Below are 226,238 nucleotides of genomic sequence, written 5' to 3'. Positions count from 1 at the left end.
ACGTCCGCTGGACGCATTCCGTCCGGGTGAAGCGTCGCCACTGCCCCACCGAGGCGTCGTCGGCCAGAGGGTCCTCGGCACCGCGGACGGCCAGGACCGGGCAGGGGACGCGCGCCGGTGGGGCGGACGGCGTGAAACCGGCGAGCAGGACCAGGTCCTGCTGTACCGTCTCGGCGACCACCTCGCGCCACTCCGGCGCGGTGGCGGCCCACTGTCCGGGGTCGACGGCGGCGAGGTACGCCGCGGCGGCCTCGGGCGAGTCCGTCGCCCCGGGCGGTACGCGCAGCAGGTCGGGGGCCGACGCCCCGGCGACCACCAGCGCGTCCACCTCGACGCCGCTCCCGGCGAGCGCGAGCGCCGTCGCGTAGGCGACGTAGGCACCGTAACTGTGCCCGAACAGTACTACCGGCCGTGTGCCGGCCAGGGCGGCGATCTGCTCGGTGCACGACGCGACGACCGCGTCGAAGGAGTCGGGGGGCTTCCCGGCGTCGCGACCGGTGCGGCCGGGGTAGCGCACCACGGTGCACCTCGCTCCGAACGCGCCACCCAGCGCCCGGAACTCACCGCCGAAGGACCCCGCCCCCGGGAAGATCACCATGGAGCGCTCGTCACCCGTCATCTCGCCTGCCTCCGTTCGTGTGGGTACGGCAGATGCCGCGCTTCAGTTCCGCACGCTTTCACGGCTGTCCTCGTGCACCGTCCGGCGGCGCAGGAGCGTGACCGCCAGGGCGAGCGCCCCGAACAGCGCCCAGCACAGCCACATGGACGGGCCCGCCAGCACGGTGACTCCCACCACCGTCACCGCGCACAGGAGAGTGACGGCCCGGGCCGGCCCGCCCGTCGCGAGCCTGGCGAAGGCCGCCGCCCCCACTCCGTACAGGACGAAGTACACGCCTCCGGAGAACGTGAAGAGGCGCTCCAGCGGGACGACTTCGCTCGCGCTCATGACCGTGATCAGCGTGAGCAGTACCCCGACGCTCACCACGGCGGTGAGCGGGTTGCCGTCCCGCTCGCGGACGCGCGCCAGCCTGACCGGGAGGTAGCCGCTGCGCGCCATGCCGAACACCAGCCGGGACAGCGCCAGCACCGAGGCGAAGACGTTGGCCGTGATGGCGGCGGTCACCAGGACCAGCGTGACCGGACGTCCCAGGTCGCCGAGGGACCGCTCCGCGAGCAGCAGCAGCGGTGCCGACCGCAGTCCGTCCTCGTGCGGATCGACCGTGGCGAACAGGCTGAGGAGCAGCAGTCCGTACAGGGCGACGACGATGAGGTACGAGGCCGCGAAGATGCGCGGGATGGCGTCCGGGCGCTTGTGTTCCTCGAAGGTGAAGGCCACCGTCTCCCATCCGGTGAAGGCGACGAACACCGCGGTGAGCACCGTGCCGAAGGAGCCCGAGGCGGGCAGGTCGGTGCTCGGCGCTCGCACCCCGTGGGAGCCGAGCCCGACCAGGGCGATGCACACCACCATCGCGAAGAGGGCCAGTACCAGGGCGACCTGGAGTCTGCCGGACACGGTGGTGCCGGCGCACGCGACGGCGGTGGCGCCGCAGAGCGCCAGGACCGGGAACAGCCAGGTGAGGGCGGACACGCCGGTGAACTCGGCGAGGTAGCGTCCGCCGGTCAGCGCGGTCGCGGGGATGCCGGCGACCAGGGCGAGCGTCGCGGCCGTTCCCGCGGTCCGCGCCAGGGAGGGGTTGAACGCCACCTCGGCGTAGTGCGCCACGCCTGACGCGGACGGGTGGCGCCGTCCGAGCCAGGCGTAGCAGTACAGCAGGGGGATGACCGCGAGCGCCGCCACGGCCCAGGGCATCCACGCGGAGCGGGACAGCGTGTGGTAGCTGGTGCCAGGGAGGATCATCATGCCGCTGCCGAGGATCGTCGACAGCGCCAGGAAGGTTCCCACGGCGCCGCCCAGCGACTTCTGGAGCCCGCTCACGTCACCTCCGTACGCACCTGGTGCAGGGCCGCGTCGACACACTGTTCGAGAAGTCCGGCCAGCGGAGCGTCGATGGTGTGGCCTCCGTCCGCGACCGTCACGTGGAACTCTCCGTGGACCCGCTCGTGCCACGTGACGCAGTGGCGCGGCGGGATGAACGTGTCGCCCCGCGTCGAGAGCACGTGCAGGGTGTCCAGTGCTGGGGCCGTGGTGTGGATCCACTCGGCGAGGCCGTCGGCCACCGAGGCGTCCTCGCGCAGCCCGTCGGCGATCTCCGCGAGCATGTCCTCGTCGTCGAGGAGGTCCTGCGGAAACCCGTCGTGGGCGAGGATCTCCGCGATCTGGGCGTCGGTCAGGCGGGTCATGGTGGGGATGCGGCCTTCGTGGTCCGGGCACGGCGTGTTGATGAGCAGCAGGCCGGCCGGCCGGCCGGTCCGGGCGGCGAGTCCGTCGTGCAGGCGCAGCGCGGACAGTCCCCCCATGCAGTGCCCGACCAGCAGGGCTCGTGCGGCGTCCGCGGCGTCGAGGGCCTCCCGCAGTTGCGTGCCGCAGTCCTCCTGCCATGCGCCGGACTCGACAGCCCGGGAATCCGGCGGGTTCGGCAGGGAGAGGAAGCCCATGCCGCGCCGGGCGGCGAGCTTCTCCAGTTGTTCGGTGGTGGTGCCGCCTGCACCCGCCGCGGGGAACGCGACGAGCAGGCAGCTCTGCTCGGATGCGGTCATGCGCCGGCGTCCTTCGCGTCGACCACCTCGACCTTGAGTTCGGTCAGCCCCAGCATGAAGTTGGAACGCAGCCGCTGCGGTTCTTCGAGGACGACGAACGCCTTGTCCCAGGCGGCGAGTTCCTCCACGAAGGTCTGGATCTCCAAGGTGGCCACCGGAGCGCCGATGCACCGGTGGACGCCCGCGCCGAAGGCGATCTGCTTGTTGTCCGGCCGGTCCATCATGAACGTGTCGGGTCGGTCGAACACGGCCGGGTCGCGGTTGGCGGCCATGTTCCACAGGGTGACGAAGCTGCCCTCCGGTATCACGTGGTCCCCGACGGGAAAGTCCTCGACGGTCAGCCGCTGCACGTAGCTGTTGGTCGAGGTCCAGCGCAGGAATTCCTGGGTGGCGACGTCGACGGGCACGTCGCCCGCGACGACCTTGAGCCACTGGGCCCGTTCACGGTGGATGGTGTCGACGGTGAGACTGGCCGTGTGCGGGGTGGTCTCGTTGCCGCCGACGGCGACGTTCAGACCGTTGAGCAGGGCCACGTCGCGGGGCATGTCGCCGGAGGCGACGAGCTGCGCGAGGAATCCGATCATGTCGTCGGCGGAACCGGACTCGATGCGCCGGCCGATGAGGTCGTCGATGAAGTCGAGAACCTCCATCTGCGCGTCGACGAGGGAGTCCAGGGGCGAGCCGCCCGTGTAGGACTCGTCGCGGTAGCCGATCATCGTGCGGGTGGCGTCCAGCAGGGCCTGGGCGTCCCCGGGAGCGATCCCGAAAAGGACCTCCAGCACCCCCTTGGGCAGTTCGGGCGCCACGACCTTGTCGAACTCGACGCGGTCGCCCACCGACAGTTCCCCGAGCGCCGTACGGATGTTGCGGCGCACCGTCCGGCCGACCTTTTCGAGCATGTCCCGGCTGAATCCGCTGCGTTTGATCGGCCGCCGGATGGCGGTGTGCTCGGGCTGGTCGGCGACGATGAGCATGCGGCCGGAGGCCGAGTCCTTCTCGGGGCGGTACGAGCCGTCGATCATCGTCCCGTAGGCGGAGCTGAGCCGACGGTGGTCGACGTAGGCCGTGTACACGTCGGCGTAGCGGGTCAGGGCGTAGAACTCGTATCCGTCGGGGCGCCGGTGGACCGACACCGGATGGTTCTCCCTCAGGTCGGCGAGGTACGACCAGGGGTCGTCGACCGCGAAGAACTCCGCCGAGTACAGCGGGCTGTCCTCAACCACCAACATGGAGTGCTCCCGTCAGTTCGGCGATGCGGTTGGGGGTGCGGCCCTCGAAGAAGACGTGCCCGGGCACCTTGACGCCGGTCTGCTCCTTGAGGAGGGCACGGCACCGCAGGACGGCCAGCGAGTCGACGCCCGCTTCGAAGATGTCCTCGTCCTCCGGAAGGTCGCGATGGAGGACCTTGCGCAGGCACTCCACGATCATGGCTGGTGAGATCTGTGTCATCGCTTGCCTACCCTTTCCATGTAGAAGTCGTCCATGAGTGAGGGAACGTCGGTCTTCCCGCCGGCCTTCGTCGGGAACGCGTCGACGAGGTGGAGCCGTATCGCGTCGGAGAACGACCGGACGACGGGTTCGAGCTGTGCGCGGACGGTGTCCTCGGCCGGGTGGTCCCCGCCGAGGCGGACGAAGGCGACCGTGCCCCGGTCGTCCTGGGCGACCAGGCAGTCGAGGACACCGGGGACACGTCCTGCCTCGTGCTCCAGGGCCCCGGCGTCCACACGGGTGCCGTTGACCTTGATCTGGTTGTCGAGCCGTCCGGCGAACTCCAGGTTGCGTGCGTCGTCCTCACGCACCAGGTCACCGGTCCGGTAGGTGGCGCTTCCCTCGTGCACCGGGAACGGCTCTGTGAGCCGGCCGCAGTCCAGGTATCCGGCGCAGACCAGTGGCCCGGAGACCACGAGGTGGCTCAGGCCCGGGCGGGAGCTGTCCGTCGGCAGCAGGCTCTGGCGGCAGCCGTCCAGCGGGGCGCCGATGGGGATGGTCTCGGCCGTGAACCCCTCCGGCAGGTCGTACCGGTGGGTGGCGAAGGTCGCCTCGGTGGGACCGTAGAGGTTCACGAAGCGGTTCGTCAGTCCGGCCGCGCGGGCCTGCCGGTAGGTGGCCGCGCGGAACTGCTCGCCACCGCTGAAGACCCAGGGGATGCCGGCGAGGCATTCGGGCATGGCACCGACCACCGTGGTGACGACGGCGGCCGGCAGCAGCACCCGGTCGATGCCGTAACGCTCGGCGAGTTCCGGCCAGGCGAACACGTCTTCGTTGACATGCGGCAGGCGGACGACGCGGCCGCCGGCCGCCACTGCCTTCCAGGTGTCGAACCACCAGCCGTCGAAGGCGGGCGCGGCGAAACCGCCGGCGGTCGGTGTCCCACGTGTGGGCACGTCCAGTCCGCGGCAGGCGAACAGCGCCAGCAGGTTGCCCCGGGTCACCGCGACGGCCTTGCGCCGGCCGGTGCTGCCGGAGGTGAAGTTGACCGCCACGACATCGGAGGGAATGCGGTCGGCGGGCAGCCGTTCGCCGGACCGCTCGACCTCCTCGACGGCGTCGGCACCGTCTCCCGCGCCCACCCGGACGAACAGGGTGAGGTCCGGGCGGACCCGGTCGAGCACGTCGGCGCCGAGACTGCCGTCGTCGCTCACGGCCAGGCCGCCCGCCTGCCACACGCCCAACTGGCCGGCGAAGAAGCCGAGCCGGGAGTCCGAACGCAGGCAGACCACGCGCGCACCCTCGTACCGGGCGACGGCCTGCCGGACCGCCCCGGCGAGCTCTCCGACCCGGTCCCGGCCGTACTCGACTTCCTGCTCCACCCAGACCGTCTCCGCGGAGCGCCAGCGGTGCGGGCTGATCACGTCGCTCCATGCATCCGTCACAGCTTCAGTCCCAACTCGTCGATCACGGCGCTGATACTGATCAGACTCAGACGTACGTCCCATTTGTCGGGCGTGGGATCGGCCACCAGCCGGTCGAACGCATCCGGCGCGAAGATCCCGCTGGCCGCGACGAGGTCACGCCAGCGTGCCGTCTGCCGTTCGTCGGCGATCGCGTCCAGTCCGTAGGCCGTGAATCCCTGTTTGGCGCGGGTCAGCACCCGCTCGGGTACTACGCCGGCATACGCCGTCTTCAGACACGCCTTGCCCTCGAAGTCGGCCACCTTGCGGTCGTCCCCGGTGCGCAGCGCCAGTTCCACCACGCCGTTGCCGAGGAAGGGGTAACGGCCCTCGATGGAGTTCGCCATCAGCATCAGGTCTCCGTGGTCGCCCAGAAGATGCCCGCCGAGCTGTACGTACACGTCGGCGATGGAACGCAGTTGCATCGGAGTGAGCGCGGCGGCCTCCTGGTCGGTGTAGGGGATCAGCCGTTCCCGCCAGAACTCCCGTCCCGTCAGGGCCTCTTCGGTCTGCGGGGTGTAGCACTGCCGGCGCCGGCGGGCGAGGCGGTCCCAGTCGACCTCCCAGCCGAAGTCCGCGCGGCCCCAGGCGCGGGCGTTCTCCTCGCGCCCCTGGGGCGTGCGGCGTCGCGCGGCGTCGAAGACGTAGGAGTCGTAGCCGAAGAACAGTTCGTCGGCGCCCTCGCCGGAGACGACTCCCTTGATCCCGGCCTGGCGTACCTCGTCGGACAGCATGCGCGCCGCCACGTTGTACGTCTCGCGCTGCGGGTAGCAGCAGTGGCGCACCATGTCCTCGAACCCGGCGGCCACGTCCGCGGGGCCGCAGTGGATCTGCCGGTGTTCGCTGCCCACCGTCTCCGACACCTCACGCTGGAAGCGCCCCTCGTCGAGGGCGGCGTCCTCGAAGAGCACGGAGAACGTCTTCGGCGGTTTCTCGAGGAGGCGGGTCGCCTCCAGTACCAGGGTGGAGGAGTCGAAACCGCCGCTGAGATAGGCGCCGATCTCGACGTCCGCGTGCAGCCGGTCGCCGACCGCGCCGCCGAGCGTGTCGCGGATCTCCTCGTCGGTCGCGGGTGCCGCGGCGGTGTCGAACTCGCCGTAGCGCCAGTAGCGCGTGGTACGGGGTTCACCGTCGCCGAACGTGACCACGCAGCCGGCGGGGACGGCGTGGACGTCGCGCACCAGTGTCTTGGGGGCGACGATGTTCCCGAGCGAGAGGTACTGGTCGACGGCGGTGACGTCCAGCCACCACGTCCCGGGCACCGAGGTCACCAGTGGCTTGAGTTCGGAGGCGAAGTGCACGTGGGTGCCGGCCACCGTGTAGAAGAGGGGGCAGATTCCGAACCGGTCGCGGCCCAGGTGCAGCCGCTCGCGGTCCCTGTCGTAGATCGCCGTGGCGAACTGGCCGTCGATGAGGCTCAGTCCTTCGGTCCCGTACCGTGCGAACAGTTCCGGCACGACGGCCACGTCCACCCGGTTGGCGGACCGGACGCCCAGACGTCGGTTCAGTTCGGGCGCGTTGTAGATCTCGCCGTTGGTCACGGCCGCGTAGCGGCCGGTGGCGTCCTCGGCGGGCTGCCATCCGTCACGCAGCGCGGTCATGCCGAGGCGTCCGAGCTTCATGGACAGCGTGGGTGTGCTCAGCGAGTAGCTCTCGTCCGGCCCGCGATGGGTGAGCCGGGCGTGCATGGTGGCGGAGACGGCCCTGTCCAGGGTGCCGTCCGGCGCGAAGGTCCCGCACAGGCCGCACATCGCGCTACACGCCCCGTTCCTGGAGTTGTTCCGCGAGCACCCGCAGGTTCTCCGCCCGCAGCACGTCACGGACACCGGCGTCCACCCAGCCCAGTCCGCGCATCTTGTTGACGAGGACCACGGCGGAGGCGGAGTCGCCGCCGACGTCGAAGAAGTTGTCGTCCAGCTCCACGTCCTGCACTCCGGTGAGGCTGCGCACGAGATGCAGGACCCGCAGCTCGGGCTCGCCGTGCAGGATCGCCCGCAGGGCTGTGTCGCGCCGGCCGGCCCGCAGCGCATCGCGGTCGATCTTGCCGTTCGGGGTGTGCGGGAACGTCGCGACGCGGTCGAGCACCGAGGGGACCTTGTACGGGTCGAGGGTGCTCTCCAGCTGCCCCCGCAGGGTTCGCGGGTCGCCGTCGCCGCGGTAGTAGCAGACGAGCACGTCGGGGTCGCTGCCCTCGGCGCCGTCGTGGGACTCGGCGACGACCACGGCGTCCAGGACGCCGTCCAGTCGGCAGACCGCGTTCTCGATCTCGCCCGGGTCCAGGCGGTAGCCGCGGACCTTGACCTGCCGGTCCACCCGCTCCACGAAGTACAGCGCGCCGTCGCGCTCCTCGACGATGTCGCCGGTGGCGTAGACGCCCTCGGAACCGGGCTCACGAAACGGTGCCAGGCCGTCCTCGGTCAGATAGCCGAGCGCCACGCTCGCTCCGGTGACGACGAGTTCACCGCGGTCGCCGGCCGTGTCGCCGTCCACAGGCCGCAGGTGGCAGGCGCAGTCGCCGACCACCGAGCCGAGCGGCACCGCGTGCCGGCGACTCTCCGGGGCGAGCGGTTCGGTCAGCAGGTTGCACACGGTGGTCTCGGTGAGGCCGTACGCGTTGTGGAACGCGGTCACCGTGGCCCAGGTGCGGATCACCGAAGGCCGGCAGGGGCCACCGCCGTTGATCACGTGCCGAAGCCGCATGCCGGGGGTCGGTTCGGTGACCGTCAGCGCGTACGGCGTCGTCTTGAGGTGGGTGATGCCGAACTGTTCCAGGGTCTCGGCCAGGACGGAGCCGGGTGTCAGCCGGGACTCGTCGAGCACGACGAGGCAGGCGCCCGCGGACAGCGTCCACAGGATCTCGGTGAGGCATCCGTCGAAGGTGAGGCGGGCGAACTGCAGGGTGCGCGAGCCGGGACCGACCTCCAGCCGCTCGACGTGGTCGCGGATCACCGGTGCGAGGGGTTCGGCTCCCACGAGCACGCACTTGGGTTCGCCGGTGGAGCCCGAGGTGTGGATGGCGTAGCCGGCGTCGGTCCCGGTCGGCAGCGGTCCGCCCACCGGGCGCCCGTCAGGGGCCGTCCGGCCCGCCGGCAGCCAGGCCGCGGGCACCTCGCCGAGCACGACGTGCCCGTCGGGCGATGTCGCGTCGGCCATGGTCCGCAGCCCCAGCAGCCGCACCTTTGCGGCGTTGGAGGCCGCGCTGTCCCGGTCGTCGACGACGACGAACGGGCGCCGTGCCTTGAGCGTGCCGACGATGGCGACCACGGCGCCGATGTCCCGGTGGCTTCGGATGCCGACGAACTCACCGGGCTCGGTGCGCGCGGCCACCCGGCGCGCGAAGTCGTCGGTCAACTGCCCGAACTCGCGGTAGCTGAAGGTACGTTCCGCATTGCGGACGGCTGGGCCGTCCGGGAACTCCTGTATCGCGTGGTCGATCTCGTCGACGACTGTCATGTGACGGGTGTGCACCTCGCCCTCCTCTGTCGTGTGGCGTGCCGATGGCGTGCTGGAGACGGACGGGGTCCGTCACCGCACCGGGTGGGTGAGGGTGCCGACACCCTCGACGACCGACCGGACCGTGTCTCCGGGGCTGATCACGGTGGCCCCGGGTGTGCCGGTGCACAGGACCGTGCCGGGTGCGAGCGTGCGGCCGGCGGTGAAGTACTCGACGAGATACCCGAGGTCGTACTTCATGGAGGTCGGGGTGGCCGACGCGACCGTCTCGTCGTTCAGGACCGTGGAGATCCGCACGGCGTCGAGGCCGTCGGGGAACTCGTCCATGGTCACCAGCACGGGCCCGACGCTGCAGAACGTGTCGAATCCCTTGGCCCACGGGATGTACCGCGGGTTCTCGCGGATGGCGTCCTCGGCCGTCATGTCCAGGACGCAGGTGACCCCGGCGATCACCGACCGCCACCGGTCGCGTGCCACGTTCTTGCAGGCGGTGCCGACGATCAGTCCGAGCTCCGCCTCCGCGGTTACCCGCTTGGACTGGACCGGCAGCTCGATGTGCTCCGCGTTGCCGATGAGACATCCGCCGGGACGCAGGTAGGAGCCGGGGCCCGAGGCGGGTTGCTGGGTCTCCAGGTCCTCACTGTGGCGCTGGTAGTTGAGGCCCGCGCCCCAGATGTCCGCGTCGCGGTCGGCCACCGTGGCGGCCAGCTCCGTGTTCAGCGCGACCGGCGCGATGTCGTCCCCGTGGCGGTCGAGGGCTCCGGCGAGGGCCTCCAGTTCCCGCTCGCCGACCAGGTCGGCGATCCGGGTGACCCCGGCGTACCCCGGCAGTCCGCTCAGGGGCAGCCATCTGCCGTCGTGACCGATGACGATCTCACTGCTGTCGCTGTCGGTGGACGTCCTGGCCAGTTTCACTGCTTCTCCTCTGTCGCGATCGGTCGGCCGGCGCGGGTCGTGCGGGTGAGGCCGGGGCGCGGACCACGGCGCCCCGGCCTGTGACGGGGCCCGCTGTCTACGCGGCGCAGCCGCAGCGCGCGGCGGCGCTCCGGAAGTCCTTCTGGCGGGGGCTGTGGTCGGCGATCTCCACCGCGGTCTCCATGAGGCGCGCGGGATCCGCGCGGAACTCGGCGGCCAGGTCCTCCACCAGCGGGAAGAAGCCCGAGTGGATGCCGATGACGGCGCCGAGCACCTGCATGGTGCGGTCCTCCCGGACCGCTTCCATGTTGACGTGGGCGTACTCGGCGATCCTGGCGAGCTCCTGGTAGTTGAAGAGGTCGCCGCGGGTCAGCTTGAGGATGCCGGCGACGGCCTCGATGGAGGCGTTGCCGGAGCCGCGCCCGATGCCGTTGAGCGTGGCGTCCACGATGGTGGCGCCGGCGTCGTACGCGGTGACGCTGTTGAAGTTCGCGAGGCCGAGGTTGTCGTGGCCGTGGAAGCCGACGACGTCGAAGTGCTCTCGGACCGCGCTCACGTACTCGCGGACGGTGCCGGGGAGCATCGCGCCGTAGGAGTCCACGACGTAGACCCCCTCCAGGGCCTCCGGCACACCGGCCAGGCTGTCCAGGAGCTGACCCACGGGGGTCGCACTGGACTTCATCAGGTTGAGGTAGACCTCTTCGCACACCTCGGTTGCCTGGCGCAGGTAGTCGAGGTGCTCGGGGACCCGGTCGGGTTCCATCCCGACCCGCAGGAACGTCATGCCCTTGTTGGCCAGTGTCTCGACGGTCTCCAGCCGGGTGAACTCCGGCTGGGCGAACATGCCCCACGGCTTGGCCGAGAGGGTGGCGCCGGCCAACTCGCCCCAGCGCCGGTGGTCTATGTTGCAGGCCCTGATCCCCGTCTTCTCCGCCTCCAGCCCGAGACCGTGGCCGACCTCGACCTTGGTGACCGGGGTGTCGTTGAGGCGCGTGAGTAAGTTGGTCACGAACGTCTCGTCGAGCTGGAAGTCGACGGCGTACATGCCGTCGCGCAACGTGCAGTCGAGCAGATCGACCTTCGCGGTTTCCATGAGCTGGCTGCCCGGTTGGGACATGCTGCCACTCCTCACTGAGATCCGTATGGGTGCCCGAGATGTGCTTCTGTCGTGCGGGACATGAATGCTGCGCGCAAAAGGAATGCAGAGCGCCGGTACCACTGGAATATGCAGGGAATTCATCCGGAGTTTTCCGGGACGAGTACGAGGGGCGTCAGCCCGATATGCGAGGCGGACGAGAACTCACTGCTTCGGCGGTGGCCCGGGGGGCGCTCCGAGAAGGCGCAGGAGTATCCTCGCACAATCCGTCTTCCGACGGTGCGTATCTATTATGCTAGGGAATTCCTCACTCCATGGCAAGCAATTTCTGGGATTTCTGTGGCCAATCCCTCGCCGCTTTCCCCCGATGTAAACATTCAATTTCCCTCGGGATGCGGCAGGCCGGCCAGGGCGGCACGGGTCAGTCCCGCGAGTCGCTGCAGACCGTCACCGAGCCAGATCGAATGATGATCTCCGGGGATCGTGTGCTCCGTCAGGTCGGGCACCAGTCGGGCCCACCGTCCGTCCTGAGGGGGTGAGTGCGAAGCCAGCAGATGCCAGGCCGGACCGTGGTAGCGCCCGGGTGCCCGGTACGCGTGGACCGCCTGCACGTGCGCGCGGAACACGTTGTAGCGCTCGCTCAGCAGGTCCGCTTCGAGTTCGGGCGGCAGGGCCCGTGACTGTTCGACCTGCCGGAAGACGGCGTCGGCGTCTCCCGCGAACTCCGCGGTCAGCGCGTCGAGTTCGGTTCCGCAGTCCACGCCGAGCGACGCGGTGACGTCGTGCAGAAAGCGCCGGACGGTCTCCCTCTCGGGCGGCACGGGCGACGGGAACGGCGGGCTCGTGTCGACGAGGACCACCTGGCCCACCTCGGCGCCGGCCTCCGCGAGCCGCCGTGCCATGTCGAACACGATGAGCCCGCCCAGTGACCAGCCCAGCAGGTGCACCATGCCGTCCGGGACGAACTCCCGCAGGGCGGCGGTGTACCGCGCGGACAGTTCGGGAACGGAGGGCACGGGTTCCTGGTCCCCTTCGAAACCGGGCGCCTCGATCCCGTACACGGGCTGGTCGGCGCCGAGCAACTGGGCCAGGGGGAGGTAGGAGTACGCCGAGCCGGAGCTGGCGTGCACGCAGAACAGCGGTGTCGCGGTGCCCTCGGGGCTCAGCGGGACGATCCGGTCCACGTCCGGGCGGGGCGGGGAAGGCCTGGTCATGAGCGCACCTCTTCGGTCCTCTCGTCCACGAGCGCGGCGACCGCCCGCACGGTGACATTGCCGTACATCGCCCGCACGCTGAGCTTGACGCCGAACCTCTTGTTGATGCGGCTGACCGCACGCATGGCCTGCAGGGAGTTGCCGCCGGCTGCGAAGAAGCTGTCCTCGGGCCCCAGTTCCGGCGTCGCCAGCACCTCGCAGAAGATGCCGGTCACGGTCTCCTCGGTCGGCGTACGAGGCTCCGCGCGGTCGGCGTCGCCGGCACCGCCGGCCGCTACCAGCTCGATCACGGCCTCGCGGTCCACCTCCCAGTCGTCGCGCAGCGGCAGGGCGGGCAGCACCACCCAGTGCGTCGGGATCAGCGCGTCGGGCACCAGGCCCACCAGGTGGGCCCGGAGTTCGGGCGGAGCCGGTGCGCGGTCGCCGACCGGGCGGACGCAGGCGGTCACCCGGGAGGCCCCGTCCTCGTCCGTGTCCTCCAGGACCACGGCCGCGGCGATGCCGGGGTGGCTGCTCAGGAGCGTCTCGATGCGGGCGGGTGACGTCGGCACACCCCGGCACTCGATGCGCGCGTCCGCGGCACCGAGCAGTTCCAGACGCAGATCGTGGCTCCAGCGGGCGGTCTCGTCGCTGAGGAAGGCGGTGCGGTCCGGGTGGAACGGGTCCGGCACGAAGCGGTTCGCGGCGGCCTCCGGCTGGTTGAGGTAGCCGTCGGCCAGGCTGCCCGCCACACCACCGACGAGGAGACGGCCGGTCACACCACGCGGTACCAGGTTCAGTGCGTCGTCGACGATGTACAGCGACCGGTTGACATGCGGCTCGGTGCCTCCCTGCGCGGAACCGGCGCAGGCCGCGGGGGCGCCGGGCGGTCCCCACAGCGTGCCGAACCGCCGCCCCTCCCCCGCCCACTCCCCGGCGGCCCGTCCCGACGGTTCACGGTCAGCGCCACGGATGTGCCGCAGGCCGGGAAGTGCGGCGGGGTCGAGCAGGGCACGCAGCGCCGGCGGCAGCTGCGCGTGGGTGACACGGCGCTCCTTCAGCAGGGCGGCCACGCGTTCGGCGTCCGCGCCCTCCTCCGGCGTCGCCGCCACGATCGTCGCGCCGCACGTCAGGGCGGCCCACACGTCGCCCCGCAGGTTGCCCGAGGACACCGGCAGGACGAACAGCCGGTCGTCTTGCGCGAGTTCGAGTGCACGGCGATGTCCCTCGCCGGTGAACGACAGCGTGCGGTGTGAGAGGACCACGCCGCGGATCTCCCCCGCCGCGTCAGGGACGTACACGACGCAGGCGGGCGCACCCGGATCCAGGCCCGGGTCCTTCTCGTGGGCCGGCGGGGGTGCGGCCGAGAGCTGCGGGGCGTCCTCGGTGTCGAGCGCCACCACGGCCCACCCGGACGGTCCGGGGAGCCGGTCCCGCGCATCGGCGTCGGTGACGACGACGGCCGCGGCGGTGTCAGCGGCGACGAACGCCAGCTGCCCGGCGGCCTCCTCGACGCCGAGGTGGGTCGCAACCCCGCCCGCCCGCCACACGCCCAGGGCGGCGACGCAGGCGTCGGCCCACCGGTCGCTGACCACGACGGCGACGGCACCCGGTAGGAGGCCCGCGGTCCGCAGCCGTGCGGCGAGGGCATCGGCCCGCCGGTCGAGGTCCGCGTATGTCAGCTCCTGCGTGCCGCTGACGACCGCGGTGGCGGTGGGCCGCAGCCTCGCTACACGCGAGACCGCCAGGGGCACGGGCTCACCGTCCCACTCGGCCTCGGGCCCGCGGCCCGCGGCGAGCAGCAGGTGGCTCTCGTCCTCGTCGACCAGCGCGATGCGCGACACCGGTTGGTTCGGGTCGGCCGCGGCGGCGCGCAGCACCGTCTCCAGATGGGCCAGGAGCGCTTCGATGCGCCAGGGGTCGAACAGGTCGGTGGAGTACTCCACGGAAGCGCGCAGTGTCGTGCCGTCGTCGACGAGGGTGATCGCGACGTCGAAGCGGGCGCCCTCGGCGGCCTGCGGTATCAGTTCTGCCGACACCCCCTGCAGGGAGAGGTTCTCGCCGGAGGTGGCGCCGCCGAGCATCTGCAGGCTGACCTGGAACAGCGGGTTGCGGCCCGGCTCGCGGATCGGACGTACGGCGTCGACGACCTGGTTGAACGGCGCCTCCTGGTGCTCGTACAGCTCCAGGGTGCCGTCGGCCACCCGGTCGACGAGTTCGCTGAAGCCCGGATCGTCCGAGAGGTCGCAGCGCAGCACCGCCATGTTGACGAACATGCCGACGACCGTTTCCAGTTCCGGCTCCGGCCGGCCCAGCATCGGGACGCCGATCGGGATGTCGTTCTGGCCCGTGTAGCGGCTGAGCACCACGTTCAGGGCCGCGGCCAGCACCATGAACGGGGAGGCGCCGTGGTCGTTGCCGAGCCGCACGACGAGGTCACGGACGTCCTGGGGCAGATCCCTGTTCAGGGTCTCCCCGTGGTGGCCGCCGCCGACCGGTCGGGGCCGGTCCGCGGGCAGGTCGAGCACGGGGACCCGGTCCAGTTTCGCGCGCCAGAAGTCGAGATCCTCCTCCAGCACGGCACCGTGCAGACGCTCGCGCTGCGCGACGGCGAAGTCGGTGTAGTCGAGGCCGGTCTCCTCGAAGACGGGTGACATCCCGCTGCACAGGCTGCGGTAGGCGGTGGATATCTCCGCGTTGATCAGTCCGGTCGACCAGCCGTCGGTGACGATGTGATGGAAGCCCTGGAAGAGGACGTGCTCCTGCGGTCCCAGGCGGACGAGGGAGAAGCGGTGCAGCGGGCCGGTGCCCAGGTCGTAGGGCTCGGTGCGCAGGGCGTCGGTCTCGGCGCGCAGCCGCACCTCCCGTTCGCCCTCGGGAAGTTCGGACAGGTCGGTCACGGGCATTGGCGCGAACGCGTGCGGCGCCACCAGTTGGTGGAGGGTGTCGTCCACGCGGTGGACGGTGGTGCGCAGGGCCTCGTGGCGGGCCACGACCAGGTCGAGGGACTGCTCGAGGACGTCGATGCGCAGGGGGCCGGTCAGCCGCCACACCATGAGGATGTTGTAGACCGTGTCTCCGGAGGCCAACTCGTCCAGGAAGTACAGCTGTTCCTGGGCGAACGAGACCGGGTGGGCCGACGGGGAGCCTCCGTCGGCGACCGCCGGCCCCCGCCGTTCACTGGGGTGCATGTCAGGTCCTCTCCGGTGTGATCGGCGACTTCAAAGCGGACAAGGGAACTCCTTCGAGGCGCGGAGGGGCGGTCCTTCCGGACGGCGCGGGGAAACGGGGTCGGAGTCCGGGCGCGGGCGGCGGACGCCGGTGCGGACGTCACCCGGCCGTGTCGGCCGTCTCCGCCCGTGGTTCGGGCATGGAGCGCACACGAACGACTGGGGACAGGGCGAGCGGGACCACCATCGCGGCCGAGCAGAGCACCAGGACGACGAGGCCCGTCCGCAGGCCCAGGGCTCCGCCGAGCAGCCCTCCGCAGAGCCCGCCGAGCGCTCCGCCGCCGAACAGCAGCGTGCGGAAGGCGGCGTTCATGCGGCCCATCAGTGACTGAGGGGTCAGGGTCTGGCGCAGCGAGAGCTGTACGACGTTGGACAGTCCGCTGCCGAAGTAGCTGATCAGCAGGGACAGGATGAACGTGACGATCATCAGAGGTCTGGGGCCGCCCGCGACGATCAGCAGGAGGGGGCCGACGTAGATGCCGGTGAGGGCGAGTCCGTAGACCGCGCCGGTGGGGAAGCGGCGGATGATCGCTGCCGAGGACAGGGCCCCCAGCAGCGCGCCGACGGACGACACCGAGTAGATGAGGCCGACGAGTTGAGGACTCAGTCCCTTCTCCCGCACTCCGTAGAGCAGGAAGAGCGTGGAGACGCTGGTCAGGGAGAAGTTGGTGAGCGGGGCGAGCGCGGCCAGGGGGCGCAGGAGGTGGTGGCCGAAGACCCAGCTCACACCCTCCTTGAGTTCCCGTCCCAGGTGCCGTTCGGTCGTCGGGGGCGCAGGGGCGGGTTCCTTGGTGCGGATCATCAGAAGGCTGATCAGCGAGGCGAAATAGGAGAAGGCGTCCAGGACCAGTGCCGTGGGGGGCCCGAGCCAGCCGACGAGGACACCGGCCACGCCCGGACCTGCCACGTCGGAGGTCGACTGGGTGACACTCAGTTTCTGGTTCGCCTCCACGTACAGTCGCCGGTCCTTGACGAGAGCGGGGACGTAGGACATCCAGCTCACGTCGAACAGCACGGAGCAGACACCCACCAGGCACGCGATGACCAGCAGCGCCTCGATGGACAACAGGTGCAGGGCCGACAGCAGCGGAACCAGCGCGATGAGCACCATCCTGACCGCGTTCGCCGCCAGCATCAGTGGCCGGCGCCGGCTGCGGTCCACCCAGACTCCGAAGACCAGCGACAGGAAGAGGTAGGGGGACAGTTGCAGGAAGCTCAGGAGCCCCATCTGCTGCGGTGTGGCGTCGTACACCAGTACCGCGGTCAACGGCAGCGCCAGATTGGTGACCTGTGACCCGAACAGGGAGAGCGCCTCGCCCGACCAGAACGTGAGGAAGTCGCGGCTGTGCCACAGGTTTCCCGGAGCGGAGGGCGGCGGCTCATGAAGAAGAGGCTGCTTCGTTTCTTCGGTCACCGGCAGCTATTCCCGTCCTGGTGAACCCTGGTAATGGCCGCGCCTGCATAACTCGTGCACGCCGGCGGCTCGCACATCGGATCGGGCACGACGGTCGCCCATCGGTCATCCCCCATTTCCACAATTAATACGTCGCGAGCTTCGCGGCGCACATCTGGAACCTATTAACCGGAACCTGTTGCCGGAACCTATTAAGACGAGCAAGGTGTTCAGCCGTACGGGTTCCCAACCGCCCACACCGCACACCGCTGCATTCCTTGTTGGCCGAAATACCGTGCCCACGCCCGTCCGAAACGGGGACCACGCGGATCGCCCCGTGCGTCCGCGTGACCGGCGGAGTAAGGCACATGGTGCAGATCAGGAGCGCTTTGTTTCCGCCGACGGCCAGAAACGATCATTATTTAAGATCTTGAAAAGACCGTGCGGTATCAGCCGTGCCCTGCGCATCCAGTGCCGTCCCGTTCCACCGTCGCCCCCTGAGCCCCGACAACGCCGGCCGCGTCAGCCGCGCCGGGCTGGCGTCCTCGCCACTCCCCCGCCATGGGCGCACGTGTTCCCGGCCGGCGACACCTGCGAGCACCCGGAGGAACCACACACCGGCCAACGAGACCGAGTTCTCGGAGCCGCCGAGGACAGCCAGGCGTGCGCAGCGGCACTCGACTGGTTCACCGACGCGCTTCCCGGCGAGCCGGTCGTGCTGCGTACCCGGACCGCCAACGACCGCTCTACGCGCCTCGCGGCGAAGCTGGGGTTCAGGGAGGTGGAGCGGTTCCGAGGAGTACGGCGCCGAGCAGTGGCTCGGCGTGTGGTCCTCGGCCACGCCGTTGGGTTGAGTCCGGGACGGTTCCTTCCGCACTCGGAGACCGGGGACCGCCGCGGGACCGCCGTCAGAGAGTGAGGAGTCGGACCAGCAGCACCGCCGGCGTGCCCGCGGTGAGCAGCGATCCCACGGCCGTGAACACCCGGTCGACGGTCGGTGCGTCCCAGCCCTGGATGGCACACCGGCAGGGGATCCTGCGGGTCGTAGCGAACCGTGACACACGCCCCACAGGGAAATGCCGCGTGACGGAACCGCGGCCGAGCCTCGACGCGTACTCCCACGCGCGTCCGTCCCGGGCCGTCCAGGCGGCGACCGGATGGTGGTAGGTGGCGCCCTCGTGGTCCCGCCCGACGTCGTGGCGGACGATCCGGCCCTCAGCCGTGACACCGCCGCGACGCAGCGCAGCGGCACGGCGGCGTCCGTATGCGCCGAAGCCGAGGAAGACCACGCCGATCGTCAGCGGGATGAGTACGAAGAGCCATACGCGCTGCATATGTGGTGCGGCGCGTGCGCGGGGGCACCGGTTGCGGTCGGGAGGACCGTGTTCGCCACCCCGCCCTCACCGGCGCCGCTTCTCTGCACGGGCCTACGGCGTCGGCGTCCGCGCGACGGCCCCGCGATCAGGCCGGAGCTCCGGCGGGGGCCCGGGCGGCCTCCAGCACCTGGGGCAGCGGCAGCTCCAGGGCCGCGGCGAGTTCCGCGAGCTCCTCCTCCGTCGGCTGGATGGGCCCGGCTGTGCCGTCTTCGGCCAGGACCTTGATCCGCGGCGTGCGGATGCCGGTCCGCTCCGCGAGGGCCTGAGCCGTGAGGCGGCGGCGCCGCATGGTCTGCTGCAACAACTGCGCGAGATGAACCATTCAGGGCTCGTGCCCAGCCCGCGCGCTTTCATGCGGCCGCGTTTCGGCTTCGTACACAGGCACACCCGTTCGTAGTGGTTCCGCGGTGCCCCACCATGTGCGGCGGGCCACCGCGGAGCACGTGGGCCGTGCGGGCAACGCTGTCGCAGGGTCCTCGGGCCGCGGAGGGGCGGGCCCCGCGGTTCGGCGCGGGCGGGGCGCCGCAGCAGCAGCCAGGCCCCGGACCTTCCTTCCGCCGCAGTACAGACCACCCTCTAGTCTGTGATCATGGGCGTTCCGGGTACGCGCACCACCGGCCCGGAACGCGGGCACTGGACGGATGCGGAGTCTCGATGAACTTCTGGTCGATCTATCAGCACGGATTCGCGCGGATCGCCGCGTGCACCGGCCATGCCGCCATCGCCGACCCGCCTGCCAACGCGGAGGCCGTGTTGCGGCAGGGGCGCCGGTGTGCGGAGGAGGGAGTCGCCGTCGCGGTCTTCCCGGAACTCTGCCTGTCCGGCTATTCGATCGAGGACCTCCTGCTGCAGGACACGGTCCTGGATGAGGTCGAGCAGGCACTCCGGACCCTGGTGGCCGGTACCGCGGACCTCATGACGGTGCTCGTCGTCGGCGCCCCGCTCCGGCACCGCCATCGTGTCTACAACTGCGCGGTGGTCGTGCACCGCGGCCGCATCCTCGGCATCGCACCCAAGTCCTACGTGCCGAACTACCGCGAGTTCTACGAGCGGCGGCAGATCGCCGCGGGGGACGACGAGCGCGGCGGCACGATCCGGATCGGCGGCGCGGCCGTGCCGTTCGGCGTCGACCTGCTCTTCGCGGCGCAGGATGTGCCCGGGCTGGTGCTGCACGCGGAGATCTGCGAGGACATGTGGGTGCCGGTGCCGCCGAGCGCCGAGGCCGCCCTGGCCGGTGCGACCGTCCTGGCCAACCTCTCCGGCAGCCCGATCACGGTCGGCCGGGCCGAGGACCGGAAGTTGCTGTGCCGCTCCGCTTCCTCGCGCTGTCTCGCCGCCTACGTCTACGCGGCGGCAGGACTCGGTGAGTCCACGACCGACCTGTCGTGGGACGGCCAGACCATGATCTACGAGAACGGCGTCCTGCTGGCGGAGACCGAACGTTTCCCGCAGGACGACCGGTACGCCGTGGCCGACGTGGACCTCGACCTGCTGCGGCAGGAGCGTCAGCGGATGGGCACCTTCGACGACAACCGCCGTGCCCACTCCGCGCGTACCGAGAGCTTCCGGCAGGTGGAGTTCCGGCTCGACCCGCCCACGGCGGACCTCGGCCTCAAGCGCCGGGTCGAGCGGTTCCCCTTCGTGCCGGCCGACGCGGACCGTCTCGCCCAGGACTGCTACGAGGCGTACAACATCCAGGTGGCCGGCCTCCAGCAGCGGCTGGCGTCGATCGGCGGTCCCAAGGTCGTGATCGGCGTGTCCGGCGGCCTGGACTCCACGCACGCGCTGATCGTCGCCGCCCGGGCGATGGACCGCGCCGGCCGCCCGCGCAGCGACATCCTCGGCTTCACGCTGCCCGGCTTCGCGACCGGCGACCACACCAAGGACAACGCGCACAAGCTGATGCGCTCGCTCGGCATCACCGCGGCCGAACTCGACATCACTCCGACCGCACGCCTCATGCTCAAGGAACTCGGGCACCCGTTCTCGTCCGGCGAGCCGGTGTACGACATCACCTTCGAGAACGTGCAGGCCGGGCTGCGCACCGACTACCTGTTCCGGCTGGCCAACCAGCGCGGGGGCATCGTGCTCGGCACCGGTGACCTGTCCGAGCTGGCCCTCGGCTGGTGCACGTACGGCGTCGGCGACCAGATGAGCCACTACAACGTCAACTCCGGCGTACCGAAGACGTTCATCCAGCACCTGATCCGCTGGGTCATCGGCAGTGAGCAGTTCGACGAGGAGACCGCGAAGACCCTGGCGGCGATCCTCGACACGGAGATCAGTCCGGAGCTCGTGCCAGGCGAGGAACTCCAGTCCACGGAGTCCAAGATCGGACCGTACGCGCTGCACGACTTCACTCTCTTCCACGTGCTGAGGTACGGGTTCCGGCCGTCGAAGATCGCCTTCCTCGCCTGGCACGCCTGGCACGACAAGGAGGCGGGTGCCTGGCCGCCCCACTTCCCCCTGCCGAAGCGGGGCGAGTACGACCTGCCGGAGATCTGGCGCTGGCTGGAGGTGTTCTGCCGCCGCTTCTTCGGGTTCGCGCAGTTCAAGCGGTCGGCCATGCCGAACGGGCCGAAGGTGTCGGCCGGCGGTTCCCTCTCCCCGCGAGGCGACTGGCGCGCCCCGTCCGACAGCACGGCTGACGCGTGGCTGCGGGACCTCGCGCGCTGGAACATCACCGGCGAGGAAGAGTGACACCTCCGACCGACCGGGCGGACACTCCCGGGAGTTGCCCCACTCCGGTCGGTCCCGGATCGGGTGACCTCGGCAACGACAAGGCATGATCAGCCGCCTCGCGCGCGACACCTGCGACTGGTTTCAGCCACTCAGAAGCCTCGACGTACGCCCCAATGGACTGGATCACCACAGATTGATGCATATTTCAAATATGCAAATGCGCCGCCGGTGCGACCCCGACAGAAACGACGCAACCCCCGGCCTCTTTGCGCAGACTTGAACAAAGTTGCGCCCCTCCTAGCCAGCCGCAATGGACCTACTCGTGGTTCGGACTCCTCCAGCCCCACCATGAGAACCCTCAGGCACCGCGCGCACCGATCCGCAGAACTCACATCGCAGGCCACACGGCGCCTGGACAAAGAACACGCCTGACCAGGAAACCGACAGCGTGCTACCCCACAAGAGCAAGCCACACATGATGACCTGGCCACGGTCGCGAACTGCCTCAACTTCAGCGGACCGCCCTCCGTAGCTCTGGAGGGACAACGCAGACCGCCAACAAGCCCTAAGATCACGCCGATCTCACAGCGCTCAAACAAACAGAGGTGAACATGAACGGGGCAGCGATGCGTCGGTACGGTGCAGCAGCGCTCGCATTAGCGAGCTGTCTGGGCGTGGCAGGTTGCGACTCCGACAAACCCGGAACAAAGGACACACCGGCTCAGCAGGTACTCAACCAAGCGGCCTTGGAGAAGGCCGTACTTCCCGGCGGCATGAGAATCGGCAGTGGTACCCACGGACTGGGCAACGGAACCGTGCACGTTGTCGCCCCCGACGCCACCAGCCCGACCGCATGCGTGCCCGTGCTCGCCGCTGCCGACGGGGCAAGCAGGTACCAGCCCGCAGCCAGCGTGACGCGGATGATGGACACCGGGAAGGACGCACTCACGGTCAACCTGGCAACCTACTCAGCCAAGGACGCCCAGCACGCCATGCTCGACCTGAAGGACGCGCTGCACTCCTGCCGCCAGTTCTCCGGCGCCGGCGCCTCCCACATCACGTGGACCCAGGTCCACACGGCACGTCAATGGGGCGAAGGGGAACAGGAACTCGCCTTCACAAGCCAGGTCCACATAGGCGCAACGAAAAGCACCCCCAACATCCCCAGCGAAGTCCACGTCATCCGTGTCGGATCGACCCTCGCCACCTTCACCGCACAAAACCTCGCGGGCACCAGCGCCATACCCACCGTCTCCCACACTCTGGTCCATCGCCAAATCACGGCCCTCACTACGCCGCACGACGACTGATCCCTCACCGGGGCCGCACGGCTCCTGTGCAAGCACGCGCAAGGCCCGCACACCGCCGAACGCGCTGTCATCCATCTGTCCGCCCTGCCCGACCGGGTGCAGCGTGTCGCCGTCGCCCTCAACATGGACGTCGAAACTGGGCTGACCTGCGGATCACTTACTCACGCCGCCCTGACCATGCAATGCGTGACCGGCATCGGCTGGACCTTCAGCCCACCCGCAGACCCGGACATACGCGCCATGGTCATCGTCGAGCTGTACCGGCACCACGTCAACGGCGAGCTCGTGTGGAAACTCCGCGCCATCGGCCAGGGCTGGGCAGACGGACTCGACGGACTCGCCCGAGCCCACGGCGTGAACGTCAATAGCGGCTCTGACGTGCGGCGCACCGCGTTTCTCAGCGGTTTCTCCGGTTCGATGCGATGCGGTACAGGCGCTCACCGCAAGATCTGAGCGGTCCACGCCGAGGAGAGCCAGCTGGGGAATTCCTGCAGCAGCCGGTCGTAGAGGAGATCGTCGCGTACGGTGCGCGGGTCACGGTCGGCGTGGAAGAAGCCTGCGTGGTCGGCGATGCGATGTCGAGGTACGGCCAGGTCGTCGAGACGACGGAGAAAGGCGAACTCGTTGTCGTCGGGGCCGCCGAACCCGATGAACTGCCAGAACAGCGGCAGCCGCGCAGCTTTGCACAGGTAGCGTTCGGCGGCGGACTTGCTGGTGGGCCCGCCGTCGGTCTGGAAGATCACCAGGGCTGCGGCGTCGCTTGCGGAAGCCAGGTAGTGGTCGATGACCTCGTCCGGGCCTGGGCCTGCACCTTGGACAGGCTGATCGCCGCTGCCTCATTCTTCGCCGTGCTCATGATCCCCGCTCCTGCCTCAGGTGCCGTCCCCAGGGGGAGCCGTTGAGCCGTATCCAGCCGTTGCAGCAAAACGATCCGCGTTCGCTTGGCCCCTACCGTCTCGTGGGACGCCTGAGATCGGGCGGCATGGGCACCGTGTTCGCCGGTCTCAGCCGTGCGGGAGAGCGGATGGCCGTTAAGGTCGTGCATCTTGCGCAGGCCTCCGACGAGGAGTTCCGGGCCCGCTTCAGGCGAGAGGTCATGCTCTCGCAACGCGTCACGGGCCCTTGCCTGGTCCCGGTCCATGACCAGACACCGAGGCAGCTGCTCCGTCGCTGGCTACCCGCTTCGTCCCCGGCCGTACTCTCGAGGAGCAGGTGCAGGCCGAACCCGGCGTCGGCGAACACATGCCCGGTGATAGCTGGTCGCTCCCGCGACCCGCGTTCACGTGGTGCAGTCGATGCCCTCCGCCGGCTTCGGCGAGTGACAGGACTGTGACTAGGCAGGACCCCAGGACGGGTCCGGGCTGTAGTTGAGGCCGTTGCAGTTCCAGCAGTCCCAGCCGCACACGAACAAGAAGTACACCGATGCTCCCGCCACGGTCCGCGTCCCGCTCACCACCATGCACTCAGCGAGCCACCCGGTGCGGACGTCACCAGGGCCAGGAGGTCGTCCGGGATCCCGGCGCGGTCGGGGTCGGCGGACATCACCCGGGCCGCGACCGCATCCGGTGGATTGCTGCCGAACGGGAGGCGTCCGGTGGCGGCGTAGGCGATCAGAGCCGCCCAGGCGAAGACGTCCCCGGCCGGTCCCGCGACGCCGGTGCGGTAGCCCTCGGTGCTGATCCACCCCGCGGTGCCGGTCATCACGCCGGTCCGAGTGACCGACGTGCCGTCCAGGGCGTGGGCGATACCGAAGTCCAGCACCCGGGGCCCGTCGAGAGCCAAAATGACGTTCCCCGGCTCGGTGAGCACGTCGCCGCGCACGGACCGCTGTCCGGGGCCGTTGGCCAGCCAGGGAACGTCCGCACCGCAGTCGGCGGCCAGCAGCGGCACCAGACGGGGTCCCGTGACCCGCCGGGACAGCTCGACCTCCCGCTTGAACCGGGCCCGAAACTACCCGTCGCCGGCCTGCACCGGGTGGACGACCTTGACCGCCACCCCCCGCCCGTTGGCATCCAGAGCGGCGTGGACCGTTCCCATACCGCCCGAACCCAGTCGGCCCATGACCCGGTACGGGCCGATCCTGCCAGGATCACCAGGCCGCGATGCATGAACACGCGCAGACAACAACGCCCCCCACAGGCAAGAACACCCCAGCCGCCTCAGCCGGATCCGCAACTCTCTCAGACAAGACACGCGGAGGATGCGGAGCGCCGATTCCGATGACGAGGTGGCCGTGAGTTCTTTGACGAATCCGCGCGGCGATCTCCCGTGCGAGCCGGTCTGTTTGCGGCGAGAAGGGGTGCCCCTCGATCGTTTGCTAATTCATGAAGCACATCGCTGCTCGAAGCGCAGGCGGTCAGACTTTCTATGTCGACGGACGGCGATCGGCCGCGGATGCCCGTGCCGGCCGGTCGGTGGAGGATGCGACAGGTCCCGGGCGCGCATAACCCGATATCGTCCGCGCGTCCCACGTACCGTCAAGCCACCCGCCGATTTTCGCCGTCGCCCCCGCAGGCACGACGTCCGTGCCACCGGGCCGGAGTCGGCCTTCCTCGATGTCACCGTCGGAACAGGAGCACGTCCATGCGTCTCTACGCCCAGACCCCAGCGCGCCGGGGTCGTCAGCTGATGGCGGATCTGATCGCTCTGCTCCTGATCGCGATCACGGTGAAGTTCGCCCTGGTCGTCCGTGACGCGATCCTGACGCTGGCCGAGCCCGGGCGGAAGGCCGAGAGCGCGGGCGACAGTCTTGCCTCCGGTCTCGACGACGCCGGCGATGCGGCCTCGAAGGTCCCGTTCGTCGGTGACTCGTTGAAGAAGCCGCTCAAGTCCGCGGCCGAGGCCGGCACGAGTCTCTCCGATGCGGGACAGTCGTTGCAGGACACCGTGGGCCATGTCGCCACGCTCACGACGATCGCCCTGATCGTTCTCCCGACCGCCGTGATCCTGGTGTTGTGGCTCGTTCCACGGCTGCGGTGGATCCGGCGTAGCGCCACCACTCGTCGCCTTCTCGATGCCCCCGGTGGCGCCGACCTCCTCGCGCTGCGTGCGCTTACCGGGCCGCAGCGGCCGCTGGCCGCGCTTCCCACGCCGCCGGATGGCCTGGCCGACGCCTGGCGTCGCGGGGACCCAGACGTCATTGCCGACCTGTCGACGCTGACGCTCCGACGCGCGGGGCTTCGGCCCTGACCGGGGGGTGCCCCCTGGTCCTTGCCGGCCTGGTCGCCGTGGTGCTGTTCGTGCTGCAACCTCGGCTTCACGAACTTGCAGGTCCTAGCCCCGTGGACCGGGGTAAGCCCGGTTCCAAGATGCATGTCCTGTCCGACGCGAACGGACTGCCCCTACGCGTCGGAGTCTCCGCCGCCAACACCCACGACAGCAAGGCCCTGAAGCCGATGCTGTCCCGTTTCCACATGGGACACGAATCCCACGCGACCGATTCCAAGCCTCAACGCCTTCATGCGGACAAGGCGTACGACGTGCCTCACCTGCGGCGATGGCCATGGGGCAAGCGCATCGGCGTCCGCATCGCCCGCAAGAACGAGTCCATTGAGCGACTCGGCCGCCGAAGGTGGGTCATCGAACGCACCATGTCCTGGCTGACCGGCTACCGCCGACTCAACCACCGCTACGAGCGGAAACCAGGCAACTACCTGGCCTTTCTCGGACTGGCCGCAGCCCTCTGCTGCTACAAACGGCTCCGGAAACTGACCATGTAGGACGCGGTCCTAATCCGAACCTGCGCTTCCCCACCTGACCCCGGCCTCTTGGACCTGACGGTGGCCGCAAGGCCGGCATGCCTCGACGGTTGCGCCCCGGTCCTGGTTGAGGTCCGCCTCAGCAGCGATAGACGGGCTCGGGGTCGTGCTCCCTGCTGTCGTGCCCATGCCTCATGCTGTTCCATGCGTTGATGAACCGAGGGAGACGACATGACCGAGGAAGAACTGATCGCGGCAGTCAGGAATCAGACACCCGCCGACAATTTGGCACCGGTCGCTACCGGCACCGTGATCTCCGCCGTCGAGGCGGAGGTCGGTCACCCGATGCCCCGTTTCCTCCGCAGGCTCTATGCCGAAGTCTCCAACGGCGGCTTCGGTATCGACGGCTGGGAGTGCGCCTCATTGAGCCCGCTTCCTGGCCACCACTTCTGCGACGGCGAGGACATCCTCGAGCTTCACCGCGGTTTCACCACTCCCACCCAAGACCTGGGTGATGAGACCGTCCCGCCAGGCATCGTTCCGATCATGGACCGCGGCTGCACGATGTGGACCCTTGTCGACTTCCGCACGACCGACGGCCGCATCTGGGTATGGGATGGGAACGAGTGCTGCCGCAAGCTCTGTCCCACCACCATCACCTCCGTGCGGGAGTATTTCGCCGAGGGCATCGCGGGTCGACTGGACGGCCCCAGCCCGCTGCACAGCCAGTTGATAAGGGAGTCCTGCGAGCACTGAGGATCGAGCGGCTGGTGTCTCGAACTCCGAGCGGAAGCGTCACCCCTGCTGGCGCAGGGCCTCCAGCGCCTGCTGCCGGGTGGCCGGTCGGCACCGGCCGCTCTTGGCCGCTGCCCAGCGCACTTGGCGGTGCCTTTCAGTGCCTGCGACGGTGGGGGGCGACCTCGTGTGTGGTCAGCGCAGTTCGACGGAGTAGGCACTTCCGCTGAACTCCCAGCCGTCGGTGCCGGCGCCGATGTCGGCGACGATGATCTCGTCGACGAAGAGGTCTTCGAGGTCGTCGTCGCGCAGGTCGCCGGCCATCCACAGGGCTTCGATGTCGCTCCAGTCGCCGCGGCTGACGTCGATGCGCAGGGGGCGGCGCGGCGGTTGCCGCGTTCGCGTTCGTCGTTGCCGGTCTTCACTCGGCCGCTGATCATCTCGTACTGGCCGTTATTGACGGTGTCGGTGAGGGGTTCGGCGGGGACGAAGGCGACGTTCTCGTAGGCGGTGTGGATGAGGTCGCGGTAGCTGCGCCGGACGTTGTACTCGGGGTCCGACAACCACTTGCGGAGGCAATCGCCGAGACCACGCGGCGTACAGGACACGGCCGTTGCGGACGAGCGCGGTGTGCCGGGCCGCCCCGAGGCCGATCAGACTGCCACCCACCTGCGGCTCGTCTGCGACCAGGACCAGGCGCCCCGGATGCAGGCCACCGGTTGCGTCGTCCAGCCCTGCCACGCCGAAGCAGTGCGCCGCACTCGCCGACGGTGCCTCCGCTCCGGCCGGGCGCAAGGCGTACCGCGCGTATGCCAACCGGATCGCTGCAGTGTCAACGGCTCCCTAATGATCTGCGGCGGACAAGGCTCCTTCCCGATGACGGCCGACTGCCGTCACTGCAGTGTTTCTCCCGGTGCTCGTTCTGCGGATTCGGCGAGCTGGGCGGCCAGATTCTTGAGCGCTTCTCGTAGTTCGTCGGGATGGTGGATGGTGAAGGGCCATTCCAGGGAGGCGAGCAGGTGGGCCATGCCCTCCAGCCGTTCTGCCCGTGCGTGCATGAGGACGCCGGTGGGCTGGGCGGTAAGGGTCACCGCTGAGCGGGGCAGTCGGCGGGCGATCTCATCGAGGGGGCCATGGATCGTCACCTCGACCTGCCAGCGGTAGGGCCCCTGGGCGAGGGTCGAGGTGAGGTGGGCGACGGGGTCGAAGCCGGCGGGTGCGGTGAAGCTGTGGGCTCGGGGGGTGACGGAGGCGATGCGGTCGATGCGGAAGGTCCGCAGGCTGTCGCGGAGGTGGTCGTGGCCGACGACGTACCAGCGGCCGGTGTGGAAGACCACGCCGTAGGGGTCGATGTCGCGGTCGGTGTGTTCCTGGCGCCAGGACTGGTGGTGGATGCCGATGGTCGTGCGGGCGCGGGAGGCGTTGGCCAGTGCCAGCAGGACGCCGGTTCCGGGTGCCTGACCGATCACGGCGTTGGCGGTGAACGACAGGGTCTCCCGCATGGCGGCGAGCGGTTCGCGCAGGGCGTGCGGGAGCACCCGTTCGATCTTGGCCATGGCACCGGCACTGGCTGGTGCGGCGGTGCCCATGCCCAGACGTTCTGCGGCGAGCAGGCCAAGGACGACGGCTAGGGCCTCGTCGTTGGTGAGGACCAGGGGTGGCATGCGGTAGCCGCGGGCCAGTCGGTAGCCGCCGTAGCGGCCGCGTTCGGCCTCCACGGGGATGCCCAGTTCCCGCAGCTGGGCGGTGTACCGGCGCACCGTGCGCACGTCGGTGTCCAACCGGTCGGCCAGCTCCGTCCCGGTGAGCCGGGCGTGTGACTGGAGGAGTTCCAGCAGGGTCAACACGCGGGTTAGGGGATGCGACATGGATCACTCGGCATTTCAGGGCGGATTCTGTCCTGTATTGACTTTACGCTCCCCGCAGCACCTCACTTCAGGGAGACCACATGGCCACCTTCGTACTCGTTCCCGGCGCCTGGCTCGGGTCATGGGCCTGGGAAGACACCGCCCGAGCTTTGCAGGAGCGCGGCCACACGGCGCTGCGACTGCCGACTCAAGGGCAACGGCGTTCACCAAGCCATGCTCGGCATCGCCCGACTCCACAACCTGGCCCTCACTGGATAACTCATGCCCCCATACGGGACAACCTCTAGACCCCGGCTCGCGACCAGATGACGAACCGGCGATGGACAGTCGACTTCGACGCCCCGAAGCACGGTGGCAAACCCCATGCCCAGGACAACTGTCAACTGACCATGTAGGACACGGTCTTACCCGTACCGTCACTGCCGTCGGTTTACAGGCGTTTCTGCACTCAACAGGTGGCGAGGCTGACCACGCCGGTGTCCAGGCCGTAGCAGGCACCGCGCAGCAGTAGGCCGACGGCGGCCCGCTGTCGCAGACGGGCTTCACCGAGAGAACGTCACTGCCCCTCACGTCGTCAGAGATGAAATCTAACGATTCCTCCGACTCATGACTATGACTGTGATGACACCGAGAATTCCCCCGACAATCAAGGCTGCAATAAGTGACGTACCCATTATATCTCCTCGAATCCCCTTCAGTGATCCCAACTAGGCATCTGCTGATTCTAATTTTTCGAAGCGAAATAAACTGCACTCGCCGTTACAGGAGCCATATTCCCTTGCGTTGGACGCTTTTACTGAGGGAGCCAACTGCCGTGCCTGCGAGGTCTCGCTGAGCCTCTCTGATCCCGGGGTTACCAATGCCGCCGCGAGAAGGGGGACTGGCAAGCGTAGACGCATGGTCGGCCAGCTCAGCAACTGCATGAAATCCGAAGTTTTCGGCTGACACATTCCGTTCCCCTCCCTTCTCGCGGCTGCAACTTAATTTTTTCACCCTGCGTGATGTTCCGTTACGACTGTTGCCTAGCTAGGAGGTGAACTCTTCCCAGGTGTAATCGACGGCCCCTGTTGCGAGTCCGCCGTAGCCACCTATGGCTGCACCGGCCAAGCATCCGCCTCCAGCTCCTACGGGCCCTGCTACAAGACCTGTTACAGCGCCTGTCACACAACCACCCACCGCACCTGCCAGAGCAGCGCCGGCTGACTTCAAAGAGAAGCCTTTCAAGCTCCACAACCCCGAAGGGTCGATGCGGTTGACGGGGTCGCCCTCGGCGTAGAGGTAGGGGTTCTGTTCCTGGCCGGAGGGGTCGGGCTGGGTGAAGCGGCCGATGTTGGCGTCGTAGTAGCGGGCGCCGTAGTGGTACAGGCCGGTGGGGTCCTGGTAGCCGCCGGCGAAGCGGTAGGGCTGGGCGACCGGTTCGGTGGACTGGGCCAGGATGCGTACGCCGCGGGGGCTGTAGGCGTACGAGTCGACCTTGTTGCCGTCCTCGTCCGCCAGGGCGACCACACTGCCGATGGCGTCGGTGAGGTAGTAGTACGCCTTGCCCCCGGTCGTCATGGTGTTCAAGGTGCCCCCGGGTTCCCGGTTGAATCCCATGTCCACACTCGCGGTGGTCTTGGCGGACAGGCCGAGCGGGCCGTTGTGGAAGGTGGTGTCGCCGAGTTTGATCCGCTCGCTCTGGTCGGTGGAGCCGTACTGGCCTGCGTACGTCTTGGCGTTGACGGTGACCGACGACATCTGCGAGTGGTCCGACCAGGTTTCGCCGGTACGGATGTAGTCGTCGGTGGAGGCTGCGGCGGTCTCGTTGCCGATCTTGTCGTAGGACCAGGTGCCTGTTGTGCTGGACTTGTTCGTCAGCTGCTGGGCGTCGTTGTAGGTGTAGGTGGTGCCGCGCGGGCAGCCGGGGTCCGCGCCCTGGGAGGTGAGGTTGCCCGCGAGGTCGTAGCAGTACTGCCAGGAGTCGGCGATCGCGCCCGCCTTTTCCTCCTTGGCGTAGGAGAAGCGGCCCGCCCCGTCGTAGCTGTAGGTCCGCTTCAGGCCGGAGACGCCGTCGGTGCTGGTGCGGATCTTGCTGCCGTCCGTCGTGCCGCCGGTGCCGTACCCGTAGGTGTAGGAGAGGTTGACCAGGGTCCCTTGGGGCGAGGTGGTCTTGATGGCCTCGGGGCGGTTGGACTTGTCGACGGTGACCGTCTGTACGGTGCCGCCGGGATAGGCGGTGGTGGTGCGGACGTTGTTGTTGTTGTACTTGTACGTCGTCACGCGGCCTTGGGGGTCCTTCAGCTCCTTGAGCTTGTTGACCTCGTTCCAGGTGTAGTCGACCTTGCCGGCCGGGTCCTGGTAGTAGTCGACGTTGCCAGCCGCGGTGTACGCCAGCAGGGTCTGCGAGCCGTCCTGGAGCGTTCGGACCGTCTCCCGCTGGAGTGGGTCGAACTGGTATTTCACCGTGCCGGTGCCGTCGGTGCGCTGGGTGAGGTTGCCGTCGCCGTCGTACCAGTACTCGACCCTGGCCTTGTTGGTGGTGTCGACGACCTTGATGCGGTCGCGGTTGTCGTAGGTGTAGGTGACCGTGACACCGCGGGCGTCGGTGACCGTCTTGGTGCGGCCCAGCGCGTCATAGGTGTAGGTGGTCTTGGCCAGCGGTGCGGGTGGGGTGACGGTGTCCAGGTTGCCCTTGGCGTCGTAGTGGAAGTCGGTCACCACCGTCTTCGACGACGTCATCTTCGTCTTCTCGGTGCAGCGCTGGCCTTCGAATCCGCCGCACGTCGGGGTGGTGGGGTTGTAGGTGTAGGAGACGTTGCCGCCGCCCGTGCCGGTCTGTGCGACCGACATGGTGTTGCCGGCCGCATCGTAGGTGAAGTCGGTCTTCTCTCCGTCGGGGTTGGTGGAGTCGGAGGGCACGTCGCCGGCGCCGGCGATGGTCTGCCAGTGGTTGACCGTCTTGCCGCCCGTCGGCAGGGTGACGGTCTCCAGGTTGTTGCGCGTGTTGAAGCCGTAGTCGGTGGCGTTGCCCGGGGTGGTGCCCGAGCCCATCGCGTCGGTGGCGGTGTCGATGTTGTGGTTCGCGTCGAACTTCGTGGACCGCTTGTGGCCCAGGGCGTCCGTCACCTCGGTGACCTGGCCGTCGCTGTCGTGCTGGTACTTCGTCGCGTGGGACTCGGGGTCGGTGGCGGTGGTCGTACCGGAACCCGTCGCAGCGTCGCTGGTGTACGCGTACGTCCACGTCGGGCCGGTCTGCCCCGAACCATTGAACACGGTCGCACGCAGCATGGAGGTGACGCGGTTGGCATCGTCGTAGGTGAAGACCGTCACCCGCCCTTCAGCGGTGGTGATCTTGTCGATGCGGCCCCAGTCGTCGTAGCCGAAGACGACGGTCTTGCCGTCAGTGTCCGTGGTGATCGTCAGGTTTCCGGTGTCGTCCACGCCGTAGGCCGCGGTGCGGCCGGTGTTGTCCTGGGCCTGCCACAAGTTGGGGTCGACCTGGGTCAGGTCGATCCAGCGGCCCGAGCGGGTCTCGGTGAGTTTGAATCCGCCGCCGGTGTGCTGGGCGACGGTGATCGAGCCCTTGTTGCGGTCGGTCACCTTCGTCAGGGTCCCACCCGCGTTGTAGGTGTCCTTGGAGTGGGACTTCCAGTCGTTCAGGGTGTACGTGCCGTCGCTGTTCTTCTTCAGCTCCTGCGAGTACCCCTTCGGGGTGGCGAACGTGCCGTCGGTGTTCTTCTTGAACCGGACGGCCGCACCGCTGGAGTCGTAGAGGACGGCTTCGGTGCCCGAGATCGACAGGTAGCGCTCGTACTGCTGCCACCACCGCTGGGACACCTTGCCGTGCGGCGCGTCCAGCGAGTTGTAGGTCCGCGCCAGCATCAGTTTCTGCCCGACGCCGGCGATGTCGAAGTCGGCCGCGGTGAGCATCAGGTTGCCGGTCGAGTAGTCGATCCGCGCGGTCAGCGCGTCCGTGATCGCGAAGTCGGTGATGCGGTGCCAGGGCACGTTGCCCTGGCCCTCCGGCACGAGGTTCAGGACGCCGGCATCCTGCGCCGCGGAACGGGAGGACTTCCCCGCCGGCGCGGCGGGCGCCGCGGCACGCTCCTTCTGCGCCTTGCGCCAGGCCGCCAGCTCCCTGGACGGCTTGCGCTCCGGGCGGGTGGCCACCGGCTCGGTCGAGCCGACCTTCACCTTCGGCATGCTGAAACGCGGAGCATCCTTGCCCCAGGCCGACACCGGCTTGGCGTCGTCCGCAACCGCGGCAGCGGCCGGGAGCATCGACAGCGCGAGCGCGCCGGACACCACAACCGCCGCAGCGGACAGACGAGTCGTTCGTTTGCGGGCACGCCGAACGGGCGCGCCGAAGGCACGTAAGTGCACGACTTCCCCCCACAGGAAGATGAGTCCCGGCAACCCCGATAGTCACCAGGAACACACAACCTGTCACAGGAACCGTATGAAGGTTCGAGCCGTACCCGTAATTTTCTGACCCATGCACCCCGGAATCAGCCCCGCCGGTTTCCTGGGGCAACCTCAGCAAAAGCCGCAAATTCACACGGCAAGGCATTCACGCTGACTGGTGTAGACCTTGCGGCCATTCTCTGAAGCGTCCGAAACCTGCCGTACTTCCCGGTCGGACCTTCTGCTTCCGCCTTCATACGCGAACTCGGCCTTCGAGGCGTTCTATCCGCGACGGCGAGGCCCGGATGAGGGTGGTGACGGCCTGGTCAGTCGACCCCGAATACCTCGCCGCGCCGTCGGGTGTTGCTGGAGATCGGCCACGTGGCAGAGCAACGCTGCAGCAGCAGGAGAGCTACCAAGCTCTTGACCGGCCAGAAGTGCGCCATGGACGGCACCTACGCCTGCCAACAGGCGGTTTGTCCAGCCTCACTTTCGTATCGTCGTGCTCGCGCTCGTCGGCGGATCTGTCTCGAAGAGTGGCCCGACCGGGTGGAAGAGCTCGAGCGGCAGTTCGCGACCGCTCAGTCCGGGGTGCTGCGGCGTTCGTCGTCCTGAGCCGTGGCGTAGTCGTGCCCGTCTGGATGGCGGGCGAGGCGGGCCATGACCCACGCGGTCTTCGCGTCCATCCCCTTGCCGAAGTCGGCGGCCAGGCGCCGCGCCTGCCACGTCGTGCGCGGGGCGAGCACCCACCGTACGAGCAGGAAGCGGACTCTTCCGGTGCCGGCCGTCGTTCGGCCTGCCCCGTCGGGGGCGTCAGCAGAGATGAAATCGGGGGGTCGGGGTCGGTCACGATCGCGAGCCTGGCGACGGCCACATCACCACGACGGACATCGGACCGGAGATCACCGAAACGGGCGACCTCGGAGCCCGATGGTTGACGCCCGCTGGACGTAGCGCAGGAATTGAAGGCCGGGCAAGGAGCGAACTTCGTGGATCGCGCCCCGCTCGGGCACGGGTGCGCCGTACGGCCGCTTCTACGGATGGCGACCGGGTGACGCCGGGTCAGGCACGGGAGGGGATCTGAGGATGGTCAGTGCCCGTACGTATCCGCTGTGGCGGGATCTTGCGATGGGCGGCTTTGCCGAGGGTCAGGACCTCGGGGGAAAGCGGGAGGGGAAGAGCGTGGAAGCAGCGACGGCCCGGTCCGACCGGGATGAGGTGTTCGGGTCCGGCCACAAGCTGTCCGACTGGCTGGACGAGCACCCGATCAAGTAGCGGACGCTCTGAAGATCTTGGCCCGGAGCTGATCGTAGGGTCGGTCCCATGATCGACACAGATCATGGACCGGAAGCCACGCCGCTGCGTATCGACATCGAGTCGGCGTTCGCGCAGCTGCGGGATCTCGCGGCCGCGACCGGATCGGCCACACGAACCGGATGGTGGGCTACTCCTACGGGTACGTCGGCGCCCCCTCACCAGCACCGCCGGGTCCGGGCACTGGCCACCCTCGCCGCCGGCCCGCACACCCCACCTACGGCCGTCGCGGACGTCCTGAACAGGCTGCACCCCGCCGAACTGGCCTGGATCGCCGAGAAGGCCGGCGGCAGCGACTGGTTCCTGGCCGCAGCGGCCGCCGTCCCCATACCCGAAGAGGAGGACGACGGTGCGGTGCGCCTGCTGGACGACGAACTCAGCAAACACCCCGACCTCGGCAGCCGTCCTGCAGTCCTGGCTCGACTCCCCCGCCACCGGTGAGATCCTCGCCCGCTCTGAGGTCTACCGCGCCGTCGTGACGTCCCGCTTGCGACCCTGGAGCACCTGCGCCAGGTCCCCGCAGACGCGGTCCTCTCCGCCACGCACCCGAGATCACGAAGTCACGGCTCTCAACCTGAGTGCTTTCGATCCATGGACCATGGTGAGCTGCGTTGTCGTGTCTCCATCCCAGAGTGCCCGCCCCTCTCGGTAGGGCCTGGTGTCGGCGTGGGGTGAGTACTTCTGACCGTGGCCAAGCCTCCAGAGTGGAGCGCCGCTGTCACGGATTCTTGTGGCGAGAGCTGGTGGGCTGTCGGGGCACCCGAACTGGCGCATCTCCGTGGGAGCGGTTCAATACCTGCGCGTGAACCCTCCTGGCCGCTTCGGACAACAGGGGGTGGAATGCACGCCACTCCTATTGCACGAAGAAGCGAGGGCCTCGTGGGGGATCCACCCACCGACGACGCGCTGGTCATCCAGGAGTCCCTGGATCGGCCGGAGATATTCGCCAGGCTTTACGACAGACACGCCGCCGAGATCCACCGGTATGTGATGCGCCGGCTGGGCGACACTCACGCCGACGACATCACGGCGCAGACCTTCCTCATCGCCTTTCGCAACCGCGCCCGCTACGACGTCGCGCGCGCCAGTGCCCGGCCGTGGCTCTACGGCATCGCCGGCAACCTCATCGGCAGCCACCGCCGCTCCGAAGTGCGGGCGCTTCGGGCGCTGGCCCGTACCGGTGTCGACCCGGTGGCCGAGTCCTGGTCGGAACGGGCCGACGAGCGGGTGACGGCCGAGGCCTCGCAGCAGGCGCTGGCCGGGGCGATCGCGGCCTTGCCCGGGAAGGACCGGCATGTGCTGCTGCTGGTGGCCTGGGCGGATTTCACTTACCAGGAGTGTGCCGACGCCCTCGGGGTGCCGGTCGGCACGGTCCGCTCCCGGCTGAGCCGGGCGCGGCGCAAGATGCGTACGGCGCTCGGCGCCGACCCCACGCTCGTAAGCGACCACAACGGGGCGGTAACCCATGGATGACATGACCAAGATGCACGAGCTGCGCGCCGATGCGCCGACGCCGGACCGGGTGCGGCTGGTTCCCGGCCGCCAGAAGCTGCTGGGAGCAGCGCAGCAGGGCTCTGCCCGCAGGATGCGGCTGGACTGGCGCGTGACGGCTGCGGGGGTCGCCGCGACGGTGATCACCATCGCGGTGCTGGTGACCATGCTCGTCGGTGGCGATGGACCCGAGCGCGGCGTGCAGCCTGCCAGCCCCGACCTGACGTCCGCGACGGCACTCCTGGAGCAGGCGGCGGAAGTGGTGTCGCAGCAGCCTGATCTGCATCCGCGCGACGGTCAGTGGGTCTACCTGAAGACCGCGCAGTGCCAATACGGAGCGTCGGACGCGGCGCCCGATGCCAAGCCCGAGGTGAGCGAGGAGTGGGTCCAGTACGACAGCCCCGTGAGGGAGGACGATAAGGACGGCGACAACGAGCCCTCGCAGCGGCGGCTGTATCGCCTGCTCGCCTCGCTGCCGGACGACCCCGCCGAGATCCGGAAGCAGGCGGTGGACATGTTCCCCATGGGCAAGGACACCGGCTTGACGGGAGAGCAGCTCGAGACCTTCGCGCTCCTGGCAACCCTCGACGAGGCCTATCCCGTGCCTCCGCAGGGGATGGCCAAGCTGTACCGGGCCCTGGCCGCGGACCCCGGGATCGAGGTGGTCCCGCACCTGGTGAAGGATCCCATGGGGCATGACGCCATCGCCATATACCCGGACCTGGGCAGCAAGGCCGTTCAGCGCCGGCAGTACCTCCTCGACCCCAACACCTTCCAGTACCAGGGAAACCAGTCGGTCGTGGTGCGCAACTACAAGGAGAAGTATGAGGGCGGCTCGTCGGCTGGGCCTTCGCGCAAGAAGGGCGAGGTCACATTCTGCGAGATGAAGATGACCCAGTCCCTCGTCGACCGGGACGGCGAGAAGCCCTAATCCTTGATGTGCTGGTTGACCAGGTGCCAGGAGGTGCCGGTGAAGGGCCGGCGGCCCATGACCATCTCGTAGGCTCTCGTCTCCGTCGACGCGGGCCAGGTGGTGCTGCGCTCCAGGCGTGGCACCGAAAGGGAACCGTTGTTTCCGGAGGTCGTGGCCGGAGCCGCGCAACTGCCGGACGCGACTGCGCTGGACGGCGTTAGGTGACCTGCACGGGTGTCTCAGACCCAGGGTGCCCCAGGCGGCGCACCTGCCGTAGACGAGACGCGTTCGCCGCCGATGGGTTGGGGAGCCGAAGAAGGAAATAGGGTCGCGCGGCCGTCTGCGCGGCACAGATAACCTGCGCCAATGAACGCGGGTTGAGCGGGCCGCCGACGTGATTGTCGGCTCAGCGGTGGGTGACGCCCCTCCGCCAGCTCGGGGCGCCGGACCTGGTCGACATTACCGAAAGCGTTGGCCAGAGCAGGCCGTTGAAGCAGTACACGTTGCTACTGGCGCGGCAGCGCGGCCGGGGCCGGGAGTGGTGCAGTCAGGTGGGCGGCGGCTGCGTCTTGCCCTGGCCGCGCGGGATTCCGAGGGCGAGAGGAAGGTCTCGCGCGAGATCCTCGACCAGGGCCGCGGGATGCAGTTCGGTGCGGCTGCCGCACAGGAGGTCTTGGAGCGCGCGGACCTGCGGCGGGGGCCGACGCAGGTGACCGACCAGATGCGTCCGCACCGGCGCGGAGTGCCCGCCGACATCGTGACAGGCTGCGCGCACTGCGGCAGCTGGGGCATCACCACCCGCCTGTGCAACGCTTGCTCAGGCTGGCACTACGGCGCGCACGCGACGATCTTCCCGTACATGCGAAGACGAGCCTGTGCCGGGGCTGTCTGGCGTTCGTGCGGAACGAGCGTCAGCCGTCCTGCCCCCCCTCTCAGCACCGCACCGAGGCAAGGGCACTGCTGGAACAGTTCGCTGTCTACCTTCCCGCCACAGCCGGCGGGCAGCCGAAGCACGCCCACTCCATCCAGCTGCTGCACCGCCTCCTGGCCTACACCAGCGTGGAGGAGCCTGTCTCCGAGCGAGACGTGCGCGCGCGGTGCTGGAGCCAAGCGTCTCTCTGCACCGGGTCGTGTTCTTCCTACATGCGTGCGGACTGCTCACACCCGACCACGACCGCAGGACGGCCACCAGCTCCTCACTGGCCCGCCTGGACACCGCCCGCAGCAACGCCTGGCATCGCCAGGCCATGGAAGCCAAGCTCCGACAGCTCCCCGACGCCATGGCCGACCAGATGCGGACCTGGGTCTGTCCGTCGCGGAGTGGGCCGCCGCCCCCACCCGCCCGCCGACTACACACGCATCCGCCCGTGGCCGGACGATGGAGGCACCCGGTCCGGCTGCCGCGGGTACGCACCGACCTGGCACCAGCGGACGTCCCGCTGTTCGGCGAGCGGGCGTAGGTGTCACGGTGGCTGCATGTGGCGGGCCAACCTGCGGCCCCAGGTCTGGCTCGGCGCTTCAATGCAACGGTAGGTCAGCAGGCACAGGGGCAGCAGCACGGTGAAGAACGCCACTTCGAGCGCAGGACTGTCCTGCCGCCGTCGGCCGATCGTGCTGTCGATCACCGCTAGCAGCACGGGATGCACAAGATAGACGGAATAGCTGATCATTCCCAATCCGGTCAGGACCCGAGGTATGCGTCGGCGACGTGACGCCAACCCGGCGCCGAACGTGAGCACAGCCAGCAGGAACGCGACGATCCAGCCGCGCCGTGTGAAGTGGCCACCGTCGCCGTACCGGTACGCACTCCCCACGGCACAGGCGACCACCAGGACGGCAGTGCCAGCGGCTAAGCGCCAGGTGGTCTCACCGTTCTCGGCACGGTAGACGGCGGTGCCGAGGAACATCACGGCGAGGATCACCAGGCCCTCCCACACCGAAACCGTGCCGTTGAACGTGATCAGGACGAGCGCCAGCACCCCGCCCAACACACCCCCGAACACCCGGAACACGGGTGACCTGGCGCTTGCACAGCAGATGGCGATCACCATGGCGATCGAGGCACACGCGATCAGTGAGCCGGTGCCGACCAAGCTGGACAGGGCAGAGGCTGGCAGCACTACCCCTGCCATCACGCTTACAGCGGCAAGCACGGCCAAGATGACCGCGACCGCCGCAGACTGCCGGTGAAGGCGCACCGTGAAAGAAGCGACGACCAGCAGGTAGAAGGACATCTCGTAGGAGAGCGTCCACAGGATGAGCAGGAGATTGGGTGTTCCCAGTAACTCCTGGAGCATCGTGGCGTGGGCGACAGCCACAGTGACAACGCTCTGCTGACCGAAGTCACGCATGTCCGCAATGCCCGAGAGGTTGGCGGCCAGGAACACAGTGACGACAGCTGCCCACAGCGGGTACACCCGGAAGATCCGTCCGATCCAGAACGTCCGGACGCAGCCCCGGCGTTCCAGCGACGCGGGGATGATGTAGCCGCTCACCAGGAAGAACACCATGATGCCGTAGCGGCTGGTGTTGAACTGCGGCATCAACTCCCGCCGGAAGTCCGCCATGAACGTGTACGACGAGTGGTCGAACACTACGACGAGCGCGGCGATGCCGCGCAAGGCGTCCAGCCAGCCCAACCGCGACGAACCGGCCATCGTGAGGGCCGTCAGTAATCGCGATTTGAGTGAGAGTGAAGGTGTCGGTGAAGCAGGGAGGATGGGTGGGGATTGCATGCGCAGACAGACTCCTCTTTGGTGAGATCTTGGTTGGGCCGGTCGTGGAGCGGGTGTCGACGTGGTCCGCATCGGGTGGGGGAGATCGCTAAGCCTTCGATCCTGCTGGCGCGCTTGGCCGCCCTGCTGGCCGCCGACGACCAGCAGGGTTTCCCGCAGAGCGGTCCCCCGCGCCGCTCGCATCAACGAGTCCAGCGGCTATGGCGTTGTTCGGCAGTACCGTTCTGGGGGCCGAACAATGACGGGGCGCGCGTGCCGTTCGGGTGTCATAGAGGTGCATGGGTTGGCTGCCCGCTCTGATGAAGGGGCAGCTGGAGGGGTGAGGGTGTGACGGGTCGTCGTGAGGTGCCGGTGGATCCGGCGGCGGGTCCGGTGCAGCGGTTTGCGTTCGAGTTACGCAAGCTGCGGGCGGAGGCTGACGGGATCACTTACCGGGCTCTGGCCCAGCGGGCGGGCTACTCGGTGACCACGTTGTCGCAGGCGGCGGCGGGCGAGCAGTTGCCGACGCTGTCGGTGGCCCTGGCCTATGCGGGGGCGTGCGGTGGGGACCTGGCGGAATGGGAGGCCCGGTGGGAGGAAGCGGTGGAGGAGTCCGCCGGTGACGGCTCTCAGGACGGCGACGGATCACTCGCGCCGTACCGGGGCCTGGCACGGTTCGAGACCGGGGACAGCGCCTTGTTCTTCGGCCGGGAACAACTCACCGCCGACTTGGTCGACCTGCTGCGCCGTCGCCGGTTCGCGGCGGTCTTCGGCCCCTCCGGCAGCGGCAAGTCCTCCCTGCTGCGGGCCGGCCTGATACCCGTCCTCCGGCAGGTTCAGGAGCCGAACCTGCGTCCGGCCGCGATCCGGATCCTCACTCCGGGCGAACGTCCCGCCCGAACCCATGCGCCCCTCCTCACACCCGCAGTTCCCGGCGACGGAAGCGCAGGGGCGGACACGGTCGTGATCGTCGACCAGTTCGAGGAGGTCTTCACCCTCTGTCACGATGCCGCCGAACGCGCCCGTTTCATCGATCTGCTGCTGGCCTCCCAAAGGCCCGGGAGCGGCCTGCGGGTGCTGTTGGCGGTGCGCGGCGACTTCTACGGCCGCTGCGCCGAGCACCGCGACCTGGCCGACGCACTGCGCGATGCCAACCTCCTGGCCGGTGCGATGAGCCCTGCGGAACTGCGTGACGCCGTCGTCAAGCCGGCCACGGACGCCGGACTGATCGTGGAACGTGCCCTCACCGCCCGGCTGGTCAAGGAGGTCACCGACGCGCCGGGCGGGTTGCCGCTGCTGTCCCACGCGTTACTGGAGACCTGGCGCCGCCGCCGCGGCAAGACACTGACCCTGGCGGGGTACGAGGCGGCCGGATGCCTGGACGGCGCTATAGCCAGGACCGCCGAGAAGGTCTACGGCCGGTTCACCGAAGGCCAGGCCGGTGCCGCCCGCCGGGTGTTGCTGCGGCTGGTCGCCCCCGGTGACGGCACCCCCGACACCCGCCGTCCCGTCGAGCGCGCGGAACTGCCCGGCACCGGCCGGGATGACACCGCTCATGTGGTGGAGGCACTCGCCGGGGCGCGGCTGCTCACCCTGGACGGCGACACGGTCGAGATGGCCCATGAGGCTCTGATCACGGCCTGGCCGCGGCTGCGCGGGTGGATCGAGGAAGACCGCGAACGCCTGCGTGTGCACCGGAACCTGACCGAAGCGGCCCACGCCTGGCAGGAACTGGGCCGCGAAAAGGGCGCTTTATGCCGGGGAAGCCGGCTCGCCGCCGCCCAGGAACACTTCGGCATCGCACCGCGCGAAGACCTGAACGACCTGGAGCACGCCTTCCTAGACGCCAGCCGCGACCACGAGCACAAGGGCCGCCGCCGCTACCGGCTGGTGCTCACCGCGGTCACCGCCGCCCTGTGTCTCGCCCTCGTCGCCGCCGGCCTCGCCGTGGGACAGTGGCGGAGCGCGGTCACCGCCCAGCACCTTGCCCAGTCCCGGCAACTGGCCGCCCAGTCCAGTGCACTGCTGGCCTCCGAACCCGACCTCGCCTCACTGCTCGCTGTCCACGCCTACCGAACCAGCCCGACCCGCGAGGCCACCGCCGCCCTGTATGCCGCCGCGGCGCTGCCGCTGCGCAAGCGCCTGACCAGCGGCACCGAACCCGTGGTTTCCATCGCCCTCAGTGGGGATGGACACACCGTCGCCGCTAACAGCCGAGACGGCAAGGTGCGGATCTGGAGTCTGCCCGGAGGCCAGCTCCGACACACGTTCGCCGGCTACGACAGCGGCGAAATCACCGCGTTCAGCCTCGACGGACGCACCCTCGCTGTCGCTACCGCCCATGGCGCCGACGGGATGATAGGGCTACTGGATCCCGTCGCCGGCAGGAAACTCAGAACCATCACCGTCCCCGACGGTTCGGTACGCGCAATGGCCTTCAGCCCTGACGGCCGTACCGTCGCCGCCGCCTCCCCGGCGGCTGTGCGGGTGTGGGACGTGGCCACCGGCCTCCTGCGGCACAGTTTCACCAGCGACCCGCGGGCGGTGGCCTTCGGCCCGGATGGACATACCGTCACCGCGGTAGTCCGCAGCGGACTGGTGCGGGTGTGGGACGTGGCCACCGGCCGCCCCCGGACCGCCCACGACAGCCGAATTAAGGGCGGTGCGGTGGCTTTCAGCCCTGACGGCCGGACATACGCGGTTGTCCGCACCGACGGTCTGGTGCAACTGCGAGAGGTGGCCACCGGCATCGTCGGGCGCACCATCAGCGACAGTCCCATCGGAGTGAACGAGGTGGCTTTCGCCCCGGACGGGCGGACCCTAGCCATCCCGGGCCGGGGGGACACGGTGCGACTGTGGGACACCACCTCCGGCACAGCGCAGGCCACCGTGACCGCCGGTCACCACGTACGGGGAGCCATGAAAGTAGCCCTCAGCACAGACGGCCGCACCCTGGTGACCAGCAGCAACCTCGATCCCACCGTCCGCGTCCACCGCCTGCCAGCCGACTACCCGCAGACCACTCTCCCAGGCCCTGACAGCACATACGCCGCCGACATGGCGTTCAGCCCGGACGGACGCACAGTGGCCACGGTCCGCCAAGGTCCACCCGGCCGTGGATCAATACAGCTTTGGGACGTCAAGACCGGCGATCGCAAAGCCACCCTGGCGCTCGGCCCCGACCAGGCACACCGGGAAAAGCAGCCGCCCGTCACGGTTTCCCGCCTCGCGGCCGTGGGATTCAGCCCGACCGGGCGCGCCCTGGCTGCCAGGGCCACCAAGAACAGGGTGCTCGAGGCCCGGGACGTTGCCACAGGCCGTCTACTCAAAACCCTTACTCTGAGCGTCATCGACACGGCGGTCTTCAGCCCTGACGGGACACGGCTCGCCATCGTCGGCGAGAAGGGAACGGTGCGAATCTGGCACCTTTCAACCGGCGCATTACACACCGCCCACACCAGCCCCGGCGAGTCCGTCAGGGCGGTGGCGTTCACCCCGGACAGCCGCACACTCGCCGTCGTGGACATCGAGGACGGCAGCGACCAGGTCACGCTGCTGGACACCGCAACCGGCCGCACACAACGCACCATCAAACCGAGCACCCCAAGCCCACTGTCTCTCGCGTTCAGCCCGGACGGGCACACCCTGGCCACCGCAAGCAGGAGCGGAGTCGTGAACACGTGGGACAGGCGCACCGGTCAGCTCCAAGACAGCTTCAGCGTCAGCGGTGAGGTGGCGTCACTGGGGTTCAGCTCCGATGGACGCACCCTGGCCGCAAGCACCGTAAGAGGAGTCCAGCTGTGGGACCTCGCCACCAGCCAGACCAGAATCACCCTGCCGACCCGCTCCCTCGCAGCAGTGGCGTTCAGTCCGGACGGACAAACCCTGGCCGTCGGCGCGGGCAGCTCCGTCGGGCTATGGAAAGTCGACCTGCCCGACCCGGCCCACGCGATCCGCAACATCTGCCAGGCCATGGACACCACCCTCACGCCTCTGGAACAGTCCCGCTACCTGCACGAACAGTCCGCTGAAACCGGCTGCCAGCCGGCCGCGCGATAGGACCTCACTGCGCGGCGGGCAATGAGCCGACTTCAGGCAGGGCCGGAACGGTGCGGTGCGGTGCGGTGCGGTGGTAGCAGGTAGATGCCCCCGCTCCGGGTGCCACGTCGGCGCGCCGTCCGCAGGGCAGATCATCGCGCGCCCTCACCGCCCCGCTAGCGAGAGGCTGGCGGGGACGGGAGGAGATGCACTTCGGGCTGGAGAGGACGTCTCAGTTGGGGTGGCACGAGGCAGACTCCCGCGCCCGCGTGGCCAGCACGGTGACGACGGCGGAGGACGCGGTCCTCAACTGATCCGCCGTGCCACCGACCGCAGCCTTCACATACTTCACCATCTCGATGGCCCTCGCCCTCATTGGAATCCTGGACGCGGCCCATTGCCCCGTCCGCGAACTCGCCGCTCAACCCAGGCCAATGGCAACATCAACGCACGGGTTCGCCTCGGCTACCGTGAGTCGGGCGAGTCCTGGGCGGACCTGCTGCGCGACTGCGCCCGCCGAGGACCCGGTGCTGGCGGTCGGCGACGGGGCTCTCGACTTCTGGAAGGCCCTGGCCGAGGTCTTCCCCGCCGGCTCGGCATCAGAGATGCTGGGTTCACAAGATCGCCAACGTGCTGAACGCTCTGCCGAAGTCGGCCCAGCCCGGCGCCCGCAAGGCACATCAGGACATCTACAACGCCGAGGACCGCGACCTCGCGGCCAGGGCGATCACGACGTTCACCCAGGAGCGCACTCGGCACGGGCCCTCTCAACGTTGCCGCGGTCTCGCCCGCGGGCTGATCCCTGTCGCCTGGGACGGCGCACGCTTGCTGCTGCGGCGCGTCTCAGTTCCTGATGAGAGGCTCGTAGGGGTGGCCCTCAAGCGTGAAAATGAGGACGAAGTTCACCCCCATCCGAACAGCTACCTCCCGTAAGCGAGCCAAGACGTCTGCCCTGGCCGGCAGGTCGAGGCCCAGGGCTGCCGCGGCACGGTCTCTCCGGGCCACGAGATCCGGCATGTCCTTCAGGTACTCGGCCGCGAGCTCGTGACTCTCCTCGTCCGTGAACGCCTGGCAGTCGCGCCACCAAGGGGTGACCAGCAGCAGCCGCAGGAGCTCGGGCAGGCCGATCGCAACCAGAGCCGCACGTCCTTCGGAGTCGGCATAAAGGACGGGACGTTCCTCGCCACCTTCACCGCAGAAGAAGTACGTCCCCCCGGCACCGTCGCCGGCGAAGCCTTCGAGCACGGCCCCCGAGGCGAGGTGGACTTCTTCGACATGGTCGCCTCGGTCCAGGTCGAAGTCACCCGGCCAAACGAGAAAACGGGCAGCTTCGTCCTGTTCGCGGACTGCAGCGATCAACGACTCCGTGGGCCGCACCTTACGGCTCACTGGGTTGGCAAGAATCTCTGCCCGTGCCTTCACGTCCAGAAGATCATGAACAGTACGCTGATGGCGAACAGGATGGGACCCGACGCCATCAGAGCAATCCCACAAATCTTGTAGAAGGTTGGGCCAACAACGTCTGCATCGTGGGCTCCAAGGCTGCCCAAGCGCTGTGCGCGCAGCTCCGACCGACGGGCGAGCTGAGCGTCGACAGCGCCGCTGAGGTTGAACGTCCAGCGCACGCCCTGGGCGGTCGCTACCGTGCCGACTGCGGCTAGAAAGAGGAGTCCCCATATCGAGGGGGACGAGCTGGAGCCGGACGTGGCGGCGATCATGAGCATGTCGCGATGATGACAGAGGTTTCAGCTGCCAGTACAGACCAGGCAATCACTGACCGCCGGATCGCGAGTCCTCCCGCTGCCTGGATAGCGGACGTTGTGGCCCTGCCGGATGCCCGCCGCGTCGATCTTGAGTCGTTAGCTGCCGTAACCCGTCATGTGCTACTCACCGCCGTGACAGCCGTTGGAGGATCCGGTCGGTGACGTGGATGCTGGCGACCCCGCACTTCAGACAGTCCGCTGTGAGGCTTTGAGCACTGTGGTGCTTATCAGGAGGACGGGGATGAGGTCCGGGTGACCACGCAGGGAGCCTCTCATTCTCGATGGCCTGTCGCGGCAGTGACAGCCCGAAGTACTGACCTGCAACCTTCAGCACTCGGCGCTTCGCTTCAACAGGCGACAGTTCCTCGTCCTCGCCAAGCAGATCGTCGATGGAGTTTTCCAACGCAACGACACCGGCCGCTTCCAGCGCCGGGCGCAGGAGGTCCGGTCGGGCTCCGACAGTGTTGTAACCGAAGCCCAATTAGAAGTGCAGTTGCAACTCACCGTCGGCCAGGACCAGCGTCGCAAGCCTGCTGTCGCCCATCCCTACAGCAGACCGCAAACCACCAGCCCCGTCACCGCCCAAGGCGCGATCCGAACGGACCACGACTCAAGTGGCGACGGGGAAACCCAAAACCGGCTGACTAGTGCCGCATCAACCAACGTTCGCCCTGGGGTGATGTGCCGCCCGGTTGCTGCGCCGGGTGGCCCTGGTTGGCCAGAATGATCACGTGGCTGAACGGGTGCAGGTCCGGGAGATCGACGACGACGAGGGCAGACGGCTGCTGCGGATCATCCGCAGGGGCACCGGATCGGTGGTGACCTGGCAGCGGGCCCAGATGGTGCTGCTGTCCGCCCAGGGAATGCCCGTGGCGAAGATCGCCGAGGTGACGTTCACCAGCGACGACCGGGTCCGCGATGTGATCCACAACTTCAACGCCGACGGCTTCGACTCGCTCTACCCGAAGTACTCCGGCGGCCGGCCGAGAACCTTCACTCTCCCCGAACGCCGGGAGATCAAGAAGATCGCCAAGTCGAAGCCGGCCGAGCACGGCCTGCCGTTCTCGACCTGGAGCCTGGCCAAACTGGCCGACTTCCTGGTCGCCGAGGGGGTGGTCGACGACATCAGCCACGAGGGCCTGCGCATCCTGCTCCGCGAGGAAGGCGTCTCTTTTCAACGCGTGAAGACCTGGAAGGCCTCCCGCGACCCCGACTACGCGGCCAAGAAGGCCCGGGTCGAGCACCTCTACGCCATCGCCGACGGCGAGGTCGTACCCGAGGACGGCGAACCCGAAGTCGTCTTCTGCATGGACGAGTTCGGCCCGCTCAACCTCCAGCCCCTCCCCGGCCGGCAATGGGCCGAACGCGGCGGCAGACACAAGGACCCTGACCGCGAGCCCAGACCCCGGCGGCGGGCCACCTACACCCGCCCACACGGGGTCCGACACCTGTTCGCCGCCTACGACCTGGGCAAGGACCAGCTCTACGGACACATCAAGAAGACCAAGAACCGCTCGAAGTTACTGGAGTTCTGCCGCTACCTGCGCTCACTGCACCCGCTCGAGAAGCGCATCGCGATCATCTGCGACAACTACTCCCCGCACCTGACGACGAAGCGGTGCCAGCGGGTCGGGACGTGGGCGGCGACCAACAACGTGGAGATCGCCTACACCCCGACCAACAGCTCCTGGCTCAACCGCATCGAGGCCCAGTTCACCGCCCTGCGCTACTTCACCCTCGACGGCACCGACCATGCCAGCCACAAAGAGCAGGGCAGCATGATCCGCCGCTACATCATCTGGCGGAACAAGCACGCCACCGACGAACGCCTCCGCAAGGTCGTGAACAGGGCCAACGTTGCTTGATGCGGCACTAGTTGCGGACGTGAGGGCTTGCCAGCGCAGCTCCGAAGTATCCCTTGGGTTGGTAACAGTGATTCCCGCACTCGCGCCGCGCAGGTCGACCGAACCGCTCAGAACGGGGCCGGAGGCCGAGCCGCGGGCGGTCCACACGCAGCCGTCGTCGTTCTCCGTGGGTACGCCAACGACCGTCTCGGCCTTGCCGTCCTTGTTGAGGTCGGCAAGGTGGACGGTTGCGCCGAACTGGTCACCGACTTCCGCTGTGCCGGGCACATCGGCCGTGCTCTGGGTGTATCCGACTGCGCCGGAAGTGCTCAGAACGGAAGCAGATCCACGTAGCAAAACAAACGTGCCTGCCATCGTGAGCTCGCCGACAGCCTCACTGGGAGAACCGACGAGGACGTCCGCGTATCCGTCGGCATCGATGTCGCCGATACTGAACGACTGTCCGAACTGGTCACCGTCCTCCGCGGTTCCGCGGTTCCCGGGACGCCCGCCGTGTCTTGGTGGAGGCGTTGTTGACCAGGATGTTCAGCCCCGGGGCGCCGTCGTTCCCGGCGTCGGTGCCGGTGGCCGCGGTGAAGTACCCCGTCTTGGTGGAGACGTTCAGCAACGGGTGGGCGGCCAGGGCCGGGGCCAGGAGGGTCTGCGCCTGGCCCGTGGCGCAGTTGGAAACGGTGTCGACCCACCGCGCCCCGGAGGCGGCCCCACGGACGGCCGCCTCCGGGATCGCCCGGCACCGGTAGGTGCCCAGAGCGAGTTGTGCCGTCACAGCAGGCTCCCCACCGTCGCGGCCTGCCCGGCAATGAGCTCCTGGGCCAGCCCGGCGACGTCCTCCAGCGCGAGGCGAACCGTTTCCGCGAGCGCGGCCAGGTCCACGGTACGGCCGTCGACAAGCGGGCGCAGCACCGCCTCCGCCGCAGGCGCGAACTCGAACGTGCTCCGGGCGGCGGACAACGTGACCGCGTCCTCGCCGACCTCCAGCACCGCGCGGGCGGTCGTCAGCTACACCCGCAGACCGCCGTCGACCGGGATGCCGTCGATGTACGGCAGGCTCGGCACCATCCGGCCGACGGCCTGGCCGTCCATCGCGGCCCGGTAGCGGGCGAACAGTGTCGGGTCGTCCAGCAGTTCCGCGCGCCGCTTGCGCATCCCGTCCACAGCGTCGGCCTGGACGTCCGGCGCGGCGAGCCGCCGGTTCGGGGTTTGTCACGAGGGGCTGGGACGTTGTCGGTGGCGGCCGGTACCTTGCGATCATGGGTGTCTATCTGGTGAGTGTCGCCGCGCAGGACTGGTCTCGGCCGGGGGAGGACGGGTACGGGGACGTCGCCGCCGCGTTGGACGCCGAGCTGGAGCGGCGCGGGCTGCCCCCTTGCGAGCTGCGGCAGGCCGCACGGGAGGCGCCGGGCTGGTTCGAGGAGAAGGTCAGCCCGTCCATGGACGGCTTCGTGGCGCTGTGCAGGACGCTGCTGACCGACGCGGAGCTGTCGGCCCTCCTCGACTGGAGCGTGCTGGTGCCGTTCGCGCTGGAGGAGGAGATCGTGCTCCCCGTCGGCACCGCGTACTCCGGCGAGGAGACAGCGGTCGCCGGAGCGCCGCGGGTGCTCGCCCTGGCCGAGCGGCTGGCCGGCGCCGTCGGACTGCCCGTGGACGCCATACCGGCGGGCGAGAACCTCGCACTGACCCTGTGGTTCCTGGAGGGCGGGGCGGAGCGGACCGCCCGGGTGCGACCTGGACCGTGGGCCGAGGACCGGGACGCGGCCTTCTACGTGGCGCTCTACCTGCGCGCCGCGCAGTACTCCCTGCGGTACGGCTGCCCGATGACCTACTCCTGAGCCACGGCGGCGGCTGACCCGCCGCAGAGGCCGTATACGGATCCGGGTCCGGGCCGGGGCCGTGTCCCGCCGCGCGCCCGAGTCCGTGTCCTACCGGAACACCCCGCAATGCACGCGACTACGAACGGCTGCCCCAGCACTCCGAAGCCCACCTGAACTGGGCACTCATCACCATGATGACCCGACGCCTGACCCGCAAAAGCCCCCGCGCCGACAACTGGACCAAGAAGCAGCGGCCCGTCGGCTGACCATGGGTGACACGCTGCGAAAATCACTTGAAGTGCCTACTTAAAGTGCGGACATGCCAATTTCGCTGCACCTACAAGAGATCACCCCTGACAACTTCGAGGCCGCGATCAACCTGAGGGTCCGCCCCGACCAGGAACACCTGGTGGCACCCGTGGTGAAGTCGCTCGCCGAGGCATACGTCCACCCCGGCATCGCCTGGCCCCGACTCATCTGCGAGGACGACGAGATCGTCGGGTTCCTCAGGGCCTTCTTCCACATCGACTGGACCGGCAAAGGCACCGACTTTCGCTCCGGACTCTGGCGTCTCAACATCGCAGATGGAAAGCAGGGCCGGGGCTACGGACGCTTCGCAGTGGAGTCCGTAGCCGCTGAGATCCGGCACCGAGGTGGCACCCGCCTGACTACCACCTGGCATCCCGGACCGGATGGCCCCACAGGCTTCTACTTGGCGCTCGGCTTCCGACCAACTGGAGAGATCAGCGGAGACCAAACCATGGGCATGCTGGAACTGGACTGAGCCCGGGTTCTTGCCACACCGGCACCGGCCACACGACGACGTCCCGGTCTATCCGGAACTCAACCGGCGACACCCGCCAACAGCTTGGTTCAAAAAACACCTACCGAAAGAGCGTTTTGTCCCGACAGGACTGTTTGATGTTGATTTGCGGGTCGATCGGGCATGGGGCGGAGAAGAACAGTGTCGCCATCGCCTCCAACGAGTCGTTCGGCGGCTGGACCAAGATGTTCACCAACCCTCGCCTCTGCGCGGCCATCGTCGACCGCCTCACCTTCAACGGCACCATCATCGAAACCGGAACCGACTCCTACCGCCTCGCCAGCACACGAGCCCGCGCCGAACGCGCAGAAGCGGGCTGATCAACCGCTTCAACGTCTGGCCGGGCACCGTCGGGGGCTGGCCAGGCCGATGTCATCGAGATGCGCGGCATCGACGAGTACATGCGCGGCTCCGGCCGGGTGTTGCGCGCGGGCCACCGGAAAATCTGGGGCCCCGGGCGGCACCTGGCCGGCGACAACACCTTCACGTACTTCCTCGACCCGCACGGCAACACCGTCGAGTACACCACCGAGCTGGAGTGTTTGGACGAGGACACCTGGCGCCCGCACGTCTACGACTTCTCCCGGCCCGAGGTCACCGAACAGTGGGGCACCGCCAACCCCATGAACGAACTGATCGCCAAGGAGTCCTTCAACGACCCCGACCGCGGCGTGTTCGTCGCCCCGCCGGTCTGACCCGCACCCGACCCCGGGGACGCGACAGGGAGTTCACGCCCGGACAGCCGCCGTCGCGTCCCCTCCACCCAGGACCGCGGGTGCGACCCCACGCGCCCCGACCGCCTTCAGGAGCCCCGCCATGCGCTTCGCCGCCTACGAACACCGCCACCGCGAGCGGGTGGCCGTCGTGGAGGACGACGGCACGCTCTATCCGCTGCCGGGCGTCACCTCGCTGTCCGCGCTGATCACGGAGACCGCCGGCCTGCCCGGACTGCTCTCCGCCGGCCGTGAGGCTCTCGACGTCCCGCCCGGCCCGCACGTCTCCCAGGTACGGCTGCTGGCTCCGCTGCGGCCCGCGTCGGTACGGGACTTCGTCACCTTCGAGGAGCACGTCGAAGGGGTACGCCGCTCCGTCGACGGAGCCGCGGGCGTCCCCGAGCAGTGGTACGCGGCACCGACGTTCTACTTCGGCAACCCGCACGCCGTCCACGGTCCGCACGACGAGGTCCCGATGCCGCCCGGCTCGTCCGTCCTGGACCTCGAGCTGGAGGTGGGCGCGGTGATCGGCCGGGAGGGCCGCGACCTGAGCCCCGAGCGGGCCCGCGACCACATCGTCGGCTACACCGTGTTCAACGACTGGTCCGCGCGCGACCTGCAGTCGGCGGAGATGAAGGTGGGGCTCGGCCCGTGCAAGGGGAAGGACACCGCCACCACGCTCGGTCCGTACCTGGTCACCGCCGACGAACTGGAACCGTACCGGGACGCCGACGGCTTCCTGCGCCTGGCACTGACCGCCGAGGTCAACGGCGAGGTCGTGGGCGAGGACCTGCTCTCCAACATGAGCTGGACCTTCGAGGAGATGACCGCGTACGCCTCCCGCGGCACCCGGGTGATGCCGGGTGACGTCCTCGGGTCGGGCACCTGCGGCAACGGCGGATGCCTCGCCGAGCTGTGGGGGCGGCTCGGCGAGCGGGAACCGCCACCGCTGAAGCCCGGCGACACCGTGACCCTCACCGTCGAGGGCATCGGCACGCTCACCAGCACCGTGGTGCCCGGCCCGGCGCCGGTGCCCCTGCCGACGGGCCGGCGCCGCTCACGGGAGCGGCCGTGAACGACCCGTACCGCAAGAGGCTTCTGGGCAAGGTCGTCGTGGTGACGGGGGCCGCCCGCGGGCAGGGAGCCGCCGAGGCGGCGGCCCTCACCCGCGAGGGAGCCCGCGTCATCGCCACCGACGTCGACGAGGCTCCGGGATGCCGTCGGCTGGACGTCAGCCGCGAGGCGCAATGGGCCGAGCTGGCAGCCGAGTTGCGGGACGCCTACGGGCAGGTGCACGGCCTGGTGAACAACGCGGGCATCACCTGGCGGGCCCGTCTCGGTGACGTCCGCGCCGAGGACTTCGAGCGGGTCCACTCCGTCAACGTCACCGGTCCGCTGCTCGGCATCCAGCAGCTGAGCCCGCTGATGCCGCCCGGCTCCTCGATCGTCAACGTCGGCTCCTCCGCCGCGCTCACCGCCCACTACCCGGTCGCGTACACCGCGAGCAAGTGGGGGCTGCGGGGCCTGTCGAAGACCGCCGCGCTGGAACTCGGACCGCGCGGGATCCGGGTCAACACCGTCCACCCCGGCTACATCGAGACCGCGATGACCGCCTCCGCCGCCCCCGGGTTCCGCGAGGCGAACCTCCGCGAGACGCCGCTCGGTCGCACCGGCACCGTGGACGAGGTCGCCCCGCTCGTGGTCTTCCTGCTGTCGGACGAGTCGTCGTTCATCACCGGCGCCGAGATCCCCGTGGACGGCGGCCTGACCGCGCACGGCGGCGTCAAGTCCCTCTCCGACGCCCTCCCCGGCCCCCAGAACGGCCGATGAAGCGGCTCACCGGCACCGAGTTCGCCGCCGGCGGCAGCCGCTCCGGCGCCACCAACGAAAGGAACGTCCGCACGTGAACAAGGTCCGCGGCAGCGCCTGCGAGGCGATCGCCGACATACCCGACGGCGCGTCGCTCGCCGTCGGCGGTTTCGGCCTGTCCGGCGTGCCGGCCGTCCTCATCGAAGCGCTGTACGCACAGGGCGCGACCGCGCTCGAGGTCGTGTCCAACAACTGTGGCGTGGACGGCCGCGGTCTCGGAGTCCTGCTCACCGCCGGCCGCATCGCCCGCGTCACCGGCTCCCACGTGGGGGAGAGCAAGGAGTTCGCCCGCCAGTACCTCAGCGGCGAGCTGGAGGTGGAGCTGACTCCGCAGGGCACGCTCGCCGAACGGCTGCGTGCGGGCGGCGCGGGCATCCCCGCCTTCTACACTCCGGCGGGCGTGGGGACCCAGGTCGCCGGGGGCGGGCTGCCCTGGCGGTACGCGGACGACGGGACGGTGGCCGTCGCCTCCCCGCCCGGGGAGACCCGGGAGTTCGGGGGACTCGCGTACGTCCTGGAGCACGGCATCACCACCGACTTCGCCCTCGTACGGGCCTGGCGGGGCGACCGGCACGGCAACCTCTGCTTCCGCCGCGCCGCCGCCAACTTCAATCCCCTCGCGGCCATGGCCGGTCGGATCACCGTCGCCGAGGTCGAGGAACTCGTCGAACCGGGCGTGCTCGCTCCCGACGAGGTCCACCTGCCCGGCATCTACGTACAGCGCGTCGTCGCGCTCAGCGCCGAAGAGGCCGCCGACAATCCCATCGAGAAGAGGACGGTCAGCAACTGATGGCCTGGACCCGCGACCAGATGGCCGCCCGTGCCGCCGCCGAACTCCGCGACGGCTCCTACGTCAATCTCGGCATCGGCCTGCCCACTCTCATCCCCGGTCACGTCCCGCCGGACGTCCACGTCGTCCTGCACTCCGAGAACGGCATCCTGGGCACCGGCCCCTACCCGCGCGAGCACGAGGTCGACGCCGACCTGATCAACGCGGGCAAGGAGACGGTGACCGTCCTGCCGGGCGCCTCCTTCTTCGACTCGGCGCTGTCCTTCGGCATGATCCGCGGCGGCCACATCGACACCGCCGTCCTCGGCGCCATGCAGGTCTCCGCCCGCGGGGACCTCGCCAACTGGATGATCATCGGCAAGATGGTCAAGGGCATGGGCGGCGCCATGGACCTGGTCCACGGGGCCCGCCGCGTCATCGTCCTGATGGAGCACACCGCCAAGGACGGCAGCCCCAAGATCCTCACCGAGTGCACGCTGCCCCTCACCGGCGAGCGGTGCGTCCACCGCGTCATCACCGACCTGGCCGTCCTGGACGTCACCGAGGGCGGGCTCGCCCTCGTCGAGACCGCGCCCGGCGTCACCGTCGACGACGTCACAGCCCGTACGAGCGCTCCCCTGCGCCTGGACAGCTTCACGGCCGGCTGCTGAAGGACTACGGGGTGCGTCCCGGGCCCCTCCTGGGGCGGGTTGCGGTCCGCACAGCGCTGCGGGCCCGCTCCCGTCGCGTTGCTACTGAGGCGGGTTGCCGTGCTTGCGGGCCGGCATCTCGGCCTGTTTGCTGCGCAGCATCGCGAGGGAGCGGATCAGCACCTCCCGCGTCCCGGCCGGGTCGATCACGTCGTCGACCAGCCCCCGCTCCGCGGCGTGGTAGGGGTGCATCAGCTCCGCGCGGTACTCCTTGACCAGCCGCGCCCGGGTCGCTCCGGGATCGTCGGCGGCGGCGATCTCCCGGCGGAAGATGACGTTCGCCGCCCCCTCCGCGCCCATCACCGCGATCTCGTTGCCCGGCCACGCGAACGTCAGGTCCGCACCGATGGACTGGGAGTCCATCACGATGTAGGCACCCCCGTACGCCTTGCGCACCACCACCGAGATCCGCGGCACCGTCGCCGTGCAGTACGCGTACAGCAGCTTCGCCCCGCGCCGGATGATCCCCCCGTGCTCCTGGTCCACTCCGGGCAGGAAACCCGGCACGTCCAGCAGCGTCACCAGCGGGATGTTGAACGAGTCGCACATCTGCACGAACCGCGCCGCCTTCTCCGAGGCCGCACTGTCCAGGACCCCCGCCAGCGCCAGCGGCTGATTGGCGACGATCCCCACCACCTGCCCGTCCAGCCGGGCCAGCGCACAGATGACGTTGCGCGCGAAGCGCTCGTGGACCTGCAACATCTCCCCGTCGTCGACGAGTTCCTCGATGACCCGTGCCATGTCATAGGGCCGGCTGCCGTCCTGCGGCACCAGCTCGCGCAGCACCGGGGCCCGCCGGCCCGCCGGGTCCCCGTACGCCGCCCCGGGCGCGAAGCCCCGGTTGTTGTCCGGCAGCAAGGAGAGCAGGTAGCGCACCTCCGCCAGGCACGTGGCCTCGTCGTCGTAGGCGAAATGGCACACCCCTGACGTCTCGGCGTGCACATCCGCGCCGCCCAGACCGTTCTGTGTGATCTCCTCGCCGGTCACCGCCCTGACCACGTCGGGGCCGGTGATGAACATCTGCGACGTCTCCCGCACCATGAACACGAAATCCGTCAGCGCGGGGCTGTAGGCGGCTCCTCCCGCACACGGGCCCAGCATCACCGAGATCTGCGGGATCACCCCCGACGCCTGGGCGTTGCGCCGGAAGATCCCGCCGTACCCCGCGAGCGCGGAGACGCCCTCCTGGATCCGGGCCCCCGCACCGTCGTTCAACGACACCAGGGGCGCCCCCGCGGCCAGCGCCATGTCCATGATCTTGTGGATCTTCGCGGCATGCGTCTCCCCCAGCGCGCCGCCGAAGATCCGGAAGTCATGGGCGTACACGAAGACCGTGCGCCCTTCCACCGTCCCCCAGCCCGTCACCACACCATCCGTATGCGGCCGCTTGTTCTCCAGGCCGAATCCGGTGGCCCGGTGCCGCCGCAGGAGTCCGACCTCCTCGAACGACCCCGGGTCCAGCAGGAGGTCCAGCCGCTCCCGGACGGTCAGCTTTCCCTTAGCCCGCTGCGCGGCCGAGGACGCCTCCCCAGGACCGGCCGCCGCCCGTCCTCGCAGCGCCCGCAACTCCTCCAGGGCTCCCGCGCCGTCCTTCATCCTGCCGGCGCTCCCCACGCCGGTGCCGGAACCGTCCACCGGATCCGCCCCCGCACTGTCCCTCACCACGGTCACGATGCTCTTCCCTCCTTCAGACATCGGGCACCCGTCAGCGGCCCGGCATCAGCTCACGAGGTGGATCCCCGGCGACTACTGCCAGCAGTGCGGAGACCGGAAGACGCTCCGTCCACCCGCCGGCCGCCAGTCCGCGACGCGCGGCTGCCGCACGAGGTCGTCCTGCGCGCCCCGGCCGGCCAGCAGCGCGCCCAGGACCAGGGCCACCGCGGCCAGCTCCTCCTCACCCGCCGCTCCGCGTACCACTCGCAGGACAGGTCCGACAGCGTCCGCGTCACTCACCGAGCCCTCCTCACGTCACCCCACGCCACGACATGAGGTCACCCTTCGGTACACCCCTCAAAGAGCGCTCACGTCCCGCTCGAGGATGCGTCGACGACGTCGGCCGGGCCTCGCCCGCGGGCGCACGGTCACAGGCAGGCGAGCAGGCTGTCGAGCGGGGCGGGTACGCGGCCGGGGTCGAGGGCCTCGACGAGGACACGGCCGTAATGGATCTTGCGGCCCTTCTTCGTGCCGAGGAAGCGCCGCAACTGCTGTTGCGCGGTGCGGCCCTGCTGTGCGGGCTGACGCAGGAAGGTCTGCAAAGCGCGCTGGTCGCCCTCTTCGCGGACGAGTTCCGTCACCCGTTCCGGCCCCAGCGCGCGGATGAGTTCGTCTTCCAGGTCGGCCGCGCAGACGAAGAACCGCTGTCCGGCCGCACCGGCCCCGTCCAGGGCGCGGGCGTAGTAGCTACGCTCCCGCTCGTCGCACAGTCCCGTGAGGCGGAGGCCAAGGCCCGTGGGCCCGAGGAGGCGGGCGAAGCGCCCTACGCTCATCGCCCCGCCCATCGACAGGACACAGACTCCTTCGGCCGCCAGGTCCCGGTGTCGGCTCGCGGCCAGCGCGTCGACCGCCGCGACGTCGCTCGGCCCTTCGAGCAGGACGGCCGCCCGGACGGGCAGCCGCGCGGCCAGCGCGCGTGCGGGGTCGCCGACGCCACCGGCCGCCCACGCGGCGACCGCTTCCCGGAACGACCCCATGTCAGCCATGAGGGGAGTCTCCGCCTTTTCGCGCGACCGGGGTAAGGATTTTCCGCTCACGCGACGCGTCGCCCCTCCGCGGAACGGCCGCGGACTCGCCGCGGTGCTCCTCTACTGGGGCTTGCGAAGATGTCTCAGGACGACGAACTGCTACAGGACGACGAGCTGCTGCCGCACGACGACGAGCTGCCGCCACAGGATGACGAACTGCTGCCGCACGACGACGAACTGCTGCCGCACGAGGCCGAGTTGTTGCCGCAGGACGACGAGCCGCTCCCGCAGGAGGAGCCGGCCCCCGAGCCGTCGTACGCGGTGCCCATGACGTACCAGGACGAGGACGAGTCGCCCGCGGAACCGCCACCCGTCCCGCCGGCCCTGCTGGACCACCCGGTCTGAGAACCGCGGGCGGCCGTCCGCCTCCGGGGGCATCCGCGTGCGCAGAGTGACCAGCCCCAACACGGCCACACCCACCAGGACAAGCACCATCAGCATGTTCTCCCCCGAACGCCAGGCATTGGTAGCGGCTGCTCCCAGCATGCCCCGGGCCGTGGCTGCGCCAAGCCTTCCTTGAGCAAGCCCAGAGGTTGGCGGCGGCAGGCGGGCCCGTGACGCGTCGGCGCGGCTCGCAGGCCAGGCGTGGCCGCTCCCCCGACACGTGGCGCAGCGCGCGGGGCGCCGGACGGGGCTACTGGAGGACGAACCGGCTCCCGGCGCGGAGCCTGTCGACGAGTTCGGCGGGGGCCTTTTGGGGTGAACCCGCGTCGTACGGCGGCTGAGGGTCGTATTCGGTCCCCAGCTGGACCATCCGGGCCTGTTCGTCCCCAGCGACCCTGCCGACGAGGGTGAGGCCCATGTCGATCCCGGCGGAGACTCCCGCCGCGGTGATGAACTTCCCGTCGGTGACGACGCGTTCGCCGGTCGGCACGACCCCGAACGCGGCGAGGCCGTCGAGCGCCAGCCAGTGCGAGGTGGCACGGCGGCCCATGAGGAGCCCGGCCGCCGCGAGCAGCAGCGAACCCGTGCACACCGAGGTCGTCCACGTGCTGCTCGCGTCGGCGGTGCGCAGCCAGTCGAGCAGCACCTCGTTCTCCATCTGGGCCGACTGCCCCGGGCCACCGGGCACCACGACGATGTCGGGGGCCGGTACGTCCTGGAGTGCTTCCGCCGCGACGAGTGCGAGGTCGCCTCGGTCGCCCAGCACCGGGCCCGGATGCTGGGCGACGAACACTGTCTCGGCGCCGGGAATGCGGCAGAGCATCTCGTACGGACCAACCGCGTCCAGTGCGGTGAAGCGTTCGAAGAGGACAATAGCGATCTGCACGGTCTCCCTTTCATGGGGCGGGTTCGGGTGGTCGGCGCGGGTGAGGGCGCAGCGGTCAGCGACGACGGTCTCCGGTCGGGTCGGGGCCCACGCGAGTGGATCCGCCCAGGTGACGGACAGTGTCACCGTCCGGCGCGACGGTCACGATCCCGGCCGGGCCCGCGCCGACGCTGCCGCCGGAGCTACTTCAGGGCCCCCGGCGTCCTGGGTTCCATCCTTCGCGGCGGACGCGGAGTCCGCAATGACGAATACCCCGCTCTTCCTGCCCTCGGAGCGGCCGGGCGACCGGGCACGCACATCCGCAGGAAGGAGGCGGCCGTCCGCCGCCCGCGCACCTGCGTCACCTGAACTCGCCAGTCCGACGTGCAGAGCACCGCGAGCCGACGGAGGGTGAACCCATGGAGATCATCGCGGTCCAGGAACCCGACACCCAGCTCCCCGCCGACGCGCGGCCGGGCGACGCCCTCCCGCCGGCCCCCACCATCCACGCCGCGCCCGCCGACCCCCCGGGTTCAGGACAACCGGGCACGACGACGTTCTGCGGCACGCCCACGTCCGCCATGAAGCGGCTCGCCTACCAGCCCGTCGGCCCGGACAGCTGGTGCCCACCGGACCAGCACGAGTCCATGTGCACCGACTGCGACTCCGTCGTCCACGCGGCCTGACCGTTCCCGGGGCCGCTTTTCGGAAGCGGTACGCGAATGACTGATTGAGGTCGGCCGTCAGGGAAACCGTGTCCGCGTGATGTGAGCGCACTGTCAACGGATCGGAGACCAGGCGATGGCCACCACGACAGACCCCGGCCGAGCGGTTTCGACGGCGTCGAACAGTCTGCGGCTGCCCGGAGTCGTCCTGGGAGTAGGGCTCGGCGGCTTCGCCGACGGCATTCTGCTGCACCAGCTCCTGCGGTGGCACCACATGCTCACCAGCACCGACACCGACCGTGTCGGGGTGAGGTACTACGACCCGAACACGGTGTCCGGGCTCGAGATGAACACGGTGTGGGACGGCGTCTTCCACACCGTCTGCTGGGTCGCGGTCATCGCCGGTCTCGGACTCCTCTACGCCCGGGTCACGCACCACCGCCGAGCGGTCTGGGCCTCGCGGGTGCTGTGGGGGTGGATCCTGGCCGGGTGGGGGCTGTTCAACCTGGTGGAGGGCCTCCTGGACCATCAGATCCTGGGAATCCACCATGTGCACGGCGGCCCGCACCAGGCGTGGTGGGACGCGGGATTCCTCGTCCTGGGTGTGCTGCTGGTCAGCGGGGGCTTCCTGCTCCAGCGCGGCGGGAGGCCCGTCGGGCCGGGGGCTCCCCGCGGCGGCGGGCAGGCCGCGGGGAGCGCCTGATGGGCGGCATGCAGCACACTCACCACGACAGCGCCGCGCAGAGCCTGCCGGGGGCGGTACTGAGCGGGCTGGTCCTGCTCGCCGCGGCAATGGGCTACCTGCTCGCGGCGCGCCGGGCCCGTCACCGCAATCCCACCCTCGGCTGGAGTCCATGGCGGTCCGTGTCGTTCCTCGCCGGGCTGGCCCTGTTCGGCGCGGCGCTGCTGCCGCCCCTGGGGACGTCGGCGCACACCGACTTCCGCGGGCACATGGCCCAGCACATGCTCATCGGCATGTACGCGCCGTTGGCTCTCGTGCTGGCCGCGCCCGTCACGCTTCTGCTCCGTACCGTCGCTCCCGCCCGTGCCCGCAGGGTGACCGCGGTGCTGCACAGCCCCCCTGCCCGGCTGCTGACACACCCCGTGGTGGCGCTGGCGCTGAGTACGGGCACGCTCGGAGCGCTGTACTTCACCCCGCTGTACAACGCGGCCATGGGTCGGCCCGGGGGGCACTGGCTGATGCTCGCGCACTTCCTCGCGTCGGGGTGTCTGTTCGCCCACGTCATCGCCGGCCCCGATCCCGCGCCGCGCCGGCCCGGTGTGCCGGCGCGGCTGGTGTACCTGGGTGCGGCGGTCGCCGCGCACGCCCTGATCGCGCAGGCGATGTACGGAGGCTTTTTTGTCGACATCCACGCCCCCGTCGCCCAGGTGCAGCAGGGCGCGGAGCTGATGTACTACGGCGGGGACATCGCCGAACTCCTGCTGGCCGCCGCGTTGGTGTCGACCTGGCGGCCCGAGCGGCGCACCGGGGCGGCGCGGGGCCGGGCGCGGTGGGCGGGCCACGCCCGCCCCACAGGCGCCGGGGGCTGACCGGCCACGGACCGGTCAGGCCGGCGCTCACCGGTCCTGCTTCCACCCGGCTGCCCGCGCCGTCCTGGCCGCAGTCATGACGTCGTTCCGGCTACCGGCCGCGCACGACGCAGTCCTCGGGCTGCGGCTTGCCGGCCGGCCATGCCAGCCCGACGAATTCCAGCGTGCCCCGTCCCGCTCTCGCGCCGGGTTTCAGCTCGACGACGGCGAGTGGTTTGTCGTACGGGTTTCCTGCCTTGGTCAGGCAGATCCGGCCGCTGGTGCCCACCACCTTGTTCCGCGACTGCATGGTGGCCCAGCGGTTCCCCACCTGCTCGGGTGAGGGCGCCTCCTGGCCGGTGGGCTTGGCGCCACGGATCGCCGCGACGGCGGTCCGTACCCCGTCGTGGACCATCATGGTGCGGGAGTCGTCCAGGACCACCGGGCCCATGCCCCGGCCCGCCGCTTCCAGGGCCGCGATGGTCTCCTTGAGCTCGTTCAGTTCGGCCAGCGGATCGCGCAGCCAGCCGGGGGCCTTCGCCTCGGCCGGCGTCTTCCCGGTTCGCCGGTGTTCGCGGGCCTGCCAGCGGCGTACCTCGATGCGCCAGGAGGCGGGGTGGGCGGGAGCGGCATACTGCACGGTCAGCCGGGAGTCGCCGGAGCTGTCGCGGAGTCCGGCCCAGTCCCGAGCGGTCATCCGGTTGTTCAGCGAGGCCGCGTCCGTACCGGACACCACGGTGAACCTGCGCTCCGGACATGCCTCCTTGGCGAGCTGTCTGAGGAACAGGCGCAGATGGGTGGAGCGGCCCGCGAAGTAGATCGTGTCCGCGCCGGAGTTGCAGATCGTGTTGACCGTGGGCCTGAACTGGTTGTCGACGTCGCCGGGGTCCGCGACCCCGGCGGAGGTGAAGGTCATGTCGTCCGGACCGGGCGGTCCTTCTTCCGGCAACTGCTGGAAGGCGTGGGCAAGCGACCGGACGTAGGGGTCGCGCCGGGTGTCGCGGACCAGTACGGTCTGCCGGTCCTTCCGGCGACCGTTGAAGTCGGCCAGCGCCCGGGCCTGCTCCTCGTTGGTGGGGATGATCCGGGCCAGCCCCCTGAACTCGTAGGTGCCGTCCCTGCTCTCCGCGTTGGCGATGGTTCCCGCCGACGCCCGCGCGACCAGCACCGGTACGTGCTGTGCGGTGAGCCTGCGCACCGCTTCGCGGGTGGTGTCCAGGGAGAGGTTGAAGCCGGTCACCGCGCGCAGTCTGTCCGGCCCGGTACGGGACATGCGCACGAGGTCCGGCACCACCTCGTCCTGCCGGGCGTAGTCCGTACCGGGGTTGGCGAGCACCAGCCTGAGCCCCGGCTTCCCCGGCTCCCGGTTGGCGCGGTACTGCGCCAGGAAAGCGCCCTGCAGTTCGCTGCGCAGCTGCTGCTTCTCGGCCTTCGAGTCCGGTTGCAGCGGGAGCATCATGGCCACGGTGACGTGCGGTTGCTTGTCGATGCGGCGATTCTCCTCGGCGATCCGGTCCGCGACAGGGGCGATCTCGGGCACCCCGAAGTCATAGCCGGACCCGTTGACGCCGATGCACTCGCCACCGGACTTGATGACACCGTCGGCGCATGTGCGAGCCCCCTGGCTGAGCTCCTTGCAGAGGGTGTACGTGCCGAAGGCGAGGAGGACCGCCAGGGTGCACGCGATGATCTTCCGCAGCAGTGTGGCCCACAGGGTCTCGTACAGCCGGTCGGCGACGGCCTGGAACATCCGCTCAGCCCCCTTCTCCTATGTCAGCGGTGCAGGAACACGACTGCAGCGGCTGCCGGTTGCGGGCCCGGCGCCCCCACTGCCCGGCCCGGTCGGTGAGCACGGGCGCGGCCCCCGCGTACTCCCGGGACAGCTCGTGCAGCAGCTGCACCATCCGTTCGGCCGCGACGGTGTCCGGCGGCCGGGTGCGCTCCTCGCAGAGCCACACCGCGTGCAGCAGCTCGTCGAGCTGGCGCTCCAGCTTGCCGCCTTCGACCCGGGCCACCGTCATCCGGGCGTGCCGCTCGTCGTGGCCTCCCGGAGAGGGTGCCTGGGCCAGCGCGAGCAGCTGGTCGCACCACTCCTCGGCGCCGACACCGCTCGCGGGGAATGCCGCGGCGAGGTGGTGCACGGCACGGTCGGGGCCGTTGGCGACCAGGTCGTGGTTGAGGCCGTGTGCCGTGGTGGTACCGAAGGCACGGTCGGGGGACTCGGCTCTGCTGCGGTAATGGGCGTGCAGCAGGCCGTGATTGTGACGCCATTCGGCGCCCTCCTGCGGTGGTCCGTGCAGTCTGCTCATCAGCAACTGCCGCAGGCCGAAGTCGCCGATGAAGTGCCGCTCGCAGGCCGGCCATCCGCTCTCCAGCAGATGGCGCTGCACGTCGTCGGCGGTGAGCCCGTTGGCCATCCGTTCGAGCCGCGGATCGCGCAGCAGGGCACGAGCGCAGTCGCCGGTGTGCGCGACCGACAGCTGAGTGAGCAGATCGAGCCAGTGAGCGGTGTGTTCGAGGGGCAGCAGTTCGGGCAACTGCCGCAGCACCAGTTCCATCAGCAACACCTCCCTGACGGCGCGGGGTTCCCCGTCGAGGACAGCGGGATGGTCCAGCAGCTCCCGGTCGTTGTCCAGCTCGGGCAGCTCCCCGGCCGCCTCGACCAGCCGCTGCACCATCCGGGGGCGACGCCCGGAAAGCCGCTGCACCGCGCTCTGCGCCCTTCGCAGCCTGGCCGCCTGCGGTGCTCCGCCAGTGTGCCGCTGCAACTGCTGATGGATGTGTTCGGTGGTGAGCAGCGGCATCCGCAGCAGAAGCACACCCTGCCCCAGGCGGCCGCGTGCGGGCCGCCGCTGCCAGTCGGGCAGCCCCTCCTGGTCCGGCCGGTACGCGGCAAGTTCCTCGGTGTGCGGTTCGTCGGCCAGGAACAGCGGCTCCGCCATCCGTTCGCTCGCGATGAGCACCGTGCGCTCCCGATGTCCATCGGCCCGGTCGCCCAGTGTTGCCGCCAGCAGAGCGCGGCCCACCGGCCAGTTGGCGTGCTGCAGCAGCACCGCGGGACGGCCGACCCGGGTGAGCGCGGCGCCCGGGCCGCGGTAGGCGGCATCCAGGTCCTCGCGCAGAGCACGAAAGAGGAACCTCTCGGCGAACTGTCGGTCCCCCGCGCCCTGCTGGACGTCGTGGGCGAGCATCCGCAGGCCGGTGGCGGCGCCGCCCGCGGCACCGGGGTACTCGCCGTAGGTGGCGTGCACCGGCTCGGCGCCGCTGCGCGCCAGTTTCTCCATGAACTCCGTCAGCGCGGCCCCCACCAGCGGTGCCGCCGCCGGGGCGACCACCCCGGCCAGCTGGTTGAGGTAGCCGCTCACCAGGTTGCGGGTGAACCGGCCGAGCCCGCTGCTCGGCTGCAACAGCACCCGGTAGCGCTCCAGTTCCTGCTCCAGCTCGCGCCGCCGCAGCCGTGCTCCCGCCGCCACCGCGGCCAGACCCGCGAAGAACCGCGGTGTGGGCAGAGCCCCGCCCGGCCCCTCCCACTCACCCATCCGCAGGGCGAGGTCGTACATCGCTTCCGTCGCCGCCGAGCGGCAGGAGGGGCGCCGCTCGGCGTCCTCCGCGTACCGGACGTCCGCACAGTCCACATACGCCACCGGCAGCTTCCGTCCGAACTCGTCCCGCAGCAGCTCGAGCAGCCGTTGCTTGCCCATGCCCGGCCCACCCGTGAGCAGCACGACGGGCAGGTCCGGCCCGTACAGAAGCCTCTCGCCGCGGCCCCGGGCACTGCGGCCCAGCAGCCTGGGGAAGAACTCTTTGTCCTCAAGGAGTCCCTCGAAACCCAGTCCTGCGGCCATCCGGCTTCCCCCGTCGCCGTACGTGTCCGCCGATCGGCGGGTGTCGATGTCGCACGGAGCGTAGTGGAGCACCTGTTCTCAAGGCAGCAACTTGTCGACAGACAGCGCCGGTTGGCACATGCCGACTGGGTATGACCACCCCTTGTGGCACGCGGCCCGAAAGCGGCTCGAAGGCGGCCCGAACGAATGATGACACCGCGTGTTATCCCCCGGCCGGTTGAACGTCTTCCTGCGCACGGAGCCGGTGGTCCGCCACTCCGCCTGATCCGTCCGCCACCCTTGACACGCGTGGCGTCCCCTGGCTTCATGACGGACAGGGTGGGAGCGCTCCCATGCCTGTTGACGTACCAACACATCCGTAGGGCCCAGCACAGGCCGACGTGGCCGTCTTCAGCGCCCAGCGCGACGGCACGGCCCGAGAAGATCGAACACGGCACGGCACGACTCCGATCCTCCCCGCACACCCGTACGGAAAGGACGAACCGTTGCGTCCGCACCCGCCCCTGGTCCCCCGCCCGCACCCCCTTCGCCACCGTGGACAGGCCGATCCGCCTCCGCCCACCGCCTCCCGCCCGATCCCGCGCCGACGCCGCCGGGCAGCTCCCGCCGCCGCGCTCGCCGCGGCGCTGACCGCCGGCCTGCTGCTGCCCCTCGCCGCGGCCTCCCCGTCGGCCGCCGCACCCGCCTTCAACTACGGCGAGGCCCTGCAGAAGTCCCTGCTCTTCTACGAGGCCCAGCAGTCCGGAAAGCTGCCGTCCACCAACCGCGTCGACTGGCGCGGAGACTCGGCGTCGAACGACGGCAAGGACGTCGGCCTCGACCTCAGCGGCGGCTGGTACGACGCCGGCGACCACGTCAAGTTCGGCCTGCCGATGGCGTATTCGGCAACCGTCCTGGCCTGGGGCCGCACTGGAGGAGCGGGCCGCCTACACCTCCGCCGGGCAGTGGACGCACCTGAAGAACAACCTGAAGTTCGTCGACGACTACTTCGTCAAGGCACATCCGTCCGCCAACGTCCTGTACGGGCAGGTCGGCAACGGCGCCAAGGACCACGCCTGGTGGGGCCCGGCCGAGGTCATGCCCATGGAGCGGCCCGCCTACAAGATCGACGCCTCCTGCCCCGGGTCCGACCTCGCCGGACAGACCGCCGCGGCCCTCGCGGCCTCCTCCATGGTGTTCGCCGACAGCGACGCCGCCTACGCCGACAAGCTGCTCACGCACGCCAGACAGCTGTACGGCTTCGCCGACACCTATCGGGGCAAGTACAGCGACTGCATCACCGACGCCCAGAGCTACTACAACTCCTGGAGCGGCTACAACGACGAGCTGGTCTGGGGCGCGATCTGGCTGTACAAGGCAACCGGTGACCCGGCCTACCTGACCAAGGCGGAAAGCTACTACGACAAGCTGTCCACCGAGCCGCAGACCTCCACCCGCTCCTACCGCTGGACGCTGTCCTGGGACGACTCCTCCTACGGCGCGTATGTCCTGCTGGCCCAGCTGACCGGCAAACAGCGGTATCTCGACGACGCCAACCGCTGGCTCGACTGGTGGACGGTCGGCGTGAACGGGAACCGCGTGCGCTACTCCCCCGGCGGCCAGGCAGTCCTCGACAGCTGGGGTTCTCTGCGCTACAGCGCCAACACGGCGTTCGCGGCGCTCATCCACTCGGACCGGCTCACCGGCGACCCCGACCGCAAGGCCCGCTACCACGACTTCGCGGTCCGGCAGATCAACTACGCGCTCGGCGACAACCCGCGCAAGTCGAGCTACGTCGTCGGGTTCGGCACCAATTCGCCGACCAAACCCCATCACCGCACCGCGCACGGCTCGTGGACCGACCAGATCACCAGTCCGGCCGACAGCCGTCACACCCTCTACGGAGCCCTTGTCGGCGGCCCCGGCGCACCGGACGACGCCTACGCGGACGACCGGCAGAACTATGTGAACAACGAGGTCGCCACCGACTACAACGCGGCCTTCAGCGGAGCGCTGGCGCGTCTGTACGCCGAGTACGGCGGCGCGCCCCTGGCGGACTTCCCCAAGCCCGAGCAGCCCGACGGGCCCGGAATGTCGGTGCAGGCCTCGGTGAACGCCTCCGGAGCCACCTTCACCGAGATCAAGGCCTACCTCGTGAACAAGTCCGCCTGGCCGGCGCGTGCCCTGACCAACAGCTCGCTGCGCTACTACTTCACGCTCGAACCGGGGGTGCGCCCGGACCAGATCAGCCTCACCACGAACTACAACCAGTGCGGCAAGGTGTCCGGGCCGACCCGGTACGAGGGTGACGTGTACTACGTCGGCGTGGACTGCTCCAACGCCGTGATCGCGCCCGCCGGCCAGTCCGCGTACCGCAGGGAGGTGCAGTTCAGGATCAGCTCGTCGGGCGCTTGGGACCCGGCCGACGACTGGTCCTACAGTGGCATCGCGACCACTCCGGGCAGCACCCCGGTGAACGCCCCGCACCTCGTTCTGCTGGAGGGGGCGGAGCGACAGTGGGGCACTCCGCCGGACGGCAGCACCCCCGGGCCCGGTCCGACACCCACTCCCACTCCAACACCCACGCCGACACCGGGTCCCGTCGGCTCCTGCGCCGTGACCTACACGGTCGCCTCCTCCTGGAGCGGCGGATTCACCGCTGAGGTGCAGGTCAAGAACACCGGGACGACTGCCCTGGACGGATGGCGGCTCGGCTTCTCGTTCCGCGGTGGCGAGAAAGTGGCCAACGCCTGGAACGCGACGGTGACCCAGTCCGGAGAGGCCGTCACTGCAGTCAACGCGGGCCACAACGGAACCGTTCCCGCGGGCGGTACGGCCGGCTTCGGCTTCCAGTCGAGCGGCACGGCGGCGGGAACCCCCTCGGCGTTCACACTCAACGGCCGCCCCTGCACCTGAGCGAGGGGCGAAGCCCAGTCGGCTGCCACCCGCCACCACGCCACGTCCAGGCCCACACGAACCTGACCGAGCCCTACCAAGCCCCGTACGGCGTTCCGCGCGGCCGACACCAGCCGCGCCCGACGGGCACGGAAGCCCGGTGTCGCCACCGCCCCCGGTGACACCGGGCTCTTCGCCGCGGCCCTCCCCCGGCTCCCCAGCGCTTGCGCGGCATGCCTTGGGAGCGCTCCCAAGGCAGAACTTACCGTTCGTGCAACCGACTTGACCTGCCGCTTCGAAATTCCTTCGACGGTTCGCTGCGCGTTCCCTTGTCAGGGACATGTGAGCCTCTTAAAGTCCTCGTCCGAACCACAAGTGGGAGCGCTCCCACCACGGGGGGTGTCGGGAGCGCTCCCGCCGGTTCGTCCCCCCTCAGTCTCACGAGAGGCCCCCGCATGCGATCGTCACCGCATCACCTCCGCGCCCTGCGCGGCCTGTTGGGAACGCTCCTCACGGCTCTCACCGTCGTCGCCGCGCTGGTCACCACGACGGCGCCGGCACAGGCCGACACCACGATCTGCGAACCGTTCGGATCGACCACGGTCCAGGGACGCTACGTCGTCCAGAACAACCGCTGGGGCACCAGCGAAACGCAGTGCGTCGGCGTCTCGGACACGGGCTTCAGGGTCACCCAGGCCGACGGGGCCGTGCCGACCAACGGCGCCCCCAAGTCGTACCCGTCGATCTTCAACGGCTGCCACTACACCAACTGTTCGCCGGGTACCAACCTCCCCGCGCAGCTCAGCACCATCTCCAGCGCCCCCACCAGCATCTCGTACGGCTATGTCAGCAACGCGGTCTACGACGCCGCGTACGACATCTGGCTCGACCCGACGCCGCGCAAGGACGGTGTGAACCGGACCGAGATCATGGTCTGGTTCAACAAGGTGGGTTCGATCCAGCCCGTCGGTTCCCAGGTCGGCACGGCCACCGTGGGCGGGCGCAGCTGGCAGGTGTGGTCGGGCAACAACGGCGGCAACGACGTGTTGTCCTTCGTCGCCCCGTCCGCGATCACGAGCTGGAACTTCGACGTCATGGACTTCGTCCGGCAGGCCGTGGCGCGCGGACTGGCGCAGAACAACTGGTATCTGACGAGCATTCAGGCCGGTTTCGAGCCCTGGCAGAACGGCGCCGGGCTGTCGGTGAACTCCTTCTCGTCGGCCGTCAACACCGGTGGCACCGACCCGGGCGGCCCCGGGGACCCCGGCGGTCCGGTCGCGTGCAAGGTGTCGTACGGCACGAACGTCTGGCAGGGCGGCTTCACCACCAACGTCACGGTGAGCAACACCGGTTCGACAGCCGTCGACAACTGGAAGCTCGCTTTCACCCTGCCCTCCGGTCAGCGGATCACCAACGCCTGGAACGCGTCGATCACCCCGTCCTCGGGGGCGGTCACGGCGAGCGGACTGTCCCAGAACGCACGGATCGCGGCGGGCGGCAGTCAGTCGTTCGGTTTCCAGGGGACCTACAGCGGCACCTTCGCCAAGCCGGCCGCATTCAGCCTGAACGGCACCGCCTGCACCCTCGCATGACCCGGCCGGCGGGCCTGTGAGCCCGCCGTGTCCCACCTGCTCCGGGGCTCGCTCTTCTTCCCTGCGCCGACAGGGCGGGCCCCGGAACTCCCCCAGTGCCGCCGTCCCGGAAAGGCCTGTCCGCATGAACCGCTCGCCGTCCCCCCGCCGCCCGGCCCTGGTGGCCGCGCTGTGTGCCGTGGCGCTGTCCCTGACCGGGCTGACCGCAGCCGCCCCGCCTTCCGGAGCCTCCGCCGCCGCTCTGCCCTACCAGAACCCCTCTCTTCCGGTGTCGGACCGCGTCGCCGATCTGCTGTCCCGGATGACGCTCGACGACAAGATCGGCCAGATGACGCAGATCGAGAAGGACGCACTGGTCCCGTCCTCCGACCTGGCCACCCATCGCATCGGGTCGGTGCTCTCCGGAGGCGACTCCACCGTCAGTCCCAACAACGCCCAGACCTGGGCCGACACCTATGACTCCCTGCAGCGCACCGCGCTGGGGACTCCGCTGGGCATCCCGATGATCTACGGCATCGACGCCGTGCACGGGCACAACGCGGTGCGCGGCGCCACGATCTTCCCGCACAACATCGGCCTCGGCGCCACCCGCGACCCAGCCCTCGTCCAGCGCGTCGGCCGCACGGTGGCCGAGGAGATGGCGGGCACCGGCATCGACTGGGACTTCGCCCCCTGCCTGTGCGTGGCCCGCAACGACCGATGGGGCCGCACCTATGAGTCCTTCGGCGAGAAGCCCGAACTGCCCACGTCCATGGCGACGTTCGTCACCGGCCTGCAGGGCGAGAGCCTGGGCGCGGGCCCGGCCTCGGTCCTCGCCACCGCCAAGCACTACCTGGGCGACGGCGGCACCGCCGGCGGCGTCGACCAGGGCGACACCCAGGTGTCCGAGGCCGAGCTGCGCGCCGTCCACCTGCCGCCGTTCAAGGAGGCGGTGCGCCGGGGTGTCGGCTCGGTGATGCTCTCCTACAGCAGCTGGAACGGCGTGAGATCGCACGCCAACAAGTACCTGGTCACCGACGTGCTCAAGGGCGAACTCGGCTTCGAAGGCTTCGTCGTCTCCGACTGGGCCGCGGTCGATCAGCTCGACGGGCAGACTGGCTTCACCGGCGCCGAGATCACCACGGCCGTCAACGCGGGCGTCGACATGGTGATGGTCCCGCACGACTACAAGAAGTTCCTGAGCCTGCTGCGCGGAGAGGTGAGCGCGGGCCGGATCTCCCAGGCACGCATCGACGACGCCAACCGCCGCGTCCTCACCAAAAAGTTCCAACTGGGTCTGTTCGAGAGCCCGTTGACCGACCGCTCGTACACCTCCGGGGTCGGCTCCGCCGAGCACCGCGCCCTGGCCCGGCAGGCCGTACGTGCCTCGCAGGTGCTGCTGAAGAACAGTGGCGGCATCCTGCCGCTGGCGAAGAACGCCAAGCTGTTCGTGGCCGGCAAGTCCGCCGACGACATCGGCAACCAGACCGGGGGCTGGACGGTGGGCTGGCAGGGGCGCAGCGGCGCCGTCACACCCGGCACCACGATCCTGCAGGGCATCCGGTCGACCGCCACCGACCCGTCCCGGGTCGCCTACGACCGCTACGGCAACGGGATCGACGGCAGTTACTCGGCCGCCGTGGCCGTCGTCGGCGAGAGCCCGTACGCCGAGGGGCGGGGCGATCGCCCGGGCGGCATGGGGCTGGACCAGGAGGACCTGCAGACCCTCGCCAGGCTGAAGGCGAGCGGTGTGCCCGTCGTCGTGGTCCTGGTCTCCGGGCGCCCGCTCGACATCGCCGCCCAACTGCCCGACTGGAAGGCGTTGCTGGCCGGCTGGCTGCCGGGCACCGAGGGCAACGGCGTCTCGGACGTGCTGTTCGGAGACTACGCCCCGACCGGCAAGCTGCCGGTGACGTGGATGAACGGCGTCTCCCAGCAGCCCATCAACGACGGCGACGGCAAGACGCCGCTCTTCCCGTACGGCTACGGCCTGTCCTACGACACGACACCGGCCCCGGAGCCGACCCCGACGCCGACCCCCACCCCCACGCCGACCCCGACGCCCAAGGCGTGCAGCGCCCAGTTCCGGGTGGCCTCCTCCTGGGCGGGCGGCTACCAGGCGGAGATCACCGTCAAGAACACCGGGGCCGGGCCCCTGACCGGCTGGTTGGTCGAGTGGGACCTGGGCGGGTCGACCGTCACCAACATCTGGAACGGCTCGCTGAGCGTGGCGCAGGGGCGGGCCAGCGTCCGCAATGTCACGCACAACGGCGCGCCGGCACCGGGCGCGACCACGTCGTTCGGCTTCACCGCGAACGGCACCGCGGGCGCGCCGGCTCCGCAGTGCGCCGCCTCCTGACCAGCCGTCGGCTGCTCCCAGCTCCGGCTCAATGTGGTCCCGCTGAGCACCCCGGTCGCGGGCGCCGACGCCTACCTGGAGTCGGTTTCGGCGGTGGCTCCCTGGCGGCCGGCAAGGACACCGGGGACAGCCAAATCCGGATGAAACAAGTCCGACTGGTCCGTGTTCAACGAGGTCGGCGACTTCAGCCGTACCGCCGGCACGTCCACCGCCGACGCCTCGACGGTCCCCGCCACCTCGGCACCGCACTGGCTGGCCTGCACACACCGCCCGCGTAGACCGTTGACCATTCCCTGGAGCCCCCTCACCTGTCCGGCCGACTCCCCGGGCGGGCGAGGGTCTGACGGACTCCCGAACGGGAGCGCTCCCATAGGTTGTTTCCGCATCGCACGAGGAGGAACACACGTGAAACGCTTCCTGGCCTTACTGGCCACCTGCGCCACGGCCGTCGGTCTCACCGCACTGACCGGGCCCCCGGCGGCGGCCGCCACGGGGTGCAAGGTCGACTACACGATCACCAGTCAATGGCAGGGCGGCTTCCAGGCCGGAGTGAAGGTCACGAACCTGGGCGCCCCTGTCACCGGATGGACGCTGAAGTGGACCATGCCGGACGCGGGACAGAAGGTCGTCCAGGGCTGGAACGCCACCTGGTCGCAGTCCGGCTCCACCGTCACCGCCGCCAGTGTCGACTGGAACCGCACCCTGGGCACCGGCGCGGCGACCGACCTGGGCTTCACCGGCTCCTTCACGGGCGCCAACCCCAAGCCCTCGGCGTTCACCCTCAACGGCGTGGCCTGTACGGGCTCCGCCGGCGACGAAGACCCTCCGCCGCCCACCCCGGGCACCGGCGGCACTCCCGTCGACGTCAACGGACAGCTGCACGTCTGCGGCGTGAACCTGTGCAACCAGTACAACCGTCCCATACAGCTGCGGGGCATGAGCACGCACGGCATCCAGTGGTTCAGCAAGTGCTACAACAACGCGTCCCTCGACGCCCTGGCGAAGGACTGGAAGTCCGACCTGCTGCGCATCGCCATGTACGTGCAGGAGAACGGCTACGAGACCGACCCGGCGGGCTTCACCAGCCGCGTGAACAGCCTCGTCGACATGGCCGAGGCCCGCGGCATGTACGCGTTGATCGACTTCCACACCCTGACGCCCGGCGACCCGAACTACAACCTCGACCGCGCCAAGACGTTCTTCGCGTCCGTCGCCGCCCGCAACGCCGGCAAGAAGAACGTGATCTACGAGATCGCCAACGAGCCCAACGGGGTCAGCTGGGCGGCCGTCAAGAACTACGCCGAGCAGGTCATCCCGGTGATCCGGGCCGCCGACCCGGACGCCGTCATCATCGTCGGCACCCGCGGCTGGTCCTCGCTCGGCGTCTCGGACGGCTCCAACGAGACCGAGGTCGTCAACAGCCCCGTCAACGCCACCAACATCATGTACGCGTTCCACTTCTACGCCGCGAGCCACAAGGACAACTACCGGGCCGCAGTGAGTCGGGCGGCCGCCAGACTGCCGCTTTTCGTCACCGAGTTCGGCACGGTCAGCGCCACCGGCGGCGGAGCGATGGACCGGGCGAGCACCATGGCCTGGCTGGACCTGCTCGATCAGCTGAAGATCAGCTACGCGAACTGGACCTACTCGGACGCCTCCGAAAGCAGTGCGGCGTTCAAGTCCGGCACCTGCAACGGCAGTGACTACAGCAGCAGCGGCGTACTGACCGAATCCGGAACACTGCTCAAGAACCGCGTCAGCACCCCCGACAACTTCCCCACCAACTGACCGCCGACGGGGCTCCGGCCGGACCGGAGCCCCGTCCCGACCGGTTGGGAGCACTCCCAAGTCACCCGCTCATTGGAACCGCACGCCGGCCACCGGAGGCACTGCCGACTTCGGCCTGCAGGGGACCTGGCGGTCATCCGATCCCGCGCCGAGCGACTTCACCCTCAATGGCGTGCCCTGCGGCGGTGACGGCACATCGCCCCCGCCGCCCACGACCCCGCCGCCCACGAATCCGCCACCGACGCCCCCGGGCGCCCGGCGCGGACTGCGGCAGCGCAGTGATCCGCTCGGACTTCGAGGACCAGACCGGACCCGCTCCGTCCGGCGCCCGGCGGTTCACCGCACCCGACTGCCAGGGCAGCGGCACGGCCGCCGTGGACAGGGCGGTCGCGCACAGCGGCAGCAGATCGCTGCGCGTCGAGGGCCGGGCCGGCTACTGCAACCACGCCTTCGTCGCCGCCACCGGGGACCTGTCCTCGGTCGGTCCGGTGATGTACGTACGCATGTGGGTGAGGCATACCACGGTGCTCCCCTCCGCCCACGTCACCTTCGTCTCGCTGCCCGACACCTCCCGGGGTGGGCGGAGCCTGCGCGTCGGGGGCCAGAACGGCGCCCTGCAGTGGAAGCGGGAGAGCGACGACGCCACGCTGCCCGCGCAGAGCCCGGCCGGTGTGGCGCTGAGCAGGCCACTGCCCACAGGTAGCTGGCAGTGCCTGCGTTCCGCGATCGACACAGCCGTTCCCGGTCTCGACACCTGGCGGGCGACGAGCGGATTCCGGGACTGCACGCCGACGGTGCCCCCACGCAGGACATCGATCAGCAGTGGCTGGCCCGCACCACGCCACCCCGGCCCAACGGCCTGCGTCTGGGCTGGGAAAGCTACGGGACGGGCGACGACACCCTGTGGTTCGACGATGTGGCCGTGGGCTCCGCCCCCGTCGGCTGCTGACGGCCAGTGAGCCCGGCGGCCGTGCGAGGTCCCGGCCGCCCCGGTGCCTGTTCCGGAACCGGCCATGACGACAAGCCCCCGTGCCCTGCGCGCTCCTGCCACGCCGGTCGTCCCGGCCCCTCCCCCACCGGCACGCCGGTCCCCGGTCCGGGTGGCACGCGGAGTTACGGTCAGCGGCATGGACAGTGATCGCCGTGGCCGGGTCCCGTGTCTGCTCGCCGGAGCGGTGTTCGCCGTGTGCATGGCCGGGACCACGCTGCCGACTCCTCTCTACGGCCTCTACCAGGAGAAGTTCGGATTCTCCGAGTTGACGGTCACCGTCGTGTACGCCGTGTACGCGTTCGGAGTCATCGCCGTGCTGCTGCTGGCGGGCAACGCCTCGGACGCCGTCGGCAGACGTCCCGTTCTGCTGGTGGGACTGGGGTTCGCCGCGGCGAGCGCCACCTGCTTCCTGTGCGCCACCGGTCTGGGCTGGCTGTACGCGGGCCGGCTCCTTTCGGGACTGTCCGCCGGTCTGTTCACCGGGGCGGCCACGGCGTACGTCATGGACCTGGCACCGCCGGGCGCAGCCTCTCGTGCCACGTTCGTGGCCACGGCCGCCAACATGGGCGGGCTCGGCTGCGGCCCGCTGCTCGCGGGAGTGCTAGCGCAGTATGCCGACCGGCCGTTGTACCTCCCGTTCACCGTCCACCTCGCGCTGGTGGCCTGCTCGGCGGCCGTTCTGCTGTGGCTGCCGGAGACCGTGCGCGAGCGGCGACCGCTGAGTACCGTTCGGCCGCAGCGCCCCAGCCTGCCCGGCCAGGTCCGTCCGGTGTTCGGGCCGGCGGCGATCGCCTCGTTCGTCGGATTCGCCCTGTTCGGCGTGTTCACGTCGGTCAGCCCGTCGTTTCTCGCCCAGTCCCTGGACGTACGCAACCACGCCGTGAGCGGGCTGGTCGTCGCGCTGGCCTTCTTCGCCTCGACCGGCGGGCAGCTGGCCGTCGGCCGGGTCGGGGTGAGGCGGTCACTGCCGCTCGGCTGCGCTGGTCTCCTCACCGGGCTGGCGCTGCTCGCGGGTGCGCTGCGGTGGGAGTCGCTGCCGCTGGTGGTGCTGAGCGCGATCGTCGGCGGGGCCGGGCAGGGCCTGGCCTTTCGCGGAGCGTTGTCCGCGGTGGCCGGGGCGTCTCCCGCCGGTCAACGTGCCGCCGTCATCTCGACGTTGTTCGTCGTGGCCTACGCGGGCATCTCGGTGCCGGTCATCGGCGTGGGGCTGCTGGCGGGTCCGATCGGTCTGGAAGGCGCGGGGCTGGTGTTCATCGCGTGCATGGCCGTCCTGGTGACCATCGCCGGCGTGTACTTGCTCCGGCGGCCGGTGCCGGCGAAGGCGTAGCACGAGCGGCTTTCCGGCCAAGGCTTTCGCACCGGCCGCGGGACTCCGGCGACGTCGAGAATCCCGGGAACGGGGACCGGCCCGGTGCATGTACCGTCGCCTGTCGTGGAGTTCATACGCTGGAGCACCGACCGCTTGCGGCCGGGACGGGACGGGAGGCAGCCTTCCAGGGCACAAGTGGCGGCTCTCAGGGGGCTGTCGGACCTGATCGCGGCGGACGAGTACGAAGAGGCCGAGGCCGGGGCAGCAGCTCTGGCCGCCCGTCCCCACGGCGCCCGGGACCGGAACTCCGTGGCGGTACTGCTGGCCAGGACCTCCGCCGTAACAGCCGCCGTGCTGCACGGCCGCAGGGATGGCCTTCTGCCTGAACTGGATGCTCTGATCACGGAGTTGCGCCGGACGAGCGGCGCCGACCGGACGGTGCTGCTGGTGCGCCGGATCAACCGCGCGGTCATCCTCAACGGGCAGGAGCGGTTTCCGGAGGCAGAGGCCGAGGCGTCGGACATCCTGCGCGAGGTGACCCGTCTGACGCATCTCAACGATGTGTGGAACATCGAGTTGACGGCGCTGGCGTGCCTCGCGGAAGCCCTGTGCGGGCAGGACCGTTCCGGGGAGGCGGAGGCCGTCGCGCGCGGGAATCCGGCCAGAGCCGAGGGCAACAGGGCGGCTTCCCTGCGCTGCCTGCTGATCCAGAGCCTCAACGGTCAGGGGCGGTACGAGGAGGCACTGGCCGAGTCCCGTCGGCCGACGCCGCCGGCGTCCCGCGCCGGGGCCGGACAGCTGGGACTGGTCACCGCCCAGGCGCTCCGCGGCCTGGGCCGCCGCGACGAGGCGGACACCACGGCTCGCCGGGCACTGGCCGACTGCGAGCGGTCCCTGCACCCGGCACACCCTCGGAACGCGCGAATCCGCACGCTCCTCACCGACATCGCCGCCGCGGATCCCCCCACGGGGGACTCCTGACGCCCGCTGCCCCCGCCTCCGTCTCGCGCCGGCGTGAGATGCGCACGACGAGATACGCCCTGACACGCGAGGCGCGGGCCGCGGACACTGTGTCCGCGGCCCGCGCATGGAACGGCCCGCGCCCCGCGCCGGAACCACGGGCCCGGATACGACTCAGCCGGCCTCGCCCGTGATGGCGACGCCGGCTGGGACGGGGTACGTCAGGCGTGTCGGTGGGAACGCCGGTTGCCCGTGATGAGGCGGTACAGCACGAGCAGGATGAGGGAGCCGACGATCGCCGCCACCCAGGTCGACAGCTCGAAGAAGCCGTCCACCGAGTCGACGTCGAAGAGGACCTTCCCCAGCCAGCCTCCCAGCAGGGCACCCGCGATACCGATCAGCATGGTGACGATGATTCCGCCCGGGTCCTTGCCGGGCAGCAACAGCTTGGCGATGGCACCGGCCAGCAGGCCGATCAGAATCCAGGCGATGATGCCCACGACTCCTCCTCAGACAATCGGAAGTGCGTTCCTTCTCCGAATGCACCCATAAGGCAAAGATAAACATCCCGTAAGCCGAGGACTGCCCTGCGGCCCCACCGTGCCGCAGACCGGGGCACAGGCCCGGCGAAGGCCGGACTCCCGGGGCGGGCCCCGTGGGTTCGAGGTCGCTTCGGCCGGGGACGGCGGATGGCACGCAGGGAGAAACCCTGCGGGCGTCGCACGCCCGCTCGTGCGGGATCTGGGCGTGCTGGAGAGGAAGCGTGTCACGAAAGCGTCCCGGTGTGTACGCCCGGGCCAGTACGCGTACATACTCCCGTCGGCAGACGCCCCGCCCCTCCCCCGCCGGGCACGGTGTCCAGGTGAAACCAAACCGCCCCGCACGCCGGACCTTCCTCGTCGTCCACGTAGCCGCCTCCGCGAGCTGGCTCGGGCTGTCGCTCGGACTGCTGGCCCTCGGGATCACCGCGACCACCACCCCGGACGCGGCTTCCGTGGCGGCCTCCGCCCGGTCCATGAAGCTGTTCGCCGACTGGCTCCTACTCCCCGTCGCGCTTCTCACGCTGGTCAGCGGCCTGCTGTTGTCCCTGAGCACTCATTGGGGTCTGGCAAGGTACCGGTGGGTCCACACGAAGTTCTGGCTGACTCTGGCGACGACCACGGCCACGGTCTTCGCGTTGCGCCCCGGGGTGAACGCGGCCGTCGCCGCACTCTCCGAAGGCGGCCCGCTGCCCGACGCCGGCGACCTCCTGTTCGGCCCGATCGTCTCTTTGTCCACGTACGTCTTCATGACCGTGATCTCGGTCCTCAAGCCCTGGGGACTGACCCGGCGCGGCCGGAGACTGCGCGGGACCGCTCGCGGCACCACCGGCGCCGACCGCGCCCGCCGGACGGTTTGAGGCCCGCTGTCGCGGCTCCACGGTCAAGGGCGGGCCGAGCGTGTCACCGCCCCGCAGGAGACAGCGGATGCCCTCCACCTACGTGTCCGGGCCCTTGAAGTCGGCGCCCACGGGTATGTGACTGTCGTGCCTAGAGCACCTCAGTGACGAAACAGCACAGATTGACAGGGCGTGTTACCCATGGTCATCCCGCTTATGAAGCAGGCGTCGGATGAGCCAGGGCCGAACTCGGACGTGACACTGGACTGGGAGATTTCCTGGGACGGTGGCGCGATGACAAGTGCGCACGCGCGACACGCGGCCAGCGCATTCCTCGAGCGGTCCCGGCAGTCCGGCCGGATCTCACCCACCCCACGCGACACCCAGAACGTGCAGCTCGTGGTCAGCGAGCTGGTCACCAACGTGTTGCGCCACACTGCCGGCGGCGGCAGTCTGCACATCGGCCTCGCGCCGGAGGGCGACAGCGCCCGGATCAGTGTCCGCGACACCTCCACCCGGTCTCCCCAGGTGCTGGAGCGGGATCCTGGACGCCTCGGCGGACACGGCCTGGAGATCGTCGAGGCGGTCAGCCGCAGCCTGACCGTGGAGACCCGCCCGGACGGCACGGGCAAGGTGATCATCGTCGAGTTGCCGCTCGCCCGTCCGGAGCCCGCCAACTGGTCCTCCAAGCAGACGCGGGTCACCGGCGCGGGGCGGCAACAGCCGGCGCGCTCCTCCCAGGAGTCCGACCCCGTTCAAGTGGACTTCTCAACTCCGGCAACCGATTCCCACCGATGGGGACACCGCCGGTAACGCAGGCAACTCGTCAGCGAGGTGCGGTCATGGCTCACACAGTCAGTCCTGAACGCCGGCCCTGCGCCGTTTCGGTGCTCGGCGGGCCGACCAGCGTCATCGACATGGGCGGCCTCCGTCTGGTGTGTGATCCCACCTTCGACGAAGCGGGCGATCACGGCTACCTGACGAAAACCGCCGGGCCCGCGGCCACCGAGGACGACCTCGGGGACGTCGACGCCGTCCTCGTCAGCCATGACCTGCATCCCGACAACCTGGACGACCGCGGGCGGGCGTTCGCTCTGCGTTCTCCGCTCGTGCTCACCGGTCCCGCATCCGCCGACCGTCTGGGCTCACCCGCCCGGGGGCTGGCGACCTGGGAACCTGCCCGTCTCCCCCGCCCCGACGGCGGAACGCTCGAAGTATGCGCTGTTCCCGCCCAGCACGGGCCGGACGACGGGGAGCGCGACCAGGACGGGCACGTGAACTGCGAGGTGACCGGGTTCGTGCTGCGCGGGGAGGGCCTGCCGACCCTTTACGTCAGCGGTGACAACGCCTCCGTCGGCATCGTCGCCAAGATCGCTCGCCGCATGGCGCCGGTCGATGTCGCGATCGTGTTCATGGGCGCGGCACGTGTACCCGGCAAGATGCGCGGACGCCCGCTGACCCTGTCCGCGGAGCGGGCGAGCGCCGCGGTGTCCGTACTCGGCGCACCCGTCGTGATCCCCGCTCACTGCGACAGCTGGGCGCACTTCAGCGAAGAGCGCGCCGACATCGAGCGCGCGTTCGACGACGCGGGCCTTGCAGGGTGCCTGCGGACTGCCCGGAACGGCACGTGGATCGACCTGCCTTTCTGACGCGTCCCGGCGGCGACCGCATCGCTGGTGTCACCCGCTGAAGAAGTGACCGACAGCAGTCAGCCTCCTGTCACCGGTCACGCTGGTGAGGGTGAGCAGGAACATCTTTCTCAAGGGTCATGGAAGTCGATCGGCTACCCACCCCTCTCACCGCACCGTCACCCCCTTGACGGGTGACGCGTCACAATGCGACTCTGACTCCCACAGAGCCACCTGGCTCTGCCCGCCACCGATTGAGCGGAGGGTGACCGTGGAAAGTCAGGGCACCATGGACGGCGCCGCGGCCGCGCGACACGCACGGTTCGGCAAGCTGCCCGAGCGCATCCGATACGAGGACATCATCGAGGAGCGGGCAGCAACGCCCGGCGACACTGCGCGGAACGCCTACAACCCCGAGGGATCCTGGACGTCCTTCTCCTGCCTGGCCGCCGACCTGGGCCTGTGAGGCGGGCGCCCGCGAAGACCGAAGGGCGCGGCACCCGTACGCCGCGCCGTCACCGGACGCACGCGCGGAACCGGGCGCACGGGCCGACCCACCGGATCGTTCGAGCACGCCTTGGCGGGCGCACCAGTCACCTGTCAAGATAGTGATGTGAACCCAGACCACGTCTTCGTGTGCGGAAACCCGGCTCTCGACTTCGCCGCGACCGTCCGGGCGCGACGTTCGACGCGTTTCGAGATGTTCGCGACGCCGGACCGGCTGGACGCCTGGTACATGGAGTCAGGAATCGTGGACGCGGTCTCCCCCAGCCAGGAGAGCGACGTCGACCAGGCGACGGCCGTACGAGAAGCCGTGTACCAGCTGGTCACGGCTCGCCGGCTCGGCGAGGAGTACGCCAAGGGCGCACTGGCCGTCGTGAACAGCGCGGCCCGCAGGCCTCCGGCGGTGCCCCAGCTGACCCCCTCTGGACGCTGGACCGCTGCGACATCCGAAGAAGCGCTGTCGGCGGTGGCGCGCCTCGCCATCGAGCTTCTGAACGGGCCGGACGTCCCGCTGCTCAAGGAGTGCGGCAACCCCGAGTGCACCCGCGTCTACATCGACCGCTCGCGGGGCATGCGGCGGCAGTGGTGCGGCATGGAGTCCTGCGGCAACAAGCTCAAGGCCGCCGCGTACCGCGCTCGCAGGAAGACCCCGGACTCCGCAGCGGCCCGCTGACCCCGTCGGCGCAGCTTTCGGCCCGGGAGGAGCCCTGGCGCTCCCTCTGAGCCGACGGGATCAGCCCAGGCGCGAGACCTGGTAGTGGGCGACGCGCCAGCCTTCGTCCGTGCGCTTCAGCAGCAGGCTCAGGCTGACGTTGATCGTGGGCCGGTCGGTGAACGAGAAGTCCACACCGAGATACCCGAGGACGAGATCGTCGCCGAGATGTCTGGTTTCGAGAATCCGGTAGTCAGCGGTGAGCCCCAACGGCTGGGAGTCGTAGTAGTCCGCGATCGCCTCGCGACCCACGCCGTAGGGGTGCAGCCCCTGGAAGATGGCGTCCTCGGTGAACAGGGACGCGACCCGTCGCGGCTCGTGCCCGTCCACGGCAGCCTTCCACCGGTCGGCGACACCTCGCAGAATCGCTTCCGTCTCCGTCGTGCTGTGCATCAGGTTCTCCCGCCCATTGGAACCGCCGGCTTCCGAACCGGCCGACCCAACCAGCATGCCATTTGGTAAGCGACTGGTCTACTATTTGCAGGCAGAAGTCTGGATGAGTGCGTGGCGGCGGCGAGGTGCCCGCAGCCGTGAGGGAGGCCGACCGCAGGTCACGGTCGGACAGCTCCCGTCCAGTCCGCCGGAGGAACCGCGGGCCTGTCAGCCGACGAGGGCGACCGGGGCGTCCCAGGCGTCACGGTCCACGGTGATCGTGTGACCGCCGCGGGTCTCCTTGCTGTTCACCATGTACTGGTGGCCGCGGCTGTGGCCTGTGAACAGCTTCGGGTCCCAGGGCCAGTCCGTCGTGGTGGTGTTCTTCTTGTCCCACAACGCGTACCAGAGGTTGCCCGGCAGGTCCGTCCTGTCGGAGGCCGTGGCGATGGCCTTGGCGCTGGAACTGCTGAAGCCGTAGTACCCGGCGCGGTAGGTCTTGGCGCGCAGGGTCTTGGTGAAGGAGCGCACGTACGTCAACACGGCGTCGTTGCACGCCTTGTCGGTGATGTCGTAGGGCTCCATGTCGAGGTAGACGGCGCTGCCGGCCTTCATTCCGAGCGCCGATGCCTTGGCAACCGCGTCGTTGGCGTTGCTCACGCCCAGGGAAGCCGCCGTGGAGGCGGTGAGTTTCTCCGGGTTGTTGCCCGTCTGGCACGGAGGCTGGGCGCCGACGTAGAGCGGGATGAGCTTGTAACCGAGGGAGTTGACCGACTTCACCCAGGACGCGGTGAGGTTCGGCTGAGCGCACCCGCGGTTCTTGCCACCGATGTAGACGGCGGCGGCACCGTAGAAGCCCGTGTTCCACGCCTTCATCGCCGCGAGAGAAGGCGCCGTGCAGGCGTCGAACGCCCGGCCCGTATACGTCTTCTGCGCCGGCCAGGTGGTGGTTGCCATGGAGGTCTGCGCCGCGATTCCGGCACCGGCGGCGACGACCACGCCCGTTACTGACCACGCCAGATAGCGGCCTCTCCTGGACAACCGGTGACTGGACATCCCCACCCCTTTTGATCGCGGCCGACGGAGCGCCACTGGTGCGCCCTCGGGCCCGGCGCGCGTGCGGAGTTCATCGTGGTGATGACTGCAGTGCCAGGCGGCGCCCGCACCGGCGCGGTATGACTCCGACGTTCGGAGCGCTCCGTAGCCTACCCAAGATCAGTGGGCAGGTTGGCAACATGGCATGTTCATCAGTGCTGAGACTCGGGCACCTTGGTCCGCAGCTTCCGGTCGTTCTGCCCCGGCCGTCGAGTGATCCGACGCGGGCCTGCGACATCCCGGATCGCATCGTCGACGAGGGCGTGGCCGCCTCCGGTCACCGACAGACGCTGGTGGAACTGCCGGCCCCGCGGACTCCCCAGTCGGTTCTGGCGGCGCTCGCGCACTCCAGAAAATCGCGAACTGACGCGGGCCGAGCCGGCCGGCCTCGCGACCGGAGCGGGCCGTCCCTACGGCGGGACCGCGCGCCGGCGAGCGGTTGGTAACCGGGGGCCCGACCCGGCGGCTCAGGAACGGCCGCGGCCAGGTGTCAGGGCTGTCCCCCGGGCAACACCGCGTGTTTGTCGCGAGTTCCGCCGAGTCGGGGACGGGCAAGAGCCGTCGCAGGAGGTCGAAGCTCAGGTCAGGCAGCCAGGGCCTTGCCCCCGCCCGCGGTCGCACGGCGGGGGGCGCGCTGCCGCCGGGCGTGCTGCGCCAGGATCTCGTCGGCGGCGCAGATCGCGTCGGCGACCGAGCGGGTGCCGGTCAGCATGCAGAGGGTACGCGTCACGTCGTCCAGCTCCCGCTGCCACTCACGCGTGCTCCTCTCCGCGAGAGCGATGCGTGCGCTCGCGTACCGGGCGAGAAGCTTTCTCACATGGCGCGGGTCCGGCGTCGACACGGTGACACCCCTTCGGTGATCTGTCCGGGAAACTGTTGTCCGTATGCCCCGGACAAACGAGTCCATGCCGACGCCCGGGCACGGACTTCGGTGGCAGGCCGCGCACGACCCCGCTCGTGCGAGCCGCGTCCGCGGGCCGACCGGCACGGACGTCGAGGGTCGGCGTCGGCGTCGGCGTCGGCGTCGGCGTCGGCGTCGGCGTGATCCGAGCGGTGCCTAGGCTTCCGGCATGAACGACATCGCGCCCGGGATACGGATCAGACCCGGCAGCCGGGCCGACGCACCCGCCGTGCTGGCCATGCTCGACTCCGCGGTGGCCTGGATGAACGCCCGCGGCAACACCGAGCAGTGGGGCACGACACCGTACTCGCGGACGCCCGGCGGGGTGGCGCGCGTCGAGCGGTACACCACCGAGAACGCCCCCTACATCGCGGAGTCGGACGGGACACCTGTCGGCGCCATGGTGCTGGACACCGGGCCCAGCCCGCAGATGCCGATCGCCCGGGCCCGGGAGCCCGAGCGGTACGTCCGGCTGCTGGTCTCCGACCGGCGGCACGCCGGCCACGGCATCGGGGCGGCGCTGCTGGCGCATGCCGCCGATGAGACCCGGCGGGCCGGCGTGAGACTGCTGCGGGTCGACTGCTGGGCGGGCGGCGGGGGCGAGCTGGTCGCGTTCTACCAGCGCAACGGCTTCACCCCCACCGGCCGTTTCCTGTCCGGCGGCTGGCCGGGGCAGGTGCTGGCCCGGCGCCTGGACTGACAGCGACGTGTCCGGTGCCCGGGCGGCGTTCACGACGCCCACGCTCGCTCGTCGCCCACCAGGGCTGCGGCTACGAGCGCTTGGGCGAAAGCTCCGCCACCGCAGTGCCCGCCGCCGGCGGAGACGGGCGGCAGGGAACAGGCGGGCAGCTCTAGTGGGTCCCTACTTCGTGGAGACCCAGCTTCTCCTCGGGGACCTGGTCTGTGCGTCCCGAGAAGGTTGCCTCCCCTGGGTGCGGGTGCGGTCCCGGCCGACCAGCCCCAGCAGGAAGCCCACCGGGATGGTGACAAGGCCCGGGGTCTGGAGCGGGTACCAGTGGAAGTCGCGGTCGGGGAAGAGTGCGATCGGCGTGCCCGAGACGGCCGGGGATCCCGCGAGCAACAGCACGATCAGCGGCAGCGTCCCGTAGATGGTCCAGCGCGCCCCGGTGGCCGTGTGGCCGGGCAGGAAGAGCGCGTACAGCAGGACCGGAGCGAGTACCGAGGCCGCGACGGTGAACGACATGGAGATCAGGGTCAGTCTGCCGCGGTCCTGGAGGAGCACCGAAAGGATCACGGCGGCGGCGCCGACCACGACGATGCCCACCCTTGCCCTGCGGATCTCTCCCCCGGGTGAGCGGCCCGGGGTCCCGTCGGCCGGGCGGGCGCCGAAGTCGCGGGCGAGACTGGACGCGGCGGCCAGGGTGATGCCCGCGACGGCCGCGAGAGTGGTGACGAAGACGGCACACGCGACGATCGCGAACAGCATGCTGTGCCGCGCGCCCCCGGGGACCGGGTCGAGTGCGCCCGTCACCATCAGCAGGGCAGTGGCTCCCCCGGGGTCGGCGGCCCGTATCAGGTCCCGGCCGATCAGGGCACAGGCACCGAGCCCGGCCACCACCACGCCGGCGCACACCACCGCGACGGGGCCCACGGCCCACCCGACGGCACGGCGCGCGGTCCGGGCGTCGCGCAGCGGGTGCAGCCGCATGGTGAGGTGCGGCAGGCAGGCGGCGCCGATCAGGAGGGTGGACTCGAAGCTGATCAGGTCAAGTCGCCCGGCGAAGGAGTGACCGAAGTGCAGTCCGGGGGCCGCGTAGTCGGAGCCCGCCTCGGAGCGGTCCTGTGCGGCGTCGAAGAGGGCGAGGGGCGACCATCCGTACCGGGCGAGAACGAGCCCGGCGAGAAGCAGTACTGCGGTCAGGGTCACTCCGACCTTGAGAATCTGTACGTAGCCGATGCCACGCATCCCGCCGAACGCGGCGTAGCAGACCATCAGCGTCCCGCCGGCGACGGTGCAGCCGGTCAGCGCGCCCTCCGGAAGCCCGAACATGGCCGCCATGATGTGGCCGGCGGTGGACAGCTGCACCAGGAGCAGGGGGGCGAGCACGACGAGGGTGGCGACGCCGAGAGCGCGCCGTACGGAGACGTCGCCGAGCCGTTCGGCGAGGAAGTCGCCCAGGGTGAACACGCCCCGGCGGCGCAGGGGTTCGCCCAGGATCCGCATGACGAGGTAGAGCGAGACGACGGTGGCGCAGGCGAAGAGGATGCCGTCGCTCCCGTCGAGGGCGACGGCTCCCGTGGTGCTGAGCAGGGTGGCCGCGGAGATGTAGTCGCCCGCGACGGCGAGACCGCTGCCGACCGGACCGAAGGCGGCGCTGCCGCCCGCGTAGAAGTGCTCGGGGTCGTCCAGGTCGGCGGCGGCGAGGCCGCACAGCAGCAGGGACACCGCGACGAAGGCGAGGAAGACCATGGCGGCGAGCGACTGTCCGTCGCCGGTACTCACGGGCGGCGCTCCGGTGCCGCTGATGCGTTCAGGTCTGTTGGCGCGCCCGGGCCCGACGTCGCAGGGGAAGCAGGAGACATGCCGGACATGGCACCAGCGGCCCGGTGCTGCGTACAGGGGGCGGGGCAGGTGAGAGGCCCGTGCACAGCGAGGCCGGGGCCACGTTGTGCTGAAGCACAGGGCCCCGCGCGGGCCGGTGGGCGGGACACTGGTCCAAGGGGCTTGGTGGCTTTCGCGGCGGCGTCGAGCCGGTGGGTGCGTGGCCGGCGAACTGCCCGTGCTGTCCGGTGGGGCAGGATGGGGCCATGAGCGTAGTCAAGATCAACGTACTGACCGTCCCTGCCGAGCAGCGGGAAACGCTGGAGAAGCGCTTCGCCTCCCGTGCCCACGCCGTGGAGAACTCCGACGGGTTCGAGTGGTTCGAACTCCTCCGCCCGGTCGAAGGCACCGACAGCTACCTCGTCTACACGCGGTGGCGTGACGAAGAGTCCTTCCAGGCGTGGATGGAGGGCCCGATGAAGGCCGCCCACCAGGGCGGCGGCGGCGCGGAAAGCGGGGAGCGTCCCAAGCCGGCGGCGAGCGGGTCCACGTTGTGGTCGTTCGAGGTCGTGCAGCAGGCGGCCCCGAAGGACGCGTAGTCCCTACCGCGTGGTTCGTATCGCGTCCGGCCGCGCGAGCGGCCGGACGGCGGTCACGCGTCGGCGGCGGTCACGCGTCGGGCGATCACGCCTCGGGGCAGTGAAGCGGCGGCGTGTTCACCCGGCCAGCCGCGCGACTTGGCGGCCCGCCCGTGCGACTGATGGCCGATTCCGCGCAGCCGGCGCCCCGGCACTCCGATACCCGGCGCCCGGCGCCCCGGCAGTCGGGGAGACGCACGTCACATCCACTCCTGTCACATGTCGTCGAGCGGTTCCGTCAGTGAGGTGTAACCCGACGACGGCACAGGAGTTCACCATGGACGCTCGCTTGAACCTCTACGGCAACCCGGTCGCGACCAAGTTCCTGCGGTACATCAACTCGGCCGGCAAGGTGCTTTCCGACTCGACGCTCCCTGCCGAGACCCAGGAACTGGTGAAGATCCGCGCCAGCCAGATCAACGGCTGCGGCTTCTGCACCGACATGCACACCAAGGACGCCGCGCACGCCGGGGAGACCTCGACGCGTCTGAATCTGATCGCCGCCTGGCGGGAGGCCAAGGTCTTCACCGAGGCCGAGCGGGCCGCCCTGGAACTGACCGAGCAGGGCACCCGTACCGCCGACGCGGCCGGCGGAGTCACCGACGGGGCCTGGGCGGACGCCGCCAAGCACTACGACGAGGACCAGCTCGCCGCCCTGGTGTCCCTCATCGCCCTCATCAACGCCTACAACCGCGTGAACGTCATCGTCCAGCAGCCCGCCGGCGACTACCAGCCGGGCCAGTTCGGATAGAAGCGCGTATCCGGTCTGCACAAGGGGCGACGCCGCTTCGCACGTCCGCCACGCTCGCCACGCACCACCCGCGAATCCGTGGATCCGTGGATCCGCGGGACGGTGCGTGGCGAGCGTGGCCGGAGTACCAGGCGTGCCGTCTCACCAGGTGTGCGCGACGTCCACCACGAGCCGGTCGTCCAGCTGCAGCACGCGGAACGGCAACCGCGCCCGCACGCCCAGACCGAGCTGGGTGTCACCCTCGAAGCTGCCGGCGAACCGCGTGTCCCTGAACGTCTTGTAGCCGGTGAGGTTGACACCGGGAAGCGGCTGCGCCGCCTGCCCCGGGTAGGTCGGCGAACCCGTCTCCGGGTCGTAGCTCGGCGCCCCCGCGCGCACCTCGATCACGGCACCGCCGCCGACCGGGATGTAGTGGCCCGAGCCGTCCTGATACAGCCGGTCCACGTACTGGACGTGGTAGCCGAGGCCGCTGGTGCCCCCGCCGGGGATGTCAAGCACCATCCGGTCGAAGCACTCGTGCCGGCCCGTTCTCACGTCCGTCAGCGATGCCGAGGTGGTCGCGGCCCCGCTCTTCGGGCCGCTGCCCCAGGCCGTCGCGCAGGCCGCCGCCCGCGTCGTAGCCGCACCCGCGGCCGCGGCCGGAACGGCCGTCACTCCCAGTCCCCCGGCCGCGAGTACGAGCGCCGCCATTGCCATACCGCTCCTGCGCATGACATCCCCCTGTCGGTTCAGTGCCGCCCCGCCCCGTGCGGGCGGCTACGAAAATGAGACAGTCCGGCGGCGTGAAAGGTTGCGTTCCGTGCCGAAGTTCGCCGGGTCATGTCGTGGAGTCCCGGCGGGGAAGCCGGCCCAGCCGAACGCATGTCCGGATCCGGGGTCGGGGTCGCCCACATGTACGTACGGCCAAGTCCCGGTCTTGCCACCTGTTCACAGCAGCCTCGCGCCTCGCTTGCCCAGTCGCCGCAACGGACCTCCCCCGAAGAGCACACCGTTGCCTGCGCTCTCACGCGGAATGTCGCCACTGTCGGTTTCATCCCGCCGCTATGCGACGGCCGCTACGGGGTATAGGGCCGCCAACAGCACTACCCACCCCCCGTTAGGAACCGAGAATGACTGACGACGCCTACCTCGTCCTGTTGGACGGCGCGGCCGCGACGCTCGGGGTCCCCCCGGCAGCCGTAGGAGACCTGGCGTGTCTGGAGACCCCCGCCGTCCAGGCGTGGCTCAACGCGCAGGGCATCACTGCGGCGTCGCCGCAACTGCGTCTGCTGCCGCCGGAGGAGACCTCGGCCGTCCCGGAGGACGCCGAACGCCTGCCCGTCCCCCTCAGCGACGAGGAGCTGAGCCTCGTACGCAACCAGTCCGCACCTCAGGACATCGCCCGGCTGGAGCAGGAGCTGCTGGCCTACCGTTCCTGCACCGACGGTCGCGACGCGCTGCTGACGCGTGCGCTCGCCGCCGGGGTGCCGGCACACCGCGTCGCGGAACTCACCGGTGAAGAGCTGACGGCCGTGAAGGCCGCCTGCCGCTGAACGGTCTGCTTGCCGTTGCGCCGGCCGACCGGGGCGTGCCGGACGGATGTTGCGGCACGCCCCGGTGGCGGTGGCAGTGGGATCCGGTCACGTGGACCGCAGGCCCTGTCGACCTGCGGTCCACGCCGACGGGTCCCGGTGGCAGATCGCCGATCTCGGCGTTCCTCGGAACGACGCCCGTCCCACGGGCCTCCACCGGAACCGGCTCAGTGCGGCCCGTCGAACTCCTCGGCCGCGGCGGGCCGCCCGCCGAGCAGGTGCTCCCTGCCCCAGGCGCCCAGAGGGGCGAGCGCCTCGTTGAGTGAGACGCCGAGGGGGGTGAGGGCGTAGGTGACCCGGCGTACCGCTCCCCCGAACGTCTCCTCCCGGAAGACGATTCCGTCGTCCTCCAACTCCCGCAGATGCGAGGTGAGGACCTTCTCCGTGACGCCTGGGATCCCGCGCCGCAACTCGCCGAAGCGGCACGGCGCCTGGTCCAGCGCCCACAGGATGAGGACCTTCCATTTACCGCCGACCACGTCGATCGCCGCGTCGATGCCGCACACGTACGTGTCCCGCCTGGTCATTCGCTCACCTTAAGGCAACCACCCACAAAACAGTGCGTACTTGATCACGGTCCGGGCGCGGACGAGTCTGATCGGCATGCACACCGACCCCACCGAAAAGACCCCTGTCACCCTCCTCGGCCTCGGCGACATGGGCAGTGCCCTCGCCCGTGCCTGGCTTGCCGCAGAACATCCCCTGACCGTCTGGAACCGCACGCCGGGCAAGGCCGTGCGACTGGCCGAGGAGGGCGCCCGGGTGGTGGCCACCCCGGCAGACGCGGTGGCTTCGGCCACCGGCCCCGTCGTCCTCTGTCTCCTGGACGACGCCTCCGTGGGTGACGTCCTGGACGGCGTCGACCTGGGCGCCAAGGACCTGGTCAACCTGACCACGGGCACGCCGTCCCAGGCACGACGGCGTGCCCACTGGGCCGGGCAGCGCGGGGCTCGTCTCCTGGACGGCGGCATCATGGCCGTTCCCACGATGATCGGCCGGCCGGCGGCCGGGGGATACGTGTTCTACAGCGGCGACCGCGAGGTGTTCGAACAGCACCAGGAGGTGCTGCGGGCCCCCACCGGTGCGCGGTTCGTCGGCGCCGACCCCGGCCATGCCGCGCTGCACGACGTCGCACTGCTCAGCGCGATGACGGGCATGTTCGCCGGTATCACCCACGCGTTCGCCCTCACGCGGCCGGAGAACGACGTGGACCAGGCGCGGTTCGCCGATCTGCTCACGGAATGGCTCGCCGCCATGGCGGGGGCCGCCCAGGGCATCGCCGCACAACTGGCCAGCGGTGACTACACGGAGGGGGTCACCTCCCACCTCGCCATGATGGTGACGGGCAACGACACCCTCCTGGCCACCGCGGCGGAGCAGTCCGTCGACCCCCGACTGCTCGCCCCGTACATGGAGCTGATGCGCCGACGGGTGGCTCAGGGGCACGGAGACGAGGGCCTGGCGGGGACGGTCGCCCTGCTCAGGAACGAGTAGGGGCCGACCGCGACGGCACGGATCCTCGACGGACGGACCCGCCGGGTGGGAGTGGCCGGCGCGGGGACCTCTTGGACGCCGCCGAACTCCTGCGGGGTGCTGCCATGCGGAGGGTTTCCGCCTCACCGGCACGGCGGACGGTACGGGATGCCCGCCAGGTACCTCCGCCACGCGGCTCGTGTGATGTCCGGTCGGCCCTGGGCGCAGGCGTGGGCGATGACACGGGGGAAGTCCAGTGGCAGCACCCGCACCATGCCGTCGTAGACACCGGAGAACAGCGTGCCGCCGTCGGGTGAGAAGCGGAGGGAGGAGACCGCGGTGCGGTACCCGGTGAGCTCGATTCCGCGTCGGGGGTGAGCCAGGTCGGTGATGTCCCACGAGCGGACCGTACGGTCGTCGCTCCCGGTCGTCACGGTGTGCCCGTCGGGGCTGAACGCGACGGCGCCCACGACGTCGCTGTGGCCGGTGAGCGCCGCGACCTCGCGGGGCCGCCGGTCGCGCACGGACCACAGCCGGACGGCTGCCTCCCCGCCGCCGGACGTGGCAAGGACGTCCTCCCGCGGGCTGAAGGCGACGGCGAAGACGCCGAGGTGGTGCGCCCGCCAGCGGGCCAGCCGGACGGGCGCGCGGGGAGCATCCACGTCCCAGAGCTGTACTCTCTCGTCCTCGCCGGCCGTGGCCAGGGTGTGCCCGTCCCGGCTGAAGGCGACGCAGCGCACCGTGTCGGTGTGGCCCTCCAGCACGCTCAGGCGTTTCGGGCGCCGCGGGTTCCCGGTGTCCCACAGCAGGGTGGTGCGGTCGTTGCCGGCGCTCGCCAGGGTCCGGCCGTCGGGGCTGAACGCGAGCGCGCGGATGCTGCCGGTGTGGGCGATGGTGGCCGACAGCAGTTCCGGGCGTCCCGGGTCGCCGACGTCCCACAGCCGGATCTTCCGGTCGGTGCCCGCGACGGCCAGGAGGTGACCGCGAGGGCTCATCTCCACGGCGTGGACGGTGGTTTCGTGTTCCGGCAGGGTGGTGAGGAGCCGGGCTTTCGACGGCCGGCCCACGTCCCACAGCCGTACGGCGCCGTCGCCTCCCCCCGTGGCCATCGTCCCGCCGTGGGCCGCGAGGGACAGCGAGAGCAGTTCGCCCCGGTGTCCGGACCACGAGGGCATGAGCGTGCTGAGCAGACTGTCCCTGGTGGCGCGGGTGGGTGCCAGCCGGTGCGCGACGAGAGCGAGTTGCACGGCGAGGGCCGGGTGCTGTCCCGCGAGCTCGGGGGCCCGGGCCGCCGCGTTCTGTGCGACGGCCCCGTTGCGCTGCCTGGTCATCTTCTCGTTGGCGCGCATGGCGTACGCGGTCATCGCCATGGTGAGCATGAGCAGCGCGGCAAGTGCGGTGACCAGCATCCGCATCCGGCGGGCGCGGCGGTGTGCGGTCTCGGTCTCGGCCCTCTCCGCAGCGGTTCCGGCCTCCAGGAAGGCGTGCTCCCGCCGGGTGAGCTCGATGCCGCCGGAGTCCGCCGCCAGCTGTCGGCCCAGTGCGAGACGTGCGCCCCGGTACAGGACTCCGGGGTCCCGGCCCAGGGACTCCCACACCGCCGCGGCCTCCGTGAGCCGCCGGTGCTCACGCAGTGTCTGTCTGGTGCCGGTCAGCCAGCCGCGCAGCCTGGGCCAGCCGCGGATCAGCGCCTCGTGGGTGATTTCCAGCCGCTGCCCGTCGAGGGTGATCAGACGGGACTCGGCGGCGCGCTCGAGAACGACCCGGGTGTCGTCGTCCGGGTCGAGTTCGCTGCGCTCGACCCGGCGCTTGGTGTCCTCCGTGCCCTCGCCCGGGGCGGTGAGTCGCAGGAAGACCTGGCGGGCGACGACCCGCCGGCGGGCGTCGAGCGCACCGTAGAAGGCCTCCGCCGTCTGCGCGAGCGAGCCCTCCACCCCACCGGACGCGCGGAAGCCGTCGAGGGTGAGCTGGTTGCCGCGCCGGCGCTGCCAGGTCTCCAGGAGCACGTGCGAGAGCAGCGGCAGTACCGCCCCGTGGCCCTGGGCGTGTGTGACGAGGTGGGTGAGCAGCCGTCCCTCCACCCGGCACCCGGCCCGGGCGGCGGGTTCGACAATGGCGCGGTGCAGTTCGTCGGCGCTCATCGGACCGACGGTGACCTGGGCGTCGCGCATCGCCTCCACCAGTTCGGCCTGTTCGGCGCAGTGGGAGTAGAAGTCGGCGCGTACGCCGATGACCACCCGGCAGCGGCTGTTCGCGGCCCGGGCGCAGTGGACCAGCGCGGTGATGAAGCGTGTCCGCTCCTCCTGCCCCCGGCAGACGGTGAACAGCTCTTCGAACTGGTCGACGACGAGGACGGCCTCGGCGTCCGGCCCTTGTTCCGCGGCGATCCCGCGCAGCGTCCGGTGCAGGTTCCGCGGCTCGGCGGTGAAGTCCCGGTGGAGTCGGCCCGGTGTCGTCCGTGCCGGCGCGGCGAGCAGGATCGCGGCCTCCTCCACCGGGTGCGGTCCCGGTGTGAGGAGGAAGACCTGGCGGTCGAGGGCCCGAAGCCGGGGCAGCAGTCCGGCGCGCAGGACCGAGGACTTCCCCGCGCCCGACGCCCCGAAGACGGCGACGAACCGCTGCTTCGCCACTCGGGCCACGAGGTCGTCCACGAGTCGTTCCCGGCCGAAGAACCAGGGGGAGTCGTCGGCCTGGAAGGCGGCCAGCCCGGCGTACGGCGCGCGCCGCCGGCTCTCGGCGTCGTCGCGCTCCGGCTCCGGGGCGTCCCGCAGCGCGTCCTTTGCCGCGAGTTCCGTGGCGACATCGTGCCAGCGCGGCTCCCACCGGTCCGGGTCACCGCCGCAGGCGCGGACGTACGCCAGTGTCACGTCCAGGGAGGGGAGCCTGTGCCCGGCCGCGGCGCCCGAGAGCGTGGCGACGGAGAAGTGGGCGATCCCCGACAGGGTGCGGTAGGAGGGGCTGCCGGCGTCGTGGCGCAACTGGCGCAGGTCCGCGGCGAACCTGCGCAGCGCCGCGTTCCCCTGCGGGAGCGGCTGCTCCCTGCGCGGCATGGGCCGACCCCCTCACGCTCCACGTGCTCACGACCGTGTCCGCCACTCGGCGAGTGCCGACCCGATGATGGTCCCGTGCGCTCGGCGGTGCCGGGCGCGGCCTGCGCGGAAAGGCTCGATCGCGCCGTGGGGCCGGGGTCTCGTCGTCCGCCGTACCGAGTTCCCTGAAGTGCTTGAGGGAAGCGTCCCCTTCTGCGGCTCGGGCGAATCGTCTCGTGCGGGCGTGCGGGCGTGCAGGCGTGCGGGCGTGCGGGCGTGCGGGCGTGCGGGCGTGCGGGCGTCCGGGCGTCACGGCGCAGGGCGTCGGCGGTGTCGGCGGTTTCAGGGCGCCAGGACACCCAGCAGCTGTTCGCCGCGCCGGGTCAGCAGAAGCCGTACCTGCCGGCCCTGACGCTTGCGGCGGACGAGTCCGGCCGCCTCCAGCAGCTTGCAGTGATGCGTCGTGGCACCGGGCGCACAGCTCAGCAGGGAGCTGACCTCGCCCATGGTCAGCCCCCGGTGCGCGAGCCGCATGACCCGGGCGCGCATCCCGCCGAGAACCGCGTCCAGCGGATCGAGGGCACGGCGACTCGTGGTGGCCGCGCCGGACACCGAGTCCCGCAGCCCCGGCACGGGGTAGCCGATCCAGCTCGGGCCCCGTCGGCCGAGGGAGAGCACGGAAGCCGTGGTGCCGGACACCAGGGGCACGAGCAGGAGCCTGCGGTCGGCGAGCTCCAGCGGGCCCCGGTCCGCGGGGCCGCCCGGCAGGGCCAGGCCCTCGCCGGTACGGCGGACGCGCGGGCCCAGACGCGCGAGCGCCGAGTCCAGCGTTCCGGTGACCGTGGCGACGCCGATGCGTTCCGCCTCGAGTTCGATCAGGTGTCGCGACCGTCGCCACATCGGCGCGAAGGCCGCCCAGACGCCCGCCGTGGCCGCGACGAAGCCGTGGACGAACGGCGCCGGCCCGTCGAGTACACGTTGCCAGGCGTGCGGAACTCCGTCCGGGAAGCGCTCGGTGACCTCACCGGCGAGCTGTTCCGGTGTGACCGCGGCGATCCGGTCGAGCTGCGCGGCCACGGGGTTCGGGTCGAGCGGGAGGGGCGACATGCAGTCCGGCAGCCACAGCCCGCGGGGCTCACACGCGGGGCCCAGCGCCCGTGCCGCGCCGCTCGGGCACGCGGCACGGGCCGCCGACCGCCATCCCGGCGGTACACCCTGCGCCGCCGCACCGAGCGCGTCGGCCAGCAGCGAGAGCACCGTGGGCAGGGGCTGCCTGCCCACGGAGACTTTCAGATCGTCGGCCGAACCCAGCCGCAGCACCGTTTCGCGCACTGCCCCGTCCCCCGTTTCCCCGCATACCCCGGCCGCTCGCCACCGGTGCGGACGGGCCTTCGGTCTTCCAGCCCTACCAGGGGGGCGTTGTTCACGATCCGACGCGGAACGCCGAACAACGCGACGCGAACAACAAGCTCCACGCAATTCGTAAGAAAGCAGCGTTTCGACCGGTTTCTCCGGATCACCCTGGGGGGACAAGGCCATGAGGGCCTCCAAAAAAAGGCCGAGTACGTCAAGAACGTCATGTAGCGGAGAACGATCCGCGTCGGGCTCCGAACGAGCGGTGGACCTGAATCCCAGTGGACGGACTGCCATGGCACAGCTCTTCTTCTCTCCGCACGCGACCGCCGGGGAGGCGGCGCTTCCGGAGGTGGCCCTCGCCCCCGCCGATCCCTCTCTGCTGAGAGACACCATCGGGCCCGAGCGTGCGGCCGGCCTCGGAGCGGCGGTCGGCGGCCTTCGCTCGGTGCTCGGTGCACGCCGTGTCATCGACGTGAACTCCACGACGGCCGGCGGCGGAGTGGCCGAGATGCTCTACCGGATCGTGCGGTACACGCGCGGCGCCGGGGTCGACGCGCGGTGGTTCACGATCGAGGCCGATCCGACGTTCTTCGCGCTCACCAAGCGGCTCCATCATCTCCTGCACGGCCAGGACGCCGCGGGTCCGCCTCTGGACACCCACGCCACCGCCTACTACGCGGCCGTCGGTGAACGCAACGCGCGGGCGCTCCTGCGGTCGGTGCGGCCCGGAGACCTCGTCACCCTGCACGATCCCCAGACGGCCGGCCTGGCTCCGGCGCTGCGGCGAGCAGGCGTACGAGTGGTGTGGCGCTCGCACATAGGAAGCGACGCGCACAACGAGTTCACCGACCGGGCGTGGGCGTTCCTGCGGCCCTTTCTGGACTCGGCGGACGCGTTCGTGTTCTCGCGCGCCCAGTACGTGCCCGGCTGGCTCGCGGAACGGCAGGTCGCCGTGATCCAGCCGTCGATCGATCCCCTGTCGGCGAAGAACCGGCCGCTGGACGACCACGCCGCCGCCGCGATCGTGCGCCGGATGGGTCTGCGTGCCGGCGGCCGCGCCCACGAACGGGCTTCCTACCGGCGCGGGGACGGAACCGTGGGGCAGGTCCGTCGCAGGCCGGTCTGCCTGTACAGCGTCTCCCCTCCCCCGGCCGAGGCTCCGCTGGTCCTGCAGATCTCCAGGTGGGACCCGCTCAAGGACATGGCCGGGGTGCTGAGCTCCTTCGCCGCGGGCGCCGCCGCGCTCGACGGGGCGCACCTCGCGCTGGTGGGACCCGATGTCAGCGGTGTCAGCGACGACCCCGAGGGCGGGGCGGTGTTCGCCCAGTGTGTCGACCTGTGGGGCCGGCTGCCGCTTCGCAGCCGCTCCCGGATCCATCTGGTCTGCCTGCCGATGGCCGACGCCGAGGAGAACGCGGTGACCGTCAGTGCCCTGCAGCAGCAGGCCACCGTCGTCGCGCAGAAGAGTCTCGCCGAGGGGTTCGGGCTGACCGTGACCGAGGCCATGTGGAAGAGCCGTCCGGTCGTCGCGAGCGCCGTCGGCGGCATCCGCGACCAGATCCAGCACGGTGTCCACGGCATCCTTCTCGACGACCCGCACGACCGCGTGGCCTTCGCGGCACACGCCGGCGGGCTGCTCCAGGATCCCGGCCGGGCCGCCGCACTCGGTGCCGGAGCCCGGCGCCGCGCACTCGAACACTTCCTGGACGACCGCCAGCTGTGCCAGCAGTCCGCCCTCTACCGGAGCCTCGCCGTGGCCTGAGCCGGACGCGGGGCGTCGCCTGGCCCGTGGGGGCCGGCAGCTGTCGGAGCGGGCCGGCGGGCTCACCGGTACCTGGCACCGGGGCGGCATCCTGGGCTCCGCTGGTCCTGCAGATCTCCAGGTGGGACCCGCTCAAGGACATGGCCGGGGTGCTGAGCTCCTTCGCCGCGGGCGCCGCCGCGCTCGACGGGGCGCACCTCGCGCTGGTGGGACCCGATGTCAGCGGTGTCAGCGACGACCCCGAGGGCGGGGCGGTGTTCGCCCAGTGTGTCGACCTGTGGGGCCGGCTGCCGCTTCGCAGCCGCTCCCGGATCCATCTGGTCTGCCTGCCGATGGCCGACGCCGAGGAGAACGCGGTGACCGTCAGTGCCCTGCAGCAGCAGGCCACCGTCGTCGCGCAGAAGAGTCTCGCCGAGGGGTTCGGGCTGACCGTGACCGAGGCCATGTGGAAGAGCCGTCCGGTCGTCGCGAGCGCCGTCGGCGGCATCCGCGACCAGATCCAGCACGGTGTCCACGGCATCCTTCTCGACGACCCGCACGACCGCGTGGCCTTCGCGGCACACGCCGGCGGGCTGCTCCAGGATCCCGGCCGGGCCGCCGCACTCGGTGCCGGAGCCCGGCGCCGCGCACTCGAACACTTCCTGGACGACCGCCAGCTGTGCCAGCAGTCCGCCCTCTACCGGAGCCTCGCCGTGGCCTGAGCCGGACGCGGGGCGTCGCCTGGCCCGTGGGGGCCGGCAGCTGTCGGAGCGGGCCGGCGGGCTCACCGGTACCTGGCACCGGGGCGGCATCCTGGGCACGAAATCCGCCGCGATCGCGCTGGACGCCCGCACCGTCGACAAGGTCGCCGAACCGGTGAACGCCTACACGGACGCCCTTCCACTCCCCCTCTCCCGCTGACACCCGGCCGAACGGCGTTCAGACGGGCAGCAGGCGGGCGATCAGGTCACCGAGCTGCCGGGCGTTGCGGCACTCGTACATGTTCACCAGCTCGGCGTAGGAGAGCGCCGCGGAGTCGCCGGTGCCCCACTGGGACCGCTGCTCCGGGTTCAACCAGTAGAAACGGCGGGCCTGGCCGGCGAGCCGGCGCACGGCCGGCAGATTCGGGTCGCTCATGTTCGTCCGGGCGTCACCGAGGACGAAGACGGTCGTACGCGGCCCCACGGCAGCGTCGTACCGCTCACTGAACTCACCGAACGCGGCGCCGTAGTCACTGCTGCCGTGCCAGCCGGTCAGCGTGGCCTCCGACCGGATCCGGCCGCTCAGCCCCTCGGGGTCGGCGGCGCCCCGCACGAGCAGACCCGTCACCTCGTCGATCCGGTTGACGAAGGCGAACACCCGCACCTTGCTGAACTGGTCGTGCAGCGCCTGTGTCAGCAGCATCGTGAAGTCGGAGAAGCCCGCCACCGAGCCCGACACGTCGCACAGCAGGACGAGTTCGGGGCGGGCGGGACGGCGACGGCGAAGCACCGGCCGCATGGGCACCCCGCCGGTCGACAACGACCCGCGCAGCGTCCGCCGCAGGTCGACGGTCCCCCGGGAGGCGCGACGGCGCCGTGCGGCGAGACGCGTGGCGAGTTTACGCGCCAATGGCTGAACCACCCTGCGCAGTTCGGCGAGTTGATCCCGTCCGGCGAACAGGAAGTCGACCCGGTCCGCGGTGGTGACCACCGCCCGCCGCGCGATCCGGTCCCGGCCGCGCCGTTCCGCCACCCGACGCCGCGCCTCTGTGACGACCTGCGCCCGGAAGGCCTGTATCCGCCGTCGGACCTCGTCCTCCAGCAGGCGGTCGGCGAACCCCGCTCCCCCGGCCTGGGCCCTGACGGTGTCGCGCACGCGCGCCATCAGCGTCTGCGGACGCAGCCGGTCCAGTGTCTGGTACGAGGACCAGCCGTCCGAGCCCGGCGAGGAACCGTAACCGCCGAAGCCGTCCACCGCCTCCACGGCCAGCTCCGCCAGCACCGCCCGGTCGTCCGCGGCGAGCGCGGCCACGAGCCGGTCCCGCAACTCCTCCCGGTCGGCGGGCGTCTCGACGTCCGCCACCCCGACCCGGCGAGGGAAGTACACGTCGAAGACCGGGTCGAACACCGCCCGCTGCCCCGTGCTGTGGAGCAGCGTGGCGGCCAGTCCCTCGCGCAGCCGCTCCCGGTCGGCGAGACCGAGCGCCTCCAACGCCTGTGCGGCGTCCACGGTTTCGCCGGTGCCGATGCCGACGCCGTGCGAGCGCAGCGCGGCGACGAGACCCGTCAACCGCTCCGCCACACCGGCCGGGGCGTTCACACGGCGTCCAGGTCGAGCTTCGCCGTCGCCTTGAGGACGTCGTCCTGGTGCTTGAGTATGACGCCGAGGCTGTCGCGTACCACCGCCTCGTCGAGGGTGCCGGCGCCGAGTGCGAGGAGGGTGCGCGCCCAGTCGATGGTCTCGGCGACCGACGGGACCTTCCGCAGGTCCATCTCGCGCAGCGCGCCCACCACGCGCACCACGGACTCCGTCAGCGCCTCGTCGAGGTCCGGCACCTTCAGCCGCACGATGCGGCGCTCCAACTCCTCGTCCGGGAAACCGATGTGGAGGAAGAGGCAGCGCCGGCGCAACGCCTCCGACAGCTCGCGGCTCGCATTCGACGTGAGCACCACGAAGGGGCGGCTCGTCGCGGTGATCGTGCCCAGTTCGGGAACCGTGACCTGGAAGTCACTGAGCACTTCGAGAAGCAGGCCCTCGACCTCGATGTCGGCCTTGTCGGTCTCGTCGATCAGCAGGACCTTCCGTTCGTCCCCGCGGATCGCGGTCAGCAACGGCCGGGGCAGCAGGAACTCCTCGCTGAAGATGTCCGTGCGCGCCTCGTCCCAGGTCTCGTCACGGCCCGCGCTGATCCGCAGCAGCTGCTTGGCGTGGTTCCACTCGTACAGTGCCCGGGACTCGTCGACTCCTTCGTAGCACTGCAGGCGGACCAGCTCTGCCCCGGCGACCTGGGCGACGGCCTTGGCCAGTTCCGTCTTGCCGACGCCCGCGGGGCCCTCGACGAGCAGCGGCTTGCCGAGCCGGTCGGCCAGGAAGACCGTGGTGGCGACGGCCGGGGAGGCGAGATAGCCGGTCTCGGCCAGCCGCGCGGACACGTCGTCGACGGATGTGAACAGCAACGGGGCCTCCAGCGCGGCGTGAGCCTGTCGGGGTCGAAGGAGAGGGAGAGGTCGGACGAGCACTATCTAAGCGCTTGTTCACCTCCGCTGTCACGGGGGACGAGCCACGCGGTCACCGCACGATCCACGCGGTCACGTGGGACGGGCCATGCGGTCACGTGGGGTCGGCCACGGACGGGCGAATCCCTCGCGCGTCGCGAGCCGGCAGACCTGCGGTCCCGCCACACGGGCAGGCATACGGCCCCAGGCCGCGGTTTTCTTCCGGGGCCCCGGGCAGTCGGTTCGGTGACTTCCCGAGAAAGGACCGACATGAGCGCCGGAGAGAAGGCCAAGGCCAAGACCGAGCAGGTCGTCGGTAAGGCCGTGCGGAAGGCGGCCCACGCGACGGGCGACGAGACCACCGCCGCCAAGGGTGCCGCGCTGGAGACCCGGGGCAAGGCCCGGGACGCCAAGGAGAAGTCGAAGGACAGCTTCAAGCGCTGACCGAACGGGCGCAGGGACGCACGACGTGCGTGCAGCCGCGTGCAGGCCGATGGCGCGCAGCCGGGTTCTCCGGCTGCGCGCCGTCGTCGTCCCACGGAGGTGCGGTACGAGCCTCCCGCCACGCACCCGGCGGGTGGGCCACCCTGCCGGTGTCCGATGCCTCCCCGGCACACGACCCGTGCGCCGACGCCGTCGCCGCCGACCGGCCGCTCCCCTGCCGGTCGCAACGCCCCCGGACCGGCTGCTCGCCTGCCGCTCGAGACGTCCCCCTCGCCGCGAGCCTCCGCGGAAGCACCCGATCACGTCGAGGGCGACAGCAGCCGAGTGGTGGGGACGCGACGAACACCGCGACGCCGGTCCGGCGCCGTGCGCGCCGGAGCCGGGCCAGGACCCCCGTACCCGGCCCGCTCCAGACGCTCGCACGCCCCCCCGGCCGCGGTGATCACAAGCATGCACGGGCGCGGGACCGCCTGTCGTTGGCCGACAGTCCACAGTCCCTTGGCTGTGGGTCTACTGCCCGGTGCCGCGGCCGGCGTCCGACCCGAGCGCCTGGTGGCGGAGTTCGCTCGGCGGAACGCCGTAGGCGGTGCGAAAGGCCCGGCTGAACTCGGCGGCGCGGGGGAACCCCCACCGGGCGCCGACGGCGTGGACGGGTTGCGTGCGCAGGGCCGGGTCCGTGAGGTCGCGGCGGGCGTTGCGCAGTCGCTGGTCCCGGACGTAGGAGGCCACGGTGACGCCCTCCGCCTGGAAGAGGCGGTGCAGGTAGCTGCGTGAGATGTGGTGCGCGGCGGCGATCCGGGCGGGTGTCAGTTCCTGGTCGCCCAGGTGATGTCGTATGAACGCCTTGATGCGCAGGGTCAGCGTCCGGCTGTGGGTCTCCGGTGGCAGCCGCACGTCGGATTCCATCCCGTGTGCCGCGAACGCGGTGACCAGATCCGCGACGACCGTGCCCAGCCGGGGTGCGTCCGACGGCTGGAAGGAGCCGGCGTCCGACGCCACCTGGACCAGGAACTGGCGCAGCAGGGCACCGAATCCCTCCCGGCCCGATATCCGGCGCCCGATCATGCCGTCCGTCTGGTGGGCGGGCAGCGCGACCAGCGCCCGCGGGATCTCGACACCGATGCTGCTGACCGGGCCGGGGCCGGTGAAGATCTCGTACGACCGTGAGGAGCAGTTGACGTGGAAGTCGTGCGCGCCGTACGCGACGTCCCGTCCGTCCCAGGTGGCGGCTGCCTCTCCGCGCAGCAGGAGGGAGAGGTGGAGGACCTCGGGGTCGGACCGGCGGATCAGTTTCGCTGTCCGGCGGAAGACCAGCTGGTCGAACGTCGCCGGCCAGATCGTCACGTCCCCGAGCTGGATCAGCCGTTGCTGGGCGCGGTAGTCGGCCGTGCGGTCACTGGCCAGCTCCATGGGTGCGTGGGTACGGCCCAGTCGCTCCGTCCAGGCCTCGAACCGGTCGCTCACCGGAAGATCTACGGTGCGGAAGACCGACTCGTGCAGCACGGCCGTAGTCAATCACACGGGTGATGGTGGAGCCGCTCGGGGACCGTGGACCCGCCCCGCGGGACGTCCGCGGGAGCGTCCTCGTCGCGAGGGGTGCGCGGGCGAGAACAGGCCATGCCGTCCACCGACGGCAGGGTGTCCAATACATGCGGTCTGTTGAGCATTCGTCACCGGCGCCCGTCCGGGTTGCTGTGGGAGCGGCATCTCGCTCGCGGTCCCCGGAACACCTGTGCCAACCGCGACCCGGCCCTCGCAGGCGGTGGACTCCTCACGCATAATCGACCATCCGGTGACGCGCGAACAGGTCGCGCGAACGTGCAACTGCGGGCGGCCGAAAGTCGTCCTTCCGGTCAAGCCGTTGAGGCACACGGATTCTTGGACACCAGGGGGACGAACGATGAACCAGACGCCGACGAAGAGGCGCCGCAGACCGGGCACCCTGCGCGCTGCCGTGCTGGGAGCGTGCGTGGTGGGGGCGTTGGCCCTCACCGGGTGCAACGGCGACGGCGGCGCGGAGGGCGCCGGCAGCGGCGCGAGCGCCACGAAGGCGGGCGGCGCCGGCGGCACGGAGGCGGCCACCGGCGCGGCGAGCAAAAAGCCCGGAGCGGGTGCGAAGGCCTCCGCGGGTACGGGCGGGAGCGCGAAGTCCCCCGGCGCCGCTCCGGCCGCGTCGAAGTCCCCCGCCGCCACGCCGACGGGCGCGGGTGGCGCCGACGACGACGGCTGTGACCACAAGATGCCCATCTCCCCGGACGAGATCGCGGTCTACCGCTACACCCCGGAGGGGGGATCCCTGAGCCTGATCGTCAAGCACGGCAACTGGGGTTGCGGCTCGCCCGACTCGGACGGCGCGCCGTTCGAGACCGTCGGCAAGGAGACCTTCATCCCGATGGACCAGGCCGCGGACGTCACCGTGACCAACCCCATCGTGGAGAGCACCGAGAACCAGCACATCGGCGTGCAGGAGTTCCTCGACTGGCTGGAGGCCCACCCGAACTCGGGTCTGGTCTTCACCTACCACCTCGGTGCCGACGGTGCCATCGACCGCCTCGACGAGGTGTTCACCCCCTAGGTGCCGTCGGTCACGACGGTGTCGGCGGCGGTCGTCGAACCCCTTCGAGGACCGCCGCCCCCGTTCGAGGACCGCCGCCGCGGCGGGGTGCCGGTGCCCAGGACGGCCGCCAGGTCGTCTCCGGGAGTGGTGCCAGGCTCGCGAAGTGGTCGATGATCGCCCGGAGTCCGGGGTGCGGGTTCGCACGGGGGAGGATGAGGGAGAGCGGGTAGGCGATCGTCGGATTCACGATCGGGATGCGGCGCAGGTCGTGGTGGGTCGGCCAGATGTACCGGTCGCGCGAGCCGACGAGGGTCGCCACGTCCGCGGAGTCGGCCAGGATGTCGAGGAGTACCTCGTTGCCGAAGTTCGGGCCCGCGGCGTCGACGCGGAGGTCGAAGCCGGTGGCGAGCTGGTCGTAGAAGTCCGCCCATTCGCTGCGCGGCGCGATGCCCGGCACCCAGATCCGGTGCCGGCGCAGCCGCAACGGCGTGAGCGTGCGCGCGGCGGCGAGCGGGTGTTTCGGGCCGACGAGGAGTTCCAGCGGTGAGTCGAACGCGTGGATCATCCGCACGTCGGGCGGTAGTTCGGCCGGGTCGGTGACCGAGCGGAACGAGGCGTCGATGTCGCCGGCCTGGACGGCGGCGACGGCCGTGCGTGGGTCGTTGCCCTTGAGGGTGACCACGTCGAGGTCGGTTTCGGGATGCGAGCGCCAGTAGTCGTGCAGGACGACGGCCTGCGCGGACCTGAGACCGAGAACGTCGATCCGCAGGGCCCGCGAACCCGGCCGGATCGCGCCGACGGCGCGGTCGACCCCTGTGACGATGCTCCGGGCGTGCGGGAGGAAGGCCTGGCCGTCGAGTGTCAGCTCGACCCCGCGGGCGGTGCGGGTGAACAACCGGACGTCGAGCTCGCGCTCCAGGGCGGCGATCCGCTTCGACACGGCCTGTTGCGTGACGCCGAGTTCGTCGGCCGCGTGCCGCAGCTGTCCCAGCTCGGCCGCGCGGACGAACGAGCGCACCGCCTCGGTATCCATGGAGGCAGCATAGAGGCGCCCAACCGACGGTTGTGGCTCGCCCGGGATGCGGTTGTTTGATCCTGCGGCGGCGAGGCCGATGTGATGGGGGGACTCGAACATCGGTTGTGGCGGGGGGCGCATGGGCGCGGGGTTGGGGAGCGGTTTCGGCCTGCTGTGGTCGGCCTACGCGGTCAGTACGTACGGTACGTGGATCGCCTTCGGCGCGTTCCCAGTGATCGCGGTCCGGGTCCTGCACTCGTCGGCGTTCGCCGTGTCGCTCCTGGAGGCGGCCGGGCTCGCCGTGGCGGCGCTCGTCGCGTTCTCGCTCGGGCCGTGGGTGGAGCACCGGGCCAAGCGCCGCGTGATGATCACGATGGACCTGGTCCGGTTCGCCGCGATGGTGAGCGTCCCGGTCACGTACGTCCTCGGCCTGCTGTCGTACGGCCAGCTGCTGGTGGTCTCGGTCGTCTCCGGGACCGCGGGTATCGCCTTCACCGCTGCGTCGGGTGCGTATCTGAGGTATCTCGTCCCTGGCGATCGCCTTCTGGTGGCGAGCGGGAGACTCGAAGGTACGAGCTGGGTGGCGATCGCGGCGGGGCCGCCCCTCGGCGGTGCGCTCATGGGGGTGCTCGGCCCGGTCGTCACCGTCACGGCGGACGCTTTCAGCTACCTGCTGTCGGCGCTCGGGGTCCTGCGCATCCGCGGCGGCGATGTCGTGAAACCTCGCGAGCGGGTCACCAGGGTGCGCGGAGCCGAGCTGCTGGGCGGGTGGCTGTTCATCCTCCACGATCCCACTCTGAGGCGCCTGTTCCTCAACTCGATCCTGGTCAGCGGCCTGATCATGGCCACCGCCCCGCTTCTGCCCGTCCTCCTGCTGGGGCAGTACCACGTCCCGGCCTGGCAATACGGTCTGGCCTTCGGCGTGCCGGCTCTCGGCGGGTTCGCGGGTGCCCGCCTCTCGCCGCGCCTCGTGACCCGCTACGGCCGGCACCGGATCATGACCGTCTTCGGCCGGCTGCGCTCGCTCTTCCCGCTCGGGCTCGCCCTGGTCGGTCCCGGCGTCCGCGGGCTCCTCACCGTGATCATCGTCGAGGGGCTGCTGATCACCTGTATGGGCGTCTTCAATCCCGTCTGCGCCAGGGAGCGCCTGCAACGGACACCCGCGGACCGCACGGCCCGGGTCCTCAGTACCTGGAGTGCCGTCAGCAAGCTCGTGCAAGCTGTACTGATGGTGCTCTGGGGCCTTCTCGCCACCCTCACCAGCCCGCTCACGGCGATCACCGCGTCCGGCGCTCTCCTGCTCGCCACCCCGCTGCTCCTGCCCGGACGGGTGCACCTGTCCGCCCGCGGTCCCGCCGCGCCGGCCGAGGACGTCGGGGCCGCGTGACCCCTCTCCCGGGCGCTCCGCGTCCGCCCGTCGGGGCGCGTCAGGGACGGCCGCGACCGGGTTCCGCGGTTTCCTCCTCGTCCGTACGACCTTGGAGGCGGGCTCGCAGGGAGTGAGCCAGGCGGTCCGCACGCTCGGCCGGGACCTGCTCCGCCTCCGGGCGGCCCAGCAGGGCGAAGACGCCCGGCCCACGCTGCTCCCGAGGAAGATCCGCGCCGCGGGGCACGATGTGGAAGTGCACGTGGGCGAAGCCCTCGGCCTCGGCGAACTGGACGACGTACGTCTTGGCGCAGCCGGTCACGTCCCGCAGGGCGCGGGACAGCCGGACCTGCCACATGCCCAGGCCGGCGGCCTCGGCGTCGGTGAGTTCGTGGACCGCTGTCACGTGGCGCCGGGGCAGCAGCACCAGCCATCCCGGCAACGCGGTGCCGACGGCGTGGGCCACGCGCCAGTACTCGTCACTCGCGATGCGCTCGCGCGACGGAAGTTCCTCGAACCGCGCCTCGGTGGCGCACGCGTAGCAGTCGGGGCTCGTCATGGACCGAGAGCGTAGAGCCGCGCGGCACGGCGGGCTCCGCGAGGACGGGAACCGGTCTCGCCGGCCCGGGCGGCACCGGCGCACCGCGGCACGGCGCCCACCGTCCCGTCACGGACGCGGCCAAGGGCGCCCGCCCAGGCGTTCGATGTCCGTGTTGAAGCGCCTCAGGTAGGCGGCGAAGGCGGCGATGTCCTCGTCCGGCCAGTCGGCCATCACCTGGTCCAGCGAGTGGATGATGCCTTCGCGTTCCTCGTCGAGGAGACGCGCGCCCTCGTCCGTGAGGCGGAACTTGCGGGCCATGCCCCCTTCGGGGTCGGGGATGCGTTCCACGAGTCCCGCGCGCATCGCCGCGGCGGTCTGCCGGTTGAGTGTGGAGGCGTCGAGCCCGAAGGCGTCGCTGAGTTCACCGATCGACATCGGCCCCTGCACGCGGATACGGCTGAGCAGGATGTAGGCGCTGCGTTCCAGCAGCCCGCCCTTGCGGCGCCCGCTTCTGTGGTGCATGAGCCCGTGGCGGCTCAGCAGCATCTGCTCGTACTCGACTTCGTGCGTGGGCTTGACCACGTGCCTGTTGCCTCCTGCGTCCGCCGGTCCGGTGGCACGTCACGTCTTGTCGTGCCCGGTCCGGCTCCATCCTCTCATGGCCATGTGCCCCGTACACGAGACGTGTTGGATACATACGACATGTACGATGCACATTCCCGTCCGACAAGCACCTCACTCAGGAGTCCCGCCATGGGCGCCCCCCAGCCGTCAGCGCGCACAGGAGGCGTGGTCGCCACGCTCGCCTTCGCCGGCATCGTGGCAGCGATCACGCAGACCTTGGTCACCCCGCTCATCGCGGAACTGCCGAAGATCCTGCACACTTCCCCGTCCAACTCGGCGTGGGTGATCACGGTCACCCTGCTCGCGGCCGCCGTGTGCGTGCCGGTCTCCGGCCGCCTGGGGGATCTGCTCGGCAAGCGCCGCATGCTCCTGGCGTGCTCCATACCGCTGGTCGCGGGTTCGGTGGTGTGCGCGCTCGCGTCCTCCGTCGTCCCGATGATCGTCGGGCGCGGCCTTCAGGGCATGGGCATGGGCATGGTGCCGCTGGGCATCGCCCTGCTGCGAGACGTCGTCCCCGCCGAGAGGCTCAGCTCTTCGATCGCGCTGGTCAGCGCATCGATGGGCATCGGCGGCGGCCTCGGCCTGCCCATCGCCGCGGCGGTCGCGCAGTACGCGAGCTGGCGGGTGCTGTTCTGGGCCTGTGCCGTCCTGGCCGCGGCGATCGCCGTACTGATCTGGTTCCTGATTCCCGACGTGCCGGCCGGCGCGAAGGGCCAGCGGTTCGACGCGCCCGGAGCGCTCGGCCTGGCCGTGGGCCTGGTCTGCCTGCTGCTCGCGGTGTCCAAGGGCGCCGACTGGGGCTGGGGTTCGGCTACGACGCTGGGCCTGTTCGTCGCCGCCGTCGTGGTGCTGGGTGCGTGGGGCGTGTGGGAGCTGCGCACCCGGGACCCGCTGGTCGATCTGCGCACCACCGCCCGCCCCCGCGTGCTGTTCACCAACGTCGCTTCGGTCTTCGTCGGTTTCGGGATGTACGCCAGCATGCTGGTCATCCCCCAGTTGCTGCAGTTCCCCGAGGCCACCGGCTACGGTCTGGGCCAGTCGATGCTCGCGGCCGGTCTGTGGATGGCCCCCGGCGGCATCATGATGATGTTCGTCTCGCCGCTCGGCGGAAAGCTCACCGACGCCCGCGGCCCCAAGTTCACCCTGATCTGCGGGGTGCTGGTCATCGCCGCGGGCTATGGCCTGTCACTGGCCCTGCTGGGTTCCGCCTGGGGTCTGATGCTGGTGTGCATGGTCATCAACAGCGGCGTCGGCCTCGCCTATGGTTCGATGCCCGCGCTGATCATGAGCGCGGTGCCGCTGTCGGAGACCGCCGCCGCCAACGGCTTCAACACCCTCATGCGCTCGCTCGGCACGTCGATCGGAGCCGCGGTGATCGGTGTCGTCCTCTCCCAGCTCACCACCCCCATGGGCGGCTACAGCTTCACGTCGGAGGACGGTTTCCGTACCGCTCTGCTGATCGGCGGCGGCGTCGCCCTGGTCGCCGCCGTGATCGCCGCCCTCATCCCGGCCGTCCGCGCCCCGGAAGCGGGCGGCCGGGCCGGTGCCGCGACGCCGGACCAGGCCACCGTGGAGGCCTGACAGGGAGCCGGAGGCGCCACGGACCGCGTCAGCCGTCGCCGGCTGACGCGGTCCGGTCCACACGGCCTCGCCGACGGCCGCAGGGTGGCGGGCCGGGCCGGTCCGGTCCGGTCAGCCGACGGGGGTGGTGCGGATGGCGGCGATGTCGAACTGCAGACGCACCTTCTCGCTCACCATGGCGCCGCCCTCCGCCAGCCTCGTGTTGTACGTCAGTCCCCAGTCGGAGCGGTTGATGGTGGTGGTGCCGTCGAAGCCGGCCCGTTCGTAGCCGAACGGGTCGACGACGTGCCCGATGTAGGTGAGTTCGAGGACGACGGGACGCGTGACGTCCTTGATCGTGAGGTCGCCGGTCATGCGGTAGACGTCCGGGCCGGCGAGCTCCACGGACGTACTGGTGAAGGCCATGCGCGGATAGGTCCTGGCGTCCAGGAAGTCGCGGCCGACCAGGTGGGCGTCACGTTGTTCCACACCGCTGTCGACACTCGCGGTGAACAGCACGATCTCGGCCCGCGAGCGCTCGGGGTTCCGCCCGTCGAAGTACATGCGGCTCTGGTACTCGGTGAAGGATCCCCGCACCGTGGTCACCATGGCGTGCCGGACGGAGAAGCCGATCCGGCTGTGCGCGGGGTCGATGACCCACTCCCCCGTCAGAGCCGCCAGGCGGGGGTCCGGGCGGACGGCGGAGCCGGACGCCGACACGACCGCCGCGCGTTCGTGCGGGGCCGGGGAGATCGTGCGGCGCGGTGAGGCGCTGCGGGTGAACAGATTCATAGGTCATCTAGTTACTCGACGAGCAGTATTCCCGCAAGGGTTTCCTGCCCGCGGGATTTCCTCCGGAGCCGTAGCGAATAGCGCGCACACCACTCCCCCTTACGGTAAATTCACCGGATCCGCACACAGGAAGCCGGAATACCGGGAGGATAAGGGGGCACCGCCGAATTCCACCTACGGACGTTTCGCCGACACGGAGGACGACGGCCCAGGGGGGCACCAAACACCCATACGCGACCTTTCCGCTCCTGTGGAGTCGCTCTCGGGCACGGCTGAACCAGTGGCGGATTTGAGGCTCCGCCCGTCTTCGAGATGGCACGTTTCATGATCGATGCGAATCCTGCACGGCCGAGACAAACAGGCGGCCCGGCTTCGCTATGGGGGATCCCGCGCATCCGCGAGCCGAAATGCGCGCACAGTCCGTTTTCGGCGGGAACCACCTCCGCATGTAAAAGAAGCGTGGAGGAAAGGCATCGGGGATCACGAAGCAGCCCGTTCCACCGGCGCGGACGTTCACGCCGGCCGACGACGTCGCGCTGACGCCGCTCCGCGGCCTGGGCGGACGGGACCACGGTCCGCCGACGCGGTATCGGCCGTACGGGTCGGGGAATGGACCAGAATCCGGTTACCCCGCGTCAGTGGGGTACACGGGCAGTGCACGCATCCGCTGCAAGGACCCCGCCACAGGAGGAACGTCGTGCCAGGCATGATGGAGAAGATCAAGCAGTTCGCGAAGAGCCCGCAGGGCCGGCGCACCGCCGAGCAGGTCCGCCGCGCCTCCGCCGACCCGCGCCGCCGGGCCCAGGCACAGCGGCTTCTGGGCAAGCTGCGCGGGCGGCACTGACCTCGGCCGGACGGGTGCCGCCGGTGGCGACCGCCGGCGGCACCGGCGATGACGACGGACCCCGCGCCGGCCGGGAAGTCCCGGCGCCGGCGGCCGAAGTGCTGGTGTCGGCCGCCGCTCATGAGCGCGACAGTCTCGACGCCAGGTAGGGCGCGGTGGCACTGCGCCGGGATCTCGCCACTACGGCGGGAGTTCCGGTGGCCACCACCCGTCCGCCCGCGTCCCCGCCGCCCGGCCCGAGATCGATGACCCAGTCCGCGGTGGCGATGGCGTCCAGGTCGTGTTCCACCAGGACGACGGTGTTGCCGGCGTCCACGAGGCGGTGCAGTTGCCGCAGCAGCAGAGCGACGTCCGCCGGGTGCAGTCCCGCCGTCGGTTCGTCGAGCAGATAGAGGGCGTGGCCGCGCCGGGCGCGCTGCAGCTCCGTGGCCAGCTTGATGCGCTGGGCCTCACCACCGCTGAGTTCCGTGGCGGGCTGGCCCAGCCGCAGGTATCCGAGCCCCACCTCCCGGAGCGTCTCCAGGCTTCGCGTGGCCGCCGGGACCCCGGCGAGGAACGGAGCGGCCTCGTCCACGGACATCGCCAGGACGTCCGCGATGTTCTTCCCGCGGTAGGTCACCTCGAGCGTCTCCGCGTCGTACCGCGCGCCGTCGCAGGCCGGGCACGGCGCGTACGTCCCGGGCAGGAAGAGCAGTTCGACGGCGACGAACCCTTCCCCCTGGCAGGTCTCGCACCGCCCCTCGGGGACGTTGAAGGAGAACCGGCCGGCCTGGTAGCCGCGCGCCAATGCCTCGTCCGTCGCGGCGTACAGCTTGCGCACCGCGTCGAACATCCCCGTGTAGGTCGCCAGGTTGGACCGGGGAGTGCGCCCGATGGGCCGCTGGTCGACCCGCACCAGCCGGTCGAAGGCGTCGAGGCCCGAGGCGTCCCGCACCTCGACCTCGGGCCCCGTCTCGTCGAGGTCGTCGGTTGCGAGTCCGAGATGCGCGCGTACGACTTCGGCGAGGACCTGGGTCACCAGCGTCGACTTGCCGGATCCCGACACCCCGGTCACCGCTGTCAGCACGCCCAGCGGCACCTCGACGGACATGTCGCGCAGGTTGTGCCGGGACACCCCGTCCAGGCGCAGTCGCCCGGACGGTTTGCGGGGGCGGCGAGCGCACGGTTCGGCACGGCCGAACAGGTGACGGGCGGTGGCCGACTCCCTCACCCGCTCCAGGCCGGCCACCGGCCCGCTGTACAGCACCCGGCCGCCGCCCTCGCCCGCACCGGGGCCGATGTCGACGACCCAGTCCGCACGTCGTACGACGTCCATGTCGTGCTCCACCACGAACAGCGAGTTGCCCGCGGCCTTCAAACGGTCCAGGACGTCCAGCAGGGGTTCCGCGTCCGCCGGGTGCAGCCCCGCGGACGGCTCGTCGAGCACGTAGACGACTCCGAAGAGTCCGGAGCGCAGCTGGGTGGCGATCCGCAGTCGCTGTGCCTCTCCCGGAGAGAGCGTCGTCGACCGGCGCCCGAGACTCAGGTATCCCAGGCCGAGGCCGAGCAGCACCTCCAGGCGCGTCACCACGTCGGCGCAGATCCGGATCGCAGCCTCGGTCCGCTCCGCGGGCGGGACGCTCCCCGTGGCGGTCCCGGTGCCGGACAGTCCCGCGACGGGCCGCAGCAGCGTCACCAACCCGGCGAGCGGCAGCGCGTTCACCTCGGCGACGGTGCGGCCCGCGAAGGTGACCGCCAGCGCCTCCGGCCGTAGCCCGCTGCCTTCGCACTCCGGACACGGCACGCCGCGCACGAACCGCATGGCCCGCTCCCGCATCCGCTCGCTCCTGGAGTCGGCGAGGACGTGCATGACGTGTGCGCGGGCGCTCCAGAACTTTCCGTGGTAGCCGTGGTCGACGCGGCCGGGCTCCGGCTCGATCAGCACGGAGGGCTGCTCGTCGGTGTAGAGCAGCCAGTCCCGGTCCTTCTTCCCGAGCCTGCGCCACGGCCGGTCGACGTCGATGCCCAGGCCGCTCACGATGCTGCGCAGATTGGCGCCCTGCCAGGCACCCGGCCAGGCCGCGATCGCCCCGTCGCGGATGCTCAGCGAGGGGTCAGGTACGAGGAGGTCCTCGGCGACGTCGTGGACGACGCCCAGCCCGTGGCAACGCGGGCAGGCACCGGCGGGGGTGTTGGGCGAGAACGCCTCCGCGGCCAGCCGGGGTGCGCCGGGCGGATGGGTTCCGGCGCGCGAGTACAGCATCCGCAGCAGGTTGGACAGCGTGGTGAGGGTGCCGACCGTCGACCGTGAGCCGGGAGTCCCTCGGCGCTGCTGGAGCGCCACGGCGGGCGGCAGCCCGGTGATCTCCCGGACGTGGGGTGCGCCGGCCTGCTGCAGCAGCCGGCGGGCGTACGGTGCCACGGATTCGAAGTATCTGCGCTGTGCCTCGGCGTAGAGCGTGCCGAAGGCGAGGGAGGACTTGCCCGAGCCGGAGACACCGGTGAAGGCGACCATCGCGTCCCGGGGGAGGTCGACGTCCACGTTCCTCAGGTTGTGCTCGCAGGCGCCCCGCACGCGCACGAAGGAGTCACTCGGATCGTTCGTCACCCCTCCTGCCTACCCGACCGGCCGGGGGACCGCGCGAGCGGTGCCGCCGTGCCGGGGTGGCCGGTGACGGGAGGTGGTGCGGGGTGGCGGGGTCCGGGCAGTGCTTTTTTCCGCATGCCCGGTCCGTTTCGGCAGTCCGGGTGGCGCATCCCGGACAGGCCGGTGCCGGCGGTCCTGGCGGATCAGACCGTGGCGCCCACGGGGCCCTCGTCCTTCTGCCGCGCTGCTGAGGCCTCGGCCTCCTCGGGGGTACGGATGCTCGCGGCGCCCAGTTCGCCGGCGCGCTCGGCCGTGATGACCAGCCTGCCCAGCACCGCGGGCACGGCGATCGAGGGCAGCAGGTGCTCGAACAGCGTCACCACGCGGGTCTCCAGATCCTCGCGACCAGCGAGGATCTGCGAGTACACCTGCACCCCGGTCCACGCCGCCGAGAACAGCCAGGCACTCTCCTCCGGGTCGACGTGCGGCAGCAACTCCCCCTGTCTCTTGGCCTCCTGCAGGAGATACCGGCACGCGTCGATCCACTGCGTCAGGGCCGCCGTGCCGAACTGGGCCCGCATGTCCTGTTCCAGCGACAGCCTCGCCACCGCGCTCACCATCGGGTCGCGGCGCATCTGATAGGCCACCAGCAGGCCCGTGTCCACGAACTCCTGAAGCCGGGAAGCCTGCGGTACGACGGACACCGCGGCGAACTGCTGTCCCAGCACGCCTTCCGCCAACGCCTGCTTGGAGGGGAAGTGGAAGTACAGGGCTCCCTTGGTGACGCCGGCCCGGGCCAGCACCTCACCGATCGTGGCAGCCTCGTAGCCGCGTTCGTCGAACACCGCCGCCGCGGCGTTCAGAATCGCCAGCTTCGTACGGACCGCACGCTCCTGACGCGCCACCAGACCTCCCGAAGTTCACTTGTGTACAACCATCCGCGGCGTCCGCGCGGGACGACGCCAGTACAACCATGGGTGTTCTACTGCCTTCCTTTACACAAACAAAACCAGGTAGTCCGTATTTTCACAAGCCACTACTCCCTTCGGTACCGGATGTCCAGCAACTCCGACGCCGTCTCCGGACCACTCCCGCCACCCTCCGCACGTCGGGCAACACGGTAAGCAACCAGTTCAAGCCGCCTTCAAGGAGTCCCGATGCCGTCCACCCTCCTCATCACCGGCCCGCGCGGGTTCATCGGACAGCACATCACCGCCGCCGCCCTCAAAAAACCGCACGTCCGGCTTCGAATCCTCACGCGCACCGCCGAGCGGCCGGCGACGGGCGCACGGGTGGACACGGTGACCGCCGACCTGGGCGACCCCGACTCCTTGCGCGGACTGTGCGCGGGCGTCGACGCGGTCGTCCACTGCGCCTCCGCCATCGACGCGGACGCGTCCACGCTGCACGCGGTCAACGATGTCGGCACCCGGGCCCTGGTCGAGGACGCGGAGCGCCACGGCGTACGCCGCGTCGTGTACGTGAGCACCGCCGCCGTGTACGGCCACGGCAGCTTCCACCGGGCGAGTGTCGCGGATCTGCGCCCGGCCCCGGAATCGGCCGCCAGTCACACGCGTGCCGCCGCCGAGCGCCACGTCCTGGCCGCCGGCGGCACCGTCCTGCGCCCGCACCTCGTCTACGGCACCGGGGACCGCCAGGTCGTGCCCGGCCTGACCTGGCTCCTGCGGTACCTGGGGGCGGCCGTGGACACCCCCGCCCTGCACTCCGCGGTCAACGCCGCCGACCTCGCCCGGGCCGCCGTCGCCGCCGCTCTCACCGACCGCGATGTCACCGGCGCGCAGCACGCCAACCATCCGACCCCGCTGGCCGTCGCCGAGCTGATCGCTCTCGTCCTCGACCGCCTCGGCCTCCCGCCCCGCCCGCCGCTGACCCCGGACCAGGCCCTCGCCAAGGTCCGGGGCGACGCGCAGGCCCGTCACCACCTGACCATGCTCACCCACCACCACTGGTTCCTCGGCGACACCCTGTGGGACCGGCTCGGCCTGGATCCGGGAGCCGCGCCCGCCCTCCAGATCCCCGGCCACCTGCCACCCCGCCCGTGACGGGCCTCCGCACGCTGAGCCGGCCGCGGGGTCGGCAGTACGGCGCGGGCCGGCCGCCCCGCTCAGCGGGACCGGCGGCCCGGGGCTGCCCCGCCCCGCTCAGCGGTGACGGACGGAGGCGCACCTGACACAGGTACGCGCCGCGGGCCGCACCTCCAGCCGCTCCGCCGGGATCACCTCACCGCACGTGTCGCACGAGCCGTAGGCGCCGTTCTCCAGACGCTCCAGCGCGCCGTCCAGCTCCTCCAGGTACTGCCGGGCACGGGACAGCAGGGATGCCACGTGCGCCCGCTCGAACGCCGTGCTGGACCCCTCCGGGTCGTGCTCGTCGTCGACCGCGACCAGCGCGTTCGCCTCCACGATCGCGTCGAAGTCCCGCTCCAGGGCCGCGATCCGGGCGAACGTGCCCGCGCGCTCGGCCATCAGCCGCTCGTGAACCGGGCCCGGCTCGGCGGCGGACGGAGTGCCGTCCTCGGAGGGAGTGCTCATTTCTGCTGGAACGACGGGATTCCCACCGGTATTCCGGGTCCGGTCGGAGCGCCGCCACGGTGCGGGGCCTTCGCGGCGGCGGGTGCGGTCACCCGTCCGGCAGGACGCCCCGGAGCGCCTTGTCCAAGTGTGCGGCGAGTTCGCTGTCGCTCGGAGGGTCGGCGGTGAACAACCTGCCGAGTTCGGTGGTGAAGGTCTGGGTGAAGGCGCCGTAGAGCGGGGTGCGAGGGCGCTGCACGGCTCGGGTGAGGGCCGGCAGCAGGATTCCGCGGGCGTACCTGGGGCGGCCCTGGCCGTCGCGCGGCATCCGGTCGGCGCTCTCGCCGGACGGCGAGGGGCTCGCGCCACCGGTCGCCCCGCCGGACGGTTTCGCCGACCGGCACCTGACGTCGTCGTTCCGGTACGCGGACACCCGCGTCGCCGCGAACCCCGCGTCCAGCAGGCAGCGTTCACTCTCCCGGCTCGTCAGGAACCCGATCAGGTCGCTCGCCGCGTCCCGCTGTGCGGAGGAGCGGGTGACGGCGAGGTTCTGGCCGCCGAGCACCGCCCTGCCGGGCAGGGTCGTCACTCCGAGCCGCGCCCCGGGCAGGGACTGGTGAAGGCTCTGGTACGCGTAGGGCCAGTGGCGCAGGAACGCCGTCCGGCCGTTCGCGAAGTCGGTGAGCGATGCGGCCTCGTCGGAGCGCAGGGCGTCCTTGAGGAGGTACGAGGACTGGGTGCGGTTGCGCAGTTCAGCGAGGCCCTTCTCCAGGTCCGCCACGGTAGCGGTGTAGCGGCCCTCGGTGTCGGTGAGGGTGACGCCGCCGGGGACGGAGGCGAACGCCTCGATCCCGTTGACCGTGCGCCCCTCGTAGGCTCCGAACTGTGCGGTCCAGCCTCTCTCGTAGCCCCTGGGCCGGTCCTTCCCGGTCTGCTCGCCGAGGGTTTCGATCAGCTCCTGCAGCTGTCCCCGGTCGAGCCCTTTGCTCAGGTCGGTGTTCTGGACGCCCGCCCGGTCCAGGTGGTCGCGGCGGTAGTAGAGCAGCCCGACGTCGCTGTTGAACGGGACCGCGTACACCTTGCCGTCCCAACGCGCGGTGCTGGCCACGGACTTGATCACGTCGTGGTCGTCGACCAGCTCCGCCGGCAGCGAGCGGATCAGGCCCGCTTCGGCGAACTCGGGGACCCAGGTCACGTCCAGGTTCACCACGTCGTACTGCGCACTGTCGGACTGGAGCGCGCCGAGGAGCTGGCTGCGCTGTTCGTCGGCGGAGCCCGGGAGTTCCACCAGGCGGGCACGGCGGCCCGTGTGGTGCCGGTCCTGCTGTGCGTTCCAGGTGTCGATGAGCTGCTGCCGGACGCCGCCCTGGCCGGTCACGTCCCGCCCGCTGGCCACGACGATGTCGCCCGCGGTTCCGGGTGTGACGCCCGCTCCGGACTGCTCGGAGGCACCGCCGCCGGTGCAGGCGGCGCACGCCGTGAGGAGAACGGCGAGCACCCAGGCCCGCCCACGCGTCCACGGTCGCCTCATTCGTCCCCCGTCCCCGTCCGCGCCACCTCGTCACGCAGGCCCGCGACGAGATCGGCCCTGGTGTCGAGGCAGCGGCCGCCGCTCGCCTCCGAGATGCGGGCGTCGGGCTTGTCCCGGTCGCAGCCGCCGCTGTCCAGCGCCGCCATCACCACCGGGACCCCCTGGTCCTCGGCCGACGCGAGGAGCCTGCCCGAGTCCTTGCCCGCGGTGAGCCGGTCGTTGTCCTCGTCGTCGGTGACGTAGACGATCAGCTGGGGGCGCTCGTCGTCCCGGCCGCGCCCCGCCATGTAGTCGAGGGCCGCCGTCAGCGCTGCGTACGGGTCGGCCTCGGCGTCCTGGACCGCGGCCTCGCGGTCGATGGTCCGCTCCGCGTCCGCGCGCGAGTGGCGGCGGAAGGGCAGGAGGACGTCGTACGGGCTGCTCCCGCGCGAGGCGACGGCCCATACCCCGTACTCGTCCCGCCCGCCCAGTCCGCCCAGCGACTGCTTGAGGATGCCGGGGGCCCCGCCGGCGCCCTCCCACAGGTCGCCCATCGAGCCGGAGCTGTCGAGCAGGAACAGGACCCGTCCGGGACCGTTGGCGTTGCGGTACTGCTCGAGGGCCGTCGTCAGCGCGTCACCGCGGGCGGGCGCCGGGAGCGGGGTGGGGCGGGCGAGCGTTCCGGTGTCGTTGCCGCGGGGCCCGAGGAAGTCCCCGCCGGACACGGCGCGGAAGCCGTCCTCGCCGAAGACGTCGAGTCCGCCCGGGCCGTCCTCGGTGGTGCCGCCGACCAGCCAGTCGTGGAAGCGCCGGACGGCGTCGTCCCGTGCGGCCCGGTCGCGTGCGGCGTTCTCCCAGCGCACGCGGACGAACGTGGGGTCCAGGGGCGGTACGTCCGTGGGGTACTCGGCCAGCCGCGGGGTGCGCGTCGGCCCGTCGCAGCCGAGTCCGCTCACCATCAGGAACTCGGGCACGAGCGCGGCGGTGCGCTTGTCGACGTCCCGGTGGTCCGGCAGCGCGCACAGCAGATCCGCGCCCGCCGGCGCGGGCGGTCCCGGCTGCGCCACGGTTCCTTCGGCGCGGCTCACGTCGGTGCCGGAGCCGTAGAGACCGACGCTGGCCAGCAGCGCGGAGTCCGTGTACTCGGGGTCGGTGCGCCGTACGTCGGCGTCCCGCTGCCGCCGGAGGAGCTTCTTCCGCAGGGTGGCGAGCGGTCGCCCGGTCCTGTCCCGCAACGACTCCTCGGCGATGTTCTGCGGGACGGACAGCACCATCGGGGAGTACGCGAACGGCTCGCTGTCCGGTTCCAGTGTCACGTACTTGCGCGGCGGTTCGACCGGCTGGGCCCGCGCCGCGCTCGCGGACGTCGCGGGGATCCAGATGTCGGGCTGGGGACCGATGTCGCGCTGCGGGTTCAGTTCGTCGCTGACGGGGCGCTGCCAGGGGTCGGACTGGTCGTGGAAGCCCGTCACGGCGTCGGCGGCACCGGCGCCGTACACCGTGATCCCGCTGCGCCGGCAGCCTGCGGACGTCGTGTTGGCCGGTGAGGTGAGATACGCCTGTGTGGCTCTGCGCACGGTGGGCTCGAGGTCCGGGTCGGTGAGGAGGCGCAGTTCGAGGGTCGGGCCGCAGGACGACTGGTCGGGGCCGGTGCCCCAGAGCAGGGCGTAGCCGCACGCGCCCGCGCCCGTGAGGACGACCGCGGCCGCGACCACGACCCGGCGGGGTTTGCTCCGCGACCAGAGCAGCAGCCGGCCCGCCCAGCCCGCGGACGGTGTCCGGCGGGCCCGGGACCGGAGCAGGGCGAACGTGCGCGGTCGCGACCCGGCTCCCCCGGCCTGCTGCTTCGCCCCGGGCGGAGCATGGTCCGGGGGCGTCTCCTGTTCCCGCGGCGGGAGCACCACCGCGGGCCGCGGCGGCCGTGGTCCCCGCTCCTTCCCGGGCTCGTCGAGCTGCGCGGGAGGCGTCCGAGGCCGTTCGTCATCCTTCGAGGGTTCCCGCGACGGCTGCTTTGGGGGCACCGGGACGGCATCGACGGGCACGGGGGCCGGGGCCGCACCGGCCAGGACGATGTCGGTGTCGCCCCAGCGCTGCGGCTCCCACGGTTCGTTGCGCAACGTCGTGTAATGGGCGGACATGTGCGCGGTGAGCGTCTCCGCCAGGTCCAGGAACGTGACCTCGCCGTCCCGTCCGGCACTCCCCTCCTCCAGCATCCGCACCAGCTCGGAGGTGAACGGCGTGGGCGTCGCGTCGTCCCCGGCGTCGATCCGGTTGTTGGCCTGCGTGCTCATCAGCACCGAGAAGCGGCGCCGGTCCGCGAGCGCCTCGCAGACCTGTGCGGCGTTGCCGGCGTTGCAGCAGTCCAGGACGACGACCACGTGCCGGGCCCGGCTGGTGGCGAGCACGGTCAGGACGCTGGAGAAGGGGTCGGCGCCCGGGAACACGGCCCGGCTGCCGGGGACGACGCGCGCGTTGCGCATCTGCAGCCAGAGCTCGTCGCCCGCGCTGGGCACGGCTCCGTGACCGGCGAAGTAGAAGAGGAGCAGCCCCTCGGCCTCGTCGGCGGCGGTGCGCAGCGCCTCGCTGAAGGCGTCCAGGTACGGCGACCCGGAGATGACGACCTCGCCCTTGCGGAACACCTCGCCCCGCAGCAGCGCACCTTCCAGCAGGGCGAGGTTGTGCTCCACGGCGGCGAGGTCACCGGGGACGCCGTGCGGGTCCTTCGGCCGCGTGGAGTCGTACACGGACACGCCGACCAGCAGGGCCCGGTTCACCTCTCCGCGCGGGTCGAAGCGGTGCACCGGCCTACCTCTCGTCGAGGTCCACCGGGTCGACGTCGTAGTCGGGCGGATCGCCGCTCTCCACGGAACGGCGGTTCTCGTACCAGGCCTTGACGCCTCTCCTCACCTGCTTGAACACGATGTCGAACGTGGACTGGGCGGCGGCCCCGGCGAGCAGCAGCAGGATCTCGATCCCGGCGCCCATGGGTCTGCCGTGTTCGTCCGTTTCCTGGTCGTCCGTCCCGGCGCGCTCCTGGATCCGGAGATCGCCGTTTCTGGCCAGCTCTTCCAGCGGCTTCTCCCGCTCCAGCCACTTCTTCAGAGCACCGATGTCGCCCTGGCTCGCGGTTCCGTCCAGCCGGACCCGGATCGCGCGGGTCGCCACACCCTCCCCGTCAGTCATAACTCAGCATCATGGCACGGGCGTTGGTGCTGTGCGAGGGTTCTGCCCCGACGTTGCCCGGCGGACCGGAGCGCCCGCGGGCGTGCGGCACTCCCGGGACGGCGCCGTGAAGTGTCCGTGTATCACTTGTGCATCCCTCTTCCCAACCGGAACCGTTGACGTGCGAAGATGCCCTGCCCCGGCAGCAGGCGTCCGGGGTAGAGGGGAAACTCAGTGAAGTCAAGGAAATTGAGCAGAACGCGGCGTCGCGCCACCATAGTGACGGCGGCGGCCGCTTCGGTCGTCGCGGGTGCGGCCATGCTGCCCAACTGGAGTGCCGGTGCGAGCAGCGCCGGGGCCGGGGAGCCCGTGGTGGATCCGGCCACCAGGGCCACCTTCCAGCGGCTGGCGGACGCGGTCTTCACCGACCGTACCGACGCCCTGGTGGACCACAAGCAGAACCGGGGGCGCTCGCCGCTCGCCTCGCGTTTCTCCGGTGACGTGGAGCTGTCCTCCTCGCTGGAGAACAAGGAGGACTCCACGCTGTCCTCGCTGCGCGGCCGCAAGTCCCGCCTCGCCACCCTGGGCGAGCGGTACAGCAAGGCCGAGACCAGCGTCACCCTGGACAGGACCCGGGTGCGGGGCGGGCACGCCACCGTCCAGGTCACCGAGACCACGATGCTGACGTACGAGAAGGTGCGTGGCGACGAGCCGAAGACCACCGGCTTCCAGGCCCACCACAAGCTGACGTTCACCGCCGACCGGCAGGGTGACTGGCAGCTGACCAACGTCCGCAACACGGATGACGGCTACCTGGCGGTGAACCAGCCGGCCAAGACCTCGTTCACGGCGGCGGTCGCCGGCGACGACATGCCCGCCGCCGCCCGCTCGGCCACCTCCTGGCCCGCTCCAGCCAAGGCCAAGAACTTCTCCGCCACCGGCTACAACTACAAGGCCATGGCCGCGTACGCGGAGAAGTACTGGGACGACTACAACCCGGCCTATCCCAGCTTCGACGGGGGCGCCGGCGACTGCACCAACTTCGTCAGCCAGTCCCTCAAGGCCGGCGGCTGGAAGCACGTCCCCGGCTACGTGTACGACTACACCAAGTGGTTCGGCAACGCCGACATCCACTCGGACTCGTTCGTCGGCGTCAACGAGTTCTCCTGGTTCTCCCTGAACTCGAAGCGGGCCACCAGCCTCGCGAACGTCTACCAGATGGACGTCGGCGACGTGCTGCAGATGGACTTCAACAAGGACGGGTCCAAGGACCACACGATGATCGTCTCGTACCGCAGCTCGCGGGGCGTGCCGTATCTGACGTACCACTCCGCCGACACCTACCGCAGGTCGGTGGCGAGCATCATCGCCGCGAACCCGAACGCGGCGTACTACGCGTACCGGACCTGATCCGACCGGCTGAGCCCCGCGACCGGCACGAACCGCCCCTGGATTTTTGGGGCGGGCCGGACGCGGGGCTCCCCCGTTCCCGCGGGGCGCGACGGCCGGGACGTGGCCGACGGGTGGAGGGTCAGGGTCCGTCGAGGGCGCCCTCCAGGCCGCGGATCGCGTAGCCGCTCGTCTCGTCCTGGAACGAGACGCGAGGGGGCGTGACCATGCGGATGCCCTTCAGCGCGAAGAGGCGGCTCAGGAAGACGTCGGTTTCCGTCATCGCGAGGTCGGCTCCGGGACAGCGGTGCGGACCGTCACCGAAGGACAGCATCGTCGCCTTGCCGGGAGGATGTCGCGTCCATCGGCGCAGGGCGGCAGATCCCCGCGATCCCCGTGTGTTCGGGATTCGGGAAAACACGGGAGTGCTGAGCAAGTCGAGGCGAACAGCTTCGGCAGTGCCATGCAATGGAGTCACTCCGGTGCGCGAGGCGGCTCGACACGTGCCAGCCAGGTGGTGAGCAGTGTTTCGAGACGTGCGGCCTCGTCGGGGCCGAGCTCGTCGAGTATGCGGCGTTCGTTGCTCATGTGGTCCGCGAAGGCCCGGTCGATCAGCTCCCGTCCTGCCGGGGTGAGTGCGACCACGCGTCCCCTGCCGTCCTCGGCGGACCGGCGTCGTGTGGCCAGTCCGTTACGTTCTAGCCGGTCGATGCGTTTGGTCATCGCACCCGTGGTGACCATGGTGAACGCGGCCAGTTCGCCCGGGGCGCGCTCGAAGGGGTCCCCGGCCCGCCGAAGCGCCGCAAGGACGTCGAACTCTCCCTCGCTCAATCCGTAACGCCGGTAGACCAGGTACAGCTGCTCGGTCAGAAGGCTGGCGAGGCGATGGAGCCGGCCGATCACGCCTTGGGGGCCCACATCCACATCCGGACGCTCGCGAGCCCACTCGCGCTGGATGCGGGCGACGTGATCCTCGTAGTAGTTCACGGCTTCATTATAGCTTCCAGGGAAGCTATGTTCCTTCCGTGGAAGCTACCGTACGATGGACACTGGTGACGGCGATCGCTCCGGTCGCCTGGGCTACGAACTACTTCGTCACCCACGAATACCTGCCCACCGGCCAACCGCTCTACGGTGCGGCAATCAGGGCTCTGCCCGCAGGGGCCCTGCTGCTGGCACTGTGCCGACAGGTGCCGCACGGGGCGTGGTGGTGGAAGTCGCTGGTGCTCGGCACCCTCAACATGGGGTCCTTCTTCGCCCTGATCTATCTCGCGGCGCAGCTGCTGCCGACGAGCATCGCCTCCACCATCATGGCGGCCTCACCGACAGTCTTGATGCTGCTCGCCTGGGCCGTGAACGCGGAACGCCCTCACGGCCTCCCACTGATGGGCGCCGGCGTCGGTAGCGCGGGTGTTTGCCTGATGCTGCTCAGCGGCAACGTCACCCTGAACCCACTCGGCGTCCTCGCATCGGCCACGGCGATGGTGACGTCCTCCTTCGGCTACGTACTCGCGAAGCGGTGGAGCACCGAGGTCGACATCCTCGCCTCGACGTCCTGGCAGCTCATTGCCGGGGGCCTGGTCGTGCTTCCGTTGGCCGTCGTCCGCGAAGGAGAACCGCCCCACCTCGGTGTGGGCGCGATCCTCGGATTCGCCTACGTCACCGTCGTCGCGACCGCGGTCGCCTTCGCTGCCTGGTTTGCCGGCCTGCGTCACCTGCCGGCAGCCGCTGTCGGCCTGATCGGGCTGCTGAACCCGGTCACCGGCGTACTGCTCGGCACCGTCATCGCCGAAGAGACCCTCACTCTGCGACAGATGTGCGGACTGGTCCTTGTTCTGCTCGGGATCGCGCTCGGGCAACCCATCGCCGCCACAGCCGCCGGCCGCATCCGGTCCCGGGCCACGGGAACGGACTCCCGACGAGACGCATCGACCGGCCGAGCACGCCGCCTTGACCCAGGAGAATCCAACTGCGCTACACAGCGGGACGGTTGACCGAGCACAAGGCCCACTCGGCTCCTCCTGCACCCGCCGCAGAGCGGCATTGGCAGCCCTGATGCGCGTGGTGCTGGTTGAGGGCGCATCGGCCAGCACAGCGATCTCGACTGCTCCGGCACCTCCACCGACCCCGGAATACCGATCGTCACGCAGATCCCGGGACACCGCCATCGCCGACAGTCCGGCCTCCTCACCTTCGACCAGGACGCCGATCCGTCAGACAGGCCGAGAATGCTTCAGGAATCCCGAAGTTGCCTCGCGAATGGGTCAGGAAAAGCCAGCCGCTCTGCCCGATCGGCGACTGCGGCACCGGCGAGAACAGTGTCGCCATCGCCTCCAACGAGTCGTTCGGCGGCTGGACAAAGACCTTTACCGGCCCCCGCCTCTGCGCGGCCATCGTCGACCGCCTCACCTTCAACGGCACCATCATCGAGACCGGCACCGACTCTTACCGCCTCGCCAGCACCCGAACCCGAGCCGAAGGCCCCGCCGAGGCCAGCTGACACCTACCGGTTTTGACTCGGCGGCCCGCCACCCTCACAGGCGGCGGGCCGCCGCAGCTCCCTTGCGCTGACGGCGGTGTGCTGCTGCGTCCCTGATCTCCTCGGTGGCCGCCCGGAAAGCTGGGGCGGCGTGAGCGAAGTATTCGAAGAGAACGGCGCGTTGGTCCGGCGTGTACCGACTGAGGACCTCGCCAATCTGGCGCCGCGCAGGCCCGACCACCTTCTCAACATGGTCGAGGGAGTCGGCCACCGGCTCGACGATGACCTTGCGCCGATCATCCGGATCGGCAGCCCGGCGGACGAACCCGGCTCGCTCCAAGCGGTCGATCAGGCGAGTGGTCGCCCCGGTGGTGAGGCCGGCACGTGCGGCCAGTTCTCCCGAGGTGAGCGGGCCTTCCAACGCGATCTGGCTGAGCGCATACCACTCGGAGGCGCTGAGCCCCACCGCTTCCGCCCCGGCCATGCCGTGGAGTCCCACAGCATCGAGGTACTGACGGAAGACCAAGTGCTCGTCCGCCGGCGTCAGGTCTGCCATGTCCCTGGGTGCCCCTTGCATAGATAGCTGCATGCGTGCAGATAATGTCCACCTGCAATATCTGCACCAGTGTAACTACCTGGAGGATTCCATGCCCACCACCACGGACGACCGCGATGCCGTCACCACAGTGATCGCCTCACTCATCGATGCCTGGCGACGCCACGACGCCGACACGTACGGTGCGCAGTTCACGCAGGACGCCACCTACGTCACCTTCGTCGGCACGTACTACCAGGGCCGCCGCGACATCATTGACAGCCACCGGACGCTGTTCGCCAAATTCCTCAAGGGCACACAGCTCGCCGACGAGATCCTGGACATCCGCTTCTACGGTCCGGACACCGCCGTGATCACCGGCCGCGGCGACAGTTACCAGGGCAGCAAGCCGAAGAAACTGACCAAGGTCCAGACCTACACCCTGGTCCGGGAGCAGGACGGCCAGTGGCGCATCGCGGCCTTTCACAACACCAAGCGCAAGCCGCTCATGGAGGCCATCTCCTTCAAGGCCGCCCCCGCTCTCGTCCCGGCATCCCAGAAGTGACCGATAGAGCTACAGGAAGCCCGCATGGGCAGGTGCCGGCACACTCAGGGTGCCGGGTGACCGCGCGGCGCGATGCCCGGCCGGCCGTGAAGGTCGGGGCTCACGTCCGCTTCCGCGGCGTGAAGTGGCAGGTGGCCGCCCTGTCCGGGCAGGACATCCACCTCGTCGGCCCGGACGGCGGCGGTGAGGCCGTGCTCGCCGGGCACCCTCTTCGCTGACCCCGTTTCACCGTCATCGGCGCCGACGTGCCCCAATTTGATGCGGCACTCGACCGCGTGCCGGGCCTTGCAGCCCGCTGGGTCGGACTTCGGTGGCCGGCCACCGCTGGACCCGCGGCCTGGCCGGGGAGCGACTACCCGCGGCGGAAGGTTGGTCAGGGCCACGAGACGTTGAGCGGCAGATCTCGGTGGAAGACGGCCATGGCCTGGTCAGGGCCGTTGTAGTCGTCGACGATCTTCGTGTTGAAACCGAGGCTGCGGTGGAAGGCGATCGAGCCGGTGTTCTCGATTGACGTGATCGCCTTCAACTGCCGTGCACCATGACGTTCCGCTGCCTCGGCGAACGCCGTGTACAGACGACGCCCGAGACCGGTGCCACGGGCGTCGTCCCGTGTCGCGATCAGATGCACGTACCCGGTGCCGTCTGGGGTGACGAACCCGAAGATGTACCCACGGATTCCGTCCTCGGCGCGGGCAATCAAGCAGGTGGAACCGAACTCCTGCACCAGTGCCAGAAGGTGCAGCGACCGGAGATCGCGTTCGCCCCAGTAACGGGGGTGATCAGTCACAACCTGGTGGAAGTCGGTTACCCCAGCTGGTGCGATGTGTATGTCCATGATTGCGATCATGGCAGGCGCCCAGAGTGCCGATGTGGGAGCCGTCCGAGGCTGATCTCCAGCTCCTGCAAGAGGTGTTCGTGCGGGCGTGGAGGAGTTCGGCTGCCAGACCGTCGACGGGGTTCGGGCTGAGGCTGGAGAGGGCGGACCCTGGGCGGCAAGGTGACGGTAAACCGACTAGCCAGGTGGCTGCGGGTGGTCGTTGCGCCGACGGACAAGGTCAGCGGAAGGCACTGGATGAGTAACGAGTCCGCGCAGGTCATCGCGACGGCGTCCCGGCCGGAGCTGGTGGGGTCCGTGACTGGGCTGAGGAGGGTCTTCGTTTCCGGGCCGAACTTTCGACGTTCGTCGAGGACGCGCCGGTCTCCGTGACGCCCGAGCTGCAGGGACCCGTGCAGTTGTCGGAGAGCTGCTGGAAGGGACTCGAGACGTTCCTCGAAGCGGTGGCGGCGACCGCGACAGGCCGGGTGCCGGTCCGTCAGGACCTGGTGAACCGGCGCCTGGAGTGGATCAGCGGCGGCCGATTCGCCCCCGAAGTCGCCGTGTGGAAGACCAGTCATCGTGATCTGCACTGGGCGAATCCGACGGCTCCGGCATGCCTTCTTCTCGACTGGGAGGGGTGGGGGCTGGCTCCGGCGGGGTGGGACGTTGCCGTTCTCCGCGCGTACTCACTGAGCGTTTTCAGCATGGCCACTGATCGGCTGACGCTGGAGGTGTGCGCAACGCACGAGGCTCCCGTGCCGTTGGGGGGAGGTGTTCGAAATCTCAACCCAAACGAACAGGAGCCGCGTTGATTCCGTATTCTGCCGCACTCGACCTGACGGGATCATCCGGATCTGCGAACGGCAGGGTGTCCCGCTGCTAGCCGATCGCGCCCACGTGGGGCCGACTCGTGGGTGACGACACCCCTCAGACGCCCGCCGGGCCGCAAGCTCACGCCGACCCAGCAGACCGTCAACCGAGCGCTGTCCGCGGCACGGGCACCGGTCGAGCGCGGCGTCGCACGCTTGAAGGCACGGCGAGTCTTCCGCCGCCCCCGCTGCGGCCCGAATCGCATCTCGTCAATGGCCAAGGCCGTCCTCGCCTTGGAGAGGCAACGCTGACGTTGCTGTTTGGTATGCCTCAGCCATGGCGTGGAAGGAACGCTTTGGTGCCAGGTTGCCGTCGGGCATGACCTTGCACACTCCGTAGGAGGCCATGTCGAGGTCGAAGCGCGGGTCCTCGTGGTGCGGATATGCGTACCCGGCGAAGGTGAACCAGAAGGCGGTGTCCACGCCTTCCTCATTGAAGACGTCCAATTGCTGGCGCAGGTAGCGGGCCTGTTCGGCTTCGTCGCGGATGTAGTCGCCGTCGAGGCAGGGCGGGTCCGCATCGTGGTCTACGACGGCCCACCAGCCGATGCCTCCGCGGGCGGCGGCGCCTCGGTAGGTGCAGCTGCCGAATTCGGTCGCCGCGAGCGGCTTGCCGTGCCGGAGATACTCGCGCAGACCCTGACGGAAGGCGTCACTGGCATCGCCGTAGGCGTCGGCACTGACGATGTCGAAGGGCGCCCAGTCGATCTGTTCCCACGTTCCGGAGGCGTAGGTGATCTTGCCGCGGAACCGCGAGCGGACCGTCGCCGCGATGTCGGACAGCAAGGAGTTCAGCCGGACAGGAACCTCGGCGAGGGCGGCCAGTGTTGTCTCGTCGGGAGCGCCGCTGATCAGGGCTTCGATTCTGGCGATGCTGTCGTCTCCGGGGAGGATACCGGCGGCGAACAGGCTCAACTCGCAGCCGGCGACGAAGACGTTCACTCCCACCTCTTCGGCGCGATCGGCGCAGTCGGCGAAGTAGGGCAGCAGCTCCCCGGCGGACAGTTCGCAGGGGAACGGGGAGAACCAGACCTCCAGCCCGGCGTCGGCGGCGTGCCGGGCCGCGAGGGCCAGTCGCCCCGGGTCGCCACCGGTGATCCGTACGGCGTCGCAATGCAGGTCGTCCGCGATCATGCGGATCTCGCGTTGTACCGCGTCGGCGTCGAAGACGGGCCGAGAACTCTTTCCGCCCGGAGCGAAGCCGGTGTCGTAGGTGATGCCTTTGGCTCGCATGGATGCTCCTGACAATCGATCGACATCTGTTGCTGCGCCCAACCGGGCGCTGATGCGCGTCGGTTCGGCGGACGGGTCGCGTGGACGGCTCAGGGCGCGTCGGAGGGCAGCTCGACGGCGGTCTCGGCCACGCTGTCACCTCGCTCCTCCCTGGGAGACCGCCTCACACCCGTGCCCGGCGATCGGAGCCGAACGTTAGGTACGAGTCGAAAGCCGGTCAACGGCGATCTCCTCTGGACCGTGCTGTTTGTGCTGGTCAGTCATGCATCTGGCGATTGCAATGACTGTGAGGGTCAATGCACGCCGAGCGAGGGGATGTTGCAACGATCGGCGACCAGTGCACACTGTGGCCGAGACGCCCCAATCAAAGGAACCGAAGCCGATGCCAGGACGCAGGCTGACCAGAGCCGACCGGCAGCAGATTGCGGCCGGGTTGGCACAGCGCCTGAATTACGCCGACATCGCAAGGAGCCTGGACCGTCCCACGTCGACGGTGAGCCGCGAGGTCGCGCGCAACGGCGGACCCGCCCGCTACCACGCGGAACTGGCACAGCTCGCGACCATCCACCGAGCCCGACGCAGGCCGCAGCCGCCCCAGTCGGTGCACCGGACCATCGAGCACCTCGGCCCCGACCCCGACGCAACGGCTGCGTTCGTCATCGACCTCACCGCGGCCTTCGTCGAAACCGGCCTCCCGCGCACCGCCGCCCGCGTGATGGCCTGCCTGTTCGCCTCCGAGAACGGCAGCCGCACCGCCAGTGAGATGGCGCAGCACCTGCGCGTCAGCGCCGCGACCATCTCGCAGGCGGTCCACCTGCTGGAACGGCAGGATCTAATTCGCCGCGGCCACGACGACCGGAGCCGCCGCCACCGGTATTTCCTCGACGACAACGCGGGCTTGCGGACCGTCGTGGCCAGCGCCGCCGCCAACCAGCGGCTCGCCGCCACCGCGCTGCGTGGCGCCGAAGTCTTCGGAGCCCAGACCGCTGCCGGAGGCCGGCTGGCCCGGGCAGGCCGATTTCTCGAACGCCTCGGCGACGACCTCATCCGCTCCGCTGAAAAGCACTGGCGTGACATGGTTGGTGACGGTGGGGAGGAGCACACGCCGACGATCCACACATCGACGGAGTAGTACGCGACCTCTTGCCCAGGCGAAGACCAGGCCGCCGAGAAGCCCAGGGCTTATGACCGCAGCCATCCTCACCCTGGAGGGTCAACGCTGAAAAGGCCCAGTGACTCGGTAGAAGAGGTCGGCTTCGAAGTCTCGCTGCTGCGCGCAGTCTGCATTAGGGATAGGCGGCCGGCCGGAGAAGCATCCGCGCCGCGAGATCGTCGATGCGATCCGCTATGTCGTGGACACGGGATGCAAGTGGCGGGCCTGCGGATTACCCGCCCTGGCGCACGGGTCTGGGGGTTCATGGCCCGCTGGGCGGCGGCCGGGATCGTCGGCCAGATCCGTGACCACCTGGCGGGCCGGATCCGCCATGACATGGGCAAAGGACCCCGAGCGGTGGCCACCGTGATCGACTCCCAGCCCAGAGCGTGAAAGCCGCTGAGACCGTCTCGAAGGCCCCCCGCGGCCTACGACGCGGGCGAGAAGATCAACGGCCGGAAACGCCGCCTGGTCGTCGACACCCGCGGCCTGCCGCTCATGCTGATGGTCACACCCGCCGACCCGCACGACCCCGCAGCCGCCAAGGAAGTCCTCTTCCGCCTCCGCCTGATGCACCCCGAGATCACGATCGTCCGGGCCGACTCCCCGTACGCCGGAAAGCTCATCGACTGGGCGAAACAGCACCGCAACCTCACATCAAGCCCGTCAGCCGCCCCAAGGACGCCTCCGGCTTCGTCGTACCTCCCGGCCACTGGGTCGTCGAACGCAGCCTTGCGTCAATGATGCACGCACGCCGCCACGCAAGGGGCTACGAACGTCTCATCCAGCACTCCGAGACCCCGATCACCTGGGCCGCCACCACCCTCATGACCAGGCGCCTCGCCCGGAAAGGCGCCACCCCCAGCTGGCCGAGGAGGCCAGCGCCGGGCCGACAGCTGACAGGCCCATAGGGCGTGTCTTCCGGTCCTTGGAGCTCGCGACGTGTTGATCCGCCTGAAGGTGGATTCCAGCCCTACGTGGAACCGGCCTGCGCCGGTCGGCGTCCCTCCAGGAGCCAGCAAGATCGTCTTGAATGGAGGACCTGCCCATGACCGGCATGGCCGCCCGCTACCTCTATCTCACCCGGCACGGCGAGGCCTCGTCGGATGAGAGTCAGCTGACGGACGCGGGCCGCCACCAGGCATCCCTGCTCGGGGAGCGGCTCCGTGGGGTTCCCCTGACGGCGATCCATCACGGACCGCTCGCCCGCGCCGAACAGACTGCCCGGCTGGTCGGCGAACGGCTCGACGGCGTCCCCCTGCGGCGCTCCGATGCGGCCGGCGACTACATTCCGTACCTGCCGGCGCGCGAGGAACTGCCGCCGGAGACGGCCGACGCCATGCTTGAGTTCCTGGGCCGGTTTCCGGCCGAGGAACGCGAGCAGGGGCCCGGGCTCGCGGCGGCGGCTCTCGCGGAGTTCACCGGACCCATCGTCGGCGACGAGCCGTGCCACGAACTCGTCATCACCCACAACTTCCTCGCCGGCTGGCTCTTCCGAGCTGCCCTCGACGCCCCCAAGTGGCGCTGGATAGGCATCAACCACGCCAACGCGGCGCTGACTGTCATCCGCTACGCGCCCGGTCGCCCCCCGTCGGTTCTCCTCTTCAACGACACCGGCCACCTCCCTGCCGAGCTCCGCTGGACCGGCTTCCCGCAGGAGCTCCACGTCTGAGGCGGACCGCTTCCTCCGGATCAACTTACGGACCAGCTTCGGATGCCCGCGACGTGCAGGGCTGCCAGGCCTTCAGGATCACGCACGCAACCGTGAAGGCTGGCACCAACACCGCCCGACGCAGCACGGATTGGAAACACGAACTGCCCAGGGACGATGGCTGTGCAAAGGGGTTCTGCGGCAGGTGGCCTCGGGGCGCCAGAGGCCACCGGCCACGGGCCACGTCTACGCCACCCGCGCGGCGTAGACCCGGTCGAGGTCAGGACCTGTCGATCAGTTTCCGTATCTCCGGGGGGAGCTTGTCGCCCGAGTAGGAGGCCATGAAGGTGGCGTCGTCGGGGCTGTCACCGACGGCGACGGCCATGTCGGGAGAGATGCCGTCCACTGCGTAGGCGGTCGTCGCATCTCCGGACTCCTCACCCTTGTCCTGGCCACCGGTGTCCTCACATGGCGGGATGGTGGCGGAACCGAGCTTCTCTCCCGCCGTGAACTCCACGTTCGCGACATCCCGGTACGTGCGGTCTTGGTAGAGGACACGGTAGGCGCAGGATTCCGCCTGATCGCCTCCGTGACTGCTGCTCTCCGATGTGCAGGCCACAGCCAACGTCATCATGGCTGCCACGAGAGGCAGTCGCGTGGTTCGCCCCGACCGGCTCATTGTTCCTCCTAGTAGATGCTACGGAGGGTCAGGACGTCTCCCTTGCCGAGGGTCCTGGCGATCGTCTTGCACGTCCCAGCCCGAAGACGTGTCCGGCTTCATGAGTACCGACGGAGCGGATGTCGTATTTGTTCGAGCAGCTGCTGGTCGGCTTGTTTGTGAAGTCGTAGTCGTGAGTGTTGAAACGGACGTCGGCCTCACGCAGATCATTCTTGACCCCCGGCATGGCCCAGGTGTACGAGCAGGTCGACGCAACGACGCCGTTCTTGAGGTTGCCCCCGTCCCACACGTTCCGCTCGTCCCGGACGGTGCACTGGCCGCTGCTGTTGATGCTCGCCTCGCGGCTGGTGTCAGCCAACGCTCGCGGCCTGCGGACGTAACGAGAAGGCGCTGGAGCAACGCATCACCTGAGAGCGACCCCTACCGGAGCGTCGTCGACGGGGATGGTGGCGATGACGATATCGGTGCCCATGTCGATCACTGACACGGCGTCCGAGTTCTCGTCGGTGACGTAGGCGCGGTTCCCGGCTGGGTCCACTGCCACCCCGCCCGGGCCATCGGCGGTCGGAATGGTGGCGGTGATCATGTTGGTGTCGGTGTTGATCACGGTGACGGTGTCCGAGTCGAAGTTGGTGATGTAGGCGCGGGCCCGGGTCGCATCCACGGCCACGAAGACCGGGAAGTCGCCGGCGGGGACGGTGCCAGTGACCGTATTGAAGTCGGTGTTGATCACCGTCACGGTGCTCGTGTCGACGTGGGTGACGTAGGCGCGGGCCCGGATCCCGTCGACCGCCACCCCGGCGGGCCGGCTGCCGACAGGGATCGTGGCGATCACGGCGTTGGTGTTTGTGCTGATCACCGACACGCTCTTCGAGTCGCCGTTGGTGACGTAGGCACGGGCCTGCGATGGATGCACTGCCACCGAGACCGGCCTGTCCCCGACGGGGATCGTGGCGATGACGGTGTTGTTGCTGGTGTCGATGACCGACACCGTGTCCGAGTCGGTGTCGGCGACGTAGGCGCGGGCCCCGGTCGGGTCCACTGCCACCCCGACAGGGCTGTCGCCGACGGTAATGGTGGAGGTGACCATGTTGCTGTTGGTACTGATCACCGACACGGTGCCGGAAAAGACGTTGGCGACGTAGACGCGTGCCAGGGCCGGATTCGCCGCCACCCCGAACGGGAAACCGCCGTCGGGGATCGTGGCGATGACGGTGTTGTTGCTGGTGTCAATGACCGACACCACGTTCGATCTCGCGTTGGTCACATAGGCCTTCACTACGCCATCTGGACCCCTGCCGGCCATTCCCGGCATCGATGCCGCGGGTACCGGAGGCGTTTGTTCCTACGGTCCTCCGGTGATCGGAGGCGTTCATGGACATGCGGGACGGTGTGCATCACATCTCCTGACCGGGCTGCCGCTTCTAAACCACAGCTCATCCGGAACAACCAGGCGCTCTCAGTGCGTCCGCCCCATTCTCCGGTCCGCCTCTAGGCCGCCGCCATGCCGGTTCGGCCGGAAGGCTGACCGGCCCCGCTTTCCCGGTGCCGCTCAGCTTGACCCGGTTTTCCGAAGGCCGGGCTCGTCGGCTTGACCGCGTCCTACGTGGTGAGGTGGACGTTGACCCGGTATGGGGCGGGGAACGTGGAGCTGGATCGTGCCGGACGGGCTGTGGGAGATCGCGCAGCCGCTGATCCCATCGTCGAGGGTGCGGCCCTGATCTGGTCGAGAGCCGACGTCTGGGGCCGCCTGCACGAGGCAGTGCTGCACCGGCTCGACGATGCCGGCCTCCTCGACGTCACCGTGTCGTCCTCGACACCGCCCACGTCCGGGCCAAGAAGAGGGCGAACACACAGGCCCGAGCCCAGTGGACCGGGGTAAGCCGGGTTCCAGGATGCACATCCTGTCGGACGCGAACGGGCTGCCTCTCCTCGTCGGCGTCTCAGCCGGCAACACCCACGGCGGCGAGGGGCTGAAGCCCATGATCGAGGGTCACCAAACGAGACACGACCCTCATCGAGGTCGGTACTTCAAACCCCAGCGCCTCCACGCGGACAAAGCCTACGATCGCCCGGGCCTGCGGAAATGGTCACGTGGCAGGCGCATTGGAGTCCGGATCGCCCGCAAAGGCAGCGAGTCCAGCGAACGGCTGGGCTGCCGTAGGTGGGTGACGAAGGGAAGGGTGGCCGGCCATCCTGTTGGCGGAGTCTGCGTACAGCCTGGCCGGCCACCCCGCTGCCGTTCGGCAGGTTCACCGAAGACACTGCTGAACCCTTTGACACAGAGTCGAGCGCCTGACAGGTGCTGCACCTTGCGCCGGGTGCGTCTCAGCTCGTGAAGGTGTAGTACTTCCACGCGCCGTGCGTCGTCGAGTTCACGGTGTCGCCCGACGAGGAGTTGACGTACGAGGAGCGGACGCGCATCCGCAGGCCCGTCTGATGCTCGCCGGTCAGCTCCACCTTGGACACGCCTGCGGAGTCCAGCGTGAGGTACTTCGAACCGTTGCCGTACCAGGTGCCGTTGGAGTAGACCTCGGACTGCAGTCGCTGCTTGCGGCCGGGTAGGGCGTCATGGTGTTGGTGAACAGCGGGTTCTTGGTCTTCTTGAAGTAGTAGTAGGTGTGACCCGACGTGTACGCCGTCTTGTAGTGCCCGCTCACCGACGTCGACACCTTGACTTCGGCGCCGACCGTGCTTGTCACCGTCTTTGGCGCGGAGTGGGCGTCGCCCGCGAGCCGCGTCGGGCGGAGTCAGTACCGACTCCGCCCGACCGGCTTAAAGAGCGTTTTGTCCCGGTGAGGTTGTTTGGTTCGAGGTTCAGGTGTCGCGCCAGTTCAGGGTGGATTCGCGAGTGAGTCTGCGGCTTATGAGGTCGATCATCGCGACGTGGATTATGGCTTCGGAACGGTGGGGATGGGCTTCGTAGTCGCGGGCCAGGCGGCGGTGGTGCATGAGCCAGCCGAAGGTCCGCACGACCACCCACCGTCGGGGAATCACCTTGAACCCTTTGATGCCCGGCTATGGCGGGAAGTCGTGTGGCAGGTAGCGCCAGCAATGCCGGTGCGGTCGACGTAGAGGATGGCGTCCATGATGCGGCGCAGGTCGTGTTCGGGCGGGCGACCGATGGCGAGGCCCTTGCCCCTGCGCTCAGCCCGCCAGGAGGTGATCGTGGGCCCGATCAGTTCCCAGCGCGCATCGGAGAGGTCGCTGGGGTATGGGCGGTGTCGCGTCACTTCTTCGGCCTGCGAGCGGCGACTTTGGCTTCCTGGTAGTCGTTGAGAAGGTGCAGCATCCTGGTGAACTCGATGTCGCTCATCTTGCGGATGAGGTGGTGGGCGAGGAGGACCCCATCGTCGTGTGGCAGTCGCGGTAGCGAGGGATTTGCAGAGTCGGCTTCCGTGGCTGTTGCCACGGCCTCGTCGGTACGGGGCTGTGGAATGCTTTCCGCGCGAGGAGTCGCATCCGTGCTTGTCGATACGGGAGGAGCGGGATCCTGTGCTGTGTCAGTGGCGTCGGTGATTACGTCGTAATCACCGTTCTCCCTGCTCGGGGTCTGCTCTGAGCGCGGTTCGGATGTCGTGCCCTGCTCGTCGCTGACCAGACTTTGAGGGTGTCGAGGCCGGCTTCCCGGGCTGCGGCGAGGCGGCTGCTGCCGTCGACAACGACGTGAGTGGTGTACGGCTCGAGGTCGCTTTCGCGATCGGGGTTGGCTCGGACGCGGGCGTCGCGGTTCATGACCGTGATCGCTTGTTTCTGTCCGTGGGTTTTGAGGCTGCCGGCCAGGTCGGTGAGGTTGCCGAGCTTGGAGTGGGGGTTGTCTGGGTTCGGACTGATCCCGTGCAGGGGCAGATCGGCGGGAGCGGCGACACCGTCAGTGGGGACGCCTGTGGCTGCGGCGACGGCTCGGCGGCGGGCACTGACCGGCTGTGCTCCCCCGCCGAATGGTCCGGAGCCCAGCTTGCGGCCGAGCGCCACGCCGAAGCTAAGGTCCTCCAGCCGGGCCGTGCCCGCCGTGCGCAGGGGCGCCAGGTGCTTCTCGGTGACGCGTTCCGCCAGGTCCCGGTAGTGCTCCTCCACCCGGCGAGGAGTGAAGTAGCGCGCGGTCCGGCGGCGGTGCTCACGGTGCTAGGGGCCGTCCCGGTACAGGACGGGACGCCGGATCCGGGCCGCCAGTTTTTCGGCGGTCTCGATACCGAGGCCGGCCTGGACGGTGTCGGCGCTACGCAGGACGGTGCGCGCCGCCCGGTACTCGCGTGTCTGCCAGGTTCCGTCGTCGTCGCGGCCTATCGGGCAGGCCCGGCTGGGACGGTTCCTGTCGGTCTCTTCCGTGCGTCGTCGTCGGCTCTGCTCATCGGCCGGTGCCCTCCGTCGTCGCCGTCGGCCCGCTCCACGGGGGTCGGCCGTCAGGTGTGTTCCGGCAGACTTCAGGACACCGGCACCGGCCGCCAGTACTCCGGCCGCCAGGGGTCCGCCCGCCCGACGGCACGCCGTGCTGCCGTACGTCTGGGGGCCGGCTCACGCCGCCGACGGCTGCCACGCCTCCTGGAACCGGCGGCGGGCGCGGTGCAGCCGGGAGCGGACCGTCCCGACGGGCAGCGAGAGGGTCTTCGCCATCTCCTCCTCGTTGAGTCCGTAGACCCGCAGTGTGAGTACTTCGCGGTGCTGCGTCGACAGTCGTTCCAGGACGTCGTTGATGTGGACGGTGTCCAGGGGGTTCGCCTCGTGCCGGGCCTCGACCGGTGGACACGTCATCGCGTCGTCGAGGCGTTTGACGGTACGGACCGCCTCGCGGATGGTGACGGAGCGGACCCAGCCGTAGAAGGCCGCGGGTTCTCTCAGGGTGGCGAGGCCCCGGTATATGGCGAGGAGCGCCTCCTGCGTCGCGTCGGATCCGTTGTCGTGAGCGATCGAGTAGCAGACCCGGGCGACGTACGGCGTGATGTGGGTGAGCAGGTCGTTCATCGCCTGTTCGTTGCCCGCCTGGGCGCGCGGCAGCAACAGGGCCAAGGGGGTGGGGAGTTCGTGCGCGGTCTTCATCTCGGAGGGGTGCTCCTTGGGGGAAGCCGGTGGGGGCGCCGCGGCCGCGGTGAGGGGTGCCCTCAGCTCGTGCTCGCGGGAACGGCGGGTCGGTCGCCGGTCGTGGCGAAGGTCAGGAGCGCGGTACGGACGTCGTCGCGGAACGCCCGCATGAACGCCGGGGTGAAGCACGCCGTGTAGTGGGGGAACTCGATGGCCAGCCGCCCGTCGAAGGAGACCACGCAGGCCATCACGGGGCTGCGGCCGGCCTGCGGGAAGTACTGCTCGCGGGCGGGTACCAGACGGACTTCGGTGACCTGCGCCCCGTCGGGCAGCCGGGGGCCGGGGGCGGAACCCATGTTGGTCACGATCACGGTGCCCGTCTGGAGGGCGGGGTGCCGTGGGATCTGCGGCATGATGCGCAGGTCCTGGAAGTGGTCGCCCTGTTCGATGGAGTGGCGCAGGTGGGCGCCGACCTCGCGGGCCAGGGCGAGCGGTTCGGTGTCCGCGCCGACCGTGACGGCCTGCAGGTGCATGGTGACCGCGGGGACCATGACGTCGGGCGCCAGGGGTGGCGTCAGGCGGGAGCGCAGGTCGACGGGCGACAGGCAGCCGAGGGCGCGCGGGCCGTCGCCGTCGAGCCGCTTGCGGGCGGCGGTCAGCACCGCCGCGCTGACGAGGCCGTGCACGGACACGCCGGTGTCGCGGGCCAGCCGGCGCAGGCGGGTGGTGTGGTCGGCGTCGAGGACGAGGCGGCGCACCTCGATGCGGTGGCCGTTCTCCGCCGCGGCCGCGTCGGCCTCAGGCTGCCGGGGTGCGTCGTAGGCGACCAGCTCGACGGGATGGCGTCCGGTCTCGGCGAGCCGGCGCTCCAGGTAATCGGCGGTCTCCGCCTCATCCGAGGGCGGCAGCAGAGCGCTGACGGGTTCGGGCCAGGCCGGAGGGTCGGTCTCCTCGGTGACCGGAGCGGTGGGGCTCGGCGCCGGCTCCGTCCCCTCGACGAGGGCGCGGTACCGGTCCCAGAGGGTGTTGTGGAGCGCGATGGCGCTGTGTCCGTCGGTGATGGTGTGGTCCACCGTCAGGACGAGGAGGTGACGGGATTCGTCGGGTTCGCTGGTGAGGACGGCTCGCAGGAGCGGACCGCCCACCGGGAGAGGGGTGTTGAGCTCCTCCTCGTACGTCTTCTCGGTGTCGCCGGTCCGCAGGACGAGCCGCGGCCTGTCGTCCTCTCCGAGGAGTTGCAGGGCGTACCCCGGCCCGTCGGGGGTGATGCGTGCCCGCAGGGTCGGCCGCTCGGCCGTCACCGCGTCGAGCGCTCTCGACAGCGCGACCGCGTCGAGGTGTCCGCGTACGGCGCAGGACAGCACCGCCCTGCTTCTCTGGGCCACGTAAAGGGTTTCGACGGGACACAGCGCGCGCATGCGTTCAGCCTTTCTCGCCGCCTCCGCCCCGGGCGGGCCGGGAACGGAGACGGTCCTTTGCACAGAATTTCCGGATTCTTGACGCAGTCGGATCACTTGGGGACGAGGAGATCGGGTGCCGCCGACAGGAAAGCGAGGGCGAAAGGAAGTCGCTGGTATTCACCGGAAACGGCTGTCGAAGCAACCCTTCACCGCCTCGGGAACCTCCTGCCGACATTCCCGATTCATACTTCCGTCACATGCCGTCCATTCGGGAGGGATTCTCGTCGCCGGACTTTCTCGCACACGTCATTGAGCACCTCCCCGCACCGGGCCGCAAGCCACCGAGACCGGCGGGCCTCGTCCGGCGCGGCCCGTCGCGGTGATCGCGCGGTCCACGTCCGACGCCGGGAGGCGGCCACCGCTCCCCGGGCGCCGGGGCCGTCGAGACGCCGGCTGTTCGAAAGTCTTCGCATCCGTTCGTGGCGGCCGCCGACTCGCACTGGTGCACGGCGGTGCCGCCCCAACGCAGCGGAGTCTTCCACAAACCCTTCACCGATGAGCCGTCGGATCAGCGAAGTTGGCCGATTCACCCCCTCGACGACACGGCAGTCTCGTTGTGGAACGCGATGTTCCGACCGGTTGGCGGAGGTGTCCCCTCCGTGCGGCCGGACCCCCCGGCGCTGCCCGCAGAGGGCCTCGAAACCGCCCCGGACCGGTCACGCCCACCACGATCGATCAAACGACGCGGCGCGTCCCGTGCCCGTTTCGGGGCTTCCGGCCGGGCCGCCCCGCCCGTTCGGGCACACCCGGCGACCCGGGCCCGCAGGCATCCACCGCCCGCGCAACAGGGCCTCGCAAAAGGATGACTGAAATGCAGCCGCACTCCCGGCAGGGCACCTCCGCAGCAGCCGACGCCATTTATCGGGAATTCCACGGGACGCATTCCGTGCAGGCCCGGGCGCCCTTGACTGCCCGACAGGACGTCATGCAAGGTGAAGCGGCGGCAGGCGATCGCAACCGACCACGCGATTCCTGCGCCTTAGCGTGCAACCGTTTCCCCCATCGCATTCACCCCCGCTTTCAGTGGCGCCCGGTACGCCGACTGGCCGGGCCGACGGGCGGGTGGTGGCACCCATAGCGGCCCGCCCGGCCTTGCCGGGCCTCTCCTGAGATCCGTCTGAAGTCAACTCGCCACTGAGGGTTGGTGCCATGTCAGTCCACCAGGACGACCGTCGACCGCTGTCCGGAGCACAGGAGGGCCTCTGGTTCGCCCACCGCCTCGCTCCGGGAAGCGCCGCCTACAACACCGGCGAGTACGTGGAGATCCACGGGCCGCTCGACGCCCATCTGTTCGAGACCGCGCTGCGCCGCACCGTCGGCGAGGCCGACACGTTCGCACTTCGGTTCCCCCACACCGCCGACGGTCCCGTATGCGTGCCGGCCTCGGCACCGGGCGCGTGGCCGCTGCACCGCATCGACGTCAGCGCCTCGGCCGACCCGGCGGCCGCGGCGGAGGAGTGGATCCGGCGCGACCTGACCACCCCGGTGGACATCGAGTCGGGTCCCCTGTTCTCCCACGCCCTGCTGACCCTCGCGGCCGACCGGCACTTCTGGTTCCTGCGCGCGCACCACATCCTGCTGGACGGCTACAGCTACAAGCTCGTCGCACGCCGCCTCGCCGACACCTACACGGCCCTCGCCGCCGGAGAGGAGCCCGGCCCGGCCGGCTTCGAGTCCGTCGCACGCCTCCAGGCCGAAGAGGCGTCCTACCTCGCCTCCGAGCGACACGCACGCGACCGCGAGCACTGGGCGGAGCGGCTGGCCGGACTGCCGGACCCCGTGCGGCTCACCCCGCGCACGGCCGCCCCCACCGCACCCTTCCTGCGCCGCACCGTGGACCTCACGCCCGCCGAGGCGCAGGACCTGTCCGCGTCGGCGGCCCGGCTGGGCGTCTCGCGCACCGACCTCCTCGTCGCCGCGGTCGCCGCCTACCTGCACCGCATGACCGGCGCCGGCGACCTCGTCCTCGGACTGGCCACCATGAGCCGGGTCGGCAGCGCGGCCCTGCGCACGCCGGGCACGGCCTCCGACATCCTGCCGCTGCGGGTGCCGGCCGAGCCCGGGACACCGGCCGGCGAGTTCGTACGGACCGTCGCCGACGAGGTCCGGACGCTGCGCCGGCACCAGCAGTACCGGGGGGAGTTCCTCCGCCGGGATCTGGGACTGCTGGGCAGCGACCGGCGTGTGCACGGACCCGTGGTGAACATCGTGCCCTTCACGGAGGACCTGGTGTTCGCCGGCAGCCCGTCCACCTCCCACCACCTGTCCGGCGGCGCCGTCGAGGACCTGCAGATCTCCGTGCGCCCCGGAGCCGACCCGAACGGACTGTGGCTCGCCTTCGACGCCAACCCCGCGCTGTACGACGAGAGGGAACTCGCCCTGCACCTGGAGCGGTTCCTCCTCGTGCTGCGCCAACTCGCCGACGCCCGACCCGAGATGCCGCTCGCGGACACCTCGATCCTCCTTCCCGGCGAACATCCCCAGGACACCGCCGCCCCGGAGCACACCGTCACCACGACGCTCACCGAACGCTTCGAAGCCCAGGCCGCGCGCGTACCCGGGCGGACGGCCGTCTCCTGCGCGGGTGAAACGCTCAGCTACGCACAACTCAACGCTGAGGCCAACCGGTTGGCACGTCTGCTCGTGGAGCACGGCGCGGGGCCCGGCCGTGTCGTGGCGCTCGCCCTCCCCCGCGGGCTCCGGCTGGTCCCGGCCCTGCTCGCCGTACTCAAGACGGGAGCCGCCTATCTTCCGCTCGACACCGGCCATCCCGCGGAGCGGCTGCGCCTGGTCATGGAGGACGTCGGCCCCGCCGTCCTGGTGACGGACGCCGCCCACGGCGCACAGCTCCCCGCATCGGCGACGCCGTCCGTCGTCCTCGGCGAGCCGGACGTCGACAGGGAGCTGGCGGCACGCCGGCCCGACGACCTCACCGACGCCGAACGCACCGGGGCGACCGGCCCGTCCGACACCGCGTACATCATCCACACCTCGGGCTCCACGGGACGGCCCAAGGGCGTGCCCGTGCCGCATGCCAACGTGGTCCGGCTCTTCGAGGCCGCCTCGGAACACCTCGCGTTCGGTGAGGACGACGTGTGGACCCTCTTCCACTCGTACGCCTTCGACTTCTCCGTGTGGGAGATCTGGGGCCCCCTGCTGCACGGCGGGCGTCTGGTCGTGGTGCCGTACGCGGTGAGCCGCTCCCCCCGTGACTTCCTGCGGCTGCTGCACGACGAGGGAGTCACCGTCCTCAACCAGACCCCCTCGGCCTTCGAGCAGCTGATGCAGGCCGACGCCGAGGACGCCCCGGACGGAGCACGGCCGTCGGCCGGCGCACTGCGGTATGTGATCTTCGGCGGGGAGGCCCTGCGCGCCGGGCGGCTGCGCCCCTGGGCCGGCCGGCACGGGCTGGACGCACCCGCGCTGGTCAACATGTACGGGATCACCGAGACCACCGTGCACGTCACCCACCACCGCGTCACGCGGGCCGACCTGGACGATCCCCACGGGGCGAGCGTCATCGGCCGACCGCTCGCGGACCTGCGCGTCCACGTCCTCGACCCGGCCCGGCGGCCGGTGCCACCCGGCGTGACCGGCGAGATGTACGTCTCGGGCCCGGGCGTCGCACCCGGCTATCTGAACCGTCCGGAGCTGACCGAGGAGCGGTTCGTGCCGGACCCGTTCGGGCTGCCCGGCTCACGCATGTACCGCACCGGTGACCTGGCCCTGCGCCGAGGTGACGGCACCCTCGAATACCTCGGACGTGCCGACCAGCAGGTCAAGATCCGCGGCTTCCGGATCGAGCCCGCCGAGATCGAGGCGGTCCTCGCCCGGCACGCCTGCGTCGCCCGGGCGGCCGTCGTCGCCCGCGACACCGACACCGGCTCCGGCTCCGGCTCCGAGGGCATGGACGGCGGCGGCAGCGGTGGCGTACAGCTCGTCGCCTACGCGGTCCCCGCCGCGGGCCGGCGACCCGCCCCCGCGGAGCTGCGCCGCCATCTCGCCGCGCACCTGCCCGAGCACATGGTCCCGGCGGCCTGCGTGCTGGTCGACGACCTGCCGCTGACCGCCAACGGAAAACTCGACGCCAGGGCCCTGCCGGCGCCCGACTTCGCCGCGTCCGCCGGCGGCGCTCGCCCCGCCACACCCCAACAGGCGCTCGTCTGCGCTCTGTTCGAGGACGTGCTGCGCCTCGCCGAGGACACCGTCGGACCGGACGACAATTTCTTCGACCTGGGCGGGCACTCCCTCCTCGCCACCCGCCTGCTGGCACGGCTGCGTGCCGAGACCGGCATCGACATCCCCATCACCGTTCTGTTCGACACCCCCACGCCGGCCGCCCTCGCGGCCCGGCTCGCCGACGGACGCGAGGGACCGCGGCTGCCGCCCCTCCGGGCCGCCGAACGCCCCGAGCGGGTGCCGCTCTCCTTCGCCCAGGAGCGCATGTGGTTCCTCGACCGGCTGGGCGAGGCGTCCGCGACGTACAACATCCCGCTGGTCGTATCCCTGCGGCACACGCTCGACATCCAGGCGCTGCGGGCCGCCCTCGGCGACGTCGCGGCCCGGCACGAAAGCCTGCGCACGGTGTTCGCGCAGGACGGCGACACCACCTACCAGCGGATCCTCCCGGTCGGTGAACTGCGGCCCGTGCTGCGGGTGGTGGACTGCCCCGCCGAAGAGGTCACCGCCCACGTCGAGGGCGCGCTGCGCCACCGCTTCGACCTGGCCCGCGAAAGCGCTTTGCGGGCCGCCGTCTTCGGCACCGGCACGGACCGCACCCTGCTCCTCCTCCTGCACCACAGCGCGGCCGACGGCTGGTCGCTGCGTCCCCTCGCGGACGACCTGGGCGCCGCCTACCGGGCGCGGCGTGCGGGCGAGGCCCCGTGCTTGGAACCACTGCCGGTGCAGTACGCGGACCACGCCGTCTGGCAGCGTCGGCTGCTGGCACCCGCGCCCGCGGGACCGGGCCGTCTCGAGCAGCTCACGGGATTCTGGCGGGAGGTGCTGGCCGGGCTGCCCGCGGAGAGTTCGCCGCCCTCCGACCGGCCGCGCCCGGAGGTCACCGGCGGCCAGGGCGCGAGCGTGACGGCCACGGTCGACGGCGGCCTGCACCGGAAGCTGCTGCGGCTGGCGGACGCCGAGGACGCCAGCCTGTTCATGGTGCTGCACAGTGCGCTGGCCGCCCTGCTCACCCGCTGGGGCGCCGGTGAGGACGTGGCGATCGGCACGCCGGTCGCCGGCCGCTCCGAGCCCGCACTAGACGACGTGATCGGCCTGCTCACCAATACGCTCGTGCTGCGGACCGACACCTCCGGCGATCCCCGGTTCCGTGAAGTCCTGGCAGCCGCCCGGGAGTTCGACCTGAGAGCGCTGGACCACCAGGAGCTGCCCTTCGACCGTCTGGTGGACGAACTCAACCCGCCGCGCCATCCGGCGCGCCACCCGCTTTTCCAGGTGATGCTGGCCCTCCAGAACAACGAGCGGGCCATGCTGCGGCTCGCGGACGATCACGTTCCGCTGCGTCCGACGCCGACCGGGACCGCCAAGTTCGACCTCTTCGTCGACGTCCTCGAACGGTACGACGCGCAGGACGCGCCCGACGGCCTGGAACTGCACGTCGAGTACGCGACCGACCTCTACGACGCGGGCACCGCCGAGGAGTTCGTCCGGGATCTGCGGGCACTCCTGGACGCCGTGTGCGCCGACCCGGACGTCCGTGTCGGCGCCCTGCCCGCGCCCTCCCGGCGGTCCGTCAGCACGGACACCGACGGCTTCCCCGCGTCCGCCGCGACCGCGCTGGAACGCGAGGCACTGTCCGTCCCCGGTGTCCGGGACGCGGTGGTCCTGTCCGCGCCGGACGGCGGGGCGCCAACGGCCTACGTGGTCCCGCACCGGGCAGGCGCCGCCGACCAGGTGGAACAGGCCCTCGGCGGCGGCGCCCCGGCCCGGATCACCGCGGTGAGCGACCTTCCGCGCACCGCTGACGGTCACCTGGACACCGACGCCCTGCGCACTCTGGTCCCCGTCGACCGGCGGAGCGCGGAGACCTGGCGGCGACAGCTCACCCGCCTCCCCGGCGTCCTCGGGGCGGACGTCCGGGTGGAGGACGTACCCGAGGAACTGGACCGCAGGCACGCCGGCGCTTCCCGGGCCCCCGCCCCGCCCTCGCCGGAACCGGACGGAACCGGGACGCGCACGTCCGCCGTGCCCGCGCTCAGCGAGGGTCCCGTACTGCCGGAGCCGTCGGTACCCGACTGGGCCGGCGCGCTCACCCGTGCGGCCGGCAGGCCCCACGGCGAGATCGTCCACGTACGCGCCGACGGCAGCGAGACGCGGCGCGGTTACGCCTCGCTCGTGGCGGAGGCCTCACGGGTCCTGGCCGGGCTGCGCCGGGCGGGGCTGCGACCGGGTGACCGGGTGATCCTGCAGTGCGGTGACAGTGAGGACTTCGTCGCCGTGCTGTGGGGCTGCATCCTCGGCGGCTTCGTCGCCGTGCCGCTGACCGTGCCCCCCTCCTACGCCACCGCGTCGGCCGCGGTCACCAAGCTCGAAGGCATCTGGCGGATGCTGGACCGCCCCTGGATCGTGGCCTCGCCGGACAGCGAGGCCGGACTGCGGGAACTCGCTGCCCGGCAGGAGTGGCCCGACCTGCGGCTGACCACCGCCGACGTCCTGCGGGACGCCCCCGAGGACCGCGACTGGCATCCCGCGCGGCCGGACGACCTGATCCTGCTGCTCATGACGTCCGGCAGCACCGGCCTGCCGAAGGCCGTACGCCTCACCCATCGCAACGTGCTGACCCGTTCCGCGGCCACCGAGGCCATGAACTCCCTCGGCGAGCGCGATGTCACCCTCAACTGGATCCCGCTGGACCACGTGACCGGTGTGGTGATGTTCCATCTGCGGGACGTCTACCTCGGCTGCCGCCAGGTCCACGCGCCGACCCCGTGGATCCTCCAGGATCCGACGCGCTGGGCGGACCTCGCCCACCGCCACCGGGTCACGGTCACCTGGGCCCCCAACTTCGCCTTCGGGCTCCTCGCCGAGCACGAGGACCGGTTCGGGGACCGCGGGTGGGACCTGTCCCCCATGCGTCTGGTGATGAACGCGGGCGAGGTCGTGGTGGCGTCGGCGGCCCGCCGGTTCCTGCACGCGCTGCGGCCGTTCGGTCTGCCGCAGGACGTCATGCACCCCGGCTGGGGCATGTCCGAGACCTGCTCGGTGGTCACCGACTCCGTCCTGCCGGGCGACCCCCCCGAGCACGACGAGCCGTTCGTCAGCTGTGGCCTGCCCTACCCCGGCTTCGCCATGCGGATCGTCGACGAACAGGACCGGCTCCTCACCGAGGGTGACGTAGGACGGCTCCAGGTGCGGGGCACCTCCGTGACCGGGGGCTACCACGACAACACGCGGGCGAACACCGAGTCGTTCACGGACGACGGCTGGTTCGACACCGGCGACCTGGCGTTCCTGCGCACGGGCGAGCTGTACATCACCGGTCGTGCCAAGGACGTCATCATCGTCAACGGCGTGAACCACTACAGCCATGAGATCGAGGCCTGCGTCGAGGAACTGCCTTCCGTGGTACGGAGTTTCACCGCCGCCTGCGCGGTGCGCTCGGACCCCTCCGCCACCACCGACGAACTCGCCCTGTTCTTCCATCTCGCCCCCGGACAGGACCCGGCGGCCGCGCTGCGGGAGATCGGCGGCAAGGTGACCCGCGAGATCGGGGTCAGTCCCGCCTTCCTCGTCCCCGTCCCGGCCGAGGCGATCCCCAAGACGGAGATCGGCAAGATCCAGCGGACCAAGCTGCGCAAGAGTTTCGAGGCCGGTGAGTTCGACGCGGCGGTGCGCGAGTCCCAGGTGCTGCTCGGCACGGCCGAGACGCTGCCCGACTGGTTCCTGCGTCCCGTGTGGCAGCGTGCCCGCTCCCTGCGTCCGGCCACTCGCCCTGCCGGGCATCACACGCTCGTCCTGGCAGGGGACGACGCGCGCACCGAGAGCACGGTCCGGCACATCGCCGGCCGGCTGCGCGCCGGGGCCGGACTGTGCACGATCGTCACGCACGGCCCGGCGTACGAACGGCTCGACGCCGCCCGCTACCGGGTCCGCCCCGGCAGCGAGAGCGACCTCGCGGCGCTGCTGGCGCACCTGGCGGCGGACGGGCGCGCGGTGGACACCGTCCTGCACCTGACGGCACTGCACGACGGCCACGGCACCGTGCCTCCCGTCGGACAGGACAGCGCCGAGTCACTGCTGGTGCTGGCCCGCTCTCTCGCCGAGCGGCCGGGCCCGCACCGCCAGGTGAACCTCTTCCACGTGACCACCTCCGCCCAGGCCGTCACGGCCGACGAGGTCCCCTCGCTCGCCCACGCCGCCGCGGGGGCCCTGCTCAAGTCGCTGCGGGAGGAGCTGCCGTGGCTGCGGGGCGTCCACCTCGACCTCGCACCCGCCGACGCCGAGGAGGCGGCCGGCACCATCCTCGCCGAGGCCTCGGACCACCCCACCGACGCCGAGGTCGCCTGGCGCGACGGGCACCGGCACGTCCGCCGGCTGGCACCGCTGCCCGATCCGCTCCCCCGCTCCGCGCCGCCCGGGAACGACGGCTTCCATCTCGTCAGCGGCGGTCTGGGCGGGGTCGGCAGCGAGATCGCCGCGCACCTGCTCGGGACACCGGGCACACGGCTCCTGCTCCTCGGCCGCACCCGGCTGCCCGACGAGGCGACCTGGCAGCGGCACCTCGACGACGCGGGACCCGCCGCCGGGCGCATCGAGGCGCTCCAGCGACTGCGCCGGCTCGGCGAGGTCCGCTACGAAGCCGTGGACGTGACCGACGCCGGGCAGGTGCGGCGAGCGGTCCGCGCCGCCGCCGACACGTGGGGCACTGAGCTGACGTCGGTGCTGCACCTGGCCGGAGCCTTCGACGAACGGCCCCTCCACGACCTCTCACCGGCCGACTGGCGGGAGGTGACGGACGCGAAGGTGCGGGGCGCCTGGACCCTGCACCAGGTCGCCGCCGAGCACCCGGTGACCTCCTTCGTCACCTTCTCCTCCGTCAACGGCTACTTCGGCGGCTCGATGAACGCCGCCTACTCCGCGGCCAACGCCTTCCTGGACGGCCTGGCCGTGCACCGGCGCAGGTCCGGACTGCCCGGGCAGAGCCTCGCGTGGAGCATGTGGCGCGAGCGCGGCATGAGCCTCGGCTACCAGCTCGTCTCGCTCACCGAGGCCCGCGGCTACCGGGTCCTGGACGCGGCCGCCGCGCTGCGCTCGTTCGACCTGGCCCGCACCGTCGACGAACCGCACGTCCTGATCGGCGCCGACCGCACGGCGCCCTGGGTACGCAGTCATGTGCTGACCCCCGTACGGCAGTTGCGGCGTCTGAGCGCACGCGTCGGGCTCGACGAAGGCACCGACCTGGGCGCCCTGTACTCGGCCGCGGCGGGCGCCGCCGAGGCGAGCGGGGTCGGCGGTGCCTGGGTGCTGCGCTCGTCGGGCACCGCCGCACAGCCGTCGGACGGTGATCCCGGAGCCGGGGACGAACTGCGCCGGCTGGAGAGCGAACTGGCCGCGCTCTGGTCCACGGTCCTCGGACGCGACCGCGTGGCCCGCGACGAGAACTTCTTCGACCTGGGCGGCAACTCGCTGCTCCTGGTCACCGCGCAGACGACGGTCAACAAGGCGCTGGGCTGCGAGCTGACCGTCGTCGACCTGTTCGCACACCCCACCGTGCGGGCCCTCGCCCGGCACCTGACCGAGCGTGGCGTCACGGCTCCCACGGCTCCGGGTCCGGTCCGGCAGGAGACGCCCGCACCCCCGCCCGCCCCGACGGGTCTGGAGCGGGCCAAGGAACAAGCACAGCGGCAGCGGGCAGCCCGCACGGCACGCCGCTCCGCACGGGAACGGAAGGACCGAGGCCATGCATGAGACGACCGGCCCCCGGGACACTGACGGGACGACGGACCCGCAGGACGGTGGCGCACCCGCCGTCGCCGTGATCGGCATGGCGGCCCGCTTCCCGGGCGCCGACGACGTGGACGCCTTCTGGGACAACCTCGCGAGCGGCCGTGAGTCCATACGCCCGGTGACCGACGAGGAGTTCCTGGCCGCGGGGGGTGATCCGCGCGACCTCGACGACCCCTCGCTCGTGCGCATGGCGTCGGTCGTGGACGGCATCGACCTCTTCGACTCCGGGTTCTTCGGCTACAGCCCCGCCGAGGCCGCCGTCGTCGACCCGCAGCAGCGGCTCCTGCTGGAGACCGCGTACCACGCCCTGGAGGACGCGGGCGGCCCCGGCAGGTCGGGCGCCGGGACGACGGGTGTGTACGCGGGCGGCGGAGACAGCCGCTACTACCCCGCGCACGTGTATCCGCGGTTCGCGGGGCAGCCCGGCACCGTGGAGCTCGTGCACGCGGCCACGGCGAACTCGCTGGGTACGCTCGCCACCCGGCTCTCCTACGAGCTGGGGCTGACCGGGCCGAGCGTGTCGCTCCAGACGGCCTGCTCCACCGCCCTCGTCGCCCTGCACACCGCCTGCCAGGACCTGATCGAGTACCGCTGCGACACCGCTCTCGCCGCCGCGGTCTCCCTCAACCCCGCGGCGTTGCTCGGCTACCGCCACGTGCCCGACGGGCCGTTCTCACCCGACGGGCACTGCCGGGCCTTCGCCGCCGACGCGCGCGGCACCTCCTCGGGCGACGGGGTGGGCGCGGTGGTCCTCAAGCGCCTCGAGGACGCCCTCGCCGACGGCGACCGCATCCGCGCGGTGATCCGCGGGACCGCCGTCAACAACGACGGACGCCGCAAGGTCGGCTTCACCGCCCCGAGCACCGCCGGGCAGACCGAGGTCATCCTCGCGGCGCAGGCCCAGGCCGACGTCGACGCGGACACCATCGGGCTGGTCGAGGCGCACGGCACCGCCACCCGCATCGGCGACCCCATCGAGGTGGCCGCGCTCAGCGAGGCCTTCCGGCAGAGCACCGAGCGGCGCGGGTTCTGTGCCCTCGGGTCGGTGAAGACCAACATCGGACACCTCGGCGCCGCCGCGGGGATCGCCGGATTCATCAAGGCCGTTCTCGCCCTGGAGCACCGCAAGATCCCGCCGAACCTGCACTTCGAACACCCGAATCCGCTCATCGACTTCGCCTCGGGACCGTTCCGCGTGCCCACCACGCTGGAGGACTGGCCCGCGGCCGGCCACCCGCGCCGGGCGGCGGTCAGCGCCTTCGGAGTGGGCGGCACCAACGCGCACGTCATCCTGGAGGAGGCACCCGCCGGCGGCCCGGACGCACCCCGGCCGCCCGAGGACGGCCGGCGGCACGTCCTGCCGCTGTCCGCGCGGACGCCCGGCGCGCTGCGCGGCCAGGCCGACGCCCTGGCCCGGCACCTGCGGACGCGGCCGGACCTGCGCCTGGACGATGTGGCGCACTCGTTGCGGGCCCACCGCCCCGCCCTGCGTCACCGGCTGACCGTCACCGCCGCGTCCGTCGACGAGGCCGTCGCCGCGCTCGGTGCCACAGGACCGGCCGGCCCGCCCGTTCCCGACGAGGCTCCGAAGGTGGCGTTCCTGCTGCCGGGCGGCGGCACCCAGTACCTCGGCATGGGCAGGGAGCTGTACCGCGACCACGACGTCTACCGCGATGCGGTCGACCACTGTGCCCGCATCCTGCGCCCGGTGACCGGGGAGGATCTGCGCACCCCCCTGTTCGAACGCGTCGAGCCCGGCAGCACGTCCGCGTTCCTCGCCCTCGTCGCCACCGAGTACGCGCTCGCCCGCACCCTGATGGAATCCGGTGTGCGTCCCGACGCGCTGATCGGGCATTCGCTCGGCGAGTACACGGCGGCCTGCCTCGCCGGGGTCATGGACCTCGACGAGATGCTGCCGCTGGTCGCGGAACGCATCCGGCTCATCACCTCCGCGGGGGGTGCGACGGTCGGCGTGGCGGCCTCCGCCGAGAGCCTGCTGCCCCTGCTCGACGACGAGCTGTCCCTGGCCGCGGTCAACGGGCCCGCCGCCTGCACCGTCGCCGGGCGGACCGACGCGGTGACCCGGCTGGAGGCGGAACTGGCACGCCGCGACGTGCCGTTCCGCAGGCTGCGCCTGCCCGCCGCCGCCCACTCCCACGTCCTCGACCCCATCCTGGAGACCTTCGCGGGCCACCTGCGTTCCCTCACCCTGCGCCCGCCCCGCATTCCCTACGTCACCAATGTCACCGGCGGCTGGGCCACCGACGCGCAGGCCACCGACATCGGGCACTGGATCGACCACACCCGCCGCACGGTGCGCTTCGCGGACGGCATCACGGCCCTGTGGCAGCGTCACCGTCCCGTCCTGGTCGAGATCGGCCCCGGCGACAGCCTCTGCAAGCTGGCCCGCGCCCAGCTCGCCGCGGAGGAACCGGTCACGGTCACCACCATGCGGCACGCCAAGGCCGACAGCCCCGACGGATTCGTCCTCGCCGAGGCACTGGGCCGGCTGTGGAGCGCGGGCGTCGACACGGCGCTCCCCGACGGCACCGGCACCGAAGCCCCGCCCCGGCATGTCCCGTTGCCCGGCTACGCCTTCGAACGCCACCGGCACTGGATCGACGCGCCGGGCGCCCGCCCCGGCACCGACGCCCGGGAGACGCCCGCCTCCCCCGCGGCCCCGGGCACGGCACTCGCCCCGCGTCCGCGTCTGACCACGCAGCACGTGGCCCCGCGCACCGAACGCGAGCGGGAGGTGACCCGGCTGTGGGAGGAGACGCTCGGTATCGGCGGCGTCGGGATCCACGACAACCTCTTCGACCTCGGCGGTGACTCCATGCGAGCCGTGCTGCTGGCGGGCCGGCTGCGCAGCGCGGGCGTGCTGGACGTGCCCGCCGCCTCGCTGCTGGCCACGCCCACCGTCGCCGGGCTGCTCGCCGCCGCCGGCGACGACACGGCTTCCGACCCGCTGCGGCCGCTGCTCCCGCTGCGTTCCGAGGGTTCCAGGACGCCCCTGTTCTGTGTCCATCCCGGGGCGGGGGTGTCGTGGCGGTACACCGGCCTTCTGCCCCATCTGGGCGCGGAGCAGCCGGTGTTCGGGATCCAGGCCGTCGGTCTCGACGGGACCCGGCCGCCGGCGCCGGACGCCGCGTCCATGGTGGCCTCGTACCTGGACCTGGTCCGCGAGGTCCAGCCCCACGGCCCGTACCGGCTTCTCGGCTGGTCCTACGGCGGATTCGTGGCGCACGCGATGGCCTGCGCGCTCCAGGAGCGGGGCGAGGAGGTGGAGTTGCTCGCCCTGCTGGACGCACCCCTCCCGCAGGGCGCCCTCTACACCCCCGAGGCGGCGGAGCGGCAGGTCGCCGCGCTGCTGATGCGGGTGGCAGGCCTGCCCGTCGGCCCCCAGGGCGACGTGCCCGACGTCGAGTCCGTCCTCGACCGCCTAGGGGCGGACCCGACCACCGGGGCGGCGGACTCCGGCCGGGAGGCGGCGGACTCCGGGGAGGTGACCGCACCGGTGACACGCGAGCAGGCGGCCGCGATCGCCGCCGTCATGCGCAACAACCTGCGTATCGCACCGGAGTTCACCCCCGGTGTCTTCCGCGGAGACGTGCTGTTCTTCAGCGCGCTGGAGGAACCGTCCACGGCGTCGGCTCCGGCCGACCTCGCCCTCACCCCCGGCAAGGCGGACCGCTGGCGTCCCCATGTCGAAGGCCGGCTCGACGACCACACGGTGCCGTGCGGCCACTACGAGATGACCGAACCCGAACCGATCGCCAGGATCGGCGCGGTCGTCGCCAAGGCGCTGCGTCCGGCGTCCGACTGAAGCACCGCGCGCCGGTCCCAAGCCCCGTTCCCCCACGCCGGACGCACCCCGGCGGTCGGCCGGTTCCGCGACCGTCGACGCCCCGACCCGCTCAGGAGATCACCCGTGACCTTGTCCCAGGACCTCTACGAACTCGGTGACGCACCCGACCTCGGTACCGCGCCCAAGCGGATGTACGCCTCCCTCATCCGCCGTGAGCGCTACGGACAGCCGCGCGACGCCTTCCGCACCGAGGTGGTGGACGTTCCGCCGGTCCGCCGCGGCCAGGTCCTGGTCAAGGTGATGGCGGCGGGCGTCAACTACAACAACGTCTGGGCCGCGCTCGGTTCACCGCTGGACGTCATCGCCGCGCGGCAGAAGGCGGGCGCCACGGAGGACTTCCACATCGGCGGCTCCGATCTGTCCGGCATCGTCTGGGCCGTCGGTGAGGACGTCCGCGGTGTCCGGCTCGGCGACGAGGTGGTCGTGCTGGCCAGCCGCTGGGACGAGTCGGCACAGGACATCCGGCTGGGCGGCGACCCGGCCGCCTCCACGACGCAGCGGGTGTGGGGATACGAGGAGAACTACGGTTCCTTCGCCCAGTTCGCGGTGGTCGACGACTACATGTGCCACCCCAAGCCGGCCAGGCTGTCGTGGGCGGCGGCGTCCTGCTACATGGCGACGGCCGCCACCGCCTACCGTCAGCTGTTCGGCTGGCCGCCGCACACCGTCAGGCCCGGCGACGCCGTGCTGGTCTGGGGCGGTGCGGGCGGTCTCGGCAGCATCGCCATCCAGCTCGTACGGCACGTGGGCGGCATCCCGGTCGCGGTGGTCTCCAGCCGGGAACGCGGCGAGTTCTGCGTGAAGCTGGGCGCCGAGGGATACATCGACCGGCGGGAGTTCGACCACTGGGGGCGGCTGCCGGACGCGTCGGACGAGGCCGCCATGGCGCGCTGGCTGGCCGGGGCCCGGGCCTTCGGGCGACGCTTCTGGGAGGTGCTGGGGGAGCGCCGGGCACCCCGGATCGTGCTGGAGCACTCCGGAGCCGACACCATCCCGACCTCGGTCTACCTGTGCGACAACGCGGGCATGGTCGTCATCTGCGGCGGCACCACCGGCTACAACGGCGACGTGGACCTCCGCTTCCTGTGGATGCGGCAGAAGCGCCTCCAGGGTTCGCACGTCGCCGACGCCCGCGAAGGGCGGGAGATCACCAGGCTGATCGACCAGGGCATCATCGACCCGTGCCTGTCGCGGACGTTCGGCTTCGAGGAGATCGGCCTGGCCCACCAGCTCATCCACGACAACCAGCACCCCGCCGGGAACATGGCGGTACTGGTGAACGCGCCCGCCTAGGACTGTCCGCAGACGGTGAGAGGCCGACGACGCGAAGTCATCGGCCTCTCACCTCGACAAGTGCGATGTCGGACGCTACGGACACACCCAGCTGAAAACCCCCGTCGCGACCTTGCGGACACGGACGTCGACGCCGGTGCCCGAGCCGCCGCGGGCCTCGATCCTGAAGCCGGCCCGAGTGGGTACGGCTCGCAGGTCCCGCAGGGTTCCGGGAGGGGGTGCCGCGCCCGCACCGGTGTCCCCGGCCCCGTGCGACGGGAGGCCGCAAAAGGCTTTCCAGGCCGCCTCCTTGGCGGAGAAGAGCGTCAGCAACCGGGCGGGCACGAGGGCCGGGCCGGCGGCGTGCAGCCAGTCCTCCTCGTCCTCGCGCAGCACGAACCGCGAGGCGGTCGGCGGCAGTTCACGCAGCTCCAGGTCGCAGCCCGGCGCACCGGACCGCCCCGGGCCGCGCGCCACCGACACCGCGACGCCCGCGCTGTGGGTGATCGACGCCGCCAGCCCAGGCGGGAACACGGGCAGCCGGCCGGCCCGGGGGATGTCACCGCAGTCGAGCCCCACCGAACGCAGCGCCCGCCGGGCGGCGAGCCGTCCGGCCAGGAACTCGCGTCTGCGGCGCGGGATCATCCCGGCCACCGCCGCGGCCTCGGCGGGCCCGGCGGGACGCGCCGCCGCCTCCGATTCCAGAGCGACCCCCAGGCCGAGGCCCGCGGCGGCGAGCGGTGCCCGCAGACGCGCCAACTCGGCCCTCACGTACGGCGGAAGGGAAACGCCGGCCCGGGCCCGCGGCCGGGTGTCCACGGCGTCAGGCCCGCAGCAGTTTCTTGATGATCTTCCCGGCGGGATTGCGCGGCACCTGCTCGATGAACTCGATCCTCCGGGGCCTCTTGTAGGGCGCGAGGTTCTCCGCGACGTGCCGCAGCAGGTCGGACGGGGCCGTGCCCTCCGCGGCGACGACGTACGCGAGCGGCATCTCTCCGTAGTCCTCGTCCGCGACGCCCACGACCGCCGCGTCCCGGACAGCGGGGTGGGTCATGAGCACGCGTTCGATCTCCGAGGGGTACACGTTCTGGCCGGCCCGGATGATCACGTCCTTGCTCCGGTCGACTAGGTGGATGCGTCCGCCCTCGTCCAGGTAGCCGAGGTCGCCCGTGAGGATCCAGCCGTCGAGGGTCACTTCGCGGGTGGCCTCGGGGTCGTTCCAGTAGCCCTGCATGATGCCCGGCCCGCGGACGATGATCTCGCCCATCTCCCCGCGCGGCACCTCCCGTCCCCGCTCGTCCACCGCGCGCGCGGACATCCCGGGGATGACACGCCCGCACGGGATGCGTGCGCTCACGTCGCCGGGCTCGGGGTGTTCGTCGGGGCCGAGGGTGACGAAGGGGCCGCCCACCTCCGTCATGCCGTACACCTGGCGGAAGCCGCAGCCGAGGCGGTCGACGGCGTCGGCGTACACGTCGAGGGGCATCGGGGCGGCGCCGTAGAGGATCTCGCGGAGGGAGGACAGGTCGGTACGGTGCGAGGCCTTCGCCTGGAGCATGAACCGCAGCATCTGCGGGACCAGCCACACGTGGGTTGCCCGGTGCCGTTCGACGGCCGCGAGGGCACGCTGAGGCGTGAAGCCCGGCATCAGCACCACGGTGGCACCCGCGGCCAGGTAGGTGAGCGACACCAGCATGCTGCCGTGGTACAGCGGGCAGCAGTTGACCATCACGATGTCGTCGGTGGGGCGGGCCTGCACCAGCCAGCCGAGCGAGATGGCACGGAACGACGCCTCGTCGACGGTGACGCCCTTGGCCTGTCCCGTGGTGGCAGAGGTGTGCAGGACGGCGATCGGTGCGGTGTCGGGAACGTCGGGCAGGTCACGGTGATCGGCCACCGTGCCGAGCGCTTCGAACACGGGCTTGTCGAACGCCATCCGGATCCGCACGGTCGCAGGCAGCGAGGTGTGCCGGTCCAGCAGTTCGGATTCCCCCAGCACCGCGACGGCGCCGACCCGTTCGATGATGCCGGCCACCTCGGGCACGGCCAGGCTGTGGTTGAGCGGCACGAACAGCGCACCGAGCCGGGCGAGCGCGAAGTAGCTCTCCAGCACCTCGATCCGGTCCTGGGAGAGGACGGCGACGCGGTCACCCGCCTCGATCCCGAGCTCCGCCAGGCCGCGGGCGAGTTCGACCGTACGGTCGTCGAACTGCGCCCAGGTGACGCTGCGCCGCTCGTCGACCAGCGCGGTGCGGTCGGGGAAGCACTGGCGGTTGCGTTCCACCAGCTGCGTCAGCCACATCAGGCACCGCCGGAGGTTCCGGCGACGGTGTGCTCGGCGACGAAGCGCTCGTAGTCGGCGATCGTGTGCAGCTTCTCCATGTCCTCGGCGGTGATCTCCACGCCCGTCCGCTGTTCGACGAGCAGGACCAGGCGCACCAGGTCACCCGAGTCGATGCCGCTGCCGGCGAGGTCGACGTCGTCGCCGATGGCGTCGGCGTACTCGGCCGTACCGGTGAGTTCGACCAGCAACGTCCTGATGGTGCTCATGGTGTCCCCTTTCGCGGTGCCGCGGCCGGCCGTCGTCGCGGCCGAGCCCGTGTGTCGCAAGAAGAAGAGGCGCACGAGCCGTCACGCACTCCCCCACCCCCCGGGTGACGTTCGTCACGCGCCCGGGCGGGACGGCCGGGGATAGCGCGGCTGCCCGGCGCCCTCTCTTCTCGGTGAGGGTTGCGTCCCCGGCCCGCGTGGCACGACGGCCGGCGGGCGATCACAGTCGAGGGAGTGGTGATGCCGGTGCCCAGGCAGTGCGTACGGGTCGGGACGGTGGGCGGGAGGACGACCGCGGGCCGGACCGGCACCGCGATCCGGACCGCCGGCGCGAACGGACCCGCCAACCGGAGCGGCGCCGACGCGAACGGACCCACGAACCGGAGCGGCACCGCGAACGGACCCACGAACCCGAGCGGCACCGCGAACGGACCCACGAACCCGAGCGGCACCGCGAACGGACCCACGAACCCGAGCGGCACCGCGAACGGACCCACGAACCCGAGCGGCACCGCCGACGGGATCGCCGTCCCCGGACGGAGCGGCAGCACGGTCCGGCCCGGCACCGCCATGACCTGCGCCGGGCGAAGCGGGGAGGGGCCGGTATGAGCGCGGCGCCGAACACGGCCGACCCGGCCGCCCCCGCCTCGGAGGCGGAACTCGCCGCCCGCTTCGAGGCACTGCTGAGCGCGGGCGAGACGGTCGAGCCGCGGGACTGGATGCCCGACGGCTACCGGCGCATGCTGATCCGTCAGATCGCCCAGCACGCCCACTCCGAGATCATCGGCATGCAGCCCGAGGGCTCCTGGCTCACCCGGGCGCCCTCCCTGCACCGCAAGTCGGTGCTGATCGCGAAGGTCCAGGACGAGGCCGGCCACGGCATGTACCTCTACTCGGCCGCCGAGACCCTCGGGGTGGACCGCGCCGACCTGCTGGACGCCCTGCACCGGGGACAGCAGCGCTACGCGGCCACCTTCAACCACGCGGCGCTCACATGGGCCGACACGGGAGCCATCGCCTGGCTCACGGACGGCGCCGCGGTGATCAACCAGGCGCCGCTGTGCCACACCTCGTACGGGCCCTACGCGCGTGCGATGCGCCGGGTCTGCCAGGAGGAGGCCTTCCACGTACGGCAGGGGTACGACCTGCTGCGGTCGCTGTGCGAGGGCACGCCCGCGCAGCGCGAGATGGCCCAGGACGCCGTGAACCGGTGGTGGCTGCCCGCGGTGGCGCTCATGTTCGGGCCGCCCGACACGGTCGCCGGAGGCGCCGACGCGCGCACGGCGGCGCTGGGTGCGGCCGTGTCGCGCCGGGCCATCGCCTGGGGCATCAAGCGGCACACCAACGACGAGCTGCGTCAGCGCTTCGTCGACCACTGCGTGCCGCAGGCCGAGCGTCTCGGTCTGACCCTCCCCGACGCGAACATCCGGTGGAACGAGGAACGCGGACACTACGGCTTCGGTCCCATCGACTGGGAGGTCTACCGCGGTGCCCTCGCCGACGACTCGCACTGTGCCCGCCGGCGGCTGGCGCACCGGGTCGCGGCGCACGAGGACGGTGCCTGGGTCAGGGAGGCCGCCGCCGCGTACGCGGCCCGCGGGCCCCTCGACGCACCGGACGCGGCGGACCCGGACGACCAGGGTGCCGGCCGTACGAGGGAGCCGGCCGCATGAGCGCCGCGGGTACGGGAGCACCGGCGTCCTGGGAGGTCTTCCTGCGTCCGCGCCGTGGGCTGTCCCACCAGCACGTGGGGTCCGTGCGCGCGAGCGACCCGGACATGGCCCTGGCCCACGCCAGGGATCTCTACACACGGCGGGGCGATCCGCTGTCCCTGTGGGTCGTCCGCTCGGACGCGGTGCACACCGTGTCCCCCGACGAGCACGACCCGTACTTCAGCAACGCCCGCCACAAGCCCTACCGCTACCCCGAGCAGTACGCGTCGCCGACGGAGGGAGGCGAACACGATGACTGAGACGTACGACGCCACCGCCCCGGCGCCCTCGCGTGGGGGCACCGAGGACGGGGATCTCGCCCAATTCACCCTGTGTCTCGGCGACGACGCCCTGATCCTCGGGCAGCGGCTGTGCCAGTGGATCACGCGGGCGCCGACGATCGAGGAGGATCTGGCGCTGTCCAACATCGCCCTCGACCTCGTCGGCCACGCCCGCGCCCTGCTGGCGTGGAGCGGACGGCTGGACGGCAGCGAACGCTCCGAGGACGACCTCGCCTTCGGCCGCACGGAGCGCGAGTTCCGCAACGCCCTCCTCCTGGAGCTGCCAGGCGGTGACTTCGCCGCGACCGTGGCCCGCCAGCTCGCGTACACCCACTACGCCGTACTGCTCTACGAGGCGCTGGCCGGCTCCGCCGACCGGGAGCTGGCCGCCTTCGCGGTGCGGGCCGCGAAGGAAACGGGCTACCACCGCCTGCACGCCGACAACTGGACGGTGCGGCTGGGTCTCGGCACGGCGGAGAGCGCCCGCCGCATGCAGGCCGGCCTGGACCGTGTGTGGCCCTACACGGCCGAGCTGTTCGACGAGGACGACGCGGTGCGCCGGCTCGTCGGGACCGGGACGGTCCCCTCTGCCGGTCCGCTGCGGACGGGCTGGCAGGAGAGTGTCGCCGCCGTCGTGACCCGGGCCGGGCTTGCCGTGCCCGCACCCGCCTGGACCGCGCGTGGCGGACGCGAGGGCCTGCACACCGAGGACTTCGCCCCGCTCATCGCCGAAATGCAGTCGGTGCACCGGCAGTTCCCGGGAGGCACCTGGTGACCGGCCCGAACCACGCCCCGGCAACCGGCCCGACCCTCCCGCTCACTTCTTGCCCGCCCACCACCGGCCCGGCCCTCCCGGCCGCGTGCCCGTCGGCGCCGGACCCCGGTGCCGACCGGGAACGCCCGGCCGCCTCCGGCCGCCGGGACGTCGCGGAGGTGCGGGCCCGCGTGGAGGCGCTCCCGGATCCCGAGCTGCCGATGATCAGCCTCGGTGAACTGGGGGTGATCCACTCCGTCGCCGCGGCAGCCGACGGAAGCCTGGAGGTGGAGCTCGTCCCGACGTTCCTGGGGTGCCCGGCGCTGCACGCCATCGCCTCCGCCGTCGAGGAGGTCCTCATGGACTGCGGCCACACCGACGGCCGCGTGCGCCACGTGCTGGCACCGGCCTGGAGCACGGACCGCATCACGCCGTCGGGCCGCGCCAAGCTCGCCGCCCACGGCATCGCCCCGCCCGCTCCCCGGAACGCGCCCCAGCCGGTGCGCCTCGGACTCGGCGTGCCCTGCCCGCACTGCGGCTCACACGCCACCCGGCCGCACAGCCCCTTCGGGCCCGCACGCTGCCAGTCCATGCTGCGGTGCACGGCCTGCCGGGAGACCTTTCCCCACCTGACGGCGATGTGAGACGACCCATGAACCCAGTGCCCGTCGCACAGCACAGCGGCCCGCTCGACGCCCACGGGACCGGGGACCGCCGCACCGGCTGGTTCCGGCTCCCCGTCACCGGGCTCGACCGCCTGACGGACAACGCGGTGGCCGTCACGCTGGACGTCCCCGAAGCCCTCGCCACCACCTTCGCCCACCGGCCGGGCCAGCACGTCGTCGTACGGCACCGGCGCGACGGCGGTGAACTGCGCCGCAGTTACTCGATCTGCCCGCCGCCCGACGCGCCGGACGCCCTCCGCCTGGTCGTCCAGCGCAACACCCCGGACGGCTTCGGCAACTACGCGCTGTCGGAACTGAAGGAGGGGGACCGGCTCGAACTCTCCCCGCCGGGCGGCCGGTTCGGCCTGCCCGGCAGCACCGGCGGGCACCACGTCCTGATCGCGGGCGGCAGCGGCGTCACGCCCCTCGCGCCCATGGCCGCCACGGCCCTGCGTGAGGACCCCGGCTGCCGCGTCTCGCTGATCCATGCGGTGCGCAGCGCGGGCGACGCTCTCCTGTCGGACGAACTCGCCGTCCTCAAGGACGCGTTCGTCGACCGGCTCACGGTGCTGTACGTCCTCTCGCGCGAACGCCGCGAGAGCGACCTGTTCACCGGGCGCGTCGACGCGCCGAAACTGCTGCGTCTGCTCGCACTGCTTGACGTACGCCCCGGCTCTCCCACGACGTTCGCTCTGTGCGGGCCGTACGGACTGCTCCGGACCGTGAGCACGACGCTCGCCGCGTGGGGCGCGCCCCCGGACCGTGTGCGCTCGGAGCTGTTCTCCGCCGCCGGGGCGCCGGCCGAGCCGGCCCCTGCCGCGGCGGTCCCCCGGGGCCGGGTGACGGCGGTGCTCGGCGGCCGCACCAGCGTCGTCACCGTGCTGCCGCAGGACGAGGTGATCCTCGACGCCGTGCTCCGTCAGCGCCCCGAGGCGCCGTACGCCTGCCGCGACGGTGTGTGCGGCAGCTGCCGGGCGAAGGTGACGCGGGGAGCAGTGACGCTGGGGTCCCAGCACGCCCTGGACGCCCGCGACCTGGCGGCGGGCTACACACTCGCCTGCCGTGCCCGCCCGCGCACCGACGACCTCACGCTGGACTTCGACGCCTGACCGCCGTCCCGCCCTCGATCCCCGTCCCTTTCCGTCCCCTCGTTCCCCATTCCACGTTCCACTTTCCACTTTCCAGCGAAGGAGAGCATCTTGCCCACCACCCTGCGGCACGAAGGCAGAACCGCCCTGGTGACCGGCGGCAGCCGCGGCATCGGCAAAGGCATCAGCCTGCGGCTGGCGCGGGAGGGCGCCCTGGTCGCGGTGCACTACGGCCACCACCACGAGGCGGCCGAGCAGACGGTCAAGGAGATCGAGGCCGAGGGCGGGCGCGCGTTCCGCGTGCACGCCGAGCTCGGCGTTCCCGGCGACGCCGACGCCCTCTGGGGGGCCTTCGACCATGAAATGGCCGCCCGGGGAGCCGAACCCGCCCTGGACATCCTCGTCAACAACGCCGGCATCACCCTCCCCCGCACCATCGAGCACGTCACCGAGGACGACTACGACAGGGTGTTCGCCATCAACACGCGGGCGCCGTTCTTCGTGATCCAGCGCGGCCTGCGGCGGCTGCGGGACGGCGGGCGGATCATCAACATCTCGTCGGTGGCCACCCGGGTCGCGTTCCCCGCGATCATCGCCTACACGATGACCAAGGGTGCCCTGGACACGCTCGCCCTGTCGCTCGCCAAGGAGTTGGGGCCGCGCGGCATCACGGTGAACACGGTCGCGCCCGGGTTCACCGAGACGGAGATCAATCCCACGCTCAAGAACCCGCAGATCCGGCAGGCCTATTCGGCCGCGTCCGTGTTCGACCGGCTCGGTGCCCCCGCCGACATCGCCGACGTCGTGTCCTTCGTCGCGAGCGACGACGCCCGCTGGGTGACCGGCCACTGGATCGACGCCAGCGGCGGCGTCCAGCTCTGACCGGCCGTCGAGCCGGCCCCCGGCACCGGACCGCGCACGGCACGCCCCCACACCGTCCGCCTCCCCGCCGCCCGCGGCCTTCTAGGAGTTCTGATGGAAGACGGCACGTCCGTACTTGCGGATCTGTCCACGGACGATCCGCTCACCCAGCCCTTCCGGGGCACGAGTCCCTACGACGACTACGTCCACGCCTCGGTCCTCAACTCGCTCCAGCAACCGCTCACCGAGGCGGCCGACGAGATGGGCTTCCTCGTCACCACCCAGGTGATGGAGCTGTGGTTCACACTGATCGTGCACGAGTGGCGCACGGCCCGGGAGGCGTTCGTCAAGGACGATCTGGACGCGGCCGTGGACGCGCTGGTGCGCAGTCGCCGCGCCCTGCGCGCCCTCGTCGCCTCCTGGCAGCCCATCGCCGCCCTGACGCCCGCTCAGTTCAACGGCTTCCGCGCCGCGTTCGGCAAGGCCTCCGGCTTCCAGTCCGCGATGTACCGGCACCTGGAGTGCCTGCTCGGCGAGAAGTCCGCCGCGCTCGTGCGCGCGCATCGGGGCGACCCGAAGGTCCACGAGGCGCTGCGTGACGCCCACCGTGAACCGTCGCTGTACGACGAGGTTCTGATGTTCCTGCACCGCCGCGGCCTGCCGGTGCCGCAGCACGTCCGGGAGCGGGACGTCACCGAGCCGTACGTGATGGATCCCGGCGTCGTCGAGGTCTGGCGGCGGGTGTACGCGGGTCCGCAGCACGATCCGCTGCTCGTGCTGGGCGAGTTGCTCACCGATCTCGCCGAACTGGTCGCGCGCTGGCGGTTCGACCACGTCATGGTGGTGCGGCGGGCGATGGGCACCAAGTCGGGCAGCGCCGGATCCTCGGGACTGGCCTGGCTGGAGCAGCGTGCCGCCCGCCCGGTCTTTCCCGAACTCTGGGCGGTGCGCGGTGACATCTAGGGTCATCTCCGCGTTCGCCGCGCAGGAGGAGAAGCGGGTGCTGAGTCTGAAGCCCGTCCTGGCGCCCCGGCACGGGTCGTACGGCGAACACCCCCACCAGGTCTACGACGCGTGGCCGGCGGCGGATCCGGCTGCTCCGCTGGTGATCCTGCTGCACGGGGGTTACTGGCGCTACGACCGCATGCATCTGACCCCGTTCGCCGCGTACCTGTCCCGGCAGGGATTCTCCGTCCTGCTGCCCGGGTTCCGCAGGTCGGGTGGCGCGGGCGGCTATCCGGAGACCTTCGACGACATCGCGCGGATCGTGGACACCCTGCCCGAGGGAAGGCGCTACGTCCTGGCCGGTCACTGCTCGGGCGGCCATCTCGCCCTGTGGTGTGCGGCCCGCGGGCTGCTGCCGCAGGACTCCCCCTGGTACACGACCCGGCTGCCGGACGCCGTGCTGGCGCTCGCGCCGCTCACCGACCTCGCCGCGACCCGCCGTGCCGGCCTGAGCGACGACGCGGCGCTGCAACTCCTCGGCGGCGAGGGCACGTTCGAGGAGCGGCTGCCGCTGGTGGATCCGCTCGGCCTGCTCAAGGGGGCCGGCTCCACCGGGGTGCGGACACTTCTGCTGCACGGCGAGGTGGACGAGGAGGTGCCGCTCTCGCAGTTCGCCGACTACGCGGCCGTCCACCGCGACCTGGAGACCGTCGTCCTGCCGGGGACCGGTCACTACACGCTGATCGAGCCGGACGCGCCGGCCGCACGGTCCGTCGCGGACACACTGTGGCGTCTGGCAGGTGAGTGGGGCACGGCCCGGCCGGACGCCGCACCCGCACAGGACGGAGGGCGGCCGTGACGACCGCCGCCCACACGCTGGACGAACAGGCCGCGGCCCTCGACGCCGCCGACGTCCTGGCCCCGGTCCGGGAGCGTTTCCTCATCCCCGAGGGGCTCGTCTATCTGGACGGCAACTCGCTCGGACCGCTGCCGGCGGCGGTGCCACCGGCGCTCGCCGACGTCGTGCACCAGCAGTGGGGCACCGGCCTGATCCGCTCGTGGAACTCCCACGACTGGTGGCGGGCCCCGCTGCGGGTCGGTGACGCCGTCGGGCGTCTCGTCGGCGCCGCGCCGGGGCAGACGGTGGCGGGCGACTCCACCAGCGTGCAGCTCTTCACCGCGCTCAGTGCCGCCGCAGGCCTGCGCCCCGGCCGACGGACGCTGGTCACGGACCCGGGGCACTTCCCCACCGACCGCTACCTGGCGGACTCGGTGGCACGACTGCACGGCCTGCGCGTACGCCAGGTGCCGCCGGGCGAACTGGAGCAGTATCTGGCCGCCGAGGGCGACGACGCCTGCGTGGTCAGCTACTCCCCCGTCGACTACCGGACCGGCGAGCTGTACGACATGGGGTCGCTGACCCGGGCCGCGCACCGGGCCGGCGCGCTCTCCCTGTGGGACCTGTGCCACGCGGCCGGGGCGCTGCCGGTGCACCTGGACGCCCTGGGGGTCGACTTCGCGGTCGGCTGCGGTTACAAGTTCCTGTCGGGGGGCCCGGGCGCCCCGGCGTTCCTGTACGCCGCCCGCCGCCACCACGACGACTGGCGGACACCGCTCGACGGCTGGACCGGACACGCGGATCCCTTCGGCCTCCGGCCGGACTACACTCCCGCGCCGGGGATCGCCCGGGCCCGGATCGGAACTCCGCCGATCCTGTCCCTGCTCGGCCTGGAAGCCGCGCTGAAGGCCTTCGACGGGATCGACATGGCGCAGGTCCGCGCCAAGAGCCTCTCCCTCACCGGCTTCTTCCTCCGCTGCGCCGAGGACATGCTGACCGGGCTGGGCTTCGAGCCGGTCACCCCGGCCGACCCGGACCGCCGCGCGAGCCAGGTGTCACTGCGCCATCCCCACGCCTACGGCCTGATCCAGTCGCTGGCCGCCCAGGACGTCGTCGCCGACATGCGCGCGCCCGATCTTCTCCGGTTCGGTGTCAACGCTCTCTACACCTCCCACCAGGACGTGCTCATCGCAGTACGACGTCTCCGGCAGACGTCGGCGACCGGCGCCTACGACCCGTCACCCGAGGAGGCGGGGACGGTGACCTGACACCCGGGGCGCAATGGCCCGCCCCTGCCGAGCCGCACCGGCGCGGGTCACCCGGAGCGGGTCCGGGACAGCGGCGGCCCGGACCCTGGGGGAGCATCCCGCGCTCCCTATGCTGACCGCATGATCCCTCTGCCTCTCTCCGCGCTGGAAGTCGCCATGGTCCAGGCCGGCACTCGGGCCGCGGACACGTTACGCGACACCACCGAGTTCGCGCGCCGCCTCGACGCCCTCGGCTACCGGCGGCTGTGGTACGCCGAGCACCACCACTCCCCCGCCATCGGCGCGTTTCCGCCCGTGGTCCTCACCGCTCATTCGGCCGCGTCCACGGCGTCCATCCGGCTGGGCTCCGGAGGCGTGCTGGCCCCCAACCACGCCCCGATCATGCTGGCGGAGCAGTTCGGCACACTGGCCGCGCTGCACCCCGACCGGATCGACCTGGGCATAGGCCGCGGTCCCGGCACCTTCGACGAGGCCACCGCACGGGCACTGCGCCGAGGTGCGGGGCCTGTGACGGACGACGAGTACCGGGACGACATCGCGGAGACGCTGCGGCTCCTGGTGGACGAGGTGGCCCTCGGTCCGCTCCCGGAGCCGTGGCTGCTGTCCTCCAGCACCGCCGGTGCCGCCCTGGCCGCGGAGCTCGGCCTGCCGATGGCTTTCGCCCACCACATCCGGCCGGACAACACCCGCGCCGCGCTCGCCCGCTACCGAGCCGCCTTCGCCCCGTCCCGCTGGTCCGAACGCCCCCGCGTGCTGCTGTGCGTGGAGGTGGTGTGTGCCGAGACGCAGGAGGAGGCGGAGCGGCTCGCCGGACCCATGGACGTCGTCAAGGCCGGACTCCTCCAGGGACGGAGCGACGTTCCCTTCCCCTCGCCCGAGGAGGCGTCCGCGCACCCGTTCACGGCCGAGGAACGCCAGGCGCTGGCGAGTTTCCGGGCCCATCAGGCGCACGGCACGCCGCAAACGGTGGTGCGACGCCTGACCGATCTGGCGGCGGCGACCGACGCGGACGAACTGATGCTGGTGACGCCGGTCTACGCCCTGGCCGACCGCCTGCGCTCGTACGAGCTGGTGAGACAGCACGCCGCACCGGAGCACTGAGCATCCGGCGCGAGTACCTCAGCCCCTGCGCCGGCCGGATCACCACGGCTAGGCCCGAGTCAGCTCCCCAACGAGCACGACCGGGAGTGCTCCCAGTACCTGCGGGTCTCCCTGCTGTCCTCGTCGGCACCGTCCGGTGCGCCGCAGGTGCACCGTCCGGCGGTGGGGTCGATGAGGTCGGCTGCCTCGCGGTGCCCCGCCTCCCGGAGCTGCGTGGCCAGTTGGTGCGCGTAGTCCTCGACGAGGAGCGCCGCTTCCCTGCCCGAGCGGCCGGTACCGTCGCGGCGAAGTTCCTGTACCAGTCTGGCGCGCGCCATCATGCGGGTCGGCTCCTTGTGAGGTCGGCCGCCGGTGCGTGCGCGGTTCACCGCCAACCTAACAAACCCTCCGTCGACGTCGGACACGTCCGAGCGCGTCACCCCATGACCGCGCGGGCCGCGTCCAGCAACGCCGGCCGGGCTCCACGGCTAGGGTGCGTCGTCGTCAGGTCAGTTCGGGTTGCGGGGCCGGCTGCCGGACGGGCAGCGTCTTCGGTTCCCAGGACGCGGTTGTCCGTATGTAGTTGTAGATGACCGAGACCATGGCGAGGAGGAGCAGGGCACCGGCCGGCCACGGGTGTGCGGCCATCTCCAGAGGCAGACAGCGGTAGGACACCAGGAGTGCGACGCAGACCGTCGAGCCGTGGGCGACCAGTTGGATCCCCGACCGGTCCCAGCCCTGGTCGTAGGCGCGCAGTGCCCCTTCGATCGTGAGGGTGAACACCACGCCGGCGATGAGGTCGGCGCCGTAGTGGTAGCCGAAGCCGAGCGTCGCGGCGAGGGTGGCGATCAGCCAGAACGCGCCGGCGTAGCGCAGTGCGCGCGGGCCCTTGCGGGAGTGGATGAAGATCGCGGTGGCCCACGCGGTGTGCAGGCTCGGCATGCAGTTCCGTGGGGTGATCCCGTCGAACGGCATGGGGTGCGGGGCGGTGATCGGAGGCACTGTCCGCGGCCACAGGTCGGCCACGGCCCAGGGCGCGCTGGGCGGCATGTGCGGTGCCCACAGGCTGACTCCTTCCCAGTGCGCGGCGCCGGTGCCATAGGCGAAGACCGGGCCGACCACCGGGAAGATCATGTAGAAGGCCGGTCCGATGAGGCCGATGGTGAGGAAGGTGCGCACGAGGTGGTGGCGCGGGAAACGGCGCTCGGCGGTCACGTTGCGCAGTTGGTACAGCGCGACGACGACCGCGGCCACCGGGAGCTGGCCGTAGACGAAGTCGAGAGTGTTGAAGCCGATCGGGCCGGAGGCGGTGACGATCCGCCCCGCGAGCCAGGACGGGTTGCCCAGCGCGTGGTCGGTGATCGCCACGTACTGGTCGAGCACCATGGGCCGGGTCTGGGAGGTGAGGAAGAGCCAGGCGTCGCCCGTCTTGCGGCCCGCTATGAGGAGCAGGGCAAGTCCTACGCCCTTCAGCAGCAGGACGCGTTCCGGGCCGGTGCGGCGGGTGACGGCAACGACCGCGCAGCCCAGGGTCACCCACAGCGCGCCGTTGCCGAAGGGGTGGCCGTCGGTCACATGGATGTCGGCCACCCAGCGGACCGCCCAGAAGACGACGTCGACGCCGACCGCCGCGCCCAGCGCGATGAACCGCTGCCGCCAGGTGAGAACCACCATCATCAACGCCATACCGGCGTACAGCAGTCCGCCGGATTTGGGCGGGAACAGCACCTCTCGCGCCTGGGTGGTGATCGGACCCGGCAGGCCGTAGTGACGTACGGCGCATTCGAGCGCGACGAGGAATCCGAGAACCGCGACCGCCGCCGCGGCCCACAGGCCCGCTTGTGGTTGACGCCGTATGTGTATCAATCCAGACCACTTCACTAGATAACTGGTTGTGCTACCGGTCCTACCCGCCCGGGCAGGACGAAAAAAACACCGCGCGGGTTCCAGCGCGGCTTCGGCCGTCGCCGTCCTGCGGTGTGGCTGGGGGCGGAACGGAGCGCGGCGGGCGTCAGGTGACGGTCGGCCAGCTCCGCAGCAACGCGGCGATCTTCCCGGCCGTGCAGGCGGGATCGAGGAGCAGGTCCTTGAGAGCGACGGCATCCTCTCGGACGGGCTTGACGGAAACCCCCGCCGCCTCCAGGTACATCACGCCGGAGGCGGCGGCGACGGCCAGGTTGGAGCGCTCCAGCCAGCGGCACCGGCCCAGCGTGTGCACCAGGGCGGCGGCCTTCGAGTAAGGGCCGTCATAGACGGACTGCTCGAAGAGTTCGGCCCGGTGGCGTGCGACTGCCGACACGGGGACGCCGTAGTCGTCAGGAGCCGGATCGTCTGCTCCGGCGGCCTCCGCGACCTGCAGGATCCAGGGAACGTCGATGTGCAGGTCCATCAGGCCGCGTGCGCTCCCCGAGACGTCTGCTGGGCCTGTTCGGCCGCGTCGAAGACCGCCTGGTGTTCGGCCAGGAAGCGGGCGGCCGCGTCCACCGCCCGGGCACGCAGGCCGCTGGCATCGTCCTGCACCAGCCTTGCCAGGTAGTCCCCGATACTCAGTCCCAGGTCGGCGGCGCGCTGCTTCGCGAGTTCCGCGACCTCTTCATTCACGCGCGCGCCCAGCTGTGTCTTCGCCATACCGGCATGGTAACAGCCGTTACCATGCGGGGACGCCCGCGGTGGTCCGCCCGCCCAGGACCGGGATGTTCACAGATAATGGCCAGGGCTTGTGGCAGCCCCGGCCGTTACCTCACGTCGGCGTCAGTGGTGCTTGCAGTCCCAGTGACCCTTGATCCACTGGTGGTCCCAGTGGCCGGGGACGTAGACCCACTTGTAGGTGTGGTGGTGCTCCCAGAAGCCCTGGTGCCAGGTGCCGTGACGGTCCTTGTGGCCCTTGTGCCAGGTCTTGTGGTCGACCTGCTTCTTCTCCCAGTGGCCCTTGACCCACTTCTTCTCCCAGTGCCCCTTCCTCCACTCGCACTTGTCGTGGTGGTCGTGTTGGTCACCGGTCACCACGGTGGTGACGGAAGAAGGCGCGGGAGCCGCGTTGGCCGTCGTGGACATGCCGAGAGCGGCACCTCCGGCCAGCAGCCCCGTGGCTGCGGTTCCCACCACCAGCCGCCGGACTCGCATGGATGCTGTCATCGCACGAATCTCCTTGCCAGAGCATTGGCGAACACAACTGACGGACACCGGTCCTGCCTGCCATGGCCGCGGTGCGGTGCGGCAGATACGTGACACCGGCTGCTCCGCTCTCTTGTTGTGTCGGACATGAGGGATTCGGAGCCGGGGCCACACCGGATGACACAACGGAAAAAAGGTGCAAAGAGACCGTCCGGTGAGCCGGCAGGGTCGGCAGGTGACCCGGACCCGGTCGGGGCGTCCTGCCCGCGCTTCCGCCGCGACTGCGGGGCCGGGGCTTCGCGCCTTCCCGCCATCCGTCCGGGCGGCGGCTACGAATCACCTGCACAGAGCAATCATCGGTATTGAGGCCCTCAAAGGGGGCGGCCATGTCCACGATCGTTTCACCGCCGGTCACACAGCGGCACGCGGTTGCTCTGCCCTGCTGCCGGCGCGCACCCGCGGTGGCCCGCCACATCACCGAACGATGGCTGAAGACCGCCGACCGGCCGGATCGCATCGCGGACGCCGTGCTGATCGTCTCCGAGCTGGTGACCAACGCGGTCCGCCATACCGGTGACTCGTGCCTGCTGATCCTCACGGTCCAGGGGAGACAACTGGACATCGCCGTCGCGGACCACAGCGAAGAGCTTCCCGATCTCGGCTCGCGGGCAGGCGCGGGTGATCATGGCGGCTTCGGCATGGATCTCGTCTGCCGGCTCGGTGAACAGGTCCGGGTCGTCCCCGCTCTCGGAGGCAAGACGGTCCATGTCCTGCTCCGGCTGGAGACGGGCTAGACCACATGGGTACGTGTGACCCGGTTCCCGGCCCGGGGCGTCGTCACCCGCACGCCCATGCCGCACTGCGCGGTGCTGCGGCCGGTGCCACAGTCGGAAACGGCACACAGGGCGCTGCGGGCACACCGCGGAACACGGCCCGACGTACGAGGGGAGCGGAGCTTGCCGCGCCGATCCGAACCCAGCACACCAGCGGAGGAGCTGCTGCCCCGTGTCGCCGCCGGCGACAAGGAAGCGTTCACGGGGGTCTACGACGCCTTCAGCGGGACCGTCATGGGGCTGGTCTGCCGCGTTCTGCGCGATGCCGCCCAGGCCGAGGAGGTCACCCAGGACGTCATGATCGAGGTCTGGCGCACCGCGGACCGCTACGACCCCCGGCGGGGAACGGCCAAGGCCTGGGTGCTCACCCTCGCGCATCGCCGCGCGGTGGACCGGGTACGGGCCGCCCAGGCGAGCTCGGAACGCGAGCGGCGCGCCGGGCAGTTGCTCTCCGAGAGAGCCTTCGACCAGGTCGCGGAGGCCGTGCAGGACCATGACGAGCAGCGGCGCATCTACCGCTGCCTGGCCGCACTGACCCGTCTGCGGCGGGTTCCTCTGGTCCTCGCCTTCTACCAGGGCCTGACCTACGTCGAGGTGGCCGACGCGCTGTCCACGCCCGAGGGCACGGTGAAGTCCCGCATGCGCGCGGGCCTGCAGCACCTGCGAGCTTGTCTGGAGGCCGGCGAATGACGCCCGGGGAAGACCCGCACCTCGCCGTCGGTGCCTACGTCCTGCACGCGTTGCCTGCGGCCGAGGAAGCCGCGTTCGAGAACCATCTCGCCGGCTGTGAGGACTGCCGCGCGGAAGTCGCCGAATCGCTGGAGGTCGTCACGCTTCTCGCGGGCGCTGAGACCGCCTCCGTGCCGCCGCACGTGCGCGCCCGCACCCTTGAAGCCGTCAGTCGGATCCCCCGGGACCGGCCTCGGCGTCCGCCCGCAGCCAGGCACCGTGCCATGCGCTTCGCGCTGACTGCGAGCATCGCCGCGGCTGCCCTTCTCGGCGGGGCCGCCGCGTGGCAGCACTCCCAAGCGGACGACGCACGCGCTCAGGCCACCCGAGCGCACATCGCCGATCGAGCCCTCACCGACGTCGTGACCGCGCCCGACGCCACCCTCCACACCGGAGCGCTGACCGGAGGAGGCACGGCTGCCGTCATCGTGTCCCGCTCCGAGGCCCGCGCCCTCTTCGCCGCTCACGACCTTCCAGCCCTCGCCGAGGACAAGGTCTACGAGCTCTGGTTCGCCACCACGGCGGACGACCTGCGTCCCGCCGGTCTCCTGCCCAGCGGGGCGAAGCAGGCTTCGCGCGTCCTGCGGGGCCCCCTGGCCGGCGCCGTGGCTGTCGGCATCACCGTCGAACCCGCCGGCGGCTCCCGGCAGCCCACCACCGAACCCCTCGCCGTCATTCCCATCACGGCCTGAAGCGCGGCTCTCAGCTGTCCGACCGGCACTGGCGCGTCGCAGTCGTGAGCCACCAGCGCGGCGGGAACCGGCCGACCCTCGTCAGGGGTGCTCGAAGCACTGGAGCACCCCTCCGACGAGGAAACAGAGCGCTCCCGCGAGAGTGCCCCAGTTCGCGATGTCGGCGTTCAGGACGCTTCCCGTCACGGGCCGGGTGAAGGCGGCCAGAGCCGAAACGAGGAAGAGCACGGATCCGAACTGGTTGACCGCGACGATCCACCAGCCGAGGTCGGCGCGACGCACGCCTGGCCGACCGTGGCACACCTCGACCAGCGCCAGGTGCCCCGAGATCAGGAAGAGGATGCATCCGACCATGTCGGGGGCCCAGATCAGCCTGTTCGTCTGCTGTGTCGAGAGCCCATTCAGCAGAGAGCCCAGCAGGTTGATGCCGAACACCAGCGTGCCCACGAACAGCAGGAAGGTGCTCAGCCAGTCGATGCGGCGGGGTTCGTAGCTCCACCATCGCCGGCTCCGTGCGGCCGGCGCCCCGGCCGCGCTGTCCCGGCCGGGAGCATTGATCGCCTGGAGCAGTGACGCGTAGCCCCCCGTGTTGAAGAACAGACCACCGGCGAAATAGATCCAGACGCCCGTCGCGCCGCCCGAGCCGAACTGAGCCACGCCCGCCCCGGCGGCGAAGAGGGCCCCACCGACTGCGAAGGCCCCCGCGGCAAGGAGATTCAGGCTCCGCAGCCGGGCGATCGATTCGTTGTCCGCTCTCCGGAAATGCTGCTCCGACCCGCCCGGGGTCCGCACGGTGAGCAGGCCACGTTTGCGTGCCGGACGCGATTCCCAGACGGCGGTGCCACCGTCCTCGAGGGTCCAGGTCAGCCGGGTGGTGAACGGCCCCGCTCCCTCGGCGGTCTCCTCCATGTTGCTCACCCGCCGACCGTAACCGCCCGGCAGCGGCTCCTTCCCCTTCGACGCAGTCCACTTGTGCACACATGTTCGCTCGCCAGTGGAACGGCATTGCGGCGGCTCCCCGAGCGCCCCCGGCCGCGGCTCGCTGCCGAGGCATGCCGCGAGGAGGCACCGCCCGGCCGCCGGGTGGGTAGAAGTGGCGCGACGCACCAGGCGGGCCCGCCACGACGTGGCACCAGCGGTGTATCCAGACCGTGTGGACCTTCATCGGGAATCAGGGCATGTGATCCGGTTGTGGAACGCGTCGAGCAGTCGGCTCGTTCTGCCTCTCGCCCTGATCGCGATCGTCACGGTCGTAGACGTCCTTGCCCCTCCGGACGTTCACCTCGGGCCTTTCCTGGTCGCGGCGCCCGCGATCACAGCGTCGTTCGCCGGCCCGCGGATGACGGCCCTGGTCGGTGCACTCGCGGTCCTTGCTCAGGGCACGGTCGGCGTCACACGGACCAGCCTCACGGACCTCAACCACACCCTTCAGATCGTCGCCCTGGCCCTGATCTCCGTACTCGTGACGTTCCTCGCCCATCTGCGCGAGCGTCACGAGAAGCAGTTGATCCAGCTTCGCTGGGTGGCGCAGGCGGCTCAGGAGGTCGTACTACGACCGCTTCCCCGCCGGATCGGTCCACTCCGTCTCGCGTCCGTCTACCTGGCCGCAGAAGCCGAGGCGCAGATCGGCGGCGACCTGTATGCCACGGCGCGCACCACGCACGGCACCCGCGTCCTCATCGGCGACGTCCGCGGCAAGGGCCTGGAGGCGATCGGGGATGCCGCCCGCCTCCTGGGCGCCTTCCGGGCCGCGGCGCACCGGCAACCGGAGCTGCCCGCTCTGGTGGCTTTCCTCGAGGACGCCGTCTCCTCGGACCTCGACACGCCGGGCGACTGGGACGACGACATGGAGGGGCTGGAGGCCTTCACCACAGCAGTCGTCCTGGACATCCCCGACCACGCCACGAACGTCTCAGTGATCAACTGCGGTCACCCGCCGCCACTGCTGTGGGCCCGGGGCGACGTCCACGAGCTGGGGGTGCGCCGGCCGGCGCCACCGCTGGGGCTGACCGGACACGTGGAGAGCCCCTTTTCAGTCCAGGAGTTCACCGTGACCGACGGAGACATCATCCTGCTCTACACGGACGGGGTCACCGAAGCCCGCGACGGCAAGGGCGACTTCTATCCGCTGGCCGACCGGCTCGCCGCGTGGTCCGGGCAAGGACCGGAGGATCTTCTTCGCTACCTGTGCGACGACCTCCTGACCCACGCCGGCCGAACCCTGGGAGACGACGCCGCTCTCGTCGCCATCGAACGCGTTGCCCCGAGCGAGCCGTGACGTCCGCGCCCTCCGGGGAAGGTCCGCCGCGGCCGTACGCCGTACGCCTGGCAGCCGTGTCGCCCTGGACGAGCCGGGCCCCGGGGCGTCAGGCAGGGGCAGGCCGCCTGGCTGGTGACCGCCCCGGCCTCAGTCCTGCGGCCAGTCGCCGTACCGGATCCGCGCGAGGTCCCTGATCTCGCCGAGGGTGCCCCACTCGTTCTTCCCGAGCCGGGACAGCGGCCGCAGGAGGTCGATCCGCGGATGCCCGTCCACGACGGTGTCCGCGCGGACCGCGGCGTGGACGACGCGCCCCAGCACGACCGTCGAGTTCCCCAGGCACAGGGTCGCGTGCAGTCGGCACTCCAGCGCCACCGGTGAGGCGGCCACCCGCGGCGGCCTCACCCGCAGCGAGGGTTCCCGCTCGATGCCCACCGCGTCGAACTCACCCTCCTCACTGGGGAAGTCGGTCGCCGTCGCGTTGATCTGCTCGAGAAGCGCTTCGGGTGCGAAGTTCACGACGAATTCCCCGGTCTCCTCCACGTTGCGCAGGGAGTCCTTGCGCCCGACGGAGGTGAACTGCACGATCGGCGGGTCGGTGCAGGCGACGGTGAAGAACGAGTGCGGTGCCAGGTTGGCGGTCCTGCCGTCGCCCGTGAGCGTCGACACCCACGCGATCGGGCGCGGCACGACCACCGCGGTGAGCAGTTTGTAGAACGCTCCCTTGTCCATGGACTCGGGGGAATAGTCGATACGCATGTCAGGCAGTATCGCTGGCCTGACCGGCGCGGGTGTCTACGAGGCCGGCGGAGTCCAGTCGCCGAGCCAGTCCGCGATCTCGTAGCCGGCGGCCGACGCGTCGGACAGCTGCGGCCGGTCGGTGCTCACCGCGCCGGATCCCGCGCCGCTGTTCCGGTACTCGGCGAAGCGGTCCTTCTTCCAGGAGAACCCGCCCATGTCGGTCCACGGTGTGGTCCTGACCGCGTCACTGAGCACACTGTCGCGCACGACCGCCTGAGGGCGGAGGGTCGCGTCGCCGCCCGCGTGCCAGTTCCGGCCCAGGTAGAAGCTGCGGGCCGCCACGTCGCCGTTCACCCTGGAGTTCGTGATGAGGAAGCCCTTGAAGCCCGCGGGGGTCGACGGGGCGGTGACGAAGCCGGCCGAGGTGCCGTCCGCGCGCTTCTTCAGCGTGAACGTGGAGCGGTTGAAGACGGCGGTCGCCCGGCCGAAGACGAAGTCGACGTTGCCGACGACGTACGAGTTGTCGACGTAGACCCGGGCCGCCCGGTCCTTCGAGGGGCTCTCCAGTTCCAGGGTGTCCTGGTCGCCGGTGACGATGACGTGGTTCAGGAACGTCCTGTCGCCCGAGGTGCGCAGCGCGACGGCCTGATGGCCTTCCTCGCCGCGGTGGGCAGCCTCGTCGAAGTCGTTGGAGACGGTGAGGTTGCGCACCTCGAAGTCCGGCGCGTCCGCGGTGAGCGTGGCGCTCCCGGAGGTGCCGTACGTTCCGCCGCCCGGCTTCGGTGTGCCGGCCGAGTGACCCTCGACGATCACCGTGTCCGCGGCGTGCTTGCCGGTGCCCCGGATCGTGACGTGCGGCTTGTTCGACGGCACCCTGACGGTCTCGCGGTACGTGCCCGGCGCGACCGCGACGATCACCTGCGAGGGGTTGTTCGCGGGTACGGCGTCCACGGCGGCCTGCACGGTCCGGTACTGTCCGCTGCCGTTCCTGGCCACGGTGAGCGTCGTCGCGGCGGCTGCCTTCGTGGTGGTGCCGACGGATGCCTGGGGGCCGGTGCCCCGGCGCAGGATCGCGGGGACGTCGGCGGCGGGGTCGAGCGTGTACGCGTAGTACTTCTCGGGGTCGAAGGCCGTGCCCCCGCTCTCGTTGCGGCCGGTGGTGCTCTTGAAGACGTTCCCGCGCTGCACCAGCGAGGCCGTCCCGTCCTTGGTCACCGGGTTGCGCAGTCCCTCGAAGTAGCTGTTCTCCAGGACCATCTTCGTCCTGCCGCGCGCGTAGTTGCCGTACGAGGACGTGATGTCCGTGCCGGGGTCGTCCTGGAGGTAGTTGTTGTAGAGGTGCGCGTGGGCGACGTTGTCGGTGGACGGGTTGCGCTGTTCGGTTTCGCGGATCCAGTTGTGGTGGATCGTGATGTCGGCCGTGACGTTGTCGGTCCAGCCGATGCCGAAGGCCTTGTTCTCGTTGCTCAGCCTGTTCCAGGAGACCGTCAGATAGGTGGTGTCCTTGCGGCTGTCGATGAGCCCGTCGGCCATGTGCCGCAGGTCGTTGTGATCGATCCAGACGTGGTGGGCGCCGTCCAGTTGGATGGCGTCGAAGTCGTGCTCCTTGTCGTTCCAGGTGCCCATGTAGGCGTCCCGGATGGTCAGGTTGCGGATGATGACGTTGTGCACGCCCTGGCCGAGGAAGAACCCGCCGCCGACGATGTGCCCGGACGTCCCCGCGCCCACGATCGTCTTGTCCGACGCGACCTTGATCTCCTTGCCCTTGGGCTCCATCGTGATCGCGCCCGCGACGACGATGACGTACGGCTCGGCGGCGGTCGCGTACTTCTCCAGGTCCGCGAACGTCTTCACGGTGACGGTTCTGCCGTCCCGTCCGCCGTAGGTGCCTTTCTGGCCCAGTGCGTCGACGGAGGCGAACCCGTCGGCCGCCTGCGTGGCTCCCGCCGGGGCAGGTGCCGCCGACGCAGTGGCACCCGCGTCGTCACCGAACACCCCGAACGCACCGCCGTAGGCGAGGCCGGCCGCGGCGGCCAGCGCGACGGGCAGGCCCACGACGACGCCCTTTCTGCGGCGTCCGTGGCGTGCGGGTGCGGTCCTGTTCTGCTGAGGGGTCATACCGACTTCCGTCCCGATCTGTGTGAGGGGTTCGGCTGTCAGTCGCCCCCGCACGCGGGGAGGTTGCCGTCGTTCCGGAAATTCCTGCCCGGCCGGCCCGGTGAGGCGGCGGCCTGTGCAGGTCGCGGCACATCGCCGGCGGTGGAGCGTCAGGCGGGCTGCGGTGCCCAGACCCGTCCCGCGTAGTCGAGGTAGTTCCGCCCAAGGATCTTCTCGATGCGCTCGGAGCGGTAACCGCGCTTCTCCAGGAGGCGGATCAGTTCCCGGAACTGGTCCACTCCGCGCAGGTCGAGGACGAACGGGAGCGTGTCGGCGCGCTCCCCCGCCGCTCCGACGCCGGCCTGCCGGCGCAGGGCCACGTGCTCCGCGAGGTGCGCGCGGTAGGCGTCGAGATCGTCGACGGACGTGATGGTGCCGTCGGTGCCGATGCCGACGTGGTCCTCCCCGCACACGTTCACAGCGTGGTCGATGTGCTCGACCACGTCCGCCGCACCGGCGTGCCCGGAGAGGTGGAGGAAGGGCATGAAGTAGATGCCCACGAACCCGCCGCGGGAGGCGACGAGGCGCAGTTCCTCGTCGGTCTTGTTGCGGGGCAGGTCGGCCAGGGCCCGGCAGCCGGTGTGGTTGACCGACACCGGAGTGCGGGACACCGTCGCGGCCTCCAGGCAGGTGCGTTCGCCGCTGTGGGAGAGGTCGACCATGAGGTGCTGGTCGTTGAGCGCCTCGACCACGCGGCGGCCGAAGTCGCTCAGGCCCCGGTTGGACGGCGCCATCGAACCGTCGCCGAGGTGGTTGACCTGGTTGTAGGTGAGTTGGACGACCCGCACTCCCAGCCCCGCGAAGGTGGCGACGCGGCCGAGGTCGTCCCCGACGGCGACGGCGTTCTGGAAGCCGTAGACGACCCCGATCCTGCCCTCGCGCCGGGCGCGGTGGATGTCGGCGACGGTGCGGACCTTGAGGAGGTCCGCCACGTTGTCGCGGACGATCGCGTCCCATACGGCGATCTCGTGCAGGGTGTGCTCGTACGGGGGCAGGTCGCCCATCGTGTAGCCGAGGGTCACGTTGACGGCGGTGAGGCCCGAGGCGTGTGCGTCGGCCAGGGCCCGGGCGTCGATGGTGAGTTGCTCGCTGGAGGCGTTCAGTTGCGCGGCTGCCTCGGCCGACCGCGGAGCGTTGGGGTTGTCCAGTTGCCCCAGCGCGTTGATGATCATGGGGGTGGATGTCATCGGCCCTCCTCGGCCTCGTCACGGCGGGACTGTCCGGCTGCGGCTCCGGGGCGGTCGAACTCGCTGCGGGCGAAGCGGCGGCCGCGCTTGACGGTCAGGGTGACACTGCGCAGATGGTCGATGCTGCGCAGCGGATCGTCCCGCAGGACGGCGAAGTTGGCGAGTTTGCCCGGTTCGACGCTGCCCATGACGGCCCCGGCACCGGCGCTGCGGGCGCCGATGAGGGTGGCCGAGCGCAGTACCTGCGCGGGGGACATGCCGCAGTGGCTCACCAGGAACGCCAGTTCCTCGTACAGGGCGGGGAACGGGTCTTCGGCGTCGGTCTCGTAGTCGGTGCCCGTGGAGATGTCCACGCCGGCCCGGTGCGCCTGGGCCGTGAGGCGGGCCGCGAGTTCGCTGTTGGCGCGGGCACGCGCGGCGGCCTCCGGTCCGTCGCCGGCCAGGGCGTCACTTCGCCACATGCCGGCGGTCGCGTCGAGGACGGTTCCCCGCCGGCGCATCAGGGCGAACAGGTCCGTGAGGAGCGGGTCGTCGCCGTCGGCGAACCTCTCGAAGTCGATCGGCGGTTTGGCTCTGTAGCTCGTCAACGGCCCGTCGGCGCCCTCGAAGGCGAGGAGGGTCACGTGCGAGACGCTGTCCACGCCTGCCGTGACCACCTGCCGGGGCGAGGCGGGAAACACGGTGGCGTGGGCCCACACGGGGATGCCCTGACGGTGCGCTTCCGCGGTGATCGCGGCGACGGCCGCGGCGTCGAGATCGGCGTAGACCTTGATCGCGGCGGCGTGGGTGCCCCGCGCAACTGCCACGGCCAGGCGCAGGTCGGTGTCGTCGGTGACGGCCTGCATCCACGGCACCGCTCCCGGGGTCTCGCCCTGGGACACCTGGTGGGTACGCGGGTCGTCGAAGAAGCCGGGGCCCGCCATCAGTGCGGCGTAGCGGATGTCGGGGCCGGGGATCTCGCCGACGAGAGTGGCTCTGGCGAGGTCGCCCACCTGCCGCAGATCGTCCGCCATGTCACGGATCGCGGTGACGCCGCTGTAGACGAGCCGGCGAAGCACCGCCTCGGCCGCGGGCCGGTCGGGAGGCGTCGCGATGTGCTGGTGGGAGTCGATCAGGCCGGGGATGACGAAGCGTCCGTCGAGGTCGAACATCTCGGCGTCGGCGGGCAGTTCGACGGTGGTATCGGCGTCGTCGCCGACCGCCCGGATCCACGCGCCGTCGGTGACGATCGTCGTCGACGGCCGCAGCGGTCCCCCGCTCCCGTCGAACAGTGTGGCTCCGCGGTACACCGTGACCGCACCGTCCGGCGGGGGCGCGTGTGGGTTCGGCTCGGCCGGTGCCGCGTGGATCATCTTCACCTCAAGACGGCTTGTTACGCTGTACGTAACAGATGTATCGTCACTGGAAACAGGTGCACCGTACGCTGGCCGCTCTCGACACCACAAGGAGTGGTCCGACTTGCCCGAAGCACGCAGCTCGGCCGTGGACAAGGCGCTCGATCTGGTCGAGGCCGTGGCCCGCTCACCCCACCCCCTTCGCCTCACGGACCTGGCCGACGCGGCCGGCCTGCATCGCGCGACCGCCTACCGTGTCCTGCTCGACCTCGTACGCCGGGGCTGGGTGCTGCGTGCCGGTGACCGCTACCTGCCCGGCACCGCGGTGCTGGGCCTGTCGTCCTCCGCAGCGCGGAACTCGCTGACGGCTCTCGCCCGACCCGTCCTCGCGGCGCTGTCCGACAGCACGGGGATGATGGTCAACCTGCAGGTACTGGAGGCCGACCGGGCCAGAGTGATCGACGTCGTACGCCCCGAACGGCTCGCCATGATCACGCGGCTCATGGACGAGGCCCTGCCCGTTCACCGGTTCGCCGGCCCCCTCGCGCTGGTCGCCGCGCTCGCTCCGGGCGCCCGCGCCCCCTACCTCCGCCTGGCCGAGGCGGCAGGACATCCCCTGACCGGGCCCGGCGGGCTGCTGGCCGACATCGAGCGCACCGAGCGGAGCGGATTCGCCGTCGAGCACGGCCGCAACGAACAGCCCGTCGCCTCCCTCAGCCGCGCCGTCGTCCCCACCCCGGGAGCACCCGCCTGCGCCCTGACCGTCGTCGGCCTGGTTACGGAGTTCGACGAGGCCCGCCTGGCCGTGCTGCGCGGACAACTCCGTTCGGCCGCGGACGACTTGCAGCGTCTCCTGGCCGGTCCCGGCGTTCCCGCGGACGGTTCGGCGTGAGCGGGGTCCTCGTCCTCGACCGGGCGCTGACACGCGCCGCCCTCGATCCCCGCCGGGTGATGGACGCCGTGGCGACGGCACTCATGGCCGTCAGTGCCAACGAGGCCCACGCACCGCCGCGGATCGCCGCCCGCGCCCCGGGCGGGCTGCTGGGCGCGATGCCCGGACACGTGCCAGGACTGGGGCTCGCGGCCAAGCTCGTCTCCGTGTTCGCCGACCCGACCCGGCCCGGACGCAGTTCACACCGGGGGGTCGTGGCGCTGTTCGACGCCGAGGACGGCAGCCCGCTGGCCCTGATGGACGCCGAGTCCCTCACCGCCGTCCGGACCGCCGCGTCGGCCACCCACAGCGCCCGCGCCCTGGCGGCTCCCCGCGCCGGGACCGTCGCCGTCATCGGGACCGGCGCGCAGGCCCGCGCCCAGATAGAGCTGCTCGCCGCACTCGATCCGGCGACCCCCGTGGTGGTGGCGGGCCGTGACGCCGAGCGCGCCGGACGCGCCGCGGCAGCGCACCCGGCCGCACGGACCGCGCGGAGCATCGAGGCGGCGGTCCGCGAGGCCGGCACGGTCTTCTGCTGCACCGGGGCCGCCCGGCCCGTGATCGAGCGGGCCTGGATCGCTCCCGGCACCCACATCAGCTCGGTGGGCGGCTCGCACGGGCCGGAACTGGACGCGGCCACCGTGCACGACGCGACTCTCTTCGCGGAGTGGGCGGGTGCCGCCACGGCCGGAGTCCCGGCGGGAGCCCACGAGTTGCAGAGCCTGCCTCCCGGGCGGACGGTCACCCTGCTCGGTTCCGTGCTGTCCGGAGACCACCCCGGTCGGCGCAGCGGGACCGAACTGACCGTCTTCAAGTCCACCGGTCACGCCGCCCTGGACGTCGCGGCGGCACACGTCGCGCATGCTGTCGCCCGCGCGGAGGGATGGGGCACGCTCGTCGACCTGTGATCGAACGGCCTTGCCCGAGACGGGCGTTCAGGACCGGGCCGCCTCACCATTCACGGGCCGCGATCAGCTCCTCCGCGTCCGCGTCGGCGAACCCGTACGTGTCGGCGATGAAGGCGAACTCCTCGGCTATCTCCTCTCGGGCCACGGTCTCGATCTCGCTGCCGGCCGCGTCGAACTCGGCCTCCAGGGCGTTGAACTCCTCCGTGGCCGCTTCGGTCAGCGCGTACAGGGCGGCGAGGTCCGCCGGGCGTTCCTCCTCGATGCGTCCGCACAGCCTCAGCAGGATCGCCGTGCCCCGGTCCAGCACGTGGTCGGGGTAGTAGTCGTCCTCGTACAGCGCCCGCAGGAACGCGTGGTCAAGCACCTGCTGATTGCTGATCGACATCCTGTTGACTCCCTGCCCGGCCCGACGACGTGTCACCCGGATCATGCCGGACCCCACTGACATCGCCGCGCGGCGCTCCGGTCAGGCCGCCCCAGGCGTCCCGGACATCGAGGCCGGGTCCGAGGATGCCGCTGGCAACGGGAAAACCCCACCCCGGGCGACCGGGGTGGGGCTGTGTGGAGCGCCGGGCAGGCCTTGCACCTGCATCTCCCCGCAGGAAGCGGGGCGTCTTTCCTTGGACCACCAACGCGAGGCGCGGTGCCGGTGGTTCGGCGACGCGCTCAAGATCGATGATACCCCACGCCCACGCCCACGCCCACGCCCACGCCCACGCCCCGGCCCCCGCCCACGCGCGCGTCGGCCGTGAACGGCCGCTCCGTCGAACCGGGTTGCCCCGGACGGCCGTCCCGAGGGCCTGTCACACCTGGAGGACCAGCTTGCCGCGCACGTGTCCCGTCTCGCTCAGCTCCTGCGCCTTCGCCGCGTCGGCCAGCGGGAACGTCTCCGCGACCGGGACGGTCAGCCGGCCCTCGACGGCGAGGCGGCCGTGCTCCGTCAGCCACCCGCGCACCACCTCCGACGGAGTGCCGCCGCCGGAGAACGGGACGCCGTACTCGGCCGCGTCCGTCGCCGCGATCGTGACGATCCGGTCCGTCGTGCCGCCCCGCAGTTCGATCGAGACGGGCAGCGTGTCATGTCCGGCGGCGTCGAAGACCGCGTCGACACCGGACGGAGCGGCCGACCTCACCCGGCCGGCGAGGCCCTCCCCGTAGGCGACGGGGACGGCGCCCAGCGCACGCAGGAAGTCGTGGTTGGCCGGGGACGCCGTACCGATCACCGTCGCGCCGAGCGTCACCGCCAGCTGGACGGCGACCTGCCCGACCGCGCCCGCCGCGCCGTGCAGCAGCAGCGTCTCGCCCGACTTCAGGCCGAGTTGCCCGAGGACGCGCCGCGCGGTCTCGCCGGCCACGGGCAGGGCAGCCGCCGCCTCGAAGGAGAGTCCGGCCGGCTTGTGGACGATGTCACCGGCGACGGCGTACTCGGCGTACGCGCCCGTCCTCGTCCATCCGAACACCTCGTCACCTGCCGCGAACTCGGTGACGCCTTCGCCGGGTTCCGCCACGACACCGGCGAACTCGAGGCCCGGCACGGCCGGGAAGGTCGTCGGGTAGAACTCCTCCACCCATCCGTGACGGCGCTTGTGGTCCAGTGGGTTGACGCCGACCGTCACCACACGGACCAGCACCTCACCCGGGCCCGGCACCGGCCGGTCCACCTCGCCGAACTTCAGAACGTCCGGGCCGCCGAACTCGTCATAGCTGATCGCCTTCATCTGTCACTCCCGTAGTCGTGTGCCGAGGCCGTCGTGTGCCGAGGCCGTGGCTGGTGGCCCAGGCCTCGACGGCCCGGCCGGCTGGCTGGCCGGCTGGCTCAAGCCTCAGCGGCGGGGCGGACGGCAGCGGCCGGTCTTCGGGACAGTTCCACCTGTCCGAAAGGACAGGTGGTTCCACCGGTCGGCTCACTACGCTGGAGCGCATGGAACTGACCGGCTCCGTGCCAGCCCTGACCGCCGCCTACGACGTGATCCGCCGGCCCCTCGGCGAGATCCTGCCGCAGCTGTCCTCGGTCCTCGCCGAGCCGGTCCCGCACCGCGCGGCCGCCGAGCTGTCCACCCACTGCGCGCACTCGCCCTTCAAGGCACACGGCGACGAGGCCGTCGTCGCCCGGCTCACCGCCGCCGACCTGGTGCCGCTGCTCGACACCGGTGTCGCAGGCCGTCCCTGGCAGGGCGTGCTCCCGCTCGCAGGCGCGGAGCACCCGGTGCTCGCGGTGCGCAGCGACGCGACGCCGCGGGGCGCGGTCCTGCTGCTGGTGCGGGAGGACGACACCGTGCTCGACGCGGATGTCCTCGCGGTCGTCCAGGCGCTGTGGGACGTGGTGACCAGCCACTTCGACCGGCTGGCGGCGGAGGCCGTGCCGGGCGCACTGGCCCGCTCCCGTACCGCCGCCGGGACACGTGCGCAGGTGATCGCCGAACTGGGCGAGGCGCACGCCGCGGAGCTCACCGGGCTGCTGGCCGTGCTGCGCAGCCGCACCCTCGGCGACGCGGCCGCCCGCGCCGCCGCCACCGAGCTGGCCGTCACGGGCATGGTGGAGCTGAGGGCGCGGGCCGAACGGGACCGGGAGATGGCCGAGGAGCCCGCCGACCAGGCGTTCGCGCGGCTCGCGGACTCCCTGCGGCCGCTCGTGCGCTACGGCCCGGTCCGCCTGGAACTGGGCGCGCCGCAGGCCACGAAGCCACTGGCGGCCGACGTGGCCCACACCGCGAGGGCGGTCGTGCGGGCGGTGCTCATGAAGGTGCTGGAGCAGGACGCGGTGCAGCGGGTCCACGTCGGCTGGCACGTCACCGAGGACGAACTGCGCGCGACCGTACGGGACGACGGGCCCGGCACCCTGTCGCACTGCACCCTCGGACCCGGCCGGGTCGTGGACCGCCTCGACGTGCTGGACGGACGCCTCGACGTCGACGCCGTGCCGGGCTGGGGTACGACGGTCACGGCGACCATCCCGCTGCGTGCGCCGCAGGACCCGGTGGCGCACCCGCTGACCTCGCTGGGCGAGCGGGAGCTGGAGGTGCTGAGGAGGCTGGCGCTCGGGCACCGCAACCGGGTGATCGCGCAGGAGCTGCACATCAGTGAGTCCACGGTGAAGTTCCACGTCGCCAACATCCTGACGAAGCTGGGCGTCGGTTCGCGCGGTGAGGCGGCGGCGCTCTTCCACGCCGCCGCGTGACCCGACGGTCCAGTTGAGCCGCACGGTGATCGGGGAGTTCGACACCGTCGTCGCACGCTGCTGCCCGACGGCGTGAAACGGCCGCGCCCACCGCGCGGGAGCGTGGTGGGCGCGGCGGGTGTGCCGGGGCGGGTCAGTGCTGGAGAGGCATCGACCAGCAGTTGGACGTGGCCGGCTTGCCGGAGAGGCGGTCGGTCAGCCACGACACCGCGTCGCCCTGGTCGGTGATGAGGGGAACCAGGTGATTGGTGATCAGCTTGTCGCCGAGGTTCGGCAGGTCGACGGCCTCGTAGGTGACGTTGCCGCCCTTGCGGCACCAGTCCACGGCCAGTTGGCGCGCCTGTGCGTGCGGGACGATGTCGTCCTGGGTGCCGGTCGCCACCCGCACCGGACCGGTGGGCCGGAGGGTGCCGATGCGCTGCTTGTCGAGGGCGGCCCGCGCCTTGGGCTCGGCCGCGATGACGTCGGCGATGGACGTGCCGCCGGTGGTCCACTTGGTGCTCTTGGCGAAGCCGTAGCCGAAGATCGCGTCGCCGACGCACATGGTCGACATGTCCTTGAGCGCGGCCCTGCCGGTGGCGTTGATGTTGGCCTCGACGACGGCCCGCAGGTCGGGGTCCGACTGGGCGAAGCCGTTGATGGACCAGCCGAGCGCGCCGGCCAGGGCGCTGCCGTCGATGCCCTTCATGACCGCGGTCAGGTCGGCGGGCGGGGCGCCGGCGTAGGTGCCGGCGATCTTCACGTCGGGGGCGTAGAGGGACTGCAGTTCGGCGGCCGCGGCACTGGCCCCGCCGCCCTGGCTGTAGCCGTACAGGCCGACGCGTGAGTCGGGCGTGATCGAGGCGCCGGGCACGGTGTGGGCCGCGCGGGCCGCGTCCAGGAGTGCGTGGCCCTGGTCGAGGCGGTTGACGTAGGTGTGGAGTCGGTCGGTCGCGCCGAGGCCGACGTAATCGGTGACGACCACCGCCGCGCCGGTGGACAGGAGCCTGTAGATCGCCAGGTCCTCGTAGGCGATCGAGACGGTCTCGCCCCGCAGGGTCAGCGGATACTGCAGTGCCATCGAGGGCGCGCACTGGTCGCCCTGCCCCATGGTGCCCGAGGCGAGCGCCACCAGCGGGCGGGGTCCGTCGCCCTTCCAGGCGGCCGACGGTTCGATGTAGGCGCCGGTCACCGCGACGGGCTGCCCGTTCGAGTCGGTGGACTTGTACATCAGCCTGGTCGCCGTGCCGGGCAACGGGCGGCCGTCCAGGCCGGGGAGGCTCAGCCCCAGGGGAAGGGGCTCCTGGCGGATGAGGGTGCCGTTGGCGGCGGGCAGCTGGGCGGGCGGGTCGTAGAAGGCGGGGATGGTCACCCCGCGGGAGACGACGGGCTCCGTCCCGGTGGCGGCGGAGGCCGGCAGGGCCGGCATGCCCAGACAGGCCGTCGCGGCCACCATGACGGCCAACAGCCGTGTGCGGTGGGGTCTTTGCCTGCGGACGGCCGCGGCCGTCCGGTGCGGGGCCGGCTGGTCGCCGGCTTCGCTGACGATGGGACGCGACCGGGTGCTCATGCGGCTCACGGTTACTCCTCGCTCTGCTCCGATGCAGGTGAGCGGAAGCTAGCACCGACCCCTTACCGGGGGTAACTGGTCAGTAAGTTACGGCACGGTAACTATTCCTTGCGTCAACCACGTACAGGCGGCGGGAACTCGCGCGACTCATGACACCGCCCCTACTGGCGAGTAGGTTGAGCGGCGAGGAAAGGACTCCCGCATGCCCCGCACACTCACCGTGACGCGCAGCATCCTCGTGAAGGCGTCACCGTCGTCGGTGTACGAGGAGATCGCCCGCCCGGCCCGGATGGGGCGGTGGAGCCCCGAGAACCTCGGCGCGACCGTGCCGGGGCCGGACGAACCGGCGCAGGTCGGCCTGGTCTTCGAGGGCCACAACAAGCGCGGCCTGTTCCGGTGGACGACCCGCTGCACCGTGATCGCGGCGGCCCCCGGCCGCCGCTTCGCCTTCCGCGTCCACGCGATCGGACTCAAGCGCCCCTGGCTGCGCGCACCGATCGCCACCTGGGAGTACCGGTTCACCGAGCAGGGGGACGCCACGCGGGTGACCGAGTCCTGGACCGACGACCGGCGCTCCTGGCCGACCCTCCTTGCCAACGCCTTCGACTTCGGCGCGACCGGCGGAAAGACCTTCGCCGCCTTCCAGGTCGGCAACATCGACCGGACATTGCGCAATCTGAAGCGGGAACTGGAGGCCGACCGGACCCCGGGGCCGCACTCATAAGGCGGCTTTATGACGTCATCAACCGGACCCGCGTACCAAGTTAGGATTGCCTTAATTTAGGCTTCCCGACGAGCCAGCCTGTCGTCGCTCGAAGGGAACCTGATCATGCCGCGCCCCCTGCGGGTAGCCATCGTCGGAGCCGGTCCCGCCGGTATCTACGCCGCCGATGCGTTGCTGAAATCGGAAGCGGCCGGCGACCCCGGGGTTTCCATCGACCTCTTCGAGCGGATGCCGGCCCCCTTCGGCCTGATCCGCTACGGCGTGGCGCCCGACCACCCGCGGATCAAGGGCATCATCACCGCCCTGCACCAGGTGCTCGACAAGCCGCAGATACGTCTCTTCGGCAATGTCGACTATCCGCGGGACATCGACCTCGACGACCTGCGCGCCTTCTACGACGCCGTCGTCTTCTCCACGGGCGCGACGGCGGACCGGGCGCTCGACATCCCGGGAATCGACCTCGACGGCTCGTACGGCGCGGCCGACTTCGTCTCCTGGTACGACGGGCACCCGGACGTCCCCCGCAGCTGGCCCCTGAACGCGGAGAAGGTCGCCGTCCTCGGCGTCGGGAACGTCGCACTCGACGTCGCCCGCATCCTGGCCAAGACGGCGGACGAACTCCTGCCGACCGAGATCCCGCCGAACGTCTACGACGGTCTGAAGGCCAACCCGGCCCGCGAGATCCACGTCTTCGGGCGCCGCGGCCCGGCACAGGCCAAGTTCAGCCCCATGGAGCTGCGGGAACTGGACCACTCCCCCACCATCGAGGTCATCGTCGACCCCGAGGACATCGACTACGACGACGGCTCGATCGCCACCCGGCGCGGCAACAAGCAGGCCGACATGGTCGCCAAGACCCTGGAGAACTGGGCGATCCGCGACGTCGGCGACCGGCCGCACAAGCTGTTCCTGCACTTCTTCGAGTCGCCCACCGAGATCCTCGGCGAGGACGGCCGCGTCACCGGGCTGCGCACCGAGCGCACCGAACTCGACGGCACCGGCAACGTCAAGGGCACCGGAGTCCACAAGGACTGGGACGTCACCGCCGTCTACCGCGCCGTCGGCTACCTGTCCGACCAGTTGCCCAAGCTCCCCTGGGACCTCGCGTCCGGCACCGTCCCGGACCGGGGCGGCCGGGTCATCGAGGCCACCGGCGAGCACCTCCGGTCCACCTACGTCACCGGATGGATCCGCCGGGGGCCCATCGGACTCATCGGGCACACCAAGGGCGACGCCAACGAGACCGTCGCCAGCCTGCTCGACGACCACGCGAACGGCCGCCTGCTCACCCCCGTCTCCCCGGCACCGGAAGCGGTCGAGGCGTTCCTCGCCGAGCGCAACGTCCGCTACACCACCTGGGACGGCTGGTACCGGCTGGACGCCGCGGAGAAGGCGCTCGGCGAACCCCAGGGCCGCGAGCGCGTGAAGATCGTCGAGCGGGACGGGATGCTCGACGCCAGCGGCGCGTAGGAACCACACCGCGCGGTACGGCGGCCGGCCCCCGTGATCCCCGCCGGGGTCACGGACGGCCGGCTCGCCGGGCCGCGTCAGGGAGATTCCGCGCCCGTAAGCCGCCGAGGCACCGCCCCGGCCGGCAGGCGCCCACCGGCCGGCGGACGAATCCGCGCACGACACGAGGCGAAGGACCACGCACCCCTCCCCCGGCTCCGCGGTCGGCACGGCCCATACTGGGAGACGCCCGCCGTCCCCCACCTGCAGAGTGATTCATGGCTAAGTCCCCCACCGTCCGCGCCTCGGTCCCCGACACCGTGTGGTTGGCACGCGGGCGCTACGTCGGCCCCGGCGCGGACGAGGTCGTCCGACGGCGTCTGCGCGAGCAGAAGAGCAACCAGGTGATCCAGGACCACCTGGAACTCGACGCCACCGGTGACGGCGCGGACCGCCGCGTCTTCGAGGCGCGCTGGCAGGTCCTCGACGGCGTCACCGTGCGCGCCCGGCTGACGGTCGACGCCGTCGACGGCAGCGGCGACGAGCACACCTGGTCGCTCGTGGCCGAGGCGGAGCAGCCCTGGGACCTGCACATGCCGTCACCCGCCACCATGTTCTGGCCGGAGGACGCCGATGTGCCCTGGGACCACGACGTCGTCCCGGGACCGCGGTTCCGGGACATCAATCCGCTGCCGGCCGAGGACAAGGCGCTGCGACGCCTGCTCACCACTGCCGCGCGCCACACCTGGAGCATCCACGTCGTCGTCCACGAGGCGATGACCACCGACGAGCGCGGTCACCGGCCGCTGGCACGGCTGCTGCCGCCCAGCCTGCGGCACCGCGTCGTGGAGCACCGTGCCGCACCCGACCAGTACCAGATCGTCAACTGGGCGCTCTACGACCTGGGCGTACGGGTTCCGCGCGGCGGCGCCGTCGTCCTGCCCGGGACACCGCCGAGGCCCGGCTACGAGGACGACGACTTCACCGTGCGGAGCGTCTTCCTGGACGGGTCGCGGCCCACCGAGCTCATCGACAAGGTGACACGCTTCGCCGCGCTGCCCGGACCCCTGCTCGCCGACGCCTCGGCCGCGGTGTCCGACCTGCGCGAACAGTGGCACCTGATGACCGTGGAGGAGGAGCTGGCCCACGCCCGCGCCCTCGTGGCCACGTACGCCGAAGCGCTCGACGCCATGACCAAGTCCCGCGACCTGTACCGGGAAGCCGCGGAACTCGCCCATGAGGCACTGGCCGCCGTCCAGGACGCGCCCGGCGGCGCGCCCGCCGTCGGAAGGCCCCGCAGACCCGAGGGTTCCCCGCTCCGCGGGCTGACGAAGACCTTCGAACGGCTCAGGGACACCGCCGCGTCGCTCCGCCTGCCGGCCGCGTCCGCAAAAACGCCCGGCACACCGCTCGAGGACACCGGCGTGCCCGCCGGCGATCCCGCCACCGAGGTGCCTCCCGCCCGCGACGTGCGCGGGTAGGCCGGCCCCGCGCCGGCCCTCAGGTGCCCAGACCGAAGCCCTTCGTCGTGTAGGCGCACTCGGTGTAGACGTAGCCGGACGACAGCTTGGCCGTGTCCGAGGCGGGGGTCGTACCGGACGTGCCGGACTTCGGCTTGTGCAGGAAGTACGTCGTGCCGACGGGCAGGCTGATCGTGCGCTGCGGGTACTTCTTGCCGCTGTCGCTGCAGGGCTTGAATCCCAGTGCGAGCGTGCTCGACGTGGAGTAGGCGGTGCAGCTGCCGCAGCCCTTGAGCGTGACGCTGCCCGTCACCGGTCCGGTGAACAGGACGGTGATCTCGTCGGGGCTGTCGTTCTTGAGCGTGACGGAGATGCTGCCGCCGGAAGCCGTCGTCGGCAGGCGCTTGCCCGCCGCGGGAATCGTCTGGGCGATCTCCGCCGCTATGGCGATCTTCTGGGCGCGCGCCCGGTTCTTGTGCCCCTTGTTGTCGTCGGCGAAGTCGTTCATGGTGGTGACCGCTTCCGCGAAGTCACCGTCCTCGTACTGGTCCACTCCGCAGTCGTACGCACCCGATTCGGCGCTTCTGTCCGCCCGGCCGACATCCTTGGCGAGCGCCTGGGCGGCGCCGGCCTCCTCCCCCTTCAGACCCGCGACTTGGGAACTGAGCGCCTTCAACCGGTTGACGGCGGCGCAGGGTTCGTCGCCGCGCACGTCCTTGACCGCCCTGTCGACCGCGGAGCCGACGGCCGGTTCGACCTTCGCCGCCTGCTCCGACTGTGGGAACGCGGTGAGGAGTTCACCGAAGCGGGTCGGCCAGGCGGCGTCGCCCTCGGTCAGGCCGTCCGATCCGCACTCGTACAGAGAGGTGGCCAGGCGGTCGTCGGGCCAGGTGGCCAGCGACCCGAGAACCTCCTTGTCCGTGGACCGGGACAGCGTGCGCAGGTAGGTGAGGGACGGGATCGCGTCGCAGTACTTCTTGTCCTCGTAGGGGGCGCCGACCGTCGTGTAGTAGGTCCTCATGCTGCCCGGCACGCGATCGGCCGCCCGGGAGCCGGGGTGGTCGTCCCGCAGGTCGGTGTAGACGCGCCACGCGTCACGGAAGTCGGACTCGGCCCCGGTGAACGGTTTGCCCTCGGCGGCCCGGACGAGGCGGTCGGCCCGCTCCAGCCGGTCGAGGAGCATCTGCTCGGTGGCTTCGTCACGCGCACCGTCGTACAGCACGACTCCGCCGGCCGGGACGGCGAGAAGCAGCAGGCCGAGCCCGATCGCGAGGGGAGCCCGGGGCGGCCACGCCAGCCGGGTGCGCAGCCCTACGATCCCGCCGTGGACGGCCGCGAGCACGAGGAACACCACGTAGGCGGTGAGAGCTGCGCCGGAGACGCCGTCCGGGTCGGCCGGCAGCGCGACGAACAGCAGGATGGCGGTCGCGGCCCAGCACACCGCCGCGAGGAGCCTGCGGCGCACGAGCACGTAGCCGAGCCCCAGGCCGCTGCAGTTGAGCAGCGCCACCGCCACGGCCCGCAGGGGATCTGCGGGTGCGGGCGGTGGGGCGGACGGCATCGGAGGGACCACGAATCCGTGCGTCGTCCCGTACTGATCACCTGACATGTCGGCTCCCCCCGGTCAACTGCGCCCGCACGTCTGCGATCTGGCAGTGTACGTTCGGTTGCTCCGTCGCAACAGTGGGTGCACGGGGTGATCTCGCGGGGCGACGGGGCGAATCTCCGGAAATGCCATTGTCATGCACCTGTACAGCGGGTCGGGGCCGTGCTGTCATGCCAATGGCCGCCCTTTCCAACGTTGTACAGGCCGGGCGGTGAGCCGCAACCCCAGCCGCTCGACGTACGTGCACGTCCTTGCGCCCCTTTCCGAACCCAAGGAGTCACGATGCGCAGCACCGCCCCTCCACGCCCCGCGACCCTGTGGCTCAGACGGCGAGCGAGGCGGGTCACCTCCGTGCTCGCCCCCCTCACGCTGGTGTGCGCGGCCGCCCTGACGGCCACGGGCGCCGCCCAGGCCGCTCCCGCCGCATGGACCCCCAAACCGTCTCCGATGACCACCCCGTGGACGAACCAGGTCCCCGTCGACAAGCCGCTGCCGGAGTACCCGCGCCCTCAGCTCACCCGCCCCGACTGGGCCAACCTGAACGGCGTCTGGGACTTCGCCGTCACCCCGGCGGACGCGGGCCGGCCCGCGTCGTTCCCCGACCGGATCCGGGTGCCGTTCGTCGCCGAGTCCGCACTCTCCGGCATCCAGCGCAGGATCACCCAGAACGACAAGCTCTGGTACCAGCGCAGCTTCACGGTCCCCGCGGGCTGGAACGGCCGCCGCGTCCAGCTCAACTTCGGTGCCAGCGACTGGCGTACGACGGTCTGGGTCAACGACAGGCAGGCCGGGGGCGCCCACAGCGGGGGGTACGACTCCTTCTCGTACGACATCACCGACCTGCTCAACGGCGGCACCAACACCGTCGTCGTCTCGGTCTGGGACCCCACCCAGGCGGGCGGCCAGGCGATCGGCAAGCAGCGCATCAACGACGTGGCCCCGCACCCCGGTGGCGGGATCTTCTACACCGCCGCCTCCGGCATCTGGCAGACGGTGTGGCTGGAGCCCACGGCCGCGGCCCACATCACGCGGCTCGACCTGGTGCCCGACCTCGCGAACAACACACTCAGGGTCACCGTGAGAGGTGACGGCGTCCTGGGCCAGAACGCGCGGGTGACCGTCTCCTCGGGCTCGACCACGGTGGGCAGCGCGACCGGCCCGGTCGGCAGCACGTTCTCGGTACCGGTACCCGGCCCGCACCTGTGGACGCCCGATGACCCGTTCCTCTACGACGTGCGGGCGGACCTGGTCGCCGGTACGACGACGGTCGACTCCGTGGGCAGCTACACGGGCATGCGCTCGATCGGCATCGCGAAGGCCGGCGGCGTCCCGCGCCCCGTCCTCAACGGCACGTTCCTCTTCCAGACCGGCACCCTCGACCAGGGGTACTGGCCGGACGGCATCTACACCGCGCCGACCGACGACGCCCTCCGGTACGACCTGCAGAAGCACAAGGACCTCGGCTTCAACATGGTGCGCAAGCACATCAAGGTCGAACCCCAGCGCTGGTTCTACTGGGCGGACAAGCTGGGGCTGCTGGTGTGGCAGGACATGCCCTCGATGGACACCCGCACCCCGGACGGCGCCGCCCGGACGCAGTGGGAGACCGAGTACGACCGCATCATCGACCAGCACCGCAGCTCACCCTCCCTGGTGATGTGGGTCGCCCAGAACGAGGGCTGGGGGCAGTACGACCAGGCTCGCATCGCCGACCACGTCAAGGCGTACGACCCCTCGCGGCTGGTGGACAACATGAGCGGCGTCAACTGCTGCGGCGCGGTCGACGGCGGCAACGGCGACGTCCTCGACCACCATGTCTACGTCGGCCCCGGCACCACAGTGCCCGGCACCACCCGCGCCGCCGTCCTCGGCGAGTACGGCGGCCTGGGCCACGAGGTGCCGGGTCACGAGTGGTATCCGGGCGGCGGCTTCAGCTACGAGGACCAGCCGGACCCCGCCCACCTCGACAACCGCCTGGTCGGACTCCTCGACGCCCTGCGCGAGGTGCGGATGCCGGCCGGACTCTCCGCCTCCGTCTACACGGAGATCACCGACGTGGAGAACGAGGCGAACGGCCTGCTCACCTATGACCGGCAGGTCGTCAAGGTGGACACGGCCCGCGTCCGGGCCGCCAACCGCGCGCTCATCGACGCCTCCCGCACGCCGGTGACCCCCGTCGCCCTGCCCGCGAACCAGTACAGGTCCCTGCGGGTCACCACACCCGGCTACACGAACCGCTATCTGCGGCACCGGGACGGCGCCGCGTACACCGACGTGGTCGACGCCACCGGCAGCGCCCTGCTCAGGAACGACGCCACCTGGAAGATCGTGCCGGGCCTCGCCGACAGCGCGTGCTACTCCTTCGAGTCACGCAACTACCCCGGCCAGTACCTGCGCCACCGCGACTTCCGCGTCTACAAGGAGGCGGGCAGCGGGGACGTGTTCAGGGCGGACGCGACCTTCTGCGCCGTACGGGGCGCGGGCGGCGCCGTACGGCTGTCCGCGTCGAACTTCCCCGAGCAGTATCTGCGGCACTACAACGCCGAGTTGTGGCTCGCCACGCCGGGCGGCACCCACGCCTGGGACAACCCCGCCTCGTTCGCCGAGGACACCACGTGGGCCGTCGAGGCGCCCTGGTCGCCCTGAGCGGAGGCGAGGGGCACACGTCCGCGGCGCCGACCCGGGCGGCGTCGCCGGGCGGTGCGCCCCCCGCCCGTTCAGCCCTCCGCCACGTCTGCGCGCGGCGGACGGCGCACGGTCAAGGGCACTCCTCCGGCGCGGCGGCGCGCAGCGGGCGACGCACGGTCAAGTGCTCCACGGCGTACGACATCTCCTTGACGCCCGGGTCCGGGGGCGGGTGGTAACGCCCGCCGCACACCGACAGGTTGACGATCAGATGGGCGAACCAGTCCTCCCCCACACCGCGTCCGTCGGCGAAGGTGCGTACGCCGTTCACCCACCAGACCACGGAGCGGGCACCGAACTCGACGCGCAGGTCGACGGGCCCGCCGGGGCGGACGGCTTCGTTCTGGTGGTAGAGGTGCCCGCCGCGGACGTGGTTGGACAGTTCCAGCAGGTCCGGGTGGTCGGGGTGGTACTCGAACACGTCGATCTCCTGGTCTCCGTCCCGCCAGGTCCAGACGGCGGGCCAGGCACCCATCTCCCTCGGCAGGCGCACCCGCGTCTCCAGGACGTCCCCCGCGCGGACGACGAAGCCGTCCTCGCTCCCCTCGGTGGTCAGCAGGCCCGTGCTCCACAGGCCGTCCCGCCGACGGGTGGCACGGAAGATCCCGCCGCGGGAGTAGGCGGGGTCGGACACCAGGTAGTCGAGTTTGTCGTCCGACCGGTTGACCGGGCCTCCCCCCGGATAGGCCCATGAACGCCCGGCAACCCACTGACGGCGCGAACTGAAGTCGGCCGTGAAGACGACATCGGACACAGGCCGACTCCTTGTCGTGAGGGAGGAACGTGGCCTTGCGGCGGTCGATTTCTCCCCAGCGTGCAGCCGCCCATGCTCCGATCGGCCCCGTGGCCGCCGGAACAACCCGATGGGATGAATCCACCTGGGACGGCACGACGCGGGTGGGGCGCCGGGGGCCGGTGAGGAAACCGGCCATCGGATCCGAGCGGGTGTCCGAAAGTACCGCGTCCGGCCGAGTGACACCGATTCGCGCCGGTATGTGCGGCACTGCGAAGATCACCGCGCACTTCACCACCGCGGCGGTGCGCCGCCGCCTGCCCCCGGAGGGTCAATGAGCCACGGGCTCGGACTGCGCGAGGCCATCGCCGGCGCGGAGACGACACCGCTGATCGGGATCTACGACATGTACTCGGCTTCCCTCGCGGCGCGCCACTACGACGGTCTGTTCGTCTCGGGCTTCGGCTTCGCTGCGTCCCACTACGGGCTGCCCGACATCGGGTTCATCGCCTGGCCCGACATCGTGGCGTTCACGGAACGGCTGCGCCTCGCGTTCCCCCGGCACCATCTGCTGGTGGACATCGACGACGGCTACGCCGACCCCGAGGTGGCCTGCCACGTCGTCCAGCGTCTGGAACGTGCCGGGGCGTCGGGGGTGATCCTCGAGGACCAGAAGCGGCCCCGCCGCTGCGGCCACGCGGACGGCAAACAGATCCTGCCGCTGGAGGAATACCTGGAGAAGCTCCGCATGGTGCTCGACAGCCGTACCGAGATGGTGGTGGTGGCGCGCACCGACGCCACGGAGGACGCGGAGATCGAGCGCCGCGCGGTCGCTCTGGCGAAGAGCGGGGCGGACGTCGTGCTCGTCGACGGCGTGCGTACCGTCGAGTCCGTCCGCCGGATCCGCGAGGTGACCGGCGGGGTGCCGCTGCTGTTCAACCAGATCGCCGGTGGCAGATCGCCCCGGCTGTCGCTGTCCGAGCTGACGGAGCTGGGAGTCGACGTGGCGATCTACAGCACGCCCTGCCTGTTCGCCGCGCACGACGCCGTCGACACCGCCCTGACGCGTCTCAGGGACGCGGACGGACGGCTGCCGGAGCCCCCGCCCGGCGGTGCGAGCGTCAAGGCGTCCACGGAGCTTCTCGAACGGAACATCAGCAGGCGTCACGGGAGTCGGCACGTCCCGGCCTGACGTCCCCGGCGCCGGCTCGACGCGCACGACGGGCGGCGGCCCGGTACGCCGCCGGCTCTCAGGTCACGCTCCACAACCGTCGGTAGAAGGCGGTGCGCCGCGGGTCCGGGGCGATGCCGTAGGCGTCGAGGAGGTCGTCCTCCCGGCCGGGGCCGTAGTTGTGCCGGGTGTTCCACGTCGCCACGGCCAGGTCGGCCCACCTGTCCGCGACGCCGAGCGCGCCCATGTCGACGTGCGCGGCCCAGGAGCCGTCGTCGTGCAGCAGCGTGTTCGGTGCGCAGGGGTCGCCGTGGCAGACCACGAGACGGTCGACCGGCGGAGGTTCGGGCAGGTCCGCGGGCACCCGGACGCCTGCCGCGCGGGCACGTGCCAGACGCCGGTCGACCGACCAGCTGAAGGGGCACTCCGCGACCGGCAGCCGCTCGTGCAGGGCCCGCAGGCCCGCCCCCATGGCACGGACCGCCCTGCCGGGGTCCGCCCTCCACCGCTCACTCACGGCACTGTCACCGGGCAGCCCGTGGGTGACGAGCCAGGATCCCCCGCCGTCGGACCCCTGCTCCCGCACCCGCGGGACCGGCGTGAAGTCACCGGCCCAGCGCAGCCGTACGGCCTCCGCAGCCAGGTCGAGCCGGGAGTGCGCCGGAGCCCATTTGGCGAACAGGCCGTCCGGCCCGTCGCCGATCCGGAAGGTCAGGCCGCCCAGCTCGTTCTGCCACACCGGCAGGATCGGGCGCCCCCGGGAGAGTGCGGTGATCGGCGCGGGCACCCGCACGCTCGACGAGGGGGGTCCGGAGTAAGGCATGGACGCATGATCCTCTTCCCGTCGCGTGCCGCGCCGGCTATTTCCGGGGCAGCGCCACCGAACGCCACCACCATGCGGCCGGCTGCCGGAGCGAGAGGGTTTGTCCGCTCAGCGGCGGTCCGGTGACCCGGCTCCCGCGTTCGCCGCGGCGGGCGAGGCGCCCAGGACGTCACGCATGTGCCGCAGCCGACGGTTCTGCCGGTTCCCCGCGTAGATCATCCAGCCCAGACCGACCACGGCGACCAGGGAGAAGCCGATCGTCTGTCGCGGCCCCGCCGTCATGGCCGTCGCGACCAGGAGGGAGGCGGACATCACAACCAGGAAGACGGTGGCGGCGACGCGGTGACGGGTGCGGTGCAGTCGCTGCGCGACGAGCTCCCGCATGGCCTGTCGCTCCGCCGGATCCGCCGGTACCTCGCTGCGGCGCAGCTTCTGGTCCAGGGACACGAGACCGGTCGCCGAACCGCCCGCGGCACGCTTCTCCTTGCGCCGTACGACGCTCAGCACGATCACCGCGCCGACCGAGGTGACGGCTAGGCGCCCCAGTACCGCGACCAGTGACTCGCCGGGACTGATCAGCATGATCAGGCCACCGGCGGCGAGGATCGACAGGACGACCTGCAGCCAGAGGTGCTCGGCCAGGAAGGTGTTGAGCTTCTCCACGGTGCGTCCCCTTCTGCCTCGAGGCTTCCCGCATACCCCGCGCCTGGCGTCGCAAGCCGAGCAAGTGGCTTACGCAGCAGGGAGTTTGGGGCGTGGGAGCGGCCTCGCGGGGAGAGCGCCTCGGTCGCGGGGCACCTCCGTCAGGGGACGCGTGCCACTCCCGCGTAGATGCCACTGCCCTCGGGCTCGGGCGCCGGAGTCGTGCGGAACCATTCCGGGGCCGTGACCAGGCCCGGTTCGACGAGTTCCAGGCCGTCGAAGAAGCGGGCCACCTCCGGGCGGGTGCGGAAGCCGAGCTGGATGCCGGCCGTCGCGTATTCGGCGGTGACCTGTGCCGCCAGCTCGGGATGGAGATCGGAGGCGGCGTGCGAGAGCACCAGGTAGCTGCCGGACGGCAGGGTGGTGACCAGGTTGCGGACGATGCCGTGGGCGTCCTGTTCGTCGGGGACGAAGTGCATCAGGGCGATGAGGGACAGGGCGACGGGACGGTCGAAGTCCAGGACGGCCCGCGCCCGTTCGAGGATCGCCGCGGGTTCCCGCACGTCCGCCTGGATGTAGTCCGTGGCGCCCTCACGGTGGCTGATCAGCAGCGCCTCCGCGTGCCGCAGCACGATCGGGTCGTTGTCGGTGTAGACGACCTTCGCGGACGGCACCATCCGCTGGACGATCTGGTGCAGATTGGGCTCGGTGGGGATGCCCGTGCCGATGTCGAGGAACTGGTCGATGCCCTCCCCGGCGAGCCAGGCCGCGGCCCGGTGCATGAACTGACGGTTCTGCCGCGCCGCGTCCCGCGCCTGGGGCGGCAGCTTCTCACCGACGGCCTCGTCGACGGGGTAGTTGTCCTTGCCGCCGAGGAGCCAGTCATAGACCCGTGCGGGATGAGCCCTGCTGGTGTCTATCCGCGGGGGGTGGGGTGTGTCGGTCGTCATGGCGGGCTCCGGCGCGCAAGAGGATCAAGTGTTTTCGATCACCGTAGTCTGGCACAGCATCTCATCGCGCTCACACGGCAGTTGGGAGGATCCTCGTCTCCGCGGCGGGCAGCCCCTTGACCCACCAGTGGTCGTAGCGTCTGTAGACCGCGGGCTCCCGGGTGGCGAGGAAGGCGGTGAGCGCCGCGGCCTCAGCGGCCAGCGCTTCCCAGACGTCGTCCGGGAGGCGGTGGAAGGCGGCGGCCTCGATGCCGCCGTCGACCGCGCGCCAGACGCCGGTGACGTGACCGTCGACCAGCAGCGTGGGCAGCACGTCGCCGTTCACACGCGTCACGTGCTTGCGGTAGGCGGGCGGGACCACGCGGCTGCGGTCGGCGTAGGCCAGCAGGACGCTGTCCCACATCGCCATCAGCCGGGGCGGGGCGGCGGTTTCCTCGGCGGGCCGGGGCGCGCCGGGGAGGTCGTACATGGCCGTGCCGTCGGGGCCCTGCAGTACCTCCAGTTCGTCGGCGAGGGACTGCACCGCCGCCCTGACCCGGGAGCGCTGGACCAGCGCGAACTGCGCCATGTCGGCCACGGACGCCGGTCCGAAGCCCTCCAGGTAGCGACGGATCAGGACGCACAGACCCTCGGCCGCCGCGTCGGGGTCCGCCGGCACCGGGCGGCTGTCCGCCGCGACGTACGACGCTCTGGTGCCGAACGACCAGGGCCCGCCGGTGGGCACGTGCCACAGCGGCGCGTACTGCCGCAGCATCCGCTGGGCCCCCGACTCCATCGGTGCCCCCCGCCGCTCCGCGAGCCGGCTCGCCAACTCGGCTGCCGTACGCGGCCGGTCGGCGTACTCCAGCAGGTCCTCGACGAGTGGGCCGGCGTCGTCGGCGGTGAGCCCGGACGCGGTGAAGCGGGCGTCCCCGAGTCTGGATCCGCGCAGCGTCGGCTCCATGGCTTCGCGGAAGGCCACGTAGTCGTCGACGTGGACCACGTGCAGGGTGAGCCGCATCAGCGTCGACTTGACCGTGCGCAGGCCGGCCAGGGCCGTGTCGAGGGCGGCCGGGTCGAAGTCGCTCAGCCGGTTCCAGAGCGCCACGTACGGAGAGGCGGGCTGCTGGGCCTGCAGGGCGACCACACGTCGCACCGCGTCCAGGACGTCCAACGGTTCGCGCCGCAGGAGCAGTTGCCGGGCGAGCGTGGCACGGTTGAGCGCCCGTGCGGTCGTCTTCATGCCGTGATTCTCTCCCGCCACGGTGCGGGTCGCCGTCGCCGTGGGGGCGGCATCCGGTTCCGCCGGGGTCGGCCCGCTCCGGTACGTGGCCCGAGCGGGCCTTCCGGCCGCACGCCGGTGCGTTCTGCCCCGTCTGCTCGCTGGACACCACGCGAGCCGCCCGCCCACGGTGCGAGCGGGCGGCTCGCGTCCGCCGGCAGAGGGGACGCCGCTACCGCGCGGAGACCTTCACGTCGTCCGACACCACGTCGGTCGCGTACGCGATGGACAGTCCCGGGACCTCCTGGGCGACCCGTGCGACGACCGCCCGGTGCCAGGCGGCCGGATACTCGGACTCCGGGTGCGCGGCCCGGTATTCGAGATCGTTCCGGTAGGTGACGATGCCGGGTTCGGGGAGGTCGGCGAGGCCCGCCACCGCCTTGCCGACGAACTCCCCGGTCAGGCGCTCCAGGTCCCCGAGGGCCGCCCGGACGGCACCGGGCACGTGCTCCATGCCCTGCTCCCACTCCTCGACCGTGGCGGGCGAGACCCCCACGTGCTCGGCCAGCCATTCCTCGGTCAGGCCGAGGAACTCGCGCACGACCTTGAACTCCGCCGGCGTCATCGCCCTGCCCTCCGGCACGCCGTCGAGGTTGCGGTTCTGGCTCATCATGTCCCTTCGGCTGGTGAAAAGGGTCCGGCAGGCGGCCGGGTACCCGCGAACTCGGGCGCCACCCCGGGAGTCGGCCGGATCGTCACGTCGCGTCCGCCTGTCTCACCGGCGGCTGCCCGACGGGTCCACCGGTCAGCTTAGGCCAGGGCATCCGCAGGTCCCGGCCGGGCGGCACCCGCCCCACCCCGGCACCACGTGGACCACCGGGCCACCGGGCCGGACGCCGACTCGGCCAGACCACGCATGAGGGGCTTGGCAGCGGGCACGCGGAAGACCCCAGAGGGGCAGCCGTCGTGCGCTCACTCCGCCGTCCCCAGCGACGCGCCGGAGGAGTGCGGGTCAGGCGGTCGCCCCGTCCGATCCAAGAACCGAGGTGTGTCATGGTCGTCCTCGCCGTCGTCGCCGTGTGCGTCGTTCTGCTCGTTCTCGCTTTTCTGGTGCCTCGGCTCTCACGGCACCCCGAGCGCGGCACGCAGCGCACGCTCGGAGCCGGTTCGCAGGCCGCGGGCAAGGCTCCGGGCCGACTCGGCCGCTGGCTGAGCAAGCCGTTCCGGAGCAGCTCCAAGGCGGTCGGCCGCAGCGGGTCCACGGGACGCCGGGCGCGCAACCGCATGCCATTCTGAACTGGTAGAGGTCCTCTTTCCGCCGCGGTCCGGTCCTCGCACCGGGCTTCGGCGCGTGCAGCCATCGATGTCGCGAGCAGGAGGGAACCCAGTCCGTGGTTGATCCGGTGAGGCCGCACTCGGAAGCCGCGAAGCGGGCGGACACGCCCGCCGGAGCGGAACTTCTCGCCGGCCTCCGTGTGGACGAGGAGCGCCCCGAGCAGCCCGTACTGCTCGACGGTGACGGCAAGCCCCTCGACACCTGGCGTGAGAACTACCCGTACGACTCGAAGCTGGGGCGCAAATCGTACGAACGGCAGAAGCGCATTCTGCAGATCGAGCTGCTCAAGCTGCAGAAGTGGGTGCGGGAGACCAGACAGCGCGTGGTGGTGGTGTGCGAGGGGCGGGACGCGGCGGGCAAGGGCGGCACCATCAAGCGGTTCACCGAGCGGCTCAACCCGCGCGGGGCCCGTGTGGTGGCGCTGGACAAGCCCACCGAGAGGGAAGCCGGGCAGTGGTATTTCCAGCGGTACGTCCCGCACCTGCCGGCCCCCGGAGAGATCGTCTTCTTCGACCGGTCCTGGTACAACCGGGCGGGCGTCGAGCGCGTCATGGGCTTCTGCACCCCTGCCGAGTACCGGCACTTCTACGCCCAGGCCCCGGTCTTCGAGAAGCTGCTCACCGACGACGGAATCGTGCTGATCAAGTTCTGGTTCTCGGTCTCCCGCGGTGAGCAGCGCACGCGTTTCGCGATCCGGCAGGTCGATCCCGTACGGCAGTGGAAGCTGTCCCCCACCGATCTGGCCTCGCTGGACCTGTGGGACGCCTACACCGAGGCGAAGGTCGCCATGTTCCGGGCGACGGACACACCGTATGCGCCGTGGACGGTGGTGAAGACCAACGACAAGCGCCGGGGCAGGCTGGAGGCGATTCGCCATCTCCTGCTGCGCTGCGACTACGCGGCCAAGGATGCGGAGGCGATAGGGACGGCCGACCCTCTGATCATCGGCGCCGCCGACACGCTTCTGGAGCGCGGCGAGGAACCCACCGATCTGTCCCCCACTCCGCTGTCCCCGCACAATTTCGGCGGCCCCGGTCAGCACCCCGAGACGGCGGGCTGAGCGGCTGACCCTCGGTCGGCGGCCCGGTCCTGGGCCGCCGACCGAGGGTCGGGCCGCGTCCGGGGGCTTCGAGGCGTCGGCGAGCCAGGCTGGCCGCGCCTCTCCTTCTCGGCCGTCAGCGAGCAGGACCGGCCCTCCTCACCACCCCTTTCGCCCTTCACCCCGACAGGCCGCGTTTGCGTCTGACCTCTCGTCAAGCAGGCCTCGACAGAAGCGATGTGACCTCCTGCGCTGAACTCGTTGATCTTGGGCAGACGGCAGAAGTGATCTTCGTACTGTCCGGGAGAGGGGAACGCGACCATGGCCACACCCGTGCGCCCAATAACGCCGATGAGCGGTCGCCGCGGCTTTGATCTGCGGTCCACGGCGTTGTCCTTCGGTCTGCTCGCCGTCGCCATCGGGGTCCTGGGGTTCACCGCCAAGGTGGCCGTCGGCGTCCTCGAACGGCGCCCGGTGCTGGCCGTCGTACTCGGCCTGGTCGGGCTGCCGGTCGCGGTGGTCTTCCGCAGCGGCCGGCGCCGTTTCTCCGCGAGGCGGGCCGCGCGCCGGGCGGCTGTCGCACTGGACGAAGGCACCGCGGCCGCCCTGCACACCCTGGAGACCGCGCCGCTGGGCCCGCCGATGCCGGCCGGAGCCCCGGCGCCGGTCGACGACCTGCCCGTTCCCGTGGACCGGGAACCGGCTCTCCCCCTCGGCGCCGAGGCCACCGCCGTGACCGAGCTCCTTCCCGGCACCGGACACGAAGGTGTCGACTACGACGCCCTGGACGCCGACGAGTTCGAGCAGGCGGTCGCCGCCCTGTGCGAGCGCGACGGCTGCTCGGACGTCGAAGTCGTCGGCGGCGCGGGCGACCTGGGCGCGGACGTGGTGGCCACCGCGCCGGACGGGCGACGCGTCATCATCCAGTGCAAGCGCTACTGCGACTCCAACAGGGTCGGCTCCCAGGACATGCAGCGCTTCGGCGGCACCTGCTACACCGTGCACGGCGCCGATGTGGCCGCGGTGGTGACCACCAGCGACTTCACCGCGCCCGCGGTCGAGTACGCCGGGCAGTGCGGGATCCTGTGCCTCGACGGAGAGGCGCTCCGGGCGTGGAGCGACGGTACGGGGCCCGAGCCCTGGGCCGTGACCGCCGACGGCGGCGCGGTCCGCTGAACGCCACTCGGGGCGTCCGCGGACCCGGGAGAACTCCGGCCGCCGGGCGGCCCTGCGTAGGGCGCGCTTGCCCGACGGGGCGAGGCGGAGATGTCTCGACCGTCTCCCTACGCGCGGGCGGCCGTGACGTCGCCGTTGACCGTGGAGAGCTTCAGGCTGCGGCCGTGTGCGGCACCGGCGGTCGGGACCGTGACCGAGGGACGGCCGTTGTCCGTGGTCGCCGATACCCGGTAGGCGGGGGCGTCGTGCGGCAGCGTGACACGGACCGAGCCGTTCGTGGTGACGGCGGTGGCGCTCGACGGGGACGTGCCGCAGCCGATCACCACGTCACCGTTCACCGTGTCGGCGTGCAGCCGTCCGGCCCGCAGGGTCTGCGCACGCACCGAGCCGTTGCGGGTCGCCAGCCGTACCGCGGCGCCCTGTGCGCCGGAACGGCTCACGCTCACATCGCCGTTGACCGTCGTCAGATCAAGGCCGGCGGAGATGCCGGCCACGTCGATGCCGGCGTTGCGGGCGGTGACACCGACCGGGGTGTGCGCCGGGACGTCGATCTCCGGCATCCGGGGGCACTCCCGGTGGCGGTCGTCGCCGGTTGGACACGACAGGTCCAGCACCCAGGTGTCATCCCGGTGGGACCAGTGACCGCGGATGCGGCGGTCGACGCCGACCGTGTCGCCGTCGGCGGGCCGCAGGCGTACTCCGTTCTCCGTGGTGATCACCAGATGCGCACCGCGGGTCAGGGCGGGGCGCGCGGCATTCACCGGTGAGGCGTTGTCCCCCTCGTCGCCCCCTCCGCACGCGGCGACGAGAGGAGCGAGTGCGAACAGGGCGGTAACACGCCACTTGTGCATGGTCGTTGGCTCCATGCCCGACCGGATTCCCCGCCCCCGGTCTCCCATGGCAGCCGCACACCGGACGGGCGGCGTCCCCGGGCTTCCCTGGTCGGCGGCCTAACGGTCGCGAGCCAAGTTCATGCCGCCCAACGAAAGAATAAAACCGCATGCCCGGTTTCTGCAAGGACTAGACCTCTCAACCGCTCATCCACGTCGCCTGGACGCCCGATGCGCCCACCCCCGCCCGTACCGGAAGAGGTTGCGCCGCTTTAACCGGTGGAGCACCGTCCGGTTCTCGCCAGAACTGTTTCGTCGAAATACCTTGAAAACAAAACCGGTGGGTCCGTATCTTATCGATCCTGAACTTCCTGCACCGTCCCATCCACTCCTGCGCAGACGCGGAAAGAGGCGGCACGCGATGACCCTCCTGACCATTCACCCGGCACACGACTCCACCGCGCCCGACGGGCGTTCCGCACCGGCAGTACCGCTGATACCGGCCATGTCGACCGGGCCTCTCACGCCGCCCGCCACACCGACCGGGCCCGTCGCACCCGGTGGGCTCACCACCACCGTCCCCCGCGAGTACGTCCACCGGGCGAGCCACGCCGAGGTCTTTCTCACCGGCTGCCTCAGACGCGACGACGCGAACTACGCCCTCACCGGGCAGTGGCCCCGCGCCCATACGTTCTTCACGACTCCCGACGGCGCCCACCACGACGCTCTGCAGGCGGCAGAAACCATTCGTCAGACCGGTCTCTACCTGGCCCACGCCGAACTCGGCGTCCCCCTCGGGCACCATTTCCTCCTCCATGACCTCACCGTCACCACGCACCCGGAACAGATGACCATCGGTGCACTGCCGACCGATCTCACCCTGCACGCCACCTGCACCGACGTGGTCCGCAAGGGGAGACGTCTGGCGGAGTTCCGCATGCAGATCACCATCACGGGCAACGACGGCCGCCCCTACGCCACGGGCGGCGGGAGGTTCACCTGCCTCACCCCCGCCACCTACCGCCGGCTCCGCGCCGCCGGCACCAGCGGCGACACGCTCCCGCCCGCGGCAGACCCCTTCGGCCGGCCCCACCCCGACGTGCTCGCACTGCCCGGCGTGGTGGGCAAGCTCAACCCCTTCGACGTCGTCCTCTCCCCCACCGGCGATGCCCACCGCTGGCTCCTCAACCCCGACCCCTGCCACCCGGTCCTGTTCGACCACGGGGGCGACCACTACCCGGGCATGGTCCTGGTCGAGGCCGCACGCCAGGCCACCCACGCCCACCACGTCGCCGCCAACCCCCTCACCACGACCCTCGTCACGGAGTTCCACAGCTACGCCGAACTCCGCGCTCCGCTCATGATCGAGACCACGCTTCAGCCCGGCCCCGTGGAGGCGCCGGCCGTGCGCGTCACCGGCCGGCAGAACGACCGCGCCGTCTTCACCACCGACGTCATCACGCTCACCAAGCCGTAGCCGGGACCGGCTTCTTCCTCGTCCGACACCGGCACACCCACAGTGCCGGACGTGACCCGACCAACTCCCAACGGGCGAGCGACCGGCCGGTGACCAGTGCACCGACTCCGGGTCCCCCCTCCGCTCGGCTGCCCCTCCGCACAGAGTCCCTTCGCACGGACCAGCGAGTGTGCCGGCAACCCCCGCCGTCCTCCTTGACGGTCTGCACACCTGCGCTCTCGGTGACGCGCACGCGTTACCGATTCGAGAAAGCAGTTGTCTGCGACCGTCACCCCACACGGACGCGTCGGCCCCCTCTTGGCAGCAGAACACGGCAGAACACGGCAGAACTCGCCCAAGCCCAGGGTTCGCCCCGGAACCGGGACGCGCACCAGCGTTGACTGCGACAGCACCACCGTCCGGCCCCCACAGCGCCGCCCGCCGCACCGCACCGCCATGGGCGGAATCAGCCACACCGGTTCGTCCCGGCATGCGGGAGGGACTCCGACGCGGGTCGGGGTCCCTCCCCCACGACGGCTCGCCGCCCAGGTCACATCGACCGGGGCCCCTCAACGCACCCGGTCGTACGCTCAGCGCACCCGGTCGTAGACGAGGGCCAACGTGCCGTGCTCCCCCGCCGTCTGGCTGACCAGGTCCCATTGCCCGGCGGGCAGACCGTCGTCGAAGAGACGCGGTCCTTCGCCGAGAAAGACCGGAAAGACCGTGAGTGCAAGCCTGTCGACCTCGTCGGCTGCCAGGAGCGCCTTGACGACACTCGCGCTGGAAAGCACGAGGATGTCGCCGCCCTCGGTCGACCGGAGGTCCGCAACCACGTCGGAGGTGGGCTTGTCGACGATCGCCGTCCGTTCCCAGGGCGCACCGTCGAGGGTGGAGGAAAGGACCACCTTGTCGGTGCCGACGAGCCACTTCGCGAAGGCCTCGTCGCGGGAGTCGACCCCTTCCACGCCGATGACGTTGGGCCAGAAACCGAGGAACCCCTCGGCGTTGACCCGTCCGAGCAGGGCCGTCGTCGCCGACGCGTGGAGGGCCGCCAAGTGGTCACGGGCGACGTCGGTGTGCGCGTACGGCATCACCCAGCCCATGTCCCGCGGGTCGCGCCGGGCACAGTGGCCGTCGAGGGAGAGGCTCATGTTGGTGACGACCCGGCGGCCGCCGGTCTGCTCCGTCATGTCGTGCTCCTTGTGTCGGTGGAAGTGCCGTCGGTGTCAGGCGCGTCCGCGGCGAGGGCGACCGCGAGCTTGTCGAGGCTCTGGCCGAAGCCGATCTCGATCCCGGCGATGAAGTCGGCCGAGTCGACGGTGCTGTCGGTGATCCGCCAGTGCACGTCGAGATCCGTGCCGGTCCCGGTGGGCCGGAGGCCGAAGTCGACGTGCGCGGTGAAGGCCGGACCGCCGTCGGGCAGCAGCGGGGAGAGCCGGTAGGCGAGGCGCTCTCCGGGGCGCACCTCGTCGACGACTCCTTCCGCACGCCCGGCGACCACGTCGGAGCCGTCCGCGTCCTCGGCGTCGCGGTACTCGTGGACGATCAGGCCGCCCTCTCGCGCCTCGAAGAGGAGCTCGGAGACGCGGAGGTCGTCGGGCGTCCACCACCGGGCGAGCAGGGAGGTCTCCGTCAGGTGGCGCCAGACCTGCTCGGGGCCCCCGGTCAGTGACCGGCGAAAGCCGAACGAGCGGCCGTCGGCCCACCCCGGCTCGTGCGCGGCGAGCCGCTCCGTACGGAGGCCGGTCCCGTACCTGTCGTAGGTCGCGCGCGGGCCGCCGTCCTGGTCAACGGTGTCGGCGAGCCGGCCGAGCACCGCCGCCAGGTCACGCAGGGGTGCGGCCCTGAGCGCGTAGATGCGGCGCTGTCCGGTGCGCTGTGAGGTGACGATGCCTGCGCGCTCCAGGGTCTGCAGGTGTTTGGTCGTCTGCGGCTGGCGCGCCTCGGCCAGCTGGGCCAGGACACCTACCGGACGGGGCCGCTCGGCGAGCAGGCACACGAGCCGCCAGCGCGCGGGATCGGCCAGGGCGGTGAGGAGTGCGTCCATGAGGAGTGCGTCCATGAGCCATGAGTATTCTCCGCAGCGCATATTCTCGTCAAGGAATACTTCGATTGGTCCGAACCGGGTACGTCTCCATCACCCGTGCCCACCGCGCCTCGCGCCGACCTTTTGAGCCGTACCGGCCTGCCACTCCTTCCGCCCGGAGGTCCTCGTGCCGGAGACCGAGACCGAACGCCCGCCCTCGTACGTCGCTGTCGCCGGACCGGGCGAGGCGGGCGCACGGGAGACGGAGCTGGCCCGGGAAGTCGGCTCGCTGCTGGGACGGCGGGGTGCGGTGGTGCTCTGCGGTGGGCTGGGAGGCGTCATGGAGGCCTGCGCCGAGGGCGTCGGGGCCGCGGGCGGAACGGTCGTGGGCCTGCTCCCCGGTTGCGACCGCAGCGCCGGGAACCGGCACCTGAGTGTCGCCGTGGCCACCGGCCTCGGTGAACTCCGCAACGGTGTCCTCGTCAACGCCTGCGACGCCCTCATCGCGGTGGGAGGCAGTTGGGGCACCCTCAGCGAGGTCGCGCTCGCTCTCCGCGCGGGCAAACCCGTTGCCGTGCTCGCCGGCTGGGGTCCCCCGGCGGAGGCAGTTTCCTCGTCCGGGACAGCGCTGTTGACGGAGGTGTCCACACCCGCCGAGGCGGTTCGGATCGCGCTGGGGGACTGAGCACGGCGGCCGGCACGTGTCGTGGTGTCAGGGGTGGCGGGGTCGGGCGGGGCCGCGGGTTTCATCCGATCACGGGCAGGCTCGTGTGCTGGACGCTGGCCCTCGCCATGTCGGCCGCAGCAGCCGAAGCGGCCCTCCAGCCGACGGCCATTGGTGGGGGGTACGTCTGGCCGGGCCCTGGTGTCTCGCGCCGGTGTGGGCGTTCAGCTGGGCCGTGCTGCGGGTGAAGGAGAAGCCGGCCGCCGGGCAGGACCTCGAGGAGGACGTCCCGGAGGAGTTCGACGAAGCCGCCTGACAGTGCGCGCGGGGCGCGGGGGTGGTCAGGTCGTGCACCGGTCCGCGTGGCGGTTGCCCGCGTACGGGATCACACACGGACGCTGCCGCCGCGAGGTCAGGCCCCGGGCAGCTGCCCGGTCGGCTCAAGGACGCCGAAGTCGAGCACGTTCTCGGCGGTGCGTTCGGTTTCGTGCGCAGCCTGCCGGACGCTCGCGAGGACATCGCCCTGCTCGTCGACGAGGCGGTCGTAGATCGGCGCCGGTGCGGTGGGAAGAGCGGGCACGGGACTGGACTCCTGAAGGATCGGCTGCATGACGAGGCCGACCGCCGAGCCGGGGCCGACCACGGGAGGACCCTACGCCAACGTGATCGATCAATGGGCAGCCGGGAGAGTCCCACGTCAGAGATGTGGGACACACCACCTGTCACAGGCCTGCCTCACCCGCTGACGGCCCCGCCACGGGGAGCCCCGCGGCCGGGAGGCAGCGTTCCTCCCGGCCGTTCCGGCTCCGCCCACAGCGCCGGCCGAGCCGGCACCCGCGGGTGCGGGACGCGGTGGAGCGCCGGGGAGTACGGCGTACGGATCCGACCGCAGGAGGGCAGCTCTGCCACCGGCAGGCAGACGGGTGACGAGAAGAGCGACGGGTGACGAGAGGAGCGGCGAGAAGACCACTGCGCCGAGGCGCCGCCGCTCGCCGACTGGGCGTGCCCGGTCCATCCGGTCCGGGCCGGGACGGACCCATCCGGGCCGGGACGGACCCATCCGTCCGGGACGGACCCATCCGTCATCCGTCCGGGACGGACCCATCCGTCATCCGTCCCGGACGGACCTTTCGGTCCAGGCTGGGCCTGGCCCCCGGTCCGGGGCGGTCCGTCCGGTCCATGCCGGGTCGAAGACCTCCGGCCCGGGCCGGGACGGACCCGGGCCGGGACGGACCCGGTCCGGGCCAGGCCCCCGGTCCGGTTTTGGAACGGACCCCTCCGGTCCGGGTCGGCGGAAATCCCTCCCATCCGGGCCGGTCCCCTCCCATCCGGGCCGGTCCCCTCCCATCCGGGCCGGTCCCCTCCCATCCGGGCCGGTCCCCTCCCATCCGGGCCGGTCCCCTCCCATCCGGGCCGGTCCCCTCCCGTCCGGGAGGCCGAGGGCTCCCGGACCGCAGCGGTGCCGCTGGTACAGACGGCTCTCCGGCCGCGGAAAGGACCGCGCGTGACGACGCCGTTCGGGGCTCCGCTCTTCCGCGACGGGCCGTCGGCCTGTCAGACTCCCGAGGGTGCCCGACTTCGACATGCTCGTCATCGGATCCGGCCCCGGCGGCCAGAAAGCTGCCATCGCCGCAGCCAAACTCGGCCGCCGAGTCGCCGTCGTCGACCGCCCCGAGATGGTCGGCGGGGTCTCCATCCACACCGGGACGATCCCCTCCAAGACACTGCGTGAAGCGGTGCTCTACCTCACCGGCCTCACCCAACGCGATCTGTACGGCCAGAGCTACCGGCTCAAGGAGGACATCACCGTCTCCGACCTGACCGCACGCACCCAGCACGTCGTCGGCCGCGAGGTCGACGTCATCCGCAGCCAGCTGTCCCGCAACCACGTCTCCCTGTTCGGGGGCACCGGCCGCTTCGTGGACGACCACACCGTCGCCCTGCGCGAAGTGAACGGTCACGAGAGGCTGTTGAGCGCCGAGCACATCGTCATCGCGACCGGCACGCGCCCCGCCCGGCCCGCCACCGTCGAGTTCGACGAGCGGACGATCATGGATTCGGACAACGTCCTCCACCTGGAGCGTGTGCCGCGCTCCATGGTCATCGTCGGCGCCGGCGTGATCGGCATGGAGTACGCCTCCATGTTCGCCGCACTCGGCAGCAAGGTCACTGTGGTCGAGAAGCGGCCCGGGATGCTCGACTTCTGCGATGTCGAGGTCGTCGAGTCACTCAAGTACCACCTGCGCGACCTGGCCGTCACCTTCCGCTTCGGGGAGACCGTCGCCGCGGTCGAGCGTCATCCCCGCGGCACGCTCACCGTCCTGGAGAGCGGAAAGAAGATTCCCGCGGACGCCGTCATGTACTCCGCGGGGCGCCAGGGCCTCACCGACGAACTCGACCTGGGCAAGGCCGGGTTGTCCGCCGACCGGCGCGGCAGGATCACGGTCGACGAGCACTACCGCACCGAGGTGCCGCACATCTACGCCGTCGGCGACGTCATCGGTTTCCCGGCACTGGCCGCGACCTCGATGGAGCAGGGCCGTACCGCCGCGTACCACGCCTGCGGCGAGCCGGTGAACCGGATGCACGACCTCCAGCCGATCGGCATCTACACCATCCCCGAGATCAGCTTCATCGGCCGGACCGAGGACCAACTCACCCAGGAGTGCGTGCCGTTCGAGGTCGGCGTCTCGCGCTACCGCGAACTCGCCCGCGGCCAGATCATCGGCGACTCGCACGGCATGCTGAAACTGCTGGTCTCCCCCGACGACCGCACACTGCTCGGCGTGCACTGTTTCGGTACCGGCGCCACCGAGCTGATCCACATCGGCCAGTCCGTCATGGGGTGCGGCGGCACGGTCGACTATCTCGTCGACGCCGTCTTCAACTACCCGACCCTCGCCGAGTCCTACAAGGTGGCCGCCCTCGACGCGACCAACAAGATCAGACAGATCGACCGGCTCAGGGACTGACGGACGCGGACGGCACCGTTGTGGCCCGCTCGGGGGAGAGCGTGCCCACGGCCGGGACGGGGCCTCGGCCGGGACGGCAGGACGGGCCGTCGGCGCGAGGATCGGCCCGGGCCTGCGTCGGCCTCGGCAGCCGAGAGCATAAGCTCGACGGATGGCGAAGTACTTCGATGTGCACCCCGACAACCCTCAGCAGCGCACCATCAGCCAGGTGGCGGACAGCATCCGCTCGGGCGCGCTCGTGGTCTATCCGACCGACTCCTGTTTCGCGCTGGGCTGCCAACTGGGCAGCCGGGACGGCATCGACCGGATCCGTACGATCCGTCGACTCGACGACCGTCACCACTTCACCCTCGTGTGCGAGAACTTCGCGCAGCTCGGCCAGTTCGTACGCGTCGACAACGACGTCTTCCGCGCCATCAAGGCGTCCACGCCCGGCCGCTACACCTTCATCCTCCCCGCGACGAAGGAGGTGCCGCGCAAGCTGCTCCACCCGAAGAAGCACACCGTGGGCGTCCGCATCCCCGATCATGCCGTCGCGCAGGCCCTGCTCGCCGAACTCGGTGAGCCGCTGCTGTCCAGCACACTGCTGCTGCCCGACGAGGACGAACCGCTGACCCAGGGCTGGGAGATCAAGGAACGTCTCGACCACGTCGTGGACGCGGTGGTCGACTCCGGGGACTGCGGTACCGAGCCGACGACCGTCATCGACTTCTCCGGCGGCGAGGCCGAGATCGTACGGCGCGGAGCGGGCGACCCCTCGCGGTTCGAGTAGCCTCCGGCTGGGTGGGCGTCCGCCCGGGTCGGGGTCTTCGGGCCGGCGATCAGGGCCACTGTCCCGTCACGGCCTCCGTGTCCGGCTCGCCGCCCGGGGTCCCGCGTACCGCTCCCACGAAAAGGGTGCGACCCGCCCACTACTCCCTACCGTCCAGTAATATCGCGCGGCAGGCCCCTCAGAGGAGAAACCGTGCCCAGGTCGGAACGCTCACCCCTGCTGCTCGCCGGCCTGCTGGCCTCGGCGGGCGTCATCCACTTCGCCGCCCCGAGCAAGTTCGACGACACCATCCCCCGCTCACTTCCGGGCACGCCGCGGACCTGGACGTACGCGAGCGGCGCCGTCGAGCTGGCCCTGGCGGCGGGCGTGGCCCTGCCCCGTACGCGCCGTGCCGCCGCACTGGCCACCGCCGCGTTCTTCGTCGGCGTGTTCCCCGCCAACGTCCGGATGGCGCTCGACCGGCGTCACCGCCCCGCACCTCTCAGGGCCGCCGCCTACGCCCGGCTTCCGATGCAGGTGCCGCTCGTGCTGTGGGCACGCGGTGTCGCCAAGAACCAGAAAGGCCTGTCATGACGAGTCGCGTGGACGTGGGCGACCAGGTCGAGGACTTCACCCTGCCGGACGAGACCGGCACGCCCCGGCGTCTGTCCGAACTGCTGGACGGCGGCCCGGTGGTGTTGTTCTTCTACCCGGCCGCCCTCACCCCCGGCTGCACCTCCGAGGCGTGCCACTTCCGTGATCTGTCCGCCGAGTTCGCCGCGGCCGGAGCGCGACCGGTGGGCATAAGCGGCGACCCCGTCGACCGCCAGCGGGAATTCGCCGGACGCCACACCCTCGGGTTCCCGCTGCTGTCCGACGTCGACGGCACCGTCCGGGAGCGGTTCGGCGTCAAGCGCGGTTTCTCCATGGCCCCCACCAAGCGGATCACCTTCGTGATCGCGAAGGACCGCACGGTCCTCGAGGTGGTCCGCAGCGAACTGCGGATGAGCGTGCACGCCGACCGGGCACTCGCCGCGCTGAGCACACATCGGGGCTGACCCGCGAGCAGCGGGAAGGCCCGGGGCGACGCCCCGGGCCTTCGGAACCGCTGGATCGACGGGCCGCGCGATGATCACCGCTGAGCCCGGGTCACCTGAGGTCAGCCGTTCTTGCAGGTGTTGCCGAACGCCGGGTTCAGTGCGCCCACCACGTTGATCGAGTTGCCGCACAGGTTCACCGGGACGTGCACCGGCACCTGGATGACGTTGCCCGACAGCACACCCGGGCTGCCGACCGCGACACCGGTGGCATCGGAGTCCGCGGCGGCTGCCCCGGCGGTGGCCAGGACGGACACGGTGGCGAGGGCGGCCGCGGTCATCAGGCGGATACGCATTACGAGCTCCCATCAGTCGTACGGTTGCGGTCTCTTCACCATCACCTCGGGAACCGACAACCGACATTGCTGTACGGCCGAACGGGGTCCTGGCGTGCCCTGGGCCGCTCCGGCATCGCCGCGGTGTCAGGTCCGGTGCCGCCCCCGCGCGCGGAGTCCGGAGTGCAGGGATTGCCGGGAAAGTGAACAATACGAGTTACGTCCACGGCTTCACGTCTCCGGGAGCCGGCACCAGGTGACCCCGGAGGCCAGGAGTGCACTCCCGCGGGCCAGCGGTACCCGTGGGACAGATCAGGTCGACCAGGGAGAACACCATGTCGAAGACTCAGCCCGGTTCGCCTTCCCCGTCCGACGACGCGACCACCCCGGACGCCCTCCTGCACACCGGTGCCGGCGGCGAGGTGTCCGCCGAGGACCTGGTGCTCGCCGCCGGCCGTGATGTCAATCCGAAGAACCTGGCCTGGGCCGAGCGCAGGCTGGCGGAGGACGGTCCGGCCGCCATGGACAAGCTGCTGCCGTAGCCCCCCTTCACGACCGGCGGCCGAGCGGGATGCCCCCGCTCGGCCGCCGCTTTTTCGCGTGCGTGGCCGCCTGCCCGCCCCCCGCTGCCGCGGGTGGGTGCGTGCCAGTCCGCCATACGAAATGAGCTTCGTCCCGGCTCGGGCACGGCAGTGAATGAAGTCCCCGCATTGGCATGGACCTGTCCATGATCGACCGCTACGCTCGTGGGCGCACGATCTGAGAGCGCTCTCACCGCCCTTCCGCTCCACTCCCCCCACGTCCGGAACGACGAAAGGCAACTCCCTTGAGACGCACGACAGTTCTGCGCTCCTGCCTGTCCGCGGCCCTGCTGCTGAGCACCGTGGCGGCCGGCCTCACCACCCAGGCGTCGGCGGCCGGCACGCCCGCCGCCTCCGGCACCGAGGCACCCGCCTCGGCATCCCTGATCACCGCAATGCAGCGGGACCTCGGCCTGTCCAGGACCGAGGCCACCGCGCGGCTCGAGGCCGAGACGACGGCGCGGAGCGTGGACCGCGCCGCCCGCCGCGCCGCAGGCACCTCGTACGGGGGCTCCTGGTTCGAGGCGAAGACCGGCAGACTCACGGTCGCCGTCACGGACGCCCGGCGCCGGGACGCCGTACGGGCCACCGGCGCCGGGGTGACCCTCGTCGAGCACAGCCTGCGGCAGCTGGATGCCACCCTGACACGGCTCGACGCGCTCGACGCCCCCGCCGGGGTCAGCAGCTGGCACGTCGACCCCCGGAGCAACTCCGTCGTCGTCGGTGTGGTCACGTCCCAGAAGGATGACAACGATGTCCAGTCATTCCTGGACAAGGCCCGCAAGACGGGTCCGGTAGCCGTTCGCGAGACGCGGCAGGCGCCGCGCACCTTCGCAGCGGGGACGGTGGGCGGCGACCCGTACTACACGGGCAACGTCCGCTGCTCCATCGGCTTCTCCGTGTACGGGGGCTTCGTCACCGCAGGACACTGCGGCCAGGCCGGCGCCGGAGTCAGCGGCTGGGACCGCAGCTACATCGGCAACTTCCAGGGCTCCTCCTTCCCCGAGAACGACTACGCCTGGGTCAACGTCGGCAGCGGCTGGTGGACCGTGCCCGTCGTGCTGGGTTGGGGCACCGTCTCGGACCAGCTCGTCCGCGGCTCGGGTGAGGCGCCCGTCGGCGCCTCCATCTGCCGGTCGGGATCGACGTCGCACTGGCACTGCGGCACCGTCCTCGCCAAGAACGAGACGGTCAACTACAGCCAGGGCGCCGTGCGCCAGATGACGAAGACGAGCGTCTGCGCCGAACCCGGGGACTCGGGCGGGTCCTTCATCAGCGGCGACCAGGCGCAGGGCGTCACCTCGGGCGGCTGGGGCAACTGCGGCAGCGGCGGCGAGACCTGGTACCAGCCGGTCAACGAGATCCTGAACCGCTACGGCCTCACGCTCCACACGGCCTGAGCCTCCCCGGCAGCCGGCCCCCACCGGACCCCGGGGCCGGCTGCATGCGTCAGTCCGGCGTCGGCCGCGGTGCGAACGCTCCTGCGGTGCGCCACCAGAACCCCCGGGACGGCCTCGTCGAGGACCGGATTCCGCTGCGGTACGCCATGCTCGAACGGTCGGATACGTCTCAGCCATGAACGGGCTTCGGCCAGGGTAGGCGGTGCGGCGTGGCAGATGTGATGCAGGCGGGTTTGTGGGGTCTGGTGGCCGGGTCGGCGCTCCTTCTGGGCGCCGCGCTGGGATACGGACTGCGGGTGCCGCCGAAGGTGATCGCCTCGGTGATGGCCTTCGGCTCCGGAGTTCTGCTCTCGGCGGTGGCCTACGAGCTGATGGGCGAGGCCTACGACCAGGCGGGTCTCGCGCCTGCCGCGATCGGGGCCCTGGGCGGGGCGCTCGCCTACACGGGCGGGAACATGTGGCTCGCCCGGCGCGGTGCCCGGCACCGCAAGCGCTCGGGCAACGCCGCGCAGAAGGCGCAGCCCACCGAGGCGGACCAGGCCGGTTCCGGAACGGCGCTGGCGCTGGGCGCCCTGCTGGACGGTGTGCCGGAGTCCGCGGTGATCGGTGTCAGTCTGCTGGACGGCGGCGCGGTGAGCATGGTCACGGTCGCCGCGGTGTTCATCAGCAACGTGCCCGAGGGGCTCTCCAGTTCCGCCGGGATGAAGAAGGCGGGGCGCGGAAAGGCCTACGTCTTCGGGGTGTGGTCGGCGATCGCCGCCGCTAGCACGATCGCGGCGGTACTCGGCTACAGCGTCGTGGGCCAGCTCTCCACCTCCGTCGTCGCTGGGGTCACGGCCGTGGCCGCCGGAGCCATCCTCGCGATGATCGCCGACACGATGATCCCCGAGGCGTTCGACGAAGCTCACCTCGCCATCGGTCTGATCACGGTCGGGGGCTTCCTCGTCTCCTTCGCCCTGTCGCACTGACCCGGCAGGGGGGACGAGCGGGGCACGGACCGCCCGGTGTGCCGTCCGTGCCGGGCGAACCCTCCGGCGCCTCCCGGCGGCGAACCGCCCCGCCCCGGCCCGACCCCTTGAGGTACGCATCCCGCAGGAGCGGCAGGCCGGGCGACGGGTCGGACCCGTAGCGGCGTCATGCCTTCTCGGCGGTCCGGCTCTCCTCGGGGAGGCGGAAACAGGCCGTGACCGTCTTTCCGTTGGGGCAGCGCCGGGCCTGCCAGGTGTCGGCCAGCGCGTCGACCAGGAACATGCCCCGTCCGCCGAGGGCCTCCGTGTCCGCCGGGCGGGGTTCGGGCAGTTTGGGCGAGGAGTCGTGCACGCTCACGTGCAGGCAGTCGGTGTCCCAGGTGAGCAGCAACTGCGCGCTGCTGTGCGCGTGCACGTGCGCGTTGGTCACCAGCTCCGAGACCGTCAGCAGGACCGCGTCCGTGGTCTCGGGCGCGGTCGTGGTCCATCCGAGCGCGTCCAAGTGCTCGCGGGCCCATTGCCGCGCCTCGTTGACACCGCGGGAGAGGGGCATGGAACGAGCCCAGCCCACAGCCTTCATCGACGATCCGCTCATGGTCATCCTTTCGCATGTGCTCGTGACCCCGTTTCGCTGCGTCTACCCCCATCAGGGGCTTCAGTGCAGAGAGGTCGCCGGGAAGGGCGGTTGAGCGGGAGTGAGGGGCGACGCCGGGGTGGATCACCGGTCCGCGGCATTGTTTCGGGCGGGGCGCCGGCCGGCGGAGGGGCACCCTTGGCCTCATGGGCTCGGTGCCGCTGCGCGGGGTGCCTCGGAGGGAACACGAGGCAGGTGAACCGGTCGGGCGTCTGCGAGGATGGGGCGCATGGACGTACGCAGCGGAGAACCGGGGCGAGCGATCGGCGAGTGCCCGCCCGCCGCGGTCCCCGGGCTCGTCCGTGGTCCGTTCGTCCACCGGGGAGGTCCGGCCCACGCACCCCGACCCCTCGGGCCCGCCGTGACGCCCCGCTGCCCCCGGCCTGGCACCCCGCACGGGACCGTCACCAGTGCCCGCGCCGGCGCGCTTCGATGATGTGCGAGGAGGACGGCCGGGACGCGGACCAGGGCGGCGCACCAAACGAGGCGGCGCTGTTCTCGGCGCTTCTCGAGGACAGCGCCGAGGACCTGTACGAGAACGCGCCGTGCGGCTACGTCTCCACCTTGCTGGACGGCCAGATCGCCAAGGTCAACGCCACCCTGCTGAACTGGCTGGGTTACGACCGGGACGAGCTGGTGGGACACAAGCGGTTCTCCGACCTGCTCACGATGGGCGGCCGTCTCTACCACGAGACTCACTACGCCCCCCTGCTGCGGATGCAGGGCAAGGTCAGCGGCATCGCACTGGAGCTGAAGGCAGCGGACGGCAGCCGGCTGCCGGTGCTGGTGACGTCGACGGTGAAGACGGGCGGCGACGGACATCCGGTCCTGATCCGAACGACTGTCTTCGACGCCCGTGCCCGCCGCGCCTACGAGACCGAGCTGCTGCGTGCCCGTCAGGAGTCCGAGCGGGAGCGGGAACGCCTCACACGCCTGAACGACACCCTGCAGCGGACGCTGCTGCCGCCCACCCTGGCGGACGTGCCAGGCCTGGACGTGGCCGCGTACTACCACATCGCGTCCACGGACGAGGTCGGCGGCGACTTCTACGACCTGTTCCCGCTCGGTTCCGGCACCTGGGGGCTGTTCCTCGGCGACGTCTGCGGAAAGGGCGCCGCCGCGGCGGCCGTGACCTCGCTGGCCCGCTACACGCTGCGTGCCGCGGCGGTCTACGACCCTGATCCGGCCGCGGTGCTCGGCAACCTGAACACCGTCCTCAACCATGAATACCAGGGACCCGACCCGCGCTTCTGCACGGTCATCCTCGGGTTGCTCACCCCGGACGGCGACCAGGGCGGCTTCCGCATCACTCTGGCGAGCGGCGGGCATCCGCCCGCCCTGCTGATGCGCGCCGACGGCAGTACGGACTACCTGCCCACACCCGGGGGGCAGCTGATCGGTGTGCTGCCCGACGCGCACATCAGCACCACCTCGCTGCGTCTGGACCCGGGAGACACCCTGCTCCTGTACACCGACGGTCTCACCGAGGCGCACATCGCCGCCGCGGGCGACCGCTACGGCGACGAGGCCCTCCTGGAGTTCGCGCACGCCCTGGCCCCGACCACGGCCACGAACGCCGTCGCCGCGATTCGTGACCTGCTCGACACGTTCGGCCCGGGCGTGGACGACGACACCGCCGTGCTGGCGATCAACGTGCCCCGACAGCCCGGTGAGGAGCAGGAGTGAGCCGACTGGAGGTCAAGACGCGGAACACGCCGGCGGCCCGGTCATCGAGCTGGTCGGCACCTTCGACCACCGCAACGCTCCCGACGTCCGGGCGCTCCTGCCCGGTCTCGCGCTGCGGGCGGGCCGGCAGCTGGTCATCGACCCGACCGGCATCACCTTCTGCGACTCGAGCGGCATCACCGCGCTGATCGCCGCCCGCGACCGCGCGCTGGAGGCCCGGGCGGGCATGGCCCTGGCCGCGGTGCCCGATCGCGTCGGCAGGAGCTTCCGCGTGATCGGCCTCGATCAGGTCTTCACCAGCCACGCCACCGCACGGGCCGCCGAACTCGCCTGGCGGATGCCCGCCGACTGAGCTCCGCATCGCGAGGTCAGCCGGTCAGCACCCCCAGACCCTGCTTGACCTGGCGGGTCAGCTCGTCCGCCAGCACCTCCGGGGCGCCCTTCTCGAGGCCGTCCAGGGCCTGGGCGGCGACGGCCGCGGGGTCGGACTTCTGCGCCGGGTCCACATGGGCGGCCATGTCCGTGTCCATGTAGCCGACGTGCAGCGCGGTGACCTGGATGCCGCGCGGGGCGAGCTCCTCGCGTACCGAGTCCGTCAGGGACCAGGCCGCCGCCTTGCCCGCGCTGTAGGCGCCGAGACCGGCGGGGTGCAGCCAGGACAGGACCGAGAGGACGTTGAGGATCGCGCCGCCGCCGTTGGCCTCGACGACGGGGGCGAAGGCGCGGGTGACCCGCAGGGTCCCGAAGTAGTGGGTCTCCATCTCGAGCCGCACGGACTCCCAGTCGCCGGAGACGAGCGGTGTCTGGGTGGAGATGCCGGCGTTGTTCACCAGGAGCGTCGCGTCGGACGCCGTGCGGGCGGCCTCCCGGACCGACTCGGCGTCGGTGATGTCGAGGCGCAGCGGGATCGCGCCGGGCAGATCGACGGTCTCCGGGCGGCGGGCGGCGGCGTAGACCTTGGCGCCGCGCGCGAGCAGTTGTTCGGCGAGATGGCGACCGAGGCCCCGGTTGGCTCCGGTGACGACCGCGACGGCGTTGGTCAGGTCCATGGTGCAGTCCCTTCGGGGGTACCGGCACGACCGGGCGGCCGCACCTCACATTTAGATTACCTCCATAATCTAAAAAGGGAAGGGGAGGCCGTAGGATAGATGTCACTCGGCATCCATTCGTGGGAGGTGGCTCATGGGCCGCGTATCGAAGGACCAGGCACGCGAGAACCGGCAGCGTGTCGTCGCCAGCGCCTCTCGCCTCTTCCGCGAGCAGGGCACCGACGGAGTCAGCGTCGCCGACCTGATGAAGGCGGCGGGCCTGACGCACGGAGGCTTCTACAAGCAGTTCGCCTCCAAGGAGGCCCTGGTCGACGAGGCCACCGCGCACGCCTTCACCTCCCTGGAGGAGCGGCTGGGCGACGCCCTCGGGGCCCACGGCGGCGACCCCGCGGCCGCCCGCGGCGACCTGATCGACTACTACCTCTCCCCCGAGCACCGCGACGATCCGGCCGGCGGCTGCCCGACGGTCGCGCTCGCCGCGGACATGTCCCGCAGCCCACACGACAGCACCGCGCACGAGACCTACACGGAAGGGGTGCGCCGCTTCGCCGCGTGGCTCGCGACCGCGGACGACGACGGCCTCGCGAGACTCAGCACCCTGGTCGGCGCCCTGATGCTCGCGCGCGCCGTCAAGGGCGACCCGCTCTCCGACGAGATCCTGACGGCCGCCCGCACCCAGGTGACGTCCTGACGGCGGGACGTCACCTCGCGAGGGCGGGCCCGCGTCCACCCGAATCGGCCGTCTGGACACGGCACGCGCACGGTACGGATGAGACGTGCAGACCTTTCTTCCCTACCCCGACTTCACCGAGTCCGCCGCGGTCCTGGACCTGCGCCGTCTGGGCAAGCAGCGCGTCGAGGCACTCCAGGTGCTGCGCGGACTGACCGTGCCCGGCTACGGCTGGCGCCACCATCCCGCGGTGCGCATGTGGCACGGCTACGAGGAGGCGCTGGTGCGCTACGGCCTGGAGGTCTGCGGGGTGTGGACGGCCCTCGGCCGGGGCGACACGTGCGCCGCCTCACTGGTCGGCGACCTGTCCGCGCACCGTCCCGGCCTCCCCGTGCGCCCGCAGGACGAACTCGCCGACAACGGGGAACTGCCGCCCTGGCTGGGCGATCCCGCCTTCCACCGCAGCCACCAGTCGGCCCTGGTGCGCAAGGCCCCGGAGTTCTACGCGGCCCGTTTCCCCGGAGTCCCCGACGACCTGCCGTATCTCTGGCCTGCCTCGGACCGGCCCTCGCTCACTTCCCGGGATCGTGGCCCCAGTTCATGAGGGAGTGCCGCCACGGCGTGTCCGTGACGTCCCCCTGCGGCCGCTGCGCGCGGTGCCGGTGGACATAGCCGACCACCTTGCGCATGTGGGCGAGGTCGTCTTCGGTCAGATCGGCCTTCCGGGCCCGCAGCAGCCGGACGATGCGGCGTCCCGAGGCGTGCCCGACGCTCTCGCCGCCGTCCTTCTGCCCGACGCTCCGGGACTCGTCGGTCTCCAGCCACTTCTCCAGCTCGCCGGGCGTCATGTTCACGACCTCGCCGAACGCGGCGAGTGTCTCCTCGCGGTCGCCGTCACCCTGTCCGCTCATGCGCGCTTGCCCCTCTTGCGCAGGGACTCGGGCTTGTGCACGGCCGACCGTCCGGACTTGTCGCTCTCCACCTCGTACTGAGGGTCCTCCGGTGAGGCGTCGACGGTGCGTCCGGCCGCCCCGGTACGCCGGGTGATCTTCTTCGTGACCTTTCCCGGCACGGTCTGCCCGTGGCTGCGCCACGAGACCTCGTCGCCCTCGGAAAGCTTCTTGTCCTTCGCCATGGCCGTCCTCCGCCGATCGGGGCCCCCGCCCTTCCAGCATCGAAGTCCGGACGGCACGGCGCATCCCGGCCACGCGTGGCACCGTCGTCACCGGGCGCAAGTTACCTGAAGGTATGTAGTGACTTAATACGCAACTAACAGTAGAACCTGTTCTCACTCATCAGAGAGTGAGGAACCGCAAATGAACCAGAATCCCTTGCAGGACAACGATCTCAGGGGTGTCTCGCGCCGTAGATTCATCGCTGGAACAGGTTCTATTTTTGGTGCCGTGGCGCTGACGGGCCCCGCCGCTGCGGTCCCGGCACCCACCGCCGCCGCATCCGGTCCCATCACGCCGGGAGCCCATGTCCCCGCGCTGGTGATCGGCACCGGGTACGGCGGTTCCGTCGCCGCCCTGCGGCTCGCCCAGGCAGGCGTCGACGTCCACATGATCGAGATGGGCATGGCCTGGGACACCCCCGGCCCGGACGGCAGGATCTTCGCCAACACCACCAGTCCCGACCACCGCTCCTACTGGTTGCGCACCAGGACCAAGCAGCCCCTCAGCAACTTCCTGGGCTTCCCGATCGACAAGGACGTCCCCCGCTACACCGGGATCCTGGACGCCGAGGAGATGGGCGGCATCATCGTCTACCAGGGCCGCGGCGTGGGCGGCGGCTCGCTGGTCAACGGCGGCATGGCGGTCACACCCCGGCGTGAGAACTTCGGCGCCGTCCTCCCTTCGGTCGACGCCGACGAGATGTACGGCACCTACTACCCCCGCGCCAACGCGGGCCTCGGGGTCGCGACCGTGGACCCGGCCTGGTTCGAGACCGCCGAGTGCTACCAGTACGCACGGGTCGGCCGCAAGCACGCCCAGCGTTCCGGCTTCCCGTTCGTCTTCGTGCCGGACGTGTACGACTGGGCGTACATGGAGCAGGAGGCGGCCGGCACCGTCCCCAGGTCGGCGCTGGCCGGCGAGATCCTCTACGGCAACAACTACGGCAAGAAGTCACTGCAGAAGACGTACCTCGCGCGGGCCAGGGCGACCGGAAAGGTCCACATCTCGGCTCTGCACAAGGTCACTTCGGTCTCCCCCGCGGCCGGCGGCGGCTACACGGTCGTCATCGACCAGCTCGACACCGGCGGCGGCACCACGGCCACCAAGACGGTGACCGCGGACCGGGTGTTCTTCGCGGCCGGCAGCGTGGGCACCAGCAAGCTTCTGGTCAGGCTGAAGGCCACCGGCGCGCTGCCCCGCCTCGACGACGAGATCGGCAAGGGGTGGGGCGACAACGGCAACGTCATGTGCGGGCGCGCCAACCACCTGTGGGACCCCACCGGCAGCCTCCAGTCGAGCATCCCCTGCGCCGGCATCGACAACTGGGCCGCCGGCGGGGCGTTCGCCGAGGTCGCGCCACTGCCCACCGGGATCGAGACCTACGCCTCGTTCTATCTGTCGATCACCAAGAACCCCAACCGGGCCCGGTTCTCGTGGAACGCCGCGTCGGGCAGGGTCGAGCTGAACTGGCAGACCGCCTGGAAGCAGCCGTCCATCGACATGGCCAGGACCATCTTCGACAAGATCAACGCCAAGGAGGGCACGATCTACCGGACCGACCTCTTCGGCACCTACAAGATCTGGGGCGACCACCTCACGTACCACCCGCTCGGCGGCGCGGTGCTCAACCGTGCCACCGACAACTACGGCCGCCTGCACGGGCATCCGGGCCTCTACGTCATCGACGGCGCGCTGATCCCCGGCAACACCAGCGTCAATCCGTTCGTCACCATAACGGCTCTCGCCGAACGGAACATCGAGAAGATCATCGCCACCGATCTGTAGCGGCGGGCCCCGGCCGGGCCCGGCTCAGGGGGCGGGCAGCACGCACACGGAGTCGAGGCCCAGCACGTGGTTGAGCCGGCCGAACGCCAGCCAGGAGCCGATGCTCATGCTCAGCTCCACGATCTCGCGCTGGCTGTAGTGCGCGGTCATCCGGGTCCAGAACTCGTCGTCGAGGCCGTGGTGATCCAGGGCGTACCGCTCGGCGTACTCTGCGGCCAGCCGGGTGCGGTCGTCGAAGGCGTCGGTGGTACGCCACCGGGTGACCGCGTCGGCGAACCCCTCCTCGACCTTCCGGCCCTCGCGTTCCGTGCGCCAGTCCTGGCAGAACAGGCATCCGTTGATCTGCGCGATGCGCAGCCGCGCCGCCTCGAACTCCCGCAGTCCCAGCGTCGTGTGCTCGTACACCGACAGGGAGAAGTTCGCGGCGGCCATGCCGATGCCGGGGACCATCTCGCCCCACACGTATCCGATCGGTTCCTGGCCCTCGGGGATGTCGATCCGCATGGTCATGTCCTTCCGAGTCGGCCGACTGCGGGACGCAGCGGGACGTCGAGCGCGTCGTAGAGCCCTGGATCCGCGTGCGCGAGCCAGTCGATGGCGCCGACGAGACGACCCACCGCGGTGGCGTTCCCGCCGGCGGAGCGGTTCTCGTCCTCGTCGGTGGCTTCGACGGTGACCTCGATCCGGGGGCGGCCCTCGATGATCACGCGGTGTGCGCCGTCGCCGCCGCCGGGCGGCGACGGCCAGTCGGGAGCACACGACGCGTGGATACGGGTGACGTGCTCGATGACGATGCGCGGCTCGCCGCCGACGATGCCCCGCACCTCGAACCGCACCGCACCCTGTGTGCCGGCCTCGAAGACGCCCATCGTGCGGGTGACGACCGTGCTGTCGAGGGCGCGGCGGTCCAACGTCTCGTGCATGTCGTCGAGTTCGGCGCCGAGCGCTCGGGCCATCAGCCGGATCTGCCCGCCCCACACCATGGTGGGTACGGAGGGCGCGAGCATCAGCGGCTCGTAGTCCATCGGCTGGCCCATCCCCACCAGATACCGGACGGACTCCTCCTGCTCGTACGTGGAGTAGTCGAAGATCTCCTGGCAGCGGACGGCGTCGACGACGGTACCGAGTCCGCTGACCAGCAGGGGCAGGACGTCATTGCCCCACCCGGGGTCGACGCCCGAGGCGAACAGTGATCCGCCGCCCTCGGCGACGGCGGCCAGCACCGGGTCCCGGAACTCGGGCGGCGCACCGCGCTGGTCGTAGAGCGGATACAGCGAGGGGGTGACGACCACTGCCCCAGCCCTGATCGCCCGGCTGACGTCGGCGAGGGCGCCGTCCGGCCGAAGGTCGCCGGAGGCCGCGTACACCACCGCCCGCGGGCCGGCGGCCAGCACGGCGGCGATGTCGTCGGTCGCCGCCACCCCCAGGCGTCGGCCCATGCCGGCCAGCTCACCCGCGTCGCGCCCGGCCTTGGCCGGGTCGTGCACGAGGACTGCCGCGAGTTCCAGCGCCGGGTGCGCCTCGACGGCGCGGATGGCCGCGCGGCCGACATTGCCGGTGCCCCATACCACCGTGGGAATCATGCGGCGGAGGGTAGCGAGAGGACCCGAAGGTTCCTAGGCCCGCGTACGGCCGAGATGGTCGACCGATCGTTTCGGAATGCGTCGAGTTGTAGGTCCTGAGCCCGGTGATGTTCGTGGGCAGGATGTCCGGGTGCGTGCTGATCTTGTTCCGTGCCGGACTTCCTGCGGGGCGATGGCCCGGCACGGGCCTGCATCGTCCCCGCGGTGCAGAGCGGGGGCAGGGCACAGGTCACGCCCGAAGTGCACAACAGAGAGCCCGGGTCTCCGCGGTCACCGGCGCGCCGGGCGCTCAGTTCGATCGTGGGTCGCACTCAACAGGGCTCGCCAGCGGGGTAGTTCGGTGAACGGCACGACCAGGCACAGGACAGTCACCGTTGCGGCGATCCACGTCCCCCACAGCGCCCACGCAGACGCTGCCGCCGCCACCAGATGGAGCACGACCAGCAAGATGGTGACGATGCCCGGCACCGCAACGGGCGCGTCTTTGCCGGGCCGGTCGCCCGGGGTGCTGAAGACGGCAGGCGGCCCGATCAGCAGCAGGACGGCGCCGATCGCCAGCAGGATGGAGTGCGACCACAGGGCCCAGGGGGTGCAGACCCAGGCGGTCACCTCGCCGGCGAAGCGCATGCCGCCTCGGACGTAGTCGTGCCCCGGCCGTTGCGTCCTGGTCCTCACGGTGCTTACGGCGGCCTCCTGACCTCGATCGGCCAAAGGCGCCTCGGACAGCGGCTCGGCCGGAGTCTTCCCGTTCACAGGTAACCGTGGGGTGGACGGGGAGGGATCGGTGGCGGCCATGTCATCCTTCGGAGGCGCGATGGGGAGAGTCCGCCTGGAAGCCGGCGATCAGGGTGTCGATGAGGAAGTGGAAACTCCGCGTGACGTCGCGGGGCATCTCGAAGCGGCCGGTGCCTTCGAGGGTGACGAACCCGTGAAGTGCTGAGCGCATGGCCCGTGCGGAGTCGACTACGCGCGCGTCGGGCAGGCCGAAACCGGCGAGGACGTCGAGCAGAACCTGCAACGCCGCTTCGCTGACGCGGCGGTCCTCCTCGTCACCGGCCGCCGGAGCGGGGACGGTGGCGGCGTAGCGGCCGGGATGCTCCAGGGCCCAGCGGCGGTAACTGTCGGCGAACGCCCGGACCGCGTCCGGGCCGGAACGGCCGACGGACTCCCGGGCCAGCCGATGGGCGAATTCGCGCTTGGCCTGGACGGAGATGCCGTGCCGCAGTTCGTGCAGGGAGCCGACGTGCTTGTAGGTCAATCCCGGCAGGGCGCCGGGTGAGGGCGAGGGGGGAAGGTCCAGCTCGGTGAACCGGAGACAGACGCGATCAGGTCGAACTGGCGGAGACAGTCGGGCCGTTGCCGCTGAGCGGCCCACCATTTCGGGCCCGGACACGCACGCTGCCTGATGTCCCGTCAGCGGCGTGCTGACCGTCGTCAGCCGGTGCCCTCGACGCAGAGGACGGGCACCCGCTGGACGATGTTGTTCGCGAACCCGCCGCGGTTCCACGGCTGTCGCAGGGGCTGCGTGCGGCCCTCCGCGTCGGTGGCGCGGGCGCTGAGCACATGGCTGCCCGGAACGGCGGTCCACTCGAAGCGCCAACGGCGCCAGGCCCAGCGATGACCGGTGTCCGGGTCCAGGTCGGCCGCGTACCAGGAGCGGCCCTCGTCGGGGCTCACCTCCACGGAAGTCACCGGAGCGCGACCGGACCAGGCGCGTCCCTCCAGCGGCACGACTCCGGGCCGGACCACCCGCGACCGCGACATGAAGTCCGGGAACCCGGGCGGCACGAGCAGGGCGCGCGGGGCGATACGGGTGACCGGCTCCCCCGCGTCGTGCGCCTCCTGCCTGAGCCGGTAGGCCACCGACTGCTGGAACCCCGTGAAGGGGGTGTCGGCGACCGTGATGTCCCGCAGCCACTTCACATGCGCCATGCCGTACCAGCCCGGCACCACCAGCCGCACCGGATACCCGTGCTGGGGCGGCAGCTCGGCGCCGTTCATCTCGTACGCGACGAGGACCTCCGGGTCGCGTCCACTCGCCACGTCCAGGGGCAGACCACGCTGGTAGTCCTGCTCCACTCCGCGCTCGATCCCGTGGTCGGCGCCGGTGAAGACCACGTCCACCCCGGCCGGGTCGACGCCCGCCTCGGCCAGCAGGAGCCGCAGCGGCACGCCGGTCCACTCCGCGGTGCCCGCCGCCTCGACCAGCCACGGCTGGCTCACGGGCCGGGGGGTCAGCAGGGCCCGGCCGTTGCCCGCGCACTCCATGGTGACCCGCTCGGTGACCGCGGGAAACGACCGCAGGTCCGCCGTCGTGAGCCGGAGCGGGCGGCGGACCAGGCCGCCGACCGTCAGCTCCCACGTGCCTTCCTCCGCGTACGGGATGTCGTAGTGGGTCAGCACGTAGTGCAGGCCCGGCGGAGTGACGTCGTAGCGCAGCGCCTCCAGCGGCAGCCCGTGGTTCCGGGCGGCGAGGGCCAGTTCCTCGTGGCTGATGCCCTCCTCCGGTCCGGCGAGTCGGGCGGGACCGCTGACATCGCTCACGGGTCGGCTCATGCCTGCATTGTCCGCCCGGTGCCCTGCCCGGTCACGCGGGGGGCTGCCCGACCGCGTACACGCGGATGACTGCCGCCCCCGGTTCGGACCGGGCGGGTCCCACGAACACGGTCTCCGCGAGCCGGCGGTGGGCGGGCGCGGCAGGCGACCCGAGGATTGCCCGCTCCCGGGTCGTCCTCCGGTCGCCTGCCCCGGTGGGGTCAGCCCCCGACGGGAGAGTCCTGCGCGGCGGAGACGATCGCGGTCGCGTCCTCCGGCAGCAGGTGCCCGGCCCGTACGGACGCCTGCGCGGCCGCCCGCACCTTGCGCACGTACCCCTCGTGCGTCGGATAGAGCCGGCTGAGCACCGGTTCCGCGCGGGGCGGGAAGGACGGGTCGGACGGGTCGCCCCCGTCGTGCCGGTCCCACGGGTCGGCATCACCGTTCCACGGGTCCCGGGCACCGTACAGACCGCAGAAGAGACCGCTGCCGCTGGTGTCCCGCACGCCGGTGAGGGTGCGGGTCGGCACCGCCACGTCGGGCAGCCTGACGCCGCCGACGGCGAGTCCGGTCGCCGGGTCCCGCAGGTCGGTGTTCAGCTGTGCTCCACTCGCCGGCCTGGGACCGCCCCGCGCCCAGTCGGCCAGCCCGCGCAGCGCCGCGTTCATCGCGTAGTGGCCGGGGCCGTCGTTGAACGGGGCCGACCCGGCGGCGCAGCCCGGCGACGGCGCGGCGGAACCCGCGGACCTGATCACCGTCGGCTGTCCGACGTCGTAGGCCCACTGGTCGCCGTGGGCGGTGCCGGCCACCTCCCAGTGCACGACTCGGTCCGTGTCCGGCTGCCGTGCCGCCGAGGCACCCGGCACGTCGGTCTCCGTGAGCACGACGAACGTCGGGACCGGCAGGTCGGTCCGGATGCGGGACGGGTACGGCATCTGCAGCACGTCGCCCCGGTCGCCGCTGATCGGGGCGGCGATGGCGCTGTTGCTGTGCACCATGAGCCCGTCGTAGACACCCGCGACCGGCTGGACCGCGTTGGCGTACGTCGTCATGAAGCCGGCCGACTGCGACTCGCCGTCCGCGAGCAGCGTCCTGATCTCGAGGCCGCCGAGCGGATCGGGACCGTCCGGGGTGCGCAGCGCCTGCCCCGCCTGGGAGAAGATGTCGTAGGCGAACGCGTCGCCGGGGTGGACCAGAGTGCCGTAGCGGTCGGGGTCCCAGCCCCTGAGTCCGTGGATCGCGCCGGAACCGCCGTTGACGCCGACCGCCTGGGCCGAGACGCCCACCCAGGCGTAGCCCCTGCGCAGCAGTTCCTCCCGCGCGAACCAGTAGTCCGGTGAGAGTTCGATCTGACCGCTGACGTTGAGCCATTCCACGACCACGGTGCCGTTGAACCTCGCCGCGTCGACGGGCCGGCGCACGAGGAGCCGGCTCTTGTACGCGGCACGGCCTGCCTCACGTACGTTCCACCGGCCGTCCGAGCCCCAGGTCCCGGACTTCGTGTACGACGTGGCGGTGCCCGCGGTGAAGTATTCGCTCTCGGTGTAGCCGTACGAGCCGAGGTCCTCCGCCGCGGCGAGGAACGGGAAGCCGTGGCTGCCGGCGGGCGGGACGGTGACGACGGGGTTCGCGGCCTCGGCGCGCGCGGGTGTGGGCCTGGATGCCGCCTGGGCGGGCGACGGGCCGAGGAGCGTGGCGACGATCAGCGCTCCCAGCGTCGTGACGGTGGTCCACCGTCGGTGTGACCGGTCGGGACTGTGCATGCGTGCCTCCAACGGACCGTGTCGGACGGGTCGAGAACGCAGCCTCGTCCGCCCGCGCCGACCGGCCATCGGCGAAACCACCGGCGTCGATGCCGTGCCCGGGCCGCCGCTGATCACGACAGTGCGCGGGCGCGCCGGTGCGCGGGCGCGCCGATGCGCCGACGCGCCGATGCGCCGACGCGCCGATGCGCCGACGCGCCGATGCGCCGACGCGCCGATGCGCCGACGCGCCGGTGCGCCGATGCGGCCCTCCCCCGAGCACCTCGGCAGCCCGTACGCGCGTGGCGGCCACCGGCTCGACGCACGGCCCCGGCCGCCGCTGATCGCGGCAGTGCGCCGGTCCCGCCCTCCCCCGAGCGCCTCGGCTGCCCCGCCGCGCGCTGGGCGGCGGGCCGTCGGCCGCGACCCGGCGGCCGGGCCCTCGCCGGTCCCTGGCACACTGCTCGCCATGGCACCGCTCACGCCCGCCCGCGCGCTCGTCCTTCTCACCGGCGGACTGACCTGCCTCCTGACGGCCGCGGGCGGTCTCATCGGCGCCCTCCTCGGCGGTCCGGGTGCCGGCCTCGCCGCGGGACTCGGCTCGGCCGCGGCCGGCGCGGCCGGTTCCTTCCTCGTCCGACGGCGCGTCATGGCGAGCTTCCGCGCGGCGCAGCGGCAGGCCGGCGCCCGCGGTTACGCCGAGGGCCTCGCGCACGGCGTCCTCGTCCAGGTCGCCGCCTACGAAGCCGCGGTGTTCCCGCGCTCGGGTCCGTGGGGCGTCACCCCGGAGGAGCGTGCCGCGCGCCGCACGCTCGCCTACCGGATGGCCGCGGTGGACGA

At 70.9% G+C, this 226,238-nt stretch carries 201 protein-coding genes and 16 pseudogenes (2 of these 217 running past the window's edge); 107 read left to right on the top strand and 110 right to left on the bottom strand.

Annotation, left to right across the window (positions count from 1 at the left end; all coding sequences use genetic code 11):
* From AC0ZLC_RS20275 to AC0ZLC_RS20215, 13 genes are all read right to left on the bottom strand, one after another.
* Nucleotides 1–619: the 5' portion of a thioesterase II family protein gene (locus AC0ZLC_RS20275; protein ID WP_476753372.1), read on the bottom strand. It extends 113 nt beyond the left edge of the window; 619 of the gene's 732 nt are visible here — the first part of the coding sequence; it begins with the start codon at nt 617–619; the stop codon falls past the left edge of the window.
* Nucleotides 620–661: 42 nt separating this feature from the next.
* Nucleotides 662–1,936, bottom strand: coding sequence for an APC family permease (locus tag AC0ZLC_RS20270; RefSeq protein WP_476753371.1), 1,275 nt, complete (start codon nt 1,934–1,936; stop codon nt 662–664).
* Entirely contained in the window at nt 1,933–2,658 is a 726-nt protein-coding gene (locus AC0ZLC_RS20265) for a thioesterase II family protein (protein WP_476753370.1), read from the bottom strand. Before AC0ZLC_RS20265 ends, AC0ZLC_RS20270 begins: the two co-directional genes overlap by 4 nt.
* On the bottom strand, nt 2,655–3,887 hold the full coding sequence (locus AC0ZLC_RS20260) for a cytochrome P450 (RefSeq protein WP_476753369.1): 1,233 nt from the start codon (nt 3,885–3,887) through the stop codon (nt 2,655–2,657). The genes AC0ZLC_RS20265 and AC0ZLC_RS20260 overlap by 4 nt, the downstream gene beginning before the upstream one ends.
* Entirely contained in the window at nt 3,874–4,107 is a 234-nt protein-coding gene (locus AC0ZLC_RS20255) for an acyl carrier protein (protein WP_476753368.1), read from the bottom strand. The genes AC0ZLC_RS20260 and AC0ZLC_RS20255 overlap by 14 nt, the downstream gene beginning before the upstream one ends.
* The gene (locus tag AC0ZLC_RS20250) at nt 4,104–5,531 is read right to left on the bottom strand and encodes an AMP-binding protein (protein ID WP_476753367.1); all 1,428 of its coding nucleotides are present in this window, start codon (nt 5,529–5,531) and stop codon (nt 4,104–4,106) included. Before AC0ZLC_RS20250 ends, AC0ZLC_RS20255 begins: the two co-directional genes overlap by 4 nt.
* Nucleotides 5,528–7,300 carry an asparagine synthase (glutamine-hydrolyzing) gene (gene asnB, locus AC0ZLC_RS20245; protein ID WP_476753366.1) on the bottom strand — a complete coding sequence of 591 codons (1,773 nt, stop codon included), beginning with the start codon at nt 7,298–7,300 and terminating at the stop codon, nt 5,528–5,530. Before asnB ends, AC0ZLC_RS20250 begins: the two co-directional genes overlap by 4 nt.
* A 4-nt stretch (nt 7,301–7,304) precedes the next feature.
* Nucleotides 7,305–9,002: a non-ribosomal peptide synthetase gene (locus AC0ZLC_RS20240; protein ID WP_476753365.1), complete on the bottom strand. Its 1,698-nt coding sequence runs from the start codon at nt 9,000–9,002 to the stop codon at nt 7,305–7,307.
* A gap of 72 nt (nt 9,003–9,074) precedes the next feature.
* Entirely contained in the window at nt 9,075–9,917 is an 843-nt protein-coding gene (locus AC0ZLC_RS20235; RefSeq protein WP_476753364.1) for a fumarylacetoacetate hydrolase family protein, read from the bottom strand.
* Nucleotides 9,918–10,014: 97 nt separating this feature from the next.
* A complete protein-coding gene (locus AC0ZLC_RS20230; protein ID WP_476753363.1) occupies nt 10,015–11,034 on the bottom strand; it encodes a beta/alpha barrel domain-containing protein in 1,020 nt (339 codons plus the stop codon).
* A gap of 356 nt (nt 11,035–11,390) precedes the next feature.
* On the bottom strand, nt 11,391–12,227 hold the full coding sequence (locus AC0ZLC_RS20225) for a thioesterase domain-containing protein (RefSeq protein WP_476753362.1): 837 nt from the start codon (nt 12,225–12,227) through the stop codon (nt 11,391–11,393).
* Nucleotides 12,224–15,397 carry a condensation domain-containing protein gene (locus AC0ZLC_RS20220; RefSeq protein ID WP_476753361.1) on the bottom strand — a complete coding sequence of 1,058 codons (3,174 nt, stop codon included), beginning with the start codon at nt 15,395–15,397 and terminating at the stop codon, nt 12,224–12,226. Before AC0ZLC_RS20220 ends, AC0ZLC_RS20225 begins: the two co-directional genes overlap by 4 nt.
* A gap of 139 nt (nt 15,398–15,536) precedes the next feature.
* Entirely contained in the window at nt 15,537–16,850 is a 1,314-nt protein-coding gene (locus AC0ZLC_RS20215; protein ID WP_476753360.1) for an MFS transporter, read from the bottom strand.
* Nucleotides 16,851–17,487: 637 nt separating this feature from the next.
* On the opposite strand from AC0ZLC_RS20215, the pseudogene AC0ZLC_RS20210 reads away from it, so the two are divergent.
* Nucleotides 17,488–17,683 (top strand): annotated as a pseudogene (locus AC0ZLC_RS20210) (GNAT family N-acetyltransferase); the annotation flags it as partial.
* A 54-nt stretch (nt 17,684–17,737) separates the two neighbouring features.
* Here the strand turns inward: AC0ZLC_RS20210 and AC0ZLC_RS20205 are convergent.
* The gene (locus AC0ZLC_RS20205; RefSeq protein ID WP_476753359.1) at nt 17,738–18,163 is read right to left on the bottom strand and encodes a hypothetical protein; all 426 of its coding nucleotides are present in this window, start codon (nt 18,161–18,163) and stop codon (nt 17,738–17,740) included.
* A 127-nt stretch (nt 18,164–18,290) separates the two neighbouring features.
* Nucleotides 18,291–18,527: an XRE family transcriptional regulator gene (locus AC0ZLC_RS20200; protein WP_476753358.1), complete on the bottom strand. Its 237-nt coding sequence runs from the start codon at nt 18,525–18,527 to the stop codon at nt 18,291–18,293.
* A gap of 332 nt (nt 18,528–18,859) precedes the next feature.
* Between AC0ZLC_RS20200 and AC0ZLC_RS20195 the strand changes: the two genes are divergently transcribed.
* The 3 genes from AC0ZLC_RS20195 (at nt 18,860) to AC0ZLC_RS20185 (ending at nt 22,650) form a co-directional block, all read left to right on the top strand.
* The gene (locus AC0ZLC_RS20195; protein WP_476753357.1) at nt 18,860–20,905 is read left to right on the top strand and encodes an NAD(+) synthase; all 2,046 of its coding nucleotides are present in this window, start codon (nt 18,860–18,862) and stop codon (nt 20,903–20,905) included.
* 587 nt (nt 20,906–21,492) lie between these two features.
* The gene (locus AC0ZLC_RS20190) at nt 21,493–22,197 is read left to right on the top strand and encodes a hypothetical protein (RefSeq protein ID WP_476753356.1); all 705 of its coding nucleotides are present in this window, start codon (nt 21,493–21,495) and stop codon (nt 22,195–22,197) included.
* Nucleotides 22,198–22,221: 24 nt separating this feature from the next.
* Complete coding sequence (locus tag AC0ZLC_RS20185; protein WP_476753402.1) at nt 22,222–22,650, top strand: TerD family protein; 429 nt, start codon at nt 22,222–22,224, stop codon at nt 22,648–22,650.
* Here AC0ZLC_RS20185 and AC0ZLC_RS20180 read toward each other — a convergent pair.
* Together AC0ZLC_RS20180 and AC0ZLC_RS20175 are read right to left on the bottom strand one after the other, a co-directional pair.
* Nucleotides 22,635–22,991, bottom strand: a pseudogene (locus tag AC0ZLC_RS20180) (VWA domain-containing protein); the annotation flags it as partial. The gene AC0ZLC_RS20185 and the pseudogene AC0ZLC_RS20180 overlap by 16 nt on opposite strands.
* 685 nt (nt 22,992–23,676) lie before the next feature.
* Nucleotides 23,677–24,117, bottom strand: a pseudogene (locus AC0ZLC_RS20175) (protein kinase family protein); the annotation flags it as partial.
* 663 nt (nt 24,118–24,780) lie between these two features.
* On the opposite strand from AC0ZLC_RS20175, the gene AC0ZLC_RS20170 reads away from it, so the two are divergent.
* From AC0ZLC_RS20170 to AC0ZLC_RS20160, 3 genes and pseudogenes are all read left to right on the top strand, one after another.
* Nucleotides 24,781–25,386, top strand: coding sequence for a hypothetical protein (locus tag AC0ZLC_RS20170; protein WP_476753355.1), 606 nt, complete (start codon nt 24,781–24,783; stop codon nt 25,384–25,386).
* A gap of 23 nt (nt 25,387–25,409) precedes the next feature.
* Nucleotides 25,410–25,916 (top strand): annotated as a pseudogene (locus AC0ZLC_RS20165) (IS5 family transposase); the annotation flags it as partial.
* A 210-nt stretch (nt 25,917–26,126) separates the two neighbouring features.
* Nucleotides 26,127–26,651, top strand: a complete 525-nt coding sequence (locus AC0ZLC_RS20160; RefSeq protein WP_476753354.1) for an SMI1/KNR4 family protein — start codon at nt 26,127–26,129, stop codon at nt 26,649–26,651.
* A 174-nt stretch (nt 26,652–26,825) separates the two neighbouring features.
* Here AC0ZLC_RS20160 and AC0ZLC_RS20155 read toward each other — a convergent pair whose 3' ends face one another.
* Nucleotides 26,826–26,954 (bottom strand): hypothetical protein, encoded by a 129-nt coding sequence (locus AC0ZLC_RS20155; protein WP_476753353.1) that lies wholly within the window; start codon nt 26,952–26,954, stop codon nt 26,826–26,828.
* Between the two features lie 569 nt (nt 26,955–27,523).
* Nucleotides 27,524–28,477, bottom strand: coding sequence for a helix-turn-helix transcriptional regulator (locus tag AC0ZLC_RS20150; RefSeq protein ID WP_476753352.1), 954 nt, complete (start codon nt 28,475–28,477; stop codon nt 27,524–27,526).
* A gap of 198 nt (nt 28,478–28,675) precedes the next feature.
* Here AC0ZLC_RS20150 and AC0ZLC_RS20145 point away from each other — a divergent pair.
* Nucleotides 28,676–28,756 (top strand): annotated as a pseudogene (locus tag AC0ZLC_RS20145) (IS5/IS1182 family transposase); the annotation flags it as partial.
* Nucleotides 28,757–29,524: 768 nt separating this feature from the next.
* Here the strand turns inward: AC0ZLC_RS20145 and AC0ZLC_RS20140 are convergent.
* Nucleotides 29,525–32,758 (bottom strand): RHS repeat-associated core domain-containing protein, encoded by a 3,234-nt coding sequence (locus AC0ZLC_RS20140; RefSeq protein WP_476753401.1) that lies wholly within the window; start codon nt 32,756–32,758, stop codon nt 29,525–29,527.
* A 704-nt stretch (nt 32,759–33,462) separates the two neighbouring features.
* The gene (locus AC0ZLC_RS20135; protein ID WP_476753351.1) at nt 33,463–33,627 is read right to left on the bottom strand and encodes a hypothetical protein; all 165 of its coding nucleotides are present in this window, start codon (nt 33,625–33,627) and stop codon (nt 33,463–33,465) included.
* A gap of 340 nt (nt 33,628–33,967) precedes the next feature.
* Here AC0ZLC_RS20135 and AC0ZLC_RS20130 point away from each other — a divergent pair, with 340 nt between their 5' ends.
* The 4 genes from AC0ZLC_RS20130 (at nt 33,968) to AC0ZLC_RS20115 (ending at nt 36,617) form a co-directional block, all read left to right on the top strand.
* Nucleotides 33,968–34,156, top strand: a complete 189-nt coding sequence (locus AC0ZLC_RS20130; protein WP_476753350.1) for a hypothetical protein — start codon at nt 33,968–33,970, stop codon at nt 34,154–34,156.
* 48 nt (nt 34,157–34,204) lie between these two features.
* Nucleotides 34,205–34,636, top strand: coding sequence for a hypothetical protein (locus AC0ZLC_RS20125; protein ID WP_476753349.1), 432 nt, complete (start codon nt 34,205–34,207; stop codon nt 34,634–34,636).
* A gap of 399 nt (nt 34,637–35,035) precedes the next feature.
* Entirely contained in the window at nt 35,036–35,668 is a 633-nt protein-coding gene (locus tag AC0ZLC_RS20120) for an RNA polymerase sigma factor (RefSeq protein ID WP_476753348.1), read from the top strand.
* Nucleotide 35,669: 1 nt separating this feature from the next.
* The gene (locus tag AC0ZLC_RS20115) at nt 35,670–36,617 is read left to right on the top strand and encodes a CU044_5270 family protein (RefSeq protein WP_476753347.1); all 948 of its coding nucleotides are present in this window, start codon (nt 35,670–35,672) and stop codon (nt 36,615–36,617) included.
* On the opposite strand, the gene AC0ZLC_RS20110 is transcribed toward AC0ZLC_RS20115, so the two are convergent.
* Both AC0ZLC_RS20110 and AC0ZLC_RS20105 read right to left on the bottom strand, forming a co-directional pair.
* Complete coding sequence (locus tag AC0ZLC_RS20110; protein WP_476753346.1) at nt 36,614–36,742, bottom strand: hypothetical protein; 129 nt, start codon at nt 36,740–36,742, stop codon at nt 36,614–36,616. The genes AC0ZLC_RS20115 and AC0ZLC_RS20110 overlap by 4 nt on opposite strands.
* A gap of 404 nt (nt 36,743–37,146) precedes the next feature.
* Nucleotides 37,147–37,332 carry a hypothetical protein gene (locus AC0ZLC_RS20105; RefSeq protein ID WP_476753345.1) on the bottom strand — a complete coding sequence of 62 codons (186 nt, stop codon included), beginning with the start codon at nt 37,330–37,332 and terminating at the stop codon, nt 37,147–37,149.
* A 364-nt stretch (nt 37,333–37,696) separates the two neighbouring features.
* Between AC0ZLC_RS20105 and AC0ZLC_RS20100 the strand changes: the two genes are divergently transcribed.
* The gene (locus AC0ZLC_RS20100) at nt 37,697–38,059 is read left to right on the top strand and encodes a hypothetical protein (protein ID WP_476753344.1); all 363 of its coding nucleotides are present in this window, start codon (nt 37,697–37,699) and stop codon (nt 38,057–38,059) included.
* Nucleotides 38,060–38,062: 3 nt separating this feature from the next.
* Here AC0ZLC_RS20100 and AC0ZLC_RS20095 read toward each other — a convergent pair whose 3' ends face one another.
* Nucleotides 38,063–39,256, bottom strand: coding sequence for an acyltransferase family protein (locus AC0ZLC_RS20095; protein WP_476753343.1), 1,194 nt, complete (start codon nt 39,254–39,256; stop codon nt 38,063–38,065).
* Nucleotides 39,257–39,661: 405 nt separating this feature from the next.
* Here AC0ZLC_RS20095 and AC0ZLC_RS20090 point away from each other — a divergent pair, with 405 nt between their 5' ends.
* Entirely contained in the window at nt 39,662–43,372 is a 3,711-nt protein-coding gene (locus AC0ZLC_RS20090; protein ID WP_476753342.1) for an nSTAND1 domain-containing NTPase, read from the top strand.
* A 442-nt stretch (nt 43,373–43,814) separates the two neighbouring features.
* Nucleotides 43,815–44,089: pseudogene (locus AC0ZLC_RS20085) on the top strand (transposase); the annotation flags it as partial.
* 105 nt (nt 44,090–44,194) lie between these two features.
* Here the strand turns inward: AC0ZLC_RS20085 and AC0ZLC_RS20080 are convergent.
* Together AC0ZLC_RS20080 and AC0ZLC_RS20075 are read right to left on the bottom strand one after the other, a co-directional pair.
* A complete protein-coding gene (locus tag AC0ZLC_RS20080; RefSeq protein ID WP_476753341.1) occupies nt 44,195–44,773 on the bottom strand; it encodes a hypothetical protein in 579 nt (192 codons plus the stop codon).
* A complete protein-coding gene (locus tag AC0ZLC_RS20075) occupies nt 44,770–45,075 on the bottom strand; it encodes a hypothetical protein (protein WP_476753340.1) in 306 nt (101 codons plus the stop codon). The genes AC0ZLC_RS20080 and AC0ZLC_RS20075 overlap by 4 nt, the downstream gene beginning before the upstream one ends.
* A gap of 770 nt (nt 45,076–45,845) precedes the next feature.
* Here AC0ZLC_RS20075 and AC0ZLC_RS20070 point away from each other — a divergent pair.
* Nucleotides 45,846–46,979 (top strand): IS630 family transposase, encoded by a 1,134-nt coding sequence (locus tag AC0ZLC_RS20070; RefSeq protein ID WP_476753339.1) that lies wholly within the window; start codon nt 45,846–45,848, stop codon nt 46,977–46,979.
* Between the two features lie 189 nt (nt 46,980–47,168).
* Here the strand turns inward: AC0ZLC_RS20070 and AC0ZLC_RS20065 are convergent.
* The 4 genes and pseudogenes from AC0ZLC_RS20065 to AC0ZLC_RS20050 form a co-directional block, all read right to left on the bottom strand.
* Nucleotides 47,169–47,399, bottom strand: a pseudogene (locus tag AC0ZLC_RS20065) (hypothetical protein); the annotation flags it as partial.
* Nucleotides 47,400–47,430: 31 nt separating this feature from the next.
* Nucleotides 47,431–47,745, bottom strand: coding sequence for a hypothetical protein (locus tag AC0ZLC_RS20060; RefSeq protein ID WP_476753338.1), 315 nt, complete (start codon nt 47,743–47,745; stop codon nt 47,431–47,433).
* The gene (locus tag AC0ZLC_RS20055) at nt 47,742–47,960 is read right to left on the bottom strand and encodes a winged helix domain-containing protein (protein ID WP_476753337.1); all 219 of its coding nucleotides are present in this window, start codon (nt 47,958–47,960) and stop codon (nt 47,742–47,744) included. The genes AC0ZLC_RS20060 and AC0ZLC_RS20055 overlap by 4 nt, the downstream gene beginning before the upstream one ends.
* Nucleotides 47,961–47,978: 18 nt before the next feature.
* Nucleotides 47,979–48,125 (bottom strand): hypothetical protein, encoded by a 147-nt coding sequence (locus AC0ZLC_RS20050; RefSeq protein WP_476753336.1) that lies wholly within the window; start codon nt 48,123–48,125, stop codon nt 47,979–47,981.
* A gap of 104 nt (nt 48,126–48,229) precedes the next feature.
* Between AC0ZLC_RS20050 and AC0ZLC_RS20045 the strand changes: the two genes are divergently transcribed.
* The 8 genes and pseudogenes from AC0ZLC_RS20045 to AC0ZLC_RS20010 all read left to right on the top strand — a co-directional run bounded on the left by AC0ZLC_RS20045 (nt 48,230) and on the right by AC0ZLC_RS20010 (nt 53,635).
* Nucleotides 48,230–48,808 carry a hypothetical protein gene (locus AC0ZLC_RS20045; RefSeq protein ID WP_476753335.1) on the top strand — a complete coding sequence of 193 codons (579 nt, stop codon included), beginning with the start codon at nt 48,230–48,232 and terminating at the stop codon, nt 48,806–48,808.
* Nucleotides 48,809–49,109: 301 nt separating this feature from the next.
* Nucleotides 49,110–49,574 carry a GNAT family N-acetyltransferase gene (locus AC0ZLC_RS20040; RefSeq protein ID WP_476753334.1) on the top strand — a complete coding sequence of 155 codons (465 nt, stop codon included), beginning with the start codon at nt 49,110–49,112 and terminating at the stop codon, nt 49,572–49,574.
* A 170-nt stretch (nt 49,575–49,744) separates the two neighbouring features.
* Nucleotides 49,745–49,933, top strand: a pseudogene (locus tag AC0ZLC_RS20035) (ATP-binding protein); the annotation flags it as partial.
* Nucleotides 49,934–49,990: 57 nt separating this feature from the next.
* A pseudogene (locus AC0ZLC_RS20030) lies at nt 49,991–50,308 on the top strand (VOC family protein); the annotation flags it as partial.
* A gap of 121 nt (nt 50,309–50,429) precedes the next feature.
* Nucleotides 50,430–51,401, top strand: coding sequence for a fumarylacetoacetate hydrolase family protein (locus AC0ZLC_RS20025; protein WP_476753333.1), 972 nt, complete (start codon nt 50,430–50,432; stop codon nt 51,399–51,401).
* Entirely contained in the window at nt 51,398–52,156 is a 759-nt protein-coding gene (locus tag AC0ZLC_RS20020) for an SDR family NAD(P)-dependent oxidoreductase (protein WP_476753332.1), read from the top strand. The genes AC0ZLC_RS20025 and AC0ZLC_RS20020 overlap by 4 nt, the downstream gene beginning before the upstream one ends.
* 73 nt (nt 52,157–52,229) lie before the next feature.
* Nucleotides 52,230–52,985 carry a CoA transferase subunit A gene (locus AC0ZLC_RS20015; RefSeq protein WP_476753331.1) on the top strand — a complete coding sequence of 252 codons (756 nt, stop codon included), beginning with the start codon at nt 52,230–52,232 and terminating at the stop codon, nt 52,983–52,985.
* On the top strand, nt 52,985–53,635 hold the full coding sequence (locus AC0ZLC_RS20010) for a CoA transferase subunit B (protein ID WP_476753330.1): 651 nt from the start codon (nt 52,985–52,987) through the stop codon (nt 53,633–53,635). Before AC0ZLC_RS20015 ends, AC0ZLC_RS20010 begins: the two co-directional genes overlap by 1 nt.
* An 81-nt stretch (nt 53,636–53,716) precedes the next feature.
* On the opposite strand, the gene AC0ZLC_RS20005 is transcribed toward AC0ZLC_RS20010, so the two are convergent.
* The 3 genes from AC0ZLC_RS20005 to AC0ZLC_RS19995 all read right to left on the bottom strand — a co-directional run bounded on the left by AC0ZLC_RS20005 (nt 53,717) and on the right by AC0ZLC_RS19995 (nt 56,373).
* Nucleotides 53,717–55,369, bottom strand: coding sequence for an acyl-CoA carboxylase subunit beta (locus AC0ZLC_RS20005; protein WP_476753329.1), 1,653 nt, complete (start codon nt 55,367–55,369; stop codon nt 53,717–53,719).
* A gap of 51 nt (nt 55,370–55,420) precedes the next feature.
* The gene (locus AC0ZLC_RS20000; RefSeq protein ID WP_476753328.1) at nt 55,421–55,627 is read right to left on the bottom strand and encodes an acyl-CoA carboxylase subunit epsilon; all 207 of its coding nucleotides are present in this window, start codon (nt 55,625–55,627) and stop codon (nt 55,421–55,423) included.
* A gap of 128 nt (nt 55,628–55,755) precedes the next feature.
* Complete coding sequence (locus AC0ZLC_RS19995) at nt 55,756–56,373, bottom strand: TOPRIM nucleotidyl transferase/hydrolase domain-containing protein (RefSeq protein ID WP_476753327.1); 618 nt, start codon at nt 56,371–56,373, stop codon at nt 55,756–55,758.
* 120 nt (nt 56,374–56,493) lie between these two features.
* On the opposite strand from AC0ZLC_RS19995, the gene AC0ZLC_RS19990 reads away from it, so the two are divergent.
* Nucleotides 56,494–56,760, top strand: a complete 267-nt coding sequence (locus tag AC0ZLC_RS19990) for a hypothetical protein (protein WP_476753326.1) — start codon at nt 56,494–56,496, stop codon at nt 56,758–56,760.
* 289 nt (nt 56,761–57,049) lie between these two features.
* On the opposite strand, the gene AC0ZLC_RS19985 is transcribed toward AC0ZLC_RS19990, so the two are convergent.
* Nucleotides 57,050–57,685 carry a DJ-1/PfpI family protein gene (locus AC0ZLC_RS19985; protein ID WP_476753325.1) on the bottom strand — a complete coding sequence of 212 codons (636 nt, stop codon included), beginning with the start codon at nt 57,683–57,685 and terminating at the stop codon, nt 57,050–57,052.
* Nucleotides 57,686–58,083: 398 nt separating this feature from the next.
* Here AC0ZLC_RS19985 and AC0ZLC_RS19980 point away from each other — a divergent pair, with 398 nt between their 5' ends.
* The 3 genes from AC0ZLC_RS19980 to AC0ZLC_RS19970 all read left to right on the top strand — a co-directional run bounded on the left by AC0ZLC_RS19980 (nt 58,084) and on the right by AC0ZLC_RS19970 (nt 59,880).
* Nucleotides 58,084–58,350, top strand: a complete 267-nt coding sequence (locus tag AC0ZLC_RS19980; protein WP_476753324.1) for a hypothetical protein — start codon at nt 58,084–58,086, stop codon at nt 58,348–58,350.
* A 115-nt stretch (nt 58,351–58,465) separates the two neighbouring features.
* Nucleotides 58,466–59,032 carry a DUF2243 domain-containing protein gene (locus AC0ZLC_RS19975; RefSeq protein WP_476753323.1) on the top strand — a complete coding sequence of 189 codons (567 nt, stop codon included), beginning with the start codon at nt 58,466–58,468 and terminating at the stop codon, nt 59,030–59,032.
* Nucleotides 59,032–59,880 (top strand): cytochrome c oxidase assembly protein, encoded by an 849-nt coding sequence (locus AC0ZLC_RS19970; protein ID WP_476753322.1) that lies wholly within the window; start codon nt 59,032–59,034, stop codon nt 59,878–59,880. Before AC0ZLC_RS19975 ends, AC0ZLC_RS19970 begins: the two co-directional genes overlap by 1 nt.
* Nucleotides 59,881–59,971: 91 nt before the next feature.
* On the opposite strand, the gene AC0ZLC_RS19965 is transcribed toward AC0ZLC_RS19970, so the two are convergent.
* Both AC0ZLC_RS19965 and AC0ZLC_RS19960 read right to left on the bottom strand, forming a co-directional pair.
* Nucleotides 59,972–61,609 carry an ABC transporter substrate-binding protein gene (locus tag AC0ZLC_RS19965; RefSeq protein WP_476753321.1) on the bottom strand — a complete coding sequence of 546 codons (1,638 nt, stop codon included), beginning with the start codon at nt 61,607–61,609 and terminating at the stop codon, nt 59,972–59,974.
* Between the two features lie 4 nt (nt 61,610–61,613).
* Nucleotides 61,614–63,704 (bottom strand): hypothetical protein, encoded by a 2,091-nt coding sequence (locus AC0ZLC_RS19960; protein ID WP_476753320.1) that lies wholly within the window; start codon nt 63,702–63,704, stop codon nt 61,614–61,616.
* Between the two features lie 380 nt (nt 63,705–64,084).
* Here AC0ZLC_RS19960 and AC0ZLC_RS19955 point away from each other — a divergent pair.
* The 8 genes and pseudogenes from AC0ZLC_RS19955 to AC0ZLC_RS19920 form a co-directional block, all read left to right on the top strand.
* A pseudogene (locus tag AC0ZLC_RS19955) lies at nt 64,085–64,549 on the top strand (glycoside hydrolase family 9 protein); the annotation flags it as partial.
* Between the two features lie 34 nt (nt 64,550–64,583).
* Nucleotides 64,584–66,599: a glycoside hydrolase family 9 protein gene (locus AC0ZLC_RS19950; protein WP_476753400.1), complete on the top strand. Its 2,016-nt coding sequence runs from the start codon at nt 64,584–64,586 to the stop codon at nt 66,597–66,599.
* 434 nt (nt 66,600–67,033) lie between these two features.
* Nucleotides 67,034–68,170: a glycoside hydrolase family 12 protein gene (locus AC0ZLC_RS19945; RefSeq protein WP_476753319.1), complete on the top strand. Its 1,137-nt coding sequence runs from the start codon at nt 67,034–67,036 to the stop codon at nt 68,168–68,170.
* Between the two features lie 124 nt (nt 68,171–68,294).
* Nucleotides 68,295–70,508: a glycoside hydrolase family 3 N-terminal domain-containing protein gene (locus tag AC0ZLC_RS19940; protein WP_476753318.1), complete on the top strand. Its 2,214-nt coding sequence runs from the start codon at nt 68,295–68,297 to the stop codon at nt 70,506–70,508.
* A 405-nt stretch (nt 70,509–70,913) separates the two neighbouring features.
* Entirely contained in the window at nt 70,914–72,296 is a 1,383-nt protein-coding gene (locus AC0ZLC_RS19935; RefSeq protein WP_476753317.1) for a cellulase family glycosylhydrolase, read from the top strand.
* A 73-nt stretch (nt 72,297–72,369) separates the two neighbouring features.
* Nucleotides 72,370–73,245: pseudogene (locus tag AC0ZLC_RS19930) on the top strand (cellulose binding domain-containing protein); the annotation flags it as partial.
* A 178-nt stretch (nt 73,246–73,423) separates the two neighbouring features.
* Nucleotides 73,424–74,614 carry an MFS transporter gene (locus tag AC0ZLC_RS19925; protein ID WP_476753316.1) on the top strand — a complete coding sequence of 397 codons (1,191 nt, stop codon included), beginning with the start codon at nt 73,424–73,426 and terminating at the stop codon, nt 74,612–74,614.
* 177 nt (nt 74,615–74,791) lie between these two features.
* Nucleotides 74,792–75,577 (top strand): tetratricopeptide repeat protein, encoded by a 786-nt coding sequence (locus tag AC0ZLC_RS19920; RefSeq protein WP_476753315.1) that lies wholly within the window; start codon nt 74,792–74,794, stop codon nt 75,575–75,577.
* A gap of 200 nt (nt 75,578–75,777) precedes the next feature.
* On the opposite strand, the gene AC0ZLC_RS19915 is transcribed toward AC0ZLC_RS19920, so the two are convergent.
* Nucleotides 75,778–76,056, bottom strand: a complete 279-nt coding sequence (locus AC0ZLC_RS19915; RefSeq protein WP_358852397.1) for a GlsB/YeaQ/YmgE family stress response membrane protein — start codon at nt 76,054–76,056, stop codon at nt 75,778–75,780.
* Nucleotides 76,057–76,418: 362 nt separating this feature from the next.
* Between AC0ZLC_RS19915 and AC0ZLC_RS19910 the strand changes: the two genes are divergently transcribed.
* From AC0ZLC_RS19910 to AC0ZLC_RS19890, 5 genes are all read left to right on the top strand, one after another.
* Entirely contained in the window at nt 76,419–76,955 is a 537-nt protein-coding gene (locus AC0ZLC_RS19910) for a DUF2269 family protein (RefSeq protein ID WP_476753314.1), read from the top strand.
* Between the two features lie 273 nt (nt 76,956–77,228).
* Nucleotides 77,229–77,747, top strand: a complete 519-nt coding sequence (locus AC0ZLC_RS19905) for an ATP-binding protein (protein WP_476753313.1) — start codon at nt 77,229–77,231, stop codon at nt 77,745–77,747.
* A gap of 29 nt (nt 77,748–77,776) precedes the next feature.
* Nucleotides 77,777–78,583 carry an MBL fold metallo-hydrolase gene (locus tag AC0ZLC_RS19900; RefSeq protein ID WP_476753312.1) on the top strand — a complete coding sequence of 269 codons (807 nt, stop codon included), beginning with the start codon at nt 77,777–77,779 and terminating at the stop codon, nt 78,581–78,583.
* A gap of 250 nt (nt 78,584–78,833) precedes the next feature.
* Complete coding sequence (locus AC0ZLC_RS19895; protein WP_476753399.1) at nt 78,834–79,028, top strand: hypothetical protein; 195 nt, start codon at nt 78,834–78,836, stop codon at nt 79,026–79,028.
* A 147-nt stretch (nt 79,029–79,175) separates the two neighbouring features.
* A complete protein-coding gene (locus tag AC0ZLC_RS19890) occupies nt 79,176–79,739 on the top strand; it encodes a CGNR zinc finger domain-containing protein (protein ID WP_476753311.1) in 564 nt (187 codons plus the stop codon).
* A gap of 60 nt (nt 79,740–79,799) precedes the next feature.
* Here AC0ZLC_RS19890 and AC0ZLC_RS19885 read toward each other — a convergent pair whose 3' ends face one another.
* From AC0ZLC_RS19885 to AC0ZLC_RS19875, 3 genes are all read right to left on the bottom strand, one after another.
* Entirely contained in the window at nt 79,800–80,171 is a 372-nt protein-coding gene (locus tag AC0ZLC_RS19885; RefSeq protein WP_476753310.1) for an SgcJ/EcaC family oxidoreductase, read from the bottom strand.
* A 207-nt stretch (nt 80,172–80,378) separates the two neighbouring features.
* Entirely contained in the window at nt 80,379–81,206 is an 828-nt protein-coding gene (locus AC0ZLC_RS19880) for a glycoside hydrolase domain-containing protein (RefSeq protein WP_476753309.1), read from the bottom strand.
* A gap of 622 nt (nt 81,207–81,828) precedes the next feature.
* Nucleotides 81,829–82,086: a DUF5133 domain-containing protein gene (locus AC0ZLC_RS19875; RefSeq protein ID WP_476753308.1), complete on the bottom strand. Its 258-nt coding sequence runs from the start codon at nt 82,084–82,086 to the stop codon at nt 81,829–81,831.
* Between the two features lie 229 nt (nt 82,087–82,315).
* Here AC0ZLC_RS19875 and AC0ZLC_RS19870 point away from each other — a divergent pair, with 229 nt between their 5' ends.
* Nucleotides 82,316–82,846, top strand: a complete 531-nt coding sequence (locus AC0ZLC_RS19870; protein ID WP_476753307.1) for a GNAT family N-acetyltransferase — start codon at nt 82,316–82,318, stop codon at nt 82,844–82,846.
* A 162-nt stretch (nt 82,847–83,008) separates the two neighbouring features.
* On the opposite strand, the gene AC0ZLC_RS19865 is transcribed toward AC0ZLC_RS19870, so the two are convergent.
* Nucleotides 83,009–84,610: a sodium/solute symporter gene (locus tag AC0ZLC_RS19865; RefSeq protein WP_476753306.1), complete on the bottom strand. Its 1,602-nt coding sequence runs from the start codon at nt 84,608–84,610 to the stop codon at nt 83,009–83,011.
* 305 nt (nt 84,611–84,915) lie between these two features.
* Between AC0ZLC_RS19865 and AC0ZLC_RS19860 the strand changes: the two genes are divergently transcribed.
* Together AC0ZLC_RS19860 and AC0ZLC_RS19855 are read left to right on the top strand one after the other, a co-directional pair.
* Nucleotides 84,916–85,248 (top strand): antibiotic biosynthesis monooxygenase family protein, encoded by a 333-nt coding sequence (locus tag AC0ZLC_RS19860; RefSeq protein WP_476753305.1) that lies wholly within the window; start codon nt 84,916–84,918, stop codon nt 85,246–85,248.
* Nucleotides 85,249–85,564: 316 nt separating this feature from the next.
* Nucleotides 85,565–86,038 (top strand): carboxymuconolactone decarboxylase family protein, encoded by a 474-nt coding sequence (locus AC0ZLC_RS19855; protein WP_476753304.1) that lies wholly within the window; start codon nt 85,565–85,567, stop codon nt 86,036–86,038.
* Nucleotides 86,039–86,179: 141 nt separating this feature from the next.
* Here AC0ZLC_RS19855 and AC0ZLC_RS19850 read toward each other — a convergent pair whose 3' ends face one another.
* The gene (locus AC0ZLC_RS19850) at nt 86,180–86,749 is read right to left on the bottom strand and encodes an AMIN-like domain-containing (lipo)protein (protein ID WP_476753303.1); all 570 of its coding nucleotides are present in this window, start codon (nt 86,747–86,749) and stop codon (nt 86,180–86,182) included.
* A gap of 398 nt (nt 86,750–87,147) precedes the next feature.
* Here AC0ZLC_RS19850 and AC0ZLC_RS19845 point away from each other — a divergent pair, with 398 nt between their 5' ends.
* Nucleotides 87,148–87,570, top strand: a complete 423-nt coding sequence (locus tag AC0ZLC_RS19845) for a DUF6003 family protein (RefSeq protein ID WP_476753302.1) — start codon at nt 87,148–87,150, stop codon at nt 87,568–87,570.
* 206 nt (nt 87,571–87,776) lie between these two features.
* Here the strand turns inward: AC0ZLC_RS19845 and AC0ZLC_RS19840 are convergent, their stop codons facing one another.
* Nucleotides 87,777–88,136, bottom strand: a complete 360-nt coding sequence (locus tag AC0ZLC_RS19840; protein WP_476753301.1) for a winged helix-turn-helix transcriptional regulator — start codon at nt 88,134–88,136, stop codon at nt 87,777–87,779.
* 76 nt (nt 88,137–88,212) lie between these two features.
* On the opposite strand from AC0ZLC_RS19840, the gene AC0ZLC_RS19835 reads away from it, so the two are divergent.
* Complete coding sequence (locus AC0ZLC_RS19835) at nt 88,213–89,103, top strand: NAD(P)-dependent oxidoreductase (protein ID WP_476753300.1); 891 nt, start codon at nt 88,213–88,215, stop codon at nt 89,101–89,103.
* Nucleotides 89,104–89,225: 122 nt separating this feature from the next.
* On the opposite strand, the gene AC0ZLC_RS19830 is transcribed toward AC0ZLC_RS19835, so the two are convergent.
* Both AC0ZLC_RS19830 and AC0ZLC_RS19825 read right to left on the bottom strand, forming a co-directional pair.
* Nucleotides 89,226–92,132 carry an nSTAND1 domain-containing NTPase gene (locus AC0ZLC_RS19830; protein ID WP_476753299.1) on the bottom strand — a complete coding sequence of 969 codons (2,907 nt, stop codon included), beginning with the start codon at nt 92,130–92,132 and terminating at the stop codon, nt 89,226–89,228.
* 321 nt (nt 92,133–92,453) lie between these two features.
* Nucleotides 92,454–93,443, bottom strand: coding sequence for an ArsR/SmtB family transcription factor (locus tag AC0ZLC_RS19825; protein WP_476753298.1), 990 nt, complete (start codon nt 93,441–93,443; stop codon nt 92,454–92,456).
* Between the two features lie 316 nt (nt 93,444–93,759).
* Here AC0ZLC_RS19825 and AC0ZLC_RS19820 point away from each other — a divergent pair, with 316 nt between their 5' ends.
* Both AC0ZLC_RS19820 and AC0ZLC_RS19815 read left to right on the top strand, forming a co-directional pair.
* Nucleotides 93,760–95,229, top strand: coding sequence for a glycosyltransferase (locus AC0ZLC_RS19820; RefSeq protein ID WP_476753297.1), 1,470 nt, complete (start codon nt 93,760–93,762; stop codon nt 95,227–95,229).
* A 140-nt stretch (nt 95,230–95,369) separates the two neighbouring features.
* On the top strand, nt 95,370–95,930 hold the full coding sequence (locus tag AC0ZLC_RS19815) for a glycosyltransferase (protein WP_476753296.1): 561 nt from the start codon (nt 95,370–95,372) through the stop codon (nt 95,928–95,930).
* 217 nt (nt 95,931–96,147) lie between these two features.
* Here the strand turns inward: AC0ZLC_RS19815 and AC0ZLC_RS19810 are convergent, their stop codons facing one another.
* Together AC0ZLC_RS19810 and AC0ZLC_RS19805 are read right to left on the bottom strand one after the other, a co-directional pair.
* Nucleotides 96,148–97,509, bottom strand: a complete 1,362-nt coding sequence (locus tag AC0ZLC_RS19810) for a vWA domain-containing protein (protein ID WP_476753295.1) — start codon at nt 97,507–97,509, stop codon at nt 96,148–96,150.
* Nucleotides 97,506–98,363, bottom strand: coding sequence for an AAA family ATPase (locus tag AC0ZLC_RS19805; protein ID WP_476753398.1), 858 nt, complete (start codon nt 98,361–98,363; stop codon nt 97,506–97,508). Before AC0ZLC_RS19805 ends, AC0ZLC_RS19810 begins: the two co-directional genes overlap by 4 nt.
* Nucleotides 98,364–98,675: 312 nt before the next feature.
* On the opposite strand from AC0ZLC_RS19805, the gene AC0ZLC_RS19800 reads away from it, so the two are divergent.
* Complete coding sequence (locus tag AC0ZLC_RS19800; RefSeq protein ID WP_476753294.1) at nt 98,676–98,849, top strand: CsbD family protein; 174 nt, start codon at nt 98,676–98,678, stop codon at nt 98,847–98,849.
* Nucleotides 98,850–99,359: 510 nt separating this feature from the next.
* On the opposite strand, the gene AC0ZLC_RS19795 is transcribed toward AC0ZLC_RS19800, so the two are convergent.
* A complete protein-coding gene (locus AC0ZLC_RS19795) occupies nt 99,360–100,352 on the bottom strand; it encodes an AraC-like ligand-binding domain-containing protein (RefSeq protein WP_476753293.1) in 993 nt (330 codons plus the stop codon).
* A gap of 397 nt (nt 100,353–100,749) precedes the next feature.
* Here AC0ZLC_RS19795 and AC0ZLC_RS19790 point away from each other — a divergent pair, with 397 nt between their 5' ends.
* Complete coding sequence (locus AC0ZLC_RS19790; RefSeq protein WP_476753292.1) at nt 100,750–101,424, top strand: hypothetical protein; 675 nt, start codon at nt 100,750–100,752, stop codon at nt 101,422–101,424.
* Between the two features lie 10 nt (nt 101,425–101,434).
* Here AC0ZLC_RS19790 and AC0ZLC_RS19785 read toward each other — a convergent pair whose 3' ends face one another.
* Nucleotides 101,435–102,439: a LysR family transcriptional regulator gene (locus tag AC0ZLC_RS19785; RefSeq protein WP_476753291.1), complete on the bottom strand. Its 1,005-nt coding sequence runs from the start codon at nt 102,437–102,439 to the stop codon at nt 101,435–101,437.
* Between the two features lie 121 nt (nt 102,440–102,560).
* Between AC0ZLC_RS19785 and AC0ZLC_RS19780 the strand changes: the two genes are divergently transcribed.
* Nucleotides 102,561–103,808, top strand: a complete 1,248-nt coding sequence (locus tag AC0ZLC_RS19780) for an MFS transporter (RefSeq protein ID WP_476753290.1) — start codon at nt 102,561–102,563, stop codon at nt 103,806–103,808.
* A 40-nt stretch (nt 103,809–103,848) separates the two neighbouring features.
* Here the strand turns inward: AC0ZLC_RS19780 and AC0ZLC_RS19775 are convergent, their stop codons facing one another.
* Nucleotides 103,849–104,346, bottom strand: a complete 498-nt coding sequence (locus tag AC0ZLC_RS19775) for an HIT family protein (protein ID WP_476753289.1) — start codon at nt 104,344–104,346, stop codon at nt 103,849–103,851.
* 108 nt (nt 104,347–104,454) lie between these two features.
* Nucleotides 104,455–104,874 carry a MarR family winged helix-turn-helix transcriptional regulator gene (locus AC0ZLC_RS19770; protein ID WP_476753397.1) on the bottom strand — a complete coding sequence of 140 codons (420 nt, stop codon included), beginning with the start codon at nt 104,872–104,874 and terminating at the stop codon, nt 104,455–104,457.
* Between the two features lie 207 nt (nt 104,875–105,081).
* Between AC0ZLC_RS19770 and AC0ZLC_RS19765 the strand changes: the two genes are divergently transcribed.
* Nucleotides 105,082–106,533, top strand: a complete 1,452-nt coding sequence (locus AC0ZLC_RS19765; RefSeq protein WP_476753288.1) for an MFS transporter — start codon at nt 105,082–105,084, stop codon at nt 106,531–106,533.
* A gap of 111 nt (nt 106,534–106,644) precedes the next feature.
* Here AC0ZLC_RS19765 and AC0ZLC_RS19760 read toward each other — a convergent pair whose 3' ends face one another.
* On the bottom strand, nt 106,645–107,304 hold the full coding sequence (locus AC0ZLC_RS19760; protein WP_476753287.1) for a YceI family protein: 660 nt from the start codon (nt 107,302–107,304) through the stop codon (nt 106,645–106,647).
* Nucleotides 107,305–108,001: 697 nt separating this feature from the next.
* On the opposite strand from AC0ZLC_RS19760, the gene AC0ZLC_RS19755 reads away from it, so the two are divergent.
* Nucleotides 108,002–108,148 (top strand): hypothetical protein, encoded by a 147-nt coding sequence (locus AC0ZLC_RS19755; protein ID WP_476753404.1) that lies wholly within the window; start codon nt 108,002–108,004, stop codon nt 108,146–108,148.
* Nucleotides 108,149–108,266: 118 nt separating this feature from the next.
* Here AC0ZLC_RS19755 and uvrA read toward each other — a convergent pair whose 3' ends face one another.
* Both uvrA and AC0ZLC_RS19745 read right to left on the bottom strand, forming a co-directional pair.
* A complete protein-coding gene (uvrA, locus tag AC0ZLC_RS19750; protein WP_476753286.1) occupies nt 108,267–110,735 on the bottom strand; it encodes an excinuclease ABC subunit UvrA in 2,469 nt (822 codons plus the stop codon).
* Nucleotides 110,736–110,917: 182 nt separating this feature from the next.
* Nucleotides 110,918–111,619, bottom strand: coding sequence for a ScbR family autoregulator-binding transcription factor (locus tag AC0ZLC_RS19745; protein ID WP_476753285.1), 702 nt, complete (start codon nt 111,617–111,619; stop codon nt 110,918–110,920).
* Between the two features lie 252 nt (nt 111,620–111,871).
* On the opposite strand from AC0ZLC_RS19745, the gene AC0ZLC_RS19740 reads away from it, so the two are divergent.
* A complete protein-coding gene (locus AC0ZLC_RS19740) occupies nt 111,872–112,777 on the top strand; it encodes an NAD-dependent epimerase/dehydratase family protein (RefSeq protein ID WP_476753284.1) in 906 nt (301 codons plus the stop codon).
* A 99-nt stretch (nt 112,778–112,876) separates the two neighbouring features.
* Here the strand turns inward: AC0ZLC_RS19740 and AC0ZLC_RS19735 are convergent, their stop codons facing one another.
* The 4 genes from AC0ZLC_RS19735 to AC0ZLC_RS19720 all read right to left on the bottom strand — a co-directional run bounded on the left by AC0ZLC_RS19735 (nt 112,877) and on the right by AC0ZLC_RS19720 (nt 117,938).
* On the bottom strand, nt 112,877–113,266 hold the full coding sequence (locus AC0ZLC_RS19735) for a TraR/DksA family transcriptional regulator (RefSeq protein ID WP_476753283.1): 390 nt from the start codon (nt 113,264–113,266) through the stop codon (nt 112,877–112,879).
* Between the two features lie 88 nt (nt 113,267–113,354).
* Nucleotides 113,355–114,776 (bottom strand): extracellular solute-binding protein, encoded by a 1,422-nt coding sequence (locus tag AC0ZLC_RS19730; protein ID WP_476753282.1) that lies wholly within the window; start codon nt 114,774–114,776, stop codon nt 113,355–113,357.
* Complete coding sequence (locus AC0ZLC_RS19725; RefSeq protein WP_476753281.1) at nt 114,773–117,556, bottom strand: caspase family protein; 2,784 nt, start codon at nt 117,554–117,556, stop codon at nt 114,773–114,775. Before AC0ZLC_RS19725 ends, AC0ZLC_RS19730 begins: the two co-directional genes overlap by 4 nt.
* A gap of 4 nt (nt 117,557–117,560) precedes the next feature.
* Complete coding sequence (locus AC0ZLC_RS19720) at nt 117,561–117,938, bottom strand: hypothetical protein (RefSeq protein ID WP_476753280.1); 378 nt, start codon at nt 117,936–117,938, stop codon at nt 117,561–117,563.
* A gap of 213 nt (nt 117,939–118,151) precedes the next feature.
* Here AC0ZLC_RS19720 and AC0ZLC_RS19715 point away from each other — a divergent pair, with 213 nt between their 5' ends.
* Entirely contained in the window at nt 118,152–119,327 is a 1,176-nt protein-coding gene (locus tag AC0ZLC_RS19715; RefSeq protein WP_476753279.1) for an amidase domain-containing protein, read from the top strand.
* 121 nt (nt 119,328–119,448) lie between these two features.
* Here the strand turns inward: AC0ZLC_RS19715 and AC0ZLC_RS19710 are convergent, their stop codons facing one another.
* Together AC0ZLC_RS19710 and AC0ZLC_RS19705 are read right to left on the bottom strand one after the other, a co-directional pair.
* Nucleotides 119,449–119,589, bottom strand: coding sequence for a hypothetical protein (locus AC0ZLC_RS19710; protein ID WP_476753278.1), 141 nt, complete (start codon nt 119,587–119,589; stop codon nt 119,449–119,451).
* A 191-nt stretch (nt 119,590–119,780) separates the two neighbouring features.
* The gene (locus AC0ZLC_RS19705; RefSeq protein WP_476753277.1) at nt 119,781–120,293 is read right to left on the bottom strand and encodes a MarR family winged helix-turn-helix transcriptional regulator; all 513 of its coding nucleotides are present in this window, start codon (nt 120,291–120,293) and stop codon (nt 119,781–119,783) included.
* Between the two features lie 65 nt (nt 120,294–120,358).
* Here AC0ZLC_RS19705 and AC0ZLC_RS19700 point away from each other — a divergent pair, with 65 nt between their 5' ends.
* Nucleotides 120,359–121,300 (top strand): DMT family transporter, encoded by a 942-nt coding sequence (locus AC0ZLC_RS19700; RefSeq protein WP_476753276.1) that lies wholly within the window; start codon nt 120,359–120,361, stop codon nt 121,298–121,300.
* A gap of 317 nt (nt 121,301–121,617) precedes the next feature.
* Nucleotides 121,618–121,806: pseudogene (locus AC0ZLC_RS19695) on the top strand (ATP-binding protein); the annotation flags it as partial.
* A 34-nt stretch (nt 121,807–121,840) separates the two neighbouring features.
* On the opposite strand, the gene AC0ZLC_RS19690 reads toward AC0ZLC_RS19695, so the two are convergent.
* Entirely contained in the window at nt 121,841–122,341 is a 501-nt protein-coding gene (locus tag AC0ZLC_RS19690) for a MarR family winged helix-turn-helix transcriptional regulator (protein WP_476753275.1), read from the bottom strand.
* 91 nt (nt 122,342–122,432) lie between these two features.
* On the opposite strand from AC0ZLC_RS19690, the gene AC0ZLC_RS19685 reads away from it, so the two are divergent.
* Nucleotides 122,433–122,885 (top strand): SgcJ/EcaC family oxidoreductase, encoded by a 453-nt coding sequence (locus tag AC0ZLC_RS19685; protein ID WP_476753274.1) that lies wholly within the window; start codon nt 122,433–122,435, stop codon nt 122,883–122,885.
* 373 nt (nt 122,886–123,258) lie between these two features.
* Here AC0ZLC_RS19685 and AC0ZLC_RS19680 read toward each other — a convergent pair whose 3' ends face one another.
* Nucleotides 123,259–123,732 carry an N-acetyltransferase family protein gene (locus tag AC0ZLC_RS19680; protein WP_476753273.1) on the bottom strand — a complete coding sequence of 158 codons (474 nt, stop codon included), beginning with the start codon at nt 123,730–123,732 and terminating at the stop codon, nt 123,259–123,261.
* A 356-nt stretch (nt 123,733–124,088) separates the two neighbouring features.
* Between AC0ZLC_RS19680 and AC0ZLC_RS19675 the strand changes: the two genes are divergently transcribed.
* Complete coding sequence (locus AC0ZLC_RS19675) at nt 124,089–124,514, top strand: hypothetical protein (protein WP_476753272.1); 426 nt, start codon at nt 124,089–124,091, stop codon at nt 124,512–124,514.
* 19 nt (nt 124,515–124,533) lie between these two features.
* Nucleotides 124,534–124,823, top strand: a pseudogene (locus tag AC0ZLC_RS19670) (transposase family protein); the annotation flags it as partial.
* On the opposite strand, the gene AC0ZLC_RS19665 reads toward AC0ZLC_RS19670, so the two are convergent.
* Nucleotides 124,782–125,804: a hypothetical protein gene (locus tag AC0ZLC_RS19665; RefSeq protein WP_476753271.1), complete on the bottom strand. Its 1,023-nt coding sequence runs from the start codon at nt 125,802–125,804 to the stop codon at nt 124,782–124,784. The pseudogene AC0ZLC_RS19670 and the gene AC0ZLC_RS19665 overlap by 42 nt on opposite strands.
* Nucleotides 125,805–126,186: 382 nt before the next feature.
* Between AC0ZLC_RS19665 and AC0ZLC_RS19660 the strand changes: the two genes are divergently transcribed.
* The 3 genes and pseudogenes from AC0ZLC_RS19660 (at nt 126,187) to AC0ZLC_RS19650 (ending at nt 128,629) form a co-directional block, all read left to right on the top strand.
* The gene (locus AC0ZLC_RS19660) at nt 126,187–126,936 is read left to right on the top strand and encodes a GbsR/MarR family transcriptional regulator (protein WP_476753270.1); all 750 of its coding nucleotides are present in this window, start codon (nt 126,187–126,189) and stop codon (nt 126,934–126,936) included.
* A 163-nt stretch (nt 126,937–127,099) separates the two neighbouring features.
* Nucleotides 127,100–127,838 (top strand): annotated as a pseudogene (locus AC0ZLC_RS19655) (IS5 family transposase); the annotation flags it as partial.
* Between the two features lie 167 nt (nt 127,839–128,005).
* Entirely contained in the window at nt 128,006–128,629 is a 624-nt protein-coding gene (locus AC0ZLC_RS19650) for a histidine phosphatase family protein (protein ID WP_476753396.1), read from the top strand.
* A 259-nt stretch (nt 128,630–128,888) separates the two neighbouring features.
* On the opposite strand, the gene AC0ZLC_RS19645 is transcribed toward AC0ZLC_RS19650, so the two are convergent.
* The 3 genes from AC0ZLC_RS19645 to AC0ZLC_RS19635 all read right to left on the bottom strand — a co-directional run bounded on the left by AC0ZLC_RS19645 (nt 128,889) and on the right by AC0ZLC_RS19635 (nt 130,566).
* Nucleotides 128,889–129,242 (bottom strand): DUF6281 family protein, encoded by a 354-nt coding sequence (locus AC0ZLC_RS19645; protein ID WP_476753395.1) that lies wholly within the window; start codon nt 129,240–129,242, stop codon nt 128,889–128,891.
* A gap of 73 nt (nt 129,243–129,315) precedes the next feature.
* Nucleotides 129,316–129,645 carry a hypothetical protein gene (locus tag AC0ZLC_RS19640; RefSeq protein WP_476753269.1) on the bottom strand — a complete coding sequence of 110 codons (330 nt, stop codon included), beginning with the start codon at nt 129,643–129,645 and terminating at the stop codon, nt 129,316–129,318.
* Nucleotides 129,646–129,690: 45 nt separating this feature from the next.
* On the bottom strand, nt 129,691–130,566 hold the full coding sequence (locus AC0ZLC_RS19635) for a beta-propeller fold lactonase family protein (RefSeq protein ID WP_476753268.1): 876 nt from the start codon (nt 130,564–130,566) through the stop codon (nt 129,691–129,693).
* A gap of 352 nt (nt 130,567–130,918) precedes the next feature.
* Between AC0ZLC_RS19635 and AC0ZLC_RS19630 the strand changes: the two are divergent.
* Nucleotides 130,919–131,626 (top strand): annotated as a pseudogene (locus tag AC0ZLC_RS19630) (transposase).
* Here the strand turns inward: AC0ZLC_RS19630 and AC0ZLC_RS19625 are convergent.
* The 6 genes and pseudogenes from AC0ZLC_RS19625 to AC0ZLC_RS19600 all read right to left on the bottom strand — a co-directional run bounded on the left by AC0ZLC_RS19625 (nt 131,616) and on the right by AC0ZLC_RS19600 (nt 135,691).
* The gene (locus tag AC0ZLC_RS19625) at nt 131,616–131,756 is read right to left on the bottom strand and encodes a hypothetical protein (RefSeq protein WP_476753267.1); all 141 of its coding nucleotides are present in this window, start codon (nt 131,754–131,756) and stop codon (nt 131,616–131,618) included. The pseudogene AC0ZLC_RS19630 and the gene AC0ZLC_RS19625 sit on opposite strands and share 11 nt — an antisense overlap.
* A gap of 348 nt (nt 131,757–132,104) precedes the next feature.
* Nucleotides 132,105–132,520: pseudogene (locus AC0ZLC_RS19620) on the bottom strand (transposase).
* Nucleotides 132,517–132,699, bottom strand: a complete 183-nt coding sequence (locus tag AC0ZLC_RS19615; RefSeq protein WP_476753266.1) for a hypothetical protein — start codon at nt 132,697–132,699, stop codon at nt 132,517–132,519. Before AC0ZLC_RS19615 ends, AC0ZLC_RS19620 begins: the two are co-directional and overlap by 4 nt.
* A gap of 107 nt (nt 132,700–132,806) precedes the next feature.
* The gene (locus AC0ZLC_RS19610; protein ID WP_476753265.1) at nt 132,807–133,364 is read right to left on the bottom strand and encodes a hypothetical protein; all 558 of its coding nucleotides are present in this window, start codon (nt 133,362–133,364) and stop codon (nt 132,807–132,809) included.
* Nucleotides 133,365–133,802: 438 nt separating this feature from the next.
* On the bottom strand, nt 133,803–134,324 hold the full coding sequence (locus AC0ZLC_RS19605) for an RNA polymerase sigma factor (protein WP_476753264.1): 522 nt from the start codon (nt 134,322–134,324) through the stop codon (nt 133,803–133,805).
* A 62-nt stretch (nt 134,325–134,386) separates the two neighbouring features.
* A complete protein-coding gene (locus tag AC0ZLC_RS19600; RefSeq protein WP_476753263.1) occupies nt 134,387–135,691 on the bottom strand; it encodes a phthiocerol/phthiodiolone dimycocerosyl transferase family protein in 1,305 nt (434 codons plus the stop codon).
* Nucleotides 135,692–136,915: 1,224 nt separating this feature from the next.
* On the opposite strand from AC0ZLC_RS19600, the gene AC0ZLC_RS19595 reads away from it, so the two are divergent.
* The 3 genes from AC0ZLC_RS19595 (at nt 136,916) to ccrA (ending at nt 150,893) form a co-directional block, all read left to right on the top strand.
* Nucleotides 136,916–145,693 (top strand): amino acid adenylation domain-containing protein, encoded by an 8,778-nt coding sequence (locus AC0ZLC_RS19595; protein WP_476753262.1) that lies wholly within the window; start codon nt 136,916–136,918, stop codon nt 145,691–145,693.
* The gene (locus AC0ZLC_RS19590) at nt 145,686–149,558 is read left to right on the top strand and encodes a type I polyketide synthase (protein ID WP_476753261.1); all 3,873 of its coding nucleotides are present in this window, start codon (nt 145,686–145,688) and stop codon (nt 149,556–149,558) included. Before AC0ZLC_RS19595 ends, AC0ZLC_RS19590 begins: the two co-directional genes overlap by 8 nt.
* A 105-nt stretch (nt 149,559–149,663) precedes the next feature.
* Nucleotides 149,664–150,893: a crotonyl-CoA carboxylase/reductase gene (gene ccrA, locus AC0ZLC_RS19585; protein ID WP_476753260.1), complete on the top strand. Its 1,230-nt coding sequence runs from the start codon at nt 149,664–149,666 to the stop codon at nt 150,891–150,893.
* Nucleotides 150,894–150,968: 75 nt separating this feature from the next.
* Here the strand turns inward: ccrA and AC0ZLC_RS19580 are convergent, their stop codons facing one another.
* From AC0ZLC_RS19580 to AC0ZLC_RS19570, 3 genes are read right to left on the bottom strand one after another with little or no spacing between them, the layout of a single operon-like run.
* A complete protein-coding gene (locus tag AC0ZLC_RS19580; RefSeq protein ID WP_476753259.1) occupies nt 150,969–151,643 on the bottom strand; it encodes a 4'-phosphopantetheinyl transferase in 675 nt (224 codons plus the stop codon).
* 52 nt (nt 151,644–151,695) lie between these two features.
* On the bottom strand, nt 151,696–153,174 hold the full coding sequence (locus AC0ZLC_RS19575) for a class I adenylate-forming enzyme family protein (RefSeq protein ID WP_476753258.1): 1,479 nt from the start codon (nt 153,172–153,174) through the stop codon (nt 151,696–151,698).
* Nucleotides 153,174–153,422, bottom strand: a complete 249-nt coding sequence (locus tag AC0ZLC_RS19570; protein WP_476753257.1) for an acyl carrier protein — start codon at nt 153,420–153,422, stop codon at nt 153,174–153,176. The genes AC0ZLC_RS19575 and AC0ZLC_RS19570 overlap by 1 nt, the downstream gene beginning before the upstream one ends.
* Before the next feature lie 605 nt (nt 153,423–154,027).
* Between AC0ZLC_RS19570 and paaA the strand changes: the two genes are divergently transcribed.
* From paaA to AC0ZLC_RS19520, 10 genes are all read left to right on the top strand, one after another.
* Nucleotides 154,028–155,095 (top strand): 1,2-phenylacetyl-CoA epoxidase subunit PaaA, encoded by a 1,068-nt coding sequence (paaA, locus tag AC0ZLC_RS19565; protein ID WP_476753256.1) that lies wholly within the window; start codon nt 154,028–154,030, stop codon nt 155,093–155,095.
* A complete protein-coding gene (gene paaB / locus AC0ZLC_RS19560; RefSeq protein ID WP_476753255.1) occupies nt 155,092–155,394 on the top strand; it encodes a 1,2-phenylacetyl-CoA epoxidase subunit PaaB in 303 nt (100 codons plus the stop codon). The genes paaA and paaB overlap by 4 nt, the downstream gene beginning before the upstream one ends.
* Nucleotides 155,387–156,190: a 1,2-phenylacetyl-CoA epoxidase subunit PaaC gene (gene paaC, locus AC0ZLC_RS19555; RefSeq protein WP_476753254.1), complete on the top strand. Its 804-nt coding sequence runs from the start codon at nt 155,387–155,389 to the stop codon at nt 156,188–156,190. Before paaB ends, paaC begins: the two co-directional genes overlap by 8 nt.
* A gap of 158 nt (nt 156,191–156,348) precedes the next feature.
* A complete protein-coding gene (paaD, locus tag AC0ZLC_RS19550) occupies nt 156,349–156,813 on the top strand; it encodes a 1,2-phenylacetyl-CoA epoxidase subunit PaaD (protein ID WP_476753394.1) in 465 nt (154 codons plus the stop codon).
* Nucleotides 156,814–156,821: 8 nt separating this feature from the next.
* Nucleotides 156,822–157,943, top strand: a complete 1,122-nt coding sequence (locus AC0ZLC_RS19545) for a 2Fe-2S iron-sulfur cluster-binding protein (protein ID WP_476753253.1) — start codon at nt 156,822–156,824, stop codon at nt 157,941–157,943.
* A gap of 90 nt (nt 157,944–158,033) precedes the next feature.
* Entirely contained in the window at nt 158,034–158,804 is a 771-nt protein-coding gene (locus tag AC0ZLC_RS19540) for an SDR family oxidoreductase (RefSeq protein ID WP_476753252.1), read from the top strand.
* A gap of 93 nt (nt 158,805–158,897) precedes the next feature.
* Nucleotides 158,898–159,746, top strand: a complete 849-nt coding sequence (locus AC0ZLC_RS19535; RefSeq protein WP_476753251.1) for a tryptophan 2,3-dioxygenase — start codon at nt 158,898–158,900, stop codon at nt 159,744–159,746.
* Complete coding sequence (locus tag AC0ZLC_RS19530) at nt 159,736–160,587, top strand: alpha/beta hydrolase family protein (RefSeq protein WP_476753250.1); 852 nt, start codon at nt 159,736–159,738, stop codon at nt 160,585–160,587. Before AC0ZLC_RS19535 ends, AC0ZLC_RS19530 begins: the two co-directional genes overlap by 11 nt.
* Nucleotides 160,584–161,834 (top strand): kynureninase, encoded by a 1,251-nt coding sequence (kynU, locus tag AC0ZLC_RS19525; RefSeq protein WP_476753249.1) that lies wholly within the window; start codon nt 160,584–160,586, stop codon nt 161,832–161,834. Before AC0ZLC_RS19530 ends, kynU begins: the two co-directional genes overlap by 4 nt.
* Nucleotides 161,835–161,954: 120 nt before the next feature.
* Nucleotides 161,955–162,935 (top strand): LLM class flavin-dependent oxidoreductase, encoded by a 981-nt coding sequence (locus AC0ZLC_RS19520; RefSeq protein WP_476753248.1) that lies wholly within the window; start codon nt 161,955–161,957, stop codon nt 162,933–162,935.
* A gap of 59 nt (nt 162,936–162,994) precedes the next feature.
* Here the strand turns inward: AC0ZLC_RS19520 and AC0ZLC_RS19515 are convergent, their stop codons facing one another.
* From AC0ZLC_RS19515 to AC0ZLC_RS19495, 5 genes are all read right to left on the bottom strand, one after another.
* Nucleotides 162,995–163,255: a hypothetical protein gene (locus tag AC0ZLC_RS19515; RefSeq protein ID WP_476753247.1), complete on the bottom strand. Its 261-nt coding sequence runs from the start codon at nt 163,253–163,255 to the stop codon at nt 162,995–162,997.
* Between the two features lie 163 nt (nt 163,256–163,418).
* Nucleotides 163,419–164,771, bottom strand: a complete 1,353-nt coding sequence (locus AC0ZLC_RS19510; protein ID WP_476753393.1) for a phosphatase PAP2 family protein — start codon at nt 164,769–164,771, stop codon at nt 163,419–163,421.
* A gap of 154 nt (nt 164,772–164,925) precedes the next feature.
* Nucleotides 164,926–165,303: a fic family toxin-antitoxin system, toxin component gene (locus tag AC0ZLC_RS19505; RefSeq protein WP_476753246.1), complete on the bottom strand. Its 378-nt coding sequence runs from the start codon at nt 165,301–165,303 to the stop codon at nt 164,926–164,928.
* Nucleotides 165,303–165,542 carry a hypothetical protein gene (locus AC0ZLC_RS19500; protein ID WP_476753245.1) on the bottom strand — a complete coding sequence of 80 codons (240 nt, stop codon included), beginning with the start codon at nt 165,540–165,542 and terminating at the stop codon, nt 165,303–165,305. The genes AC0ZLC_RS19505 and AC0ZLC_RS19500 overlap by 1 nt, the downstream gene beginning before the upstream one ends.
* A 123-nt stretch (nt 165,543–165,665) precedes the next feature.
* Entirely contained in the window at nt 165,666–166,049 is a 384-nt protein-coding gene (locus AC0ZLC_RS19495) for a hypothetical protein (RefSeq protein ID WP_476753244.1), read from the bottom strand.
* Nucleotides 166,050–166,414: 365 nt separating this feature from the next.
* Here AC0ZLC_RS19495 and AC0ZLC_RS19490 point away from each other — a divergent pair, with 365 nt between their 5' ends.
* From AC0ZLC_RS19490 to AC0ZLC_RS19480, 3 genes are all read left to right on the top strand, one after another.
* The gene (locus AC0ZLC_RS19490) at nt 166,415–166,822 is read left to right on the top strand and encodes an ATP-binding protein (RefSeq protein ID WP_476753243.1); all 408 of its coding nucleotides are present in this window, start codon (nt 166,415–166,417) and stop codon (nt 166,820–166,822) included.
* Nucleotides 166,823–166,984: 162 nt separating this feature from the next.
* Nucleotides 166,985–167,551: an ECF RNA polymerase sigma factor SigK gene (gene sigK, locus AC0ZLC_RS19485; protein ID WP_476753242.1), complete on the top strand. Its 567-nt coding sequence runs from the start codon at nt 166,985–166,987 to the stop codon at nt 167,549–167,551.
* Nucleotides 167,548–168,282 (top strand): anti-sigma factor, encoded by a 735-nt coding sequence (locus AC0ZLC_RS19480; protein ID WP_476753241.1) that lies wholly within the window; start codon nt 167,548–167,550, stop codon nt 168,280–168,282. Before sigK ends, AC0ZLC_RS19480 begins: the two co-directional genes overlap by 4 nt.
* An 81-nt stretch (nt 168,283–168,363) precedes the next feature.
* Here the strand turns inward: AC0ZLC_RS19480 and AC0ZLC_RS19475 are convergent, their stop codons facing one another.
* Nucleotides 168,364–169,200, bottom strand: coding sequence for a hypothetical protein (locus AC0ZLC_RS19475; protein ID WP_476753240.1), 837 nt, complete (start codon nt 169,198–169,200; stop codon nt 168,364–168,366).
* A 262-nt stretch (nt 169,201–169,462) separates the two neighbouring features.
* Here AC0ZLC_RS19475 and AC0ZLC_RS19470 point away from each other — a divergent pair, with 262 nt between their 5' ends.
* Nucleotides 169,463–170,560, top strand: a complete 1,098-nt coding sequence (locus AC0ZLC_RS19470) for a PP2C family protein-serine/threonine phosphatase (protein WP_476753239.1) — start codon at nt 169,463–169,465, stop codon at nt 170,558–170,560.
* Nucleotides 170,561–170,689: 129 nt separating this feature from the next.
* Here the strand turns inward: AC0ZLC_RS19470 and AC0ZLC_RS19465 are convergent, their stop codons facing one another.
* The 4 genes from AC0ZLC_RS19465 to AC0ZLC_RS19450 form a co-directional block, all read right to left on the bottom strand.
* Nucleotides 170,690–171,298, bottom strand: coding sequence for a flavin reductase family protein (locus tag AC0ZLC_RS19465; RefSeq protein ID WP_476753238.1), 609 nt, complete (start codon nt 171,296–171,298; stop codon nt 170,690–170,692).
* Nucleotides 171,299–171,334: 36 nt separating this feature from the next.
* Complete coding sequence (locus tag AC0ZLC_RS19460) at nt 171,335–173,398, bottom strand: pectinesterase family protein (RefSeq protein ID WP_476753237.1); 2,064 nt, start codon at nt 173,396–173,398, stop codon at nt 171,335–171,337.
* Between the two features lie 149 nt (nt 173,399–173,547).
* Nucleotides 173,548–174,624 carry a dipeptidase gene (locus AC0ZLC_RS19455; RefSeq protein ID WP_476753236.1) on the bottom strand — a complete coding sequence of 359 codons (1,077 nt, stop codon included), beginning with the start codon at nt 174,622–174,624 and terminating at the stop codon, nt 173,548–173,550.
* Entirely contained in the window at nt 174,621–175,976 is a 1,356-nt protein-coding gene (locus AC0ZLC_RS19450; RefSeq protein ID WP_476753235.1) for an amidohydrolase family protein, read from the bottom strand. The genes AC0ZLC_RS19455 and AC0ZLC_RS19450 overlap by 4 nt, the downstream gene beginning before the upstream one ends.
* 106 nt (nt 175,977–176,082) lie before the next feature.
* On the opposite strand from AC0ZLC_RS19450, the gene AC0ZLC_RS19445 reads away from it, so the two are divergent.
* Nucleotides 176,083–176,850, top strand: a complete 768-nt coding sequence (locus tag AC0ZLC_RS19445) for an IclR family transcriptional regulator (RefSeq protein ID WP_476753234.1) — start codon at nt 176,083–176,085, stop codon at nt 176,848–176,850.
* Entirely contained in the window at nt 176,847–177,797 is a 951-nt protein-coding gene (locus AC0ZLC_RS19440; protein WP_476753233.1) for an ornithine cyclodeaminase family protein, read from the top strand. The genes AC0ZLC_RS19445 and AC0ZLC_RS19440 overlap by 4 nt, the downstream gene beginning before the upstream one ends.
* Nucleotides 177,798–177,840: 43 nt before the next feature.
* Here AC0ZLC_RS19440 and AC0ZLC_RS19435 read toward each other — a convergent pair whose 3' ends face one another.
* Entirely contained in the window at nt 177,841–178,182 is a 342-nt protein-coding gene (locus tag AC0ZLC_RS19435; protein ID WP_476753232.1) for a DUF5713 family protein, read from the bottom strand.
* Between the two features lie 418 nt (nt 178,183–178,600).
* The gene (locus AC0ZLC_RS19430) at nt 178,601–179,515 is read right to left on the bottom strand and encodes an NADP-dependent oxidoreductase (protein ID WP_476753231.1); all 915 of its coding nucleotides are present in this window, start codon (nt 179,513–179,515) and stop codon (nt 178,601–178,603) included.
* Between the two features lie 203 nt (nt 179,516–179,718).
* On the opposite strand from AC0ZLC_RS19430, the gene AC0ZLC_RS19425 reads away from it, so the two are divergent.
* Entirely contained in the window at nt 179,719–180,975 is a 1,257-nt protein-coding gene (locus tag AC0ZLC_RS19425; protein WP_476753230.1) for a LuxR C-terminal-related transcriptional regulator, read from the top strand.
* Nucleotides 180,976–181,108: 133 nt separating this feature from the next.
* Here the strand turns inward: AC0ZLC_RS19425 and AC0ZLC_RS19420 are convergent, their stop codons facing one another.
* Nucleotides 181,109–182,524, bottom strand: a complete 1,416-nt coding sequence (locus AC0ZLC_RS19420) for a lipase family protein (protein ID WP_476753392.1) — start codon at nt 182,522–182,524, stop codon at nt 181,109–181,111.
* Nucleotides 182,525–182,726: 202 nt separating this feature from the next.
* On the opposite strand from AC0ZLC_RS19420, the gene AC0ZLC_RS19415 reads away from it, so the two are divergent.
* The 3 genes from AC0ZLC_RS19415 (at nt 182,727) to AC0ZLC_RS19405 (ending at nt 186,178) form a co-directional block, all read left to right on the top strand.
* Nucleotides 182,727–183,248 carry an SRPBCC family protein gene (locus AC0ZLC_RS19415; protein WP_476753229.1) on the top strand — a complete coding sequence of 174 codons (522 nt, stop codon included), beginning with the start codon at nt 182,727–182,729 and terminating at the stop codon, nt 183,246–183,248.
* Nucleotides 183,249–183,353: 105 nt separating this feature from the next.
* The gene (locus tag AC0ZLC_RS19410; protein WP_476753228.1) at nt 183,354–184,718 is read left to right on the top strand and encodes an FAD-dependent oxidoreductase; all 1,365 of its coding nucleotides are present in this window, start codon (nt 183,354–183,356) and stop codon (nt 184,716–184,718) included.
* 257 nt (nt 184,719–184,975) lie between these two features.
* The gene (locus AC0ZLC_RS19405; protein WP_476753227.1) at nt 184,976–186,178 is read left to right on the top strand and encodes a hypothetical protein; all 1,203 of its coding nucleotides are present in this window, start codon (nt 184,976–184,978) and stop codon (nt 186,176–186,178) included.
* Between the two features lie 19 nt (nt 186,179–186,197).
* Here AC0ZLC_RS19405 and AC0ZLC_RS19400 read toward each other — a convergent pair whose 3' ends face one another.
* Entirely contained in the window at nt 186,198–187,766 is a 1,569-nt protein-coding gene (locus tag AC0ZLC_RS19400; protein ID WP_476753226.1) for a hypothetical protein, read from the bottom strand.
* Between the two features lie 279 nt (nt 187,767–188,045).
* On the opposite strand from AC0ZLC_RS19400, the gene AC0ZLC_RS19395 reads away from it, so the two are divergent.
* On the top strand, nt 188,046–190,409 hold the full coding sequence (locus AC0ZLC_RS19395; protein WP_476753225.1) for an AbfB domain-containing protein: 2,364 nt from the start codon (nt 188,046–188,048) through the stop codon (nt 190,407–190,409).
* 112 nt (nt 190,410–190,521) lie between these two features.
* On the opposite strand, the gene AC0ZLC_RS19390 is transcribed toward AC0ZLC_RS19395, so the two are convergent.
* Entirely contained in the window at nt 190,522–191,202 is a 681-nt protein-coding gene (locus AC0ZLC_RS19390; RefSeq protein ID WP_476753224.1) for a LamG domain-containing protein, read from the bottom strand.
* Nucleotides 191,203–191,515: 313 nt separating this feature from the next.
* Here AC0ZLC_RS19390 and AC0ZLC_RS19385 point away from each other — a divergent pair, with 313 nt between their 5' ends.
* Nucleotides 191,516–192,373 carry an isocitrate lyase/PEP mutase family protein gene (locus AC0ZLC_RS19385; protein ID WP_476753223.1) on the top strand — a complete coding sequence of 286 codons (858 nt, stop codon included), beginning with the start codon at nt 191,516–191,518 and terminating at the stop codon, nt 192,371–192,373.
* Between the two features lie 58 nt (nt 192,374–192,431).
* Here the strand turns inward: AC0ZLC_RS19385 and AC0ZLC_RS19380 are convergent, their stop codons facing one another.
* From AC0ZLC_RS19380 to AC0ZLC_RS19360, 5 genes are all read right to left on the bottom strand, one after another.
* Entirely contained in the window at nt 192,432–193,175 is a 744-nt protein-coding gene (locus AC0ZLC_RS19380; protein ID WP_476753222.1) for a phosphotransferase, read from the bottom strand.
* Between the two features lie 108 nt (nt 193,176–193,283).
* Nucleotides 193,284–193,838 carry a hypothetical protein gene (locus tag AC0ZLC_RS19375; RefSeq protein ID WP_476753221.1) on the bottom strand — a complete coding sequence of 185 codons (555 nt, stop codon included), beginning with the start codon at nt 193,836–193,838 and terminating at the stop codon, nt 193,284–193,286.
* Nucleotides 193,839–193,978: 140 nt separating this feature from the next.
* Nucleotides 193,979–194,767 carry an SAM-dependent methyltransferase gene (locus AC0ZLC_RS19370; RefSeq protein WP_476753220.1) on the bottom strand — a complete coding sequence of 263 codons (789 nt, stop codon included), beginning with the start codon at nt 194,765–194,767 and terminating at the stop codon, nt 193,979–193,981.
* A gap of 70 nt (nt 194,768–194,837) precedes the next feature.
* The gene (locus tag AC0ZLC_RS19365) at nt 194,838–195,989 is read right to left on the bottom strand and encodes a winged helix DNA-binding domain-containing protein (protein WP_476753219.1); all 1,152 of its coding nucleotides are present in this window, start codon (nt 195,987–195,989) and stop codon (nt 194,838–194,840) included.
* 211 nt (nt 195,990–196,200) lie between these two features.
* On the bottom strand, nt 196,201–196,641 hold the full coding sequence (locus AC0ZLC_RS19360) for a helix-turn-helix domain-containing protein (RefSeq protein ID WP_476753218.1): 441 nt from the start codon (nt 196,639–196,641) through the stop codon (nt 196,201–196,203).
* A 380-nt stretch (nt 196,642–197,021) separates the two neighbouring features.
* On the opposite strand from AC0ZLC_RS19360, the gene AC0ZLC_RS19355 reads away from it, so the two are divergent.
* From AC0ZLC_RS19355 to AC0ZLC_RS19345, 3 genes are all read left to right on the top strand, one after another.
* A complete protein-coding gene (locus AC0ZLC_RS19355) occupies nt 197,022–197,264 on the top strand; it encodes a DUF6411 family protein (protein ID WP_476753217.1) in 243 nt (80 codons plus the stop codon).
* Between the two features lie 107 nt (nt 197,265–197,371).
* The gene (gene ppk2, locus AC0ZLC_RS19350) at nt 197,372–198,364 is read left to right on the top strand and encodes a polyphosphate kinase 2 (protein ID WP_476753391.1); all 993 of its coding nucleotides are present in this window, start codon (nt 197,372–197,374) and stop codon (nt 198,362–198,364) included.
* Nucleotides 198,365–198,664: 300 nt separating this feature from the next.
* Entirely contained in the window at nt 198,665–199,519 is an 855-nt protein-coding gene (locus tag AC0ZLC_RS19345) for a restriction endonuclease (RefSeq protein WP_476753216.1), read from the top strand.
* A gap of 107 nt (nt 199,520–199,626) precedes the next feature.
* Here the strand turns inward: AC0ZLC_RS19345 and AC0ZLC_RS19340 are convergent, their stop codons facing one another.
* Entirely contained in the window at nt 199,627–200,370 is a 744-nt protein-coding gene (locus tag AC0ZLC_RS19340) for a DUF4097 family beta strand repeat-containing protein (RefSeq protein ID WP_476753215.1), read from the bottom strand.
* Nucleotides 200,371–200,770: 400 nt separating this feature from the next.
* Here AC0ZLC_RS19340 and AC0ZLC_RS19335 point away from each other — a divergent pair, with 400 nt between their 5' ends.
* The gene (locus AC0ZLC_RS19335; protein WP_476753214.1) at nt 200,771–201,826 is read left to right on the top strand and encodes a ScbA/BarX family gamma-butyrolactone biosynthesis protein; all 1,056 of its coding nucleotides are present in this window, start codon (nt 200,771–200,773) and stop codon (nt 201,824–201,826) included.
* 569 nt (nt 201,827–202,395) lie between these two features.
* On the opposite strand, the gene AC0ZLC_RS19330 is transcribed toward AC0ZLC_RS19335, so the two are convergent.
* Together AC0ZLC_RS19330 and AC0ZLC_RS19325 are read right to left on the bottom strand one after the other, a co-directional pair.
* On the bottom strand, nt 202,396–202,995 hold the full coding sequence (locus AC0ZLC_RS19330) for a dihydrofolate reductase family protein (protein ID WP_476753213.1): 600 nt from the start codon (nt 202,993–202,995) through the stop codon (nt 202,396–202,398).
* Nucleotides 202,992–203,852, bottom strand: a complete 861-nt coding sequence (locus AC0ZLC_RS19325) for a metalloregulator ArsR/SmtB family transcription factor (RefSeq protein WP_476753390.1) — start codon at nt 203,850–203,852, stop codon at nt 202,992–202,994. The genes AC0ZLC_RS19330 and AC0ZLC_RS19325 overlap by 4 nt, the downstream gene beginning before the upstream one ends.
* Before the next feature lie 166 nt (nt 203,853–204,018).
* Between AC0ZLC_RS19325 and AC0ZLC_RS19320 the strand changes: the two genes are divergently transcribed.
* Nucleotides 204,019–204,516, top strand: coding sequence for a TIGR00725 family protein (locus AC0ZLC_RS19320; RefSeq protein WP_476753212.1), 498 nt, complete (start codon nt 204,019–204,021; stop codon nt 204,514–204,516).
* Nucleotides 204,517–204,907: 391 nt separating this feature from the next.
* Here the strand turns inward: AC0ZLC_RS19320 and AC0ZLC_RS19315 are convergent, their stop codons facing one another.
* Nucleotides 204,908–205,138: a hypothetical protein gene (locus AC0ZLC_RS19315; RefSeq protein ID WP_476753211.1), complete on the bottom strand. Its 231-nt coding sequence runs from the start codon at nt 205,136–205,138 to the stop codon at nt 204,908–204,910.
* A 925-nt stretch (nt 205,139–206,063) separates the two neighbouring features.
* On the opposite strand from AC0ZLC_RS19315, the gene sthA reads away from it, so the two are divergent.
* The 4 genes from sthA to AC0ZLC_RS19295 all read left to right on the top strand — a co-directional run bounded on the left by sthA (nt 206,064) and on the right by AC0ZLC_RS19295 (nt 209,276).
* The gene (gene sthA, locus AC0ZLC_RS19310) at nt 206,064–207,467 is read left to right on the top strand and encodes a Si-specific NAD(P)(+) transhydrogenase (RefSeq protein WP_476753210.1); all 1,404 of its coding nucleotides are present in this window, start codon (nt 206,064–206,066) and stop codon (nt 207,465–207,467) included.
* 151 nt (nt 207,468–207,618) lie between these two features.
* Nucleotides 207,619–208,239: an L-threonylcarbamoyladenylate synthase gene (locus tag AC0ZLC_RS19305; RefSeq protein ID WP_476753209.1), complete on the top strand. Its 621-nt coding sequence runs from the start codon at nt 207,619–207,621 to the stop codon at nt 208,237–208,239.
* A 192-nt stretch (nt 208,240–208,431) separates the two neighbouring features.
* Nucleotides 208,432–208,812 carry a DoxX family protein gene (locus tag AC0ZLC_RS19300; protein ID WP_476753208.1) on the top strand — a complete coding sequence of 127 codons (381 nt, stop codon included), beginning with the start codon at nt 208,432–208,434 and terminating at the stop codon, nt 208,810–208,812.
* The gene (locus tag AC0ZLC_RS19295) at nt 208,809–209,276 is read left to right on the top strand and encodes a peroxiredoxin (RefSeq protein ID WP_476753207.1); all 468 of its coding nucleotides are present in this window, start codon (nt 208,809–208,811) and stop codon (nt 209,274–209,276) included. The genes AC0ZLC_RS19300 and AC0ZLC_RS19295 overlap by 4 nt, the downstream gene beginning before the upstream one ends.
* Before the next feature lie 101 nt (nt 209,277–209,377).
* Here the strand turns inward: AC0ZLC_RS19295 and AC0ZLC_RS19290 are convergent, their stop codons facing one another.
* Entirely contained in the window at nt 209,378–209,611 is a 234-nt protein-coding gene (locus AC0ZLC_RS19290) for a chaplin (protein ID WP_476753206.1), read from the bottom strand.
* Nucleotides 209,612–209,925: 314 nt separating this feature from the next.
* Between AC0ZLC_RS19290 and AC0ZLC_RS19285 the strand changes: the two genes are divergently transcribed.
* The 3 genes from AC0ZLC_RS19285 to AC0ZLC_RS19275 all read left to right on the top strand — a co-directional run bounded on the left by AC0ZLC_RS19285 (nt 209,926) and on the right by AC0ZLC_RS19275 (nt 212,539).
* Entirely contained in the window at nt 209,926–210,132 is a 207-nt protein-coding gene (locus tag AC0ZLC_RS19285) for a hypothetical protein (protein ID WP_358853256.1), read from the top strand.
* Nucleotides 210,133–210,416: 284 nt separating this feature from the next.
* Nucleotides 210,417–211,571, top strand: a complete 1,155-nt coding sequence (locus AC0ZLC_RS19280; protein WP_476753205.1) for a S1 family peptidase — start codon at nt 210,417–210,419, stop codon at nt 211,569–211,571.
* A 209-nt stretch (nt 211,572–211,780) separates the two neighbouring features.
* On the top strand, nt 211,781–212,539 hold the full coding sequence (locus tag AC0ZLC_RS19275) for a ZIP family metal transporter (protein ID WP_476753204.1): 759 nt from the start codon (nt 211,781–211,783) through the stop codon (nt 212,537–212,539).
* Between the two features lie 166 nt (nt 212,540–212,705).
* Here AC0ZLC_RS19275 and AC0ZLC_RS19270 read toward each other — a convergent pair whose 3' ends face one another.
* Nucleotides 212,706–213,134 carry an ATP-binding protein gene (locus AC0ZLC_RS19270; RefSeq protein ID WP_476753203.1) on the bottom strand — a complete coding sequence of 143 codons (429 nt, stop codon included), beginning with the start codon at nt 213,132–213,134 and terminating at the stop codon, nt 212,706–212,708.
* 471 nt (nt 213,135–213,605) lie between these two features.
* On the opposite strand from AC0ZLC_RS19270, the gene AC0ZLC_RS19265 reads away from it, so the two are divergent.
* Nucleotides 213,606–214,859 (top strand): SpoIIE family protein phosphatase, encoded by a 1,254-nt coding sequence (locus AC0ZLC_RS19265; RefSeq protein WP_476753202.1) that lies wholly within the window; start codon nt 213,606–213,608, stop codon nt 214,857–214,859.
* Entirely contained in the window at nt 214,843–215,211 is a 369-nt protein-coding gene (locus tag AC0ZLC_RS19260) for an STAS domain-containing protein (protein WP_476753201.1), read from the top strand. The genes AC0ZLC_RS19265 and AC0ZLC_RS19260 overlap by 17 nt, the downstream gene beginning before the upstream one ends.
* 16 nt (nt 215,212–215,227) lie before the next feature.
* Here the strand turns inward: AC0ZLC_RS19260 and AC0ZLC_RS19255 are convergent, their stop codons facing one another.
* Nucleotides 215,228–215,908, bottom strand: a complete 681-nt coding sequence (locus tag AC0ZLC_RS19255) for an SDR family oxidoreductase (protein WP_476753200.1) — start codon at nt 215,906–215,908, stop codon at nt 215,228–215,230.
* Between the two features lie 133 nt (nt 215,909–216,041).
* On the opposite strand from AC0ZLC_RS19255, the gene AC0ZLC_RS19250 reads away from it, so the two are divergent.
* Nucleotides 216,042–216,599, top strand: a complete 558-nt coding sequence (locus AC0ZLC_RS19250) for a TetR/AcrR family transcriptional regulator (RefSeq protein ID WP_476753199.1) — start codon at nt 216,042–216,044, stop codon at nt 216,597–216,599.
* Nucleotides 216,600–216,684: 85 nt separating this feature from the next.
* The gene (locus AC0ZLC_RS19245) at nt 216,685–217,182 is read left to right on the top strand and encodes an MSMEG_6728 family protein (protein WP_476753198.1); all 498 of its coding nucleotides are present in this window, start codon (nt 216,685–216,687) and stop codon (nt 217,180–217,182) included.
* On the opposite strand, the gene AC0ZLC_RS19240 is transcribed toward AC0ZLC_RS19245, so the two are convergent.
* On the bottom strand, nt 217,151–217,489 hold the full coding sequence (locus AC0ZLC_RS19240) for a DUF3140 domain-containing protein (RefSeq protein ID WP_476753197.1): 339 nt from the start codon (nt 217,487–217,489) through the stop codon (nt 217,151–217,153). The two genes, AC0ZLC_RS19245 and AC0ZLC_RS19240, sit on opposite strands and share 32 nt — an antisense overlap.
* Nucleotides 217,486–217,713, bottom strand: coding sequence for a hypervirulence associated TUDOR domain-containing protein (locus AC0ZLC_RS19235; protein WP_476753196.1), 228 nt, complete (start codon nt 217,711–217,713; stop codon nt 217,486–217,488). Before AC0ZLC_RS19235 ends, AC0ZLC_RS19240 begins: the two co-directional genes overlap by 4 nt.
* Before the next feature lie 181 nt (nt 217,714–217,894).
* Here AC0ZLC_RS19235 and AC0ZLC_RS19230 point away from each other — a divergent pair, with 181 nt between their 5' ends.
* Nucleotides 217,895–219,538: a GMC oxidoreductase gene (locus tag AC0ZLC_RS19230; RefSeq protein ID WP_476753195.1), complete on the top strand. Its 1,644-nt coding sequence runs from the start codon at nt 217,895–217,897 to the stop codon at nt 219,536–219,538.
* Nucleotides 219,539–219,562: 24 nt separating this feature from the next.
* Here the strand turns inward: AC0ZLC_RS19230 and AC0ZLC_RS19225 are convergent, their stop codons facing one another.
* The 6 genes from AC0ZLC_RS19225 to AC0ZLC_RS19200 all read right to left on the bottom strand — a co-directional run bounded on the left by AC0ZLC_RS19225 (nt 219,563) and on the right by AC0ZLC_RS19200 (nt 225,419).
* Nucleotides 219,563–220,042, bottom strand: a complete 480-nt coding sequence (locus AC0ZLC_RS19225; protein ID WP_476753194.1) for a carboxymuconolactone decarboxylase family protein — start codon at nt 220,040–220,042, stop codon at nt 219,563–219,565.
* A 2-nt stretch (nt 220,043–220,044) separates the two neighbouring features.
* The gene (locus tag AC0ZLC_RS19220; RefSeq protein ID WP_476753193.1) at nt 220,045–221,121 is read right to left on the bottom strand and encodes an NAD(P)H-dependent amine dehydrogenase family protein; all 1,077 of its coding nucleotides are present in this window, start codon (nt 221,119–221,121) and stop codon (nt 220,045–220,047) included.
* 270 nt (nt 221,122–221,391) lie between these two features.
* On the bottom strand, nt 221,392–221,916 hold the full coding sequence (locus tag AC0ZLC_RS19215) for a hypothetical protein (RefSeq protein ID WP_476753192.1): 525 nt from the start codon (nt 221,914–221,916) through the stop codon (nt 221,392–221,394).
* Nucleotide 221,917: 1 nt separating this feature from the next.
* Complete coding sequence (locus AC0ZLC_RS19210; RefSeq protein WP_476753191.1) at nt 221,918–222,379, bottom strand: TetR-like C-terminal domain-containing protein; 462 nt, start codon at nt 222,377–222,379, stop codon at nt 221,918–221,920.
* A 176-nt stretch (nt 222,380–222,555) separates the two neighbouring features.
* A complete protein-coding gene (locus tag AC0ZLC_RS19205; RefSeq protein ID WP_476753190.1) occupies nt 222,556–223,677 on the bottom strand; it encodes a sulfite oxidase in 1,122 nt (373 codons plus the stop codon).
* Nucleotides 223,678–223,877: 200 nt separating this feature from the next.
* Nucleotides 223,878–225,419 (bottom strand): alpha/beta hydrolase domain-containing protein, encoded by a 1,542-nt coding sequence (locus AC0ZLC_RS19200; protein ID WP_476753189.1) that lies wholly within the window; start codon nt 225,417–225,419, stop codon nt 223,878–223,880.
* Nucleotides 225,420–225,867: 448 nt separating this feature from the next.
* Here AC0ZLC_RS19200 and AC0ZLC_RS19195 point away from each other — a divergent pair, with 448 nt between their 5' ends.
* A protein-coding gene (locus tag AC0ZLC_RS19195; RefSeq protein ID WP_476753188.1) for a hypothetical protein crosses the window boundary here: on the top strand, nt 225,868–226,238 show its 5' portion. 130 nt of this gene lie beyond the right edge of the window; the window shows 371 of its 501 coding nt (coding positions 1–371); it begins with the start codon at nt 225,868–225,870; the stop codon falls past the right edge of the window.

The sequence above is a fragment of the Streptomyces sp. GLSS-08 genome, from assembly GCF_056387915.1.
The sequence above is the reverse complement of the archived record's forward strand: the minus strand, read 5'-3'. Positions and strand labels throughout refer to the sequence as shown.

Coding starts and splice junctions, on each gene's coding strand:
- paaB (WP_476753255.1), top strand. CDS start 155,092: ATGAGCGCCGCGGGTACGGGAGCACCGGCGTCCTGGGAGGTCTTCCTG.
- AC0ZLC_RS19905 (WP_476753313.1), top strand. CDS start 77,229: ATGACAAGTGCGCACGCGCGACACGCGGCCAGCGCATTCCTCGAGCGG.
- AC0ZLC_RS20125 (WP_476753349.1), top strand. CDS start 34,205: ATGATCGACACAGATCATGGACCGGAAGCCACGCCGCTGCGTATCGAC.
- AC0ZLC_RS20170 (WP_476753355.1), top strand. CDS start 24,781: ATGCGTCTCTACGCCCAGACCCCAGCGCGCCGGGGTCGTCAGCTGATG.
- AC0ZLC_RS19925 (WP_476753316.1), top strand. CDS start 73,424: ATGGACAGTGATCGCCGTGGCCGGGTCCCGTGTCTGCTCGCCGGAGCG.
- AC0ZLC_RS19380 (WP_476753222.1), bottom strand. CDS start 193,175: ATGCCTTACTCCGGACCCCCCTCGTCGAGCGTGCGGGTGCCCGCGCCG.
- AC0ZLC_RS19595 (WP_476753262.1), top strand. CDS start 136,916: ATGTCAGTCCACCAGGACGACCGTCGACCGCTGTCCGGAGCACAGGAG.
- AC0ZLC_RS20205 (WP_476753359.1), bottom strand. CDS start 18,163: ATGCAGCGCGTATGGCTCTTCGTACTCATCCCGCTGACGATCGGCGTG.
- AC0ZLC_RS19735 (WP_476753283.1), bottom strand. CDS start 113,266: ATGAGCACTCCCTCCGAGGACGGCACTCCGTCCGCCGCCGAGCCGGGC.
- AC0ZLC_RS19545 (WP_476753253.1), top strand. CDS start 156,822: ATGAACCCAGTGCCCGTCGCACAGCACAGCGGCCCGCTCGACGCCCAC.
- AC0ZLC_RS19500 (WP_476753245.1), bottom strand. CDS start 165,542: ATGGCGAAGACACAGCTGGGCGCGCGCGTGAATGAAGAGGTCGCGGAA.
- AC0ZLC_RS19970 (WP_476753322.1), top strand. CDS start 59,032: ATGGGCGGCATGCAGCACACTCACCACGACAGCGCCGCGCAGAGCCTG.
- AC0ZLC_RS19325 (WP_476753390.1), bottom strand. CDS start 203,852: ATGGACGCACTCCTCACCGCCCTGGCCGATCCCGCGCGCTGGCGGCTC.
- AC0ZLC_RS19785 (WP_476753291.1), bottom strand. CDS start 102,439: ATGGATACCGAGGCGGTGCGCTCGTTCGTCCGCGCGGCCGAGCTGGGA.
- AC0ZLC_RS19385 (WP_476753223.1), top strand. CDS start 191,516: ATGAGCCACGGGCTCGGACTGCGCGAGGCCATCGCCGGCGCGGAGACG.
- AC0ZLC_RS19800 (WP_476753294.1), top strand. CDS start 98,676: ATGAGCGCCGGAGAGAAGGCCAAGGCCAAGACCGAGCAGGTCGTCGGT.
- AC0ZLC_RS20075 (WP_476753340.1), bottom strand. CDS start 45,075: ATGCTCATGATCGCCGCCACGTCCGGCTCCAGCTCGTCCCCCTCGATA.
- AC0ZLC_RS19760 (WP_476753287.1), bottom strand. CDS start 107,304: ATGAATCTGTTCACCCGCAGCGCCTCACCGCGCCGCACGATCTCCCCG.
- AC0ZLC_RS19855 (WP_476753304.1), top strand. CDS start 85,565: ATGGACGCTCGCTTGAACCTCTACGGCAACCCGGTCGCGACCAAGTTC.
- AC0ZLC_RS19790 (WP_476753292.1), top strand. CDS start 100,750: ATGAACCAGACGCCGACGAAGAGGCGCCGCAGACCGGGCACCCTGCGC.
- AC0ZLC_RS19420 (WP_476753392.1), bottom strand. CDS start 182,524: ATGAGCACCCGGTCGCGTCCCATCGTCAGCGAAGCCGGCGACCAGCCG.
- AC0ZLC_RS19840 (WP_476753301.1), bottom strand. CDS start 88,136: ATGACCAGGCGGGACACGTACGTGTGCGGCATCGACGCGGCGATCGAC.
- AC0ZLC_RS19650 (WP_476753396.1), top strand. CDS start 128,006: ATGACCGGCATGGCCGCCCGCTACCTCTATCTCACCCGGCACGGCGAG.
- AC0ZLC_RS19450 (WP_476753235.1), bottom strand. CDS start 175,976: ATGATCCACGCGGCACCGGCCGAGCCGAACCCACACGCGCCCCCGCCG.
- AC0ZLC_RS19660 (WP_476753270.1), top strand. CDS start 126,187: ATGCCAGGACGCAGGCTGACCAGAGCCGACCGGCAGCAGATTGCGGCC.
- AC0ZLC_RS19570 (WP_476753257.1), bottom strand. CDS start 153,422: ATGAGCACCATCAGGACGTTGCTGGTCGAACTCACCGGTACGGCCGAG.
- AC0ZLC_RS20160 (WP_476753354.1), top strand. CDS start 26,127: ATGACCGAGGAAGAACTGATCGCGGCAGTCAGGAATCAGACACCCGCC.
- AC0ZLC_RS19850 (WP_476753303.1), bottom strand. CDS start 86,749: ATGCGCAGGAGCGGTATGGCAATGGCGGCGCTCGTACTCGCGGCCGGG.
- AC0ZLC_RS19770 (WP_476753397.1), bottom strand. CDS start 104,874: ATGCTGCTGAGCCGCCACGGGCTCATGCACCACAGAAGCGGGCGCCGC.
- AC0ZLC_RS19265 (WP_476753202.1), top strand. CDS start 213,606: ATGATGTGCGAGGAGGACGGCCGGGACGCGGACCAGGGCGGCGCACCA.
- AC0ZLC_RS19880 (WP_476753309.1), bottom strand. CDS start 81,206: ATGTCCAGTCACCGGTTGTCCAGGAGAGGCCGCTATCTGGCGTGGTCA.
- AC0ZLC_RS19370 (WP_476753220.1), bottom strand. CDS start 194,767: ATGACGACCGACACACCCCACCCCCCGCGGATAGACACCAGCAGGGCT.
- AC0ZLC_RS19230 (WP_476753195.1), top strand. CDS start 217,895: ATGAACCAGAATCCCTTGCAGGACAACGATCTCAGGGGTGTCTCGCGC.
- AC0ZLC_RS19645 (WP_476753395.1), bottom strand. CDS start 129,242: ATGATGACGTTGGCTGTGGCCTGCACATCGGAGAGCAGCAGTCACGGA.
- AC0ZLC_RS19685 (WP_476753274.1), top strand. CDS start 122,433: ATGCCCACCACCACGGACGACCGCGATGCCGTCACCACAGTGATCGCC.
- AC0ZLC_RS19960 (WP_476753320.1), bottom strand. CDS start 63,704: ATGGCCGCAGGACTGGGTTTCGAGGGACTCCTTGAGGACAAAGAGTTC.
- AC0ZLC_RS19990 (WP_476753326.1), top strand. CDS start 56,494: ATGTCTCAGGACGACGAACTGCTACAGGACGACGAGCTGCTGCCGCAC.
- AC0ZLC_RS19845 (WP_476753302.1), top strand. CDS start 87,148: ATGACTGACGACGCCTACCTCGTCCTGTTGGACGGCGCGGCCGCGACG.
- AC0ZLC_RS19215 (WP_476753192.1), bottom strand. CDS start 221,916: ATGGCCGCCACCGATCCCTCCCCGTCCACCCCACGGTTACCTGTGAAC.
- AC0ZLC_RS20260 (WP_476753369.1), bottom strand. CDS start 3,887: ATGTTGGTGGTTGAGGACAGCCCGCTGTACTCGGCGGAGTTCTTCGCG.
- AC0ZLC_RS19220 (WP_476753193.1), bottom strand. CDS start 221,121: ATGATTCCCACGGTGGTATGGGGCACCGGCAATGTCGGCCGCGCGGCC.
- AC0ZLC_RS19820 (WP_476753297.1), top strand. CDS start 93,760: ATGGCACAGCTCTTCTTCTCTCCGCACGCGACCGCCGGGGAGGCGGCG.
- AC0ZLC_RS19460 (WP_476753237.1), bottom strand. CDS start 173,398: ATGACCCCTCAGCAGAACAGGACCGCACCCGCACGCCACGGACGCCGC.
- AC0ZLC_RS19365 (WP_476753219.1), bottom strand. CDS start 195,989: ATGAAGACGACCGCACGGGCGCTCAACCGTGCCACGCTCGCCCGGCAA.
- AC0ZLC_RS19285 (WP_358853256.1), top strand. CDS start 209,926: ATGTCGAAGACTCAGCCCGGTTCGCCTTCCCCGTCCGACGACGCGACC.
- AC0ZLC_RS20050 (WP_476753336.1), bottom strand. CDS start 48,125: ATGCGCAAGCGGCGCGCGGAACTGCTGGACGACCCGACACTGTTCGCC.
- AC0ZLC_RS20140 (WP_476753401.1), bottom strand. CDS start 32,758: ATGCTCCCGGCCGCTGCCGCGGTTGCGGACGACGCCAAGCCGGTGTCG.
- AC0ZLC_RS19945 (WP_476753319.1), top strand. CDS start 67,034: ATGCGATCGTCACCGCATCACCTCCGCGCCCTGCGCGGCCTGTTGGGA.
- AC0ZLC_RS19740 (WP_476753284.1), top strand. CDS start 111,872: ATGCCGTCCACCCTCCTCATCACCGGCCCGCGCGGGTTCATCGGACAG.
- AC0ZLC_RS19590 (WP_476753261.1), top strand. CDS start 145,686: ATGCATGAGACGACCGGCCCCCGGGACACTGACGGGACGACGGACCCG.
- paaC (WP_476753254.1), top strand. CDS start 155,387: ATGACTGAGACGTACGACGCCACCGCCCCGGCGCCCTCGCGTGGGGGC.
- AC0ZLC_RS20025 (WP_476753333.1), top strand. CDS start 50,430: ATGCGCTTCGCCGCCTACGAACACCGCCACCGCGAGCGGGTGGCCGTC.
- AC0ZLC_RS19205 (WP_476753190.1), bottom strand. CDS start 223,677: ATGAGCCGACCCGTGAGCGATGTCAGCGGTCCCGCCCGACTCGCCGGA.
- AC0ZLC_RS19250 (WP_476753199.1), top strand. CDS start 216,042: ATGGGCCGCGTATCGAAGGACCAGGCACGCGAGAACCGGCAGCGTGTC.
- AC0ZLC_RS20200 (WP_476753358.1), bottom strand. CDS start 18,527: ATGGTTCATCTCGCGCAGTTGTTGCAGCAGACCATGCGGCGCCGCCGC.
- AC0ZLC_RS20010 (WP_476753330.1), top strand. CDS start 52,985: ATGGCCTGGACCCGCGACCAGATGGCCGCCCGTGCCGCCGCCGAACTC.
- AC0ZLC_RS19240 (WP_476753197.1), bottom strand. CDS start 217,489: ATGAGCGGACAGGGTGACGGCGACCGCGAGGAGACACTCGCCGCGTTC.
- AC0ZLC_RS19255 (WP_476753200.1), bottom strand. CDS start 215,908: ATGGACCTGACCAACGCCGTCGCGGTCGTCACCGGAGCCAACCGGGGC.
- AC0ZLC_RS19410 (WP_476753228.1), top strand. CDS start 183,354: ATGCCGCGCCCCCTGCGGGTAGCCATCGTCGGAGCCGGTCCCGCCGGT.
- AC0ZLC_RS20045 (WP_476753335.1), top strand. CDS start 48,230: ATGGGTGTCTATCTGGTGAGTGTCGCCGCGCAGGACTGGTCTCGGCCG.
- AC0ZLC_RS19710 (WP_476753278.1), bottom strand. CDS start 119,589: ATGACGGAAACCGACGTCTTCCTGAGCCGCCTCTTCGCGCTGAAGGGC.
- AC0ZLC_RS19535 (WP_476753251.1), top strand. CDS start 158,898: ATGGAAGACGGCACGTCCGTACTTGCGGATCTGTCCACGGACGATCCG.
- AC0ZLC_RS19730 (WP_476753282.1), bottom strand. CDS start 114,776: ATGAGGCGACCGTGGACGCGTGGGCGGGCCTGGGTGCTCGCCGTTCTC.
- AC0ZLC_RS19975 (WP_476753323.1), top strand. CDS start 58,466: ATGGCCACCACGACAGACCCCGGCCGAGCGGTTTCGACGGCGTCGAAC.
- AC0ZLC_RS19765 (WP_476753288.1), top strand. CDS start 105,082: ATGGGCGCCCCCCAGCCGTCAGCGCGCACAGGAGGCGTGGTCGCCACG.
- AC0ZLC_RS19940 (WP_476753318.1), top strand. CDS start 68,295: ATGAACCGCTCGCCGTCCCCCCGCCGCCCGGCCCTGGTGGCCGCGCTG.
- AC0ZLC_RS19360 (WP_476753218.1), bottom strand. CDS start 196,641: ATGATGAGCCAGAACCGCAACCTCGACGGCGTGCCGGAGGGCAGGGCG.
- asnB (WP_476753366.1), bottom strand. CDS start 7,300: ATGTGCGGCCTGTGCGGGACCTTCGCGCCGGACGGCACCCTGGACAGG.
- AC0ZLC_RS19200 (WP_476753189.1), bottom strand. CDS start 225,419: ATGCACAGTCCCGACCGGTCACACCGACGGTGGACCACCGTCACGACG.
- AC0ZLC_RS19605 (WP_476753264.1), bottom strand. CDS start 134,324: ATGAAGACCGCGCACGAACTCCCCACCCCCTTGGCCCTGTTGCTGCCG.
- AC0ZLC_RS19780 (WP_476753290.1), top strand. CDS start 102,561: ATGGGCGCGGGGTTGGGGAGCGGTTTCGGCCTGCTGTGGTCGGCCTAC.
- AC0ZLC_RS20265 (WP_476753370.1), bottom strand. CDS start 2,658: ATGACCGCATCCGAGCAGAGCTGCCTGCTCGTCGCGTTCCCCGCGGCG.
- AC0ZLC_RS19335 (WP_476753214.1), top strand. CDS start 200,771: ATGACCCTCCTGACCATTCACCCGGCACACGACTCCACCGCGCCCGAC.
- AC0ZLC_RS19815 (WP_476753296.1), top strand. CDS start 95,370: ATGGCCGGGGTGCTGAGCTCCTTCGCCGCGGGCGCCGCCGCGCTCGAC.
- AC0ZLC_RS19870 (WP_476753307.1), top strand. CDS start 82,316: ATGAACGACATCGCGCCCGGGATACGGATCAGACCCGGCAGCCGGGCC.
- AC0ZLC_RS19345 (WP_476753216.1), top strand. CDS start 198,665: ATGGCCACACCCGTGCGCCCAATAACGCCGATGAGCGGTCGCCGCGGC.
- AC0ZLC_RS19480 (WP_476753241.1), top strand. CDS start 167,548: ATGACGCCCGGGGAAGACCCGCACCTCGCCGTCGGTGCCTACGTCCTG.
- AC0ZLC_RS19830 (WP_476753299.1), bottom strand. CDS start 92,132: ATGCCGCGCAGGGAGCAGCCGCTCCCGCAGGGGAACGCGGCGCTGCGC.
- AC0ZLC_RS19980 (WP_476753324.1), top strand. CDS start 58,084: ATGGAGATCATCGCGGTCCAGGAACCCGACACCCAGCTCCCCGCCGAC.
- AC0ZLC_RS19720 (WP_476753280.1), bottom strand. CDS start 117,938: ATGACTGACGGGGAGGGTGTGGCGACCCGCGCGATCCGGGTCCGGCTG.
- AC0ZLC_RS19490 (WP_476753243.1), top strand. CDS start 166,415: ATGTCCACGATCGTTTCACCGCCGGTCACACAGCGGCACGCGGTTGCT.
- AC0ZLC_RS19305 (WP_476753209.1), top strand. CDS start 207,619: ATGGCGAAGTACTTCGATGTGCACCCCGACAACCCTCAGCAGCGCACC.
- AC0ZLC_RS19225 (WP_476753194.1), bottom strand. CDS start 220,042: ATGCGGATCGACATCCCCGAGGGCCAGGAACCGATCGGATACGTGTGG.
- AC0ZLC_RS19775 (WP_476753289.1), bottom strand. CDS start 104,346: ATGACGAGCCCCGACTGCTACGCGTGCGCCACCGAGGCGCGGTTCGAG.
- AC0ZLC_RS19995 (WP_476753327.1), bottom strand. CDS start 56,373: ATGGCTGACATGGGGTCGTTCCGGGAAGCGGTCGCCGCGTGGGCGGCC.
- AC0ZLC_RS20240 (WP_476753365.1), bottom strand. CDS start 9,002: ATGACAGTCGTCGACGAGATCGACCACGCGATACAGGAGTTCCCGGAC.
- AC0ZLC_RS19405 (WP_476753227.1), top strand. CDS start 184,976: ATGGCTAAGTCCCCCACCGTCCGCGCCTCGGTCCCCGACACCGTGTGG.
- AC0ZLC_RS19290 (WP_476753206.1), bottom strand. CDS start 209,611: ATGCGTATCCGCCTGATGACCGCGGCCGCCCTCGCCACCGTGTCCGTC.
- AC0ZLC_RS19495 (WP_476753244.1), bottom strand. CDS start 166,049: ATGACAGCATCCATGCGAGTCCGGCGGCTGGTGGTGGGAACCGCAGCC.
- AC0ZLC_RS20095 (WP_476753343.1), bottom strand. CDS start 39,256: ATGGCCGGTTCGTCGCGGTTGGGCTGGCTGGACGCCTTGCGCGGCATC.
- AC0ZLC_RS19900 (WP_476753312.1), top strand. CDS start 77,777: ATGGCTCACACAGTCAGTCCTGAACGCCGGCCCTGCGCCGTTTCGGTG.
- AC0ZLC_RS19515 (WP_476753247.1), bottom strand. CDS start 163,255: ATGATGGCGCGCGCCAGACTGGTACAGGAACTTCGCCGCGACGGTACC.
- AC0ZLC_RS19455 (WP_476753236.1), bottom strand. CDS start 174,624: ATGACATCCACCCCCATGATCATCAACGCGCTGGGGCAACTGGACAAC.
- AC0ZLC_RS19425 (WP_476753230.1), top strand. CDS start 179,719: ATGGAACTGACCGGCTCCGTGCCAGCCCTGACCGCCGCCTACGACGTG.
- AC0ZLC_RS19430 (WP_476753231.1), bottom strand. CDS start 179,515: ATGAAGGCGATCAGCTATGACGAGTTCGGCGGCCCGGACGTTCTGAAG.
- paaA (WP_476753256.1), top strand. CDS start 154,028: ATGAGCGCGGCGCCGAACACGGCCGACCCGGCCGCCCCCGCCTCGGAG.
- AC0ZLC_RS19690 (WP_476753275.1), bottom strand. CDS start 122,341: ATGGCAGACCTGACGCCGGCGGACGAGCACTTGGTCTTCCGTCAGTAC.
- AC0ZLC_RS19885 (WP_476753310.1), bottom strand. CDS start 80,171: ATGCACAGCACGACGGAGACGGAAGCGATTCTGCGAGGTGTCGCCGAC.
- AC0ZLC_RS19395 (WP_476753225.1), top strand. CDS start 188,046: ATGCGCAGCACCGCCCCTCCACGCCCCGCGACCCTGTGGCTCAGACGG.
- AC0ZLC_RS19435 (WP_476753232.1), bottom strand. CDS start 178,182: ATGTCGATCAGCAATCAGCAGGTGCTTGACCACGCGTTCCTGCGGGCG.
- AC0ZLC_RS19835 (WP_476753300.1), top strand. CDS start 88,213: ATGCACACCGACCCCACCGAAAAGACCCCTGTCACCCTCCTCGGCCTC.
- AC0ZLC_RS19505 (WP_476753246.1), bottom strand. CDS start 165,303: ATGGACCTGCACATCGACGTTCCCTGGATCCTGCAGGTCGCGGAGGCC.
- AC0ZLC_RS19295 (WP_476753207.1), top strand. CDS start 208,809: ATGACGAGTCGCGTGGACGTGGGCGACCAGGTCGAGGACTTCACCCTG.
- AC0ZLC_RS19415 (WP_476753229.1), top strand. CDS start 182,727: ATGCCCCGCACACTCACCGTGACGCGCAGCATCCTCGTGAAGGCGTCA.
- AC0ZLC_RS20230 (WP_476753363.1), bottom strand. CDS start 11,034: ATGTCCCAACCGGGCAGCCAGCTCATGGAAACCGCGAAGGTCGATCTG.
- AC0ZLC_RS19355 (WP_476753217.1), top strand. CDS start 197,022: ATGGTCGTCCTCGCCGTCGTCGCCGTGTGCGTCGTTCTGCTCGTTCTC.
- AC0ZLC_RS19520 (WP_476753248.1), top strand. CDS start 161,955: ATGATCCCTCTGCCTCTCTCCGCGCTGGAAGTCGCCATGGTCCAGGCC.
- AC0ZLC_RS19860 (WP_476753305.1), top strand. CDS start 84,916: ATGAGCGTAGTCAAGATCAACGTACTGACCGTCCCTGCCGAGCAGCGG.
- AC0ZLC_RS19400 (WP_476753226.1), bottom strand. CDS start 187,766: ATGTCAGGTGATCAGTACGGGACGACGCACGGATTCGTGGTCCCTCCG.
- AC0ZLC_RS19680 (WP_476753273.1), bottom strand. CDS start 123,732: ATGATCGCAATCATGGACATACACATCGCACCAGCTGGGGTAACCGAC.
- AC0ZLC_RS19340 (WP_476753215.1), bottom strand. CDS start 200,370: ATGCACAAGTGGCGTGTTACCGCCCTGTTCGCACTCGCTCCTCTCGTC.
- AC0ZLC_RS19665 (WP_476753271.1), bottom strand. CDS start 125,804: ATGCGAGCCAAAGGCATCACCTACGACACCGGCTTCGCTCCGGGCGGA.
- AC0ZLC_RS20040 (WP_476753334.1), top strand. CDS start 49,110: ATGCCAATTTCGCTGCACCTACAAGAGATCACCCCTGACAACTTCGAG.
- AC0ZLC_RS20120 (WP_476753348.1), top strand. CDS start 35,036: ATGCACGCCACTCCTATTGCACGAAGAAGCGAGGGCCTCGTGGGGGAT.
- AC0ZLC_RS20130 (WP_476753350.1), top strand. CDS start 33,968: ATGGTCAGTGCCCGTACGTATCCGCTGTGGCGGGATCTTGCGATGGGC.
- AC0ZLC_RS19330 (WP_476753213.1), bottom strand. CDS start 202,995: ATGACGGAGCAGACCGGCGGCCGCCGGGTCGTCACCAACATGAGCCTC.
- AC0ZLC_RS20195 (WP_476753357.1), top strand. CDS start 18,860: ATGAACTTCTGGTCGATCTATCAGCACGGATTCGCGCGGATCGCCGCG.
- AC0ZLC_RS19575 (WP_476753258.1), bottom strand. CDS start 153,174: ATGTGGCTGACGCAGCTGGTGGAACGCAACCGCCAGTGCTTCCCCGAC.
- AC0ZLC_RS19270 (WP_476753203.1), bottom strand. CDS start 213,134: ATGAGCGGATCGTCGATGAAGGCTGTGGGCTGGGCTCGTTCCATGCCC.
- AC0ZLC_RS20005 (WP_476753329.1), bottom strand. CDS start 55,369: ATGTCTGAAGGAGGGAAGAGCATCGTGACCGTGGTGAGGGACAGTGCG.
- AC0ZLC_RS20255 (WP_476753368.1), bottom strand. CDS start 4,107: ATGACACAGATCTCACCAGCCATGATCGTGGAGTGCCTGCGCAAGGTC.
- AC0ZLC_RS20225 (WP_476753362.1), bottom strand. CDS start 12,227: ATGACCAGGCCTTCCCCGCCCCGCCCGGACGTGGACCGGATCGTCCCG.
- AC0ZLC_RS19465 (WP_476753238.1), bottom strand. CDS start 171,298: ATGCGTATCGACTATTCCCCCGAGTCCATGGACAAGGGAGCGTTCTAC.
- AC0ZLC_RS20155 (WP_476753353.1), bottom strand. CDS start 26,954: ATGGCCGGCGACCTGCGCGACGACGACCTCGAAGACCTCTTCGTCGAC.
- AC0ZLC_RS19235 (WP_476753196.1), bottom strand. CDS start 217,713: ATGGCGAAGGACAAGAAGCTTTCCGAGGGCGACGAGGTCTCGTGGCGC.
- AC0ZLC_RS20220 (WP_476753361.1), bottom strand. CDS start 15,397: ATGCACCCCAGTGAACGGCGGGGGCCGGCGGTCGCCGACGGAGGCTCC.
- AC0ZLC_RS20115 (WP_476753347.1), top strand. CDS start 35,670: ATGACCAAGATGCACGAGCTGCGCGCCGATGCGCCGACGCCGGACCGG.
- AC0ZLC_RS19965 (WP_476753321.1), bottom strand. CDS start 61,609: ATGTTCCAGGCCGTCGCCGACCGGCTGTACGAGACCCTGTGGGCCACA.